Source organism: Nocardia mangyaensis, from assembly GCF_001886715.1.
In the GTDB taxonomy this organism is placed as follows: domain Bacteria; phylum Actinomycetota; class Actinomycetes; order Mycobacteriales; family Mycobacteriaceae; genus Nocardia; species Nocardia mangyaensis.
This window is the reverse complement of the sequence record NZ_CP018082.1, coordinates 3,905,274-4,130,211: the sequence shown is the minus strand read 5'-3', so window position 1 is coordinate 4,130,211 and position 224,938 is coordinate 3,905,274. Positions and strand designations below refer to the sequence as shown.

General features: G+C 68.3%; 229 protein-coding genes, 3 pseudogenes and 2 riboswitches (2 of these 234 only partly in view). Of the genes and pseudogenes, 108 read left to right on the top strand and 124 right to left on the bottom strand.

Annotated elements, in window-relative coordinates:
- The 6 genes in view from BOX37_RS18675 to BOX37_RS18650 are tightly spaced (at most 21 nt apart) and all read left to right on the top strand, a layout consistent with a single transcriptional unit that may run on beyond the window.
- Positions 1–234, top strand: partial view of an acyl-CoA dehydrogenase family protein gene (locus tag BOX37_RS18675; protein WP_071928788.1) — the final stretch only. Its footprint begins 945 nt before the window's first position; 234 of the gene's 1,179 nt are visible here — the last part of the coding sequence; its start codon lies beyond the left edge, outside the window; its stop codon occupies positions 232–234.
- Positions 235–1,002 carry an SDR family NAD(P)-dependent oxidoreductase gene (locus tag BOX37_RS18670; protein ID WP_071928787.1) on the top strand — a complete coding sequence of 256 codons (768 nt, stop codon included), beginning with the start codon at positions 235–237 and terminating at the stop codon, positions 1,000–1,002.
- Complete coding sequence (locus BOX37_RS18665; RefSeq protein ID WP_071928786.1) at positions 1,002–2,222, top strand: CaiB/BaiF CoA transferase family protein; 1,221 nt, start codon at positions 1,002–1,004, stop codon at positions 2,220–2,222. Before BOX37_RS18670 ends, BOX37_RS18665 begins: the two co-directional genes overlap by 1 nt.
- A complete protein-coding gene (locus BOX37_RS18660; RefSeq protein WP_071928785.1) occupies positions 2,222–3,055 on the top strand; it encodes an enoyl-CoA hydratase/isomerase family protein in 834 nt (277 codons plus the stop codon). The genes BOX37_RS18665 and BOX37_RS18660 overlap by 1 nt, the downstream gene beginning before the upstream one ends.
- A gap of 21 nt (positions 3,056–3,076) precedes the next feature.
- Entirely contained in the window at positions 3,077–4,222 is a 1,146-nt protein-coding gene (locus BOX37_RS18655; protein WP_071928784.1) for a thiolase family protein, read from the top strand.
- Positions 4,223–4,238: 16 nt separating this feature from the next.
- Complete coding sequence (locus tag BOX37_RS18650) at positions 4,239–5,387, top strand: acyl-CoA dehydrogenase family protein (protein WP_071928783.1); 1,149 nt, start codon at positions 4,239–4,241, stop codon at positions 5,385–5,387.
- A 63-nt stretch (positions 5,388–5,450) separates the two neighbouring features.
- Here the strand turns inward: BOX37_RS18650 and BOX37_RS18645 are convergent, their stop codons facing one another.
- Positions 5,451–6,344, bottom strand: a complete 894-nt coding sequence (locus BOX37_RS18645) for an alpha/beta fold hydrolase (RefSeq protein ID WP_071928782.1) — start codon at positions 6,342–6,344, stop codon at positions 5,451–5,453.
- Positions 6,341–6,532: a hypothetical protein gene (locus BOX37_RS18640; protein ID WP_071928781.1), complete on the bottom strand. Its 192-nt coding sequence runs from the start codon at positions 6,530–6,532 to the stop codon at positions 6,341–6,343. Before BOX37_RS18640 ends, BOX37_RS18645 begins: the two co-directional genes overlap by 4 nt.
- 180 nt (positions 6,533–6,712) lie before the next feature.
- Here BOX37_RS18640 and BOX37_RS18635 point away from each other — a divergent pair, with 180 nt between their 5' ends.
- Together BOX37_RS18635 and BOX37_RS18630 are read left to right on the top strand one after the other, a co-directional pair.
- The gene (locus BOX37_RS18635; RefSeq protein ID WP_071928780.1) at positions 6,713–7,903 is read left to right on the top strand and encodes a Zn-ribbon domain-containing OB-fold protein; all 1,191 of its coding nucleotides are present in this window, start codon (positions 6,713–6,715) and stop codon (positions 7,901–7,903) included.
- Complete coding sequence (locus BOX37_RS18630) at positions 7,900–9,078, top strand: thiolase C-terminal domain-containing protein (RefSeq protein WP_071928779.1); 1,179 nt, start codon at positions 7,900–7,902, stop codon at positions 9,076–9,078. Before BOX37_RS18635 ends, BOX37_RS18630 begins: the two co-directional genes overlap by 4 nt.
- On the opposite strand, the gene BOX37_RS18625 is transcribed toward BOX37_RS18630, so the two are convergent.
- The 4 genes from BOX37_RS18625 to BOX37_RS18610 are packed head-to-tail and all read right to left on the bottom strand — an operon-like array spanning position 9,069 to position 14,353.
- Positions 9,069–10,448 (bottom strand): amidohydrolase family protein, encoded by a 1,380-nt coding sequence (locus BOX37_RS18625; protein ID WP_071928778.1) that lies wholly within the window; start codon positions 10,446–10,448, stop codon positions 9,069–9,071. The two genes, BOX37_RS18630 and BOX37_RS18625, sit on opposite strands and share 10 nt — an antisense overlap.
- Positions 10,448–11,767, bottom strand: a complete 1,320-nt coding sequence (locus tag BOX37_RS18620) for a CoA transferase (protein WP_071928777.1) — start codon at positions 11,765–11,767, stop codon at positions 10,448–10,450. Before BOX37_RS18620 ends, BOX37_RS18625 begins: the two co-directional genes overlap by 1 nt.
- Before the next feature lies 1 nt (position 11,768).
- Positions 11,769–12,812, bottom strand: coding sequence for an enoyl-CoA hydratase/isomerase family protein (locus BOX37_RS18615; protein ID WP_071928776.1), 1,044 nt, complete (start codon positions 12,810–12,812; stop codon positions 11,769–11,771).
- Positions 12,809–14,353: an AMP-binding protein gene (locus BOX37_RS18610; protein WP_071928775.1), complete on the bottom strand. Its 1,545-nt coding sequence runs from the start codon at positions 14,351–14,353 to the stop codon at positions 12,809–12,811. Before BOX37_RS18610 ends, BOX37_RS18615 begins: the two co-directional genes overlap by 4 nt.
- Positions 14,354–14,444: 91 nt before the next feature.
- On the opposite strand from BOX37_RS18610, the gene BOX37_RS18605 reads away from it, so the two are divergent.
- On the top strand, positions 14,445–15,164 hold the full coding sequence (locus tag BOX37_RS18605; RefSeq protein ID WP_071928774.1) for an enoyl-CoA hydratase/isomerase family protein: 720 nt from the start codon (positions 14,445–14,447) through the stop codon (positions 15,162–15,164).
- Positions 15,165–15,207: 43 nt separating this feature from the next.
- On the opposite strand, the gene BOX37_RS18600 is transcribed toward BOX37_RS18605, so the two are convergent.
- Positions 15,208–15,972 carry an SDR family NAD(P)-dependent oxidoreductase gene (locus tag BOX37_RS18600; protein ID WP_071928773.1) on the bottom strand — a complete coding sequence of 255 codons (765 nt, stop codon included), beginning with the start codon at positions 15,970–15,972 and terminating at the stop codon, positions 15,208–15,210.
- Positions 15,973–16,025: 53 nt separating this feature from the next.
- On the opposite strand from BOX37_RS18600, the gene BOX37_RS18595 reads away from it, so the two are divergent.
- Together BOX37_RS18595 and BOX37_RS18590 are read left to right on the top strand one after the other, a co-directional pair.
- Positions 16,026–17,462 (top strand): class I adenylate-forming enzyme family protein, encoded by a 1,437-nt coding sequence (locus BOX37_RS18595; RefSeq protein ID WP_071928772.1) that lies wholly within the window; start codon positions 16,026–16,028, stop codon positions 17,460–17,462.
- On the top strand, positions 17,455–18,600 hold the full coding sequence (locus BOX37_RS18590; protein WP_071928771.1) for a thiolase family protein: 1,146 nt from the start codon (positions 17,455–17,457) through the stop codon (positions 18,598–18,600). The genes BOX37_RS18595 and BOX37_RS18590 overlap by 8 nt, the downstream gene beginning before the upstream one ends.
- A gap of 36 nt (positions 18,601–18,636) precedes the next feature.
- On the opposite strand, the gene BOX37_RS18585 is transcribed toward BOX37_RS18590, so the two are convergent.
- On the bottom strand, positions 18,637–19,293 hold the full coding sequence (locus BOX37_RS18585) for a TetR/AcrR family transcriptional regulator (RefSeq protein ID WP_084759821.1): 657 nt from the start codon (positions 19,291–19,293) through the stop codon (positions 18,637–18,639).
- Between the two features lie 174 nt (positions 19,294–19,467).
- Here BOX37_RS18585 and BOX37_RS18580 point away from each other — a divergent pair, with 174 nt between their 5' ends.
- From BOX37_RS18580 to BOX37_RS18540, 9 genes are all read left to right on the top strand, one after another.
- Positions 19,468–20,466, top strand: a complete 999-nt coding sequence (locus BOX37_RS18580) for an acyl-CoA dehydrogenase family protein (RefSeq protein ID WP_071928769.1) — start codon at positions 19,468–19,470, stop codon at positions 20,464–20,466.
- The gene (locus BOX37_RS18575) at positions 20,450–21,628 is read left to right on the top strand and encodes an acyl-CoA dehydrogenase family protein (RefSeq protein WP_071928768.1); all 1,179 of its coding nucleotides are present in this window, start codon (positions 20,450–20,452) and stop codon (positions 21,626–21,628) included. Before BOX37_RS18580 ends, BOX37_RS18575 begins: the two co-directional genes overlap by 17 nt.
- A gap of 10 nt (positions 21,629–21,638) precedes the next feature.
- Positions 21,639–22,421 carry an enoyl-CoA hydratase gene (locus BOX37_RS18570; RefSeq protein WP_071931635.1) on the top strand — a complete coding sequence of 261 codons (783 nt, stop codon included), beginning with the start codon at positions 21,639–21,641 and terminating at the stop codon, positions 22,419–22,421.
- A gap of 29 nt (positions 22,422–22,450) precedes the next feature.
- Positions 22,451–22,951, top strand: coding sequence for an MTB12 C-terminal domain-containing protein (locus BOX37_RS18565; RefSeq protein WP_071928767.1), 501 nt, complete (start codon positions 22,451–22,453; stop codon positions 22,949–22,951).
- A 248-nt stretch (positions 22,952–23,199) separates the two neighbouring features.
- A complete protein-coding gene (locus BOX37_RS18560) occupies positions 23,200–24,546 on the top strand; it encodes an ABC transporter substrate-binding protein (RefSeq protein WP_071928766.1) in 1,347 nt (448 codons plus the stop codon).
- Positions 24,546–26,666 carry a branched-chain amino acid ABC transporter permease gene (locus BOX37_RS18555; protein WP_071928765.1) on the top strand — a complete coding sequence of 707 codons (2,121 nt, stop codon included), beginning with the start codon at positions 24,546–24,548 and terminating at the stop codon, positions 26,664–26,666. Before BOX37_RS18560 ends, BOX37_RS18555 begins: the two co-directional genes overlap by 1 nt.
- Positions 26,644–27,357 (top strand): ABC transporter ATP-binding protein, encoded by a 714-nt coding sequence (locus BOX37_RS18550; protein ID WP_071928764.1) that lies wholly within the window; start codon positions 26,644–26,646, stop codon positions 27,355–27,357. Before BOX37_RS18555 ends, BOX37_RS18550 begins: the two co-directional genes overlap by 23 nt.
- Positions 27,354–28,058, top strand: a complete 705-nt coding sequence (locus BOX37_RS18545; RefSeq protein WP_071928763.1) for an ABC transporter ATP-binding protein — start codon at positions 27,354–27,356, stop codon at positions 28,056–28,058. The genes BOX37_RS18550 and BOX37_RS18545 overlap by 4 nt, the downstream gene beginning before the upstream one ends.
- Positions 28,058–28,432, top strand: a complete 375-nt coding sequence (locus tag BOX37_RS18540; RefSeq protein ID WP_071928762.1) for a hypothetical protein — start codon at positions 28,058–28,060, stop codon at positions 28,430–28,432. Before BOX37_RS18545 ends, BOX37_RS18540 begins: the two co-directional genes overlap by 1 nt.
- Before the next feature lie 51 nt (positions 28,433–28,483).
- Here BOX37_RS18540 and BOX37_RS18535 read toward each other — a convergent pair whose 3' ends face one another.
- The 9 genes from BOX37_RS18535 to BOX37_RS18495 all read right to left on the bottom strand — a co-directional run bounded on the left by BOX37_RS18535 (position 28,484) and on the right by BOX37_RS18495 (position 36,373).
- Complete coding sequence (locus tag BOX37_RS18535; protein WP_071931634.1) at positions 28,484–29,296, bottom strand: NAD(P)-dependent oxidoreductase; 813 nt, start codon at positions 29,294–29,296, stop codon at positions 28,484–28,486.
- Positions 29,297–29,301: 5 nt separating this feature from the next.
- Positions 29,302–30,114: an NAD(P)-dependent oxidoreductase gene (locus BOX37_RS18530; protein ID WP_071928761.1), complete on the bottom strand. Its 813-nt coding sequence runs from the start codon at positions 30,112–30,114 to the stop codon at positions 29,302–29,304.
- A 28-nt stretch (positions 30,115–30,142) separates the two neighbouring features.
- Positions 30,143–30,646 carry a DoxX family protein gene (locus BOX37_RS18525; RefSeq protein WP_071928760.1) on the bottom strand — a complete coding sequence of 168 codons (504 nt, stop codon included), beginning with the start codon at positions 30,644–30,646 and terminating at the stop codon, positions 30,143–30,145.
- Between the two features lie 45 nt (positions 30,647–30,691).
- Entirely contained in the window at positions 30,692–32,350 is a 1,659-nt protein-coding gene (locus tag BOX37_RS18520) for a thiolase C-terminal domain-containing protein (protein ID WP_071931633.1), read from the bottom strand.
- A gap of 8 nt (positions 32,351–32,358) precedes the next feature.
- Positions 32,359–33,720, bottom strand: a complete 1,362-nt coding sequence (locus tag BOX37_RS18515; RefSeq protein ID WP_071928759.1) for a cytochrome P450 — start codon at positions 33,718–33,720, stop codon at positions 32,359–32,361.
- A 12-nt stretch (positions 33,721–33,732) separates the two neighbouring features.
- On the bottom strand, positions 33,733–33,924 hold the full coding sequence (locus BOX37_RS18510; protein ID WP_071928758.1) for a ferredoxin: 192 nt from the start codon (positions 33,922–33,924) through the stop codon (positions 33,733–33,735).
- A gap of 14 nt (positions 33,925–33,938) precedes the next feature.
- A complete protein-coding gene (locus BOX37_RS18505; RefSeq protein ID WP_071928757.1) occupies positions 33,939–34,799 on the bottom strand; it encodes a mycofactocin-coupled SDR family oxidoreductase in 861 nt (286 codons plus the stop codon).
- A 69-nt stretch (positions 34,800–34,868) separates the two neighbouring features.
- Positions 34,869–35,573 carry an SDR family NAD(P)-dependent oxidoreductase gene (locus BOX37_RS18500; protein WP_071931632.1) on the bottom strand — a complete coding sequence of 235 codons (705 nt, stop codon included), beginning with the start codon at positions 35,571–35,573 and terminating at the stop codon, positions 34,869–34,871.
- The gene (locus BOX37_RS18495) at positions 35,570–36,373 is read right to left on the bottom strand and encodes a TauD/TfdA dioxygenase family protein (RefSeq protein ID WP_071928756.1); all 804 of its coding nucleotides are present in this window, start codon (positions 36,371–36,373) and stop codon (positions 35,570–35,572) included. The genes BOX37_RS18500 and BOX37_RS18495 overlap by 4 nt, the downstream gene beginning before the upstream one ends.
- 200 nt (positions 36,374–36,573) lie before the next feature.
- On the opposite strand from BOX37_RS18495, the gene BOX37_RS18490 reads away from it, so the two are divergent.
- Together BOX37_RS18490 and BOX37_RS18485 are read left to right on the top strand one after the other, a co-directional pair.
- A complete protein-coding gene (locus BOX37_RS18490) occupies positions 36,574–38,091 on the top strand; it encodes an aldehyde dehydrogenase family protein (RefSeq protein WP_071928755.1) in 1,518 nt (505 codons plus the stop codon).
- On the top strand, positions 38,091–39,296 hold the full coding sequence (locus tag BOX37_RS18485; RefSeq protein WP_071928754.1) for a CaiB/BaiF CoA transferase family protein: 1,206 nt from the start codon (positions 38,091–38,093) through the stop codon (positions 39,294–39,296). Before BOX37_RS18490 ends, BOX37_RS18485 begins: the two co-directional genes overlap by 1 nt.
- Positions 39,297–39,366: 70 nt before the next feature.
- Here the strand turns inward: BOX37_RS18485 and BOX37_RS18480 are convergent, their stop codons facing one another.
- From BOX37_RS18480 to BOX37_RS18390, 19 genes are all read right to left on the bottom strand, one after another.
- Positions 39,367–40,614: an acyl-CoA dehydrogenase family protein gene (locus BOX37_RS18480; protein WP_071928753.1), complete on the bottom strand. Its 1,248-nt coding sequence runs from the start codon at positions 40,612–40,614 to the stop codon at positions 39,367–39,369.
- Positions 40,611–41,744, bottom strand: a complete 1,134-nt coding sequence (locus tag BOX37_RS18475; protein ID WP_071928752.1) for an acyl-CoA dehydrogenase family protein — start codon at positions 41,742–41,744, stop codon at positions 40,611–40,613. The genes BOX37_RS18480 and BOX37_RS18475 overlap by 4 nt, the downstream gene beginning before the upstream one ends.
- Positions 41,744–42,046, bottom strand: a complete 303-nt coding sequence (locus tag BOX37_RS18470) for a DUF4286 family protein (RefSeq protein WP_071928751.1) — start codon at positions 42,044–42,046, stop codon at positions 41,744–41,746. The genes BOX37_RS18475 and BOX37_RS18470 overlap by 1 nt, the downstream gene beginning before the upstream one ends.
- Positions 42,047–42,077: 31 nt before the next feature.
- On the bottom strand, positions 42,078–43,334 hold the full coding sequence (locus BOX37_RS18465) for an amidohydrolase family protein (protein ID WP_071928750.1): 1,257 nt from the start codon (positions 43,332–43,334) through the stop codon (positions 42,078–42,080).
- Positions 43,331–44,791: a FadD3 family acyl-CoA ligase gene (locus BOX37_RS18460; protein WP_071928749.1), complete on the bottom strand. Its 1,461-nt coding sequence runs from the start codon at positions 44,789–44,791 to the stop codon at positions 43,331–43,333. The genes BOX37_RS18465 and BOX37_RS18460 overlap by 4 nt, the downstream gene beginning before the upstream one ends.
- Positions 44,788–45,981: an amidohydrolase family protein gene (locus BOX37_RS18455; RefSeq protein ID WP_071928748.1), complete on the bottom strand. Its 1,194-nt coding sequence runs from the start codon at positions 45,979–45,981 to the stop codon at positions 44,788–44,790. Before BOX37_RS18455 ends, BOX37_RS18460 begins: the two co-directional genes overlap by 4 nt.
- 65 nt (positions 45,982–46,046) lie before the next feature.
- Positions 46,047–47,504 (bottom strand): aldehyde dehydrogenase family protein, encoded by a 1,458-nt coding sequence (locus BOX37_RS18450; RefSeq protein WP_071928747.1) that lies wholly within the window; start codon positions 47,502–47,504, stop codon positions 46,047–46,049.
- 133 nt (positions 47,505–47,637) lie between these two features.
- Entirely contained in the window at positions 47,638–48,639 is a 1,002-nt protein-coding gene (locus BOX37_RS18445; protein ID WP_071928746.1) for a LacI family DNA-binding transcriptional regulator, read from the bottom strand.
- A gap of 18 nt (positions 48,640–48,657) precedes the next feature.
- Positions 48,658–49,929, bottom strand: coding sequence for an MlaD family protein (locus BOX37_RS18440; RefSeq protein ID WP_071928745.1), 1,272 nt, complete (start codon positions 49,927–49,929; stop codon positions 48,658–48,660).
- Positions 49,926–51,023, bottom strand: coding sequence for an MlaD family protein (locus BOX37_RS18435; RefSeq protein WP_084759818.1), 1,098 nt, complete (start codon positions 51,021–51,023; stop codon positions 49,926–49,928). The genes BOX37_RS18440 and BOX37_RS18435 overlap by 4 nt, the downstream gene beginning before the upstream one ends.
- Positions 51,020–52,120 (bottom strand): MCE family protein, encoded by a 1,101-nt coding sequence (locus tag BOX37_RS18430; RefSeq protein WP_071928743.1) that lies wholly within the window; start codon positions 52,118–52,120, stop codon positions 51,020–51,022. The genes BOX37_RS18435 and BOX37_RS18430 overlap by 4 nt, the downstream gene beginning before the upstream one ends.
- Positions 52,117–53,187, bottom strand: coding sequence for an MCE family protein (locus tag BOX37_RS18425; RefSeq protein ID WP_084759816.1), 1,071 nt, complete (start codon positions 53,185–53,187; stop codon positions 52,117–52,119). The genes BOX37_RS18430 and BOX37_RS18425 overlap by 4 nt, the downstream gene beginning before the upstream one ends.
- Before the next feature lie 4 nt (positions 53,188–53,191).
- Positions 53,192–54,229, bottom strand: coding sequence for an MCE family protein (locus tag BOX37_RS18420; RefSeq protein WP_071928742.1), 1,038 nt, complete (start codon positions 54,227–54,229; stop codon positions 53,192–53,194).
- Positions 54,226–55,473, bottom strand: coding sequence for an MlaD family protein (locus tag BOX37_RS18415; protein ID WP_156910454.1), 1,248 nt, complete (start codon positions 55,471–55,473; stop codon positions 54,226–54,228). Before BOX37_RS18415 ends, BOX37_RS18420 begins: the two co-directional genes overlap by 4 nt.
- Positions 55,474–55,477: 4 nt before the next feature.
- Positions 55,478–56,332: an ABC transporter permease gene (locus tag BOX37_RS18410; RefSeq protein WP_071928740.1), complete on the bottom strand. Its 855-nt coding sequence runs from the start codon at positions 56,330–56,332 to the stop codon at positions 55,478–55,480.
- Positions 56,332–57,171 carry an MlaE family ABC transporter permease gene (locus BOX37_RS18405; protein WP_240504930.1) on the bottom strand — a complete coding sequence of 280 codons (840 nt, stop codon included), beginning with the start codon at positions 57,169–57,171 and terminating at the stop codon, positions 56,332–56,334. The genes BOX37_RS18410 and BOX37_RS18405 overlap by 1 nt, the downstream gene beginning before the upstream one ends.
- A 33-nt stretch (positions 57,172–57,204) precedes the next feature.
- Positions 57,205–58,899: a nitric oxide reductase activation protein NorD gene (locus BOX37_RS18400; RefSeq protein WP_071928738.1), complete on the bottom strand. Its 1,695-nt coding sequence runs from the start codon at positions 58,897–58,899 to the stop codon at positions 57,205–57,207.
- Positions 58,896–59,711, bottom strand: a complete 816-nt coding sequence (locus tag BOX37_RS18395) for a CbbQ/NirQ/NorQ/GpvN family protein (protein WP_071928737.1) — start codon at positions 59,709–59,711, stop codon at positions 58,896–58,898. The genes BOX37_RS18400 and BOX37_RS18395 overlap by 4 nt, the downstream gene beginning before the upstream one ends.
- A 1-nt stretch (position 59,712) precedes the next feature.
- Positions 59,713–60,837, bottom strand: coding sequence for a spirocyclase AveC family protein (locus tag BOX37_RS18390; protein WP_240504929.1), 1,125 nt, complete (start codon positions 60,835–60,837; stop codon positions 59,713–59,715).
- A gap of 253 nt (positions 60,838–61,090) precedes the next feature.
- On the opposite strand from BOX37_RS18390, the gene BOX37_RS18385 reads away from it, so the two are divergent.
- Positions 61,091–61,693 carry a TetR/AcrR family transcriptional regulator gene (locus BOX37_RS18385; protein WP_071928735.1) on the top strand — a complete coding sequence of 201 codons (603 nt, stop codon included), beginning with the start codon at positions 61,091–61,093 and terminating at the stop codon, positions 61,691–61,693.
- Between the two features lie 29 nt (positions 61,694–61,722).
- On the opposite strand, the gene BOX37_RS18380 is transcribed toward BOX37_RS18385, so the two are convergent.
- The 9 genes from BOX37_RS18380 to BOX37_RS18340 are packed head-to-tail and all read right to left on the bottom strand — an operon-like array spanning position 61,723 to position 70,050.
- Entirely contained in the window at positions 61,723–63,246 is a 1,524-nt protein-coding gene (locus BOX37_RS18380) for an aldehyde dehydrogenase (protein WP_084759811.1), read from the bottom strand.
- Positions 63,247–63,301: 55 nt separating this feature from the next.
- On the bottom strand, positions 63,302–64,546 hold the full coding sequence (locus BOX37_RS18375; RefSeq protein ID WP_071928734.1) for a metal-dependent hydrolase family protein: 1,245 nt from the start codon (positions 64,544–64,546) through the stop codon (positions 63,302–63,304).
- On the bottom strand, positions 64,543–64,878 hold the full coding sequence (locus BOX37_RS18370; protein ID WP_071928733.1) for a hypothetical protein: 336 nt from the start codon (positions 64,876–64,878) through the stop codon (positions 64,543–64,545). Before BOX37_RS18370 ends, BOX37_RS18375 begins: the two co-directional genes overlap by 4 nt.
- Positions 64,875–66,146 carry an aromatic ring-hydroxylating oxygenase subunit alpha gene (locus tag BOX37_RS18365; protein WP_071928732.1) on the bottom strand — a complete coding sequence of 424 codons (1,272 nt, stop codon included), beginning with the start codon at positions 66,144–66,146 and terminating at the stop codon, positions 64,875–64,877. The genes BOX37_RS18370 and BOX37_RS18365 overlap by 4 nt, the downstream gene beginning before the upstream one ends.
- Positions 66,147–66,175: 29 nt before the next feature.
- On the bottom strand, positions 66,176–67,015 hold the full coding sequence (locus BOX37_RS18360; protein WP_071928731.1) for a TauD/TfdA dioxygenase family protein: 840 nt from the start codon (positions 67,013–67,015) through the stop codon (positions 66,176–66,178).
- 20 nt (positions 67,016–67,035) lie between these two features.
- Positions 67,036–67,371, bottom strand: a complete 336-nt coding sequence (locus tag BOX37_RS18355; RefSeq protein ID WP_071928730.1) for a hypothetical protein — start codon at positions 67,369–67,371, stop codon at positions 67,036–67,038.
- Positions 67,368–68,675, bottom strand: coding sequence for an aromatic ring-hydroxylating oxygenase subunit alpha (locus tag BOX37_RS18350; RefSeq protein WP_071928729.1), 1,308 nt, complete (start codon positions 68,673–68,675; stop codon positions 67,368–67,370). The genes BOX37_RS18355 and BOX37_RS18350 overlap by 4 nt, the downstream gene beginning before the upstream one ends.
- The gene (locus BOX37_RS18345; protein ID WP_071928728.1) at positions 68,672–69,259 is read right to left on the bottom strand and encodes a carboxymuconolactone decarboxylase family protein; all 588 of its coding nucleotides are present in this window, start codon (positions 69,257–69,259) and stop codon (positions 68,672–68,674) included. The genes BOX37_RS18350 and BOX37_RS18345 overlap by 4 nt, the downstream gene beginning before the upstream one ends.
- Entirely contained in the window at positions 69,256–70,050 is a 795-nt protein-coding gene (locus BOX37_RS18340) for an SDR family NAD(P)-dependent oxidoreductase (RefSeq protein WP_071928727.1), read from the bottom strand. Before BOX37_RS18340 ends, BOX37_RS18345 begins: the two co-directional genes overlap by 4 nt.
- A gap of 377 nt (positions 70,051–70,427) precedes the next feature.
- On the opposite strand from BOX37_RS18340, the gene BOX37_RS18335 reads away from it, so the two are divergent.
- The 3 genes from BOX37_RS18335 (at position 70,428) to BOX37_RS18325 (ending at position 73,365) form a co-directional block, all read left to right on the top strand.
- Positions 70,428–71,027 (top strand): TetR/AcrR family transcriptional regulator, encoded by a 600-nt coding sequence (locus BOX37_RS18335; protein ID WP_071931630.1) that lies wholly within the window; start codon positions 70,428–70,430, stop codon positions 71,025–71,027.
- Between the two features lie 221 nt (positions 71,028–71,248).
- Positions 71,249–72,700, top strand: coding sequence for an LVIVD repeat-containing protein (locus tag BOX37_RS18330; RefSeq protein WP_240505426.1), 1,452 nt, complete (start codon positions 71,249–71,251; stop codon positions 72,698–72,700).
- Positions 72,697–73,365 (top strand): DUF305 domain-containing protein, encoded by a 669-nt coding sequence (locus BOX37_RS18325; RefSeq protein ID WP_071928725.1) that lies wholly within the window; start codon positions 72,697–72,699, stop codon positions 73,363–73,365. Before BOX37_RS18330 ends, BOX37_RS18325 begins: the two co-directional genes overlap by 4 nt.
- Positions 73,366–73,411: 46 nt before the next feature.
- Here the strand turns inward: BOX37_RS18325 and BOX37_RS18320 are convergent, their stop codons facing one another.
- A complete protein-coding gene (locus tag BOX37_RS18320) occupies positions 73,412–74,089 on the bottom strand; it encodes a TetR/AcrR family transcriptional regulator (RefSeq protein ID WP_071928724.1) in 678 nt (225 codons plus the stop codon).
- A 102-nt stretch (positions 74,090–74,191) separates the two neighbouring features.
- Here BOX37_RS18320 and BOX37_RS18315 point away from each other — a divergent pair, with 102 nt between their 5' ends.
- The 8 genes and pseudogenes from BOX37_RS18315 (at position 74,192) to BOX37_RS18285 (ending at position 81,747) form a co-directional block, all read left to right on the top strand.
- The gene (locus tag BOX37_RS18315) at positions 74,192–75,760 is read left to right on the top strand and encodes an MFS transporter (protein ID WP_071928723.1); all 1,569 of its coding nucleotides are present in this window, start codon (positions 74,192–74,194) and stop codon (positions 75,758–75,760) included.
- A 208-nt stretch (positions 75,761–75,968) separates the two neighbouring features.
- Positions 75,969–76,637, top strand: coding sequence for a universal stress protein (locus tag BOX37_RS18310; RefSeq protein WP_071928722.1), 669 nt, complete (start codon positions 75,969–75,971; stop codon positions 76,635–76,637).
- 36 nt (positions 76,638–76,673) lie between these two features.
- A complete protein-coding gene (locus BOX37_RS18305) occupies positions 76,674–78,344 on the top strand; it encodes a cation:proton antiporter (protein ID WP_071928721.1) in 1,671 nt (556 codons plus the stop codon).
- A gap of 116 nt (positions 78,345–78,460) precedes the next feature.
- Positions 78,461–78,692: pseudogene (locus tag BOX37_RS18300) on the top strand (zinc-binding alcohol dehydrogenase family protein); the annotation flags it as partial.
- A gap of 261 nt (positions 78,693–78,953) precedes the next feature.
- Positions 78,954–79,904: a CHAD domain-containing protein gene (locus BOX37_RS18295; protein ID WP_071928720.1), complete on the top strand. Its 951-nt coding sequence runs from the start codon at positions 78,954–78,956 to the stop codon at positions 79,902–79,904.
- A 105-nt stretch (positions 79,905–80,009) separates the two neighbouring features.
- Positions 80,010–80,990: an Acg family FMN-binding oxidoreductase gene (locus tag BOX37_RS18290; RefSeq protein WP_071931629.1), complete on the top strand. Its 981-nt coding sequence runs from the start codon at positions 80,010–80,012 to the stop codon at positions 80,988–80,990.
- Complete coding sequence (locus tag BOX37_RS35840) at positions 80,987–81,115, top strand: hypothetical protein (RefSeq protein ID WP_276207204.1); 129 nt, start codon at positions 80,987–80,989, stop codon at positions 81,113–81,115. The genes BOX37_RS18290 and BOX37_RS35840 overlap by 4 nt, the downstream gene beginning before the upstream one ends.
- 26 nt (positions 81,116–81,141) lie before the next feature.
- Complete coding sequence (locus BOX37_RS18285) at positions 81,142–81,747, top strand: Rv1733c family protein (protein WP_156910453.1); 606 nt, start codon at positions 81,142–81,144, stop codon at positions 81,745–81,747.
- Between the two features lie 109 nt (positions 81,748–81,856).
- Here the strand turns inward: BOX37_RS18285 and BOX37_RS18280 are convergent, their stop codons facing one another.
- A complete protein-coding gene (locus tag BOX37_RS18280) occupies positions 81,857–82,165 on the bottom strand; it encodes a MerR family transcriptional regulator (protein ID WP_071928718.1) in 309 nt (102 codons plus the stop codon).
- Positions 82,166–82,320: 155 nt separating this feature from the next.
- Between BOX37_RS18280 and BOX37_RS18275 the strand changes: the two genes are divergently transcribed.
- From BOX37_RS18275 to BOX37_RS18270, 3 genes are all read left to right on the top strand, one after another.
- Entirely contained in the window at positions 82,321–82,740 is a 420-nt protein-coding gene (locus BOX37_RS18275) for an Hsp20/alpha crystallin family protein (protein WP_071931628.1), read from the top strand.
- Between the two features lie 200 nt (positions 82,741–82,940).
- Positions 82,941–83,111 carry a hypothetical protein gene (locus BOX37_RS34670; RefSeq protein WP_167659960.1) on the top strand — a complete coding sequence of 57 codons (171 nt, stop codon included), beginning with the start codon at positions 82,941–82,943 and terminating at the stop codon, positions 83,109–83,111.
- Positions 83,112–83,503: 392 nt separating this feature from the next.
- Positions 83,504–83,848: a MerR family transcriptional regulator gene (locus tag BOX37_RS18270; RefSeq protein ID WP_240504927.1), complete on the top strand. Its 345-nt coding sequence runs from the start codon at positions 83,504–83,506 to the stop codon at positions 83,846–83,848.
- A 98-nt stretch (positions 83,849–83,946) separates the two neighbouring features.
- Here BOX37_RS18270 and BOX37_RS36180 read toward each other — a convergent pair.
- The 4 genes and pseudogenes from BOX37_RS36180 to BOX37_RS18250 all read right to left on the bottom strand — a co-directional run.
- A pseudogene (locus tag BOX37_RS36180) lies at positions 83,947–84,367 on the bottom strand (MDR/zinc-dependent alcohol dehydrogenase-like family protein); the annotation flags it as partial.
- The gene (locus tag BOX37_RS35390) at positions 84,264–85,016 is read right to left on the bottom strand and encodes a catalase-related domain-containing protein (RefSeq protein WP_420811538.1); all 753 of its coding nucleotides are present in this window, start codon (positions 85,014–85,016) and stop codon (positions 84,264–84,266) included. The gene BOX37_RS35390 and the pseudogene BOX37_RS36180, both read right to left, overlap by 104 nt.
- Before the next feature lie 20 nt (positions 85,017–85,036).
- Positions 85,037–88,285 (bottom strand): beta-phosphoglucomutase family hydrolase, encoded by a 3,249-nt coding sequence (locus tag BOX37_RS18255; RefSeq protein ID WP_084759807.1) that lies wholly within the window; start codon positions 88,283–88,285, stop codon positions 85,037–85,039.
- A 19-nt stretch (positions 88,286–88,304) separates the two neighbouring features.
- Positions 88,305–88,535 carry a hypothetical protein gene (locus BOX37_RS18250; protein WP_071928715.1) on the bottom strand — a complete coding sequence of 77 codons (231 nt, stop codon included), beginning with the start codon at positions 88,533–88,535 and terminating at the stop codon, positions 88,305–88,307.
- Positions 88,536–88,550: 15 nt separating this feature from the next.
- Between BOX37_RS18250 and BOX37_RS34125 the strand changes: the two genes are divergently transcribed.
- Both BOX37_RS34125 and BOX37_RS18240 read left to right on the top strand, forming a co-directional pair.
- Positions 88,551–88,892 (top strand): STAS domain-containing protein, encoded by a 342-nt coding sequence (locus tag BOX37_RS34125; protein ID WP_156910452.1) that lies wholly within the window; start codon positions 88,551–88,553, stop codon positions 88,890–88,892.
- Between the two features lie 36 nt (positions 88,893–88,928).
- Positions 88,929–89,615 carry a PAS and ANTAR domain-containing protein gene (locus BOX37_RS18240; RefSeq protein WP_071928713.1) on the top strand — a complete coding sequence of 229 codons (687 nt, stop codon included), beginning with the start codon at positions 88,929–88,931 and terminating at the stop codon, positions 89,613–89,615.
- Between the two features lie 274 nt (positions 89,616–89,889).
- Here BOX37_RS18240 and BOX37_RS18235 read toward each other — a convergent pair whose 3' ends face one another.
- Positions 89,890–90,222: a hypothetical protein gene (locus BOX37_RS18235; RefSeq protein WP_240504925.1), complete on the bottom strand. Its 333-nt coding sequence runs from the start codon at positions 90,220–90,222 to the stop codon at positions 89,890–89,892.
- Between the two features lie 269 nt (positions 90,223–90,491).
- On the opposite strand from BOX37_RS18235, the gene BOX37_RS18230 reads away from it, so the two are divergent.
- A complete protein-coding gene (locus BOX37_RS18230; RefSeq protein ID WP_156910451.1) occupies positions 90,492–90,872 on the top strand; it encodes a hypothetical protein in 381 nt (126 codons plus the stop codon).
- A gap of 43 nt (positions 90,873–90,915) precedes the next feature.
- On the opposite strand, the gene BOX37_RS18225 is transcribed toward BOX37_RS18230, so the two are convergent.
- From BOX37_RS18225 to BOX37_RS18175, 11 genes are all read right to left on the bottom strand, one after another.
- Positions 90,916–91,230 (bottom strand): DMT family transporter, encoded by a 315-nt coding sequence (locus BOX37_RS18225; RefSeq protein WP_071928711.1) that lies wholly within the window; start codon positions 91,228–91,230, stop codon positions 90,916–90,918.
- Positions 91,231–91,240: 10 nt separating this feature from the next.
- Positions 91,241–91,306, bottom strand: a riboswitch (guanidine-III (ykkC-III) riboswitch).
- A gap of 109 nt (positions 91,307–91,415) precedes the next feature.
- On the bottom strand, positions 91,416–92,480 hold the full coding sequence (locus BOX37_RS18220) for a hemolysin family protein (protein ID WP_071928710.1): 1,065 nt from the start codon (positions 92,478–92,480) through the stop codon (positions 91,416–91,418).
- Complete coding sequence (locus tag BOX37_RS18215) at positions 92,473–93,828, bottom strand: hemolysin family protein (RefSeq protein WP_071931625.1); 1,356 nt, start codon at positions 93,826–93,828, stop codon at positions 92,473–92,475. Before BOX37_RS18215 ends, BOX37_RS18220 begins: the two co-directional genes overlap by 8 nt.
- A 265-nt stretch (positions 93,829–94,093) precedes the next feature.
- On the bottom strand, positions 94,094–95,530 hold the full coding sequence (locus tag BOX37_RS18210) for a GuaB1 family IMP dehydrogenase-related protein (RefSeq protein ID WP_071928709.1): 1,437 nt from the start codon (positions 95,528–95,530) through the stop codon (positions 94,094–94,096).
- Positions 95,531–95,572: 42 nt separating this feature from the next.
- Positions 95,573–96,445, bottom strand: coding sequence for a DMT family transporter (locus BOX37_RS18205; protein ID WP_071928708.1), 873 nt, complete (start codon positions 96,443–96,445; stop codon positions 95,573–95,575).
- A 166-nt stretch (positions 96,446–96,611) separates the two neighbouring features.
- Positions 96,612–98,090, bottom strand: coding sequence for a DEAD/DEAH box helicase (locus BOX37_RS18200; RefSeq protein WP_084759805.1), 1,479 nt, complete (start codon positions 98,088–98,090; stop codon positions 96,612–96,614).
- Between the two features lie 254 nt (positions 98,091–98,344).
- Positions 98,345–99,283, bottom strand: coding sequence for a M56 family metallopeptidase (locus BOX37_RS18195; RefSeq protein WP_071928706.1), 939 nt, complete (start codon positions 99,281–99,283; stop codon positions 98,345–98,347).
- A 63-nt stretch (positions 99,284–99,346) separates the two neighbouring features.
- Positions 99,347–99,727, bottom strand: a complete 381-nt coding sequence (locus BOX37_RS18190) for a BlaI/MecI/CopY family transcriptional regulator (RefSeq protein ID WP_071928705.1) — start codon at positions 99,725–99,727, stop codon at positions 99,347–99,349.
- Positions 99,728–99,798: 71 nt separating this feature from the next.
- On the bottom strand, positions 99,799–100,632 hold the full coding sequence (locus tag BOX37_RS18185; RefSeq protein ID WP_071928704.1) for an ABC transporter ATP-binding protein: 834 nt from the start codon (positions 100,630–100,632) through the stop codon (positions 99,799–99,801).
- Positions 100,629–101,639, bottom strand: coding sequence for a FecCD family ABC transporter permease (locus tag BOX37_RS18180; RefSeq protein WP_084760886.1), 1,011 nt, complete (start codon positions 101,637–101,639; stop codon positions 100,629–100,631). Before BOX37_RS18180 ends, BOX37_RS18185 begins: the two co-directional genes overlap by 4 nt.
- An 83-nt stretch (positions 101,640–101,722) precedes the next feature.
- Entirely contained in the window at positions 101,723–102,769 is a 1,047-nt protein-coding gene (locus BOX37_RS18175) for a FecCD family ABC transporter permease (RefSeq protein ID WP_071928702.1), read from the bottom strand.
- A 113-nt stretch (positions 102,770–102,882) separates the two neighbouring features.
- Between BOX37_RS18175 and BOX37_RS18170 the strand changes: the two genes are divergently transcribed.
- On the top strand, positions 102,883–103,587 hold the full coding sequence (locus tag BOX37_RS18170; protein ID WP_071928701.1) for a hypothetical protein: 705 nt from the start codon (positions 102,883–102,885) through the stop codon (positions 103,585–103,587).
- A gap of 5 nt (positions 103,588–103,592) precedes the next feature.
- Here BOX37_RS18170 and BOX37_RS18165 read toward each other — a convergent pair whose 3' ends face one another.
- Together BOX37_RS18165 and BOX37_RS18160 are read right to left on the bottom strand one after the other, a co-directional pair.
- A complete protein-coding gene (locus BOX37_RS18165) occupies positions 103,593–104,105 on the bottom strand; it encodes a pyridoxamine 5'-phosphate oxidase family protein (RefSeq protein ID WP_071928700.1) in 513 nt (170 codons plus the stop codon).
- A gap of 127 nt (positions 104,106–104,232) precedes the next feature.
- Positions 104,233–107,478, bottom strand: coding sequence for an AfsR/SARP family transcriptional regulator (locus BOX37_RS18160; protein ID WP_071928699.1), 3,246 nt, complete (start codon positions 107,476–107,478; stop codon positions 104,233–104,235).
- Positions 107,479–107,595: 117 nt separating this feature from the next.
- Here BOX37_RS18160 and BOX37_RS18155 point away from each other — a divergent pair, with 117 nt between their 5' ends.
- A complete protein-coding gene (locus BOX37_RS18155) occupies positions 107,596–109,170 on the top strand; it encodes an MFS transporter (protein WP_071928698.1) in 1,575 nt (524 codons plus the stop codon).
- 204 nt (positions 109,171–109,374) lie between these two features.
- Here the strand turns inward: BOX37_RS18155 and BOX37_RS18150 are convergent, their stop codons facing one another.
- On the bottom strand, positions 109,375–109,971 hold the full coding sequence (locus BOX37_RS18150; RefSeq protein WP_071928697.1) for a maleylpyruvate isomerase family mycothiol-dependent enzyme: 597 nt from the start codon (positions 109,969–109,971) through the stop codon (positions 109,375–109,377).
- 71 nt (positions 109,972–110,042) lie between these two features.
- Here BOX37_RS18150 and BOX37_RS18145 point away from each other — a divergent pair, with 71 nt between their 5' ends.
- Positions 110,043–110,948: a MerR family transcriptional regulator gene (locus BOX37_RS18145; RefSeq protein WP_071928696.1), complete on the top strand. Its 906-nt coding sequence runs from the start codon at positions 110,043–110,045 to the stop codon at positions 110,946–110,948.
- Between the two features lie 48 nt (positions 110,949–110,996).
- Here BOX37_RS18145 and BOX37_RS18140 read toward each other — a convergent pair whose 3' ends face one another.
- Entirely contained in the window at positions 110,997–111,509 is a 513-nt protein-coding gene (locus tag BOX37_RS18140; protein ID WP_240504923.1) for a L,D-transpeptidase, read from the bottom strand.
- Positions 111,510–111,864: 355 nt separating this feature from the next.
- On the opposite strand from BOX37_RS18140, the gene BOX37_RS18135 reads away from it, so the two are divergent.
- Positions 111,865–112,293 (top strand): PaaI family thioesterase, encoded by a 429-nt coding sequence (locus BOX37_RS18135; RefSeq protein ID WP_084759801.1) that lies wholly within the window; start codon positions 111,865–111,867, stop codon positions 112,291–112,293.
- Positions 112,294–112,822: 529 nt separating this feature from the next.
- On the opposite strand, the gene BOX37_RS18130 is transcribed toward BOX37_RS18135, so the two are convergent.
- Together BOX37_RS18130 and BOX37_RS18125 are read right to left on the bottom strand one after the other, a co-directional pair.
- A complete protein-coding gene (locus BOX37_RS18130; RefSeq protein WP_071928695.1) occupies positions 112,823–113,341 on the bottom strand; it encodes a DinB family protein in 519 nt (172 codons plus the stop codon).
- A gap of 60 nt (positions 113,342–113,401) precedes the next feature.
- Positions 113,402–113,782 carry a VOC family protein gene (locus tag BOX37_RS18125; RefSeq protein WP_071928694.1) on the bottom strand — a complete coding sequence of 127 codons (381 nt, stop codon included), beginning with the start codon at positions 113,780–113,782 and terminating at the stop codon, positions 113,402–113,404.
- A 287-nt stretch (positions 113,783–114,069) separates the two neighbouring features.
- On the opposite strand from BOX37_RS18125, the gene BOX37_RS18120 reads away from it, so the two are divergent.
- A complete protein-coding gene (locus BOX37_RS18120) occupies positions 114,070–115,203 on the top strand; it encodes a PQQ-dependent sugar dehydrogenase (RefSeq protein ID WP_071928693.1) in 1,134 nt (377 codons plus the stop codon).
- A 3-nt stretch (positions 115,204–115,206) separates the two neighbouring features.
- Here the strand turns inward: BOX37_RS18120 and BOX37_RS18115 are convergent, their stop codons facing one another.
- Together BOX37_RS18115 and BOX37_RS18110 are read right to left on the bottom strand one after the other, a co-directional pair.
- Entirely contained in the window at positions 115,207–115,971 is a 765-nt protein-coding gene (locus tag BOX37_RS18115) for a class I SAM-dependent methyltransferase (RefSeq protein WP_071928692.1), read from the bottom strand.
- A 305-nt stretch (positions 115,972–116,276) separates the two neighbouring features.
- The gene (locus tag BOX37_RS18110) at positions 116,277–116,852 is read right to left on the bottom strand and encodes a TerD family protein (RefSeq protein WP_071928691.1); all 576 of its coding nucleotides are present in this window, start codon (positions 116,850–116,852) and stop codon (positions 116,277–116,279) included.
- A gap of 347 nt (positions 116,853–117,199) precedes the next feature.
- Here BOX37_RS18110 and BOX37_RS34120 point away from each other — a divergent pair, with 347 nt between their 5' ends.
- Positions 117,200–117,343 (top strand): hypothetical protein, encoded by a 144-nt coding sequence (locus tag BOX37_RS34120; protein WP_156910450.1) that lies wholly within the window; start codon positions 117,200–117,202, stop codon positions 117,341–117,343.
- Between the two features lie 204 nt (positions 117,344–117,547).
- Here the strand turns inward: BOX37_RS34120 and BOX37_RS18105 are convergent, their stop codons facing one another.
- Entirely contained in the window at positions 117,548–117,997 is a 450-nt protein-coding gene (locus BOX37_RS18105; RefSeq protein WP_071931622.1) for an SRPBCC family protein, read from the bottom strand.
- 177 nt (positions 117,998–118,174) lie between these two features.
- Here BOX37_RS18105 and BOX37_RS34115 point away from each other — a divergent pair, with 177 nt between their 5' ends.
- The 7 genes from BOX37_RS34115 (at position 118,175) to BOX37_RS18080 (ending at position 123,533) form a co-directional block, all read left to right on the top strand.
- On the top strand, positions 118,175–118,321 hold the full coding sequence (locus BOX37_RS34115) for a hypothetical protein (RefSeq protein WP_420811537.1): 147 nt from the start codon (positions 118,175–118,177) through the stop codon (positions 118,319–118,321).
- 66 nt (positions 118,322–118,387) lie between these two features.
- Complete coding sequence (locus BOX37_RS18100; protein ID WP_071928690.1) at positions 118,388–119,869, top strand: FAD-dependent oxidoreductase; 1,482 nt, start codon at positions 118,388–118,390, stop codon at positions 119,867–119,869.
- A complete protein-coding gene (locus BOX37_RS34110; protein WP_156910449.1) occupies positions 119,866–120,054 on the top strand; it encodes a hypothetical protein in 189 nt (62 codons plus the stop codon). Before BOX37_RS18100 ends, BOX37_RS34110 begins: the two co-directional genes overlap by 4 nt.
- Before the next feature lie 149 nt (positions 120,055–120,203).
- A complete protein-coding gene (locus tag BOX37_RS18095) occupies positions 120,204–120,851 on the top strand; it encodes a TetR/AcrR family transcriptional regulator (RefSeq protein WP_206045682.1) in 648 nt (215 codons plus the stop codon).
- A 94-nt stretch (positions 120,852–120,945) separates the two neighbouring features.
- Positions 120,946–122,628 carry an FAD-binding dehydrogenase gene (locus tag BOX37_RS18090; protein WP_084759798.1) on the top strand — a complete coding sequence of 561 codons (1,683 nt, stop codon included), beginning with the start codon at positions 120,946–120,948 and terminating at the stop codon, positions 122,626–122,628.
- Between the two features lie 63 nt (positions 122,629–122,691).
- On the top strand, positions 122,692–123,159 hold the full coding sequence (locus BOX37_RS18085; RefSeq protein WP_071928688.1) for a MarR family winged helix-turn-helix transcriptional regulator: 468 nt from the start codon (positions 122,692–122,694) through the stop codon (positions 123,157–123,159).
- Positions 123,156–123,533 (top strand): DUF5313 family protein, encoded by a 378-nt coding sequence (locus BOX37_RS18080; protein WP_071928687.1) that lies wholly within the window; start codon positions 123,156–123,158, stop codon positions 123,531–123,533. Before BOX37_RS18085 ends, BOX37_RS18080 begins: the two co-directional genes overlap by 4 nt.
- Positions 123,534–123,570: 37 nt before the next feature.
- Here BOX37_RS18080 and BOX37_RS18075 read toward each other — a convergent pair whose 3' ends face one another.
- Positions 123,571–123,954 carry a hypothetical protein gene (locus BOX37_RS18075; protein WP_071928686.1) on the bottom strand — a complete coding sequence of 128 codons (384 nt, stop codon included), beginning with the start codon at positions 123,952–123,954 and terminating at the stop codon, positions 123,571–123,573.
- 182 nt (positions 123,955–124,136) lie between these two features.
- Between BOX37_RS18075 and BOX37_RS18070 the strand changes: the two genes are divergently transcribed.
- Positions 124,137–125,510 carry an FAD-dependent oxidoreductase gene (locus BOX37_RS18070; RefSeq protein WP_071931620.1) on the top strand — a complete coding sequence of 458 codons (1,374 nt, stop codon included), beginning with the start codon at positions 124,137–124,139 and terminating at the stop codon, positions 125,508–125,510.
- Between the two features lie 105 nt (positions 125,511–125,615).
- Here the strand turns inward: BOX37_RS18070 and BOX37_RS18065 are convergent, their stop codons facing one another.
- Positions 125,616–126,638, bottom strand: a complete 1,023-nt coding sequence (locus tag BOX37_RS18065; protein ID WP_071928685.1) for an ABC transporter substrate-binding protein — start codon at positions 126,636–126,638, stop codon at positions 125,616–125,618.
- A gap of 166 nt (positions 126,639–126,804) precedes the next feature.
- On the opposite strand from BOX37_RS18065, the gene BOX37_RS18060 reads away from it, so the two are divergent.
- Positions 126,805–127,833, top strand: a complete 1,029-nt coding sequence (locus BOX37_RS18060) for an alpha/beta hydrolase (protein ID WP_156910448.1) — start codon at positions 126,805–126,807, stop codon at positions 127,831–127,833.
- Here BOX37_RS18060 and BOX37_RS18055 read toward each other — a convergent pair.
- A complete protein-coding gene (locus tag BOX37_RS18055; RefSeq protein ID WP_071928683.1) occupies positions 127,830–128,303 on the bottom strand; it encodes a flavodoxin domain-containing protein in 474 nt (157 codons plus the stop codon). The genes BOX37_RS18060 and BOX37_RS18055 overlap by 4 nt on opposite strands.
- A gap of 436 nt (positions 128,304–128,739) precedes the next feature.
- Between BOX37_RS18055 and BOX37_RS18050 the strand changes: the two are divergent.
- From BOX37_RS18050 to BOX37_RS18040, 3 genes and pseudogenes are all read left to right on the top strand, one after another.
- Positions 128,740–131,157: pseudogene (locus BOX37_RS18050) on the top strand ((Fe-S)-binding protein); the annotation flags it as partial.
- Positions 131,158–131,305: 148 nt separating this feature from the next.
- Positions 131,306–131,710 carry a VOC family protein gene (locus BOX37_RS18045; RefSeq protein WP_206045681.1) on the top strand — a complete coding sequence of 135 codons (405 nt, stop codon included), beginning with the start codon at positions 131,306–131,308 and terminating at the stop codon, positions 131,708–131,710.
- Between the two features lie 233 nt (positions 131,711–131,943).
- The gene (locus BOX37_RS18040) at positions 131,944–133,209 is read left to right on the top strand and encodes an MFS transporter (RefSeq protein ID WP_071928681.1); all 1,266 of its coding nucleotides are present in this window, start codon (positions 131,944–131,946) and stop codon (positions 133,207–133,209) included.
- 1 nt (position 133,210) lies between these two features.
- Here the strand turns inward: BOX37_RS18040 and BOX37_RS18035 are convergent, their stop codons facing one another.
- From BOX37_RS18035 to BOX37_RS18025, 3 genes are all read right to left on the bottom strand, one after another.
- Positions 133,211–133,540, bottom strand: coding sequence for a glyoxalase superfamily protein (locus tag BOX37_RS18035; RefSeq protein ID WP_071928680.1), 330 nt, complete (start codon positions 133,538–133,540; stop codon positions 133,211–133,213).
- Positions 133,541–133,551: 11 nt separating this feature from the next.
- Positions 133,552–134,037 (bottom strand): MarR family winged helix-turn-helix transcriptional regulator, encoded by a 486-nt coding sequence (locus tag BOX37_RS18030; protein WP_071928679.1) that lies wholly within the window; start codon positions 134,035–134,037, stop codon positions 133,552–133,554.
- 142 nt (positions 134,038–134,179) lie between these two features.
- Complete coding sequence (locus BOX37_RS18025; RefSeq protein WP_071928678.1) at positions 134,180–135,229, bottom strand: alpha/beta fold hydrolase; 1,050 nt, start codon at positions 135,227–135,229, stop codon at positions 134,180–134,182.
- A gap of 74 nt (positions 135,230–135,303) precedes the next feature.
- On the opposite strand from BOX37_RS18025, the gene BOX37_RS18020 reads away from it, so the two are divergent.
- The 4 genes from BOX37_RS18020 (at position 135,304) to BOX37_RS18005 (ending at position 139,146) form a co-directional block, all read left to right on the top strand.
- Positions 135,304–135,561, top strand: coding sequence for a hypothetical protein (locus tag BOX37_RS18020; protein ID WP_071928677.1), 258 nt, complete (start codon positions 135,304–135,306; stop codon positions 135,559–135,561).
- 66 nt (positions 135,562–135,627) lie between these two features.
- Complete coding sequence (ligA, locus tag BOX37_RS18015) at positions 135,628–137,619, top strand: NAD-dependent DNA ligase LigA (protein WP_071928676.1); 1,992 nt, start codon at positions 135,628–135,630, stop codon at positions 137,617–137,619.
- Positions 137,620–137,717: 98 nt separating this feature from the next.
- The gene (locus BOX37_RS18010; RefSeq protein WP_071928675.1) at positions 137,718–138,083 is read left to right on the top strand and encodes a MerR family transcriptional regulator; all 366 of its coding nucleotides are present in this window, start codon (positions 137,718–137,720) and stop codon (positions 138,081–138,083) included.
- 46 nt (positions 138,084–138,129) lie between these two features.
- Positions 138,130–139,146 carry an NADPH:quinone oxidoreductase family protein gene (locus BOX37_RS18005; RefSeq protein ID WP_071928674.1) on the top strand — a complete coding sequence of 339 codons (1,017 nt, stop codon included), beginning with the start codon at positions 138,130–138,132 and terminating at the stop codon, positions 139,144–139,146.
- 53 nt (positions 139,147–139,199) lie between these two features.
- Here the strand turns inward: BOX37_RS18005 and BOX37_RS18000 are convergent, their stop codons facing one another.
- The 4 genes from BOX37_RS18000 to BOX37_RS17985 form a co-directional block, all read right to left on the bottom strand.
- Positions 139,200–140,006, bottom strand: coding sequence for an ABC transporter ATP-binding protein (locus BOX37_RS18000; RefSeq protein ID WP_071928673.1), 807 nt, complete (start codon positions 140,004–140,006; stop codon positions 139,200–139,202).
- Positions 139,999–140,850, bottom strand: a complete 852-nt coding sequence (locus BOX37_RS17995) for an ABC transporter permease (RefSeq protein WP_240504921.1) — start codon at positions 140,848–140,850, stop codon at positions 139,999–140,001. The genes BOX37_RS18000 and BOX37_RS17995 overlap by 8 nt, the downstream gene beginning before the upstream one ends.
- The gene (locus BOX37_RS17990; RefSeq protein ID WP_071928672.1) at positions 140,828–141,850 is read right to left on the bottom strand and encodes an ABC transporter substrate-binding protein; all 1,023 of its coding nucleotides are present in this window, start codon (positions 141,848–141,850) and stop codon (positions 140,828–140,830) included. Before BOX37_RS17990 ends, BOX37_RS17995 begins: the two co-directional genes overlap by 23 nt.
- Positions 141,847–142,548: a TenA family protein gene (locus BOX37_RS17985; RefSeq protein ID WP_071931619.1), complete on the bottom strand. Its 702-nt coding sequence runs from the start codon at positions 142,546–142,548 to the stop codon at positions 141,847–141,849. The genes BOX37_RS17990 and BOX37_RS17985 overlap by 4 nt, the downstream gene beginning before the upstream one ends.
- Positions 142,539–142,635, bottom strand: a riboswitch (TPP riboswitch). (Overlaps the previous gene by 10 nt.)
- 166 nt (positions 142,636–142,801) lie before the next feature.
- Here BOX37_RS17985 and gndA point away from each other — a divergent pair.
- From gndA to BOX37_RS17925, 13 genes are all read left to right on the top strand, one after another.
- Entirely contained in the window at positions 142,802–144,247 is a 1,446-nt protein-coding gene (gene gndA, locus BOX37_RS17980; protein WP_071928671.1) for an NADP-dependent phosphogluconate dehydrogenase, read from the top strand.
- 71 nt (positions 144,248–144,318) lie between these two features.
- A complete protein-coding gene (locus tag BOX37_RS34105) occupies positions 144,319–144,468 on the top strand; it encodes a hypothetical protein (protein ID WP_156910447.1) in 150 nt (49 codons plus the stop codon).
- 188 nt (positions 144,469–144,656) lie between these two features.
- Complete coding sequence (locus tag BOX37_RS17975; RefSeq protein ID WP_071928670.1) at positions 144,657–145,970, top strand: lipase family protein; 1,314 nt, start codon at positions 144,657–144,659, stop codon at positions 145,968–145,970.
- Between the two features lie 186 nt (positions 145,971–146,156).
- The gene (locus BOX37_RS17970) at positions 146,157–147,047 is read left to right on the top strand and encodes a helix-turn-helix domain-containing protein (protein ID WP_071928669.1); all 891 of its coding nucleotides are present in this window, start codon (positions 146,157–146,159) and stop codon (positions 147,045–147,047) included.
- Positions 147,048–147,306: 259 nt separating this feature from the next.
- Entirely contained in the window at positions 147,307–147,873 is a 567-nt protein-coding gene (locus tag BOX37_RS17965) for an RNA polymerase sigma factor (RefSeq protein WP_071928668.1), read from the top strand.
- Positions 147,864–148,439, top strand: a complete 576-nt coding sequence (locus tag BOX37_RS17960; protein WP_071928667.1) for a hypothetical protein — start codon at positions 147,864–147,866, stop codon at positions 148,437–148,439. Before BOX37_RS17965 ends, BOX37_RS17960 begins: the two co-directional genes overlap by 10 nt.
- Positions 148,436–148,813: an Asp23/Gls24 family envelope stress response protein gene (locus BOX37_RS17955; protein ID WP_071928666.1), complete on the top strand. Its 378-nt coding sequence runs from the start codon at positions 148,436–148,438 to the stop codon at positions 148,811–148,813. The genes BOX37_RS17960 and BOX37_RS17955 overlap by 4 nt, the downstream gene beginning before the upstream one ends.
- Positions 148,810–149,142, top strand: a complete 333-nt coding sequence (locus BOX37_RS17950) for a hypothetical protein (RefSeq protein WP_071928665.1) — start codon at positions 148,810–148,812, stop codon at positions 149,140–149,142. The genes BOX37_RS17955 and BOX37_RS17950 overlap by 4 nt, the downstream gene beginning before the upstream one ends.
- A gap of 73 nt (positions 149,143–149,215) precedes the next feature.
- Positions 149,216–149,680 carry an Asp23/Gls24 family envelope stress response protein gene (locus BOX37_RS17945; RefSeq protein ID WP_071928664.1) on the top strand — a complete coding sequence of 155 codons (465 nt, stop codon included), beginning with the start codon at positions 149,216–149,218 and terminating at the stop codon, positions 149,678–149,680.
- Position 149,681: 1 nt separating this feature from the next.
- Positions 149,682–149,870, top strand: coding sequence for a hypothetical protein (locus BOX37_RS17940; RefSeq protein ID WP_019050519.1), 189 nt, complete (start codon positions 149,682–149,684; stop codon positions 149,868–149,870).
- On the top strand, positions 149,867–150,184 hold the full coding sequence (locus tag BOX37_RS17935; protein WP_071928663.1) for an Asp23/Gls24 family envelope stress response protein: 318 nt from the start codon (positions 149,867–149,869) through the stop codon (positions 150,182–150,184). The genes BOX37_RS17940 and BOX37_RS17935 overlap by 4 nt, the downstream gene beginning before the upstream one ends.
- Complete coding sequence (locus BOX37_RS17930) at positions 150,181–150,717, top strand: DUF6286 domain-containing protein (RefSeq protein WP_071928662.1); 537 nt, start codon at positions 150,181–150,183, stop codon at positions 150,715–150,717. Before BOX37_RS17935 ends, BOX37_RS17930 begins: the two co-directional genes overlap by 4 nt.
- Positions 150,714–151,286 carry a hypothetical protein gene (locus tag BOX37_RS17925; protein ID WP_071928661.1) on the top strand — a complete coding sequence of 191 codons (573 nt, stop codon included), beginning with the start codon at positions 150,714–150,716 and terminating at the stop codon, positions 151,284–151,286. Before BOX37_RS17930 ends, BOX37_RS17925 begins: the two co-directional genes overlap by 4 nt.
- 7 nt (positions 151,287–151,293) lie before the next feature.
- On the opposite strand, the gene BOX37_RS17920 is transcribed toward BOX37_RS17925, so the two are convergent.
- Positions 151,294–151,989, bottom strand: coding sequence for an LmeA family phospholipid-binding protein (locus BOX37_RS17920; protein ID WP_071928660.1), 696 nt, complete (start codon positions 151,987–151,989; stop codon positions 151,294–151,296).
- Between the two features lie 184 nt (positions 151,990–152,173).
- Here BOX37_RS17920 and BOX37_RS17915 point away from each other — a divergent pair, with 184 nt between their 5' ends.
- Positions 152,174–152,800, top strand: a complete 627-nt coding sequence (locus BOX37_RS17915) for a hypothetical protein (RefSeq protein WP_071928659.1) — start codon at positions 152,174–152,176, stop codon at positions 152,798–152,800.
- A 198-nt stretch (positions 152,801–152,998) separates the two neighbouring features.
- Positions 152,999–153,925, top strand: a complete 927-nt coding sequence (locus BOX37_RS17910) for an alpha/beta fold hydrolase (protein WP_071928658.1) — start codon at positions 152,999–153,001, stop codon at positions 153,923–153,925.
- A 71-nt stretch (positions 153,926–153,996) separates the two neighbouring features.
- Here the strand turns inward: BOX37_RS17910 and BOX37_RS17905 are convergent, their stop codons facing one another.
- Complete coding sequence (locus BOX37_RS17905; protein WP_071928657.1) at positions 153,997–154,752, bottom strand: GntR family transcriptional regulator; 756 nt, start codon at positions 154,750–154,752, stop codon at positions 153,997–153,999.
- 233 nt (positions 154,753–154,985) lie between these two features.
- Here BOX37_RS17905 and BOX37_RS17900 point away from each other — a divergent pair, with 233 nt between their 5' ends.
- The 7 genes from BOX37_RS17900 to BOX37_RS34100 all read left to right on the top strand — a co-directional run bounded on the left by BOX37_RS17900 (position 154,986) and on the right by BOX37_RS34100 (position 160,956).
- Positions 154,986–156,125: an ABC transporter substrate-binding protein gene (locus tag BOX37_RS17900; RefSeq protein WP_071928656.1), complete on the top strand. Its 1,140-nt coding sequence runs from the start codon at positions 154,986–154,988 to the stop codon at positions 156,123–156,125.
- Positions 156,104–157,018 (top strand): ABC transporter permease, encoded by a 915-nt coding sequence (locus BOX37_RS17895; protein ID WP_206045679.1) that lies wholly within the window; start codon positions 156,104–156,106, stop codon positions 157,016–157,018. Before BOX37_RS17900 ends, BOX37_RS17895 begins: the two co-directional genes overlap by 22 nt.
- Positions 157,006–157,845: an ABC transporter permease gene (locus BOX37_RS17890; RefSeq protein ID WP_071928655.1), complete on the top strand. Its 840-nt coding sequence runs from the start codon at positions 157,006–157,008 to the stop codon at positions 157,843–157,845. Before BOX37_RS17895 ends, BOX37_RS17890 begins: the two co-directional genes overlap by 13 nt.
- Positions 157,842–158,885: an ABC transporter ATP-binding protein gene (locus BOX37_RS17885; protein ID WP_071928654.1), complete on the top strand. Its 1,044-nt coding sequence runs from the start codon at positions 157,842–157,844 to the stop codon at positions 158,883–158,885. The genes BOX37_RS17890 and BOX37_RS17885 overlap by 4 nt, the downstream gene beginning before the upstream one ends.
- The gene (locus BOX37_RS17880) at positions 158,882–159,541 is read left to right on the top strand and encodes an HAD family hydrolase (protein WP_071928653.1); all 660 of its coding nucleotides are present in this window, start codon (positions 158,882–158,884) and stop codon (positions 159,539–159,541) included. The genes BOX37_RS17885 and BOX37_RS17880 overlap by 4 nt, the downstream gene beginning before the upstream one ends.
- Before the next feature lie 308 nt (positions 159,542–159,849).
- Complete coding sequence (locus BOX37_RS17875) at positions 159,850–160,107, top strand: NUDIX hydrolase (protein ID WP_206045678.1); 258 nt, start codon at positions 159,850–159,852, stop codon at positions 160,105–160,107.
- Positions 160,108–160,800: 693 nt separating this feature from the next.
- Positions 160,801–160,956, top strand: coding sequence for a hypothetical protein (locus BOX37_RS34100; protein WP_156910446.1), 156 nt, complete (start codon positions 160,801–160,803; stop codon positions 160,954–160,956).
- 44 nt (positions 160,957–161,000) lie between these two features.
- On the opposite strand, the gene BOX37_RS17870 is transcribed toward BOX37_RS34100, so the two are convergent.
- Complete coding sequence (locus BOX37_RS17870; RefSeq protein ID WP_167659959.1) at positions 161,001–162,155, bottom strand: lipase family protein; 1,155 nt, start codon at positions 162,153–162,155, stop codon at positions 161,001–161,003.
- Between the two features lie 207 nt (positions 162,156–162,362).
- Between BOX37_RS17870 and cutA the strand changes: the two genes are divergently transcribed.
- Positions 162,363–162,707, top strand: coding sequence for a divalent cation tolerance protein CutA (gene cutA, locus BOX37_RS17865; RefSeq protein ID WP_071928651.1), 345 nt, complete (start codon positions 162,363–162,365; stop codon positions 162,705–162,707).
- On the opposite strand, the gene BOX37_RS17860 is transcribed toward cutA, so the two are convergent.
- Positions 162,688–163,437: an NsdA family TPR-like regulatory protein gene (locus tag BOX37_RS17860; protein ID WP_071928650.1), complete on the bottom strand. Its 750-nt coding sequence runs from the start codon at positions 163,435–163,437 to the stop codon at positions 162,688–162,690. The genes cutA and BOX37_RS17860 overlap by 20 nt on opposite strands.
- Before the next feature lie 93 nt (positions 163,438–163,530).
- On the opposite strand from BOX37_RS17860, the gene BOX37_RS36175 reads away from it, so the two are divergent.
- Positions 163,531–163,809, top strand: a complete 279-nt coding sequence (locus BOX37_RS36175) for an Imm8 family immunity protein (protein ID WP_071928649.1) — start codon at positions 163,531–163,533, stop codon at positions 163,807–163,809.
- Here the strand turns inward: BOX37_RS36175 and BOX37_RS34095 are convergent.
- Both BOX37_RS34095 and BOX37_RS17845 read right to left on the bottom strand, forming a co-directional pair.
- On the bottom strand, positions 163,772–164,344 hold the full coding sequence (locus tag BOX37_RS34095; protein ID WP_156910445.1) for a hypothetical protein: 573 nt from the start codon (positions 164,342–164,344) through the stop codon (positions 163,772–163,774). The genes BOX37_RS36175 and BOX37_RS34095 overlap by 38 nt on opposite strands.
- A 98-nt stretch (positions 164,345–164,442) precedes the next feature.
- Positions 164,443–164,889 (bottom strand): hypothetical protein, encoded by a 447-nt coding sequence (locus BOX37_RS17845; RefSeq protein WP_071928647.1) that lies wholly within the window; start codon positions 164,887–164,889, stop codon positions 164,443–164,445.
- 130 nt (positions 164,890–165,019) lie between these two features.
- Between BOX37_RS17845 and BOX37_RS17840 the strand changes: the two genes are divergently transcribed.
- Positions 165,020–165,652 (top strand): TetR/AcrR family transcriptional regulator, encoded by a 633-nt coding sequence (locus BOX37_RS17840; RefSeq protein WP_071928646.1) that lies wholly within the window; start codon positions 165,020–165,022, stop codon positions 165,650–165,652.
- 179 nt (positions 165,653–165,831) lie between these two features.
- Here BOX37_RS17840 and BOX37_RS17835 read toward each other — a convergent pair whose 3' ends face one another.
- Entirely contained in the window at positions 165,832–166,791 is a 960-nt protein-coding gene (locus BOX37_RS17835) for a winged helix-turn-helix transcriptional regulator (protein ID WP_084759791.1), read from the bottom strand.
- Positions 166,792–167,047: 256 nt separating this feature from the next.
- On the opposite strand from BOX37_RS17835, the gene BOX37_RS17830 reads away from it, so the two are divergent.
- Complete coding sequence (locus tag BOX37_RS17830) at positions 167,048–168,295, top strand: acetyl-CoA acetyltransferase (protein ID WP_071928645.1); 1,248 nt, start codon at positions 167,048–167,050, stop codon at positions 168,293–168,295.
- Between the two features lie 105 nt (positions 168,296–168,400).
- Here the strand turns inward: BOX37_RS17830 and BOX37_RS17825 are convergent, their stop codons facing one another.
- The 7 genes from BOX37_RS17825 to BOX37_RS17795 all read right to left on the bottom strand — a co-directional run bounded on the left by BOX37_RS17825 (position 168,401) and on the right by BOX37_RS17795 (position 177,382).
- Positions 168,401–169,879, bottom strand: coding sequence for a carotenoid oxygenase family protein (locus tag BOX37_RS17825; RefSeq protein ID WP_071928644.1), 1,479 nt, complete (start codon positions 169,877–169,879; stop codon positions 168,401–168,403).
- Entirely contained in the window at positions 169,876–170,388 is a 513-nt protein-coding gene (locus BOX37_RS17820) for a PaaI family thioesterase (protein ID WP_084759789.1), read from the bottom strand. Before BOX37_RS17820 ends, BOX37_RS17825 begins: the two co-directional genes overlap by 4 nt.
- A 1-nt stretch (position 170,389) precedes the next feature.
- Positions 170,390–172,129 (bottom strand): class I adenylate-forming enzyme family protein, encoded by a 1,740-nt coding sequence (locus BOX37_RS17815; protein ID WP_084759787.1) that lies wholly within the window; start codon positions 172,127–172,129, stop codon positions 170,390–170,392.
- A gap of 35 nt (positions 172,130–172,164) precedes the next feature.
- A complete protein-coding gene (locus BOX37_RS17810; RefSeq protein WP_240504919.1) occupies positions 172,165–173,367 on the bottom strand; it encodes a thiolase family protein in 1,203 nt (400 codons plus the stop codon).
- Positions 173,364–175,025 (bottom strand): aldehyde dehydrogenase family protein, encoded by a 1,662-nt coding sequence (locus BOX37_RS17805; protein ID WP_071928643.1) that lies wholly within the window; start codon positions 175,023–175,025, stop codon positions 173,364–173,366. The genes BOX37_RS17810 and BOX37_RS17805 overlap by 4 nt, the downstream gene beginning before the upstream one ends.
- Before the next feature lie 177 nt (positions 175,026–175,202).
- The gene (locus tag BOX37_RS17800; protein ID WP_071931612.1) at positions 175,203–176,144 is read right to left on the bottom strand and encodes a winged helix-turn-helix transcriptional regulator; all 942 of its coding nucleotides are present in this window, start codon (positions 176,142–176,144) and stop codon (positions 175,203–175,205) included.
- Between the two features lie 44 nt (positions 176,145–176,188).
- Positions 176,189–177,382: a thiolase family protein gene (locus BOX37_RS17795; RefSeq protein ID WP_071928642.1), complete on the bottom strand. Its 1,194-nt coding sequence runs from the start codon at positions 177,380–177,382 to the stop codon at positions 176,189–176,191.
- An 83-nt stretch (positions 177,383–177,465) separates the two neighbouring features.
- Here BOX37_RS17795 and BOX37_RS17790 point away from each other — a divergent pair, with 83 nt between their 5' ends.
- Positions 177,466–179,022: a class I adenylate-forming enzyme family protein gene (locus BOX37_RS17790; RefSeq protein WP_071928641.1), complete on the top strand. Its 1,557-nt coding sequence runs from the start codon at positions 177,466–177,468 to the stop codon at positions 179,020–179,022.
- Between the two features lie 40 nt (positions 179,023–179,062).
- Positions 179,063–180,028 (top strand): NAD(P)H-dependent flavin oxidoreductase, encoded by a 966-nt coding sequence (locus tag BOX37_RS17785; RefSeq protein ID WP_071928640.1) that lies wholly within the window; start codon positions 179,063–179,065, stop codon positions 180,026–180,028.
- 167 nt (positions 180,029–180,195) lie between these two features.
- Here the strand turns inward: BOX37_RS17785 and BOX37_RS17780 are convergent, their stop codons facing one another.
- Both BOX37_RS17780 and BOX37_RS17775 read right to left on the bottom strand, forming a co-directional pair.
- Positions 180,196–180,621, bottom strand: coding sequence for a DoxX family protein (locus BOX37_RS17780; RefSeq protein WP_071928639.1), 426 nt, complete (start codon positions 180,619–180,621; stop codon positions 180,196–180,198).
- A 99-nt stretch (positions 180,622–180,720) separates the two neighbouring features.
- Entirely contained in the window at positions 180,721–182,535 is a 1,815-nt protein-coding gene (locus BOX37_RS17775) for an ABC transporter ATP-binding protein (protein ID WP_071928638.1), read from the bottom strand.
- A gap of 80 nt (positions 182,536–182,615) precedes the next feature.
- Between BOX37_RS17775 and BOX37_RS17770 the strand changes: the two genes are divergently transcribed.
- Positions 182,616–183,020, top strand: a complete 405-nt coding sequence (locus BOX37_RS17770) for a MarR family winged helix-turn-helix transcriptional regulator (RefSeq protein WP_071928637.1) — start codon at positions 182,616–182,618, stop codon at positions 183,018–183,020.
- An 82-nt stretch (positions 183,021–183,102) separates the two neighbouring features.
- Here the strand turns inward: BOX37_RS17770 and BOX37_RS17765 are convergent, their stop codons facing one another.
- Together BOX37_RS17765 and BOX37_RS35960 are read right to left on the bottom strand one after the other, a co-directional pair.
- Positions 183,103–183,522 (bottom strand): hypothetical protein, encoded by a 420-nt coding sequence (locus BOX37_RS17765; RefSeq protein WP_206045677.1) that lies wholly within the window; start codon positions 183,520–183,522, stop codon positions 183,103–183,105.
- Positions 183,519–183,707 (bottom strand): TetR family transcriptional regulator, encoded by a 189-nt coding sequence (locus BOX37_RS35960; protein WP_206045676.1) that lies wholly within the window; start codon positions 183,705–183,707, stop codon positions 183,519–183,521. The genes BOX37_RS17765 and BOX37_RS35960 overlap by 4 nt, the downstream gene beginning before the upstream one ends.
- 131 nt (positions 183,708–183,838) lie before the next feature.
- Here BOX37_RS35960 and BOX37_RS17760 point away from each other — a divergent pair, with 131 nt between their 5' ends.
- Complete coding sequence (locus tag BOX37_RS17760; RefSeq protein ID WP_206045675.1) at positions 183,839–184,606, top strand: alpha/beta fold hydrolase; 768 nt, start codon at positions 183,839–183,841, stop codon at positions 184,604–184,606.
- A gap of 42 nt (positions 184,607–184,648) precedes the next feature.
- Here the strand turns inward: BOX37_RS17760 and BOX37_RS17755 are convergent, their stop codons facing one another.
- The gene (locus BOX37_RS17755; protein ID WP_071928636.1) at positions 184,649–185,428 is read right to left on the bottom strand and encodes a GTP-binding protein; all 780 of its coding nucleotides are present in this window, start codon (positions 185,426–185,428) and stop codon (positions 184,649–184,651) included.
- A gap of 132 nt (positions 185,429–185,560) precedes the next feature.
- On the opposite strand from BOX37_RS17755, the gene BOX37_RS17750 reads away from it, so the two are divergent.
- The 3 genes from BOX37_RS17750 to BOX37_RS17740 all read left to right on the top strand — a co-directional run bounded on the left by BOX37_RS17750 (position 185,561) and on the right by BOX37_RS17740 (position 188,022).
- Positions 185,561–186,010, top strand: coding sequence for a Zn-ribbon domain-containing OB-fold protein (locus tag BOX37_RS17750; protein WP_420811536.1), 450 nt, complete (start codon positions 185,561–185,563; stop codon positions 186,008–186,010).
- Positions 186,000–187,196 (top strand): lipid-transfer protein, encoded by a 1,197-nt coding sequence (locus BOX37_RS17745; protein ID WP_071928634.1) that lies wholly within the window; start codon positions 186,000–186,002, stop codon positions 187,194–187,196. Before BOX37_RS17750 ends, BOX37_RS17745 begins: the two co-directional genes overlap by 11 nt.
- Before the next feature lie 199 nt (positions 187,197–187,395).
- Complete coding sequence (locus tag BOX37_RS17740; RefSeq protein ID WP_084759786.1) at positions 187,396–188,022, top strand: DUF2637 domain-containing protein; 627 nt, start codon at positions 187,396–187,398, stop codon at positions 188,020–188,022.
- A 27-nt stretch (positions 188,023–188,049) separates the two neighbouring features.
- Here BOX37_RS17740 and BOX37_RS17735 read toward each other — a convergent pair whose 3' ends face one another.
- From BOX37_RS17735 to BOX37_RS17700, 8 genes are all read right to left on the bottom strand, one after another.
- A complete protein-coding gene (locus BOX37_RS17735) occupies positions 188,050–188,553 on the bottom strand; it encodes a hypothetical protein (protein ID WP_071928632.1) in 504 nt (167 codons plus the stop codon).
- On the bottom strand, positions 188,547–189,194 hold the full coding sequence (locus tag BOX37_RS17730) for a hypothetical protein (RefSeq protein WP_071928631.1): 648 nt from the start codon (positions 189,192–189,194) through the stop codon (positions 188,547–188,549). Before BOX37_RS17730 ends, BOX37_RS17735 begins: the two co-directional genes overlap by 7 nt.
- On the bottom strand, positions 189,187–189,810 hold the full coding sequence (locus BOX37_RS17725) for a hypothetical protein (RefSeq protein ID WP_071928630.1): 624 nt from the start codon (positions 189,808–189,810) through the stop codon (positions 189,187–189,189). The genes BOX37_RS17730 and BOX37_RS17725 overlap by 8 nt, the downstream gene beginning before the upstream one ends.
- Entirely contained in the window at positions 189,807–190,562 is a 756-nt protein-coding gene (locus BOX37_RS17720; RefSeq protein ID WP_071928629.1) for an ABC transporter ATP-binding protein, read from the bottom strand. The genes BOX37_RS17725 and BOX37_RS17720 overlap by 4 nt, the downstream gene beginning before the upstream one ends.
- Positions 190,555–191,637 carry a FecCD family ABC transporter permease gene (locus BOX37_RS17715; protein WP_071928628.1) on the bottom strand — a complete coding sequence of 361 codons (1,083 nt, stop codon included), beginning with the start codon at positions 191,635–191,637 and terminating at the stop codon, positions 190,555–190,557. Before BOX37_RS17715 ends, BOX37_RS17720 begins: the two co-directional genes overlap by 8 nt.
- The gene (locus tag BOX37_RS17710) at positions 191,618–192,688 is read right to left on the bottom strand and encodes an ABC transporter substrate-binding protein (protein WP_167659958.1); all 1,071 of its coding nucleotides are present in this window, start codon (positions 192,686–192,688) and stop codon (positions 191,618–191,620) included. Before BOX37_RS17710 ends, BOX37_RS17715 begins: the two co-directional genes overlap by 20 nt.
- Before the next feature lie 616 nt (positions 192,689–193,304).
- Positions 193,305–193,697: a hypothetical protein gene (locus tag BOX37_RS17705; RefSeq protein WP_071928627.1), complete on the bottom strand. Its 393-nt coding sequence runs from the start codon at positions 193,695–193,697 to the stop codon at positions 193,305–193,307.
- Between the two features lie 94 nt (positions 193,698–193,791).
- Positions 193,792–195,033 carry an RsbRD N-terminal domain-containing protein gene (locus BOX37_RS17700; protein ID WP_206045674.1) on the bottom strand — a complete coding sequence of 414 codons (1,242 nt, stop codon included), beginning with the start codon at positions 195,031–195,033 and terminating at the stop codon, positions 193,792–193,794.
- Positions 195,034–195,194: 161 nt separating this feature from the next.
- On the opposite strand from BOX37_RS17700, the gene BOX37_RS17695 reads away from it, so the two are divergent.
- The 4 genes from BOX37_RS17695 to BOX37_RS17680 all read left to right on the top strand — a co-directional run bounded on the left by BOX37_RS17695 (position 195,195) and on the right by BOX37_RS17680 (position 200,342).
- Positions 195,195–196,637, top strand: coding sequence for a class I adenylate-forming enzyme family protein (locus tag BOX37_RS17695; protein ID WP_071928626.1), 1,443 nt, complete (start codon positions 195,195–195,197; stop codon positions 196,635–196,637).
- 90 nt (positions 196,638–196,727) lie between these two features.
- Positions 196,728–198,539, top strand: a complete 1,812-nt coding sequence (locus tag BOX37_RS17690) for a DUF3556 domain-containing protein (protein ID WP_071928625.1) — start codon at positions 196,728–196,730, stop codon at positions 198,537–198,539.
- A gap of 39 nt (positions 198,540–198,578) precedes the next feature.
- Positions 198,579–199,991: a phytoene desaturase family protein gene (locus BOX37_RS17685; protein ID WP_071928624.1), complete on the top strand. Its 1,413-nt coding sequence runs from the start codon at positions 198,579–198,581 to the stop codon at positions 199,989–199,991.
- 147 nt (positions 199,992–200,138) lie between these two features.
- A complete protein-coding gene (locus BOX37_RS17680) occupies positions 200,139–200,342 on the top strand; it encodes a cold-shock protein (RefSeq protein ID WP_071928623.1) in 204 nt (67 codons plus the stop codon).
- A 321-nt stretch (positions 200,343–200,663) separates the two neighbouring features.
- On the opposite strand, the gene BOX37_RS17675 is transcribed toward BOX37_RS17680, so the two are convergent.
- From BOX37_RS17675 to BOX37_RS17655, 5 genes are all read right to left on the bottom strand, one after another.
- Positions 200,664–203,357 (bottom strand): helix-turn-helix transcriptional regulator, encoded by a 2,694-nt coding sequence (locus BOX37_RS17675; protein WP_071928622.1) that lies wholly within the window; start codon positions 203,355–203,357, stop codon positions 200,664–200,666.
- Positions 203,358–203,411: 54 nt separating this feature from the next.
- Positions 203,412–203,906, bottom strand: coding sequence for a DUF4333 domain-containing protein (locus tag BOX37_RS17670; protein WP_240504916.1), 495 nt, complete (start codon positions 203,904–203,906; stop codon positions 203,412–203,414).
- Positions 203,907–204,158: 252 nt separating this feature from the next.
- On the bottom strand, positions 204,159–204,839 hold the full coding sequence (locus BOX37_RS17665) for an AIM24 family protein (RefSeq protein WP_071928621.1): 681 nt from the start codon (positions 204,837–204,839) through the stop codon (positions 204,159–204,161).
- Positions 204,840–204,872: 33 nt separating this feature from the next.
- On the bottom strand, positions 204,873–205,022 hold the full coding sequence (locus BOX37_RS34090; protein WP_156910443.1) for a hypothetical protein: 150 nt from the start codon (positions 205,020–205,022) through the stop codon (positions 204,873–204,875).
- 809 nt (positions 205,023–205,831) lie between these two features.
- Complete coding sequence (locus BOX37_RS17655) at positions 205,832–206,794, bottom strand: SDR family NAD(P)-dependent oxidoreductase (protein WP_071931608.1); 963 nt, start codon at positions 206,792–206,794, stop codon at positions 205,832–205,834.
- Positions 206,795–207,018: 224 nt separating this feature from the next.
- On the opposite strand from BOX37_RS17655, the gene BOX37_RS17650 reads away from it, so the two are divergent.
- From BOX37_RS17650 to BOX37_RS34085, 7 genes are all read left to right on the top strand, one after another.
- Positions 207,019–208,350 carry an NAD(P)/FAD-dependent oxidoreductase gene (locus tag BOX37_RS17650; protein WP_071928619.1) on the top strand — a complete coding sequence of 444 codons (1,332 nt, stop codon included), beginning with the start codon at positions 207,019–207,021 and terminating at the stop codon, positions 208,348–208,350.
- Positions 208,347–209,072, top strand: coding sequence for a DUF1365 domain-containing protein (locus tag BOX37_RS17645; RefSeq protein ID WP_071928618.1), 726 nt, complete (start codon positions 208,347–208,349; stop codon positions 209,070–209,072). Before BOX37_RS17650 ends, BOX37_RS17645 begins: the two co-directional genes overlap by 4 nt.
- Entirely contained in the window at positions 209,069–210,382 is a 1,314-nt protein-coding gene (locus tag BOX37_RS17640) for an SAM-dependent methyltransferase (protein WP_071928617.1), read from the top strand. Before BOX37_RS17645 ends, BOX37_RS17640 begins: the two co-directional genes overlap by 4 nt.
- Positions 210,379–210,780: a hypothetical protein gene (locus tag BOX37_RS17635; protein WP_071928616.1), complete on the top strand. Its 402-nt coding sequence runs from the start codon at positions 210,379–210,381 to the stop codon at positions 210,778–210,780. The genes BOX37_RS17640 and BOX37_RS17635 overlap by 4 nt, the downstream gene beginning before the upstream one ends.
- Positions 210,781–210,806: 26 nt before the next feature.
- Positions 210,807–211,634: a MerR family transcriptional regulator gene (locus BOX37_RS17630; protein WP_240504915.1), complete on the top strand. Its 828-nt coding sequence runs from the start codon at positions 210,807–210,809 to the stop codon at positions 211,632–211,634.
- Positions 211,635–211,725: 91 nt separating this feature from the next.
- Positions 211,726–213,174: an SDR family oxidoreductase gene (locus tag BOX37_RS17625; protein WP_071928614.1), complete on the top strand. Its 1,449-nt coding sequence runs from the start codon at positions 211,726–211,728 to the stop codon at positions 213,172–213,174.
- A 106-nt stretch (positions 213,175–213,280) separates the two neighbouring features.
- A complete protein-coding gene (locus tag BOX37_RS34085) occupies positions 213,281–213,445 on the top strand; it encodes a hypothetical protein (RefSeq protein ID WP_156910442.1) in 165 nt (54 codons plus the stop codon).
- A 67-nt stretch (positions 213,446–213,512) separates the two neighbouring features.
- Here the strand turns inward: BOX37_RS34085 and BOX37_RS17620 are convergent, their stop codons facing one another.
- The 7 genes from BOX37_RS17620 to BOX37_RS17590 form a co-directional block, all read right to left on the bottom strand.
- Positions 213,513–214,943, bottom strand: coding sequence for an FAD-dependent monooxygenase (locus tag BOX37_RS17620; RefSeq protein WP_071928613.1), 1,431 nt, complete (start codon positions 214,941–214,943; stop codon positions 213,513–213,515).
- Positions 214,944–214,972: 29 nt separating this feature from the next.
- The gene (locus BOX37_RS17615) at positions 214,973–215,632 is read right to left on the bottom strand and encodes a response regulator (RefSeq protein ID WP_071928612.1); all 660 of its coding nucleotides are present in this window, start codon (positions 215,630–215,632) and stop codon (positions 214,973–214,975) included.
- On the bottom strand, positions 215,629–216,771 hold the full coding sequence (locus BOX37_RS17610; RefSeq protein WP_071928611.1) for a sensor histidine kinase: 1,143 nt from the start codon (positions 216,769–216,771) through the stop codon (positions 215,629–215,631). Before BOX37_RS17610 ends, BOX37_RS17615 begins: the two co-directional genes overlap by 4 nt.
- Positions 216,768–217,547, bottom strand: coding sequence for an ABC transporter permease subunit (locus BOX37_RS17605; RefSeq protein ID WP_071928610.1), 780 nt, complete (start codon positions 217,545–217,547; stop codon positions 216,768–216,770). The genes BOX37_RS17610 and BOX37_RS17605 overlap by 4 nt, the downstream gene beginning before the upstream one ends.
- The gene (locus BOX37_RS17600; protein ID WP_071928609.1) at positions 217,544–218,485 is read right to left on the bottom strand and encodes an ABC transporter ATP-binding protein; all 942 of its coding nucleotides are present in this window, start codon (positions 218,483–218,485) and stop codon (positions 217,544–217,546) included. Before BOX37_RS17600 ends, BOX37_RS17605 begins: the two co-directional genes overlap by 4 nt.
- 101 nt (positions 218,486–218,586) lie before the next feature.
- Positions 218,587–218,886, bottom strand: a complete 300-nt coding sequence (locus BOX37_RS17595; protein ID WP_071928608.1) for a hypothetical protein — start codon at positions 218,884–218,886, stop codon at positions 218,587–218,589.
- Positions 218,887–218,901: 15 nt separating this feature from the next.
- A complete protein-coding gene (locus BOX37_RS17590; protein ID WP_071928607.1) occupies positions 218,902–219,093 on the bottom strand; it encodes a TetR family transcriptional regulator in 192 nt (63 codons plus the stop codon).
- Positions 219,094–219,102: 9 nt separating this feature from the next.
- Here BOX37_RS17590 and BOX37_RS17585 point away from each other — a divergent pair, with 9 nt between their 5' ends.
- Positions 219,103–219,675 carry a hypothetical protein gene (locus tag BOX37_RS17585; protein ID WP_071928606.1) on the top strand — a complete coding sequence of 191 codons (573 nt, stop codon included), beginning with the start codon at positions 219,103–219,105 and terminating at the stop codon, positions 219,673–219,675.
- Positions 219,676–220,753: 1,078 nt separating this feature from the next.
- On the opposite strand, the gene BOX37_RS17580 is transcribed toward BOX37_RS17585, so the two are convergent.
- From BOX37_RS17580 to BOX37_RS17570, 3 genes are all read right to left on the bottom strand, one after another.
- Complete coding sequence (locus BOX37_RS17580; RefSeq protein ID WP_156910441.1) at positions 220,754–221,866, bottom strand: hypothetical protein; 1,113 nt, start codon at positions 221,864–221,866, stop codon at positions 220,754–220,756.
- A gap of 169 nt (positions 221,867–222,035) precedes the next feature.
- Positions 222,036–222,842: a HEAT repeat domain-containing protein gene (locus tag BOX37_RS17575; RefSeq protein WP_071928604.1), complete on the bottom strand. Its 807-nt coding sequence runs from the start codon at positions 222,840–222,842 to the stop codon at positions 222,036–222,038.
- Positions 222,843–222,896: 54 nt separating this feature from the next.
- The gene (locus BOX37_RS17570) at positions 222,897–224,117 is read right to left on the bottom strand and encodes a cytochrome P450 (RefSeq protein ID WP_240504914.1); all 1,221 of its coding nucleotides are present in this window, start codon (positions 224,115–224,117) and stop codon (positions 222,897–222,899) included.
- 59 nt (positions 224,118–224,176) lie between these two features.
- On the opposite strand from BOX37_RS17570, the gene BOX37_RS17565 reads away from it, so the two are divergent.
- Positions 224,177–224,938, top strand: partial view of an SAM-dependent methyltransferase gene (locus BOX37_RS17565; protein ID WP_240504913.1) — the 5' portion only. 51 nt of this gene lie beyond the right edge of the window; only the first 762 of its 813 coding nucleotides appear in the window; its start codon is at positions 224,177–224,179; its stop codon lies beyond the right edge, outside the window.

The following is a 224,938-nucleotide window of genomic DNA, read 5'->3' as shown; positions in this document are numbered from 1 at the left end:
AACGGCCAGCCGTGTGGTCGAGAGGCCAACACCGCCAAATACCTGTGCGCGGAGGCGGGTTTCACCGCTGCCGATCGCGCGCTGCAGACCCACGGCGGGATGGGCTACGCCGAGGAATACAACGTCGCCCGCTACTTCCGCGAGGCGCGCGTGATGAAGATCGCGCCGATCAGTCAGGAAATGATCCTGAACTACCTGGGATCGCACACGCTGGGAATGCCGAGGAGCTACTGAATGACTGTCAAGACAGCACTTTTCGATCTGACCGGTCGATCGGCACTGGTCACCGGTGCCGCAGGTGGCATCGGTGCCGCGGTCGCGCGGGCCTTGGCCGCCGCGGGCGCCGCGGTGCTGGTCACCGATGTCGACGGCGCGGCCGCGGCCGTGGTCGCCGAGAAGATCGTGGCCGAGGGTGGCCTCGCCCGCAGCGCGGCCCTCGACGTGCGGGATCGAGCGTCCGCGGATGCCGCTGTCGCCGCGGCCGCCGACTTGGCTGGGGGAATCCTGCACATTCTGGTGAACAACGCGGGTGTGACCGATCCCGCCATGTTCGCCGAGACCACCGAGGAATCGGTGATGCGGTTGCTCGACATCCACCTGCTCGGCACGTTCCGCTGCACCCAGGCCGCGCTGTCGGCTTTGGCGACCGACGGCACCGGCCGGATCATCAACGTCACGTCCTCGGCGGGCATCGTCGGCACCCTCGGCCAGGTGAACTACTCCGCGGCCAAGGCGGGCATCATCGGCGTCACGAAATCCCTGGCGCGCGAGCTGGCCCGCAAGCAGATCCTGGTGAACGCGCTCGCCCCGCTGGCGGCGACCCCGATGACCAGCACCCTGCGGACCAACGAGAAGTTCGCCGCCCAGACGCTGAATCGAATCCCGCTGCGGCGCTGGGCAGAACCCGACGAGGTGGCCGGAGCCTTCGTGTTCCTTGCCTCCGACGCGGCCTCCTTCGTCACCGGGCAGGTGCTGCCGGTCGACGGCGGCATGGTGATGTGATGGCCGCCCAGGGGGCGGTGGACCCGGCGCCGTTGGCCGGTGTCACCGTCGTGGCGCTGGAACAGGCGGTGTCCGCGCCGATGTGTACCCGCACACTCGCCGATCTCGGGGCACGGGTGCTGAAGGTGGAGAACCCGGACGGTGGCGATTTCGCCCGGCACTACGACGACGTTGTCGAAGGCCTCGCGGCGCACTTCGTCTGGGTCAATCGGGGCAAGGAATCGGTGGCGCTGAACCTGAAATCGCCGGCCGGCATGGAGGTGTTGCACCGGTTGCTCGACCACGCCGACGTCCTGGTCTCCAATCTGGCCCCCGGGGCGACCGCTCGGCTCGGCATCACGCCCACCGACCTGGCCGAACAACACCCCGATCTGATCGCGGTCGAGATCGACGGCTTCGGCGCGGGCGGTCCACTGTCGGGCAAACGCGCGTACGACCTCCTGGCACAGGCGGAATCGGGGGTGTGCGCGGTCACCGGGTTGCCCGGTGCGCCCGCCAAACCCGGTCCACCGGTCGCCGATGTCTGTACCGGTCTGTACGCCGCGATCTCGATTCTGGCCATGCTCGCCGCGCGGGAACAGCGCGGTCGCCGGGGCGCGGCGGTCAGTGTCAGCCTGTTCGACACGATGACCGAGGTGATGGGCTATCAGCTCACCTACACCCGGCACTCGGGCATCGATCAGCAGCCACTGGGCATGAGTTCACCCGCGGTGGCGCCCTATGGCGCGTACTCGACCGGCGACGGGCAGACCGTGGTGCTCGGCACCACCAACGACGCGGAATGGCAACGGTTCGCGCGCGAACTGCTGCGCCGACCGGACCTGGCCGAGGACTCACGGTTCCAGACCAATCCCGGCCGGGTTCGCCACCGTGCGGTGCTCGACGCCGAGATCGGCGCCTGGTGTGCCCGTCATGATCTTGCCCACCTCCAACGCGCGGCCGACACCGCGGGCATCGGCAATGCCCGTTATAACACCCCGAGCGAAGTGCTCGTCCATCCGCAGTTGACCGACCGCGACCGCTGGCGCCGGATCGACACCCCGGTCGGCCCGATCCCGGCGCTGCTGCCGCCGCCGATCATCGCTGGCTTCGACCCACCCATGGGTGCGGTACCCGCGCTCGGCGAACACACGATCGCCGTTCTGGCCGAGTTCGGTCTCACCGATGACGAAATCGACTTCCTGCGCCTGTACGGTCTCATCGCGTCGGCCGTGGGCTGATGGCGTCAGGGGGCAAGGACACTGATCCGCGCGACGAGCCGGTCCTGCTGTCGGAAGATCGGAACGGGGTGCGCACGCTGACCCTGCATCGCCCGCGCCGCAAGAACGCCATCAACCGGGAACTGTGGGCGGCGCTGCGCGTGGCGCTGGACGCGGCGGGCCGCGATCGCGACGTCCGCGCGCTCGTGCTCACCGGCTCCGGCGGGGCATTCTGCTCGGGTGCGGACATCTCCGCACCCGACCCCAGTCATCCGATCCACAAGTTGCGCGCGCTCACCGAGGTCGCGCTGCTCCTGCACGAGTTGCCGATTCCCACCATCGCCAAGGTGCGCGGGGTGGCGGTCGGCGCGGGCTGGAATCTGGCGCTGGGCTGTGATCTTGTTGTCGCGGAACCAGATTCGCGGTTCTCGCAGATCTTCGCCCGCCGCGGGCTGTCACTCGATCTCGGTGGTTCCTGGTTGCTGCCCAAACTGGTCGGCCTGCAACAGGCCAAGCGGCTGGCGCTGCTGGCCGAGACGATCGACGCCGCCCAGGCGCGCGCACTGAACCTGGTGACCTGGGTCGTCGCGGAACCGGAGCTCGACGCCTTCGTCGTCGAGCTCGCCGAACGGCTCGCCGCCGGACCGCCGGTCGCGCTGGCCCAGACCAAGGCGCTGCTGAACGAGGGCGCGGACCGCTCTCTGCGCGACGCACTCGCCAATGAGGCTCGGGCACAAGGGGTGAACTTCGCGACCGCCGACGCACCGGAAGCGTTCGCGGCGTTCGCGGCCGCCCGAGAACCGGAGTTCACCGGCCGCTGGGCGATTCGCCCGGCAGACCGGACACAACAATGACCAGTTCGATGGGAGAGCGTGATGCGTGAAGTAGTAGTGGTCGAAGCGGTACGCACGCCATGGGGTAAACGCAACGGCGGCCTGTCGGGAACCCATCCGGCGGACCTGTCCGCGGTCGTGCTCACCGCGCTGATCGAACGCACCGGAATCGACCCGGCTGTCATCGACGATGTGATCTGGGGCTGTGTGTCCCAGGTCGGTGATCAGTCCAGCAATATCGGGCGTTACGCGGTGCTGGCCGCCGGATGGCCGGAGAGCATTCCCGGCACGACGGTGAACCGGGCCTGCGGTTCGAGCCAGCAGGCAGTGGATTTCGCGGTGCAGGCGGTGATGTCGGGTCAGCAGGATGTCGTTGTCGCGGGTGGGGTCGAGGCGATGAGCCGGGTCCCGCTGGGAGCGGCGAAGACGGGCGGGTCTCCCTACGGCCCGAAAGCCCGCGCGCGCTACCAGGACTTCTCGTTCAACCAGGGCATTTCCGCGGAGCTGATCGCCCAGAAGTGGGGACTGGGGCGGCATCGGCTCGATGAATTCGCCACGCTCTCCCACGAACTGGCCGCGGCCGCCCAGGATCGCGGGGCGTTCGACGCGCAGCTCGTGCCCGTCGAGACCGACGCTGCGACGGTGACCGCCGACGAAGGCGTGCGCCGCGGGACCACACCCCAGACCCTCGCCAAGCTGAAGCCGGTCTTTCAGGACGACGGCGTGATCCACGCGGGCAACTCCTCCCAGATCTCCGACGGCGCCGCCGCCGTGCTGGTGACGACACCGGAGCGCGCCCGCGCCCTGGGGCTGACCCCGCTGGTGCGCTACCGGGCCGGCGCTGTCACCGGCGCCGACCCGGTGCTCATGCTCACCGGTCCGATTCCGGCGACCGAGAAGGTCTTGCGCAAAGCCGGTCTCGAGTTGTCCGAGATCGGCGTCTTCGAAGTGAACGAGGCCTTCGCGTCGGTGCCACTGGCCTGGCTCGCCGAAACCGGCGCCGACCCACGTCTGCTCAACCCGCTCGGCGGCGCCATCGCCCTCGGTCATCCGCTCGGTGGATCGGGGGCGGGGCTGCTCACCCGGATGGTTCATCACATGCGCGACAACGGAATTCGCTACGGCCTGCAAACGATGTGCGAGGGCGGCGGCACCGCCAACGCCACCATCGTCGAACTGGCCGACTGAGCACGAGGAGACATCGGTGCGCCGAGACATCTACACCGAGGACCACGAAGCTTTCCGCGGGCTGGCCAGGGAATTCATCGACAAGGAGATCGCACCGCACTACGCCGAGTGGGAGAAGGCCGGGCGGATGCCGCGCGAGATCTTCGAGAAGCTCGGTGGCCTCGGTATTCTCGGCGTCGCCATCCCGGTCGAGTACGGGGGAGCGGGCCTGCGGGACTATCGCTACAACGCCGTCCTTCAGGAGGAGGCGGCACGGGCATTGGTGACGCTGAGCACGGTGCGTACCCAACTCGACGTCATCCTCCCGTACTTCCTGGCCTACGCCGACGAACAGCAACGCCAACGATGGTTCCCCGGGCTCGCCGACGGTACGTTGCTCACCGCCATCGCGATGACCGAACCGGGCACCGGCTCCGATCTGGCCGGGATGCGCACCAACGCAGTTCGCGACGGCGAGGACTATCTGCTCAGTGGCGCGAAGACTTTCATCACCGGCGGTCTGCTCGCCGATCTGGTGATCGTGGTGGCGCGGACCTCGACCGACCCGGAGAACCGACGCGCGGGTCTGACGCTGCTGGTGGTCGAGGACGGCATGCCCGGATTCGAACGCGGGCGGGTGCTGGACAAGATGGGCTGCAAGGTGCAGGACACCGTGGAGTTGTCCTTCGACGCTGTCCGGGTCCCCGTGGCGAACCGCCTCGGAGCGGAGGGCGAGGCATTCGGCTACCTCGGCAACAACCTGTCGCAGGAACGGATGACGGTCGCTGTCGGCTCGGTCGCCCAGGCGCGGGCCGCGATCACCGCCACGATCGACTACGTCAAAGAACGCAAGGCCTTCGGGAAACCGGTCTCGTCCTTCCAGAACACCAAGTTCGAACTCGCCGCGATGTCGGCCGAACTCGAGGCGGCGCAGGCCATGGTGGATCGTGCCGTTCTCGATCTGGTCGAAGGCGAACTGTCCGGGCCCGACGCCGCACGCGTCAAACTGTTCACCACCGAGATGCAGGGCCGGGTGGTCGATCGCTGCCTGCAGCTGTTCGGTGGTTACGGCTATATGAGCGAGTATCCGATCGCGCGGCTGTACACCGATGCGCGGGTGGCCCGCATCTACGCCGGAACCAGCGAGGTCATGAAGGTGATCATCGCCAAATCCCTTGGTCTGTAAGGGGTGAGCGCATCTGCCCCACGACCACCGTTGTCGCGGGGCAGATCCTGCTCACCCGCAGTGTCATCGGCGCGCGATCACGCATTCCTCGATGAAGGACATGACCCTGAGGTGATACGCGGTCGCCGAGTGCCCCATGCTCAGGTTGTGGCCGGCGTCGGCTTGCTCGTTGAGCAAGACGCGCGGCGCAGCCGTGAACAGGGCGGTGATCTCTCCCAGCGCGAGTGGGTCGGTGCGCCATACCTTTTCGTGGGCGCCCACGGTGAACTGGACCGGAACGTGGACGTTCGCGGCCGCGCGCGCGAAATCGTGCGCCACCCACTGCGGCATCATGGTGGCTTCATAGGCGGGCCCCGGCGACGCGATCGCCGCGCCACCGAAGACCTCGGGGGGATAGAGGCGGCTGGGCTGCCAGAGCAGTTCACGGAGGCGGTCGCCGCGGCCCGGCCCGCCCGCGGTCAGGCTCCGGATGGCTTCGGGATGGTGTTCGCGGCCGGTACCCGCGAGTTCGATGCCGAGCAAGTGCGCGCCGCGTTCGTCGGCGGCCATCCGGACGGCCAGCTCGCACCCGGCCGAATGTGCGAGGACGAAGGTCCCCGCACCGCGCGGCCGCGCCCCGAGCACCCGCTCCACCAGGGCATAGGCGAGGTCGACGCGCCGGGCGGCCGGGGCGATGTCGGCCGCGTGCGGCGCCGAACTGCCGTACCCGGGACGGTCGATCGCGAGCACGGTGAACCCGAGCGCGGGGGCGGTGCGCAGCAGCGACAGCCGGGGATGACCGGGGCAGTCGAAGTAGGCGGAGGTCGTCACACCGCCGTGGATCGCGACGATGACGGCGCGGGGGTCGGCGGCCTCGGCCAGCAATGCCGACATGGGGACGTCGTCGACGTCGACGACGTGGGAGCTGATCGGGATCTCGTGCGACAGCCGCACCAGATCGGAACCGGCACTGGTCATGGCTTCGGGTCGCCTTCGGAGTCGGTGGGCGTGACGGTGAGATGACGGGCCTCCGCGGAGACGAGCACCGCGCAGGCGGCGATCGTCAGGTCGGGCAGCACCGCCTCGGCGTAGTGCATGATGCTCGCGCGCAGGCGCTGCGCGATGGTGAGGTCACCGCCGGGCGGCGGGAGACAGATCCCGATCATGAGACTTCCCATTCAATGGGTGGAGAACCCTACTCTCGATACCGAGTGGGTGGTGTTCCGGCAGATATGAAATAGCTGACGGGGTGTGAGAGGGCATCACGATGTCGTTGATTCCGCCTTGTTGCTAGACTTCATTCTCTAATATGAGAATCAGATTATCACCTAGGTCGGGAGTGCACGATGCCGTTGATCGCTTCGGTCGGTACCTATCTGCCGTGCTGGGGTACCGCCGAGCAGCGGATACCCGGTGACGACGAGGACGCGATCACCCTCGCGGTCGAAGCGGGCAGGGCCGCGCTCGCCTCGGGGGCCGGGGTGGAGCACGTCGTACTGGTCAGCCGGGATCTGCCACTGCTGGAAGGCGGCAACGCCGCGGTGCTGCTGGCAGGTCTCGGTCTGGATTCCGAGCTCGAGGTGACCGAGCGACTCGGCGGGGCGCCCGCGACCCTGGACGCCCTCGGTTCCGCACGACCGCGGACCCTGGTGATCGGTGTCGACCTCGACCCGGCCGGCGCGGCCGCCGCGGTCACCGGCGAGCGCGGATTGCAGGTGCGGACCGCGGCCCGCGTCGCCCGCAGCCTGCCGGTCCGGACTCGCTATGCCACCGGCGTCGTGCACGACTACGGCGACCCCCGGTTGCTCCGCGAACGTGGACTTCTCGGTTCACTGGCCGCGTCCTGGCTCGACACCCCGGTCGCGGTGGCCGGTGTCGATCACGAACAGGCGGCCGACCTGTGTATCGGCACCCCGCCGCCGCTGCCCACCTTGGGCGCGAGTTCTGGATTGTTCGCGCTGGCGGCCATGGTCGATGCCGGGCAGGCGGGCCCACTGGTCGGTGTGGAGCAGGGGAGCCTGTCCGGTGTCACCGTCGCGGCGGGCGTGGTGCCGGTGCATCGGCACGAACCCGCGCCCCGCGCGAAACCGGTGTCCGCGTTCGTACCCGGCGCCGACATCCCGATCTCCCTGGCCGCCTATGAGCGCGCGTTCGAGGCGAAAGTGCGCTGGGCGGCCGGTCGGCACGCCGACACCGACGAACTGGATTTCCCGCCTCGATACCGGGTCGACGACGACGGCGCGCTGCGCACCGACTACACCCTGGTGCCGTTGCCGCGCACCGCCACCGTCTACACCTCGGTGACCGTGCATGTGCCGGTGCCGGGCCTGAAGACACCGTATTCGCTGGTCATCGTCGAGCTCGACGAGGTCGACGTCCGTGCGCTGGTGAAAGTGACCAGCGCCGAACCGGGTTCGGTGGCCATCGGCGATCGCGGCCGCATGGTGTTGCGGCGAGTGGCGGTTCGCTCCGGCGTGCCGGACTACGGCTACGCCTTCGAACCGGAAACCCCCGAACGACAGGAGTCGGCAGCATGAGAAGAGTCGCCATCGTCGGCGCCGGAATGACGCCCTTCGCCGAGCATTTCGCGCTCGGCATCAAAGACCTGGTGCCGATGGCCTTCGCCGACTGCGCGCGCAGCATCGACAAGGGGCTGCGCAAGTCCGACATCCAGGCTGCCTGGTTCGGCGAGCTCGGTACCGCCGACGGGTTCGCCTCCGGCATTCTCGCCGACACCCTCGGCCTGTCCGACATTCCGGTGACCCGCGTCGAAAACGCCTGTGCCACCGGGCACGACGCGGTCCGCAACGCCCTGCTCGGGATCGCGTCCGGCGCCATCGACGTCGCTCTGGTGATCGGCGCGGACAAGCTGCGCGAGTCGGCGTCCAAGGACATGCTGTGGGAGTGGGAGGCGATGACCCGCGACATGGCCTGGGACTACCCGCTCGGACTGGTCGCGCCCGCCGGGTTCGCGCTGCATGTGGCCAGGTACCTGCACGAATCGCCGGCCACGCGGGAGCACATGGCCATGGTCGCGGTGAAGAACCATCGGCATGGCGTCCGAAATCTCAAGGCGCGGTTGCGCTTCGAGATCAGCATGGCGGAAGCCCTCGCGGCACCGACGGTGGTCACGCCCTTCGGGCTCTACGACTGCGCGCCGCAGAGCGACGGGGCGGCGGCGCTCGTGCTGGTCGCCGAAGACGTGGTGGACCGCTACACCGATCGCCCCGTCTGGATTCGCGGGGTGGGGCTCGGCATGGATTCGGTGATGCACCAGCACAAGCGGGACATGACGACTTTCCCCGCCACGGTCCGCGCCGCTCGGCAGGCGTTCGGCATGGCCGGGCTGACCCCGTCCGACATCGATGTCGCCGAGGTGCACGACTTCTTCACCGGCATCGAGTTGATGAGCTACGAGGATCTCGGGTTCGCCGACCGGTTCGAGGCCCACAAGCTCGTGGAGGCGGGCGTCACCAGCGTCGGCGGTGCGCTACCGGTGAATCCGAGCGGGGGCTTGAAGTCGAAGGGACATCCGCCGGGCGCTACCGGTGTCGCGCAGTGCGTCGAGCTGTTCGAGCAGCTGCGCGGCGAGGCGGTGAATCAGGTCGATCGGGCTCGAATCGGTTTGGCGCACACCATCGGTGGTCCCACCGCGGTCGCGGCCGTGACGATCCTGGCCGGGCCGGACGCGGCAGGCGCGTCTCAGCCGTAGACGACTCGTCCGTCGACGACGGTGGCCGCGATCGGTGGGTTGGGCAGCATCGCGGTCACCTCCTCGGGTGGCACCGCCAGCAGCGTCAGATCGGCGACTTCGCCGGGTGCGATGGTTCGTGGCGACGCGGGCCGTTCGGGGCGGCCGAAGAACAGGCTGACCGCCGATCGAAGTGACAGCCTCTCGGCCGCCGAGCGACCCGATTCTCGGTCGACGGCGGCGTGGACAAGGCGCCAAGGGTCGGCGCTACCGAACGGGGCATCGGTGCCCCCGGCCACGCCCACCCTCGCCCCCAGCAGTGACCCGAGCCGCCACAGATCCGGACGATCCTGGTCGGGCACCGCACGCCGGTAGTGGTCGCCTCGTTCGACCAGGAAATGCGGCTGGGTCACCACCGGTACCCGGTTCGCCCGCAACCACGCCATCGCCTCGACCGGGATGATCGCACCGTGCTCGATGCGATCACCGAGACGCACGCCCGCGCCGTCGAGGGCGGTCATCGTCAGAATCAGTTGGACCCTGGTCACACAGTGCACCGCGACCGATCGATCCCCGGCGTGGATCTCGCGGATCCGAGCGATGAACTGGTCGAGAGTCGGCAGGGCCGTATCGTCGAGCAGGATCTTGGTCGGCCCCAGGGAGAACCGCTGGATCTCCGGGGCGGTGACGGCGGGCGGTGCCATGCAGTGAACCCGTTGCCGAATTCGGCCACTGGTCACGTCACGGGCGAAATCATCGACATCGTGCTGCCCCAGCGCGGGGGTGGCGTCGGTGACGCCGGTGATCCCCAGTGCCGCGGCGCGCGCGCTGACCGTGGTCAGATCGACGGGCCTGGCGGCGATCTGGGCGCCGAGCCAGGCATCCATCCGCCAGAGTCGGCCGTTGGCCCGTCCGTCGAGGTCGCGCTCCACACCCGTGTGTGCGCAGCGGTTCAGGTCCACTGCTGCACACGCGTGCGAGTTGAGCGTCCAGAGGGCGCCGGAGCGATGTTGGATCCGGACCGGGCGCTGGGTGATCCAGCGATCCAGCGCCCACCGGTCCAGGTCCCCGGCGGCCGACTCGTGGTATCCGACGCCGCGAATCCACATCCCCTTCGGCATTGTCGCGTCCGCCTGCCGCAGCCGCGCCGCCAGGTCGTCGACGGTGCGAATCACCTGTGGGCCGAGCGGTAATGAGTCAGCGGACGCGGCGAGGGAACGTAGGTGCACATGGTGGTCGTGCAGGCCGGGCAGCAGCCACCCGCCGCCCGCGTCGATGTCGTGCTCGCCGGGAAATGCTCGTAGTCCGGTTCCGCATTCGGTGATCGACCCACGGTGCCACCGGACGTCGGTGTGCCCGGTCCCGAATATCCGAGCTCGTCGGATGAGCATCAGGCATCACCCGGCGACAGTGCTGCCGGTGCGCCGACTGTGCGGCGTCGCTGGGTCGACGCGCATTCCACGACCCAGTCATCGCCGTGTCGGTGGACCACATGGTTTCCGTGCGCTATCGGCGGCGCGGCGGCGAAAGCGGCTGCCGTGGCGCGCATGGACAGATCGATCAGCACGCCGCCGCCGCTGTGGCATGCGCCGGCCACCGCCAGCGCCGCGCAGACGCCTGAGAGCGGATCGGCGATCGCGTCAGCGCAGAAGACCGGCTCGCCCCCGTGGCGGCCGACCAGGCCGCCCGCGACCGCGGCGTCGTCACCGAAGGCCACCCGCATCGGATTGGACCGGCCGTAGCCGGTGAGGCTCAACCAGATCCGCCCGTCGCGGTGCGGGCGATCCTCGGGTGCGAGGCCGAGTTGCGCCAAGGCCCGTGGCCGGGACGCCTCGAGCACGATGTCGGCCGAATCGAGGAGCTCGCCCAGGGCTTTTCGGCCCTGCTCGGCGCGGAAGTCGAGTGTTCGGAACTCGTGTCCGGCGTGCAGCCAATCGAAGAATCGAGGATCACCGGTGCGGGCGCCGTCGGGCCGGTGAGCACCCTCCACCTTGATCACCCGCGCGCCGGCCAGTCCGAGGACGCGCGCGCACAGCGGTCCCGCCCACATCGACGACAGGTCGACGACGACGAGTCCGCGCAGCGAGCGGGCGCCGACCGCGTTGCTCAGGCGAGAAACGTTCCAGGGCAGCATGTTGCGCGGTGGCACGGCCAGCACGGATGCGGGGATGCCGACGAGTTGGGCCCGCTGTACCAGCGCGGCCGCCGATGACCGTGCTGCTGCCGCCTCGAGCGCGATCCATGGGTCTGCGCCGACCTCGGCGCCGAGAACGGCGGGGACGGCATCGAAGTCGTCGGGGCGGCTCAGTGTGAGGGCACACCATCCATCGGTGGCACGAAGCAGCCTGCTCGTGCCGTTCGCCGATCGGCGCCCCGCGCGCCGTAGACCCGCTCGTTGCGCCCGGCCGGTCAGCGCCACCGCGGGGTCGAGGTCGACTCGGTCGCCGAGGTCACCGGTGAGCCACGACAGCGCGCGCAGCGCTGCTCCTAGCAGGCCGTAGGCGGGTGCGGGGGACAGGCTCGGTTCGGCGCCGTCGTGGCCGGTGAGCGCCATCGCGCCGGAGCCTGCCCACGCCAGCACCGGACACTCCGGGTCGGCGGGAAAGGTCGTGGGGACGGTGCGGGTGGTCAGCGTCCGCAGCCACTCGTCCACCACGGCGCGGGGTTCCTCGAGGTCGATTCGGCGGTGTGCCCGGGGATCTGAGCGCACTTCAGCCCTCCGCGCCGATGACCTGATCGATCAGGCCCCAGTCCAACGCCGCATCGGCATCGAGTCGCTGTTCGGTCAGCATCAACCATGCGGCGCGCCAGCGGCCGATGCGCCGCGCCACGCTGACCGTGCCGCCCGCACCGGGTACCAAACCCATCCGCACCTCGGGGAAACAGAAGTACGTATCCGGGGTCGCGGTGACCGTGCCCGCGAACGCGGCGATCTCGGCACCCGCGCCGATACAGGAGCCGGTGGCGCGAACGACGAGGCGGTCGGCGAGGCGATCGAGTGCCCGCCACGGTGCGCGATCCAGCCGCACCAGATACGCGGCGACCACGTCGGTCGCCGAGCCGAATTCGGCCAGATCGCCACCGCTGCAGAACACGGGGCCGTTGCCGCTGAGTTCCACCGTCGCGATGCTCGGGTCCGCGACCGCCACCTGCGCAGCGGCCAGAAGTTCTTCCCGCAGCCGCAGGCTCAGCGCGTTGCGGCGTTGCGGGTGATCCAGCACGATCGACAGGTGGTCTCCGCTGCGCCGCACACGAACCACGCGGCGATCGGTAGCCGGCGCGGGCTTCGCGGGCCCACGCTCGAGGAGCCATCGAGCGAATTCGGGTCCGGCGAGCAGCATCGAGTAGGCCGCGGCCTCGGCAGCCAGGGCCGGCGCGGTGTCGCGTCCGGGTGTCTGCCGGAGCAGGTGGCCGCAGACGAGCGCTGCCCGCGGTGATCGAGCAACCGCGGCGCGCAACATCGCGAGCGCGGCGTCGATGTTCTCGACGGCGACCACCTCCGGGTGCAGGGGCGATGTCGGTAGGTCGGTCAAGGTCAGCGTGGTCGCGGCCAGGACGGGCTCGACCGACGAGGAAAAGGGCCGCCGCAGGACTCCGACCACGAGCGCCATCGACTCCCGGATTCGGGTGGCCGTCGCGAGCACCGTCTCGGGGCAGGCATCGCCGAGACCGTCGAGTTCGAGCACGACGAGCGGCGCTGTCGGCGTTCCTGACGCCGACAGCGCGAGTCCCTCGTCCAACAGCGGGTCGTTCATCGGCTCGGTTGCCGGTCGGCGATGCTTTGCCGGACGTGGAACTTCTGCACCTTGCCGCTGGCGGTCCGTGGAAAGTCCTCGACCTGGTGCAGCTCCTCCGGCCACTTCTGCTTGGCGACACCTGCCCGGTCGAAATGTGCGCGCAGCTCGGCGATGGTCGGCAGCTCGTGGCCGGTGCGCAGCCGGACCACGGCGGCGGCGTGCTCGCCGAGGCGGGCGTCGGGCGCGGCGACGACCACCGCCTCCGCGATCCCGGGCATGGTGAGCAGGACCTCCTCGACCTCCAGGGCGCTGATGTTCTCGCCGCCGCGAATGATGATGTCGGCCTTGCGGTCGGTGATGGTCAGGTAGCCGTCGGTGTCGAGCTCGCCGATATCGCCGGTGTGATACCAGCCGTCGGCGTCGAACATGGCGGCCGTGAGCGCGGCATCGGTGTAGCCCAGGCACAGATCCGGTCCGCGACTGAGGATTTCGCCGTCGGCCGCCAACTTGATCTCCACCCCGGGCAGTGCGTCGCCGTCGGTGAACAGGCGCTTGTCCTTCGGCGCGCTGTACCGTGACCCGGTGATCGAGGGGTGTTCGGTGCTGCCGTAGGAGCGGAAGACCGTGATGCCGAGGTCGTCGAGCCGGCGGGTGACGGCCGCGGGGACCGATGAGCCACCCAGACCGGCGTACTTCATCCAGGACAGATGTGCTGTGGTGAAATCAGGATGGTCGAGCAGGCTGGTGACGAAATACGTCGCGCCGCCGCCCACGGTGAGTCCGTCGCTGCGCATCAGCGCGAGAGCGCGGCCCGGGTCCCAGATGTCGGTCAGATTCACCGGGGATCCGTCGAGCACCGGGATCAGGAACGCGTTCACCATGCCGATGAAGTGCCCGACCGGAGCCGCGGTGAGCTGCCTACCGCGCTCGGGCGGGTAGAGACCGGCCAGCTGCCGGGTTTCGTGGCCGAGGGTTTCGTGGCTGTGGACGACGCCTTTCGGCGCGCTGGTGGTTCCCGAGGTGAAGGCGATCAGCGCGGGACCGCCGGGATCGGTGGACAGGAATCCGGGCATCGGGTCCTCGGCGAGCAGATCGTCGAAGTCACGTCCCACGACGCCGACGATCGGAATGTCCGCGCACAGGTCAGCGTGGTGTTCCAGCCGGCCGAACCGCTCGGCCACGATGAACACCCGTGGCGAAGTGGCGGTGAGGATGTGCGAGAGCTCCTTGCGCCCGTAGAAGTGCACGATCGGCACCACCACCGCCCCGAGGAATGCCGACGCCCAGAAGGTCGCGGCGGCCTCGGCCCAATTGGGTAGCTGGAAGGCGACGACATCGCCGGGCCCGACACCACGAGCGCGGAGCCCGGCGGCGAGGCGCCGGGCGCGGTGCTCGACGTCGCCGAAGGTGCCTGACCATGGCCGCTGGTTCGAATGCACCCGGAACTCGGTGTCGGGTGCGGCGGCGAGACCGTGGGTCAGCATCTCGCCGATCGTCTCGCCGGTCCACCAGCCCTTGCTTCGGTAGTCCGCCACCAGGTCGGCGGGAATGCTGCGCACGTGAGACTCCAATGCCGGATCCGAGATATCGCATCGGCGATGCTATTCTCTCTCGACAAGAATAACAATCTCATAATGGGAGAATGCATTTATGGTCGAGCTGGAGCTGGAGGCCGGTATCGCGGTCGTCACGATCAATCGCCCGCACGCCCGCAACGCCATCGCACCGGTCACCATGGACGAGCTGGACGAGGCGCTGGACAAGGCGGCGGGCGCCCGTGCTCTGGTCATTCGAGGAGCTGGTGATCGGGCGTTCGTCTCCGGCGGAGATCTCAAAGAGCTCAGTGCGCTGCGTACCGAGGAGCAGGCCGCCGCGATGGCCTGGCGCATGCGCTCGATCTGCGATCGGCTCGCGGCTTTCCCCGCTCCCGTGATCGCCGCGCTCAACGGGCACGCCTTCGGTGGTGGTGCCGAGGTCGCCGTCGCCGCGGACATCCGCGTCGCCGCCGCCGACATCAAGATCGGCTTCAACCAATCCGCACTGGCGATCATGCCCGCCTGGGGTGGTGCCGAGCGGCTCGCGGCACTGGTGGGAAAGGGACGCGCGGTCTTGCTGGCCGGAACGGCCACCATTGTCGACGCGACCGAAGCCGAACGGCTGGGGTTGGTCGACCGGGTGTTCGCGCGCGCGGACTTCGAGGACGGCTGGCGCGCGTTGGCCCGCTCGCTGGCGACCGCGCAGGCGGGGGAGATCAAGCGGATCGTCGCGGGCGTCTCGCCGCAGGAGGCGGTCGACGCGTTCGCCCGGCTGTGGGTGGCGGATGAGCACTGGGTTGCCGCCGACGCAGCCCTCACCCGCCGCACCTCGTAGGCCGGTGATCACCGGCTGGTATCGAAAGTGACTGCGGGCATTGTTATTTGGGTGGGAAGCGGAGTGCGCCGTCGAGGCGGATCACTTCGCCGTTGAGATAGTCGTTCTCGATGACCGATTGGACCAGGTGCCCGTACTCCGGTGACCGGCCCATGCGCTTGGGGTGGGGGACCTGCTTGCTCCAGTGGACCTCCAGCTGCTCGGCGGCCTTGCCGTAGGCGGGGGTGTTGAAGGTGCCGGGCGCGATGGTGACGACGCGAATGCCGAGCGGGGACAGGTCGCGCGCCGCGACCAGGGTCATCCCGACCACGCCGCCTTTGGCCGCGGCGTAGGGAAGCTGGCCGATCTGCCCCTCGTAGGCGGCGATCGAGGCGGTGTTGACGATGACGCCGCGGCTGCCTTCGTCGAGCGGTTCCTGCTTGGCGATGGCGGCGGCCGAGAGCCGCAGCACGTTGAACACGGCGGTCAGGTAGAACTCGATCGTGGTGCGGAAGCCGTCGAGGTCCAGGGGGCTGCCGTCTTTGCCGACGAGTCGTCCGCCGCTGGCGGGACCACCGTGGGTGTCGACCGAGATCCGCAGGGGGCCCAGGGATTGCGCCTCCTCGATGGCGGCCTGCACGGACTCCTCGCTGGTGGCGTCGGTGTGCACATAGCGAATGCCGAGTTCGTCCTCGAGCTCCTTGCCCAAGTCATCGGCGACGTCGGCGACGACCACCTTCGCCCCCGCGGCGTGCAGGCGGCGGACGGTCGCCGCCCCGAGCCCGCCGGTGCCGCCGACCACGATGGCGGAACTACCACTGATCTGCATACTGTTTTCCTCTCTTGAAATCAGCACTCTCTTGCTGAGAGAATAATGTTCTCATGAACATTGGCATGATCCTAGACATGGCCGCCTCGGCGGGGAGTCGATCGGTGCTCACGGTCGGCGACCGCTCGCTGTCCGCGGCAGACCTGCTCGACTGCGCCCGGCGCGCGGCTCCGCGCTTCCACGAGCACTCCGCGGTGCTGTATCTGGGTGCGAACCACCTGGCCTATCCGGTCGCGCTGTTCGGCGCGGTGCTGGCCGGCGTGCCGTTCGTGCCGCTGAACTACCGGCTCGGCGACACCCAGCTGCGCGCGCTGCTGGACCGACATCCCGGCGCGCTGGTATTGCGGCCGGCGGACCTCGACGCCCTGGTGGCCGCCGATCCGGGGCGGCCCGCCGCGCCGGAGCTGCCGACGCCGTGGGACGCGGACTCGGTGGCGGTGATCCTGTACACCAGCGGCACCACCTCCGCGCCCAAAGCGGCGTTGCTGCGGCACCGGCACCTGATGGCCTACCTGCTCAACACCGTGGAGTTCGGTGCTGCCGCGACGACCGACGCGGCGTTGGTGTCGGTGCCGCCGTATCACATCGCGGGGCTGACGAACCTGCTCTCGAACCTCTACGCCGGACGTCGGGTGGTCTACCTGTCCGCCTTCGACCCCGCCGAGTGGCTGGCGACCGTGCGCAGGGAGCGGATCACGCAGGCGATGCTGGTGCCGACCATGCTGGCCCGGATCGTCGCCGAGGTCGATGGCCCCGACGCGGGCACTCCGACGCTGGCGACGCTGGCCTACGGCGGGTCCCGCATGCCCCGCCCGGTCCTCGACCGGGCGCTGCGGGTGTTCCCCGAGACCGGCTTCGTCAACGCCTACGGGCTCACCGAGACCGCGTCCTCCGTCGCGGTCCTCGGGCCGGCCGACCACCGCGCTGCCGCCACCTCGGCCGACCCGCTCGTGCGCGATCGGCTCGGCTCGGTGGGCCGGCCCCTGCCCGGAATCGAGTTCGAGATCCGTAGTGCCGCAGGAGAACCCGTCGCACCGGGTGACACCGGGCTGGTCTTCGTCCGTGGTGAGCAGATCTCGGGCGAGTACGGCGGACGTAGCGTTCTCGATGCTGACGGCTGGTTCCCCACCGCCGATCTCGGCAGGCTCGACGCGGCCGGCTACCTGTTCATCGAAGGCCGCGCCGACGACACGATCATCCGGGGCGGGGAGAACATCGCGCCCGCCGAGATCGAGGATGTGCTGCTCGAATACCCCGGCATCAGCGAGGCGGCGGTCATCGGGGTGCCCGATCCGGAGTGGGGCCAGCGCCTGATCGCGGTGGTCGTCGGGGTCGGCGACCAGGCGCGGATCAAGCAGTGGGTCAAGGATCGGCTGCGCTCGTCCAAGACGCCCGACGCGATCGTGTTCCGCACCGAACTCCCCAAGACCGACACCGGAAAACTCTTGCGACGCGACCTCGTCGCCGAAATGGAGAACACCCATGCCTGAAGCAGTCATCGTCTCCGCGCTGCGCACACCCATCGGGACCGCACGCAAAGGCACGCTGCGCGACACCGATGGCTTCGCGCTGGCCGATCATGTCGTGGCCGCGGTCGCCGCCGGTCTCGATCCGAGCCAAATCGATGACGTGGTCCTGGGCGAGGGGCGCTACGGCGGCGGTGTGCTGGCCAGGCATGCCGCGGTCACCGCCGGGTTGACCACGGTGCCCGGCGTTGCCGTCAACCGGCACTGCGCGGCGGGCATGGCGGCAGTGCAGTCCGCGGCGGCGAGTATTCGCGCCGGCATGGACCGGCTCGTCATCGCCGGTGGCGTCAACTCCGATTCCACCGCTCCGCGCCTGCGTATGCGCGTCGACGAGGACGAATGGCTCGATCCGTGGACCTCACCGACGCACCCCGATCGCCCCGACGCGCCCAACCGGGACATGTCGATCACCGTCGGCTGGAACGCGGCCGTCAGATCCGGCATCTCCCGCGCCGACATGGACGGCTGGGCGTTGCGCTCACACCGCAACGCCATCGCCGCCATCGACGAGGGACGATTCACCGACGAGATCGTGGCGATCAAGACCCCGCACGGACTGTTCGAGGTCGACGAGCACCCGCGCCGGGACACCACCCTGGAAAAACTGGCGGGGCTGAAGGTTCTGCATCCGGAGATCGAGGGTTTCAGCATCACCGCGGGCAACGCCTCGGGCGCCAACGACGGCGCCGCGGCCCTGGCGATCGCCAGTGATCGGCTCGGGCTGCCGGCCCTCGGGGTCATCAGGTCGTGGGCCTCGGTCGGCATCGATCCCGCCGTCACGGGCCTGGCTCCGATCGAGGCGATCGCGAAAGCTGTTTCCCGAGCGGGTATTTCGCTGTCCCAGGTACGCCTGTTCGAGATCAACGAGGCGTTCGCCGTGGTGCCACTGGCGGTGATCAAGGCGCTCGACATCGATCCGAACCTGGTCAATGTCAGCGGCAGCGGCTGCTCGCTCGGTCATCCGGTCGCGGCGACCGGCGCCAGGATGATCACGACGCTCGTGCACGAACTGCGTCGTCGCGGTGGTGGTTTCGGTGTCGCGGCACTGTGTGCGGGCGGTGGAATGGGTTCGGCGACCGTCATCGAGGTGGCCGCACCCTGAGCTGGTCCGGGTGGCCTCCTCGGGCCACCCGGACAGCTACTCGCCCGTGGCGAATCCGAACGCGCAGAAGTCCCAGACCTCGCTCGCGGTGATCGGGTGGGCGACGTCCTCGTCGGCGCCGCCCGCCGACTGCGCGGTGAACATGACCGTCTGCATCACCACGGCCGCCATCCGCCGCGGATCGAGGCCCTCGCGCAGCCTTCCCGCCTTCTTGGCCTGTTCCATCAGTTCGGTGAACAGCGACAGCAGTGGCGCGTGCGCGATCTTGACCTGGGCGGGATGCGACACCAGCAGTTGCGGCGCGAAATCGGTGAACAGGGGACGCTGCGCGACCGGGTCGGGCCTGCATAGTTCGAACAGCAACTCGACGGTGACCCGCAGGCGGTCCAGCGGGTCGGTCTTGCCCTCGGCGGCCGCCGCCAGCTGATCCGCCGTGCGGTCGAGCGCGTCCTCGAACAACGCGAGCAACAGCTCGTGTTTACCGTCGAACTGCAGGTAGAAGCTGCGCAGTGACTGACGCGAACGGTCGACCACTTCTTGCACGGTGAAGTCGGTGGTGCCTTTTTCGGTGATGATCGCCTGCGCCGCATCGAGGAACTTTTGCACCCGCTGCTCGGCGCGCAGTTTCGCCCCCCGAATGGACCGCTCGACGGCCCGCTGCTTCCACGCGGGCTCTTCGCTGACGCTGGTCACGGCCGTCTCCGTCCTGGGTGATGTGTGCAGAACATGGGTGCACTGTACCGGAGAACGTCATATCCATCGGTGGTCACCTCCCGTGTCTCCCGATCTTGGAGACTATTACTTTCTTCCTACGAGAATGTTATTCTCGCTGGGTTGTTCACGGTAGCTGGCAAGGAGGCCCTCCGGATGCTTGTGGAGTTCGACTCCGACCAACGGCTGTGGCAGGAGACTGTCCGCGCCGTTCTCACCAAAGAGTGTCCGCCCGCGCTGATTCGTGCGGTCGCCGACCAAGACGCCGATCCGGCCCCGCTCTGGCAGACCTATGTCGAGCTGGGCTGGACCGAATTGATCGCCGCCACCGACGCGGTAGAACTGGCCATCGTCCTCGAGGAACTCGGTCGGGTCACCGACCCGACGCCCTATCTGGCGACGATGAGCCAGTTCGCGCCGCTCGCGCCGGAGTTCGCACAAGGGGGTCGCCCCGGGACAGCCGTGTTCACCGGTGTCACCGTGCAGCGCGATGGCGCGGAGTGGGTGCTCAACGGCACCGCGCGCCATGTGCTCGACGGTGATCGAGTCCAGCAATACGCGGTCGTCACCGATGTCGGGGTGTTCGTCGTCGACGCACCCGAGGTGATCGCGCGGCGCACCGCGGTGTTCGACCCGGTCCTGCACATCGCCGAGGTCGGTTTCGCCGGGGTGCGGGTGGGCGACGACCGTCGCCTCACCGCGGTGCCGGAGCGTGCGCACCACCTCGCGCTGACCGGGATGGCGTTGACCACGGTCGGCGCCTGTCAGCGCATTCTCGACCTGGTACTCGAGCATGTGCGCACGCGTCAGCAGTTCGGTGTCGCGCTCGGCTCGTTCCAGGCGGTCAAACACAAGGCCGCCGACATGCAGATCGCCATCGAACGAGCCAGGGCGCTGGCCTATTTCGCGGCGCTGACCATCGCCGCCGATGACCCACGCCGCCGGATCGCGGCCTCGATGGCCAAGGCCGCTGCCGGTGAATGTCAATCCCTGGTGTTCCGCCACGGTGTGCAGTTGTTCGGCGGCATGGGTTTCACCTGGGAAAACGACCTGCAATTCGCGCTCAAGCGGGCCAAGGTCGGCGAGCTTCTGCTCGGCGGCGCGCACACGCATCGGGCGCTGATCGCCGAGGAGTACCGTGCAACTGACTTTTGACGCCGACGTCGAGTCCTTCCGGGCCGAATTCGTGGCATTCCTGGCCGAACACCTGCCCGACGCGGCGGTCGCCGGCGCGGACCGGGCCGGTTCGAGCGCCGACATTCCCGGCTGGGCTCGCGAGTGGCAGCGTCGCCAATTCGACAGCGGCTGGCTGCTTCCCGGCAACCCGCCGGAATACGGCGGCCGCAATGCCACTCTCGTGCAGCAGTACGTGCATCTGGAAGAGCTGTCCAAGCGGCACATGTATCACAGCTTCAACCCGCAGGGACTCGGCATCATCGCCGCTTCCCTGTTGTCGTTCGGCACCGAGGAACAGAAGAAGCGCTGGGCGGTCCGCATCCTGCGCGCCGAGATCACCGCGGCGCTGGGAATGAGTGAACCGGGTGCCGGGTCGGACCTGGCCGGTCTGCGGACCCGTGCCGTACTCGATGGCGACCACTTCGTCGTGAACGGCCAGAAGGTCTGGACTTCCGGTGCCCATGACGCCGATGTGCTGCTCACCTTCGTGCGCACCGACCCCGACGCGCCCAAACACAAAGGGATCAGCGTGCTGCTGATCCCGACCGACACCGCGGGCGTGACCCGGCGGCCGTTCGCGTCGATCTGTGGTCCGCACGACCTGGACTTCAACGAAGTGTTCTTCGAGGACGTCGTGGTGCCCGCGCAGAATCTGGTCGGCCCACTGCACGGGGGGTGGGGGGTGGCCAACGGTTCGCTCGGACACGAGCGCACGTTGCTGTGGCTGAGTTTCGCCGACCGGCTGCGGGAGCTGATCAGGGACTTCCGGCCCGAGACCGTCCTCGAGCGCGACCGCTACGCGACGATGGTCATGGACAATCAGGCGTTGCGCCTGCTCGGCTCGGCGGCGCTGGCCCGGGCCGCCCGCGGCGACCAGGACGTGGCCGCGCTGTCGGTGCTCAAGGTGTTCGGTTCGGAGGCGGTGCAGAGCGCCGCGGAGCAGACGCTGCTGGCGGCGGGCGCGGACGGGATCGTGCATCCCGCCGTCACCGCGCCGTTCAATCCGCTGAATCTGGACAACTTCTCGTGCAGCTGGTTCGAGCGCTATGTGCGCAGCTTCGCGGGCACCATCGCCGGCGGCACATCGGAAATCCAACGCAACATCATCGCCGAGCGTGTGCTCGGTCTCCCTCGGAGCTGAGGAGCTCGCTGTGTACATCCGCTACGAGGTCGCCGACAAGATCGCGACCATCACCCTGGATCGGCCGGAGGCGGCCAATGCCCAGAATTCGGACCTGCTCGACGAACTCGACGCCGCGTGGGTCCGCGCCGCCCAGGATCCCGACGTCGCGGTCATCGTGTTGCGCGGGGAGGGCAAGCACTTCTCGGCCGGTCACGATCTGAAGGATCGCTGGCCCTCGGCCGAGGACATCACCCTGGAGTGGATCTACCAGAACGAGAGCCGGCGCTATCTCGAGTACTCCCTGCGCTGGCGCAATGTGCCCAAACCGTCCATCGCCGCGGTCCAGGGGCGGTGTATCGCCGGTGGGCTGCTGCTGTGCTGGCCGTGCGACCTCATCGTCGCCGCCGACGACGCGCTGTTCTCCGACCCGGTCGTGCTCATGGGTATCGGCGGCGTCGAATATCACGGGCACACCTGGGAACTCGGTGCGCGCAAGGCCAAGGAGATCCTGTTCACCGGCCGCGCGGTGACCGCGACGGAGGCCGAACAGGTCGGCATGGTGAACAAGGTGGTGCCGCGCGCGGAGCTCGACGAACAGACCCGCGCGCTGGCGAGCCGGATCGCCACGATGCCCCCGTTCGGCTTGCGGCAGGCCAAGCGCGCGGTCAACCAGACACTCGACGTCCAGGGCTTCTACGCCGCCATCCAGTCCGTCTTCGACGTGCACTCGACCGGTCACGGGAACGCGTTGAGCGTGAACGGGTTCCCGATCCTGATGGCGCTGGACGAGATGAAACAGAAGATCGAGTGATCCGTCGCTCATGGAGAGAGGTACCACCCATGCGAAATACACTGCGCCGCAAGGCGATGGCTTGCTGCGGTCTCGTGGCGGTCGCCATCGTCACGGTCGTCGGCTGCGGCTCCGACGACGAGGAGGCTTCGAGTCCGTCGACCCCCTCGGCGGTCACCACCTCCGCTGAGGCGGCGGCCGCCGATCCGGCCACCGTCGAGTCGATCACCGATGCCTACCTGCTGTTCTTCGACGGCAAGGCGCCAGCGGACCAGAAGGTCGCGATGGTCGAGAAGGGTGCCGAGTTCACCCCGCTGCTGGAGGCGCAGGCGGCGAACCCGCAGGCGCAGAGCACCTCGGTCACGGTGGGTGGGGTGAAGCTGATCGATGCCGACAATGCCGACGTCACCTACTCGCTGCTCATGAACGGCGAGCCGGTGCTGCCCGATCAGACCGGTCAGGCCGTGCGCGAAGGTGGCCAGTGGAAAGTCGCCGCGGCCACCTACTGCGCGTTGATGGCGATCCAGGGCGGTACCTCGCCGGCTTGCTGAGGTAGTCGAAACAGTGTGGCGCTCAGCGGTGTACCGCTGGGCGCCACATGTGTGCACGGACGCCGCGTGCCTCAGTTCGCGAGCGATCTTTTGGCAAAGCGTTAACTTTATTCTCTTTTGATGAGAAGATGATTTCCGAATTGGAGAGCGTCGAACATCGGCACTCTCTTCGATGAGGAGCAGGGCTCGGCCGCCGAGCTTGTGTCAGGAGGACATCGGTGAGATCGCAGCGAATACTGGTCGCCTTGATGGCGACGACAGTGCTGGTGGCGGCCTGTAGCGGCCGCACCGGCAGCGGCGTGGAAGAGACTGTGGCGCCCGGCGGTGCGGCGGTGTCGAGTGATTTCGGTGATCTGGCGAATGTCTGCCAATCCGGGAAGCCGACGAGTTCGCCCGCGCAGGGGGTCACCGCCGAGCAGATCGAAGTCGGCGTGTTCACCGACATGGGCTTCACCAAGAACCCCGAATTGGTCGACGTCGCCAAGGTGTTCACCTCCTGGTGCAACGACAACGGCGGAATCAACGGCCGGACACTCGCGTTCAACGTGCGCGACGCGAAACTGCTCGAGGTCCGCCAGCGGATGCTGGAGGCCTGCCGCGAGGACTTCGCGCTCGTCGGCGGTTCGGCCGCGCTGGATTCCCTCGGCGTCAAGGATCGGCTCTCCTGCACCCTGCCCGAGTTCCCGTCCCAGGTGAGTCAGGTCGAGAACACCGGCTCAGACCTCCAGGTGGGGTCCGGTGCCTCCTCGGCGCGCCCCTACGACACCTACACGGGAATGCACCAGTGGCTGTTCAAGGAGGCCTATCCCGACTCCGCGGGCGCCGTCGGCATCATTGTCGCCGACTCGCCGGTGGTGAAGTCCATGGCGGACCGGTACGGGGAATCGTTGCCCGCGCAGGGCGCAGACCTGATCTACACCGATCTCTATCCCGCTGCCGGAGTCTCGGATTGGACGCCCTACGCGCAGTCCATCAAGGCCAAGGGCGTGAAGGGCCTGATCTTCCTGGGTGATTTCCGCAGCCTCGCCAAGCTCGAAGACGTGCTGACCAGCATGGACTACAAGCTGGACTGGATCGACGTCACCAGCAACGCTTACACCCCCGCGTTCCTCGAGCTCGCCCGCACCTCGCTGGCCGCCCAGAACAACTTCGCCGATCTGTCGGGGACGGTGCCGCTGGAGTCGGCCGACAGCGCTCCGGCGGTGCAGCGGGCGAAGGATCTGTTCGCCCGGTACGCACCCGACGGGAACCTGACCTACAACGGACTGCGATCGCTGGTCCAATGGCTGTTGTTCGCCAAAGCCGCGGCGAGCTGCGGCGACAACCTCACCCGTATCTGTGTCGTGGAGGCGGCTCGCGAGGAAACCGCCTGGACCGCAGGCGGATTGCAGGCCCCCGCCGACATGTCGACCCATACCGTGCCGCCCAGCTGCTTCAACGTGATGAAGGCGACCCCGCAGGGCTGGACGATCGCGGACTTCGCGCCCGACACCGGCCCGTTCCGCTGCGACATGCAACCCTACGTCTACACCAAGGATTACGGCCGTCCGTTGACGCTGGCCGACGTCGGTAAGAGCATGAGCGACGTCAAATAATGGAGCAGTTCATCGCTTTCGGCATCGTCGGGCTCAGTACCGCCGCGATCTACGCCATCATCGGCAGCGGCCTGGTCCTGACCTTCACCACGACCGGTGTCTTCAACTTCGCGCACGGCGCGGCGGGCATGATGTCGGCGTTCGTGTACTGGCAGTTCACCGTGGGCTGGGGTGTGCCGACACCGATCGCGGTCGCCCTGGTGCTGTTGGTGTTCGCGCCGCTGTTCGGGCTGGCCTTCGCGAAGGCACTGGCGCCGACCCAGGGGCTCGGCGATGCCGAGAAGCTGGTCATGACCGTGGCGCTGCTCAGCGGCCTGATGCTCACCGCGCGCTGGATCTGGAGTCCCGATGTGGCGCGCACGCTGCCGCGGTTCTTCGCCGATCAGCGACCACTGCAGCTGGGGTCGGTGACCATCACCTGGCATCAGGCGCTGACGATGATCGTCGCGGTCGCGGTGGCCGTCGCTCTGCGAATCCTGCTGTACCGGACCAGAACCGGCGCGGAGATGCGTGCCACCGTCGACGACCGGGCCCTGGTCGGGCTCACCGGCGCCGATCCGCAGCGAGCCAACCGGGTGGCCTGGATGCTCGGCATCGAGCTGGCGGCCGTGGGCGGCATCCTCATCGCGCCCATGGTGGCGCTGGACGCGGCGCAACTGTCGCTGTTGATCGTCAGCGCCTACAGCGCGGCGATCTTCGGGCGGCTCCGGAGTCTGCCGATGACCTTCCTCGGCGCGATCGTGGTGGGCTGCCTGGAGAGCTATCTCACCGGGTACCTGCCGCAGAACGAGTATCTGCCCGGATTGCGGCTGGCCGCGCCCGCGCTGCTGCTGCTGGTCGCGTTGCTGCTGTTCCCGCACGGACGGCTGCGCGGGCGTGATCGGCGGTTGAGCCCGGTGCCGCTGCCGACCGTGCGTGGTTCTGCGGTGTTCGCGGTCGTCGTCGCGGTGGTCGGGGTCATGCTCGCCACGCTGCTCAGCGAATCGGACCTGATCACCTACGGCCTGATCTTCGCCTTCGGGGTGATCGCACTGTCGTTCGTCCCACTCGCCGGTTTCGCCGGCCAGATCTCGCTGTGCCAGTTGAGCATCGCCGGGATCGGCGCGGTTGCCTACGCGCACCTGGGCCCCGACGGACAATGGTGGGCGCTGTTGGCCGCCATGGCGATCGCGGGCGCCGTCGGCGCGCTGATCGCCCTACCCGCGCTGCGGTTGTCGGGGGTGTACCTGGCCCTCGGGACCGCCGCGTTCGCGGTGATTCTCGACCGCTGGATCTTCACCCTGCCCTCGTTCGAGGTGTTCGGCGTGCGGATCGCGCTGTTCGAGCAAGGATCGGTGGATCTGGTCGGTCCCAGTCTGTTCGGGACCCCATTGACGAGCACCACCCAGGTGACGATCTTCGCGGCGGTCGTGCTCGGGCTGGCCGGGTTCGGGGTGGCGATGCTGCGGCGCAGCCGACTCGGCCGACGGTTGATCGCGTTGCGCGACAGTGAGGCCGCCTACGCCACCCTCGGCGGGAACCTGCTGGCGGCCAAGATGCTGGTGTTCTCGCTGTCGGCGGCGATCGCCGGACTGGGCGGAGCGCTCTACGGCATGCAGTTGCGGTCGGTGACCGCCGAACAGTTCGGTTTCGTCGCGGGCTTGCCGATCTTTCTGATCGTGGTCATCGCCGGGCTCGGCGCGGTCGGCAGCGGGTTGTTCACCGGCGCCGCCTATTCGGGGCCGCTCAACGCGCTTCCGGTGTTGTTCCCCGCACTGACCAACCTCGTGCACGTGGTTCCCGCGCTGGGCGCCATCGCGTTCAGCGGGGGGTTCCTCGGCCAGGGCGCGTTGGCCCACCTACGGCACCAATGGGCCGCGGCCCTGCGTGATCGGGTCGCGATGGCTGTGCTGGTCGGTGGGCTGGTGCTGCTGTGGGCGGCACGCCTGGGCGATGTCGTCAACGGCTACGTGTTCACCGCCGGCGCGCTGATCGCGGTCATCGTGGTGCCGCGCTGGGCGACTTCGCGCAACCGTCCGCCCGAACCCGTGGTGGTACCCGTCGAATGGCTCGGCATCGACAGGCCGTGGACCACAGCGGACAAGGAGGTGCTCGATCGTGGGATCGCAACTCGAAGTTGAGGCGGTCACGGTGACCTTCGGCGGTCACCGCGCCCTCGACCAGGCCGGGCTGTGTGCCGAGGCGGGCCGGGTGACCGGTCTCATCGGGCCCAACGGCGCGGGCAAGAGCACCCTGTTCGACGTGATCTGCGGATTGCGGCGACCGGTGACCGGCCGAGTCACGATGAACGGCCGGAACGTGACCAGGCTCGGCCCCTCCCGCCGGGCCGGACACGGGCTGGCGCGGACCTTTCAGCGGCTGGAACTGTTCGGTCGCTTGAGCGTTCGCGACAATCTGCTGGTCGCCGCTGAGCTCGGACGGCATCGGCGCGAGGCCGGTGCGATCGTCGACGACCTGCTCGGCAGGCTCGGCTTGGATGACGTCGCCGACACCTCCGCCGACGATCTGCCGACCGGCACCGGTCGACTGGTCGAGGTGGGCCGGGCGATGGCGGCCCGGCCCAGCGTGGTCCTGCTCGACGAGCCCGCGGCCGGTCTCGACCACACCGAAACCGAGCGGTTCGCCGCGCTGCTGCGATCACTGGCCGACGACGGCGTCGCGGTCCTGCTCGTCGAACACGATATGGGCCTGGTCATGAATGTCTGCGATCAGCTCTACGTGCTCGATCTCGGCAAGATCATCAGTTCCGGTCCGCCCGAGGTGATCCGTCGTGACGCCGCCGTACTCGCCGCTTACCTAGGAGAAGGATGAGCTCCACCCTCGAATTGCACGGTGTGCACGCGGCGTACGACGCCATCACCGTGCTGTACGGCGTCGACCTTCGAGTCGATGCGGGCACAGTGGTCGCGTTGCTCGGGCCCAACGGTGCGGGCAAGACGACCGCGCTGCGCGTCGCGGCGGGAGTACGGCCCGTCACGACCGGCCGACTGGTCCTGGGCGGCCGTGACGTCACCGGGGTCGACCCCCGCGATCTCGCCGCCGCCGGGGTCTGTCTGATCCCCGAGGGCCGCGGCGTCTTCCCCAACCTGTCGGTTCGCGACAACCTGCTGATGATGACCTTCACCGGCAAGACCTACGACGAGATCGAAGAGGTCGCGTTCCACCGATTCCCGATCCTCGCACAGCGTGCCGACCAGATCGCCGGCACGATGTCGGGCGGTGAGCAGCAGATGCTCGCGCTGGCACGGGGATTGGCCACCGACCCGGCCGTGCTGCTGCTCGACGAACTCTCGATGGGATTGGCCCCCTTGGTGGTCGAGCGGCTCTACGAACAGGTCGCCGAGATCGCCCGGCAGGGCGTGGCGGTGCTGGTCGTCGAGCAGTTCGCCGCCGCCGTCCTCGACATCGCCGACCACGCGGCCGTGCTGGTGCGCGGCCGCATCGAATACCAAGGGCCGGCAGACGACGAACTCCGTCGCCAACTGGCCGCACTCTACCTAGGAAGTCAGTGATGACCGAAACACGTGCCGACCGCTTCGCCCGCGAACTGGCCGAATTGAAGATCCCCGATCCCGCGGCGGGCCGGGGCAGTCTCTGGTTGCGCATCGGCGCGGGCCTGATGGTGTCCGGCCCGGCGCTGGCCGTGCTGGCCTACTTCCTGGCGCACAACACCTCCGATCCGCTCGCCCAGCGCGACGCGGTGGTGCTCGCGCTCGTCGGCGTGGCGCTCAGCGTCGTCGGCGCGGCGTTGTTCGTGCGCTACTCGTTGACCGGTGTCCTGCGCTTCTGGATGGCCCGCCAGTCCTACGACCTGGACCAACTCGGGGAACGACTGTCGCAGAGCCGGATTCCGCTCGATGACGATGCTGCCGCACCGGTTCGATGAGCCGCTGATCGTCGCCGGGACCGCGCCGGGTGCGGGCGGTCCCGGCGACGATCACGACTTGCGCTCGGTGTCGGGAAATTGCGCGCTGATCGCGCTGTCGAGTGTGCCCATGGTCGCACCGAGTTCGGCGGCCAGCGCGCGAACCGCCGCCACGTCCTTGCGGATGAACTCGCCGACCGAGGCGTTGAACGCGGTCACCGAACCCTTGGCCGCCACCGTCGCGGCGGCGCGGCTGGCTCCACTGGCGTGCTGCAGGGCCGACAGCAGGGTCGCTTCGTCGATGCCGAGCCGGGTCGCGAGTCGCACGGCTTCGGTGATCAGGCCGAGCTGGGCCGCGAAGAGCGCGTTGTTGACCAGCTTCACCCGCTGCCCCGAACCGACTGGACCCACGGGCAGCACCGGGCCGCCGTAACACTCCAAGACGGGCCGGGCGCGGGTGACGGCATCCTCGGTGCCGCCGACGAACAGCGTCAGGGTGCCCGCGTCGATGTCGGGCGGTCCGCCGCTGACGGGCGCGTCCACCACTCGGATGTCGCGGGTGGCGGCCTGCGTGGCGAGATCTTCGGCGGTTCGCGGGCTGCCGGTGGTGTGCACGATGAGTACCGAGCCGCCCGGCATGCTCGCCAACAGGGGAGTGTCGAGGCAGACCGCTCGGACCTGGTCATCGGTGAACACACAGACCACGACGGCGGCTGCCTCGGTCCCGACCGCGGCAGTGAACGACACCGGGTCGGCACCCAGCTCGGTGACCCGTCTGCGCGCGTCGCCGGATCGGCCGAGCGCGCGCACTTCGTGCCCCGCGCCGACGAGTCGGCGCACCATGGGAGCGCCCATCCGGCCCGCTCCGATGAACCCGATCCGCAGGGGAGTCACCGGGGGTGGCCGATCTGGCCCAACATGGCGTCGGCGGCGGTCAGCGCGACACCGACGTCCGCGTCGGCCCCGGTCGCGAGTTCGGCGAGCAGCTGGACGTCTTTGCGCAGGGTGTGCCCAGCATGGTCGCCGATGCGCGCCAGCGTGCCGGCCAGGATGCGACCGAGGGCGAAACTGTTGGCCGACCCGTGCGCGATCACCTCGCCCAGCCGGGCTTGGTCGACACCGAGGTCGCGACCCAGACCCAGCGTGCTCGCCGCGGTCGCGAGGTTCGCGGTGAACAGGAGGTTGTTGAGCAGCTTGGTGACCTGACCGGCTCCCACCTCGCCGAGATGGACGACCGGGTCGGCGTAGGTGTCGAACACCGGCCGGCACCGATCGATCGCCTCGGCCGGCCCGCCGGCCATGACCAGCAGGCGCCCCTGCGCGACGGCGGGCGCACCGCCACTGACTGCCGCATCGATCACCGTGACGCCCTGTGTCGCAGCCACTTCGGCGAGCTCGCGGCAGGTGTCGGGATGAATTGTGCTGTGCACGGCCACGATCGCGCCCGAGGCCAGTCCGGCGAGCACACCGTCCTCGCCGGTCAGGACATCGCGGATGTCGGCGTCGTTGCCCACACACAAACAGACCAGGTCGCTGGCCTGCGCGAGAAGACGGGGAGTTCGCGCGACCTCGGCCGCGGTCTCGGCGAACGGCTCGAGCGTGGCAGGCCTGCGGGCCCACAGGGTGGTTCGATACCCGGCCGCCACGATCCGCTGCGCCATCGGCGCACCTTGACTACCCAACCCGATGAATCCGACGCGCATCAGCGCACCTCCTGTTCGACTATGCTGCTCACGCAGTCTGTTCGGGCCGCGGACGCCAGAACAGCGCGAGCAGGCCCGTGGTCGAGACCACGGCGACGCCGAGTGCGATGCCGCCCCCGGCCCAGCCGGTGACAGTGATCCCGGCGGCGTGATCGATCGAGAGACGGCCCGGCCCGACGAAAGCGAGGGCCAGCGCGACCACCGCCAGCACCAGCACGTACTCGTATCCCTCGTGGAAGACGAAGAAGCCGTTCGCCCGGTGGGCGAGCAGCCCGGCGACGAGCATCACCGCGATCACCGCCGCGCAGGCCAGCGGTGTGCCGAGGCCGAGGATCAGCAGTACGCCGGCCCCGATCTCGGTGAACACACTCGCCCACGCCTGCAAGACGCCGTTGCGCAGGCCGAGCCCGCCGAACCATCGGGCGGTGCCGGCGATTCGGCCACCACCGAGCCAGTGGTTGACTCCGTGCGCGATCATCGTGGCGCCGACCACCAGCCGGAGCAGGGTCGGGGCCACATCGGTCACATCCATGGGTTCACTTCCTGAGCCAGCGCGGAATGGCTCGGTCGAATCGGGTCAGGTCTGGCTGGTCAGCAGGAGGACGCCGCTGGGGGTCAGACCGCCGCTGCTGGTCACCGCGACGCGTGCGTCGGCGACCTGCCGGGGACCGGCCTCGCCACGCAGCTGGCTGACCGCCTCGTGCAACAACCCCATGCCGTGGGTACGGCCGTGGGACAGCTGACCACCGTGGGTGTTGAGCGGCAGCAGTCCGTCGCGCGCGATGTTCTTGCCGCCGTCGAGGAAGTCCTTGGCCTCGCCGATGCCGCAGAAGCCGAGGGCTTCGATCCAGGACAGGCAGTTGAAGCTGAACCCGTCGTAGAGTTCGGCGACATCGACATCGGCGGGGCGCAGCGAGGTGCGCGACCACAGGTGCGCGGCTTGACCGAGAACCTGTGGTTCATGGGTGAGGGTGCTCTGGTCCCACTCGATGCGCTCGAGGATCTGGGTACCCACCGCGGCCACCCGCACCGGCGGTTTGGCCAGGTCCGGGGTGGTGTCGATCGCCGAAACCAGCACGGCGACCGCGCCGTCGCAGGGAACGTCACAGTCGAAGAGACCGAACGGGGTGGTGACCGGTCTGGCCTCCAGGTAGTCCTGCATTGTCATCGGATCGCGATACACCGCGGTCGGATTCAGTTCGGCGTTGGCTCGCTGGTTGAGCGCGATCCAGCCCAACGTCTCCCGCGTGGTGCCGTAGCGGTGGAAATGTCGTTGCGCGTTCTGCGCCAACGTGTGCGCGGCCGAGGTGGCGCCGAAGGGCATCATCCAACTGGTGGTCCGTCCGCTCGCCGGCGTGATCTTGCCGGCGCGGATCAACTCGTTGTAGGTGGCTTCCCAGACGGTCCGGAAGCACAGCACGTGCCTGGCCAGGCCGCCGGCGACGGCCAGCATCGCCGCGATCACCGACCCACCGGGACCGAAGGTCTCGAAACCGCCGTTGTACCAGGTCGGGCGAAGTCCGAGTGCGGCCTCGAGCGCGCTCACCCCGCCCTCGCCGAAACCGCCGACATTGCCGCCACCGGGGTAGGTCGACAGGCCGTCGATGTCGGCCATGGTGAGCCCGGCATCGGCGACCGCGCGCTCGCAGGCCTGAATCGTCAGCGACAGCGGCGAGACCATCAGGCGCCGACCGATCTCCGACATCCCGATGCCGGTGATGGCGACCTTGTCCTCGAACTTGTCTCGACCGATCATCGGCCGTACGTGCTCACCGAACCGGTGCGGTTCGATCTCGTCGGTGGGCAGGGGCGCGGGTTCGGGCTGTTCGTCGGTGGGCCGGAACAGCGGCAACCACACCTCCGCGTCCTGCTCGAAGACGACCGTCATCCGCATCCCCAGCACGAGATCGGCCGGATCGCAGCCCACGATGTTGGTGGTGAGCCGGACCCGGGGATCCTCCTCGACGGCGACCTGCGCCACGATGTACGGCGCGGTCAGCCCTGGTACCCCGAACCGATGGTTGACGGTGAAGCCGATGAGCGTGGCGAAGCCGGAGACATCGCGGACACCGAGGGTGTGCCCGCGGCAGTATCGGCACACCGGCTGTGGTGGATGGATCAGGGCCGCGCACTGTCGGCACTCCTGGATCCGCAGGCGCCCGTCGGCGCCTGCGGTCCAGAAGAACTCGTTCTCCGCCGTCACCAGGGGCAGCGGCCGCCCTGATGCCTCGGCGATCTCGTCGCTCACGATGTGCTGGTGTCCTTGTGGGCCGTGACGGGTGCGGCGAGCTGTTGTTCGTCACACATCGCCTGGAGCTTCGCCAGCGTCTCGTCGAGTCCGACCCCGAGCCGCGGGCCCGGGGTGAAGGTCGCCGGGAGGTGGCGCATGCCCTGGATGATCGCGATGGTGTCGTAGTGCACCGTGGTCTCGGGATCGCAGCGGAAGTCCGGCATCCGGTCGAGAACCGCGAGCAGCATGCGCTTGAACACGGTGCGGGCCACGTTCGAGCCGATGCAGCGGTGGATGCCGAGCCCGAAGCTGTAGTGCCGGTTGCGCCGTCGGTCCAGGATGACCTCGTTCGGGTCCTCGAAGACCGCCGGATCCCGATTGGCCATCGCCCACGACAGCCACACCCGGTCGCCTTCCTTGAACTCGGTGCCGACGACCTCGCAGTCCTCGGCGATCGTGCGCCCGTCACCCGGTGCGGGTGTGTAGTAGCGCAGGAATTCCTCGGTGGCGGAGTCGAGGAGGTCGTCGCGTTCCCGGCTCAGCATTTCGCGCTGATCCGGGTTCTCCGACAGCCACTCCAGGGCGTGCGCGGTGAGCGCGGTGGTGGTGTCGAAGCCACCGCCGATGAGCAGGCCGAGCATGCCCAGCATTTCCAGATCGGGGAGCGGCTCACCGTTCATCGTCGCGTTGTTGATCGCGTTGATCAGGCCGGGACGCGGATTCTCCCTGATCTCGAACAGATTCTGCAGCAGGTCGATTCCCATCGTGCGGTGCATCTCCGCCACCTGTGGATACTCCGGGGAGTCCGGTGGTGTGTACACCGACGCGTGGGCCGGCTCGTTGTAGATCGTCCATTTCGCGAGCGGGATACCCAACATGCCCAGGGTCAGCACGGCGGGCACGATATTGGCGAGATCGTCGACGAAATCGATGTGGCCCGACTCGATCTTCTCATCGAGCGCGGCCCGCACGACCTCGTCGATGAACGGGATCCACCGGGCGACGGCGGCGGGGGAGAGATAGGGGTTCAGCACCGAGCGCACCTCGCGATGCTCGGGCTCGTCCATCTCCAGGATGCCGCCCCGAACCCCGCTGGCCCGTGGTGCTTTCGGGATGGAGATGCCCTTGTATCCGCGCCGCACCCCGGCGGTATCGTGGTCGTTGGAGATGTGCGGGCAGCGGGCGAGCTCGAAGACCTCGCGGTTGCCCGCAGCGACCCAGTGCCCGTCGTGGGTGTCGGACCAGGCGATCGGGCACTGGTCCTGCATGGCCTCGGTGGTCGCGGTGAATTCGTCCCGATATCCGGGGGCGAATCTATCGAACGAGAATCGGGGTTTCTTCCGTGCTTCGTCGGTCGCTACATCGTCGGCGGTCATGGCGGTGTCCTCTCAGGAAATAGCGATCGCACGTTCCGGGCAGGAGTGAGCTGCTTCGCGCACCTTCTCCTCCTGATCGGGTGCGACATTCTCGCTGACAGGCGACGAATGACCGTCGATCTCGCTCAGCTCGAATGATTGGGGAGCGGTCATCGCGCACAGCGTGTGGCCTTGGCAGCGCGTGGAATCGACTCGAACCTTCACGGCGGGAATTCCTTTCAGGCGTGGTAGTCGTACCACTTCAGATATCCGCCCGCGTCCACCCGAAGCTGGGCGCCGGTGATGAATCGGGACTCGTCGGAGGCGAGGAACAACACCGCGTCGCTGATGTCCTCGGGCTCGACATAGGGAACCGGCATGGCCTGCATGGCGTGGAAGGCGGGTTCGGCGTCCGCGCGGGTCGGCTGCTCGAGATCGGGCCGGAACGAGCGGTACATCGGCTCGCTCTGCAACATCGGGGTGTTGCAGTTCGTCGGGTGAATGACGTTGGCGCGGATGCGCTTCGCCGCGATATGAGTGGCGAGCTCGTGCACGACCATCGACAGCGCGCGCTTGGCGACCATGTAGGCGACGCCGCCGGGGTCCTTGCCCGGCTGGTCGACCTTGCTGACATCCATCAGCGCGGCGAGGGATCCGGTGGCGATGATCGACGCGCCGGCTTCCAGATGCGGCAGCCCGGCGTGGATGGCGTTGAGCACACCGACCAGGTTGGTGTCGAGCACATCGGTCCAGGCCTGCCACTGCGGCTCGCCCTTCATCCCGGCAACACCGGCCTGGGCCACCACGATGTCGAGGCGGCCCAGTTCCTCGACGCCGCGGGCGACGGCGTCGCGCATCTGCGCGGCGTCGCGCACATCGGCCTGGATGGTGACGATGCGCCGCCCCGACTTCTCGACCAGGCGAGCCGTTTCGTCCAGATCCTCCGGACGTGAGAGCGGATATTGAATGGAGTCGATGTCCTGGCAGAGATCGACGGCGATGATGTCGGCGCCCTCGGCGGCCAAGCGCACCGCGTGACTGCGGCCCTGGCCTCGTGCGGCTCCGGTGATAAAGGCGACCTTGCCCTCAACGCGTCCCACGGGAATTCCCTTCGATAGGTGTTCGAGTGCCCACCGGAAGCGGTGAGCACTGGTGTATTGGTGTGGCGGCTAGGTGTTGCGGCCGCCATTGACGCCGAGGATCTGCCCGGTGATGTACCCGGCGCTCTCGGAGATCAGGAAGGAACACGCGGCGGCGATGTCCTCTGGTTGGCCCACCCGGCGCACCGGGGTGCGCCGAATGTGGTCGTCGATCGTTCCCCCGAGCCGATCGGCCGCTTCGGCCTTGCGCAGCATCGGGGTGTCGATGAAACCTGGCGGGATGGCGTTGACCGTGATGCCCACGGGGCCGAGCTCGAGCGCCAAGGATTTCGTCAGCCCGTTCACCGCGGACTTGGCCGAGACATAGTGGGCCATGAATGGCTGACCCGAGTGCGTGCTCGACGAGGAGATGTTGACGATGCGACCCCAGTGGGCCGCGAGCATGTCGGGCAGGACTGCTTGCACGCAGTGGTAGACGCCGTTCAGATTGACGTCGATCACACGCTGCCACTGCGCGAAGTCGATATCGATGAACCGGCCGGTGCCATCCAGTCCCGCAGCGTTGACCAGGATCGTCACCGGGCCGAACTCGGTGCGGATCGTGTCGAGGGCAGCGCGCACCTGGTCGGGGTCGGCGACATCGGCGGCATAGGCGAACTCGGTCTCGGTCGGCCGTAGATCGAGGGTGGCGACGCGGTGCCCGTCGGCCCTGAGTTGTTGTGCGACAGCGAGCCCGATGCCCGAGCCGCCGCCGGTGACCACTGCGGTCCTCACGCCCACGCCTCCTCGCCGGCGAGGGTGGTCCGGTGCAGTTCGCGTTCGGAGGAGGCCTGATACGGCAGAGCCCGATGCAGGATTCCGGTGTTGTCCCAGATCACCAGGTCGCCGACGGTCCAGTCATGGGTGTAGCCGAAGCGCTCCTGAGTCGACCAGTCGAGCAATTCGTCGAGCAGCGCCCGGCTCTCGTCGGGAGCCATGCCGACGATGTGATCGGCGGTGGCGCCGATCACCAGGGACTTGCGGCCGTCCTTGCGCGCCCAGACCAGATCCGTCTCGTGGGTCGGCTGGGTACGCCAGTCCGCGACCTGCTCGGGTGTCGGATCGGGATGCACCAGGCGCTGGGATGCCTCGAAACTGTGCACCACCCGCAGGCTTTCGTAGCGCTTGCGGTCCGCGGCGGGGAGGTTCTCGTAGGCGGCGTAGGTGCTGGCGAACTGCGTGCCGCCGCCTTCCATGGCGACGTGGCGGGCCGTGAGCACGGTGGCTTTGGCGGGTACCGCGTTGGTGGTGTCGTCGATGTGCCAGAAGAAGGTGCCCTCGAGATATTTGGCCGCCCGATTCTTCGCGGGATCGAGCGTGATCGTGAAGATCTCCCGGCCGCCGGGGGCCAGCACCGTGCCCAGCTCGCGGCAGAACGCGAGCTGGGCCTCGTCGTCGAGGTGCAGACCGCGCACGACCAGCACACCGCGCCATTTCAGCGCCTCGAGGCACCGGCTGACCACTGTGTCGTCGTGCAGATCGGCGACGCCGGTGACCGCCACCCCGATCGCGGGTCGCAGCGCTGTAGTGTGCATCACAAGAATCTCCCTTCCGGTTGCGAGAACCGTACTCTCGCCGAGAGTGCCTCCGCAAGAGCTGATGACGTGCTTTTGGCGATGATCTGCCGCCAATCGGCCGCTCGGTCGCGGCATTCGGCTCGTATGGTGTGCCACGGGCGGATATATTGTTCGCTTGAAGCGAGAATCATATTTCCAACGCTCAGCGAGGAGACGGAATGTCATCCCAGGACACGGACTCGGTCGGCACGTCGGCGCCGACCACAGCGGTCACCAAGCGGCTGCTGATCGACGGACAGCTGGTCGAGGCGGAACAGACGTTCGCCTCGCTCAATCCGGCGACCGGCGAGGTGTACGGCCATGCCCCCGACGCCACGCTCGAACAGACCGAGGCGGCCATCGCCGCCGCCCGTCGAGCCTTCGACACCACCACCTGGTCGACCGATGCCGCGTTGCGGGCCCGCTGCCTGGATCAACTCCATCGGGCGCTGCTCGACAACGTGGAGGATCTGCGCGAGCTGACCATCGCCGAGGTCGGCGCCACCCGGCGCCTGACCCACGGCAACCAGCTCGACCTCCCGATCGAGATCGCCCGCTACTACGCTGATCTGCTGCCCGGGTACTCGTTGACCGAGGAACTCGGCGAGATCGAGCTCCGCGGGGAGCGCCACCGGCGGTGGATCGAAAAGGAAGCCGCCGGAGTCGTTTCGGCGATCGTGGCCTACAACTACCCGCACCAGCTGGCCCTGGCCAAACTCATGCCTGCCCTGGCCGCCGGCTGCACGGTCGTGCTCAAGGCTGCCCCGGACACCCCGCTGGCCACGCTCGCCCTCGGGGAATTGATCGCCGAGCACACCGACATCCCGCCCGGTGTGGTGAACGTGGTGTCCGCCACCGACATCGCGATCGGCAAGCTGATGACCACCCATCCCGACGTCGACCTGATCACGTTCACCGGCTCCACCGTTGTCGGCCGCCAGATCATGGCGGCGGCAAGCGAATCGCTCAAGCGGGTCTTCCTCGAGCTGGGCGGCAAATCCGCCATGGTCCTGCTCGACGACGCCGACTTCGCCACCACGGCCGTGTTCGCCGCCTTCACCATCTGCACCCACGCCGGACAGGGCTGCGCGCTGACCTCCCGGCTGCTGGTACCGCGGGCTCGCCACGACGAGATCGTCGAGCTGGTCGCCACCAATCTCGGCTGGGTCAGCAGCGGTGATCCCAGCGACCCGAAAACGTATATGGGACCGTTGATCAGCGAGCGCCAGCGGGAGAAAGTGCACGGCCTGGTCGAGCGTGCGGTCGCCGCCGGGGCCACCCTGGTCACCGGGGGTGCGAAGGTCGACCCCGGCTTCTTCTACGCGCCGACGCTGCTCGCCGGTGTCGACCCCGACAGCGAGATCGCGCAGGAAGAGGTCTTCGGCCCGGTACTCGTCGTGATTCCCTACGACGATGACGACGACGCCGTGCGCATCGCCAACAACTCGATCTACGGTCTCTCCGGCGCGGTGTTCAGTGCCGATGCCGACCGCGCACTCGCGGTCGCTCGCCGGATCCGCAGCGGCACGTTCAGCATCAACGGCGGCAACTACTTTTCGCCGGACGCACCCTTCGGTGGCTTCAAGCAGTCGGGCATCGGTCGCGAGAGCGGTGTCGCCGGGCTGGAAGAGTTCCTGGAGAGCAAAACCTATGCGGCGGTCGTCGGGTTGAGTGACGCGTCCGAGGGCGCACAGTAGTGCGGCCGCTCGAGGGAATCCGCGTGCTCGAAGTCGCGATGTACGGCTTCGTGCCGTCGGCGGGCGCGGTCCTGGCCGATTGGGGCGCCGATGTCATCAAGGTCGAACACGCGGTCACCGGCGATCCGCAGCGTGGCCTTCGCCAGATCGGCCGATTCCGCGTCGACGGCGACCCCAATCCCAATGTCGAGCACGCCAATCGGGGCAAGCGCAGCATCGGCATCGACATGTCGGTGCCGGAAGGGCGCACGGTCGTCCACGAACTCGCTCGCGGTTCCGATGTGTTCCTGACCAGCTTTCTGCCGCAGGCGCGCAGCAAATTCGGGATCGATGTGGACGACATCCGCGCCGTGAACCCGAAGATCGTCTACGCCCGCGGCAGCGCGCTCGGCCCGCGCGGCGCCGAGTCCGGCAAGGGCGGGTTCGACATGACCGCCTTCTGGTGCCGCGGCTCGGTCGCGGCCACCATCACCCCACCGGGAACCGAGGGCATGATCTCGCCACCGGGTCCTGCCTTCGGAGACACCATTTCCGGGACGAACCTCGCGGGCGGGATCGCGGCGGCACTGCTCAAGCGGGAACGTACCGGCGAACCGTCGGTGGTCGACGTCTCGCTGCTCGGCAGCGGGCTGTGGGCGATGGGGCACTCCATCGCGCTCTCGGCCCATCTCGGTGAGCCGATGGTGGCGCCGGTGCCGGGTGCCCATGGCGCGCCGACCAATCCGCTGTCGGGCCTCTACGCCACCGCCGACGGTCGCTACCTCTCGCTGGTGATGTTGCAGCCCGTGAAATTCTGGGCCGATGTGTGCCGTCACATCGGTCGTCCGGAACTCGCGGCCGATCCCCGGTTCGCCACCAGTGCCGCGATCGCGGCCAATACCGCGGAGGCAGTGGAGATTCTGCGGGAGGAATTCGCGAGCAGATCTCTCGCCGAGTGGACCGAGCGCCTGACCACCCTCTCGGGCCCGTGGGCGCCGGTGCAGGACAGTGTGCAGGTCGGCGCCGATCCGCAGATCCAGGCCAACGAGTACCTGGTGCGGGCCGGTGAACTCGAATTGGTCACCAACCCGGTGCAATTCGATGTCACCGCGCCCGCACTGGCACCCGGCCCCGAGTTCGCCGCGCAGTCCGAGGAGATCCTGCTCGAGCTCGGGCTGGACTGGGAGCGCATCATCGCTCTCAAGACGGCGGGCGCGATTACCTAGTCCTCGATCACGAAAGGCTCCGGCGGGCCGTCCGTTCTCGGCCCGCCGGAGCCTTTCGCTGTGCCCGGCTTCAGCGGCCGCATTCCACCTGGTCGAACGGCAGATCACGATCGGCGGCGGCTTCGCGGGGCATGCCGAGCACTCGCTCGCTGATGATGTTGCGGGCCATTTCGGTGCTGCCGCCCGCCAGGCTCCATGCCTGCCGCATCAGATAGTCCTGCCCGGCCTGGCCGGTTCCGGCGTCGTCGGCGCCGGAACCGGTGGCGGCCGCCGACCCTGCTATCCGCACGGCCATGTCGGCCTGCAGCCACGAATTCCGCGCGCTGAACAACCGGACCATCGATCCGGCGGCGGGGTCGAGTGCCCCGGCCGCGATGCCACCGGTGACCCGGGTGATCAGTTGGTCGTGCACCATGTTCAGCGCGCGCGCCTCGCCGATGTCCTCCCTGACCCGGGGATCGTGCCATTGCCCTGTCCGCCTGGCCAGTTCGGCGAGTCCGGACACATCGCGGCCGCTGTGCGCTTGCGCGCCGCTGGCGTAGGGCGACGCGCCGCCGACAGCACTGCGCTCGTGCAGCAGCTGCCGTTTCGCGGTCTCCCAGCCGCCGTTGACCTCGCCGAGCACCGCGTCGTCGGGGAGCACGACATCGTCGAAGAACTCTTGGCAGAACTCTCGGGAGCCGTCGACCTGGGTGATCCGCGCGACGGTGACGCCCGGCGCGCGCACCGGCACCAGGAACATGGTCAGCCCGGCGTGTTTGGGTACCTTCCAATCGGTGCGCGCCAGGCACAGCCCGTAGTCGGCCGCGTAGGCCCCCGAACTCCAGATCTTGGCGCCGTTGAGCACCCAGGTGTCGCCCCTGCGCTCGGCGCGGGTGGTGAGCCCGGCCAGATCCGAGCCGCCCCGTGGTTCGGACAGGAACTGCACGAGCAGCTCTTCGCCACGCAGCACGGCGGGAAGATGGGTGCGCTTCTGCGTCTCGCTGCCGGTGTCCAGAATCGTCGCCGCGCAGATGGTGAGGGTCGGGATGTTGAGCGCCAGCGGCATCTCATAGGCGCGGGACTCCTCGCTGAACGCCCGCTGGTGCTCGGGTGTCAGTCCGAGACCACCGTATTCCCGCGGAAAGCAGATGCCGGCGAAGCCGCCGTCGTAGAGCACCCGTTGCACTTGCTTGGCACGTTGCCAGGATGCCTCGGACTTGTCGGCCTCGCCGTGCTGGTTCGGCGGTGCCGGTGCAAGGTTGTTCGCCAACCAGTGTCGAGCCCGGTCACGGAAGTGGTCGACGGGTTCGAGGTCCGGGGTGGTGGGCACAGTCACGCGACCTTCCTGTCCAGGAGATCGGTGAGGCGCCGCCGATGCTCCTCCGGCGTTCCGTACAGCGCGCGCCCGAAGGTGACCCGCCGCAGATAGAGGTGCAGATCGTGCTCCCAGGTCACGCCGATCCCGCCGTGGATCTGTACACAGTCCTGGAGCAGGCCCGGGGTGACGGCACTGATGTAGGACTTGGCGACGCTGACGGCCTCCGCGGTGCTGATCGGGTCGTTCCCGAAGGCGTTCGCGGCGGCCCACGCGGTGGCCTGGCAGGCTTCCAGCGAGGTGATGTGCTCCGCGGCGCGATGTTTGAGCGCTTGATAGGACGCCAGCTGCCGGCCGAAGGTGTAGCGGTCGAACATCCACCGCGTGGTCAGGCCGAAGGCGTGCGCGGCCGCACCGGCCGACTCCGCCGCGGTGAGCGTCGCGGCGATCTGCCACTGGGCATCCAGCGCAGCAGCGGTCTCGTCGGGATCGCGGTGCACCACCGCGTCCCGGCCGACGAGGACATCGGCGAATTCGACTGTCGCGGTGCGGCGCACGAGGTCGAGCGTCCAGGTCGGGGTGATGGTAACGCCCGGCGCGTCCGCGGCGATCAGGACCTGCATCGGCCCGTCGGGACCACGGACGGTCACCAGGAACACCTCGGCCTGATCGCCGCATTCGACCCGATCCTTGACGCCGCGGACGTGGAATCCGTCGCCATCGGGCACCGCGAGGGTGTCCACCGCCGCGGGCCCGAGGCCGTGGCCTGGCTCGTAATGTGCCCAGGCGGCGATGGTCTGGCCACTGAGCACCGCGTCGAGCAGCTCGGCGAACCGGTCCCGCTCGCGGACCACGCCGGCCAGGACGGCGCTGATGGTGACGAGCGGGCCGGGCGCGCAGGCACGCCCGAACTCGCTCGCGACGAGGGCGAGGTCGGCCACCGGCGCCCCCGAGACCGATCCGCCGCCGAGGTCCTCCGGGACCAGCGGCGCGGTCCAGCCCAGTTCGGCACCGCGCCGCCACCATGAGCGATCGAACCCGATGCCGGTCGCGGCGAGCCCGCGCACGACATCGAGCGGAACCGACTTGGCGAGGAACTCACGGGTGGTCGAGCAGAGCAGCCGCTGGTCGGCGGACAGCCCGAAGTCCATCAGAGCGATTCCCAGACAGTCACTTTCATGGCCGCCGGGTCGATGGCCGGACTGAGCCTGATGCGGCCGTCCGCGGAGCGCACCTTGATCTCCTTCAGGACGGCCTCGGCATCGCCGTCGATGTCGTAGTCGGCCTGGTAGGTGAATTCCGGCGGCTGGCCACCCACCGGCTGGGCGCGGAGCCGGTGGCAGGACTTCACCCCGGGTATCGCCAGCATGTCGGGGATGTGAACCTCGGTGTACCAGGTGTTGTATTCCTCGTCCATGCCCGCTCGGGGGCTGGAGAAGACGATGAGATGCATGGTGGTGTCTCCTTCGGGGTTGTTCGAGTGATCAGCTGATGTGCTGGGCGGCGTAGCGTTCGGCCCATTCCTTGCGCGGCCGGATGGTCAGATCGACATCGCGCGCGGTGTTCCGCAGCGCCGCGACGGTCGCCTCTTCGCGCGGGATGTGGGCGAAGGGATCCCAGTCGAGGAACCGGCAGGCGTTCTGCCAGGTGATCTTGTGGATGTCGGTGTCATCGGCACCGGCACTGTTGAGTTCTTCGAGTACGTATTCCGGCGCATCGGGGAACAGTGAGTCCGAATGCGGGTAGTCGCATTCCCACGCGATGATGTCGATGCCGATGTCGTGTCGCATCTTGAGCGAGTTGCGATCGGTGACATAGCAGGCCATGACGTGCTCGCGGAACACATCACTGGGCATCCGGCCACCGAAGTCGCGCCGCAGCCATTTCTGGTTGGTGTAGTGGCGATCGGAGCGGTCCAGATAGAACGGGATCCACCCGATCCCGCCTTCGGACAGGGCGACCTTGAGCCCGGGATAGGTCCGCAGAGCCGGACCCCACAGCAGGTCCTGCACGGCGATCTGGGACACCGTGGGCGCCAGGCACATGAGGTTGTCGATCGGCGCGTTCGGCGCCAGACGAAGCGCGCCGAAGCCCTGACCGATGTGCAGGTTCATCACCAGCCCGGTCTCGGCGAGCGCCGCCCACACCGGCGCCCAGTACTCGCCGTCGTGATAGGAGGGCAATCCGTCGACGTGCGGCAGTTCCGGCATCGTGACGCCCCGGAAGCCCTTGGCGGCGACCCGGTTGATCTCGGCGACGGCGAGGGCGGGATCCCACAGCGGCAGAATCGCGTTCGGAATGAACCGGCCCGGGTAGGTGGCGCACCATTCGTCGACGTGCCAGTCGTTGTAGGCCGAGATGACGGCGATGGTGATCTCGTCTTTGAACTGGCTCAGGTGCCCGGCACTGAATCCGGCGAAGGTCGGAAAGCACATCGAGGACAGGATGCCGTTGGCGTTCATGTCCGCCACCCGGCTGTGGATGTCGTAGACCCCTGGCCGCATCTCGGCATAGCGGGCCGGGTTCTTGTCCCATTCCTCCTTCGGCCACCCCACCACGGCGTTCAATCCGGTGACGCCCACCGGTTTACCGCGATAGACCCACTGGTCGACGCCTTGGTCGTTGGTGATCAGCTTCGGGATGTACTCGGCGTATTTCGCGGGCGTGTGCCGGTCGAACATGTCGGCCGGCTCGACCACGTGGTCATCGATACTGACCAGGATCATGTCGGAGAAGTTCATTGAGATTCCTCGATGTCAAGGGAACGGAGTTGGCGCAGTTGGTCTTTCATGACCTTGCCGGTGGCGTTGAGCGGCAATTCGTCGAGAAACCACACGGATCGAGGCGCTTTGAAACCGGCCATCCGATCCCGGCTCCATGCGATCAATTCGGCTTCCGACACCGGGTTGTTCGCGACGACGAAGGCCCGGCCGACCTGACCGAGCCGATCGTCGGGGACACCGACGACAGCGACCTGGGCCACGGCGGGATGTTCGAGCAGAAAGGCTTCGATCTCGGCCGGATAGGCATTGAAGCCGCCCACGATGAACATGTCCTTCTTGCGGCCGATGATCTGCAATCGGCCGTCCGGATCGAGGCTGCCCAGATCGCCGGTGTGCAGCCACCCTTCGGCGTCGACGGCCTCGGCCGTGGCGACCGGATCGTCGAAGTAGCCCTGCATGACGCTGTAACCGCGAACGAGTACTTCGTCGTCCTCGGCGATGCGCACCTGCACCCCGTCGCAGGGGGTTCCCACCGTGGTCGCGATCTGTTCGAAGGTGTCGCCGGGCCGCGACGCGGTCGCGGTGCCTGCTTCGGTCAGCCCGTATCCGGTCATGATCGACTGGAAAGGCAGCTCCGTCTTCACTCGCCGGATCAACTCCACCGGAATATCGGCTGCCCCGGTGACCGCGGCCCGCAGCGACGACAGATCGTAGGTGTCCGGTGCGTCGAGCAGGGCGTGGTACAGGGTGGGCGGGCCGGGCAGCATCGTCACCCGCTCGCGTTCGACGAGCTCGAGCACGCGCTCGATCTCGAAGACCGGCACCGGCAGGATGGTGGCGCCTCTGATCAGCGAGCTGATCAGCCCGGCTTTGTAGCCGAAGGTGTGGAAGAACGGGTTGACGATCAGATAGCGGTCACCCTGGCGCAGGTCGGCCAGATCGCACCATTCCGAGTACAACCGCAGGGTCTGCCGATGATTCATCATCACGCCCTTGGGCCGACCGGTGGTGCCCGAGGTGTAGATGATGTCGGCGATGTCGGTACCGGTCATCGTCGGTTCGACAGGCTCACCGTCGGCGAGGAAATCCGATGCCAGATCGATGACCGGTACGCCCTGCGGACCGGTGTACTGCGTGCCGAGGAAGCCTTGTTGCACCAACAGCAGCTGAGCGCCACTGCGTCGCACGACATCGGCCGCTTCCTCGGCTTTGAATCGGGTGTTGATCGGCACCAGCACGCCGCCCGCGGTGACCAGTCCGAAGGCCGCGATGATCCACTCCACGGAGTTGGGCGCCCAGATCGCCGCACGGTCACCCTTCTCGATGCCCGCCCCGGCGAACGCGCCCGCGGCCCGGCGGACTCGGTCTGCGAGCTCGATGAAGCTCAACCGCTGTGCTCCGTCGACGACCGCTTCGGCGTTACCGAAGCGATCGGCGGCGCTCAGCACCATCTGCGGAATGGTCTCCCAGGTCATACCTTCAGCAGCCTCGCGAGGTTGCCGCCCATGATCTTGGCCTGGTGCTCCAGGTTCATGTCCTTGATCTCATGGATGTAGCGAGCGGGCTCGGCCAGGCCCTCCGGGTGCGGGTAGTCCGAGCCGAACAGGACGTTGTCCACGCCGATGAGGTCGGCGATCGCGCCGAGATCCTCTTCCCAGAACGGGCTGACGAAGATGTTGCGCTTGATCGCCGCCACCGGGTCCTGATGGCCGAAGCCCTCGGGCGCCTTCTTGGCGACATCGGCGAGATTCTCGAGCAGCGGCGCCAGCCACGACGCGCCGTTCTCGATGACCGCCACCTTGAGTTCGGGGAAGCGGAACAGCGCGCCGTGGCACACCCAGGACGCCACCGCGTCCTGGATCGGGCGCCATTCGGTCGTCATCCGGAAGGTGTTGGTCTGGAACGGCAGCATCTCCAGGCTGGAGCCCTCCCACTCGGCGTTGTGCCGCGAATAGCCGCTGTCGGAGGAGTGCATGGTGACGAGAATGTCGTGCTCGACCACCCGCTTCCAGAACGGGTCGAACTCCGGCAGCGCGAACGAGCGCATGCCGCGCAGGCCGGGGACCGGTGCCGGGCGCACCAGAATGGCCTTGGCGCCGTGCTCGACGCACCAGTCGAGCTCCTCGATCGCCTTCTCGACGATCGGCAGGCTCACCACCGGGACGGTGAAGATGCGGTCCTTGTAGACGAAATTGCCGTCCTCGCCCCAGGTTTCGAGAAGCCACTGGTTCAGCGAGTGGACCACCGCGTGGATCAGGTCAGGGTGGTGACGCATCCGCTCCTCGACGAGGCTGGCCAGCGTGGGGAACATCAGTGAGCGGTTCAACTGGAGTTCGTTCATGAGCTCGAGGCGCGCGCCCGGCTCACGGAAGGCCGGGATCGAGCGCATCGACTTGCCGAAGATCTCCCGCTTGCTCTTGCCCTCCGGATTGCCGTTCTTGAAGTAGTCCTCCATGGCGCCGGGGCGGGCGACGACCTCGAAGGTGGGGTTGGGAATGTACTCGCTGATCTGGCCGAGGACCGCGATCTTGGTGCGCCCGTTGAGCTCGACGTACTTGATCGTCCCCTCGTACTCCTTGGGGAGGAACTTGGTCAGCGCCTCCTTGGTCTCGTAGAGGTGGTTGTCCGCGTCGAACAACTGATACGGCAGATCCAGCTGCGTCATGAGATCCTCCTTGTTGAGTTGTGAGAATCATATTCTCACAGAATGCGCATGGCAATATCCGACCGCTACATCTGCGCCCAGACGGTCTTGGTCTGCAGGTAGGCCTCGAGGCCCGCTTTGCCGGCTTCGTAACCCCAGCCCGACTGTTTGTAGCCACCGAAGGGCATCGAATGGTCGAACACCATCTGGCAGTTCAACGAGACGGTTCCGGCTTGCAGCTGCTTGGCCAGTCGATGTCCGCGGCCGATGTCCTTGGTCCAGACGGTGGCGGCCAGTCCGTAGGTGCTGTCGTTGGCCATCGCGACGACCTCCTCTTCGGTGTCGAAAGGCAGGATCGTGACGATCGGCCCGAAGATCTCCTCGCGGTACAGGCGGCTGGTCGCCGGGTCGACATCGGTGACCACGGCGGGGTGGACGAAGTAGCCGGTTCGGTCGAGACGTTCACCGCCGGTGACGAATTCGACGCCTTCGGTTTTGCCCTGATCGACGTATCCCAGCACCCGGGTGAGCTGCTTGGCGCTGATCAGTGGGCCGATCATGGTGCCCTCTTCCTTGGGCCCGCCCAGCTTCATGTTGTCGGCCAGATTCGCGATGCCCGCCACGACCTTGTCGTAGGCGCCGCGCTGCACGAAGATGCGCGAACCGCAGACGCACGCCTGACCCGAATGTATGAAGGAGCCGAAACCGGCCATCATGATCGCCATGTCGAGATCGGCGTCGTCGAAGATCAGCACCGGCGACTTGCCGCCGAGCTCGAGGGTGATCTTGTTGAGGTTGCTCGCCGCCGAGGCCTGCACGATCGCCCGGCCGACTTCGGTGGAGCCGGTGAAGGCGACCTTGTCCACGTCCGGATGCGCGGTGATCGCCGCGCCGGTGGTGTGTCCGTAGCCGTTGATCAGATTGACCACGCCGTCCGGCACGCCGGCCTGAGCCAGGATCCGGTCGAGTACCAGCGCCGAAAGCGGTGTCTCCTCGGCGGGTTTCACCACGCTGCTGCACCCGGCCGCGAGGGCGGGAGCGACCTTGGCGCAGTAATTGAAGACCGGGCCGTTCCACGGGAAGATCAGCCCCACCACGTCATAGGGCTCCTTGAGGGTGTAGGCGTGCTGTCGCGATTCCACGCCCGTCAGTCCACCGGCGTTCACGTCGTGGGCGATGCCGTCGATCTTGGTGCACCAACCGGCGTAGTAGCGAAACCATTCCGAACCGATGGCGACGATGGTCGCGGCCTGGTTCTGCGGGATTCCGGCGTTGACCGATTCGAGTTCGGCCAGCAGTTCGGTGTTCTCGTCGATCAGATCCGCGACGCGCCAGAGGATCTTGGATTTCTCGCTGCCGGCCAGGTTCTTCCAGATGCCGGACTTCGACGCGGCTTTCGCCCGTGCGACGGCGTCGTCGACGGCTTCGGTGCCGCCGTCGGTGAATTCGGTGAGCTGTTGCTCGGTGACGGGATCGATGACGGGGATCACGTCACCGGTGCCGGGGCGGTTGCGGATCTCGTCCAGCACGTTCTGCACGGTCATGGTGTAGCTCCTCGCGTGTCAGCGGTGTTCCAGCGCGCGGATTCGGTACGCGGATCCACCGTCGTCGCTAGGTTAAGCGCATAACCATCGGGGTGTCCAGACCTGAGCGGGACCGCTGGCGAGGAGCCGGAAGCTAGGTGGAGGCCCGCACGACGAGGTGCGCGACGTCGGTCGGCGAGGGCGCGGGCGGGGCCGGATATCCCAGCTCGGTGAGTACCGCGGCGACCGCGGCGTCGGCGACCGCGGCGGGGTTGAACTGCACCGTGGTCAGGGGCGGATCACACAGTGCCCCCATGGGATTGGCATCGATGCCGAGCACGGCGAGGTCGTGCGGGCAGCGCAGTCCCGCTTCCCGCAGACCGTGCAACACCATGCCCGCGATCTCATCGCTCTGCGCGCACACCGCGGTGACACCGTCGCGCACCCAGCCGGTGACCACGTCGGCCGCGTTGCTCGTGGTGACTTCGTCCACCGTGATCGGCGGCAGGTCGTGTGCCCGCGCGGCGTCGATGATCCCGCGGAGCCAATAGTCGCCCAGGGCGCGCCAGGTGGCGTCACCGGTGTGTCCGAAGGCGATCTTGCGGTGACCGCGTGCGACGAGGTGTCCCACGCGCAACACGCCGACGGTGAGCAGTGGGTCGCCGAGCGCGGGCAGCAACCCGATCTCGATCAGCGGAACCTTCGCGGCGTTGACCTTGCCTCGTGCGTCACTGCTCAACGGGAACAGGCTCAGCACCGCGATCGGATCGAGGTTGTCGATCGCGTCGATGACCTGCTGGTAGTCCTCGGTCTCGAAGATCTGTACCTGGAGCAAACCGTGGCGAGCGAGTGCGGTGGCCATCAGACTGCCGGCCTGAATCGGCATGTCGCCCACCGCGACCCGCGGCAGGACGGACAGCACCACGCCACTCCCACCACGCGCGAGGTTGCGCGCGGCGGCATTGGGCCGATAGCCGAGCTGTCCGGCGGCGCTGTAGACCGCCTCCCTGGTGCGGGGGGAGATCCGCTTGCCCGCGGAGTTGTTCAAGACATAGCTCACGGTCGCGGTCGACACGTTCGCCAGTCGGGCGACATCGGCGTGGGTGGGCCGCGTGCTCTTACCGGCGCTCGTCGCGTCACGATCGGGAGCGGCCATGGACTCATGATGGCACCGTCATCGGGTGCCGGGCGCATAGGGCCCACCGTAGGGAGTGGGAACCGTCAGGGGGCCCACCGGCGCGGGCTCGGCGGTCTGCAGGGGGTCGGCAGGCGGCGGCGCGGGAACAGGATCGTCGGTGGGGCGTGGAGCGTTGCGAGCACCACGCGGCATGAGCGTGGGATCGGGATCGGTGCAGTCCGCGTTGACGTAAGGGTGCGCGTAGTCGGGCACGGAGCCGGGCCGTCGAGGCACGTCGTAGTCGCAGGCGTATCGGGGATAGATACTGGCCAGCGCCCACACACCGCCGTCGTGAAACGCCGAGGCGACGGCGTCGAGGGCCGATCCGGCGCGTTGCTGGGGAAAGAAGAACTCGTTGAGGGCGGGGATCCGGGAGTAGGCGACCTGCGAGACGGTGACCAGGTTGCCCAGCAGCCGCACCATGGTCGGTGAGTTCTCGGCGAGAACAGTGTCGAGCTCGCGCAACATCGGCGGTGTCTGCGCGAGCAGCTGTTCGTAGCCGCCGGTCATCGACGCCATGCCGCCGAGCGCGGTGGCGAGGTTCGCGGAGGTGGCCCGCAACGTGCCGCGGCCGTCGTGCAGTGCCATGACGACCACTCGACTGTTGTTCAGCAAGTTCACCGTGTTCGGCAGCACCGTGTCGAGCGTGGAGATGAGGAACGTGCCACCGTCGATGATCGCCGCCAGTTTCTCGGGGCCCGCCGGGCCGACACCCAGTTCACGCGAGATCGTCGCGAGCCGGTCGGGATCGATCTGGGCGAGAGTGCCGCTGAGGCTTTGCAGCATGTCCGACATCGGTACCGGGGTGGAGGTGCGGTCGGCGGTGATCAGCGCGCCGTCGGTCAGAAAGGGGCCGTCGTTGCTCGCGGGCAGGAAATCCAGATACTGCTCGCCGGCGGCCGACAGCGCCGCGATGCGCACCTGCCCGGACTCCGAGATCGCGACATGCTCGTCGATGGCGGCGACGGCGATCACCTTCTCGCCGACAATCTGGACCGAGTCCACGCGCCCCACGCGCACACCACGCAGGGTGACTTCCTGTCCGGGCAGCAGCCCGCCGGACTGTGCGAGTTCGACGTGTACTCGGTAGGGGCGATCGAGTGGGTCGATGCCGAAGGTGGACAACAGCAGGTAGGAACAGGCGCCGGTGAAGATGGCGAGCAGTCCGAGCAGCGAGACCACGGATCGATGCCGGTGTGCGGCGCGCACGAACTCGACGAGCACGCGGGCCGGTCCTTCCGCCCTGCTCCGAGCAGCGGTCGCGGTCATCGTGGAGCTCCTGTCAGCCGGTTGCCCAGCCGTGTGATCATGTGCTGGAGCGAGCCGACGAACGCGGTCCAGTCGGTGATGTCGGGAGCCCGGCCGCCGACTCCGCCCGGATTCGCCGGATCGGGGATCGCGAGCTCGGCGACGTCGACCGCGACGTGACCGTTGGGGCCACTGATCATCTTGAGCACGATCTTGATCATGTCGTTGACCGCGTCGAGGTCGGCCTCGGGATTGCGCGCGGCGGCGTCGAGGTTCGCGGCCAATTGGTTGATGTTGACAGCCATGCTCGTGGTGTTGGTGCCGGCGACACTGGGGAACCGGGCGAGCTGGTTGGCGATCGTGTGGACCCGATCCACCAGGGTGACCACCGAATCGGTGTTCTCGGCCAGGACGTCGATGGCCGGTCCGGCCGCGGCGACGGCATCGGCGAGCGTGGCCTGCTGGGCAGCCACGGTCGCACTGAGATCGGTCGCGGCGTGCAGCACGCCGTTGATCTGGTCGGTGCGGTCGGTGAGGCTGCCGAGCAGGGCTCGGGTCTCATCGAGAAGCGCGGCGAGCCGGTCGCCGCGGCCTCCGACGTGTTCGCTGAGCGCGGCGACCACCGTGGTGAGGTATTGGATGGTGCCGCCGTTGACCAGAAGAGTCGCGCGCGTGAGCATTTCCTCGATGGTCGATGCCGCCGAGGTCGACTCCAGTGCGATCGCGTCGCCGTCGTCGAGCAGGGCGGTGCCGGGCTCGACGGTCGGCGGCGAGGTGATCGCGACGAAGACATCGCCCATCGGTGTGGCCGATCGCAGCTGGGCCGACGCACCGACGGGCAGCCGGACGGCCGAGCTGATGCGCAGCGTCACCACGGCGGTGTAGTCGCGCGCCGACATGGACTCGACTTGGCCGATGTCGGCGCCGTTGAGCGTGACCTTGGCCTTGGTCGGCAGGTTGAGCGCGTTGGAGAACGTCGCGGTGAGCGTGTAGGTGTCGCCGCCGAGCCCCGGTGCGGGCAGCGGGAGCTGATCCAGCCCCATGGCACATCCGGTGGCGGACAGGGTGAGCGCGACGACCGCGAGCCGGGGTGCTGTCCGGAGGCGAGGCGTCATCGGCCGCTCTTTTCCGCGATGCCCGCCAGGATGGCGGTGATACCGAAATCCGGTCCCATGTCGCGCAGGGTGCCGGTGGCGCAGCCGAGGTTCTGCAGCTGCAACAGATTGCAGATCTCCTTGACCATCTGGCCATCGAGCAGCAGCCGGTTGACATCCACACTGGCGCGCAGCGCGCGGACATTCGGGTCGACGGAGTTGTAGGCGTTGTCGACGACCATCGGGAACACATCCAGGAACTGGGCGAGGTTGTAGTCGTAGTCGGCCAGCGAAGCGGTGACGGTGTCGGCGTTGCCCGCGAGTCCGGAAATGGTGTCCTGGTGGCGTTGCAGCAGCTCGGTGACCTGGCCGATGATCCGGTTCAGCGCGGCGCCGGTCGCACCGGTGCCCAGCTGCTGGTCGGCCAGGAAGTCACTGAGTTGCGCTACGGCACCACCGAATTCACGCAGCGTTCGATCATTGCGCGCCGCCGCCGCGGTCAGCTCGTCGAGGTTGGTGACGACGGTGGTGATCGCGTCGCGGGTGGCGGCCCCATTGTCCTCGCCCAGTTGCAGCGCCCGGGAGAGCTCACCGAGCGCCGCCCGCATCTCGTCGCCGTTTCCTTCGGTCGCGGCCGACCCCAGGTCGATCAGGTCGGCGACCGGGCCCGCGCCGTTGCCGTCACCGCTGAGCGAGACGGACAACTTCTGTGCCATCGACAGCAGGGCGTCGAACTCCACCGGCGACTTCGTCTGGGCCAGATCGAGCACCGCTCCCGATGGCAGGGTCGGTCCGCCCCGGTAGACCGGGGTGAGTTCGATGTGGCGGTCGGTGAGCAGCGAGTCCGAGATCGTGACCGCTTGCACATCGGCGGGCAGCTGGATCGAGCCGTCGATGCGCATCTCGACGACGACCTCGGTGCCGCGGGCTTCGATCCGCACGATACGGCCGACGCGCATGCCGAGCACCGAGACCGGGTTGCCCTCGTACAGACCGTTGGCATTGGCGAATTCGGCGGTGATGGTGGTGTCCGGTTCGGTGCCGATCCCGCAGCCGGCCAGGCAGGCCGTGGTCAGCGTGACCACGGCGAGTTTCAGGGTGGACAGCAGTGTGTTCATCGGCAGTCCTGGAGATAGGGGGCTTTGCCCGCGTCGACGGCGATGGCACTCAACGCGCACATCCACGAGTCGACGAAAGCGCCGTCGGGGGCGTTGGCGTTCAGTTCCGCGCCGGTGCCGGTGGCATTGGCGAACATGCGCCAGGGGACCGGAAGGATCTGCAGGATGCTGCGCAGCAGGTCGTCGTGGCCGGCCATCATCGCGGTCATGTCGCGCAGGTCGGTCAGCAGTTGTTCGATTTCGGCACGCCCACCGACCACGATCGGTTCGAGCCGCTGGACCAGGGTGGTCGTCGCGTCGAGCAGTCGATGCAGCGCGTCCTGGCGGGCGAGGATCTCCCGCAAGACGATGCCGCCCTGGCCGACCACCGAGGCGAGTTCGGCTTGCTGGGTACGGATCACGGTGCTGACCTGGTCGGTACTGGTGAGCAGGGTTCCGATCTGATCGCGTCGGGTCGCGATGACGTTCGACAGCGACCGGATGTCGCGCAGGATGCCCGGGACCAGCGACGGTACGCCGTCGAGCCCTTGCGACAACGCCGTCATCGACTCGGCGATCTGGTCGGCGTCGAGTTGGTCGAAGGTGGTTGTCGCGTCTTGCAGGGCGGTCTCGAGGTCGTAGGGAACGCTGGTCTGGGACAACGGAATACGGTTCTCGCGCAGTTCACCACCGCCGGAGGAGCGCAATTCGACATAGCGCGAGCCGAGCAGGGTGGTCAGCTTGATCGCGGCCGCGGTATCGGTGCCCAGAGTGACCTCGTTGTCGACGGTCAACGTCACCTCGACCCGGTCGCCGGCGAGCCGGGTGCCGGTCACCGTGCCGACGGGAATTCCGGCCCAGGTCACCGGGTCGCCCGCGGCGACCCCCGCGGCTTGCGCGAATTCGGCTCGCACGGTGCGTGTGCCGAGGTGCAGCGAGTTGATCACGAGCAGCCCGACCAGCACCAGCGTCAGCACGAGCACGGCGATGAGGCCGGTCCGCAACGCCTTGTCGGTGGCGATCGGGCCCGCACCCGCGGCACCAGGTCGCGGCAGCACAGGGATGAGGGCGCGCAGGGATGTCTTCATGGTTCTACCTACAGATCGCGGAGTGCTGGGGCCGGCCGGTGGGGGAGGCTGCGCCCAGGATCTGCGTGATCACGGGATCGATCCCCGGGATGATGCTGAAACTGATGTCGCAGACATAGGCGTTGACGAAGGCGCCGGCGTCGGTGGCCCGGATCATGGACTGGAACAGCTGGGGAAGATTGAAGCCGAGGAAGGCGAAACGCTCCTTCCCGTCGACGAAATGGCGCGCGAAGCCGGGTTCGCGGTCGATGAACTCCGTCAGCGACGGGCTCGCGCCGTCGATCACCGCGGCCGCGTCGGCGACGACGGTGGAGATCTGCGCGGTCTGGTCCAGAAGCGTGTCGCGGCGAGTCTCGAGTGCCTCGAAGATCTTGCGGGTCTGGGTGAGGGTCGTCTGTATTCCGGCGCTCTGTCCGGCCAGCGTGGCCATCACCGTCGACAGATTGTCGATCAGCGCGCCGAGGATCTGATCCGGCCCGGCGAAGGACTCGACCAGGGTCGCGGTCTCGGTGATCAGCGCCGCGACCGCGCCGTCGTCGCCTTGCAGAGCCCGGATCAGCGCGGAGGTCAGGTTGTCGACGTCGTTCGGGTCGAGTGCGCTGAACAACGGCTGGAATCCGTTGAGCAGACCCGACAGATCGAAGGACGGTTCGGTGCGCTCGAGTGGGATGCGCGCCCCTGGGTTCAGCGGCGCCGGATCGCCTGCTTCGGCTCGGCTCAGTCCCAGGTAGCGCTGCCCGATCAGATTCTGATAGATGACCGAGGCGACGGTATTGGCGTAGACGGGCTGATCTCGCTGGATTCGGAAGCCGACTTCGGCGTGTGGCCCGTGGATGTCGATGGAGTCGACCCGGCCCACCGGTACGCCGGCGACGCGGACGTCGTCGCCGACGCGCAACCCCGAGACGTCGCTGAACACAGCGGAATAGGCGTGCGTATCACCGGCGACGTCGCGTTGCAGGGTCGCCCGGACCATCCAGGTGAGCAGGGCGGCGACGAGCAGGAAGGCGGTCAGGCCGACGAGGTCGCGTCTGTTTTTCACCGTGGTTCTCCGGTGGCTGGTGGGGTGGGTACGGCCAGGCCGAGCAACTCCGCGAGGACACCGACTTCCTTGGGCAGACCGAGGCTTTCGGCCACGATCTCGTGCTGCTCGAACAAGTTCACCGGTTGGTCGGCGGCACCGATGACCGGTGGGCCCGCCGCGGGTCCGTGTTCGCAGCTCGCACCGGCCAGTTCGCCGTAGCGGGGGCAGTCGGTGCGGGTGTACTGCTTGTGCGGTGTCAGTTCGAGGATCACTTTCGCGGTGCCACTCTGTGTCTCGGGGTTCCAGAAGTCGTGGGTGAACACCCGCGCGATCCGGGTTTGCGAGGTCGTCATCTGGACGAAGTTGACGCTGCCCGCGGCGAGGACCTGCAGCACCGGACCCAGCCGGGAATTGAGGTCGACGATGGTCTCGGTCCGGTTGTTCAGTGCGGTGCCGACCGTTTCGGTCGTCGCGATGCCACCGGTGAGCAGTTCGGTCAAGCGGACTCGCTGCTCGGCGACGCTGCGCATCGGCCCGATCGCGTTGTGTAGCGCGGCCAGCAGATCGGGTGCGGACTCCTGGAGCCCGTGCACTGCCTCGGCGAGCCCGGTGAGCAGTGCGGTGGTGTCGTCGGTGCCCGACAGCTCGCCGCGGTAGGCACGCACGATGCGCTCCAGCTGAGTGGCCGCCGCCAGCGCGTCCGCGCCGCGGCCACGGGTCGCTCGTTCGACGGTCTCCAGGATTCCGAGGGTGGGGTCGGTGCCGGGGCGCCCCACGGCGTCGACGATGCGGCTCAACGCGGTGAGTGAGGTCTGCAGCTGCACACTGGCTTTGCTGTGGTCCTCCGATATCGACGCGCCGGACCTCAGCGGGGCACCGGGTCCGTTGTCGATGAGCTGGACCGAAGGCACCGCGAACACATTGCTCGGGACCACGCGTGCGGTCACCGTCGCTGGAATCGCGGCGGCGTGCTCGGGTGTCAGCTCGATGCGCACCGTGTTGAGGTGGGTACCGTCGGCGGCCACCACGTCCTGCACGGTCCCGACCAGCACGCCGCGATACTTGACATCGGACCGTTTCGGTAGCCCGTCGCCCACGTCGCCCAGCATCGCGGTGACCTCGACCGTGTCCGCGAACGCGCCTTCGGACCGGGCGATCATCGCCGTGACGGCGGCGACCACGACGGTCAACGCGGCCAGCCCGCGCACGAACAGCCCGATGTTGCTCAGGTGCCGGTCGTCGGATTCGAAAACTATGGACATCGGGTCACCCACTGATCCTGGAACCGGCGTCGAATCCCCACAGCGCCAACGTCATCAGAAGATTCACCGAGATCATCACGGTGATGCTCGCGCGCATCGCGCGACCGGCCGCGACACCGACCCCCTGGGGGCCGCCACGCGCGTAATAGCCGTAGTAGCACTGGATCGTGGTGGTGATGGTGACGAAGACGATGGCCTTCAACAGCGAGAACAAGACGTCGGTGCCGCTGAGTACGAGGTCGAAGTAGTGCGCGTAGGTCCCGAACGATTGTCCGCCCACGAGGCCGACGAACAGCTCGACGGCGAGGTAGTCCGCGGCCAGCGCGGCCAGGTACAGGGGGATCACCGCCACGATCGCCGCGATCAACCGCGTCGAGACGAGGAAGGGCACGGGGCGGATCGCGATCGCGTCGAGGGCATCGATCTCCTCGGCGATCCGCATGGCTCCCAGCTGCGCGGTGAATCGGCACCCAGCCTGCGCGGCGAAGGCGATCGAGGCCATGATCGGGGCCAGTTCGCGCGTCGCCGCCGTCGCGGCGATCATCCCGGTCGCCGGTTCCATGCCGAGCAACTTCAAGGCGTTGAAGCCCTCGATGCCGACGATTCCGCCGGCGGCGGCGCCCAGGATGATCATCACTCCCGCCGTTCCGCCGCCGACGATGAGTGCGCCGTTGCCCCAGGTCACATCGGCCAGGATTCGCAGGGTCTCGCGACCGTAGTGGCGCAGGGCCACCGGGATCGAGACCACCGCGCGCACGAAGAAGGTGAACATGTGCCCGAGCCGGATGACAGCGCGCCCTGGTCCGGCCGCCATGGAGAGCACCGTCCGAACTCCGGGCGGGCGATACACGCTGGCCATTACAGGGTCGTCCTCGGGAACAGCATCGTGTAGATCTGGGTGAATCCGAGATTGACGACCATCAGCACCACGATGGAAGCCACCACGGCGGCGTTGACCGAGTTCGCTACGCCACCGGGCCCTCCCCGGGTGTTGAGGCCCTTCTCGCACGCGATGACCACGACGATCACCCCGAACACCGCCGCCTTGATCATCGCCAGGTACAGATCACCGGAGGTGGCGAAGGAAGAGAAGGTCGCCATGTAGCTGCCTGGGGTTCCATCCTGGACATAGACGTTGAACAGGTAGCCGGCGAGAAATCCGACGAAACAGCTGACGGCCGTGAGAGCCATGGCGATGAGGATCCCGGCGGCCAGTCGCGGCACCACCAGCCTGCGCAGCACCGAGACCCCCATCACCTCCATGGCGTCGATCTCCTCGCGGATCTTGCGTGAGCCCAGATCGGCGCACAGCGCCGAACCCACCGCCGCGGCCAGCAGGATGGCGGTGACCAGCGGCGCCGACTGGCGGATCACCGCCAAGCCGCTCGCGGCACCGGCCAGTGCCGTTGCCCCGACTTGCCCTGCCAGCAAACCGAATTGGATGGACAAGGTCGCGCTGATCGGCACTGCCACAGCCACCGTCGGCAGCAGGGAGGTCTTCACCATGAACACCGCCTGCCGGACGAACTCGTCGAAGGGGAAGCGGCGGGTCGCGATGTCGGTGACGAGATGGCGAAACGCCTGCCCGCCGAGCTGGACCTGTCGTCCGACCGTCTGCAGCGAGGCGATCGGGTGCCGCCGGGTGTATTCCTTCGACCAGTCCTTGATCTCGGTGACCGCGGATGCTGTGGGTTCCACTGCGCGCCTTTTCTTTCCGGTGTCGATGTCTCGCTACCGCGGTGTGGGCGCGGCGAGCTCCCGAAGGGAGGACAGGAACAGTTCATCCATGTGCGGGCTCAGTTCGCTCAGGGTCGCCGCACTGGCATGACTGGCCGAGCCGAAGACGCGCTCGAGAGCATCGGCGGGCGTGGTGGTACCGATCGACAGACACAGGCAGGCGACACCTTCGGTGCGCAGCTCCTCGAGTGCCTTGGCCGCATCGGCCTCGGCGTAGCGGCCTTCGTAGCCGCCGTCGTAGGGACAGCCGTCCGAGAGCACGACCAACAGTCGGTTCTGGGTGCCCGCTTGGTTCTTGAGGATCTCGCCCGCACCGCGGATGCCCGCGCCCAGCCGGGTGTAGTTCGAAGGCTCGAGCTGATTGAGCCTGGCTCGTCCGACGGCGCCGAAGCGCTGATCGAAGGTTTTGATCGCAGGCAGGTGAACCGCGTGGCGACCCTCGGAGCGGAAGGCGTACACCGCGACTCGGTCACCGAGCTCTTCCAGGGTGACCGCCAGCGTGGCGGCCGCGCGCCGCTGATGGTTGTGTACCGACAGGCCCTCCAGATCGGCATCGGTGGCCGATCCGGAGGCATCGATCAGGATCATGACGCCGAGATTGCGTTCGAGCTTGCGATGTTCCAGGTACACGTTCTCCGGGCGCGAGTAGCCCGAACGCAGGTCGACGAACAGATCGATGAGGGCCTCGATGTCGAGCTCGTCGCCATCGGCCCGCCCGCGCAGCACCTTCGGGCCCAGCCCCACCCGAGCCAGCCGTCGTCGGAGCACATCGTCCTCGGGAACACGGGCGGCCGAGATGTCGGCCGGAACCGTCAGCGGAAAATCGATGACTCGGCACCAATCCGGCTTGTAGCGGTCGTTGAAAACGTCCCACTCCGGATGAAGGGCACCGCCGATGCCGGCTGCGGCGCCGGGCTTGTCGGCATCGGTGAACTTGATCCGGGTGGGCAGCGGCCGGGCCTCCGGTCCCACCTTCGGCGCCCGCCGCACCGCGCTGACCGGGGCTTCGGCCCCGGCAGGGCCGTCCCCGTCCGAACGCGAGCTACCCATCGTCTTGCGGAGGAACTCCATCATCGACTTGCCGCTGAAGAGCGGATTCTCGAAGAGTTTGAGAATCTTGCTCTCCTCGCCCTTCTCGACGTCGTCCTCGACCTCGTCATCGGCCTCGGGGATCTCGCTGAGGTCGAATTCCAGGCGCAGCTCCTGGTCACTGGCCCGCCCGCCCGCGCCGATGTTCGACGCGACCAATTGGGAGGGTCTGATCGTGCCGAACCACGCCGGGGGCTCGGCGACTGGCACTTTCCCCTTCGCCGCCGCGAGGGAATCCGCCGCGCTCGCGGTGTTCGGTTCGCCCTCGAGGTCGAGCCCGGCGGCGAGCGGAAGCCGTTGGGCGAGTTCGGCGAGGACGCGACGGCCTTCGAGGGCCAGATAGCGGCGCGCCGTGGAGGGACGCCCGCGCAGTGACCGTACCAACGCCGGATCCAGGCTCCCGGCACCGAGCAACGCGCTCTGCACGAGTACTTCGCGGCGTTGCTCGGCATCGGTACCTCCCCCCGACACGAACATGATCTGGCCGTTCGTGAAGGGGATCCCACCCGCCGGCAGCTCTGCGATGGCCACAGACCTGCCGGCGAGATGGGTGGCGAGGAGTCTGAAGCGCTCAGGCCCGTTCGGATCGTTGTCGGTCATGGTCGCGGCAGGACGGCGTCGACGAGTTCACCAAGGGCGGCAACGATATCCGCGTCATCGGACAGCGCCTGCACGACCGCCGATCGGACGGCAGTGCGCAGGTCCAGTCCGCCGGAGACGAGTCCACCGGCGAGGATCAGCATCCTGGTGGAGGACACCTCGCGCAGCGGCGAGTTGTCCAGGTTGCGGATGGCGCTGCCGACCGCGACCAGCGCTCGCGCGGTCTCGGTGTCGACCCCGGATTCGTGGGCGATCACCTCACGTTCGATGTCCGGGGGCGGGAAGCCGAGTTCGATGGCGACGAATCGCTGCCGAGTCGACTCCTTGAGATTCTTCAGAACGCTTTGGTAGCCGGGGTTGTAGGAGATCACCAGCTGGAATCCGGGTGCCGCGGGCAAGGTGACCCCGAGCCGGTCGACCGGAAGCTCGCGGCGGTGATCGGCGAGCGGATGGATCACCACGGTGGTGTCCTGGCGCGCTTCCACGACTTCGTCGAGATAGAAGATGGCGCCGGACCGTACAGCCCGCGTCAACGGGCCGTCCACCCAGACCGTTTCGCCACCCTTGAGCAGGAAGCGGCCGACGAGATCGGCCGAGGTCATGTCCTCGTGGCCGGCGACGGTGATCAGGTCCCGGCCGAGCTCGGCGGCCATGGTCTCCACGAAGCGGGTCTTACCGCAGCCGGTCGGGCCCTTGAGCAGGAGCGGCAGACCGCCGACCGCCGCCGCGCGAAAGACCGCGACCTCATCACCGACTGCCTTGTAGAACGGAGCCTGCGGAACGTCGAGTACAGCGCTGGATCGACTGGTCATGTCAGTTGCCTTTCTCGGTGTCGGCGAAAGGAACGATCGTCGGCATCTCGGTGCCTTCGGGCATGACGAGTTGGCCGTTGGAATCGATGTAGCCGCTGTTTCGGAAAGGCACCGGCAGATCCGGATGCGGGCAGAGCCGGTCGGTTCCCTCACCACAGATGCCCATGTTGAAGTAGGAGCGCTTCTGGATGTCCTCGGGCCAGGGATCGGTGTGCAGGGCGAAGAACTGCGCGGGCAGGTTGTAGCCCACGAAGAAGAATGTGCTGACCGCCGCGAAGATCGCCAGGAAACGCGTGAACTGTTGTTTGACGAATCCGCCCCGGACCTGGTCCAAGCCACGTTCGACGAAGGTCCGGCCGCGGTCATCGGTGAAATAGCGCAGCGAGCAGAGGGCCGCCTGGACACCGCCCCACATGAGGCCTTCATACAATGGCCACTGATAGTAGGTTCCGGCGTTGATCGACCAATCCTGGAGTGCGCCGGGATAGGTGAAAAGACCCATCGGCATCAGGAACAGACCTTCGATGACGAGATCGAAGAAGAATGTCCAGACGAGCAGTACACCGATCAGCCCCATCGTGCTGATATTGGGGAACCGCTGCTTGGTCTTTCGCATCACCCAGCAGCCGAGGATCGTGCACAGCAGGACGCCATACGAGTAGCCCGGCGCGTTCATCAGGATCGGTTCGGCCATCATGGCGCCCGGTTCGCCATAGGATTGCCAGCCCGGCACGTCCTGCACCCAGGAGCCCATGTTGAACATCCAGGTGTTGTACGTACTCCACGTATTGAAGTAGTTCAGCAGTGGATCCTGGAAGAACATCAGACCGCAGGCCACGAACAGCATGCCGTCGAGCGTTATTCGCCGCTCGCGTAGCCATGGCCGGATGATGAAGAAGTACATGCCGATCGGCAGACCGAGCAGGATCACCACGGTCCAGACGGTGAGAATCACCTTCATGAAGGTCGGCGGATCGCTCGGCCCGGTGGGCACCCGCTCGAAATTGGGACCGGTGAGCCAGCGGAACCACACATATATCTGGAAGGCGAGGATCAAGCCGCCGACGGTGGCCCAGATCTTGACGGCTTTGCTGGTGGATTGAACTTTTGCGCCGAGGGTCGCCACACTGTCGAGTGGCTCGGTGATGGTGGTTCCCTTTTTCGGCCCCGTCGGTTCGCTCACAGCGCACCTCCTCGATGGAATCTTGTGGTCCGATGTGCGTCGATGCGCGCGAAATTCGGAATGGAATCGGCGATGGCCGTGGTAGTCGATGAAGGAGTCATCGGTCACGCTCCTGAAGTATCTGTACGAACAGAAATATACCACTGGGAATCTCAGATTCCAGAGGGTTTCTAAGATTCGTGCCATAATCGCTGGCATGGCTGAGCGTTGGACCCGAGAACGGAGACTCGAGCGCACCAGGGGGCTGCTCCTGGATGCTGCCGAAGAAGTATTTGCCGACAAAGGCTTCGCGGCGGCGACACTCGATGACATCGCGCATGCCGCCGGCTACACCAAGGGCGCGATCTACAAGCACTTCGCCACCAAGGAAGAGCTCTTCCTCGAGGTGAACGATCGATATCTGCAGCGCTACTTCGACATGTTCGCCGAGGTGCTGGCGGCCGCATCGAGAATGGGCGCCGAAGAACTGGACCGAGTCGGCGAGTTGTGGCGTCGGCTCGCCGCCGAACGCGGCACCGAGCACGCCGCACTCGGTATGGAGTTCACGCTGTACCTGCTGCGCAACCCCGAGGTCAGGGAACGGGTGGCGGCTCGGCGGGAAGAGGCGGTGGAAGCCTTGGGGCGATTCATCATCGAGAATCTCGACCGCCTCGGAGCGACCTCGCTGATTCCGCCGATGACGATGGCGAGAGTGCTCATCCACACGACGCCTCTGGTCGTTATCGGCACCGAACTCGACGGCGTCGACCTCTACGGACCGATCCTCGAGATGTACATGTCGGCGATCGAGCTGCCCTGAGCGCGACCGCCCGCCTCGACTCCGCTCGCTCATGAGGTTTCCCTCGGCGGCCCTGCTGCGCGGCTCGCGCCGACCGTACTCGCCGGCGAGACGGGGGGATTCACCACTGCGGGGCGAATCGAGAGGGACACGGTGTCGAGGTAGCCGGCGAGGCCCTCGACACCGAATTCGCGGCCGTAGCCGCTGTTCTTGACTCCGCCGAACGGTGCGACGGGATCCATGCTGTAGGGCTCGTTGATGCCGAGGGTGCCCGCGCGCACCCGGCGGGCGATTCCGGTGGCGCGCTCGATGTCGGGTGACCACACCGAGCCGGAGAGCCCGTATTCGGTGTCGTTGGCGAGGGACACGGCGTGCTCGTCGTCGGTGTAGGCGATCACGCTCAGAACGGGACCGAAGATCTCCTCCTGTGCGATCCGCATGGAGTTGTCCACGTCGGCGAACACGGTGGGCCGGACATACCAGCCGCGCGCGAGGCCCGCCGGCACAGCGGTGCCGCCCAGCAGCAGACGGGCGCCTTCGCGCTCGCCGAGGTCGATGTACTCGCGCACCCGCTGCTGCTGACGGTGCGAGACCATCGGACCGACGCGCGTCGCGGGATCGAACGGATCGCCCACAGTGAGGTTTTCGACCACACTCACCAGCGCGTCGACGAATTCGTGCCGCCGGTGCCGGGGGACCAGCACCCTGGTCTGGGCGACGCAGGCCTGCCCACCGTTCATCAGCCCGGCAACCGTCATGCCGGTGGCGACAGCGTCCGGATCGGCGTCATCGAGGACCACCGCGGCGGATTTGCCGCCGAGTTCGAGGCTGACCCGGCGCAGCGCGGAACCACAGACCTCGGCCACCTGCCTGCCCGCCGCGGTGGAACCGGTGAACGAAACCTTGTCCACTCCCGGGTGCGAGACCAGATGGCGCCCGACCTCCCGCCCACCCGGCAGGATGCTGACCACTCCGGGGGGCAGACCGACCTGATCGAGCAACTCGGCCATGAACTGGGCGTCGAGCGGTGTCTCCGGAGAGGGTTTGAGTACCACCGTGCATCCAGCCAGCAGCGCCGGAATCAGCTTTCCCACGGTCAGGAACATCGGCATGTTCCACGGGATGATCGCCGCCACGACCCCCACCGGTTCGTGGCCGACGACGACACCGCCGCCGAGAAAACCGGCTCTGGTTTCCTGCCAGGGATACCCGGCGGCGGTGTCGGCGAAAGCGCGCATCATGACGCCGGGCAGCTTGGCGTGCGCCGAGCGCGAGAAGGTGATCGGCGCACCCATTTCGCTGGTGATCAGCTGGGCGAGTTCTTCTTCACGGGCACGATAGAACTCGGCCAGCTTGCGGACGATCGCCACCCGATCCTGCGGGTCCATCCGTGGCCACGGGCCCGCGTCGAACGCCCGGCGCGCCGCGGCGACCGCGCGATCGACATCCGCGTGTGCCGGGGCGGCGACCTTCGCGATGACCTGCTCGGTGTGCGGCGAAATCACCTCGATGGTCTCGCTGGTGGCGGGATCGACCCACGCGCCCCCGATATAGAGCTGCTGACGTGGCGACATTGCTACCTCGGATCTGTTTCGCGGATTCAGCTGTGGGGCAACGACGTTCGGCTGGTCACAGCTGCTTGTGAACGCGCCCGTCCTTCATCACGAACCGCACGTCGTCGATGGTCGTGATGTCGAGTGTGGGGTCGCCCGGTACGGCGATGATGTCGGCGAGCAGCCCCGGCGCCAGGCGCCCACGGTCGTCGACGCCGATCAGTTCGGCGGCCACGACCGTGGCCGCGCGCAGCGCCTGCGCCGACGTCATCCCGCGGTCGACCAGCGCCCACAGTTCCTTGGCGTTCTGACCGTGCGGAACCGCGGGCGCGTCGGTGCCACAGGCGATCTTGACTCCGGCACGGATCGCCTTGCGCAGCGTCTCGCGCGCCCGGGGAAAGATCTCGGCCGCCTTCTTCTGCAGCGCTGGTGCGGCTTTGGAGACGTCGAGCCCTTCGGACAGATAGCTCGTCGGCACCAGAAAGGTGCCCTGCTCGACCATCATCGCGAGGGTGTCGTCCTCGGCCAAGGAGCCGTGTTCGATGCAGTCGACCCCCGCGCGCAGGCAGGCGCGGATTCCCGCGTCACCGTGGGCGTGCGCGGCCACGTGCACCCCGGCACGGTGGGCCTCGTCGACGATCGCGGCCAGCTCCTCGTCGGAGTACTGCTGCGCGCCGGCGACGGTGCCGTGCGACATCACACCGCCCGATGCCGAGATCTTGATGACCTCGGCGCCGTACTTGATCTGGTACCGCACCGATTCGCGGACCTGGGGCACGCCGTTGGCGCGGCCTTCCTCCACGGTCACCGGCATGATGTGCGGGGCGAGACGTTGGAACATCGTGGGATCGAGGTGGCCGCCGGTCGGGGTGATGGCGTGTCCGGCCGCGACGATGCGCGGGCCTTCGAGCCAGCCCTGTTCGATCGCGCGGTGCAGATCCACATCGAGCAGATAGCCGCCGGTCTTCACCATCAGGCCCAGATTGCGGACCGTGGTGAAGCCGGCGTGCAGGGTGACGCGGGCGTTCACCGAGGCACGCAGGGTCCGATACACCGGGTCGTCCTGCACGCCGTGCATCGGGTTCGGCAGCCCGGAGGGGTTGTCGGGCCCGCCGATGAGCAGGTTGACCTCCATGTCCATCAACCCGGGCAGCAGCGTCAGCGCACCCAGGTCGATGACCTGAGCGTCCGCGGGCACCTCCACCGGATTGATGGCCGTGATCCGGTTGCCGTGCACGACGATCACGGCCGGCGTGTGTCGCTGCCCGGTCTCGACCTCGACCCACGCCGCCGCCCGCAGCACGACGATCGGGGTGCTCATAGACCCGGCTCGAGAACGCAGGTCAGCGATGCGGCCCCGGTGTCGGGAATGCGCGGTTGACGCCACACTTCGACGGGGAAGGACACCTGAATCATCGAATACAGCAGGTACATCAGGTTCTTCGCGTCCTCGGGCATCTCGTCGATGGAGAACTTGTCGCAGTAGGTGAGCGCGTCCTCGGCCCGGGCGGTGATCGCGTCGTAGAACCTCTGCATGTCCGACATCGTGGACCCGAGGCGCTGGTCATAGCGTTCGGTTTCCGACGGCAGGCACCAGATCGCGGCGAACTGTTCGAGGTCGGCGAATTCGGCGGGCAGGACAGGTGTGCTCATCGCTGGGCCTCCGCACGCTCGCGTCGGTAGTCGCCGACCCAGTCCGCGGCGACCTTGTGCAGGTGGCGAAGCAGGATTTCCTGGTCGTTGAGCTGGAAGGTCGTGACCGCTCGCGATTCGAGCATGAGCTGAGTCGCCTCCAGCGTCGAAGAGTCTTGCAGCCCATATTCTTTGAAGGTGACCGCCGCCATTTCGTGCGCGACGCGATCGCGCGGGGTGCGGGCGGGTGTGAAGTACAGGTTGCCCTCGAAGATGTGCGTATTGTGCGAGGTCGGCCAGTACTGGTACGTGAGATACCAGCCGCCGGACCAGATGAGGATGGTGAAGTTCGGCCACAGCTGGAACGAGTCCAGGCCCCAGGGTTCGCAGCCCGCGGGGTTGAGCCCGGCCGGCATCGGACCCAGGTCAGGGACATCCCAGGGGCCGAACAACCCACTGCGGGTGATGTCTTCCATCGGTTTGCGCATCGCCGCGTCGAGTTCCCAGGTGACGACACCGGAGGTGCTGACCAGCCGGTGCGGTCCGTCGAGCTGGTAGTGCGGCGCCTCGAACCCGGCTTGCTGCGCGGCGACGGAGAAGTTGTCCGGCGTCTGCTTTCCGTGCAGGATCGGCGCGTGGTAGAACTCCTGGAAGGCGTCCAGGTAGAGCTTCCAATTGGCGCCGACCTCGGCGCGGTAGGTATAGCGCTCGGTCAGCTGGTCGAACGGGTAGCCTTCCAGGCCGGTCACCATCGGGCCGAGGAACTCCCGCAGCGTCTGACGTGGCTCGGCGGCCAGATTGACGAAGATGAAACCCGACCAGACCTCACAGTGCACGCGTGCGAGCCCGAGGTTGTCCTTGTCCAGGTCGAAGAACTCGCTTTCCTGCTGCACGAAGCTCAGCGAGCCGTCGAGCCCGTAGCGCCAGCCGTGGTATTTGCAGGTGAACTGTCGGCACGTGCCCGCGGTCTCCTCGCGCGGGAACTCGTTCCACACGAGCTTGTTTCCGCGATGCCGGCAGATGTTGTGGAAGGCGTTGACACTGCCGTCGCGATCACGAACCAGAATGATCGAGGAGTGCGCGGCGTGAATCTCCCTGGTGAAATAGCTGCCGGTGCGCGGCAGCTGTTCGATGCGACCGACATTGAGCCAGGCGCGTTTGAAGATCGCATCGCGTTCGAGTTCGAAGAACTCCGGTGAGATCGAGTCGTCGTAGGACATCGGCGCGGTGCCGAGTTCCGGGTAGTGCTGTGTCCAACTACCCTCAGCGGGCTTGGGCCAACGAGGCATGGTGTACTCCTGAAAGCTCTAGCGGTGGGCTATTCGATCGGTTCTTCACCGAGCACCGTGGTGCGCAACATCTCTCGCGGCGAACCGGACGGATAGGGCGCGGCGCGATGGATGACACCCCGGTTGTCCCAGATCACCGTGTCCCCGACAGCCCAGGTGTGCCGGTAGACGCGGTCGGGCGCGGTGCAGCGACGCAGTAGTCCGTCGAGCAATGCCCGGCTTTCCTCGGCGGGCATTCCGACGACGTGGTCGGTCGAAGCGCCGAGGACGAGCGATCGCCGACCGGATTTGTGGGTCCAGATCAGCGGATGCTCTTTGATCGGACGCTTGCGCCACACCTCCAGTTGCGCTGGTGTCGGGTCCGCGGTGACGCCGCGCTGCGAGGCTTCGAGTGAGTGCACCACCCGCAACGAGCGCAGCGAGGCGCGTTCGGTGGCGGTCAGATCGTCGTAAGCCTTGTAGGTGCTGGCGAATTCGGTTTCACCGCCGCTGGCAGCGACAGCCTTCGCGGTGAGCACGGTCGCCATCTGCGGATAGGCGTCGTCTTCGGGCGTGCAGCCGTCGATGTGCCAGTCGAAAGTGGCCCGCAAATAGCTCGCCGAGGAGTTCTTGGCGGTGTCGAGACTCACCCGGTAGATTCCCGGCACCGGATGGTGCCCGGGTGAGGTGTCCACCTGCCCGAGCGTGCGGCAGAACGCCACCTGGGTCTCCGGGTCGAGATGCAGATCGCGAAAGACCAGCACCCCGTTCTCCTCGAGGGCGGTCATCACGGTCTCGGCGACGCCGGCATCGGCCAGCAACTGATCGCGGCGTGCTCCGATGACCTCGGCGCCGACGGCCTGACCGAGTTTCTCGATGGTAATCGTCATGGTGGAATTTCCTTCGTGTTCTACGGCCAGGGCTCTGAGACGCGGGCGAGTTCGGCATCGGCGCTGTCGACGGGCTTCGGCTGCTGGAAGATCTCGACGGCCATCGCGACCATGATCAGCGAATACATCAGGTGGAGTAGGTGTATCGCGTCCTCGGGCAACTCCTCGAGGGGAAACTTGTCGCAGTAGGCCAATGCGTCTTCGATGCGCGGAAAGCACGCGTCGTAGAAGTCGATCAATTCCTGCATGGGACTGGCCAGGCGGCGGGCGTAGCGCTCGGATTCGGTCTTCAGGCACCAGTCGTGGGCGAACCGTTCCAGGTCGGCGAATGCCGGTGGCAGCAGTGTCGTCGTCATCGCGCGACGACCCCGCTGAGATCGTGCCGATACACATCGACCCAGTCCGCGACGGCCTTGTGGAAATGCCGTACCAGGATTTCCTGGTCATTGACCGGGAAATGCGTCATACCCGCGGTGCGGTAGGCCGATTCCAGCGCGGTCTGGGTGCCGGTGAGCATGCCTGCGTCCTGCAGCGCGAACTCCTTGAACACCACCGAGGCGACCTCGTGCTCGACCCGTTCCCGGACCGTGCGCGCCGGCTGGAAGCACAGCATTCCCTCGAACCGGTGGGTGTTGTGGGAGGTCGGCCAATAGCGGTAGAGCAGATACCAGCCGTGGTAGATCAGGATCTCGATATTGGGGAAGATCTGGAAGTTGTCGATACCCCACGGCTCGATCCGGCCGGGGTTCAAACCCTTGGGCAGTTCGCCCAGCTCCGGCGACTCCCAGGGGCCGACCAGGCCGCTCCGGGTCGCCCGTTCGATCGGATACATGAACTCCGCCGGCATCGTCCAGCGCCGCGCACCGCCGGTGGAGACCATGCGATGTGGGCCGTCGACCTGGAAATGCGCGCACTCGAAACCCTTCCCTGGGGTGCGCACCGCGCTGGGGACCTGCTGCGAATGCAGCCCGGGGACGTGGTAGTACTCCTGGAACGCGTCGGCGAACAGCTTCCAGTTGCTCTGGTTGTCGGCCTTGAATTCGTACCACTCGGTCATCTTGTCGAACGGGTAGCCATCCAGATCAGTGATCATCGGGCCCAGGAATTCCCGCAGGGTCTGCCGGGGTGTGGCGTCGAGATTGACGAAGATGAAGCCGGCCCACACGTCGCAGTGCACCGGGCGCAGACCCAGCGCCGCCTTGTCGAGGTCGAAGAACTCGCCCTCCTGTTGCACGAAACCCAGCGAGCCGTCGAGTCCGTAGCGCCACCCGTGGTATTTGCAGGTGAACTGGCGGCACGTCCCCGAGGTCTCCTCCCGGGGAAATTCGTTCCAGACGAGTTTGTTGCCGCGATGGCGGCAAACATTGTGAAACGCTTTGACGGTACCGTCGTGATCGCGCACCACGATGAGCGATGTGCGCGCGACATCGAGTTCCTTGGTGAAGTAACTCCCGGTCTTCGGCACCTGCTCCACGCGACCCACATTGAGCCAGGCGCGCTTGAAGATGGCCTCGCGCTCGAGTTCGAAGAACTCGGGCGACACCGAATCCTCGAACGACATCATCGATGTTCCGAGCTCGGGATAGTGCTGGGTCCACGTGCCCTCGGTCGGGCGCGGCCATCGATGCGGCGTGGCGGGTTCCTGTAGGGCTTTGCTCACGATCGTTCCTCCCGATCCGGGTCCGGTTGCAGGGCAACACTGTTCAACACCATCGCCAGGCACAGGTACGAGCCGGCGACGAACAACAGCTCGATCAGCTGCCGATTGTCGAAATGGAGTTCGAGCTGCGCCCAGGTGTGGTCGTCGACGCGATGCCGATCCAGCAGTTGGTCGGCCATGGTCAGCAGCGAACGCTGCACCGGCGACCATCGCGGTGCCTGTGGGCCGTAGCGCACCGCCTCGACCTGCTCCTCGGTGAGCCCGAGGCCGCGGGCGATTCGGACATGCTGGTGCCACTCGTACTCCGAGCCGCTGCGCCACGCGACCCGCAGGATCACCAGCTCGCGGTCACGCGGGTCGACGCTGGGGCGCTCGATCAGCAGGCCGTTGTAGGCCAACCACGCACCCGCCAGTTCGGTGTGGTGGGCCAGTATTCCGAGGATGCCCGGCATGGCCGGGGCGTCAGGTGCCGCGGAGAGGTACCGATCGGCCGACTTCAGGTGTCCGCGGAACACGGCTCGTGTGTTCTCGTCCCACTCCAGCACCGGCAGCGGTGCCAGGCGCGGAACCGCCGAGGTGGTCATATCACCGACCCGCCGTTCACGCCGAGTACCTGTCCGGTGATGTAGCCGGCCTGCTCCGAGCACAAGAACACGCACGCCGCGGCGATGTCCTCGCCGGTTCCCAAATGCCCGACCGGGATCGCCTTGGCCATCTGGTCGCTGTGGGGCAGATGGCCGGCGGCCTGGGACTGGCGCGACATGGGCGTGTCGATGCCCGAGGGCGGAATCGTGTTCACCGTGATTCCCGCGGCGGCGTATTCGCGCGCCAAGGCCTTGGTCATCGCCAGCACGGCGCCCTTGGACGCCGTGTAGTGCACCATGCCCGGCGAGCCGCGCTGCGCGCTCGACGACGAGATCGTCACGATACGACCCCATCCGGCCGCGACCATGTCCGGAACAACGGCTTGCGCGCAGTGGAACACCCCGTTCAGGTTCACGTCGACGACGCGATCCCATGCCTGCGGTGTGATGTCGGTGAACGGCGCGAAATCGACGGATCCGGCACTCGTCACGAGGATTTCGATCGCACCGAACTCGACGCGCACCTTCCCGATCGCTTCCCGGACCGCATCGCGATCGGTGACATCGACCGCGCAGGCCATCGCTGTGGCCCCGGTGGCGCGCAACTGCTCGGCGACGCGCTGGGCGGCCGTGCCGTCGACGTCGAGAACCGCGACCCGATGCCCGGAGTCGGCGAACGCCGCGCAGATCGACAGGCCCATACCGGACGCTCCGCCGGTCACCACCGCGACCCTGGCTTGTGCCGACCGGTCGCGCGACTCCGCCGAAGCCGTTGTGGCTGTGTTGCTCATATCCGTGTTCCTTTGCTCGTCGCCCGAGGTGGACGATCGCCGCCTGCGGGGCGCGACGGCGCCGTCGTCGTCGGCGCGGGCAGGCCCCGGTTCCGGGGGATCGGGTGGGCGCGATGGACCAGCCGTCGGTGGGCTGCGGGGATGGCCGGCTATGGCCTGTTCGGAGTTAATCGAGTGCTCAATTTGAGCGAGTGATTAAGATATACGTGACGGCGCTCACGGCTGTCAAGGGTTGGATTCGCGGACCGGCTTGGTCGGTGATCGCCGCCCCGCGCGGCCGTAAACTGGTGGATTCCACCACCGTTGAGCGCTGTCTGACCATGAACCGCGACCCACGCGGGGGCCCAGCGCCTCTCGCACAACAGACAGGTCTCCATGTGAAGCCCGAGCGCAGCTCTGACGCCGAGAACTCCACGTCCCGCTCCGCACTGCTGGACGCGGCCGAACACATCATGCTGGAGGAGGGATACGCCGCCGTCAGTTCCCGGCGGCTCGGCACCAGGGCGGGTGTGAATCCCGCGCTCGTCTACTACTACTTCGGCAACATGGACAACTTGTTCGTCGAATTGTTCCGGCGGGGAGCCGATCGCAGCTACGAGCGGCAGTTGCGGGCGCTGGAGTCGGCGCAGCCGCTGTGGGCGCTGTGGGATTCCATTCACGACCAGTCGCACACCGCCCTGACGATGGAATTCGTCGCCTTGGCCAACCATCGGAAGGCGATCCGGGTGGAGATCGCGGATTCCTCCCGGAGATTCCGCTCGCTGCAACTCGACGCGGTGGCCAAGATTCTCGCCGACTACGGGGTGAGCGCGGCAGGCTACACGCCCGGCGCTCTCGTGTTGCTGATGTCGAGCATCTCCCGCTTTCTGCGGATGGAGGAAGCCTTCGGCGTCGACGCTGGTCACGCCGACGTCGTCGACCTCATCGAGTCCTTCCTGTGTGAGGTCGAAGGGGAGCGGCGCGACCGGTCGCGGTAGCTCGTCTGTCCAGGGTGCGGCGCGGGGCCCGGCGGCCTGAACCGATCCGCCGAATTCGGATTCTCGGCACCGCTCGAGTGGTAACGTCACCGACCGGTAACACGGTTACTACTCGAGAAAGGCGCCCTCTCGTCGGGGCGGTACCAGCACCTATGAGCAAATCTCCTGTCCGTGCGCATCGACGCGTCGGACTGATCTGCGCCGCCGCGCTACTCCTCACCATGGGCGCGGTGACCGCGCACTCGGCGCCGCCCGCGAGCCCTGCCGACTGCTTGCCCGGTTCGGCCCCTGAATCCGGTCTCCAGGGCGACGTCCCCGCCGCCGACCGTGACAGCGGGCGTTCCCGGGACGGATTCTGGTGCAACATGCGGCTACTCGGTGCCGCCGGCGGCCGGGGTGGTGGCATCACCTCGGTGACCTTCGAGCATTGCGCCTATGTCGGCACATTCTTTTCCGGCGACCTGGGACCGGACGCCGGGGTGCAGGTGCTGGACGTGAGCGACCCGGCCGCACCCGTGCACACCGCGACGCTGACCGAGCCCGCGATGCTGGCGGGAACCTGGGAGAGCCTGAAGGTCAACAAGACTCGCAAACTGCTGGTCGGCGCGGGCGTTCCGTTCCTGACCGGCGCCGGCTTGCTGTCGATCTATGACATCAGCGACTGCGCGCACCCGCGCCTGCTCAACCCGGGGCCCGGGACCGATCTGTCCCTGCCGCTGCCGATCACCGCCCATGAGGGCGGTTTCTCTCCCGACGGCCGTACTTACTGGAGCTCGGGCACGGCACCCGGTGTGCTCAGCGCCGTGGATCTCACCGACCCGGCGAATCCGCGGGTTGTGTGGCAGGGGCTGCCCGGCATGTCCATGCACGGCGTCGGCTTCTCGCCGGACGGCAACCGCCTGTACCTGGCGAACAACCTCGGCGGGATGAAGATCCTCGACACCAGCGCGGTCCAGCGGCGTGACCCCGCACCGCAGGTGCCCGAACTCGCCGATCTGACCTGGTCGGACGGCTGGGCGACGCAGCACACCGTTCCGGTGACCTACGGGGGAGTGCCGCACGTGTTCGCCGTCGACGAAGCCGGGTCCGGTGGCGTGAAACTGATCGACGTCTCCGATGACCGTCATCCGCGGATCACCGGCTCGATCAAGCTCGAGATCAACCTGCCCGAGCACCAGGATTCCCTGCTGGCTTCGGCCGCGGGTGGGTCACTGTTCGCCTACGACGCGCATTACTGCGCCGCCGACCGGCCCGCCGATCCGACCGCATTGGCCTGTGGTTGGACCTCGTCGGGAGTTCGGGTTTTCGACGTGCGTGACCCCGACGCGTTCACCGAGATCGGCTATTTCAATCCGCCCGCACGCACCGGGGAGAACCGCGCCCTGTCGAACTCGCCGCACGCGCTCGCCTCGATCATCGGCCTGCCGCTGCTGTCGGCGCCTTCGGTCGCGCAGGCGATCTTGCGGGGCGAGTTCGATCCCGGCCAGGCACTGGGCCCACGAACCGGCATGGCGGTCTCCGGGGACCTGTCGACCGACTGGTGCTTCTCGCCGCCGGAGTGGCGCGGAAACCAGCTCTGGACCACCTGCGCCGACAACGGCTTCCTGGCGCTCGAACTGTCGCCGCAGGTCTACACTCCGCCACCGGACCAGAACTCGACCACCGGATCATGAGGTGGCGCAGCGGTTTCCGCATCGCCGCGTTCGGTGCGCTCGCGCTGCTGCTGCTGGCGATGGGCGCGGCGCTGCGGCCCGTACTGCCCGCCGCGGCCACGGCACCGGCGGTCCTGAGCGACACCGAGATCGGTTTCATTCAGGACATGGTGGCTCACCACGGGCAGGCGTTGCTGCTCACCGAGCGGCTCGACGCCGACGCCGATCCGATCGTCGTCGGCGTGGCCCGGCAGATCGCCGACAGCCAGCGCACCGAGTTGGGCATGCTGCTGGGCTGGCTCCGGCTGGCAGGCGCACCCGTCGCCAACGCCCGCCCCATGGGATGGATGCCGAATGCCGATCACACGCAACGGCATTCCGCCACAACCTCCGCGCCGACGATGCCGGGTATGGCCTCGGCCACCGAGCTGGACGAGCTTGCCGCCGCGCGCGGTACCCAGGCCGAGGTTCTCTTCCTGGGACTGATGCGCAGGCATCACGCCGGCGGCATCGAGATGGCCGCCGCCGCGGACGCCGTGCTCAACGATGGTGAGGTCCAGCGTTCGGCCCGGGAGATGGTGCGTACCCAGGGGCAGGAAATCGGGCTGTTGTCCGTGCTGCTGGAACGGCGCGGCACCGACCTGTGCTCGGACAACGGCATGACGAGGGTACTGACATGTCGGTGATGGCTCGCTGCGCGGTGTCGACGACACTGTGCGGTGGCCGCACCCGTCACCTGTCGAGGTCGGGCTCCGAGGGCTGGCGATCGACCTCGAGATGCCGCTGTGCGCGGCCGTCTTCGGCGCGCTGCGTGACAGCGATGCCGCGTGCCGCGAGGAAGTCGTCGACGATCCGGGCGCAATCGTGGGGAGTCGACGGTCGCAAGCCGATGAGCTTGGCGAAAACGAGTGGACCGACCAATTGGGAGAGCACGAAGTACGTGTCGAATTCACCTAGTCGCTTGCGGGCCTCCGGTGTTTCGAGCACGTGGTCGAACGGTGCCCGGTAGTGGTCGATGAGGCGCCGGCGCAGCGAACTGATCGCCGGGTTGTCGGCGTCGTGATCGGAACCGGTCGCCAGCCATGCCAAGGTCGACACCTGCAGTCGGGTGTCCCTGATCGCCTCGGCCTGGCGTTCCAGGAGGGTGACCAGGCGGTCTCGCAGCGGGCCCTCGGGTGGAGGCTCCACCGGCGAGGGCAGTAACCGTTCGATGGTGGCGGCGCGTAGTTGTACCGCGTTGTCGAAATGCCGGTACAGGGTGGTCCTGGCGACCTTGGACAGCTTCGTGACGCTTTCGACGGTCACGGCTTCCAAGCCGCCGTCCTGCAGCAGCGCGGCGGCAGCATCGAGCAGCCTGGCCCGTGACCGCACCCGACGGGGGTCTTCTTCCTCGGCGCGGATTCCGCTCATGGCGCCCCATTCTCCTACCCCGACCACCTCGATGGTCTATCTCCCGCCGCATACTTATGCTACACCTTGTAGCGAAGCGATACTGACTGTAGCGGAGGCCGGATGGTTCCCCTCGGACGTGACCGATTGTCCTCGGTCCAGCGCCGGCTGCTGACATTGTCCTGTCTCGCGGTCATTCTCGTCACTGCCTCGATGGCCGCGCTGTACACCGCGCTGCCGGAGATCGCGGCCGACACGGGTGCGAGCCAGGCCGAACTCACCTGGATCGTCGACGGCTACACGCTGGCGCTCGCCTGCCTCGTGCTGCCCGGTGGCGCGCTCGGTGACAGGTATGGCAGGCGCGGGGTGCTCATCATCGGCCTGATCGTCTTCTCGATCGCCTCGGCGGCACCCTTGCTGCTCGACAGTCCGGGCTGGCTGATCGCCGCACGCGTGTTGACGGGAATCGGTGCGGCGCTGGTGATGCCGTCCACGTTGTCGTTGCTGACCGCGGGGTTCCCGGCGGAACGGCGGGGCAGCGCGGTCGGATTGTGGGCCGGTGTCGCGGGTGTCGGCGCGATCCTCGGCATCCTCGGCTCGGGCATTCTGCTCGAAAGCTGGTCCTGGGTCTCGATTTTCGTCGGAATGGCGGTCGCGGGCGCGATGCTGTCGGTGGCTGCCTTCACCCTGCCCGAATCGGCCGATACATCCAGGCCTCCGATGGACCCCCTCGGTGCGGCCACCAGCGCCCTGGCCATCGGGGCGATCGTGGTCGCGGTGATCGAAGGTCCCGCGCGAGGCTGGCTCGATCCGCTGGTGATCGCGGCGATCGTGACCGGGCTGACGGTGGCAGTTGCTTTCGTCGCCATCGAGCTGAGGGCCACGCATCCGCTGGTCGATGTCCGGCTCTTCGCGCACCGGGGTTTCGGCAGTGGCACCGCGATCGTGACCGTGCAGTTCCTGGTCACTTTCGGCCTGTTCATGCTGATCGTGCAACATTTTCAGCTGATTCTGGGCTACCGCCCGTTGATCTCGGCGCTGGCGCTCGCCCCGATGGGGCTGCCGATGGTCGTGATCTCGGTGATCGCACCTCGGGTCGCGGCGCGCTTCGGATTGCGAATCCCCACCTTCGCCGGCTTGGTGGCGATCGGGGGCGCGATGCTCATGATCGCGCGGGTCGACGCGGACACCTCCTATCTGGACCTGCTCGGCCCGCTGCTGCTGATGAGCGTGGGGATCGGTCTGTGCACCGCGCCCGCGACCGCCGCGATAGTCGACGGCACACCGGTCGAGAAACACGGTGTCGCTGCCGCGGTCAATGATGCCGCCCGGGAAGTCGGTGCCGCCATCGGCATCGCGATCGCGGGCAGTGTGCTGGCCGCGGGATACGGCGCGCGCATCGCACCCGTGCTGCCCAGCCTCCCCGAGCCGGCGCGCGAACCGGTCGGCGACTCGCTCGCGGCGGCGCTCGAGGTGGTGGCGCGCGCGGGTCCGGCAGCACAGGAGCTCGGCGATGTCGCGAAGTCCGCGTTCCTGCACGGCATGCACCAGTCCGCGACTGTGCTGGGATTCCTGACACTCGGCGCGGCGGTCCTGATCGCGGTGTGGACGCCGGGCCGGCGCCGCACCATCGGCCCGGCTGCCGCCGCCGAACCCGGTGGTTCGAACCGAGTGGTCGACGCCGAGTCTTGACTTCCGGTGTCGGTCGGGTGTCGAGCGGCCCAGTCCGACCACGCCGCGTGTTCAGCGTCGAAGTACCGGGGCCAGGATCCGGCCCGCGACGGCGGGGCTGTGGCAGTGTCCGGGAAACCGATGGTCGCAGGGTGGGAGGCCGTTGGTCCTTCGGGCAATGGCATTTGGGCCGTATCGGCCCACGGGTGGGGCGAGGGACCCTCGAGACATGAACACGACGATTGTCCTCGTCTTCGCCGCATTCTGGATTGCCACCGGTGTGGTGACGGGATTGTGGATGATCCGCCGCGGACACGATCCGCTCTGGATGCTGGTCGCGCTGGCGTTCGGGCCACTGTTCGTGCCCATCGCGCTGGAACGAGTGGAACGCAGCCCCCGGCTGGCCGCAGCGGGGGCAGGGGAAGTGCCGACATCGCCATCGAGCAGACCGGACGGGCCGCGGGTGCTGGTCGGCCTGGATGGGTCGCCGCAGTCGGAACAGGTGCTGGCCACGACGCTGTGGTTGTTCGGACACGGATTCGGGATGCTCGTACTTGCCGAGGTCGTTCACTACGACGCCACCATGGACGCTTCCGGGCGCGAAGTCGATGCCGCCAAGCAAAGACTGGCCGCGGCGGCCGCGGTGGCGGGTGAGCTCGGGGTCGTCGTGCACTTCGAGGTGCTCGCCGGGCCTGCGGGGGAGGCGTTGCGGCGGTTCGCCGAGGACCAGGAAATGGACGTGCTCGTCGTCGGTCGACGCGGCGGGGGATTGTCGACGCGGCTATTGGGAAGTGTGTCGTCGGATCTGGTCCACCATTCACCGGTGCCGGTGCTCGTCGTCGAACCAGCACGCAGTCCTGCCACTAAGGACTCGCCCTCACCTACCCACCCGGTATGACCACGATCGTCGGTAGCGCACCTCTAGGCTGGAAATGTGGAGCAGCTGCAGGCGTTCCCGCTCGTCGCGATCATCCTCGCCATCGCCGCCGTGGCCGGGCTGGTGGCCGTTCGCCTGCGGCAACCGCTGATCGTCGCGTTCATCGGCGTCGGCATCCTGGTCGGCCCGGCTGGCACCGGATGGGTCGACGCCGACAGCACGATCGAACTGCTCGCCCGGATGGGTATCGCGATCCTGCTGTTTCTCGTCGGTTTGCGACTGGACCTGCACCTGATCCGCAGTACCGGCCCGGTCGCCCTGGCCACCGGGCTCGGTCAGGTCGTGTTCACCTCGGTATTCGGCTACCTGATCGCGATCGCGCTCGGCATGGACAGCGTCACCGCGCTGTATGTGGCCGTCGCCCTCACCTTCTCGTCCACGATCATCATCGTCAAACTGCTGTCGGACAAACGCGAACTCGACCAGCTCCACGGGCGCATCGCCGTCGGCTTCCTCATCGTCCAGGACATCGTGGTGGTCCTGGTGATGATCGCGCTCACCGCGTTCGGGCAGCCCACCAGCGACAACCTGTCAGTGAGCATCGCCGTGACGCTGGGCAAAGGCCTCGGTCTGCTCGTCGGCATCGGGGTGCTCATGCGGTATGTGCTGCCGTGGCTGTTGCACCACATCGCACGATCGCAGGAACTGCTCGTCTTGTTCGGCGTCGCCTACGCCGTCTCGGTCGCCGCGTTCAGCGAATGGCTCGGGTTCAGTTCCGAGGTCGGTGCCTTTCTCGCCGGCGTGTCCCTCGCGCCCACTGCCTACCGCGACGCCCTGGGCGCCCGGCTGGTGAGCCTGCGCGATTTTCTCCTGCTGTTCTTCTTCCTCGACCTCGGCGCGAAACTGGAGTTCAGCAACGCCACCCAGCAGATCACCGAGGCCGTGGTCTTCTCGGTGTTCGTGCTGGTCGGCAACCCGCTCATCGTGATCGTGATCATGAGTGCCATGCGGTACCCGGTCCGCGTCGGCTTTCTCGCCGGACTCACCGTCGCCCAGATCTCCGAGTTCTCGCTCATCCTGGCCGCGCTCGGGCTCAGCCTCGGCCACATCACCAACGCCACGGTCAGCTTGATCACGGTCGTGGGGCTGATCACCATCGGCGGCTCGACCTACCTGATCATGTACTCCCATCAGATCTACCAGCGCATCCACCGCTGGATCGCCTTCTTCGAGCGCACCCGCACCAAGCCCGACGAGCCTCACGACGCGGGGGCCGACACCGACGTGATCCTCTACGGACTGGGCCGATTCGGCAGTCATCTGGCCGATCGGCTCACCCGGACCGGGCACCGAGTGCTCGCGATCGACTTCGATCCCCACACCATCGCCACCACTGACGGTACGGGTGCTGCCGCGGTGTTCGGCAGCGCCGAGGACGTCCACTTCCTGGAACACCTGCCACTGGCCGGCGCCCGGGTGGTCATCAGCACGATCCCGGTCCGGGAGACCAACCTGGTGCTGCTGCGCAACCTGCGCCATCACCAGTACAACGGCACGATCGTGCTCACCGCCCACAGCCGGCACGACACCGACCAACTCCGTGCCGCCGGCGCCGACATCGTCCTCGAACCCTTCACCACCGCCGCGACCACGATCGCTGACGCGCTTCACCAACTCATCGTCACCGGGGAACACCCTCCTCGGGACGATCGCCGAGGACCGAGGTGATCACCGACATCACCGACGTCGAGGGAGCCGGACATGATGGGATCGTGGCGAGTGCTACGTCCAGGTCCTCTCGGTACGGCCCCCTACAGCTCGGACGAGAGCCGATCGCCGAGGACGGTGGCGTGCTCGGCATCTACGGCTTCGGGGCAGCGCTCACCTCACCGCTCAGATCGCACTCGCGGGGTGCGCGTGATGACCAGGAACGCGGCCGCCAGGGAACTGGCACTGGCGCTCGGTACGGACTCGGCGCGAGGCGCAGCCGACGCGCCGCCCGAGCCGCTGGATTCGGCGATCCTGTTCGCCCCGGTCGGTGAGCTCGTGCCGCCGGCGCTGCGAGCACTGGGCCGATTCGACGGTGCGGCGGTACTGCTGGCCTGATCGGCCGCGTCGTCGATCACCGGTGATCTGTGCTCGGCTGAGGGCGGGTGGGTGATCAGCGGGAGTGCTCGGCGCTGTGCAGGGCCATTCGGCCTGTGCGGCGGGGCACTTCGTCGCCGAGTGACGGTGACCGGTTGAGGACTGCGCAGGGCGAATGGCACTGGGGTGCGGGGGTCTCGGGAGAGCAAGGTGAAGGAACGAACATCTCGACTCAGCGAGGAAGGTCAACCGATGACCATCGAGGCCAAGGCCGGCGACCGTGTCAACGCTACCGACGAGCCACCGTTGGCGAGCCGGATGCTGGCGCGGTACCTCCACACCCAGCGCGAGACGATCATGGACGGGCAGATCGCCGTCCACGACGATCCGGACGCGGTCGGCGACATGGTGATCGCCGCCCGGCGCGCGCGGTGCGCGCTGAGCGCCTACCGGCCCGCGGTACGTCATGAACCCGAAGTGCGCAGGTTGATCGAGGAACTGCGGTGGTTCGGCATCAACGTGAGTGCCGCGCACGAACTGCGGGCCCAGGCGGCCCGGCTCCACGAAGCAGTGGACCTCTTGCGACCCCGCTATGTCCGTGGACCGGTGCGGGCCAGGATGACGAACTACTTCCATACCCGCACCCGCCCGGCCTGGCGGGCGGCCCGCGACATGTTCGGGTCGCCGCGGTTCCCGGCCCTGATCGAGGACCTGATGTGCGAGGAGCGCCTGCTGAACGCGGGTCTGGTGCCCGGCATCGACGATTCCGACAACGCGGTTGTCCTCGCCGCCCTGCTCGAGCGGGTACGTCGCCGCATGCGCGCCGTCGAGTCGGCCAGGGACGAGGACGGAACAGACGCGTCGATGCACGACCTCCGCAAGGCCCTGCGCCGTACCCGCTACTACCTGGAGTCGGTGCACGAGATGAACCCGGCGCGCAGCGCGCAGGCCGCCGACGGGCTGGCCGCCGTGCAGGATCTGCTCGGACAGAATCAGGACGCGGCGGTGGCCAAACAACACCTGATCCAGCTCACGCGAGAAGCCGAGAACGCGGGGGAGTCGACGTTCACCTATGGGCTGCTGCTGCAGCGCGAGATCGATCGCACCACCATCTGCGCGGCCGGGTTACCTGCCGTGTACTGGCGGTCTCTGCGCGCGGTGCGCGCGATGGCCGACGTCCACGCCGACGCACCGCTCGACTGATCGCCCACGGCGGTGGCGCCGACCAGCGCCGCACCGTGCTCTCATCCCGCCGCCGGTGCCACTGGCACCGGGAAGTGGGACAACTTCGACAAAGGACGCGACAGCATGAAACGCGGATTGCCCGACGACACCACCGTCCAGGCGGCGCTGGCGCTCGCCGGGCGTGCGCCGTCTGTGCACAACGTCCAGCCGTGGCGCTGGCGCATCGCCGACCACAGCATCCACCTCTACCTGGACCCCCAACGCGCGCTGCCGGTGACCGATCCCGACCACCGTGACATCGTGATCAGTTGCGGTGCGGCGCTGCACCACCTCGCGGTCGCGCTGGCGGCACTCGGTAGGGCGCCGGTGATCCACCGGATACCGGACCCCGCCGAGCCGAACCACCTGGCCGCGCTGACATTGGTGCCCCGTCGGCCCACCGCGCTCGACATCGAACTCAGCACCTCCATCGGCCGCCGCAGAACTGACCGGCGCCATTACACCTCCTGGCCGATTCCGTCCGGATACCTCGGCCTGTTCAGCGAACGGGCCGCGGCACACGGGGCCGTCCTGCGCCGGATCGAGGACCGGGAATCCGTGCAGGCCGCCTTCCGTGCGGCAAGTCGGGTTCACGCGAACGACCACGCGTACCGGTTCGAGCTCGCGATGTGGTCGGGCAGACCCGGCAGCGTCGATGGTGTGCCCGCGCGCAACACCGTGCTACCGAACGTGGCGGACGAATTCCCAACCAGGGAGTTCGCGGCAGCGGGACTCACCGATCCGGCGACCCAGCCCGACTACGCCGAGCTGCTCCTCATCGGCACCTCGGCCGATGATCGAGTGTCGCGGCTACGAGCAGGCGAAGCGATCAGCAGTGTCTTGCTGACGGCCACCGGGATCGGGCTCGCCACCTGCCTGCTCACCGAGCCGCTCGAACTGGCCGATCAGCGCGCCACGATCCGCGCGGAACTGTTGCACGACACCGCCCACCCCCAGGCGATGCTGCGGGTCGGCTGGGCACCCACCAGCGGCGAAGTCCTGCCGGAGACGCCACGGCGTCCGCTCGGTGACCTGTTGCTCATCGACGACGAGGTGCCGCGGTGACCAGCGACGCGCGGCCCGAGATCGGCACTGTCCGAGAGGGTTTCGTGCGCGCCGCTCGCGCGCCCGCCCTGCGTACCGCGCAGCTGTGGTGCTGGGTCGTGGCTCAGCTCGACGGTGTTCGCTGAATCAGGCCGGAGGAGAGGTGATGACGATGTCGGAGACCACGTTCGGCATCGACGGCATCGCGTCGCACGCCGTGAGACTGTGGCGATGCCGACCGTGGAACTCCAATCCGCTCATGCGGTGGCCGGATCGTCTGCTCGCCGCTGTCCGGGTGTGCGCGGTGGCGGTGATCGTGATCTCGGTACCGATCGCCGGCGCGGCGGGGACCGTCACCTACTCCGACGCCGCTGCCGGCAACCACGCCGAACGCGCGGCCCTGACGATGGTTCACGCCACGGTCCTGGAACCCCCGGCGCTCCCTCCTGTCAACGCCCAGCCCGCCCAGGCTCGGGTGAGCTGGCCCAGTGAGTCGGGACCAGTCGTCGCCACAGTCGCTGTTGCGCGCGCGACGGCGGAGGGCGCCGGGATCTCGGTGTGGCTGAACGAGTCCGGTACGCCTGTCGCAGATCCGGGAACGCCGGAATCCGCTGTGGTGGACGGAATCGCCGTCGCCGCGATGATTCTGGTCGGCACCGCGTTCGCGGGCTGGTTGCTGGTGTTGCTGCCAAGACTTCTGGTCGAGCGTGGGCGGGCCGAAGCCTGGGAACGTCAGTGGGCCGCGCTGGATGGTGTGGGCACGGAGGGCGACCGATGAGCCGACGTGCCGAGAGCGCCATCGCCCGGTGAGGGGTGAGGAGATCGTGTTCGTTCAGGATCGACCAGGCCGCGTCCGCCGACCAGATCGGCGGCATCGGCTGACAGGGCTACTTCGACTCGCCGCGTAGTCGATCGCGTTCCGCGCGCAGGCGGGCCACGGTGTCTTCGAGTTCGAGAATGCGCGCCACCGCGGCGAGATTGACCCCTTCGCCGGTGAGCGTGGTGATGCGGTGCAGGCGCGTCAAATCATCGCCGCTGTAGCGGCGGGTGCCACCGGTGCTGCGGGCGGGGGTGAGCAGGCCGTGCTGCTCGTAGAGGCGCAGGGTCTGAACGCCCAGGCCGGTCAGCTCCGCGGCTACCGAGATCGCGTAGACCGCCTGTGCTGCCGACGGCACGTTGTCGTGCGGGGGGACCATGGGCATCCTCACCTCGATTGCTGCGATGTCTTATCAGGTTACTTGGTGCTGGTACTTGCACTCATCTAGGGAGAGTGCTAAATAATATCTATGTCAGGTGACAGAGGTTATCTGATGGAAGCCTATCGAGATTGGAGTAGTTGGAGGTGGCGACCATGTTGATGCGCACCGATCCCGTCCGTGATCTGGACCGGTGGACCCAGCAGGTGTTCGGCACCGCAGCGCGGCCTGCGGCGATGCCGATGGATGCCTGGCGCGACGGTGAGGAGTTCGTCGTCGAGTTCGATCTGCCCGGAATCGACCCCGACTCGCTGGATCTGGACGTCGAACGCAATGTGGTGACCGTGCGCGCCTCGCGGCCCGCGCTCGACGCCGATCGGTCGATGATCGCCGCCGAGCGTCCGCGCGGCGTGTTCAGCCGTCAGCTGTTCCTCGGCGAGAGCCTCGACACCGACCGGATCCGCGCCGACTATCGCAATGGCGTACTGCGCCTGTCGATCCCGGTCGCCGAGAAGGCCAAACCCCGCAAGATCGAGATCGCCCGCGATCGCGAGCCCCAGGCCATCGACGCCTGAGCCCGCGACAGTATTCGACTCTGTTCGGTCCGGTGGCCGGGCTGCTGGCTCGGCCACCGGTGTTGCGCGACTGCACCGCCATCGCCACGCCGGAGTGTCAGACCCTGTGTGCCGGACACGGTGTGGTCTTCACCGGGACCGATGTCGGCCGCGGGCCCGCGGCCTGACCTACCGACTATTCGATTGTGGGAGGACCTTCGATGCCCACCGACTACGCGACCGACAGGACGATCCCGGTCGAGCCGGCCGAACCCGCCGTGATCGCCTGGCCCGAACCCAGCCCGCTCGACGCGTGGTGGACCGAGGTCATGGACGGTGTGACTCCATTGCGCGAACCACGACCTCAGCAGTCACTTCCGCGACTGGAGTAAATCTGCAATGTCGGGTGTAGACATTCTCGGACTCGAGGTATACAGTCGCTGTCGTTCAGGTTGAGAAATCAGAGGGCCGGGCAGGGGAACTGCCCGGGAAGGCACGTTCGACCGTCCCCCCGGCGGAGAAGAGAATCCGGTGCACCCGGCCGGACCGCCGGGGGACGAAGACAGCAAGACCCATGCAGGACCGTAGGGAGATCCGACACATCTTGGAGGTGGTGGCCACTGATCAGTCATTTACCAGTTCCGCATCCCGAGAATGATCGGATGCGGTGTCGCAGACCGGCTGCTCTGGCCGGTGAACGCAAGTGAAACCAATCCGTAAGTCGTAACCACGGCCCCGGCGCTCAGTGCGCCGGGGCCTTCCGGCGTTGAATCCGAGAGGTCTCGTGCAGCATCCGAACAACAACTCCGCCGATGGCGTCAGCGCCGCGGACAAACTCGACGACGATGATTACCCCGCCTACAGCATGGGCCGCGCGGCAGAGATCCTCGGGGTCACCCAGTCGTTCCTGCGTGGCCTCGACGCCGCCCGGCTCCTGACGCCGCAGCGCTCGGCGGGCGGGCACCGTCGCTACTCGCGCTACCAACTGCGGATCGCCGCGCGCGTGCGCGAACTCGTCGACGCGGGCAACGCGCTCGAAGCGTCATGCCGCATCGTGATCCTCGAGGATCAGCTCGCCGAAGCGCAACGCATCAACAGCGACCTGCAGCGCGAACTCGACGACCGCTGACCGGCGCCGTCGTCCCCATGACAACCGTCGTGCTCACAGGCGCCGGGCCTGTGTGGCGCAGCGTGCGGGAGCGCGTCGGTCGGTCGGCACACAGCGGTGCGAGCGCCGTTGGCCTGACCCATCCGCAACTGGATCTGCATGTCGAACAAGGACCCTGAGCGGAAGCGGGTCGAGCATTCCGCCGTAGACCCCGGCCGGTGAATGGTCCCGCCACGGCGCACGATGTCGACCGCCAGATGCAGGGCTGCCAAGCGGTCCACGCCGGCCGTGCCGGCTACTCTCGCTGCCACCGGGGACCTGGCCGTAGAGCTTCGAGTATCCGAAAAGCGCTGCACCACTTCCCTGTTCATGGACTTGCGTGGCTTCGCCTTGGGGCGTCAATCCTTGATCGCCAATCGGTTCGTGGCCCAGAATGTCACCTTCGGTCACGAACACCTCCAGTACGTCGTAGAGGTGCAAGTCGCAGCCGCAGATCGCGGTGCAGGTCACCTGCACGATCGCGTCTGTGGGAGACTCGATGTCCGGGTCGGGAACAGTGTCGACAGACACCCTCCGCCTGCCCTGCCACGTCAACGCCCGCGATCGCTTTGCCGTGCCGCCAGAGCTCGGCGATGAGCAGATCGACCTGGGGGTCGACCGAACCTGCCAGCAACAGTGCGCCGTCGAACTCCACCGAGCGCATCGTCGCGAAGGTCCTATCCACCGGGACCCCGGCGATCTCACCGCCGCGCGCGGCGACCAGCAATGGTCTGACACGCTCCTGCTCCAGCGCGGCGCGGGCCTGCTCGAGTTCCGTTGCCGACGTGGTGTCGTCCACCAGTACTGCGACGGTACGGCCGTCGAGGGGGAAGGTGCCGCGCCGCGGGGACGACGCGGGGCTCGGCGGGGGTTCCACACGATCAGCGTTCGGCGTGGGTACGGGCAACCCCAGTTGCCCGGCGACGTAGTCGGCGAGCTGTTCATCGACGTTGAGGATCATCTGTAGGCCGCGCCGCCGGATCATCGGCGTCGAGCACTTGCCGAGTTCGAAGGCGAAGGTGTCGGCCAGATGCTGTTGCTCACCCGGGGTGAGGCCGCGATAGAACATCCTCGGCTGGGAGTAAGGCTCGCGGTCACCGGCGGTAGACTCATTGTCTGAGGTGCGCGACGCGTGTTCGGCACAGCCCACACCAGCGGTGTGGGCTGTGCCTATCCGGTGTCGTGGTCGTCGCCTTCGTCGGGTGATGCGGCGCCGGCCGCGAGAGGCACCTCCCAGGTCTGCCCCGGCTCGAGGACGCGCTCGATGCCCTCGACGTCGACCCGGATGGGATCGGCAGCGCTCGGGTGCAGTCGCAGGCGGACCCGCGTGTGGGTGACCGACACCGTCACCGGCTGCCCGCGATAGGAGATGGTGAACTCCACTTCCGGCAGTTCGGCCGGCAGCACCGGGTGTAGCCGGAGCACGTCGTGCCAGGTCTCGATACCGCAGTAGCAGCGCAACACCATGTCGGCCGTGCCCGCCATCGCGCCGAGGTGCACGCCCTCGCGTGTGGTGCCGCGCTGGGTGTCGGACAGGTCGGCCTCGAGCGCGCGGGCGAACAGCGACCACGACGCGGCGCGGTCGGTGCGGGCCAGCACCCAGGCGTGCGCGAGGCGGCTCAGAGTCGACCCGTGGCTGGTTCTGGCCAGGTAGTACTCGACGGTGCGCGGAACGATGTCCGGCGGAAGCGAGTAGCCGAGCCGTTCGAGGACGTGACGCAACTCCTCGGCGGAGAAGAGGTAGAACAGCATCAGCACATCGGCTTGCTTGGAGAGCTTGTAGCGGTTGGTGGTGTCGCCTTCGGCATCCAGGATGAGGTCGAGGCGTTCGATGTGGTCGTAGCGGGCGCGGTAGGCATCCCAGTCGAATTCGGCGAGATCCTCGTAGCCCTCGAACTGGCTGATGATGCCGTCGCGGTGGAACGGCACGCGCAGGCGGCGACCGACTCGATCCCAATGGGCCGGTTCGTCGGACCGCAGTTGCAGTCGATGCCACAGCGACGCGCAGTCGTGGCCGCGCAGCAGTCGCACCACATCGCAGGCGCGCGCCAGCGTCCACGCGGCCAGCACATTGGTGTAGGCGTTGTTGCGCAGGCCGTGGCCCCGCGATTCCGGACCGCCGTCATGGTATTCGTCGGGGCCCATCACACCGTCGATGTCGAACCGGTCGTCGATCGGGTCGTGGACGGCCATCGCGGCGAACGCCCGGGCGACCTCGATCATGATCTCGGCGCCGACATCGATGAGGAACCGTTCGTCGCCGGTGGTCTGGTAGTACTGCCAGATGCTGTAGGCCACGGCCAGGCCGACATGATGTTGCCGGCGCGAATGATCCGGCATCCACCGGCCGTTGCGCTCGTTGAACAGCGCCGTGGGCGTCTCCTCACGGCCGTCGCTGCCGCTCTGCCAGGGGAACAGCGCGCCGTCGAGCCCGGCGGCTCGTGCCGCGTCGCGGGCTCGTGGCAGTCGCTCGAATCGGTACTGCAGCAGTGTCCTGGTCAGCTCGGGTTGCCGCAGGGTCAGCATCGGAAAGACGAACAGTTCGTCCCAGAAGATGTGCCCGCGGTAGCCCTCGCCGTGCAGGCCCCTGGCCGGAACGCCGACGTCGACATCGGTTCCCAGGACATGTACCGCCTGCAGGACATGGAAGACGTGCAGGTTGAGGGCCAGGCTGCTCGCGTGGCCCTCGCTCAGCCGGATGGCGAACCGGTCCCACAGCTGCACCCACGCGGTGACATGGGCGTCGCGGAGCGCGGCGGCCCCCGGCGCACGGGCGATCCGGTCCGCCGCGGCCAGCCCCGGGGTGCAGATGCCGCGGTCGCGCGAGGTGCTGACGACGGCGACCTTCTCGACGAGAACCGGATCATCGGGGCCGACCCGGACGGTCGCCACCAGACCTGCTCGGGAGCCGTCCTCGAGGAACCGGCGGTCCAGCAGCTCGCCGTCGATCCGCGTGCGCGCGGCCGTGGCGATCGTCAGCGCCGACTGGGTGGTTCTCGTTTCGTGCAGGACCGTCTCGTCGTCGAGCCGCCGATGGGTTCCGGCTTCGAGGTGGTGGGAGTTCAATGCCGCGTCCGCGGCGACGTTGCGGTTGCGCACCGCGCCCTCGATCGCCGACTCGACGACCAGCTCACCTGCCCAGTTCTGGGCCTGGATCGTCAGTTCCAGCACCGCGACATACGGGTCGGCCATCGAATGGAAACGTCGGGTGGTCACGGTCGTCTGCCTGCCCTGGCCGTCCTCGTATCGGTCGATCCAGGTGAGGATGCCCGCGCGCACGTTGAGGTTCTGGTGGTGGCCGACCAGGTCGGGTCCACCGGGCCGCAGGACCGTTCCGTCGGCGTGCCGGAGGGTGATGAACGTCCAGTCCGGGGCGTTGACCAGGTGTTCGGTTTCGATGACGTGGTCGCCCACCGTCGAGGTGACCCGGTTGAAGATCCCGGCCAGATAGGTGGCGGGGTAGTGGACGTCGTCGGGCCGCGAACCAGGCATCGCGCCGCGGCTGGCCCAGTACCCGTTGCCGGTGGCGCACAGCGCTTCGCGCGTCCCCTCCTGGCCCGGGTCGAAGTCGTCGTAGATCAGATTCCAGCCGCCCGAGCTCGCGGGGACCGCGCCGCCGCACCAGCGCGAGGAGTCCGCGGGAATCGGATCGACGTTCGCGGAGACCAGGGCCAGGTCGCCCAGGTCGGTGACGATGATGTCGGCGCCGACCTGGGCGAGTCGGGCGGCCGATCCGACCCGATCGACCCCGATGACGAGACCGAATCCGCCCTCGACGGCCGCTTGCACGCCGGCGGTGGCGTCTTCGAGCACGACGGCGTCGATCGGCGCCACCTGCAGTCGGCGAGCGGCTTCGAGGAACATGGCGGGATCCGGCTTGCCGGGCAGGTTGTCGCGGCGCGCGACGGCCCCGTCGACCCGCACGGTGAACGCATCGGCCAGACCGGCGGCATCGAGCACTGCGGCGCAGTTGGCGCTGGCGGTGACGAGCGCCGTCGGCACGCGGGCGGCGCGGAGCCGATGGAGCAGTTCGGCGGCGTCGGGAAAGGCGCGCACGCCGGATCGGGCGAGTTCGGCGGCGAAGAGATCCTGCTTGCGGGCGGCCATTCCGGCCACCGTCAGTTCTTCGGGAGCGTCCTGCGCCGAGCCGTCGGGGACGGTGATGGCGCGGGCTGCGAGAAAGCACCGGATGCCATCAGCGCGGCTGCGCCCGTCGACGTAGCGCCGATAGTCGGCGTCGATGTCGAACCCGGTGGTCTCGCCGTTGGACAGCTGCGGCAGCACTTCGTCGAACAGTCGCTGCCATGCCGCAGCGTGCACCGCGGCGGTATCGGTGACGACCCCGTCCATGTCGAAGACCACCGCGCCGAACCCGTTCGCGGTCCTGCCCGCAGGCCCCGGCAAATTCTCCAGTCGCATCAACGAGGACAACCGTCACTCACCACTGGGAGGTCAGCGCCGCGGGCGCGAGTCCCTCGGTCCGGCGTAATGTCTCGGCTGCGGCGGTCAGTCGCAGCAGGGCTTGCGGCGAGAGCCCGGCGGCGCGGGCGCACAGCGCGCGAAGTGGCGCGTCGTGCAATTGGACCACCAGATGCGTGTCGTGCACAGCGGCATCGCCGGACGTGCGGCCTTCGATGAAATGAAGTATCGGCGGGTGCGGGATCTGCATGACGGTCTCCTGTGCATGACGGCTGGGCACCTCGCCAATTCCCCGCAAAGCCACTGTCAAACGGGAACACCCGAGACCGGTCCGGGACTGTGCTCGGCGGGCCGGGCCAGCGTGCCGCCGGAATCGAATGACAAACGTGTGCTGCGTGCGCACGGCGAGATCGACGCGTACACGCTGGGTCGCTGGCGCCGCCTGTTCAGCGCTGCCCGCACCGAGGCCGGACGCTCGGGCCACCGGGTGATCGATGTCGACGACATCACCTTCATGTCCTGTCGCGCGATCATTGAGCTGGCCGAGGACGCCCAGCGGTATCGCCGTAGCGCCGCTGCGATCCACCTGATCCGGCGAATTCGCTGAGCGCTAGGCCGGTCGGTGCGGTGGATAATCGCGAGTATGACCGACCGAGATGAATCGTCCCGAACCGAACGTGCTCTCGTCGAACAAGTCGTGGGAGTGGGTGACCCGCTGTTGGTCGGTCGGTTTCGATTTCGATTCGGTGAGCGGGAGTGGGAGTGGTCCGACGAGGTCGCGCAGATGCACGGCTACCCGCCCGGCACGGTGCCGACCACCGAACTGCTGCTGTCGCACAAGCATCCCGAGGACCGTGACCGGCTCGAGGCCATGATCACCTCGGTCGAGGACGGTGCCGCGTTCACGAGCCGACATCGCATCATCGATACCGAGGGCCGGGTGCGAGAAGTGCTCGTCGTGTCCGACATCCTGGTCGACGACGACGACGACGGGACGGTGATCGGGACGGAGGGGTACTACGTCGACGTCACCGAGACCGCGGACGAGTACCGGCGCGAGGCGATCGACAACACGCTGCCCGGGCTGGTCGAAGCGCGGGTCCTGATCGAGCAGGCGAAAGGCGCGCTGATGGTGACCTACGGAGTCAACGCCGACCAGGCTTTCCGCGTCCTGCGATGGCGTTCGCAGGAGACCAATGTCAAGTTGCGGACCATCGCCGAACGGGTGGTCGCCGAATTGCCGAGAGTCTCCGGCAACGAGGTGAAGCTGCGGACCCGCCTGGACCACGTGCTGCTCACCGCACACCTCGAGCCGGGGTCACTCGGGTAGGCAGTGTGCACGCCCAGTGTCGGTCGCGGGACCGGCACGCATCGCCTCCATCCGCAGCGCATTGCTGAGACAGGCCTCGACGAACCAGACCTCGAGCCCGTACGAACCGGTGGACGCGGTGGCGACCAGCTCTCGAGATCTGCGTCAGCGTCCGAATGCTGTTCCGGCGGCATCCCCCTTGTCGTCGGAACGATGTGCGCACTGGGCGAATGCCCGTGTCGGCGATCATGAAACGAAAGGCGGCACATGCCGTCTGGCCGAGTGAGATCGCGGATCAGTGCCCGCGTTGATCGGTGAGCCGCAACCCTTCGCCGTCCTTGACGCGTCGATGCTCGATCAACAGCCAGCTCACCCCCGCCGCTGCCAGCACCAGCGCGGCGATACCGCTGATGATCGCCCAACCGGCGAATCCGTATCCGGACGCGGTCAGGAACAGGGCAAGTGCGATGATTCCCAACGCGCACAGAATGATTCCCGGAAAGTTGTAGCCGTCCTCCAAACCCTCGCCCGCGTGACTGCGGGTCGTGCGGGAGTGGTCGGGAAATTCACCGACCGATCGGTCGGAGCGTCGTGACAGGTGACCGGGTGACCGATACGAGTACGCCATGGCATGACTCCCTCCGTAGGGGACGGGTATAGCCGGGCGGTACCCGCTGTGCCGGTGCTCAATCGGGGGTTTTTCGGACGCGGGTCGGTCAGGAACTGGCGGTGCTCGGAGCACAACCGGTTTCGATCCGGTGGTTCTACGCGCCTGTAACGAGTCGGCGTCGCGTGGCGATCATTACCTTGGCTAAGGAAAGTGCACCGTGGCAGGTGGTGCCCAGCCGCAGCAGCACGGCCGGAAGTGGCCTGCTCGACCTGAGGAGTCGGTATTCGATGAGAAGTGTTCGGAAGTTTGCCGCGGCCGCGATTGCGGTGGCCGCTGCCGGGCTGGTCGTTGGCGCGCCGCAGGCGTCGGCCGAGATCGGGGCTCGGGTGGTGATCGAGGGCGGTGGGCTCAGCAATGGGTTCGGGACGGGCTGTGCGTACACGGTCGCCGCGACCGCGAACAGCGGTGCGGGGATGGACTTCTATGACAACGGCGTCTGGTTCGCCGCGACGGAGGGCAGCTCCAGCCCGAAGACACACACGGCGCGCTGGGTTCCGGCGACGCCGGGGACGCACACCCTCCTGATCACGCAGAACGGGGACGCCAAGACGATCGTCCTCACCGTCGGCACCGGGATCAACGCCGGAAGTTCGTGCCTGGTGATCTAGCCGCGAGCGGACGCCCCGACGCGCGTCGGGGCGTCTGTGCGGGTCAGTGGACGAGTTTCAGGCCGACGACGCCGGTGACGATCAGAGTGAGGAAGACGATCTTCGCCAGTGCGACGGGCTCGGTACCGGTGGCCATGGCGTAGACCACCGTCAGGACCGCGCCGATGCCGACCCAGACCGCGTAGGCGGTGCCGACGGGGAGCTCGCGCATCGCGAAGGCCAGCCCGGCCATGCTGGCCGCGAGCGCCGTGAAGAACACCACCGACGGCGTGAGCTGGGTGAAACCCTCGGACTTGCCCAGTGCGGTGGCCCACACGGCTTCGAGCAACCCGGACACGACTAGCAACATCCACGACATGACAGCCCTCCTCGGGCCGTCTTGTCGCGCTCCGGGTACGGCACCCCTCGTCCGGTCGCCCGTTCTCGGGCGCTGATTCCAGCCTCCCACCGCGCATACCCGGCGGCAAGCGATGGTGGGTGACCTCACCACCGGCCGCCTCGCAGTGCGGGGCGGCCGGTGGTGAGACCGGTTGCCGCGGAACCCTATTCGGCCAGGCGGTGCGTTCCGTCGCGAACCGTGCCGACGAACTCCTCGACCAGGTCCTCGAGCGCGACCACCCCGATGGTGTTGCCGCGACCGTCCACGACCCGGCCCAGGTGACTGCTGGTGCGGCGCAACCGGGCCAGCGCCTCGTAGAGCGTGGTTCCGGTGCTCACCGTGGGCAGCGGCCGGATATCGGTGCGCGGGATCGCGGTGTCCGGTCCGGCAGTGTCGTCGGCCACCTTGTCGAGCACATCCTTGACGTGCAGATAGCCGACCAGTGACCCGTCGGTGGACCGCACCGGGTACCGGGAGAACCCGGTCTCGGCGACGGCGGCCTCGATGTCACCGAGGGTGGTCCCGTTGCCGCGCAACGGCACCGACCGGGCCTGGGCCAACGGCACCATCACATCGCCGACGATCCGCTCGGAGGTGCCGAGCGCCTGGGTGAGCCTGCGGTGTTCCTCCTCGTCGAGCAGCCCTTCGGAGCGGGACTCACCGATCATCTCGGCCAGTTCCACCGCGGAGACCGTCGCGTCGAGTTCGTCCTTGGGCTCGATCTTCAACATGCGCAGCGTCATGTTCGCCGCGAGGTTGTACACCGCGATGAGCGGACCCGCGACGCGTAGCCACATCAGATGGATCGGCACCAGCAGCAGCGCGCACCGCTCCGGACCGGCCAGCGCGATGTTCTTGGGGACCATCTCGCCGAGCAGGATGTGCAGGATCACCACCAGCGTCAGCGCCAGGGTGAAGCCGACCGGATGCAGCAGCTGATCGGGCAGGCCGAGCAGCTCGAACGGGCGCTCGATCAGATGCGCGATCGCGGGCTCGCCGACCCGGCCGAGCAGGATCGAGCAGATGGTGATGCCGAGCTGAGCCGCGGCCAGCATCATCGACAGGTTCTCACCCGCCTCGATCACCGCCTGCGCCTTCTTCTTGCCCTGGGCGACCAGCGCCTCGAGCCGGTCGCGGCGGGCCGAGATCAACGCGAACTCGGCGCCGACGAAGAACGCGTTGCCCGCGAGCAACACGACCGTCAGCACGATTCCGAACAGGTCACCCATGTGCGTGCTCCCGTACTGCCAGGTGCGCCGCGTCGACCGGGATCAACCTGATCCGATCGATGCGCCGCCCGTCCATCCGTTCCACCCGGGCGATCCAGCCACCGCCGGAACCGAGTGAGTCGGGCAGGATCGCCTCGTCGCCGGTGGCCGGAATCCGGCCCAGCTGGGTGAGGACGAGCCCACCGAGGGTTTCGTACTCGCCCTCGGGTGCGTCGTAGCCGGTCGCGCGGGAGATCTCGTCGATACGCAGCAAACCGGAGCAGTCCCAGCCGTCGGAGACCCGGCGCACTTCGCGTTCCTCCTCGTCGTGTTCGTCGCGCACGTCACCGAGGATCTCCTCGATCAGGTCCTCCATGGTCACCATGCCCGCGGTGCCGCCGTACTCGTCGACGACCAACGCCACCTGCATGCCGTCGGCGCGCACGCGTTCCATCACCTCGTCACCGTCCAGGCTGGCGGGCACGATCGGCACCGCGACGGCCAGCTTGCTCAACGGAATCTGTTTGCGCAGATGCGCCGGATGGATGAACGCCTGCTTGATGTGCACGACACCGAGCGCGTTGTCGAGATCGCCGTCGATCACCGGGAATCGGGAGTAACCGGTGCGCGCGGAGGCGGCGATGAGGTCGGCGATGGTGTCGTCGCGATGCAGCGTTTCGACCTTCACCCGCGGTGTCATCAGGTCCTCGGCACTGCGCTCGCCGAACTCCAGCGAGCGGCCCACCACCTGCGCGGTGCGCTGGTCCATGGCGCCGCGCTGGGCGGAGGTGCGCACCAGCGACCCGAGCTCCTGGGGGGAGCGGGCCGAACGCAGTTCTTCGGTGGGTTCGATGCCGAGGCGGCGGACCCCCCAGTTCGCGGAGCTGTTGAGAAAGTGGATCAGCCACTTGAACAGCGTCGAGAAGCCGACCATCGGGCCCGCGGTGAGCCGGGCGGTGCCCATCGGCCTGGCGATGGCGATGTTCTTGGGTACCAGTTCGCCGTAGATCATCGACAGCGAGGTGGCGATGATGAGGGCGAGTGCGAGCGCGATGCCGTGGGTGGCACCCTCGCTCAACCCGATGCCGCCCAGCATCGGACGCAGGAACCTGGCCAGCACGGGTTCGGCGATGAAGCCGGTGATCAGGGTGGTGATGGTGATGCCGAGCTGGGCGCCGGAGAGCTGGAACGACAGGGTGCGGTGGGCCTGCCGGACCAGTCGGGACCGAGTGTCACCGTCGCGGGCCGCGGCCTCGACGGTGCTGCGTTCCAGTGCGGTGAGGGAGAACTCGGCGGCGACGAAAAGCGCGGTGCCGAGGGTGAGGGCGATGAACCCGAGCAGGCTGAGCACGGTCAGCACGATGGACATCCTCAGCACCACCCGGGAGATGCCGCAGGGAAATCAGGGGAGGGAACGGACGCTGGGGAAAGGAGGACGCCGGGTTTGTCACCCGGCTCCGTAGAGGAGCCCTCCTGTGTGGCGCCCTTGGACGCGGGTGACAACTGGATCCTTTCGAGTGGGGAAGAAAGCACATGCCGAGATCGGCAGTCCCATAGTAATAGGTCCCCACCGATGATGCGTCAGGGGCGCGGTGCCGGTTCCTGGCGTGGGCCACGGAACCGGCTCGCGACGATCACCAGCCGCTGGGTAGCGGACGGCCCTCGGCGAAGCCGGCCGCCGACTGCACACCGAGCACGGCGCGCTCGTGGAACTCCGGCAGCGAACGGGCGCCCGCGTAGGTGCAGGAGCTGCGCACCCCCGAGCAGATGTGGTCGATGAGATCCTCGACACCGGGACGCTCGGGATCCAGGCGCATCCGTGAGCTGGAGATACCCTCCTCGAACAGCGCCTTGCGGGCCCGATCGAAGCCGCTGTCGGCAGCGGTACGCGCGGCGACGGCCCGCTTGGAGGCCATGCCGAAGCTCTCCTTGTAGGCGTTGCCGTCGCGGTCGACGCGCAGGTCGCCGGGGGATTCGTAGGTCCCGGCGAACCAGGAACCGATCATCACGTTCGAGGCGCCCGCGGCCAGCGCGAGAGCCACGTCGCGGGGGTGGCGCACGCCACCGTCGGCCCAGACGTGCACGCCGAGGTCCTTCGCCGCGGCGGCACATTCGGCCACTGCGGAGAACTGTGGACGGCCGACGCCGGTCATCATCCGGGTGGTGCACATGGCGCCGGGGCCGACACCGACCTTGATGATGGTCGCGCCCGCCTCGGCCAGATCGCGGGTGCCCTCGGCGGAGACCACGTTGCCCGCCACCAGCGGCAGGCCGAGGCCGAGATCGGCGACGGTGCGCAAGGACTCGAGCATCTTGGTCTGGTGGCCGTGCGCGGTGTCCAGGACGAGCACGTCGGCGCCCGCCTCGGCCAGCGCCTTCGCCTTGGCGGCCACGTCGCCGTTGATGCCGACCGCGGCGGCGACGCGCAGCTTGCTCTGCGCGTCGACGGCGGGGGCGTAGATGCCGGTGCGGATGGCGCCGGTGCGGGTCATCACCCCGGCCAGAGTGCCGTCGTCGTGAGTGAGGACGGCGAGCTGGGCGTGTGCCTCGGCGAGCCGGTCGAAGATGTCGCGCGGAGACGCGTCGACGGAGACCTGCACGAAGTCGGTGAACGCCACCTCGCGCAGCCGCGCGAACCGGTCGACATCGGCGCAGGCCGCCTCGGTGACCACGCCGACGGGCTTGCCACCCTCGACGACCACGACCGCGCCGTGTGCGCGCTTGTGCATCAGCGCCACCGCGTCGGACACCGAACGCTCGGGGTCGAGGGTGACCGGGGTGTCGGCGGTGAGCGAGCGGCTCTTGACGAACGCGATGGTGTCGGCGGCCGCGGGGATCGGCAGATCCTGGGGGAGGACCACGATGCCGCCGCGGCGGGCCACGGTCTCGGCCATCCGCTTGCCCGCGACGACGGTCATGTTCGCGACCACGAGGGGGATGGTGGTGCCGGATCCGTCGACGGTGGCCAGATCCACATCGAACCGGGACGCCACATCGGTCCGGCTGGGGACGAGGAAGAGGTCGTCGTAGGTCAGGTCGTACGGCGGCTGGGGTCCCGGAAGAAATCGCACTTGATTGATGATAGCCCTGCGCGGGGCACGGCGCGCAACACCTCAGCGCACCTGCTCGTCGGCCCCGGTCCGCGCGACGGCGCTGGTCCGGCACAGTGCCACGGTCGCCACACACATCACCATCACGCAGACCACCACGACGAGCAGGCCCGCCCCGTCGGTGCGCACATGCTCGCCGAGCGCGGTCAGCCCGAGGAAGGCGGCGGCCAGTGGTTCGGCGATCGTCGCGGCGGGCAGCGACGCCGACAGTGGCCCGACCTGGAAGACCCGTTGCTGCAGGTACAGCCCGAGCAAACCAGCCGCCACCAGCGCCCAGGTCTGCCAGCCGCCCAGTACCGCGCCGAGGCCGTCGCCGAACAGGGCCACCACCCGGTCGGTGAGCGCGGCGGCGAGTCCGAACAGCGCGCCCCCGGCGAGGCCGAGCGCGAGCGCCCGGCCAGAGCGATCGGTGATCAGCAGGCCGACGAGCGTCGCGACGGCGACGACGCCGAGCAGGATCGCCAAGGGCGCCAGCCACTCCCGAAAGGGTGCGGTGTCCTCGCCCACGGTCGGGTTGCCCACGATCAGGAACAGTGCCAGCGCGGCGCACAGGATCAACGCCGCCGTCGCCGCGCGCGCACTGATCCGCTGACCGTTGAGCCATGCCGACAGCGGCAGGGCGAACACCAGCGCACTCACCAGAATCGGCTGTACCACCAACACCGCGCCGAAGGCCAGCGCGACGACCTGCATGGCGTAGCCACCGGCATCCCCACCGATCCCGGCCCACCACCGCGGGTTCCGCAGCAGCGTCCCCATCAGCGCGGTGCCCGCCGGTACCGCCGCGGCGGCCCGCTGCTGCGCGACCGCCGCCACCGCGAACAGCAGCGACGCGATCAGCGCGCACACGATGGCGGCTATCGGATGGTTGGCCACCGAGCCAGTGTCTCAGCCGGATCGCGCCGAGCCGGGAAACCCACACCGGGCAACAGGACGAGCCGATCAGCCGCCGGCCAGCCGGTGGTGTCGAGATGATGGCCGTGGTGAAACGCCGCGTGGCCGAACCGTAATCGGTTCGGCCACGCGGTGATTGGTTGACGACTCAGTTAGCCGAGCGGTTGCGCCGGGCTGCCGGAGCGGCCGGACGCGCGGCACGACGCCGCGAATTCGTCGGCGTGTCGCCACTACGGGCGTGTCCGCCGGTGCCCGCGGGCTTGCGGGTGCGCGACTCGCCTGCCGGGCGTTCCCGACGCGGTGCGCCGCCCCGGCTGTGACCGGTCGCGGCCTCCGAGGACGCCGCACCGCCGGACCTGGGCCGCCGCGAGCGGGTGCCGCCACCGGCCGAGGTCCGGGTCGAAACAGGCTGAGCGGGCGCGGCCGGTGCGGCCAGCGCGATGCCGCTGGGCTTGCGGGCGCCGGTGATCTCCACCAGCTTGCGGTCGCCCGGTCGCACGTCGACGCCGTCGGTCCGCACGCCCGCCTTGCGGGTCATCGCGGCGACCTCCTTGCGCTCCTCGTCGGTGACGAGGGTGACCACGACACCGTCCTCACCGGCGCGCGCGGTCCGGCCTGCCCGGTGCAGGTAGGCCTTGTGCTCGGCGGGCGGGTCGAAGTGCACGACCAGCGAGACACCGTCGATGTGGATGCCGCGCGCGGCGACATCGGTGGTGACCAGCACGGGCACCGACCCGTCGGCGAAGGCCGCCAGCGTGCGGGTGCGGTTGTTCTGCGCCTTGCCGCCGTGCAGCGAGCCCGCGTCGACACCCGCGCCGCGCAGCTGCTTGGCCAGGCGGTCGGCGCCGTGCTTGGTGCGCACGAACATGATGGTCAGACCGTCGCGCGCGGCGATCTCGGTCGCGACGGTGCGCTTGACGTTCTTGTCGCGCACGTAGAGCAGGTGGTGCGACATGGTGGACACCGAGGCTTCGGCGGGCGCGGTGGAGTGGGTCACCGGGTCGTGCATGTAGCGCTTGACCAGCTTGTCGACGTCACCGTCGAGGGTGGCCGAGAACAGCAGGCGCTGGCCGTTCTTCGGGGTCCGGTCGAGCAGGCGGGTGACCTGGGGCAGGAAGCCCATGTCGGCCATGTGATCGGCCTCGTCGAGGGCGACGATCGACACCTCCGACAGGTCGGCGGACCGCTGCTTGATCAGGTCATCGAGCCGGCCGGGGGTGGCGATGAGCAGGTCGACGCCGCGCGCGAGCCGGTCGGCCTGGCGCTTGATCGGCGCGCCACCCACCACGGAGGCCACGCGCAGGCCCACCGCGAGCGCGGCCTCGTCGAGCGAGCGCTCGATCTGGGAGGCCAGTTCCCGGGTCGGCACGAGCACCAGGCCGCGCGGACGGCCGGGCTTGGACGGGGAACCGGCCAGGCGGGCCAGCATCGGCAGGCCGAAGGCCAGGGTTTTGCCGGAGCCGGTCGGACCGCGGCCGAGCACGTCACGCCCGGCGAGGGCGTCGCCGATGGTGGCGGCCTGGATGGGGAAGGGCTTCTCGATACCGGCGTTGCGCAGGGTCTGCACCAGTGCGACGGGCAGGCCGAGTTCGGCGAAGGACGGGTCGGGACGCGAAGAGTTGGACAAAACGGCCTTTCGTTGGGCTGCGAATCGCGCTGGAAGATCACCGGCGCCGATTACCCGAAGACGCTCGCGGCGTGGACGGGGTGCGGCCCAGCAGGAAGGACCGATCTCCCAGGATAGGCGGGATTGCGCTCGAGTGGGTAAACAAGCTGGTCAGATGTCTGGGTACGGCTGGATCGGTGTGGCACGGGAGTCGTGCGGCGAGGTCGCCCCACGCGGGACCGGGAGGGGGCCCGCGGAACCGGCTGATCGCCAGGTCAACCGTGGAACAGGCGCCGCAGCTCCTGCAGCCACGGCACCGCGACCGCGAGCGTCGGCACGACGAGAATCGCGACCGAGCCGAGGTAGGCGGCGGTGGCGACTCTCACGTCGCCGGTGGTGCCCGCCAACCGCTGGATCCGGATCAGCGTGCTCGGTCCGCCCGCGGCGAGCGCGCCCTGTGGTGCGGTCGACTTCGCGCAGGCGACCAGCGCGCGGGCCAGCGGCTTCGGGCCGGTCACCTTCACCGCGGAGTCGTCGGCGAGCAGTTCGATGAGCAGTTTCACCGAGCCGAGCGCGGCCTGACTGCGCACCACGCGCGGAAAGGCCTCGTGCACGGCGGTGAACGCCTCGAGCACGAGATCGTGCCGGGCGCGCAGGTGGGAGCGTTCGTGGCTGACGATGGCGGTGACCTCGGCCTCTTCGAGGTTGGTCAGGGTGCCTTCACTGAGCACGACGCGCTGGCGAAGACCGGGCAGGCAGTAGGCGATGGGCTCGGTGGCGGCCAGCACCCGGATGTCGGCCGCGCGGCGCACCGGCCCGCTCTGATCGAGCAGATCGACGAGCATGCGATGGCGGGAGCGGCGGCGCCGGGTGTGGATGCCGACCCGCACGATCGAGAACATCAGGCGCGCGCCGACCATCAGCGTCAACGCGAAGACCAGGACGTACAGCGTCCACAGCGGCAGCCCGAGCGCGTCGATCTCGCGGGTGGGTGAGGTGGTCGGCCTACCGTCGGGGCCGGGAACCAGCAGCAGGCTGGCGATGGCGAGACCGGATCCGAAGGCGCTGAGCACGGCGGCGAGCGCGATCGCCTGCCAGAGCACGAGGGCGGCCCGCGGGACGCGATGCACCCATTTCGCCCGGCTGAGCAGTGCGGGTACCGGCCCGGCGAGAAGCAAGGCGAGTGCTGCGAAGACTGCCGCGGTTGCGTTCATCGACTCTGCTCACTGCGTTGTGGGACCGGGGGCCCTCACGTCGTTGTGAGAGCCGCCAGGAGTCTAACTGTTCTGCTCGTCGGCTTCGAGTTTGGCCAGCGCCTCCCGCAGGGCATCGGCTTCGTCCTTGCCGACCTGTTCGACGAAATGAACCAGGGCCGCCGTCCTGCTGCCCGCCGCGTCGGCCTGCTGCAACGCGTCGAACATCAGGCTCGCGACGAGTTCGTCGCGGGTGTGCACCGGTGCGTATCGATGCGCGCGATCGTCGCGTCGTTGCACCACCAGATTCTTCTTCGCCAGCCGCTGCAGCACCGTCATCACCGTCGTGTACGCGAGCTCGCGCCGCGTGGCCAATGCTTCGTGGACCTGCCGCACCGTCTGCGGTTCGTCGGTCGACCACAACTGGTCCATGACCGCTTTTTCGAGTTCGCCGAGTCCTGCCATTCCCTGATTTTACGGACTCAACGACAAAGATGCGTACTACAGATTGTCGTAACGGGGTGTTTGCTGGTGTGTCATTCGTCATACCCGTCCGCGCCGTGCACGTGTCGGGTGCCGATCGGGACGATCATCGGCCGCCCCGAGACCGGATCGGTGAGCACCGTGGCGTCGAGCCCGAACACCTCGCGCAGCAGGTCGGCGGTGACGACCTGGGCGGGCCTGCCCCGAGCGATGATTCGGCCCTCCGACATCACGATCAGCTCGTCGCTGTAGCGGATGGCCAGGTTGAGATCGTGCAGCACCATCACCACGGTGCGCCCGTAGTCGGCGTGCAGCCGGTCGACCAGATCGAGGACCTCGAGCGAATGCGCGAGATCGAGGTAGGTGGTCGGCTCGTCGAGCAGCAGGATGTCGGTGCCCTGGGCCAGCGCCATCGAGATCCAGGCGCGCTGGCGCTGGCCGCCGGAGAGTTGGTCGAGGGTGCGGTCGGCCAGTTCGGCGATGCCGGTCTGGGTGAGCGCGGCGGCGACCTCGGTCTCGTCGTCGGCCGACCACTGGCGCAGCCAGGTCTGATGCGGATGACGTCCGCGCGCCACCAGGTCCGCCACCGTCAGCCCCTCGGGTGCGACCGGGGTCTGCGGCAGCATGCCGATCACCCGCGCCACGTCCTTGGTCTTCATCGACGAAATCGCCTTGCCGTCGAGGACTACCTGTCCGGCGTGCGGGCGCAGCAGTCGGCCCAGTGCCTTGAGCAGAGTCGACTTGCCGCAGCCGTTCGGCCCGATCACCGTGGTGACCACGCCGGTGGTGATGTCGAGACTGAGGTCGTCGACGATCACCCGCTCGCCGTAGCCGAGCGAGACACCGTCGGCGGCGAGGCGGTGGGCGGGGCTGGGTTCGGGTTTCACAGTGTTGCTTTCCGATTCATCCGGACGAGGAGATAGAGCAGGAACGGTCCGCCCAGCGCGGCGGTGATGATGCCGGCGGGCAGGTCGACCGGCACGATGGTGCGCGAGATGATGTCGGCGGCGGTGACCAGCGCCGCACCCGTGAGCGCCGAGGCGATCAGGGGTTCGCCCGGCGTGCGCAGCGCCATCCGAGCGATCTGCGGCGCGGCCAGCGCGACGAACCCGACCGGCCCGACCGCCGCGGTCGCGACCGAGGCAGCCACCACCGCCGAACCGATGAGCAGCGCCTGCTGCGACTGGATCCGCACACCGAGCACTCTGGTCGTTTCCTCGCCCAGGCGCAGCGCGGCCAGTGTGCGGGCCGAGCTCAGCGCGACCACCGCGACCACGCCCAGGGCGATGATCGCGGGAATCACCTTGGAGGTGTCGGCCGAGTTCAGCGAACCGGTCAGCCAGAGCTGGGCGCGGGCGGCGTCGGTGAGCGTGGCCTGGGTGAGCAGCCAGCTGATCCCCGACACCATCAGCGCGTTCACGCCGATGCCGATCAGGACCAGCCGGAACCCGGTGACCCCGAGTTCGCCGCCGTGTCCGCGCCCCCAGGCCAGGACATAGATGGCGGCCGCAGTGAACAGGCCACCGGCCAGCGCGGCCAGTGGGGTGCCCACCGTGGCGATCAGCCCTGTCGTCGCGCCGCCGGTGCCGATCAGCACCGCGACCGCGCCGAGGCTGGCGCCGCTGGTGATGCCGAGAATGTCGGGCCCGGCCAGCGGGTTGTGCAGGATCGATTGCATCAGCGCGCCGGACAGGCCGAGCGCCGCGCCGACGACCACCGCGGTCAGCGCTCGTGGCAAACGGGACTCGAGAACGATGAAGCGCTGCGAGCGGCTGCCGCCACCGCCGAGGACATCGAGCACCCGGCCGATCGGGATGTGGGTGTCGCCGACGGCGATGTCGAGGCAGAACAGCCCGAACACGCCGATGGCGAGCGCGAGGACCAGCATGAGCATCTGGGGCCGCAGCACGAAGGAGGCGGGCCCGAGGCGCAGCGCGGGGCGCACCGTGTGCAGGACGGTCGGATCGGTCTTCGTCGTCACACCGTCACCAGCTTCTTGCGGCGCACCAGCGCGATGAAGAAGGGCGCGCCGATCACGGCGAGCATCACCCCTACCTGTAGTTCCCCCGGTCGCGCGACCACCCGGCCCGCGATGTCGGCGGCCAGCAGCAGCGCACCGCCGATCAGTGCCGAGTAGGGGATGAGCCACCGGTTGTCCGGCCCGGTGATGGTGCGCGCGATGTGCGGCACGACCAGTCCGAGGAAGGCGATCGGCCCGATGGCCGCGGTCGCGCCTCCGCTGAGCAACACGATGGTGACCAGGCCGAACGCACGTGTACGGCCGACATCGACACCCAGACCGCGGGCGACGTCGTCACCCAGGCTCAGCAGGTTGAGCCCGGGCGCGGCCGCCAGGGCCATGCCCATCCCGACCACCAGGAACGGCAGCACCTCCCAGAACACCGCGGCATCGCGTCCGCTCACCGAGCCGACCACCCAGAACCGGTAGGTGTCCAACGCCGCGTTGTCGACCAGCACGATGGCGTTCGTCATCGCCTGCAGAAACGTGGTGACCGCCGCGCCGGCGAGCACCAGGCTCAGCGGACTGGCCTTGCCGCCGCCGATCGATGAGACACCGAACACGACCGCGCCCGCGATCGCCGACCCGGCGAAGGCGAACCAGATGTACTGCTCGGGCGCGGTGAACCCCAGCGCGAACATGCTCAGCGCCGCGAGAAAGGCCGCGCCCGCGTTCAATCCGAGCAGACCGGCATCAGCGAGCGGATTGCGGGTATACCCCTGGATGAGTGCGCCCGCGACACCCAGCGCCATGCCCGAGATCAGGGCCAGCGCGGTCCGCGGGAGCCGCAGTTCACGCACGATTTCCTCGGCCGTGGACTGCGCGGGGCACTCGAACGGTCCGCCCGGGCAGCCGAGGGCGTGCGCGAGCGCGTCGTAGACGGTGCCCGGCGCGAGCGCGCGCGTGCCGATCGCGACGCTGGCGACGACCAGCCCGGCGAGCAGGACCAGAAGTAGGAGAAGCCCGGACAGACGACGACGTCTGGCGGCGCTGGGATGGGTCACAGCGACGAAGATCTCCTGCCTGGAACACGGACACGACTTGTTAAGTCTGGTAAGCCTAACCTATGTTGCGAGACAGTACGTCACGGAACACCCGACACGTCCGAGGAGGTTCGATGTCCGAGCCCGTCACCCTGTCCCGCTACGCCGTCGCGGCTTTCGACCGCGCCTGCGCACGGCTGCAAGCCCTGCAGCCGGAGCATCCGCGAGTCTATTCTGTGGCGGCGATGGCCGGGCAGGGCAAACGTCGCTGGTGGCATGTGCCCCACGGGCTCTCGGAGGGGCGGGTCGAGCTCATGTACCGCCGCCACGCCGCGGAGATGATCAACGACGAGGTCGCCGCCGAGGTGGTGGCGACCGCGCTGATCCACTCGGTCGTCGGCCGCTCGACCGCGCTGTTCGTGATGGCCGCCCAGACCTGGGACCCCGGCTGCGACAACCTGTGGATCCACCACGACAACGACGGCGGCATCGACTGGGCCGGTTTGTCCGACACCACGATTCGCGTCGTCGACGGTGATCCGGAAGCCGGCGAGCCCGGCACCGCCACCCTGCCGTGCGAGGCGGCCATGGCGGTCTGGCTGGCCCAGCGCTGTGCCTCGGCGCTGATCCCGCTGCAGTCGGTGCTCACCCGCTGCTCGGGTCTGCCCGCGCGCCGTTTCTGGTCGCTGGTCGGCGAATCGGTGGTCGGCGCGGCGACCTACGTCCCGGATCTGGCCCGTGCCGACAGCACCGCGGGCGCCCGCCGGGGGCAACTGCTGCTCGGCGCGTTCGAGGAGCGTGGCCTTCCGGTGCGCCGAACCGGCTGCCTGCAACGCTGATTCCGTCAATCCCCCCGGCGCGGAGCCCGCCAGATCCGTGCGGGAACTCCGCTGACGAGATCACGGCGACGCAGGACCTGCACCCGCCACGGTTCGAGGCGAAGGACCTGGAACTCGGGATCTTCGGGACCGCGCCAGAACTGGCCGGGGTCGTATCCGGCGCCGGGCGGGCTGCCGCGGCGGTACAGGTCCCAGACCTGGGCGCGGGTGTCGGGGTCGTCGGTCCACGCGGCGACGGTGTCGACCGCGACGGTGTTCTGCGCCGGACTCCAGTAGGAGAACGTCACGTGCGGGTTGCCCGCGATGTGCGCCTCCTTCACCGGGGTCCGGTAGGTGCCCAGCCAACCGACCGGTTGATCGCTGTCGGTCTCCCAGACCGGGATCAGGACACGCGAGCGCGGGCGTCCCATGGCGTCGACCGTGGTCATGGTGGCGTAGTTGATCGAGCCGACGATGGCATCGAAATCGGGTTTGATGTCAGCGAAGGTGTGGACCTGGGCGCGGTTGCGGGTGTTCACCGCTGCTCCTCGATGCGCCCACCGGAGGCGAGGAACCGGCGAACGTGTTCGGTCACCGAGGAATTGGGGCTGTCGGTCACGATGTGCTTCATGGCTCCCACCGTGACCGGACGGCCTTCGGATCGACTCAGGACGGGCTCGAGGTCTCCCCGATGGGATCGAGCACTTCGGACACCGTCATGGCGTCGGCGTCGCGGCCTGCGGTGAACTCGGCGGTGAACCGGTCGGGGTCGAGGTCGGCGAGGACGCGCGCCTCGATCCGGTCGACGTCACCGCGTTCGGCGTCGGGTAGCGGTGCCCCGGTACCGCGGCGCAGGGCGTCGGCGGCACCGAGCAGCCGGGCGGCGTGCGCGCTGTCCCCCGCCAGTGAGCGGGCGCCGGCCAGACCCTCCAGCGCCAGCGCGTGGGCGCGCGGGTCGCCGGTGCGCAGCGCGGCGGCCAGCCCGCGCCGCTGCCACTGCTCGGCCTCGTCGGGTACGCCGGCCAGCTCGGCGGTGAAGCCGAGTTCGGCCAGGATCAGCGCGGCGCCGAAATGCGAGCCGGCCCGCAGGTGCCAGTCCAGCCAGGCGCCGAGGTGTTCGCGAGCGGCGCCGAGGTCGCCCCGGCGTCGGGCCACCAGACCGAGCCCGAGGACCGCGGATTCCTCGCCGACCAGGTGTCCCTGGTCGACGGCGACCTGGCGGGCGCGCTCGTGCAGTTCGGCGCTGTGTTCGAGTTCGCCGCGCAGCAGCGCGATCCGGCCCAGCGAGGTGAGGCGCTCCCCGACCTCGGTCCACAATCCGAGCTCCTCGGCGGTGCTCAGGGCGGCCCGGTGATAGTCGCGGGCGGCGTCGAGGTCGCCGGTGACCTCGGCATGGCTGCCGAGCAGGTATCCGGCGATGCCCTGCCCCCAGCGATCACCGATGCGGTCGAACAGATCCCGGCTGTGTTCGGCGTGCTCGCGCAGGGCGGTCAGGTCGCCGTGGCCGAACGCGTCGCGGGCCAGCGAGGCCGAGGTCGCCGCGATGCCCCAATCGTCGCCCAGCTCGATGAAGGCCTCGCGCAGCGCGGTGGCGGTGTCCATGCCCGCGATCGGGGTGAAGCCGGTGTGCGCGTGCGCGAGATACCAGCGGGCGCGCAGTTCGGCCCGGCTCGGCCGGTCGATCGGGGCGGGCAGGGTGTCGGGGGTGCTGCCACGGCCGAGTTCGAGCGCGCGGCGCCACAGCAGCGCGATCCGGCGCGCGGTCGCCTCGGACTCCCCGGGCACCGCGAGCGCGATGCCGATCGAGCGGATGCCCTCGGCCAGCCGTCCGCGCATCACCCAGTACCAGGCCAGCGCGTTGGCCAGGCGTACCGCGTCATCGGATCGTCCTGCGGCACGGGCGGTGTCGAGTGCGCGCCGCAGATCGGCCGACTCGGTGTCGAGCCTGGCCAGCCAGCGTCGCTGATCGGCGGTGCGAATCTGCTGGTCGGCCCGCTCGGCGAAGTCGAGGTAGTAGGCGAGATGGCGCAGTCGCGTGTCGGACTCCTCGCCGCTGTCGCGTAACCGGTCCAGCCCGTAGGCGCCGACCGATTTCAACAAGCGGTAGCGCGGGCGGGCCTCCGTGCCCGGCGCGATGATCAGGGACCGGTCGACCAGGCGGGCCAGCAGTTCGGCGACCTCGGTTCGGGCGATGTCGCCACCCGCGACCACCGCCTCGGCCGATTCCAGGGTGGCGCCGTCGGCATGGGCCGAAAGCCGCCGCAGCACCGCGCGTTCGGCGTCACCGAGCAACTCCCAGCTCCAGTCGATCACCGCCCGCAGCGTGCGCTGACGATCCGGCGCGTCCCGGTACCCGGCCGACAGCAGGGTGAACCGGTCCTCGATCCGCTCGGCGAGGGTGTGCACGCCCAGTGTGCGCACCCGCGTCGCCGCCAGTTCCAGCGCCAGCGGCACACCGTCGAGATGGGCGACAATGGTGGCCACCGCACCCGCGTTGTCGTCGGTGATGGCGAACCCCGGCGCGGTGGAACGCGCCCGATCGGCGAAAAGCTGTGTAGCAGCGAACTTCGCCACCTCAGCTGCGGTGGCCCTCGGCTCGGGCACCGGCAACGGCGACACCGGCCACAGATGTTCACCCGCGATGTTCAGCGGCACCTGACTGGTCACCAGCACTCGCAACTCCGGTGCCGCGCCCAGTAGTCGCGACACCAGCGCGGCGGCCGTGTCGGCGACATGCTCCCCGTTGTCCAGCACGAGCAGCGCCTGCTTGGCCCGCACCGCCCCGGCGAGCCGGTCCAGCGGAGTTCCGTTGTCGGGCACCGGGAACGGGCTCGATCCCGCGGAATCGTCGCGCACATCGAAGGCCGCGGCCACCACCTCGGCGAGCGCGGGCAGCGCGAGGTCCGGGTCGTCGTCGACGCACAGCCCGGCGAGTTCGACGAGCAGGACGCCGTCGCGCGCCGGATGCGCCGCGGCGATGGCCAACGCCAGCCGGGTCTTGCCGACCCCGCCGGGGCCGGTCAGCGTCACCAGCCGCTGGGCGCGGATCAGTGCCGCGATGCCGGTCAGATCGCCCTCGCGCCCGATCAGCGTGGTGGCGGGCACCGGCAGGCTCGGTCGCGGAGTCACCGGCGCGGTGGGCGCGGGCCGCATCGGCGCGCCGAGCGCCGGATCCTGTTCCAGCACAGCGCGATGCAGCGCGGCCAGTTCGGGGCTCGGGTCCAGGCCGAGCTCCTCGGCCAGATGCTCGCGCAGCCGCCGATAGGAATCGAGCGCCGCACCGTGGCGCCCCGACCGATACAGCGCCAGCATGTGCGCGCCCCGCAATCGCTCGCGCAGCGGATGTGCCTCGGTGAGCGCACCGAGTTCGTCGGCGAGGGGTTCGTGCTCGCCGAGCGCGATCCTGGCCTGCGCGTGTTCCTCGAGCGCGGTCAGCCGCTGTTCCTCCCAGCGCACGACCGGGATCCGCGCGAAGTCGTGATCGGCGAGGTCGGCCAGTGCCGGACCGCGCCACAGCGCCAACGCCTCGGCGAGCAGCGCCGCCCGCGCGGCCATGTCGTCGGTGGCGCGTGCCCTGGTCAGCAGCTCGTGGAACCGTTGAGCGTCCACCGCGCCCTCGGCGACGTCGAGCAGATAGCCGGGGGAGCGCGAGACCAGCAGGTCACGGCCGCCGGGTTCGGCCTCACCGAGGACCCGGCGCAACTGCGAGGCACGCGTCTGCAGGGAACCGGCGGGGTTGGCGGGCAGCGCGGCCCCACCCCAGAGATCCTCGACGAGCCGGTCGGCGGGCACGATCCGGCCCGGCTCGGCGAGCAGCGCGGCCAGCAGCATCCTGACCTTGAGCTCAGGCACCCGCACCGGCTGTCCCTGGTCGGTCCACACCGCCACCGGACCCAGCACCCCGAAACGCATCTCATCACCCTAAACGGCGGCGTGCTCGAGGTGATCTGGAGCCGACCCGAAGGGTTCCCGAAGCCGCGCTCGCCACGGTGGTGCTTGTTCGAATCATCCTCGAAGGGAAGCCTCCTGATGTCCGAGTTCACCGATGTCCCCGAGCGGGCGGGCACCCGCCAATGGCTGGGGCTCGCGGTCCTGCTCCTGCCCACGGTGCTGCTGTTCCTCACCATGACCGTGCTGTTCCTCGCCACGCCCTACATCGCCGCCGACCTCTCGCCCAGCAGCGGCCAGCTGCTCTGGATCAACGACATCTACGGTTTCGTGATGGCGGGCTTCCTGGTCACCATGGGCACCCTCGGTGACCGCCTCGGCCGGCGTCGCCTGCTGCTGGCCGGTGCCGCGCTGTTCGGCGTCGCCTCGGTGATCGCGGCGTTCGCGCCGAGTGCCGAACTACTGATCGGCGCGCGGGCGCTGATGGGCCTCGGTGCCGCCGCGGTCATGCCCGCCACCCTGTCGTTGATCACCACGATGTTCCGTGACGACCGGCAGCGCGCCACCGCCATCGGACTCTGGGCGGCCTCGGTCTCGGCCGGTGTGGCGCTCGGGCCGCTGCTGGGCGGGCTGATGCTGACCTCGCTGTGGTGGGGTGCGTCCATGCTGATCGGGGTGCCGGTGATGGCGCTGGTCGTGCTCGCGGTGCCCGTGCTCATCCCCGAATACCGTGCGCCGCAAGCCGGTCGGATCGATCCGTCGAGCGTCGCGCTCTCGTTGGCCGCGCTGCTGCCGTTCGTCTATGGCGTGAAGAAGCTGGCCGAGACCGGTCTCGCCGTCGAACCGGTCCTCACCCTGCTCGCCGGTGTCGCCTTCGCGGTGATCTTCGTCCGTCGGCAGCTGCGCCTGACCGACCCGATGCTCGACATGCGACTGTTCGCGAACCGGATCTTCAGCGGATCGCTGGCGGTGTACATGCTCGCCGCCATCGCCCTGGGCGGGGTGTACCTGCTGTTCACCCAGTACCTGCAGCTGGTGGCGGCCCAGTCCCCGCTGGCGGCCGGACTGTGGATCCTGCCCGCGGCGATCGCGTTGGTCATCGTCTCCACCCTCGCCCCGGCCATCGCTCGCAGCGTCCGGCCCGGCTACGTGATCGCTGCCGGGCTGGCGGTGTCGGCGTTGGGTTACCTGGTGCTCACCCAGGTCGGCAGTGAGGCCGGTCTGACCTTGCTCGTCGTCGGCTTCTACATCCTCTACCCGGGCATCGCCCCGGCCATGGCGCTGATCCCCGGCCTGGTCATCGGCGCGGCCCCGCCGGAGAAGGCGGGTGCGGCCTCGGCGGTGGAGAGCACGGCCAGCGACCTCGGCGTCGCACTGGGCGTCGCCCTGCTGGGCAGCGTAGGGGCCGCGGTGTACCGCGCCGGAATGTCGGATGCCGAGGGTGCGAGCGCGGAAACCCTCTCCGGCGCACTGAGTTCGGCCGACTCGTTGCCCGCAGAACTGGCCGACTCCGTGATCGCCGCAGGGCGTGAGGCGTTCACGAACGGATTGAACGCGGCGGCCTGGGTCGCCACGGTGCTCTCGGCCGCGGGTGCGGTGCTGGCGATCGCGTTCCTGCGCGGGGTGCCGGCGGGCGCGGTGACGCACCCGGACACCGAGGCGGCTGATGCCTCGACGGGTGCGGAGGTTGCCGAGCGCCCTGCCGTCACGGCCTGATCTGCGGGCTCGTCGGCGAGCCCGCCGATCGTGACAGGCGATCTTCGCGCCCGGCTGGGTGGGCGCACCCTCGGACACCACGATCGAGTGCGGGCCGGCAACGATCCGCAGCGCCAGGCAACGGTGCTGCGGATCGTTGCCGTATCGAGCCGGCCGTGGGATCGAACAGCAAGACCGCAGCACACCACCAGCCGTGATGGTGGTCTACCGGTCCGGGGAGGTGCGTCCGGTGACGAGCATGAGCAGTTCCGTCGTGGTACCGCTGATCGGAGTCCCAGTGCCCGCGCTCCAGTCGGTGTCGGTCGCGGTGAGCGCGTGTCCGCTCAACCGGGTGCGCGCATGAAACGGCGCACCCATCGTCCAGACCCGCTCCAGCGACAGCAGCGCCGCCGCCGTCGGCATCACCCGCTCGATCCCCAGCGGAACTGCGATGTCCTGACCATGCACCAGCAGATCCATCAACCGGTCGGTCGGCGTGGTCCCGATCGGGATCACCCGCGAATCGACCGTGGCCCGCAGCTGCGCCAGCAATCGCGCGGTGGGCGTGCGATCGGCGTGCCGAACCGCGGTGTCGAGGATGAGCCGGTCGACATTCCCGCGGGCGCGCACCAGATTCACCAGCAGCGCGCCGACGGTGACGCGGGTGGCCAGCACCAGATGCGCCACCACATCCCGCACCCGCCAGCCCTCGCAAAGCGACGCATGATCCCACTTCGCTTCGGGTAATTCACGCAGCATTTCGGCCAGCGTGGCGCGCTCGTGCGCCACCGCATCCCAGATGGTCTCGGTCTCGTCGGTCATCGTCGACAGCTCCTTCGCCTCGGTCTCGTGGGTACCGTAGGAGCTCCACCGAGGTGGAGGTGCCAGTAGATGTGACCCATGACACATACCTGACGATCGGCGCGCTGGCCGACCGGACCGGCGTCGCGGTGCGCACCATCCGGTTCTACTGCGACGAGGGCCTGCTCCCCGTCAGTCGCACCGCCACCGGTCACCGCGTCTTCGACCCCGCCGCGGTCGAGCGGCTGACCCTGCTGCGCCGCCTGCGCTCCTTCGGTATCGGCCTGGCTGCCATTGCCGACGTCCTCGCGGGCACCCGGTCGATCGCGGAGGTGATCGCGGCCGAACGCACCGCCCTCGACGCCGAACTCGACACCGTGACCCGCCGCCGCGCCTTGCTGCGCGCCGTCGAAACGGCCGCACCCGACCGGCACGCCGAACACCTGACCCGCCTCGCCGCCGTGGTCGACCCGCACGCCGCCTACGACACCCTCGCCACCTTCTGGCGCCGCCAGCTCACCCCGCTACCGCCGTCCGCGATCGACGGTTTCCTGGGCATGAACATCCCCGAACTTGCACCCGACGCCCACCCCGAACACCTGCTCGCCTACGCCGAACTCGTTGCCGCGACCACGAATCCGGCCCTGGCCACCGCCATGTCGGACACCATCCGCCACCGCGGCACTCCCGGCGTCCGCGACGAACGCCGCCTCCTGTTCGACATCGCCGACGCCTGCATCGGCGCGGAACCCCTCGTCGCCGCGGGTCACGCACCCCGCCCCGGCCCGGAACTCGACCACTACGTCGACATCCACGCCACCGCCCGCGCCCGCCGCGACACCCCCGAATTCCGCCGCGGCCTCCTGCGCGACACCGCGGGCGCCGACCGCCCCGTCCGCCACTACTGGCACCTCACCGCTACCCTCACCGGCCCTGCCGTCACCTCCGGCGCGGCCCACCTGTGGCTGTTCGACGCGCTGACCGAGTCGGTCCGATGAGAAAGGGAGGCCGGTGACCCGGCCTCCCTTTCGTCAGCTATTCCGCACTCACGGAATCACTTCGACGATGTCGCCCGGCTCCAGCCAGTCGTAGTGCGCTTTGGCGCCCTCGGGAGTCAGGCGGATGCAACCGTGGGACTCGGCCTCGACCGGGCCGATGTGGTAGGCGATGTCACCGTTGAAGAACACCGCGTACTCCATCGGCGCGTTGTGCAAGGTGCTCCAGTGGAACGGCTTCTTGAACGCCACTTTGAACACGCCAGGAGGTGTCTCGTAGCCTGCCTTGCCGTGCGACATCGGGGTGGGTCCGAAGGTGGTCTCGCCGTTGTCCATCAGCCACGCGTTGTTGGTCGACAGCTGCAGGCAGGCCCGTGCCTTCTCGCTGCACGGTGCGAGGACCGGTTCGGGCTCCGGCTCGGGGATGAGTGCCGGGACGCCCGGCACATCGGGACCGCCGGGCCACAACGGCTCGGCCTGCACCGGCGCGGCGACGGCGGCGCCTGCCACCATCACGCCCAATGCCGCCTGAACGGCCCAGCGGGGGATACGACTACTACTCACGAAATCTTGCCTCTCTCGCCGCGCCCACCCCTGGCCGTCGTGCGCCCAGATCGTGAGCTCTCAACATCGACACAAGCCTCGGAAAAGATAGAGGTCCAGAGATCATGGAGTATCGCGATCGTGTTGAGCAAACTCGGAGACCGCAGGTCGGCGCGCCGTCGGAACAGCCCGCTTGACTGCTTAGGTAAGCCTGACCTATGCTCAACTCGGCGTACGGATGAGCCGGCGGTCCCGAGGGCTGCGGTCGACCCCCTCATTCATGCCGCGGCGGGCTCCGTCCCTGTGGGGGAGCCCGCCGCTCGTTTCCCGGTCACCGGGTGCGGCGGGCGGATTCTGATGGTGTAAACCGGAACCCATGAGCGAAAACTCCCTGTCGTTGGCCGACATCACCCCGGAACTGATGACCAAAGCCAGTGAAGGCACCTTCACCGATCTGATCGGGCTGCGCTTCACCGAGGTCTCCGCCGACCGCGTGGCCGGCGAATGGGAGGTGCGCCCGCAACTGCACCAGCCCGCCGGCATCCAGAACGGCGGTGTCTACTGCACCGTCATCGAGACGCTGGCCAGCGTCGGCGCGGGGGTGTGGTTCGGCGATCGTGGCTCGGTCGTGGGTGTCAACAACAACACCGACTTCCTGCGCGCGGTCCGCGAGGGCGTGCTCACCGGCGAGGCCACCCCGATCCATCGCGGGCGTAGCCAGCAACTGTGGATCGTGGTGATCACCGACGCCGAGGGTCGCACCGTCGCGCGCGGTCAGGTCCGGTTGCAGAACCTGGCCGCCTAGCCACCGTCCCGTGGCGGTCACGCCATTCTCGCTGTCCTGGCCGGCGGCATCGATCTCGTCGGCATGGGCAGCGGGCCGGCTGTTGATCCAGACCTGGCCGAACCGCCGGCGGGACAATGCTGTCGAGACAGTGTCCAATCCCGCGACTGAGCGATCCTCTCGCTGATCGGGCTCGACTACGCTCGGGGAGCGTACAGCGACTTCGGGCCGAGGACGCCTGCGCGCCCGGTGCCACTGGCGGGTCGGCCGGTGATGCTTCCGATGTCCCATGGTCCGGTGCCGCACAACGGATTCGGCCACCCGCCGATGCGGCCCACCCCACGCTCGCGCACCGGATCGCTCGTCGACCTCTGTGCCGCACTCGTCGTCACCGAGGTCGCCGGCGTGGGAGTCTGGGCGGTCGGGCGCGACAGCGCACCCCGCAGCGTGCGACTCCTACGGTCTGGGCGCCAACAACGACCCGTCCAGCGCAGAACTGCTCGAGTGGTGGAAGACGTTGCCGCTCGCCTGATTCACCGCACAGCGGTCATCACGCGGCCCGCAGCAACCGCAGCTGGCCGACCTCGGCGGCGTTCTTCATCAACTCCGCATTCACCCACGCGATCATGTGTGCCAGAGTGAGTTCGGCCTCGGCGTTCCATGGGAACGCCGAGTTGGTGTCGAGGTCGGTGTCGTCGAGTTGGTTCAGCACCTCGTGCCAAGCGTCGTGTAGGCCGCGGAGCCAGTCGATGGTCGGTTGCCCTGGTCCGGGCCAGGCGATGTCGGCACGGCCGCGTGGGACGTCGCCCCGCGCGTGGTCCAGCGCCACGCTCCACCACCACCCGATGTGCCAGGTGAGCCAGCCCATCGTCGGAACCGGGATGGGCTCGGGTTCGACCTCCGCCCAGTCCGGAACCCAACCGCCGCTGCCGGTTTCGTGCATCGTCCAGCACAGCTCGGCCGGTTCCCACAGGAAGTCGTCCGGCTGCAATCGCTCGAGATGCAGCTCGAACAGCGACCACACCAGCTCGAACTGCCAGCGCAGTACCTCACATCGTGTCGTAGACATCGGGGGATGGTGGCACATCCCGGTACAGCTCGGAAAGTCATTTCCCGGGCCGGTCGACTCCTAGTCGATCCCCGGACCGGCTGAAACGGTCAAACAAAAGGGATGCCCCGAAGGATCGAGGAACACCCGCCACTGATCGGGCGCGGGCTGAAATCCGGCCTTGACCGCACCGCACGCGATCGCCGCCCGCTCGCCGTCATCGAGATCGGCGACGAACAGATCCAGGTGCATCTGCTTGGGCACCTCGTTGCCAGGCCAGTCCGGCGCCCGGTGATCTGCCACCCGCTCCACCGTCACCATCACCCCGTCCCCCTGCAATACGATCAATCTTTGGGACTCGTACCGAATCTCGAACCCGAGCAGGTCCCGATAGAACTCCGCGAGCCGACGCGGCTCCGCACTGTCCAGCGACACCGCCCCGAACCTGATCTTCGCGCCCATCGCACACCCCCGAGCTCAGGGCCCCGGCCTCGTGCCACGGGCCGCCACTACCTGCCATCGATACCACAGAACCACGACGCGTCGGTCGAACCGCGACCCGTCCGGGTGATGGTTGTCGTTGTGGCAGACCCGTCCCGACAGCAGCATGACGCGCTGCCTCGAGGTGTGAGGTTCGCAGAAGTGACGCCCTTCCCCGGCCTGCCGTGGCGACTATGCTGGGCGGGACGGAGCCGCGGTGTGGTTCCGATACGAAGCTTTGCCGGTTCTCGGGTTACGGAGCAACGTTCATGCCGATCTCGACCAGTGCTCAAGGGCCGCGATCTCGATTGCGGCGGATGATTTCGGGCGTGGCGGTGGCGCTCGGGGTGGCTGCTGTGTCGTGTGCGAGCGAGGAATCGCGGGGTGGAGCGGGGACATCGCCCCCTGTCACCGCCATTGCGCCCAGCCAGCCCGCGGGGACTCCGGATCTGGGTTCGCCCGAGGTGGTCGCGCAGGGGATCGATGTTCCGTGGGGACTCGCGTTCCTGCCTGACGGGACGGCGCTGGTGGCCGAACGTGACTCCGGACGCATTGTGCGGGTGGCGCCCGGTCGCGCGCCGGAGCCATTCTACGAGGTGCCGGGGGTGGTCGCGCGGGGTGAGGGTGGCCTGCTCGGGCTCGCCGTCGATCCCGCGTATACCGAATCCGGGTACATCTACGCCTACTTCACCGCCGTGGACGACAACCGCATCGTACGGTTCCGCGAGGACACCGAGCCGGAGGTGGTGATCGACGGAATCGCCAAGGCGGGCAACCACAACGGTGGTCGGATCGCGTTCGGGCCCGACGGCATGCTGTATGTCGGCACCGGGGACGCCGGTCAACGGGAGCTCTCGCAGGATGCCTCCAGTCCGAACGGCAAGATCCTGCGGCTCACGCCGAACGGAGCGCCCGCCCCAGGAAATCCGGAGCCGGGTTCACCGGTGCTCAGCCTCGGCCACCGCAATGTACAGGGCCTGGCCTGGGACCGCGCGGGCACGCTGTTCGCCGCCGAGTTCGGCCAGAATCGCCTGGACGAGATCAATGTGATCGAACCGGGCGGCAACTACGGGTGGCCCACCGTCGAGGGTGCGGGCGGAGCCGACCGCGGCTTCATCGATCCGGTCCTCACCTGGTCGACCGCGCAAGCATCGCCCTCCGGCATCGCCATCGCGGGAGACACGCTGTACGTGGCCGCACTGCGCGGCGAAAGACTGTGGACCGCAACAGTATCCGAGGATTCCGCCGCAGACCCGAAGGACTTCTTCCGCGACGACTACGGCAGACTGCGCACCGTCGAGGTCGCACCCGACGGCGCCCTCTGGCTCACCACCTCCAATACCGACGGCCGGGGCGATGTGCGTGACGGCGACGACCGCATCGTCCGCTTTCCCGCCCGCTGACACTCACGGCTTCCGGCCGGACACGACGAGATACGGGTCGACCAGTACCGGGGTGCTGGACTCGAATTGCGCGCATTCAGCCAGGTACTCGTCCAGTCGAGTACTCGCACGGACCCAGCCCCCACGTGCTTCCAGTTGGGCGCGCAGCGCCGCCAACGCGCTCAGCCGTTCGGTGACCTGATCGGCGAACCCGCGTCCGGCATCCAAGGACAACCGCAGCTCCCGCGAGCGCACCTGGATCGCTGCCAGCCCGGCATCGGCCGCGGCGCGCTCGGCGGCATCGCCCGCACTCCACAGTGTCGGGAAGCCCGGTGCCGGTGCACCCAACTCGGCGGCCAAGAGCGTCCGCGCGTGATTCGGCCAGCCGTCCGCGCTGAGCGTCGTGAAGGCGACCGATCCACCCGGCCGCACACACCGGACGAGTTCGTCGAGTGCGCGAATGGGGTTGTCCGCGAAAATGATTCCGAACACCGAGACGGCCGCGTCGACAGATGAGGTCGGCACCGGAAGATCCTCCGCATCGGCCACGGCGAAGGTGACACCCGGTAGCCGCTCGCGAGCGCCGTCGATCTGTTCGGGTGCGGAGTCGACACCGATGGCCCGTGCGCCGCGATCGAGAGCGACCGCCGCGGCATTGCCGGTGCCGGTCGCGCTGTCGAGCAGCACCTCACCGCACCGTAGATCCGCTGCTTCGACCGCCGCCTGCGATGCGGGAAAGAGGTAGTCGGCAGTCCGTTCGTAGCGAGCTGGGGACCAGCGCTGGTTCATCGGCCATCCGTTCGTCGACAGATCGGCTGGAGTCGAACTCCAGCCGCACGTTCTGTGGACGAGTTTTCACTAGAGTAAAGGTCTAGTCAAGAGCTTGATGTACTGGCCGAGTAGGGCCCGCGAGTGGGCTCCGACCGTGAACGAACCGTCGCTACCGGCCATGGTCGATCGGCCTGGGTGACCGGCGGGGACGACGCTGGAATTCCGCACCGGGACGCGGGAGTTTCCGCTCCGGTGATCGGTGAACCGGTCGGGGACAGAACACCGCCCGCACGGATCGACCGTGCGGGCGGGAAGAGCGTAGATCAGAGATTGACGCCGAAATCGCGCGCGATGCCCTCGAGTCCGGACGCGTAGCCCTGACCGATCGCGCGGAACTTCCACTCCGCACCGTTGCGGTACAGCTCGCCGAAGACCATGGCGGTCTCGGTGGAGGCGTCCTCGGACAGGTCGTAGCGGGCCAGCTCCTCGCCGTTGCTGCGGTCGACGACGCGGATGTAGGCGTTGCGGACCTGACCGAAGGACTGGCTGCGGGTGACCCCGTCGTAGATCGAGACCGGGAACACGATGGACTCGATGGTCGCCGGGGTGTTGGCCAGGTCGACGTTGATGACCTCGTCGTCGCCCTCACCCTCGCCGGTCCGGTTGTCACCGGCGTGCTCGATCGCGCCCTCGGGCGACTTGAGGTTGTTGAAGAAGATGAAGTGCTCGTTCGACACGACCTTCTTGTCGGCGCCGAGCGCGATGGCGCTGGCATCCAAGTCGAAGTCCGTCCCGGTGGTCGTCCGCAGGTCCCAGCCGAGGCCGACCGCGACCGCGGTGAGGTTCGGCGCCGCCTTGGTCAGCGAGACGTTGCCACCCTTGGACAAACTGACACCCATACCGATAACTCCCATCGATCATCGCGGCACAGAGGGTGCCGACCATTCGTACAGTAGCACGTGCCACTGTACGTTCCGTTGTCCATCCGATAGCTGATCATGCCTGAAAACATCTGGCAGATAGTCGAATTGGCACACAAGGTGTTGGTCCGGTTTGTCCGGTGAGCGGGTGCTGACGCTCTCTCTCGGGACGTGGTGGCGGTGCCTCGCCGAGAGGGCGACATCCGCGACAACGGAATGGTCTCGACCGGCGATTTCCATCACCTGGATCGCAGAACGAATCGTGATTTCGGGGGAGTGGGAATCGCCGGTCGAACCCGTATCCGACCGGCCTGCGCGAAGCCGCCGTGCGGCAGGCCACCGACGCCGACTATCTCGCCGAACTGGCGCAGTGGAGCGGATGCCAGGGCGCGACCGAGGGGGTGCCGGCCCGGAACACCCCGCTGGCGCACTCGCCCGAGGAACTGCCCGTGCGCGTTCGTCGAACCTGAACTGCGCGAACACACCACGGCACCGGACGCGGCGCAATGGCTGGTCGTCTGCACGCCCCGCGACGACCGGATCTCCCAGCTGCGGGCCGACGAGGCGACCAGCGCCATGCTGTTGACGGCCGCCCACCCGCGTCGGCGCGATGCCGACCGCCGCTGCACTCGACACCGCGTCGCCCGGTCGAGGAGATCATCGAACTGCACTGATCACCGCCGGGCCCGGGCCCGGCCCACCGCGACATCGGTGAGCCTGGTCAGCGATGCCCGATTGCGCGGTCCGAGCAGTAGAGCCTGCACGCGCTGCGGCAGCAGTCGTCCCGGTCCGGCGACCACCCGCTCGGTCATCCGTACCGCGGTCGTCTCGTCGTCGAGCGCTGCCAGCTCCAGGGTGACGGTCGCTGCGCCGACCGGCCATAGGCGTGCCCGCAGTTCGAGGTGGTTCGGACGGTCGACGGCCCGCACGACGGTCGTGTCCTGGATGGTCAGCGGCCACGGGCCGACGCTGTGATAGATCCTGGTGCCGACCGCGGGCCAGCCCAGGTCGACCTTGCGGATGTGGGAAGCGCCGACGACCCAGCCCGCGTAGCTCCAGCCGTCGGCGAGCACCTCGAAGACCGCTGGCACCGATGTCGGCACGATGGTTTCGACAACGGACATATCGGCCTCGCTCTCGAGTCTGGCGTGGGAGTGCGTGTCACTGTCGCGATACCCCGCCGGGCGCGTCTCGAACACGATTCGAAAGCGAATCCGCCGGGGCCGTCGCGCGGTGAACGATCGAGCGATGACCGATCGGGACGACGTGTCGCGGGCCGAACGTGCCCTGCCGAGGGCGCCGTGATCGGCACTGAGGGCTACTACGTCGACGTGTCCGACACCGCGGCCGAATACCGGCGCGAGGCCCTCGATCAGACCCTGCCCGGGCTGCTCGACGCCAGGGTGCTGATCGAGCAGGCCAAGGGCGCGTTGATGCTGGTCTGCTGACCGCTCATCGGGACACCGACCCGGTCGGGTGACGTTTCGTTCGGCGGGCGTGGGTATGCGCCCGCCATGACATTGTTCTGGTTCACCGATGCCGAGATCCCGGCCCGATCACCCCTCGCCGATGACATCGCTGTCGACACCGTGGTGATCGGGGCCGGGATCGTCGGTCTGTCGACCGCGCTACTGCTCGCCCAGAGCGGCCGGGAGGTCGCCGTCCTCGAAGCGCGACGGGTCGGGTCGGTCGCCACGGGCGCCTCGACCGCGAAGATCTCGGTACTGCAAGGCACTCGGGGACAGGCGATCGCGCACCGGCACGGCACCGCGGTGTTGTCGCGGTATGTGGCCGCCAACCTGGACGGTCTGGACTGGCTGCTGGAGTTCTGCGCCGATCACGATGTCGCCGCGCAGCGTGTACCGGCGATCACCTTCGCCCAGAATGCCGGTGAGCGCGACGCGATCCGCGCCGAGTACGAGGTGACCCGCGCGGTCGGTCTGCCCACCGAACTTCTCGACGACCTCGACGTCGCGTTCCCGACCCACGGTGGTGTCCGACTCCGGGAACAAGCCCAGGTCGACCCGGTCGCGGTGCTGGCCGCCCTGGCCGCCGCCGTGGAGGCCCGCGGCGTTTCCGTGTTCGAGTCGACCCGGGCTCAGGGGCTCCGGCGACGTGGTGGCACCGTCGAGGTGAGTACCGACCACGGCAAGGTCTCGGCGGGAAGCGTGGTCGTGGCGACCGGATCGCCGATCTTCGATCGCGGTGGATTCTTCGCGCGCCTGGTGGCCCAGCGGTCCTATCTCGCCGCATTCGACGTGCCCGGCCCTGTGCCCTCGGAGATGCTCATCAGCGCCGGTCAGCCCACGCGATCGCTGCGCCGGCACCCGACCGGGACGGGTGCGGTTCTGCTCGTCGGCGGTAGTGGCCACGAGGTCGGCCGGGTCGAGTCCGAAGCGGGTCAGGTCGCCGAGCTGCTCGACTGGGCACAGCGGTGGTTCCCCGGTGCGCGGCTGCTCGATCGCTGGTCGGCCCAGGACTACCACCCGATCGGCGAACTGCCCTATGTCGGGCCCTTGCTACCCGGTACCGACGATGTACAGGTAGCGACCGGTTTCGCGAAATGGGGCATGACCAACGGTGTCGCGGCCGCGCTGGCACTGGCCGGGCGGATCACCGGACAACCGCGCAGTTGGGCCGATGTCTATGAGCCCTGGCGACCCGGCGAGGTGAAGGCGCTCATGGCGGGCGCGCAGGCGAACGCGGCCGTCGCGCGGTACCTGTCGAGCGGGTGGGTGCACGCCGTCGGCGCGCGCCCAGGTGGCGCTCCGGCTGAAGGGTGCGGTCGGGTCGAGCGCCACGGTGTGCATCCGACCGCGGTGTCGACGGTCGGCGCCGAAACCCGCGTGGTGTCGGCGGTGTGCCCGCATCTGCGGGGCATCGTGGCGTGGAACGACGCCGAACAGACCTGGGACTGCCCGCTGCACGGCTCACGTTTCGCCCCCGACGGCACCGTCCTCGAGGGACCGGTGACCCAGCCCTTGCCCCGACGATGACCGCTCGCGTCATCGAGCGGCGCGCGCTCGGTAGGCCGAGGGTGTGGGAGACCGCCGCGCAGACCTCGGGGCTTTCGGCGCCCGAGCCGGCGACTCGCCATCGGTTCCCGCTGGTCGGAGTGGGCGCGATCATCGTCGCCCTGCTGGTGGTGATCGTTTCCTCATCGCGGCGGTCGGGGTCGTGATCGCCATCTGATCGCCCCCGTTCGAGTTCGGCCAGCCGTTGTTCCCAGTCGAGAGGACGGGTGACCGAACGCCCGCTGTCGCGCCGGTGGGATGCCGGCTGCCGCGTACCCTGAGCGCGTATCGGCTTCGACAAGGACGGTGGTGCTCAGTGGCGGTAACGGTGACCTCCGGCGCACCGGCGGACGGAAGTACCCGGCGAGTCACCAAGCGCCGCGCCGAGACCCGGCAGCGGCTGCTCGACGCCGCGTACGAGGTGTTCGCCGAGGTGGGGTTCGGCCGGGCCCGTCCCGAGCAGATCTGTGAGCGCGCCGGGTACACGCGCGGGGCCTTCTATTCGCAGTTCAGCTCGATGGACGAATTGTTCCTGACCCTGTGGGAGCAGTGGTCGACACGGATGCTCGATGACCTGCGGGCGCTGTTGGACTCGCGGGTGGTCGCCGAGACCGCCGACGAGCGAGAGCTGGTCGAACACGTGTTGCGGGCCGTGCCGCTGGACGACAAGTGGTTCCGCGTCAACTCCGAGTTCACCACCCATGCCATCCGCCACCCCGAACTGCGCGCGCTGGTCGCCGCCAGGGAGCGGGCGAACGCGGCGGCGATCGTGCCCGTGGTCGAGGCGCTGCTGGCGCGGGTCGGCCGCGTGGTCACCGATCGCGAAGCGCTCGGGCAGGCGCTGATCGCGGTCCATGACGGGACCATGGCGCAGTGCCTGGTCGAGCCGGAGAATCCGGTGGTGGCGGCGCGTCGGGTCGACCTGTTCCTGCGGGTCATCCTCTCGTTCACGGTGCGGGACTGAACGGCGAACGGATACACAATTGAATCGGATGCGATAACGTACGGATTGCTTCGGCGGTCGCCGGAGCGCGGTCTGTTCGATCCGAGGAGTGCCCGTGCCCGAAACCAGTGGTCCGTCCGGCGTGGACGCCGAAGTGATCGTCGTCGGCGCGGGTCTTGCCGGCCTGGTCGCCACCCATGAGCTGGTGAAAGCCGGGCGGCGGGTGCTGGTGCTCGACCAGGAGAACCGCAACAACCTGGGTGGTCAGGCATTCTGGTCGCTGGGCGGACTGTTCTTCGTCGACAGCCCGGCGCAACGTCGACTCGGCATTCGCGACTCCTTCGAACTGGCCATGCAGGACTGGCTGGGCTCCGCGGGCTTCGATCGCGACGACGAGGACGCGTGGGCCAGGCGGTGGGCGCGGGAATACGTCCGGTTCGCCGCCACCGAGAAGTGGGATTACCTGCACGAACTCGGCCTGCGGGTGACCCCGGTGGTCGGGTGGGCCGAACGGGGCGGTGGTGCCGGTGACGGACACGGCAACTCGGTGCCCCGATTCCATCTCACCTGGGGCACCGGGCCGGAGGTGGTGCGAGTCTTCGCCGAACCGGTCCTGGCCGCCGAGCGAGCGGGCTTGGTGCGCTTCGGATTTCGGCATCGCGTCGACGAACTCGTCGTCGCGGACGGTGCCGTGGTCGGTGTGCGCGGCAGCCTGCTGGCCGACACCGATCTCGAACGGGGCCGCGCTTCCTCGCGTGACGTGGTGGGAGAATTCGAGAATCGGGCGGGCGCGGTCATCGTGACCTCCGGCGGCATCGGGCACGCCCCCGATCTCGTCCGGCAGAACTGGCCGACCGAGCGCCTGGGTCCCTGCCCGCAGACCATGATCCCCGGCGTGCCCGCCTATGTGGACGGCCGGATGCTGGCCATCGCCGAGGCGGCGGGCGGGCGGGTGGTCAACCGGGATCGCATGTGGCACTACACCGAGGGCATCCACAACTGGGACCCGATCTGGCCCGACCACGCCATCCGCATCATCCCCGGCCCGTCGTCGCTGTGGTTCGACGCCACCGGACAGCGGTTGCCCGCACCGTGCTACCCGGGTTTCGACACCAACGCGACCATGAAGGCGATTCTGGCCACCGGCTACGACTATTCCTGGTTCGTGCTCGACCAGGCGATCGTCGAAAAGGAGTTCGCGCTGTCGGGATCGGAACAGAATCCCGACATCACCGGCAAGGACCTCCGGCTCACCCTGCGCACCCGGCTCGCCAAAGGCGCACCTGGTCCGGTGGACGCCTTCCTGCGGCACGGCGAGGACTTCGTCGTCGCCCCGACGCTGGCCGAGCTGGTCGCCGGGATGAACGAGATCGCCCGCGGCCCGCAACTGGACGCCGCGGACCTGGAACGTCAGATCGTCGCCCGTGACCGAGAGGTCGCCAATGGCTACGCCAAGGACGGGCAACTCGCCGCGATCGCGAATGCCCGCCGCTACGTCGGTGATCGTCTCGGCCGGGTAGCCGCACCGCACCGCATCCTCGACCCGGCCAAGGGCCCGCTGATCGCCGTGCGCCTCAACATCCTCACCCGAAAGACGCTGGGCGGCTTGCAGACCGACCTCGACTCCCGCGTCATCGGTACCGACGGCAATCCGGTGCCTGGCCTGTACGCCGCCGGTGAGGTCGCGGGCTTCGGTGGCGGCGGCGTGCACGGATACAGCGCGTTGGAGGGAACCTTCCTCGGTGGCTGCATCTTCTCCGGGCGGGCCGCTGGTCGCGCACTGGGGTCGGCTCAGTAGGGGGTCAATAGTTTGTGCGACAACTATTAGTGGGCTAATCTAGGCGTCGACCGATCGAAGGAGTTGGACGTGGACGCGCTCGATGACCCGCTGCGCCTGGACCGGCAGGTGTGTTTCGCCCTCGCCGTGGCCAATCGCTCGGTACTCGCCGTGTATCGGCCGCTGCTCGAACCACTCGGTCTCACCCACCCGCAGTACCTGGTGATGCTCGCGCTGTGGGGGGAGGCCCCGATGTCGGTCAAGGCGGTCGCCGAGGCGATCCAGCTCGACTCGGCAACGTTGTCGCCGCTGCTCAAGCGACTCGAAACGGCTGGTCTGCTCACCCGCCGCCGCGATCCGCACGACGAGCGCACCCTGCTGATCGACCTCACCGAGGCCGGCGGGGACCTGCGGCGCCGCGCCGAACAGATCCCACCCGCGGTCGTCGAGCGGCTCGGCGTGAGCCTGGCGGATCTGGAAGAACTGCGCGACGTCCTCGGCCGGGTCAACGCGGCCGCGCTGCGGGCGTCGGAATCGAGGAACCGATCATGACCGGCCGAACCCCGAATCTCTGGCAGCGGCTGCGCTACATCGGCGGTGCCACGCTCCCGCCGACGATGTCGGACTGGGTTCTGGCCGACCTGACCGGGCCCGGCGCCACCCGCCGCTACCTGACCCGCTTCCTGCTGCCGGTCCTGCCGATCCTGTGCCTGTTCCTGCTGGTCCCCGGCCCGGTCTGGATGGGCCTGTCGATGATGGCCCTGCTGTATCTGCCCCTGGTCTACTTCACGATCGCCTTGGTCTACGTGTACCGCCGGCACCGCCTGGTGAGTCATGGCTTCGCCCCCGAACTGGCGAACGTTGCCGAACAGCGCCGCATCGAGTCCGAGCGAGCCGCCTACGAATCGCGCCACCCCCGCACCTGACCCGCGCGAGCTCGCAGCTTTCTTCCCCGCCCGTCCGTCAGGTTCGGCGCCGCCGCGCGATCAGCCAGACCACGATCGCGGCGAGCACCGCGGCACCGGCCACCAGGGGCCCGCGGGCCGAATCGGCGGCGTGCTTGGCGTGCTCGGCTACCGGAGAGGGAACCGCTGCCTCGAGCTTCTCGACCGCGTGCCGGGACTTCTCCTTGGCCTGTGCCTGCACTTCGTCGGCCTTGTCGCGTGCCTGGTCGGCGGCGTAGAGCGCCTGGTACTGCGCGTCGGTCACCAGTTGTTCGGCCGACCGGTTGTTCTCGCCCGAGGGCTCTTCCAGCTGGTCGGTCAGTTCGGCGACGACCTCGCTGAGTTCCATGCGGGCCTGGTCGCGGGCCCGGCGCAGCGAATCCGGGTCATTGGGTTGGTTCATCGAGGACTCCCGTTCTCTTTTGTGCCGGGGGACGGGGGCAGGCAATCGCTCGGTCTGGCGACCGCGGGCCGTCGGCGTCCTCCCCGAGCGTCGTCGGTCAAGGTCGCCGATACCCGGCCTGGGCGGCTCGAAACAGCCGTCGGATGCGGCCAGGCGCCCGAGGGTCTCGTACCGTGGGCGCCATGGGCGAACGCATGGTGATCATCGGGGCCGACGCGACCGGGATGTCGGCGGCCTCCCAGGCGCGCAGGCTGCGCGCGGCCGACGAACTCGAGATCATCGTGTTCGACAAGGGCAACCACACCTCGTATTCGGCCTGCGGAATCCCGTACTGGGTGAGCGGGGACGTCGCCGACGCCGACGACCTGATCGCGCGTTCGCCCGCCGAGCACCGCGCCCGCGACATCGATCTGCGGTTGCGGACCGAGGTGACCGACATCGATGTCGCCCGACGGCGAGTGCTCGCCCGTGATCTCGACACCGACGAGCGGACCTGGACGACCTACGACAAGCTCGTCCTCGCCACCGGCGCCACCCCGATCCGTCCGCCGCTGCCCGGCATCGACGCCGAGGGCGTGTACGGCGTGCAGACCCTCGACGACGGCCAGGCCCTCATCGACGGGCTGGCCGCGACGACCGGCCGGGAAGCCGTCGTGATCGGCGCCGGATACATCGGGGTGGAGATGGCCGAGGCCCTGGTGCGGCGCGGTTTCCGGGTCACCATGGTCACCCGGGCCGCAGAACCCATGTCCACGCTCGACTCCGACATGGGTGCGCTCGTGCGAAAAGCCATGGTGGGCATGGATATCCGGCTGATCACCGGCGCCGAGGTGACCGGCATACGGACCGGCGCGGACGGTCGCGTCCAGGCCGTGTCCACCGCCGACGCCGAGTATCCGGCGGACGTGGTCGTCCTGGGCATCGGCGTGCGCCCCACCACCGAGCTGGCCCGCCGCGCCGGACTGCCGGTGGGCGAGTCCGGCGGCCTGCTCACCGACCTCGCCCAGCGGGTGCACGGATACGACGACATCTGGGCGGGCGGTGACTGCGTGGAGGTGCTCGACCTGGTGGCCGGTGCGCTACGCCACATTCCGCTCGGCACTCACGCCAACAAGCACGGCCAGATCATCGGCACCGGCGTCGGCGGGGGATACGCCACTTTCCCCGGGGTGGTCGGTACCGCGATCAGCAAGGTGTGTGATCTCGAGGTGGCGCGGACCGGCTTGGGGGAGGCCGACGCCCTGCGCGCCGGCTTGCAGTTTCATGCCGTCACGATCGAATCCACCGGGCGCGCAGGCTATTTCCCGGGTGCGGCGCCGATGACGGTGAAGATGCTCGCCGAACGGCGGACCGGTCGATTGCTCGGCGTGCAGATCGTCGGCCGCGATGGCGCCGCCAAGCGCATCGACGTCGCCGCCGTCGCGCTCACCGCCCGGATGACCGTGGAGCAGATGACCGCGCTCGACCTCGGCTACGCCCCACCCTTCTCCCCGGTCTGGGACCCGATCCTGGTCGCCGCGCGCGCCGCCGCGAAGGCGGTCGCGCGCGGGCACTGAGGTTCGGCAAACCACGAAAGATGCTTTCTATCAGGCACTTCGGCGAAATCGGCCCGCGCCCAGCACCTGCTGGATCGGCGTTTGCCTGTTCGGGCGCTGGAGCGGTCAGATCACCTTGTTCGCATCGCGAATCGTGGCGGCCAGTCGCTCCAGCAGGGGAGCGGTGGCGGCGTGCGAGAACCGGAAGACCGGTGACCAGGGCGCGACCTGCCCGGCGCGGACAGCGGGCAGACCGCGCCAGACCGTTTGTTCGGCAAGGGCTTGCGGTGACATGCCGATGCTCCGGTCGTCGAGCAGGATCACGTCGGCGTCGTAGCGGTCGGCGGTCTCCCAGCTCAGCGATTGGAAGAAGCCGCCGGGGTCGACCTGATCGGGCACGACCAGATCGACCCCGAGTTCGGTGAAGAAGCGCAGGTCCGCCGAGACGCGCGGATCGGAGACATAGAACAGCTGCGGGTTCGCCGAGGCGGCGAGCACGCGCAGACCCGGCCGCGCCGCGACCGCGTCCCGGACTGCCTGCGCGGCATCGGCGAAGCGCTGCTCGGCGGCGGCGACGGCCGCGCTGGTGGTGTCGGCACCCAGTGCCTCGGCCAGGCTTCGATAGCGTTCGATGATGTCGAGCAGCCGCTGATTGGCGATCTCGACGGCGACCACGTTGGGGTTCGCCGAGCGGATTTTGGTGAGGTTGTCGTCAGGGACGTACCAGAGCCGTTCGGGCACATAGGAATCGGTGACGAGCAGATCCGGCTCCAGGGTCGCGTACTTCTCGAGGTCGAACTCGCCCCAGGCATCGCCGATCACCGTCACATCCACCGTGTCCAGCTCGCCCAGCAGCTGTTCCGAGCTCGCTTCGCCGAAGATCCCGACGATGCGCTCGCGCACGCCGTAGTCGGCGAGCGCCCCGGCCGAGCCGGTGAACGCGACCACCCGGCTCGGGGTGTCGTTCAAGCGCAGTGTCTCACCGAGACCATCGGCGAACTCCCAGCTCCCCGTGCCGCTCGAGCCTTCCTCCGGGCCCGCGCCGCACGCCGCCAGACCGGCGCCGAGCCCGACCGCCCCCGCCACTACGAAGAATCGGCGACGGGTGAGAGAACTGTGCTGTCGATCCTGACTCGCGATGACGATCATCCTCCGAACATGTGGTTACCGGTCCGCAAGCATTAGAACGTTCTCGACGCGATGAGGCAAGGCATACCTCACTAGCAGGAGCCGCGGTGGCGCTAGACTCCAGCGAGTGCGGTGCCGGGCCGTGGATCGAGGTAGTAGCTTGCGGTTGGTCGATGAGGTGGGCGTGATGATCGAGCGATCGGTCGGGACAGTGCTGGCCGTGTCCCCGGGGATTTCCGACCGCTTGCCGATACGGCCGCCGGTCCTCGATGGTCAGCAACTGAACCCACGGCTCCATCTGCTGGCCACCATGGGCAAACGCGATCTCCTTGCCCGGCGCGCACCGTCAGCCCGCACGCGAGGCCGGCTCGATTGGCTGATGCGCGCGGCGACGGCGGTTCGGACGGGCCCGGTCCGAACCTCGGAGTGGACGATCCCCGGGAGCGCGGGGCCGTTGGCCGGCCGCTTGTACCAACCGGAAAAGGGCGCACCGGCACAGTCGCTGCTGGTCTTCGTGCACGGCGGTGGCTGGCACGTCGGCAGTGTCGCGGGGTACGACAACGTGCTGCGGTTCCTCGCCGACCGCGCCGGAATCGCGATCTTCTCGGCGGACTATCGGCTGGCTCCCGAACATCCGTTTCCGGCCGCGTTCGATGACGTCGCTGCGACTTTTCGCTACGCGGTCGACCATGCCGAACACTGGGGCATCGATGCCGCCCGCATCGGAATCGGTGGTGACAGCGCGGGCGGCAATCTTGCCGCTGCCGTCGCGCTCACGGTCGAATCACGCTTTCGTCCCGCCGCCGTCGCCCTGCTGTATCCGGCGCTGGACTGGAACCTGGATCGCTACCCGTCGACGACGATGTTCACCGTCCCGCTCGACGAAGGCTGTGTCCGCCGGGCGATGCGATGGTATGCCCCGACCGCGCGTGAGCAAGCGGATCCGCGCTTCTCGGTGCTGTCCGCAGCCGATGTGTCGCCGATGCCCCGCACCTACGTCGCTACCGCGGGCATGGATGTGCTGCGCGATCAGGGCTCGACGCTGGTCACACGACTGCTCGGCAGCGGGGTCGACGCCGAGCTCCGCCGGTTCGACAACCTGCCGCACGGTTTCGCCAGCATGCTCGTCGATCACGAGGCCCGCACCGCGACCGAGGATTTCGCCCGCGCCGTCCGCTCGATCCTCGAGGCGCCACCGACACCCGATCCTGGCTAGCTGAAACCGACCGAAGCATCGGTCAGTCCGTGTGCGAGCGCGATACTGTCCGACCATGTCCGAACGGACTGCCAGTCACAGCGATCGGTGTGGTGTCCTCCTCTGAAACCGACGTAGTCGCGCGGTCGCAGGACGGCGAGGAGATCTTCCAGGTCCTGCCTCGGGTGTCGACCGTTCGGAGTGTGCGGGGCGGGGGAGACCCCGAACAGCCAGAGTTCCTTGTCTTCCAGGGCGCCGAGATTGTCGCGTAGGTAGGCCATGGCTTCTGCTGGCAGCCGCCCGTCCTGGACCGGACCCCCGAGAACGACGGCGTCGAAAGCCGACAGGTCCGGCGCGTGAGCGATCTCGTGCAGCTCCGCATGCGCACCGCGGCTGACCAGGTCGTCCCAGACGAATTCCGCGATGCCTCGGGATGATCCAGGTGCGGTCGCGGAGAGGACGGCGATGCGGGGCGGGGGCGCAACTGTCATGTCGTCAGCGTCGCTCGAGACAGGTTGCGTCGTTGAGGGTCCTGATGCCCGCAATCGAGGGACCAAAGACACCTGCTGCCGGTGACCGGGCAGCGCCTCCGCCACGGTGGCCGCGTCGAGGACCACGTCGCCGTTCGCGGGGTATTCGCCTGATCTGCACCTTCGGCCGGCGACGGCGCCGGAGATCTGCAGACTCGTCCTGTTCGGCGTGACCTCGATGCTCGCGGGAGTGCTGTGATGTGCCGTCGAAGCGGGTGCCCAGGCACGGGCGACGCGGGGATGCACGGGAAGATCCTGTGTCCGAAGCGGATTGCGGTTCTTTCACGGGGCTTTCCTATTCGAGATTTCGATGATAGCTTGGCCAAAGATCTAAGTTACCGGTCAGTAACATCACTTTGGCGCTGGTCGGTGACCGCTCAGGACTGGGGGTATTTCCGTGAACACCGTGACGATCACGCTGGGGATCATCGGCGCCGTCATCACCGTGGTCTGTTGGGGATCATTGATTCTCGGGTTGACTCGGATGATTCGTCTCTTCCGGGCGGGCCAGCCCGACCGGTCACGGATACGCCCGATCCTGCCGCGCGGGAAAACCGTTGCGGTCGAGGTCGTCGCGCACACCCGGATGAACAAGTTCCGGACCGTCGGCTGGGCGCACTGGCTGGTGATGGTCGGTTTCCTGCTCGGCATGGTCTTCTATTTCGCGTCCTATGGGCAGACCTTCGATCCCGAGTTCAGCTGGCCGCTCATCGGCGACACCTTCGGCTATCACCTGCTGGAGGAAATTCTCAGTCTCGCCACCATCATCGGGATCGTGGCGCTGATCGTCATCCGGCAGCGGAACCATCCGCGCCGTCCCGACCGGCTCTCCCGGTTCAGTGGGTCGAACCTGCTCGCCGCGTACGCGATCGAGACGATCGTGCTCATGCACGGTATCGGTGACGTCCTGGTCAAGGCGGGCAAGATCGCCACCTACGGGGGTGGGCACGCGTCGAGTGATCTGTTCACCATGCAGGTCGCGCGCGTGCTACCGGCCAGTCCGGAGATGGTCTCGAGCTTCGCGTTCGTCAAGATGCTCGCTGGGGCGGCGTTCCTCTATCTCATCGGCCGGAAACTCACCTGGGGCGTGGCCTGGCACCGGATTTCGGCGTTCTTCAACATCTACTTCAAGCGCGAGGACGACGGTGGGGTCGCGCTCGGTGCGGTCAAGCCGATGATGTCCGGCGGCAAGGTCATTGACCTGGAGACCGCCGATCCCGATGTCGACGCGTTCGGGGTGGGCAAGATCGAGGACTTCTCCTGGAAGGGGTTGCTGGACTTCACCACCTGCACCGAGTGCGGGCGGTGCCAGAGTCAGTGCCCGGCGTGGAACACCGGAAAGCCGTTGTCGCCCAAGCTGTTGATCATGTCGTTGCGCGATCACGCCTATGCCAAGGCGCCGTATCTGCTCGCCGGTGGTGATGAAGCGAAGCTGACCGAATCCGCGCGTGCCGAGGCCGAGCGTCCGTTGATCGGTGCCGAGGACATCGCCGGCATCATCGATCCCGAGGTCCTGTGGTCGTGCACGACCTGTGGTGCGTGTGTCGAGCAGTGCCCGGTCGATATCGAACACGTCGACCACATCATCGACATGCGCCGCTACCAGGTACTCATCGAGTCGGAGTTCCCCTCCGAGCTGGCCGGGTTGTTCAAGAACCTCGAGAACAAGGGCAACCCGTGGGGTCAGAACTCCAAGGACCGCCTCAACTGGATCAAAGAAGTCGATTTCGACATCCCGGTCTTCGGCAAAGACGCCGACAGCTTCGACGGCTACGAGTACCTGTTCTGGGTCGGCTGCGCCGGCGCCTATGAAGACCGCGCGAAGAAGACCACCAAGGCCGTCGCCGAACTCCTCGCGACCGCGGGAACCAAGTTCATGGTCTTGGGTGCCGAGGAAACCTGCACCGGTGACTCGGCCCGTCGTGCGGGTAACGAGTTCTTGTTCCAGCAGTTGGCGATGCAGAACATCGAGGTCATCAACTCGGTGTTCGACGGTGTCGAGCAGTCGAAGAAGAAGATCGTGGTGACCTGTGCGCATTGCTTCAACGCGCTCAACAACGAGTACCCGCAGGTCGGTGGCACCTATGAGGTCGTGCACCACACCCAGTTGCTGAATCGTTTGGTGCGGCAGAAGAAGCTGGTGCCGGTGGCGTCGGTGTCGCAGAACATCACCTACCACGACCCGTGCTATCTGGGTCGGCACAACAAGATCTACAACGCTCCCCGTGAGTTGATGGAAGCCTCCGGCTCGACGCTGGTCGAGATGCCCCGGCACGGGGAACGGTCGATGTGTTGTGGTGCCGGTGGTGCCCGGATGTGGATGGAAGAGCAGCTCGGTAAGCGCATCAATGTCGATCGTGTCGACGAGGCTCTGTCGACGAACCCGACCAAGATCGCGACGGGTTGCCCGTTCTGTCGGGTGATGCTCACCGATGGTGTGACCGCCCGTCAGGAACAGGGTCTGGGCGAAGGGGTCGAGGTCGTCGATGTCGCCCAGTTGATGTTGGACTCGATCACCCGTGTCGAGGCTGCTGAACTGTCGGCGAATCTGTTGGTGGTCCAGGAACCCAAGGCCGAACCCGAACCGGAACCGGAGCCTGTTGTCGCGCAGGTCGCGACCGAGACCGCTGCGAAGGCCGCACCGGCCGGTGGCGGTTTGGGGATGAAGGGCGCCGCGAAGGCACCCGGCGGTGGTGGTTTGGGCATGAAGGGTGCCGCGAAGGCGCCGGGCGCGAAGGCCGAAGCTGCTCCTGCCGCCGAGACCGCGGCTCCGGTCAAGGGTCTCGCCATGAAGGGCGCGGCGAAGAAGCCGGGCGTCACGCGCACCGCGTTGGACAATTGATCACCACGCTGGCAGGCGAGGATCGGTCGAGAAGCGAACGCCACCAGAGCGTGGTGATCAATGGACCAGGTCGGGCCACTGGTCCCGATACGATGACAGGATGCGGCCAAAAACTGTTGTCGTGTCATTGCCGGTCGAGGACCCGGAGCGCTCCCTGCGGTTCTATCGGGACGGGTTGCAGCTGAGGACCGACGGTGTCGAGGACGGGATCATCCTCTTCGAGCTGCCGAACCTGTCGTTGTTCCTGATCGAGCGCGGCGAGTACGCGAGCTATGCCGAGCGCGCCGGAATCACGCCCAGCGTCCCGGCCCCCGGCGCGCTCATCGTCTCGTGCGCGATCGGCAGCAGGAACGAGCTGGACGACACGTTGAGTCGGGCGGTCGCCGCGGGCGGCTCGGTTCCGCGACCTGCCGATACCTACGACGGTTCGTACATGGGGTACTTCGCCGACCCTGATGGGCATCTCTGGGAGTTGGTATTCAACGCGCGGACCGAATCGGCTCCAGCGCCGGACGTAGACGCCTGATCGGGATGTCTTGGCCATCGCCTGACAACGGTGCGCTGACGCTCGCATTCTCCGTCGACCGCGCGGGTGGATCGGGCGCCACGCGCTAGAAATGACACGGCGATTTGTAGATATGCGTATCTATATATCAATTGACTGAACCCACCGATGCGTCCTCGGCTGCGGGGTAGGGGATTCGATCGCACCGAGTCCGTGCCCGGTGCCCCGGCGGGTTCTCTGCGACGATGTCTGCCATGAGCACCACCACCCGACCGGGTGTGATCACGGCGAGCACGCTCGTTCTGCTGACATCGCTGTATTTCGCGCAGGGCCTGCCGTTCGGATTCTTCACCCAGGCGCTGCCGGTGGTACTGCGGGAGTCGGGCTATTCGCTGGTGGCGATCAGTGCCTCCGGTGTGCTGTTCCTGCCGTGGGCGCTGAAGTTTCTCTGGGCGCCCTATGTCGACCGGTACAGCACCCGGCGCACCTGGCTGCTGGCGCTGCAGCTGACCGCGGCAGCCGTCGCGATGGTGCTGGCGAGCCTGGACCTCTCGTCCTCGCTGCGGTGGCTGTTCGTCGGGATCGTGGTGGTGAACCTGCTCTCGGCGACCCAGGATGTGGCCACCGACGGTCTCGCGGTGCGCCTGCTGGGGCCGCGAGAGCGCGGGCTGGGCAACGGCATCCAGGTCGGCGCGTATCGCGTCGGCATGATCGTCGGCGGTGGCGCTCTGCTGTGGTTGTTCGCCCTGGCCGGCTGGCGCATGCTGTTCCTGGCCATGGCGGTTCTGATCGTGCTCACCACTGTGCCGGTGTGGCTGCTGCGTGAGCCGGTCGTCGACCGACCGCCTCGCCCGAACCCGACACAGCTGCTCGGTGCCTGGTGGACTCGGTTGCGTCGCCCTGGCATGCTCGTATTCATCGTCCTCATCGGCGCTTTCAAGTTCGGCGACTCGATGGCTTCGGCACTCGTCGGCCCCTTCATGTTCGACATGGGGCTCCACCTCGGCCAGATCGCCCTGATCAAAGGCGTGCTCTCCTCGGCGGGCGCACTGGTCGGCGCGGCCCTCGGTGGCTGGCTGGCCTATCGGTTCGGTCGACGCCAAGCGCTGCTGATCGGTGGTATCACCCAGACCGCGAGCCTCGCGCTGTATCTGTTCGTCTCGCTCGGCGTCGGTGGCTTCGAGCTGCTCGTGGCCGCCAGCCTGGCCGAACACATCTTCGGCGGCGCCGCCACCGTCGCGGTCTTCGCGCTCATGATGGACGCCTCCGACCCCGAGCACGCGGGCAGCGACTACACCTTGCTCGCCTGCGCCATCGTCATCGTTCAGGGCGTCGCAGGACTGGCCGCGGGACTCGTCGGCGACCTGGCCGGCTATTCCGCGATCTTCGCGATCGGGCTGCTGCTGTCCGGAGCGGGCTGTGCCGCACTGGTTCTCGGACTAGCGCGTGGCCTGGGCCCCGCCAGTCTCCATCGAGAGCTCGGTGCGCGGGCTCATCAGCGGGCCGAGGCGCGGGCGTAGTTCAGGTCGGCGTGCCGATCCGTAGCCGATTGCCGTCCGGGTCGTGCAGTTCGATCTCGCGCGCCCACGGGGCGTCGGTCGGCTGAACGCCGAACTCGTCCGCGATGGCGTCGACATCGCGGAGCCGCAGGTACACCAACGTATCCGGTCGGGCATCGCCGGTGTGCTCGGACAGGAACAGCCGCACGCGACCACGGGCGACTTCGACGAATGCCGGAAACCCAGGCTCGAAACGATGCTCCCACTGCTGGGTGAAGCCGAGACGGCTGTACCAGGCGACCGCTGCGCCGGCGCTCGCGACGCGCAGAATCGGGATGACTTCCTCGTCCATGCGGCCCGACTCTATTCACCCGCGACGACGCCCCGCCCGGTGGGGGAGGGCGTGGCAGGTTCGCGATGCGCGGCGATCTCGCTCAGTATGCGGACCGCCTGGGTGAGCACGGCGATCTTCTCGGCCGGAAGTTTGGCCAGTTGCGTGGTCAACCACTCCTCTCGGGCATTGGCCTCATCGGAGATCAACGCGCGACCGGACCGGGACGCGGCGATGACGATCTGGCGGCCGTCGGAGGGATGAGGCGAACGATCGACGAGCTTGCGGTCGGTGAGCGTCGCGATGACCCGGGTCATCGACGGCGGCTGCACGCATTCCCGGCTCGCCAGCGTCCCCGGCGTCATCGCGCCGTCCCGGACGAGAGTCGACAGCGCCGAGAGCTGCGTCAGCGAGATGTGTGGGTCGGCCCGTCGGCCCCGCAGGCGGCGAGCGAACCGCACCGCGGACAGAGACAGTTCACCCGCGAGGGCGCGGACATACGGCGTTGGCGTCGTCATGTTGCTGAACTTTACGAACAAAACGCCGTCGCCGACAGTTGTTCATCGTACGAACGGTATTGCGCAGCATCTGATGAGTCATCGATGTGATTGCGTCACAACGCGACCGGTGAAACCCGTGGCCGGGAACAAGGGTCGACCGCTACGCGCGAGAGAGCATTTCGACATCGAGGAAGTCTCGGATGGCCGCCCAGGTGGTGTCGCGAGCTTCGGGACCGGCGATGATGCCCAGGTGACTGCCGTCGACTTCGACGAAGCGGACGGTGGGGGATCCGGTGAGGACTTCGGTTCCGGCGGCGACGGAGGCGGCGGAAGCGAGTTTGTCGCGGCGGCCGCCGATCAGCAGGACCGGGGCGGTGAGCTTCTCCAGTTCGATGGCGTGGTCGGGGTTCAGGTGCACTGTGCCTCGCCACATTTCGTTGCGCAGGATCAGCTGTCGGTAGACCTGCCGGTAGAAGCGGCCGGGGTAGCCGGGCATGTCATCCATGAAGCGGTCGACGGCCTGCATGCGGGCCAGCGCCTCGACGTTGTCGATGTGGCGGGCGATGAACCAGGGCTTGGTGAGCTCCCGATCCAAGGCTTGTGCCCGGAAGCCGAGTCGCACCGCATGTTTCGGGATGCCACCGGCGAGACGCACCGGGGCGGTGACGATCTCGTCCGTGGCGAGACGGCCGAGTCGGCGGGCCAAGGCCATCGCACCGTTGCGGCGCTGATCGAACGGCGAACCGACCGCGGTGATCGAGGCGATCGGCAGGCCCGCGTGTCCGGCGGCGGTGAGCAGGCTGATCGTGCCACCGAACGACCACCCGATGACCTCGACCGGGGCGTCGCCGCGCTCGGCGCTCACCCGGGCGATGGCGGTGGGCACGATGTCATCGACCCACTCCTCGAAACCGAGGTGTCGATCCGCGTAGCCGATCTCGCCGTAGTCCACGACGTAGACATCACGGCCCAGGTCGAGCAGGTATTCGACCAAGCTCTGGGTCGGCCGCAGGTCATAGCAGGAGATGGTCACGGCCAAGGGCGGGACCAGGAGTACGGGATTGCCGGTGGCCTCGGTGTCGCGACGGTAGCGCCGCAACTGCCGGTGCGGTTCGTCGTGCACGACATCGGACGGGGTCGGCGCGTACGGCTCGACCCCGCTCCCGAACAGCGCGCCGACATGACGCAAGGCGACGTCCCATGCAACCACTTCATACCTCCACGAATGCCTGACGCGGCAACACCCCACAAGTTACTTGGACATCATGTCACGGGTACCTCCCTGTGCGCACGCTGGGGGGAGATGTCAGTGGCGAGCTGCACGACTCGACGCGAACGAAGAAGGCGGTCGGGGTGCTCATCGTCGGCGTGGTCGCCGCCTCGATCGTCACCGCACCGGCAGCCGCCGTGGACGCCCCACCTGCCCCTTCGGTCGCCACCGGTTCGGGTGACCTGCCCGCCGGGCTGCTCGCGCCGATCGTCTGCCTCGCCCAGTTGCCGCTGTCGGCCCCGGGTGACTCCTCGCCGGGCTTGCGACACTGACTGGTGCGCCCGGTCGCCCCGACCGGGCAGCGGCGGTGTCGGTGGGTTTCGGTAGCGTCACCTGCTGTGGAGACCGGGGAACGTATTCGAGAGCTCGCGGACCGTGTCGTGGTGCTGCGTGAGGCCTACTATCAGGGGTCGCCGCTGGTCGCCGATGCCGAGTACGACGCGATCGAGGACGAGTTGCGGGCGCTGATCGAGGCGCATCCCGAGCTCACGCCGGATCCGAATCCGTTGGATCAGGTGGGAGCGCCGGGGGTGTTGCATGCCCCGATTCGGCATTCGCGGCCGATGCTGTCACTCGAGAAGGCGACCAAACCCGAGCAGGTCGAGGCGTTCTTCGCGCGGTTCCCAGGACAGCCGGTGGTGGTGATGCCCAAGCTCGACGGATTGTCGCTGGCGCTGGTCTTCGAGGACGGGCGGCTGGCGCGGGCCGTGACCCGGGGCGACGGCACCACCGGCGACGATGTGACGATGCTGGTCCGCGCGCTGGTCGACGGTGTTCCCGATCGGATCGAGGTCGCGGGGCGGGTGGAGGTGCGTGGCGAGGCGGTGATGTTGCGGTCGACCTTCGCCGCCTACAACACCGTTCACCCGGACAAGCCGCTGATCAATCCGCGCAATGCCGCGGCGGGCACACTGCGAGCGAAGGACCCGGCGACGGTCTCCGAGCGTCGCCTGCAGTTCTTCGGCTTCGACCTGGACACTTCCGCCGACGACGCCGCGGACGACCTGGGGGAGGGGCTGCGGGCGCTGGGCGTCGCGGGAGCACAGATGCGGGTGTGTACCGATGCCGAGCAGGCGCAGGCGGCGATCACCGCGATCGAGCAGGGCCGCAACGACTTGGACTACGACATCGACGGTGCCGTGCTGCGGCTGGCCGACCGCGAGGCCTACGCCGCGGCCGGGACTCGATCGAACTCCCCGCGCGGCGCGCTGGCGTTCAAATTCGCCGCCGAGGAGAAGACCACCCTGCTGCGCGAAGTGATCTGGGACGTCGGCAAAACAGGCAAGATCGTCCCGGTCGCCTGGCTCGAGCCGGTGTTCGTGGGCGGCACGACCGTCACGAAGGCGACGCTGGCCAATCAGGAGGTGATTCGCGCCCGCGACATCAAGATCGGCGACACCGTGCTGGTGCGCCGCGCGGGCGATGTGATTCCGTTCGTGGCCGGTGTGCTCGATGCCGCCAAGCGCACCGGCGAGGAGCTCGAGATCGTCTCGCCGACCGCCTGTCCGTCGTGCGCGCAACCGGTGACCGAGCAGGGCAACAGCCGAGAACTGTTCTGCACCAATGTCTCCTGTCCCGCGCAGACGGTGCGCAGGCTCGTCCACTGGGCCTCGCGAGCCGCGGCCGACATCGACGCCATCGGGCCGGTGTGGATCGAGCGCCTCGCCGAGGCGGGCATTCTGGAGAACCCGTCGGACTTCTACACGCTCACCAGGGAGCGCCTGCTCGAGTTCGACCGCATCGGAGAGGTCTCGGCGGCCCGCATGATCGACTCGATCGATGCCAGCCGTCAGGTCGGGCTGCGGCGCGCGCTGATCGGTTTGGCCATCCCGATGGCCTCCGACGGCACCGCCGCGCGCCTGGCCCGCGCCGGTTTCGGCTCCCTGGAGGAGGTCGCCGAGGCGGGTGAGGAACGGCTGGTCGCGGTGGAGGACATCGGTCCGAAGGTCGCGGCCTCCCTGGTCGCGCACCTGCAGCGCCTGCGCCCGGAACTGGACCGGCTGCGCGCGGCAGGCGTCAGCCTGGATGTCCGGGCCGAAGACCTTCCACCGGTGATCGCGGCCGACGCGCCCCTGGCCGGGAAGTCGGTGGTGATCACCGGCGCCATCAGCGACCCGCGTTCCGGCGAGAAGGTCGCCCGTCCGACCTTCCAACGCCTGTGCGAGAAGGCGGGCGCGACGGCCACGTCGTCGGTCTCGGCCACTACCGACCTGCTCATCACCGGCGCGGGCGTCGGCGAGAGCAAGCTGACCAAGGCGGAGAAGCTCGGCGTGGAGGTCGTCGACCAGGGAGAGATTTGGAGCCTGCTGATCGCCGCCAAGGTGGTCTAGATGTTGCGGGACGGAAGGTTGTCGACATCCGAGTAGATCGTCAACTCGTCGCAGCGCGCGCCGGAAGATTGTCTTGCGCTTCGACGTTGGCTGCTGGCATGAAGATCGGTGAGGCTTCCAGGGTCAGCGGTGTGAGTGCGCGATCCTTGCGGCACTACGAGGACGAGGGCTTGATCGTCCCTGGGCGTTTCAGCAACGAATTCCGTGACTACTGCCAGTCCACGATCGACCGGGTGCTCGTCATCCGCTCGCTGCTGGAGTCCGGGCTGCCCGTGCGGTTGATCAGGGAGATTCTGCCTGGCCACACCGACGGGTCAGATACCGGCACCGACAGGGTGTGTGCGGAGTTCCTGCACGAGGTGCAAGGTTATCGCGACCGGCTCGCTGCTCGCATCGCCGTTCTCCGCGACCAGCAAGCGGCACTCGATGCCTACCTGCGACAGGCTCGCCGCACTGATCTCTGACCGCCACTTGACCTTGACGTAAGCGTGAGGTTCCTACGGTCGGTGCATGGAGCTCGACAAGCAGCACAACACCGCCGAACAGACCGTTCGAGCGCTGGTCCAGCGGTCGAACCGGGGACCGAAGGATCTGACTCTTGCGACGGATCACCGCCGCCCTACTCCGGGGCCTGGTGAGTACCTGATCCGCGTCGGCGCCGCCGGGGTCAACTTCGCCGATGTCATGCAGACTCACGGCACCTATGGAGGAGGCCCGCAAGCACCCTATGTGGCGGGCTTCGAGGCGGCCGGCGAGATCGTGGAGATCAGCCCGGACATCGAGAATCCACTGCCGCTCGGCACCCACGTCGTCGGAGTCGGGCCCGGCGCCTTCGCGCAGTACATGACGATGTCGGCGGCGGATGCGCTCGCTGTGCCATCTGGCTGGAGCGACGCCGAAGCCCTGGGTCTGGTCCTGAACTGGGCCACCGCCTTGTCGGCACTGAAGCCGCTGGGCGAGGTCGAGACGGGCGAGGTGGTGCTGGTACACGCTGCGGCCGGCGGTGTCGGTCAGGCTGCTGTCCGCCTGGCCCGCCACTACGGCGCACGCGTGATCGCCACGGCCTCACCGGAGAAGCACGACACCGTCACCGCCCTCGGCGCCGACGAGGTGCTGGACAGCCGTCGCCCGGATCTGGCTGCGGAGATCACCCGCCTGACCGGTGGGGTCGACGTGGTCCTGGAATCGGTGGGCCAGGCCACCTTCGAGGCCAGCCTGTCGGTTGTCAAGCCTTTCACCGGACGCATCGTCGTGTTCGGAGCCGCTTCCGGTGACGCCGATCTGACGACGCACGACCTGATCTTCACCCACCAGGTTCAGATCAAAGGGCTGCACCTCGGCGCGATGGCGGTCGCGGCCCCGGCCATCTATCGCGCGGTGCTTGTCGAGATCGAAGCTCTCATCGCCCACGGCGTCTATCCGCCCGGCACCCCACGCGTGCACCCTCTGGCCGAAGGACCGGCGGTGCTTCAGCAACTGGAAGCGGGCCGGACCCAGGGCAAGCTCGCCCTCGATCCCTGGCGCTAGGAACGCCTGTGCTTCATCGGAATGTTCCGCACTCTTGCGAGCGCGGCACTTGGCTACCGCTGCTCGGTGAACGCCCGACGTGATTCCTCGTGCAGGATCTCGAGGAGTTCCTCTTCCAGCGCGACGAATTCGGGGGCGGTGATGGTCGACAACTCACGTGGGCGGGGGAGGTCGATGCGTAGTTCGTGGCGCACGGTGGCCGGGCGGGCCGACAGGACGATCACGCGATCCGAGAGGTAGACGGCCTCGCGGATGTCGTGGGTGATCATCAGGACCATCCAGCGGTAGCGCTGCCACACCTCTTGGAGCCAGGACTGCATCTCGGTGCGGGTCAGCGAGTCGAGGGCACCGAAAGGTTCGTCGAGCAGCAGCAATTCGCGTTCCTGCACGACCGTCCGCAGCAACGCGGCCCGCTGTCGCATGCCACCCGACAGCTGGGACGGGCGGGCATCCTCGAAGCCGGACAGGCCGAACACCGGGAACAGTTCGCGAGCTCGGCGCCGGGCCTCCGCCTTCGGCACGCCCTGCACCTGCAAACCGAGGACGGTGTTGTCGAGGATGCTTCGCCAGGGGAACAACAGATCCTTCTGCGGCATGTACGCGCTGTGCGACGCGGTGTCCTCGCCGTCGGCCGCGCGGAAGCCGACGCTGCCGGAGTCGGGGGATTCCAGGCCGGCCAGCATGTTGAACACGGTGCTCTTGCCACAGCCGCTGGGCCCGATGACCGTGACGAACTCACCCGATCGCACCGTGAACGACACCCCGCCGAGCACGGCCAGGTCGGGGCTGCGCCGTCCGGACTGCGGAAACGACTTGGTGAGCTGGTCGACGACGATCCGGTCGGTCCCGGCCTCAGTCATGTCGGCTCCTGTTCTGCGCGCGCGACCACGGCGCGACGAGGCGTTCGATCGCGAACGTCGACAGGTACAGCGCGATACTCAGCAGCGCCGTCACCAGCACCGCCGCCAGCACCAGATCGGTGCGGAACGAATTCTTCTGCAGGCTCATGTAGATGCCGAGACCGACGCTCGCGCCGACATACTCGGCGAACACCGCACCGACGACCGCGTAGGTGATCCCGATCCGCAGCGCGGTGAAGAATCGCGGCACCGCCGAAGGCAGCCGCACATACCGGAACACCTGCGCCCGCGAGGCGCCCATGCTCCGCAGCAGCGCGCCCGCGTCCCGGTCGGCCGCGGCGAAGCCTTCGATCAGGCCGATGGCCATCGGGAAGAAGGTGACCAGCGCGACCACCAGGATCTTGGGCAGCAGACCGAACCCGAACCAGATGATCATCAACGGCGCGATCGCCACGATCGGCACGGTCTGCGAGGCCACGAACAGCGGCACCAACGCCCGACGCAGCCAGGGCGAGAAGTCCACGATCACCGCCAGCACCCACGCCAGACTCAGCGACACCGCGAATCCGATCAGTGTCACCTGCAGGGTGGCGGCCGCGTGGGTACCGATCTCGTCCCGATGCGCCCACCCCTGCTGGACCACCCGCAGCGGCGAGGGCAGCACCTGCGGACGGACACCGCTGCTGGTGACATAGATCTGCCAGATCACGACCAGCAGTGCCACCGTGATCACCGACGGCACCGCCCACCGGATTCCGGCCCAGCGCGCCGTCTGGCCGTCACCGCCGGTGGAGACCGACGGCGACGCGGCTACGGACAGCTCACGGGTTGAGGAGGTACTCATTGGTGAAATACGTCGACCAGTCGGGTTCGGTGGTCAGCGGTGCGCCGTCGGGACCGGTCAGCAGGCCGCCCCGGTACAGGAAGCCCGAGTTCGCCGACCACTGCTCGACCGTCTGGGTGCCCACCGTGCCGTCGGCGTCCTTCATGAACTGCTCGGCCAGCATCCGCTGACTTTCGAAGACCAGCGCTTCATCGTTGAACGCGCCCGGATTGGCGTCGAGGAGATCCTGGGCCGCCGCGTCCGGGTTGTCCGCGGCGAACTGGTAGCCGCGTTGCAGGGCCTGCACGAATTTCGCGGCCCGGTCCGGGTTCTCGGCCAGCCAGCCCTCGTTGGCGTCGATCACGATGGCGTAGGCGTCCGGGAAACCGAAGTCGGTGTACCGGAAATACCGCATCGGGGTGCCGTGATGCTCGGCTTCGATGCCCTCCCACGCCAGGTACGAGACGGTGAAATCCGCCTTGCCGGAGTAGACCGCCTCATACGCCGACGAACCCAGCACCACCGAGGTGAAATCGCCGGTGCCACCGTCATTGCGGATGACCTGCTGCAGCACCTCCCGCTCTCCCGGATCGCCGAAACCGGCGTAGGTCTTGCCGTCGAGGTCCTTCGGGCTCGCGAGGTCGGCCCGATCGGCGCGCACGCCGATGCCCGTCGCCCAGTGCTGCAGTGGCGCGAGCACCGACTTCACCCGCGCACCCGAGGCGCGAGCGAACGTCGACGAATTGTGGGTGCTGATCCCGAATTCCGCGTTTCCGGCATCGACCACCGTGTCGACGGAGGTGTTGTTGTACGGCAGGACCTGCACATCCAGCCCGGCGTCGGAGAAGTAGCCGCGCTGCAACGCGACGTAGAGCCCGGCGTGGTTGGTGTTCGGCGTCCAGTCCAGCGCGAACCGGATCGTCTGGTCGGAGCTGCCGCCCGAACCGCAGGCGGTGAGCAGTGACAGTGTCGCGACGGTGGTCGCCATGACCGCGAGCGCGCGGCGCAGACGCCCGGTCATGCGGCGGGCCAGGGCTGCGGGTGCAGGGCGGTGTCCCAGAACAGCAACTCGTAGCGCGTGGCGAGCACGAACGCCTTCTCCATCGCCTCCCGCTCCCGCTCGCTCGCCGATTCGGCCGCGGCGTCGACCAGTGCGCGAGCGGTGGCCGCGGACTGCTGGAACTCCTCGGCGCCGTAGGTGGTGACCCACTGGGCGTAAGGGTGCGCGGGGTCGGTGGCGATCACCTTCGCGGCGCTCTCGGCGAGGTCGCGTCCCACTGCGGCGTAGATCCAGAAGCAGGGCAGCGCGGCGGCCGCGGCGACGGCGTAGGACTCCGTCGCGGCGGCGGCGATCAGGTAGGAGACATAGGCCAGGCAGGTCTGCGAATGCTCCGGCTCACCCTGGCGCGGGGGCAGTGCGCCGCCGGTGAGCAGCTGCTCGTGCATGGCCGACTCGACCGCGGCGGCGCTCGCGGACGAGGACGCCCAGAAGGCGGCGGTCTGCGGGTCCGGTGACTTGGCGGCCAGCATCGCCAGCGCCTTCGAGTACCCGGTGAGATACAGCGAATCCTGCTCGATGTAGGTGCGGAACACCTCGAGCGGCAACGTGCCCTCGCCGAGCAGGCGCAGGAATTCCAGGTCGTCGATCGCCGTCCGCAGGACCTTGGTCCGGTCCCAGAGGTGATCGGTGAACTTATTTGTGGTGTGGGCGTGCAACACCGTGACATCCCTTCGTCAGCATTACCTGAACAGGTTCGGCGGGTCTGTTCTCAGCCTCGCGGTCGCGAGACACCCCGTGTCAGAACTCGACCGACCCTAGCAGCGACGGCCGACATGCGGGCAATGCCCGGTTCCGCGCGCAGCCCGGGTCACGGTGGTATGTGTTCGGGCGCGCAGCGGCACCCAGTAACTTGGCTGCCAAGGAACCCGTCTTCCGCACCCGTCGGACCCGCCGAACGAAGAGAGCTGATCAATGTCGACCTCTACCGCGCGTGCGCAGATCGGTGTCACCGGCCTGGCCGTGATGGGCAGCAACATCGCCCGCAACTTCGCCAAGCACGGCTACACCGTCGCGCTGCACAACCGCTCCGTCGCCAAGACCGACGCGCTGCTCGCCGAGCACGGCGGTGACGGCGATTTCGTCCGCACCGAGACCGTCGAGGAGTTCGTCGCGGCGCTGGAGAAGCCGCGGCGGGTGCTGATCATGGTCAAGGCGGGCGACGCGACCGACGCCGTCATCGAGGAACTGGCCGCCGCCATGGAGCCGGGCGACATCATCATCGACGGCGGCAACGCCCTCTACACCGACACCATCCGCCGCGAGGCCGCCCTGAGCGAGCGCGGCCTGAACTTCGTCGGCGCCGGCATCTCCGGCGGCGAGGAGGGCGCGCTCAACGGACCCGCCATCATGCCGGGCGGGCCGAAGGAGTCCTACGAGTCGCTCGGCCCGCTGCTCGAGTCGATCGCGGCGCAGGTCGACGGCACCCCGTGCTGCACCCACATCGGTCCCGACGGTTCCGGGCACTTCGTCAAGATGGTGCACAACGGCATCGAATACGCCGACATGCAGTTGATCGGCGAGGCCTACCACCTGTTCCGCGACGCGCTCGGCTTCGACGCCGGGCAGATCGCGGAGGTGTTCACCCAGTGGAACTCCGGCGATCTGGAGAGCTACCTGGTCGAGATCACCGCCGAGGTGCTCGCCCAGATCGACGCCAAGACCGGCAAGCCGCTGGTCGATGTCATCGTCGACGCCGCCGAGCAGAAGGGCACCGGCCGCTGGACGGTCAAGTCCGCGCTCGATCTCGGCGTCCCGGTGACCGGCATCGCCGAGGCCGTGTTCGCCAGGGCGCTGTCGGGTTCGCGCGCCCAGCGCAAGGCCGCGGTCGGCCTGGCCTCGGGCACCCTCGCCGCCAAGCCCACCGATGTCGAGCAGTTCACCGAGGACATCCGGCAGGCGCTCTACGCCTCCAAGGTCGTCGCCTACGCACAGGGCTTCGACCAGATCGCCGCGGGCAGCGCCGAATACGACTGGGACCTGCACCCCGGCGACCTGGCGACCATCTGGCGCGGCGGCTGCATCATCCGCGCCCGCTTCCTGAACCGGATCAAGGACGCCTACGAACAGGACCCGGCCCTGCCGAGCCTGATCCTGGCCCCCTACTTCCGCGAAGCGATCGAAACAGCCATCGACAGCTGGCGTCGCGTGGTCTCCACCGCCACGCTCCTCGGTATCCCGGTCCCCGCCTTCGCTTCCTCCCTGTCCTACTACGACGCCCTGCGCGCCGAACGCCTGCCCGCCGCCCTCACCCAGGGCCAGCGCGACTTCTTCGGCGCCCACACCTACGAGCGCATCGACGCCGACGGCAAGTTCCACACCCTGTGGAGCGGCGACCGCAGCGAGGTCTCCGAGGGCTGAGCTGATCCGGGTGCGCCGGAAGGGCCGTCGCACCCGGACTAGCCGGGCTGGGATCCGCTATACCTGACGCCATGAACCTGTCTCAGCTGAGCGCGGCGATTGAGGCGGCGGTCGCCCTCCATCTCAACGAGCTCGGCCGAGAACGTGGTCTGCCGCCCTCGCGCTGGTTCGTCGCGCCGTCGGTGTCCAACGACGAGACCGAGGCGGTGCTGTCCGCCTGATCACCCCTTGCTCGGCACACGAGTCCCGCCCGCGCTGTGTAGAACTGCGGGCGGGACTCGCGTGTTCGTGGGCTCGGGACCGCGACGGGGCACTCTGGAAAAGATGTCTTGTTCTAAACAAGAGGCCATGTTGTAATTGGCGTCACAGCCGGAGCCACAACGCTGTGGGGCCAACGAAACGAGGAACGATGTTCACATCAATCGCCCGATCCCGATGGGCGGTCGTGCCACTGGCGGCGATCTGCTTGACGGTAGCGGGCATCGGCGCCGCTGGGGGCGAGCCGTATCCGAGCTTCCCGCCGGATCAGAATCAGCTGCCTCAGCTGCCCACCGAGCCGCAGATCTACGATCTGCTCCCGATTCCGGTACCCGACGAAGATCCCTGGTACGACGATCCGGCGGATCTGGGCTCCTACGCACCCGGTCAGATCGTCCGGACACGGACCGTGCAGACTCGCCTGCTCGGTCTGCCGTTCCCGGTGCACACCGAACAACTGCTGTATCGCAGCAATGATGTGCACGACAATCCGATCGTGACCGCGACCTCGGTCATCATTCCCGGCATCCCGTGGTCGGGCAGTCCGCGACCGGTGGTGTCGTTCCAGGAGGCGATCGACTCGACCGATTCGTCGTGTAACCCGTCCTACACGCTGCAGACAGGCACGATGAAAGAGGCCGCGCTGGTGGTCTACTGGCTCGCGCAGGGGTTCGCGATCAACGTCCCCGATTTCGACGGCAAGTTCAACACCTTCAACACCTATGACGAAGGCAAGATGGTGTTGGACAGTTTACGTGCCATGAAGAATTCGGCGCTGGGGCTGACCGATTCCGGGATCGCGCTCTACGGCTACTCCGGCGGCGGTTCGGGCTCGATCCGCGCCGCCGAACTGCGCGAAAGCTACGCTCCCGATGTTCGCCTGCTCGGTACCGCGGTCGGTGGTTTCCCCGCCGACCTCCAGGCGCAGGCCCGCTACGCGATCGCCCAGCAGCCCGGGCTCGCCGGCATCAGCAACTTCACCATGTGGCTCGGCTTCGCCGCGCTGTCGCGGGAATTCCCGGACCAGTTCGACGCGGAGGAATTGTTGACCCCCGAGGGTCAGGCCATCGTCGCGGATATGCAGAGCCGCTGCGTGTACACGATCGCCGCCGCAGGCGCCTACCGGCCGATCAGTGCCTATTTCCAACCCGGAAAGTCGTTGGAAACCGCCCCCGGCGTCATGGAGGTGCTCGCGGAGCAAAGTATCGGCCACCATATTCCGGACAGCCCGATCTTGTGGTGGCACGGGATCTGGGACGAGTTGATCCCGGCGTCGGTGGTGTTGCCAACGGTCAACGACTATTGGAACCGTGGTGCCGATCTGCGGTTCTACACGATGCCGCTGCCCGAACACGTCGTCAACGCCGTCGCGGGCTGGCCGCCTGCCGTGGCGTGGATCAGTGCGATCCTGCGCGGATTGCCGCCGGGCGAGCGGTTCAAAGCGGATTTCGAGCTGCCGAACTAGGGCGCCGCGCTCTCGCCGTAGCTCATCGCGATACAGAAGGAGCGGCACTGCCACGGCGATCGACACGAGCGCCATCGTGCAGAGCTCTGGCCTGCTGCACGAGATCGCATTCATCGGGACGATGATTCGAATAGTTGTGCCTTATAGTGCGAATAGTCATTTCACCTCGGACCGGCGGGAGGCCTGGTGTCCTCGGACAGGGCGGAGTCCGTCGATGCTTCGCCCCCGACGCAACGCGTCGTGTCGGTGCTGGAACTGCTCGCCGACGCGGACGAACCGCAGACCGCGGCCCAGATCGCCGATCATCTCGATTTGAGTCGGTCGACCGTGGGCAATGTGCTCTCGGCTCTGCGGGCACGTGCATGGGTCAGTCGGCGCGGTGATCTGACCTACGAGCTGGGTCCGGCCTTCCTGCGAACAGCGGAGCGCGAGCGAGGCAAACTCGGTGGTGACCCGTCGCTGCGCACCGTCCTGCAAGGGCTCGCGCAAGAAGTGGATTGCGGTGTCGCGATGATCGTCCTCGACGGCGCGGAGATTCGATTCACCGACGTCGTCGAGAACCGTGGCCGGGTTCCGGCGGGGATCTCCGTCGGAACCCGGTTGCCCCTCATTCCCCCCGCCGCCGCCACCGTGATCGCGCATGCGGATGAAGCGACGCGGCGGGCATGGCTGATGGCGGCCGATCCGGCGGATCGGCGGAAGTATGAGCAGCTACTCGCCGATGTCCATGTTTTCGGTGTCGCCGTGTGGGGTGTTGATTCGCGCAGTGTCGCCACGTTGGACGTGCTCGCCGATATCGTCGAATATCTGGCTCACGACCCGGTGAGTCGCGGGCTGCGCGAGCGGGTGCTCGCCCTGCTCGGGGAGATCAGCGGCGCGGCCTACCGTCCGAGCGAGCTCGACACCGAGGCGGCCTTGCCGATCAGCTATGTTTCCGCCCCGGTTCTCGGCACCGGCGGGGTGCCGCTCGCCGAACTCATCGTCGGCCCGATGCACGCGGCCGTGACTCGGGGCGAGCGGGACCGCTGCCTGTCGGCCGTCGTCGCCGCAGCGACGGTGATTCCGGGACTACGCTGACGCCACGCGGCCGCGGCGCCTGGTTCTCGACGCCGTCGCAGCAGGTGGCATGCGAACAAAAGGAGTGAAACTCGTCGCGATCGATCCGGCACCCGGATTCCCGTCCGCGCAATGCAGGTGCGTGTGATCCTCGGATGACGCGCCGTGCCGACACCCCCGGAATCGCGGACGCGGGAATGAGACGACGATCACTGATACTTTGCCGTGACGAATTCCTGCGCATCGGTGTCCATCTAGGAGCAGCGGAGGAGGTGCTGGTGTGACCACGACGTCGCCCGCACCCGAGGCAGCGCTGGACGACGCGACCCTGGCCGGTCGGGCGCGTGACGGCGATGTCCGGGCATATGAGCAGCTGGTGCTGCGCTACCAAGGACCGATGTTCCGGCTGGCCGCCAGGATGCTGGCCGATCGCGCCGAGGCCGAGGATGTGACCCAAGAGGTCTTCCTCAAGGCTTGGCGCACCATCACCCATCTCAACGACGACGCCGCCTTTGCCGGCTGGCTGTACCGGATGACGACCAACCGGTGTCTTAATGTCCTGCGCGCACGACGGGTCCCCGCCGACGTGGACCCCGATACGACGGCCTCGACCCGTACCGACACCCGGCCCGAGCACGCGACCGAGGTGAGCAGCCAGATGGCCGCGCTCACCGACGCACTCCAGCAGCTGACACCCGAACAGCGCGCGTGCTGGCTGCTGCGGGAAGTGCACGGCCGGTCCTATGACGAGATCGCCGAGATCGTCGGCGCCAACAGCACAGCGGTGCGCGGGCGGATCGCGCGCGCCCGAGCCCAACTGGCAGAGGTGATGAAGCCATGGCGGTGACCCACAGCACCGACAACGACTACCTGCTCCCGTGCGGACGCGGGCTGGAACAGGTGTGGGAGCGACTCGACGACCCGGATGTCGACCGGCACGAAGCATCGTGCCCGCACTGCGCCGCGGCCAGGGAAAGCCTGCTGACGCTGCGCACCGCCACCCGTGAACTCATCGATGAGCCCGACCCACCACCCCCCGATCTGTTCGGCCGGATCATGTCCGCCGTGCGCGCCGACGTGCGCCGCGGCAACACTTTCACCCTCGACACCCCGCACCCCGGTGCGATCCAGGTCAGTGAACAGGCCGTGGCCGTCGTGCTGCGCTTCGCCGCCGACACCGTCGACGGCGTGCGCGCCAGGAGCTGCCGAGTCCGCAGCAGCGAACCCGGCCCCGAGGGCGACCAGGTGATCGCAGTCGACATGACCATTGCCGTGCGCAGTGACGCGCACTCGATCGACACCCTGGTCGCGGCCGTGCGGGAACGGGCGCGTGCCGCGGCCACCGCCCGCGTCGGGGTGACCCTCGGCAGGCTCGACGTCACGGTGGTCGACCTCTTCGAGGCGGACCGGTGACCGGCACTGTCCCCGAGACCGAGCTGGTCGTCGGGGATGCCGTGATCGCGAGTGTGGCCGCCAGGGCGGCCGCGCTGGTGCCGGGCGTCGCCCGCCTCGAACCGGGTGTGCTGGGACTGGTCGGCCACCTCGCCCGTTCCGGCCGCCAGCTGTGGATCGGCCAGGAACCGGCCGCCTCGGCCGGTGTCCGGGTGCGGCGCGCGGGCGGTCTGCTCGACATCCAGATCGACCTCGCGCTGACGGCGTCGAGCAATGTCGTCGAAGTGGGCCGGGCCGTGCAGCAGGCGGTGTCGGTCGCGGTCACCGAATCCACCAGTGCCGAGGTCGACTCGGTGCGGGTGTGCGTCCTGCACATCGAACCGGGGCCGCCATGAGCATCGATGACGACCTGACCGATCGGATCATCGCGGCGATCGACGCCATCGACGGCGCGCATCCCGCGGTGCCGATGGGTCTGCAGAACAGCCGCTGGCTGCCATGGAACGCGGGCAGCGCCGCGGTCGACTTCGGCGAGGCGGTGGTGGAGATCCGCGTGGTCGCGACCACCCTGCCGCTGCCGCCCCTGCTGGAGAAACTGGACGCGGCGGTGCGCCCGGTGCTCGCCGGGACCCGGTGGGCCGAGTCGGCACTGCGGGTGCACGTCGTCGACCTGCACGTCGACGTGTTCGAGGAAAGAGATCCAGATCACTCGCCCGGACCGTGACGATCCGCGAAGCACGGTGTCCTACCCCTGAGAGTTCGTCAACCCTTGGAACACAACACAATCGGGAGGAATCATGGCCAGCACGACCACCGAGAACACCAAGGCCGCGGAGAAGCCGGGCAACGGCCGTACCAGTGCCCTGGTGACCGATCAGGGCACCACCACCATCGCCGACACCGTGGTGCAGAAGGTCGCGGGCCTGGCCGCACGGGAAGTGCGCGGCGTGCACGATCTCGGCGGCGGCACCACCCGCGCGATCGGCGCCCTGCGTGACCGCATTCCGGGCGCGTCCTCGAGCATCGGTCAGGGTGTCTCGGTCGAGGTGGGCGAGACGCAGGCCGCGGTCGACCTCGAAATCGTCGTCGAATACGGGGTGGCCATCGCGGAACTCGCGATCGCGGTGCGCCGCAACGTGATCACGGCCATCGAGCAGATGACCGGGCTCGAGGTCGTCGAGGTCAACATCAATGTCAACGACGTCTTCATCGAAGACGACACCGACGACCAGCAGGCACCGAACCGCGACCGGGTGCAGTGACATGAACGCCACCACGATCTGTCTCGTCATGGGTCTGTCCCTCGGATTCGCCGCGGCTTTCGGCGGACTGGGCGCGTTCGCCGTCGTGCTGATCTTCGGTGGCCTCGGTCTGCTGATCGGGCGCTGGCTCGACGGCGAGGTCGACCTGTCCGGGCTGTTGCGCTCGGCGCAGGATCGGGGCAGGCGGTGACCAGTGCCGCCGCCCGGCTGCCCGGCACCACCACGGTCGGCGAGCGCGCGGTGCGCCGCATCGCCGAGCGGGCCGCCGCCGAGGTGGCCGGGGTCGAGCCGGAGGTGCGGGTGAGCGCGCAGGTCGTCGGGACCGGCGCGACCCTGCGCGTCCGGCTCCCTGTCCGCTACCCACTGCCGGTCGGGCGCGTCACCGACGAGTGCCGGGCGCATCTGATCGCCCGGACCGAGGAGCTGACCGGCCTCACCGTGCCACGGGTCGACATCGAGGTCTCGGCGCTGGTGCCGGAACCGTCCGAGAGGAGAGTGCGATGACACGCCGTCCGCGCCGGGTCGTCCCGGCGGTCGTCGTCGCGGTGCTGTTGTTCGCCGCCGCCGTGCTCGTGGTGGTGTCGCTGGTCCAGCGTCTCACCGGGACGCGGGAGTGGATCTCCTATGACAGCCTCGCCACCCGGCTGCACGACACATCGTGGGGGAGTGGGTGGGTACTGGGGGTCGGGATCGCCGTCGCCGTGCTCGGCCTCGCCCTGCTGGCGGTGGCGGCGCTGCCCGGCAAACCGGTCGTGCTCGCTCTGGAGGCCGGTGACGGGATGGACGCGGGGATCACCCGCCGCAGCCTGCGCCATGCGCTCGCCGACGCGACGGTCGGTGTCGACGGACTCGACAAGACCCGGGTGAAATTGCGCCGCAACAAGATCCATGTCTCGGGGCATACCCACCACACGGCCGAACAGGCCGCGGGCGAGGTGCGCCTCGCTGTCGCCGAACGGCTGGATCACATCAAACCGGCCGATGTTCCGCTCTTGCGCACCAGCGTCCGCACGATCGGGCACGGGGGTCCGCGATGACCAGCGCCAACCGGCCCGCTCGGCTGAACCGCAGCGTGCTCGGACTGTTCGGGATCGTGTTCGCCGCCGCGGGCGGTCTGTTGATCGCCGCGCATTTCGGCGCCTTCCGCCGCGCGTCCGACGCACCGCTGGTCGCGGGCACCGAGGAACCGCCGCGGTGGATCTTCTACCTGGTGATCGTCGGCGGGGTGATCCTCGCGCTACTCGCCCTGCGCTGGCTGGCCGCCCAGTTCGCCCGGCTGCCCAAATCCACGGTGTGGGAGATCGGTGCCGCGGGGGAGCAGGGTCGGACCCTCCTCGGCTCCGGTCCCGCCGCCGACGCCGTAGCTGCCGACATCGAGACCTACGACGGAGTCCGTTCCGCGACAGCACGTCTGGCGGGCAGCGCGCTCGCGCCCGACCTCCATCTGCTGGTCGATACCGATCCCGCCGCCGATCTGCCCGCGCTGCGTCAGCGGATCCTCGAGCACGCCGTGCCGCGACTGCGCACAGCGCTCGAGCTCAGCGCCATCCCCGTCACGGTCGAGTTCCGCATCGCGGATCGCGGCCGGACCCAGCGCACCCGCTGACCGCGGCTCACGGGAGATCGGACAGGGAGACCTCGGTGGCCACGGCGGTCACGTGCAGTCCGTCGGCGCCCGGCTGGATCTCGGTCAACCGGGCACCGAGCGGCAACTGCTGGAGTGGCACGACGAAGGTGAGGGTCTGGCGCAGCATGGCCAGGGGGATCGTCGGTCCGCCGATCGCGGGCTGTGCCGAGACCGGGGTGACCTCGATGCCGTCCTCGGTCGGTGCGACGGTGACGAAGACGGTCGCGGGGACCGGGATGCCCTGTATCGAGAAGGTGCCGGTGACCCGCAGCCCGTCGGGGCTGTCGGCGATCGACTCGACCCCCGAGGGTGCGAAATTCTCGACGGTGTCGTAGGGAACCACCGCCGTCGCCGTCGCGGTGGCAGCGACGAGGCTCGAGGTCCGCTTGTCGATCACAGCGGCCAGCGGCGCGGAGACATCGCTGAGCCTGACCGCGAGGTCGTTGACGGTGGTGTCCTGACCGGTCCAGTCACCGACCCCGACATCGATGGTGTGATAGCTGCCCGCCACCGCCTGGGTCAGGAACGGGAAGCCGCCGATCGTGACGCTCGGTGGGTCGGGGAGCTCGTATTCGGTGGCGATCGCGCGGGCGATCTCGTTCTGCGCCAGCACCACCGCGACCCGATCGCCAACGACGAGCGCGATCGCCAGCACCACGATCAGTATCAGCAACCCGCGCATGTGCTCATCCTCTCGACCATCGCACCATCATCCCGGTGGATCATGACGCAGCGCCGGGCTCGAGGCGCGATCTCGGCCCTCGGCGCGCCGTGACCCGCCGCTGATCTGGGCGCATCGCGGGTGCGTATCCGGGGTTTTACGGGGTAATCGCGACGCACATCTGTTGTCGATGAACGGAGGCGTCATGACCAACGTCGAGGAGAATGTCTCGACCGAGAAGGTGGGGCGGCTGCGGATTCCGCGCAGCCGGGGTGCTCTGGGCGGCCTCGCGGTGCTGCTCCTCGGCGCCTGGGGTGCCCTCATCCCCTTCATCGGGCCGTATTTCACCTTCGCCTTCACCCCGGACGACCCGTGGGCGTGGACGTCGGCCCGCGGTTGGTTGCAGGTACTACCCGGCGTCGTCGCGATCATCGGCGGTCTGCTCATGCTGATGAGCAGGAACCGCCTTGTCGCGAGTTTCGGCGGCTGGCTCTCGGTCGCCGCGGGAGTGTGGTTCGTGATCGGCCCGTTCCTGGCCGATCTTCTCCGTCTCGGCAGTATCGGCGAGCCGGTCGCCACCTCCGACCTGAAACGCGCGTTGCTGCACCTCACGTTCTTCTACGGTCTCGGCGCGCTGATCCTCTTCTTCGCCGCGACGTCCCTGGGCCGGTTGTCGGTCCGCACCGAGCGTGATATCGCCTTCGCCCGCCGCGAAGCCACGGTCGTATCGGATCGGGGTGCCGTCGTCGATGACCGAGTGGTCGCCCCGGCTCCAGACTCCCGAACCAGCGAACCTCTCCGTAAGCCCGACGTTCGCCATCGACCGGTGTGAGACGTATCCCTCACTGCCCCGAATATGTTGTAGGGCAACAATATTGGTACGTTCATCAACGGGTGGGCGGCCGGACCGCAGACCGCGCCGCCCACCCACCTTCGACCGCTTCCTCGCGGCCGTAGGACTCCCTGCGTTCGGCCCGGCGTAGCGGTGAGAGTGGGCGCCCACTGCTGCGGGTGGGCGTAACCTGGGGGAATGCAGTACGCCGACTGGGGCGAGCGCGCCACGCGGTGGACCGGAATCCGCAGCGAGACAGTCGATGTACGCGGCACAGCGGTGCACTACCTTGTCGCAGGTCTGCCGCGTTCCCCGGATGTGCCGGTTCAGCTGCTCGTTGCCAACCCGGCCAACAGTGCCTCGAACTGGCTCGACGTACTCGCGGAACTGGCACCACACGCGCACGCGATCGCCGTCGACCTGCCCGGCACGATCGCCGGGCACACCGCGCTACCGAACCGGCACGCGGCGAGCATCGAAGCCAACGTGCTGTTCCTGAACGATTTCCTCGACGCGCTCGCGTTGGGCCGGGTCACGGTACACGGCTGGTCGGCAGGTGCGATGATCGCGTTGCTGTTCGCCGACCGGGCACCCGAACGAGTCGACCGGCTCGTGCTGGTGGCGCCGGCGCTGCCACCCCCGCTGAGCGCCGGCGAGGCGCGCACCTGTCGAGTCATCGGCAGGGTGGGGTTGACCATCATCGCGCCGGTCGCCCGTGCGCTGCTTCGCGTGTCGTGGCGGTGCATCCTTGCTGCGCAGCTGCGGGGGCAGGGCGATCCCGCAATGATTTCGGGGACGAGGATGTCGCCCGAAATCGCCGGTCTCCTGCGCGAGGAGATGTCGGCGGTCGAGCCGAAGCGCTCGGTTCGCGCGGTCACGGTGTATGCCTCGGTGATGTCGCTGATGCTGGTCCGTCGAGGACTCGTCCTCGACGCGATAGGTCGAGTCACGGCACCGACTCTGCTGGTTCGGGGCGATGAGGATCGCCTTGTCGCGCGCGCGTCGATCGAGCACTGGGCGGATCGGCGGCCCGACTGGCGCCTGGTGGTCCTGCACGGGGTGGGACACGCGCCGCCGTTGGAAGCCCCCGCCGACTGTGTTCGCGCGGTCATCGACTGGACGTAGTCGCCATGACCACGAGCATCAAGGCAGTTCGCCGACCGCGCTGAGCGGGTGCGTTCGACGGGCGGGTGCGCTCAGCGTGGTGTGCCGGGCGTCAACGGGAGGCGGTGCAGGGGGTTCTCGCCCACCGAGTTGCGAATGCTGAAGGTGACGCTGTCCGGGCGGTAGCGGTCGTCGGAGTATTCGGCGGGCGTGCCGTCGGGGGTGGTCGTGGTGCGGCGCTGGCGTAGCAGTGGGCTGCCGCGCCGCACCCCGAGCAGCCGGGCATCGGTCGAGCCGGCCGCGACCGCGTCGATCAGGTGCTCGCCGTAGGCGAAGATGGTGCCGACGCGCGCGCGCAGGCTCTCGGTCACCGACACGCAGTCGGCGGGCAACTGCTCGATCTCGTCGGCGAGGAACGGCGGGTACACCGTGCGCTCGAGCAGGACGGGTTCGCCGTCGAGGGAGCGCACTCGAAGGACGTCGAGCACCTGCGCGTCGGCGGGGAGATTGAGCTTGCGACAGTCCACCTCGGTGGCGGGCCTGCGAAGCTGGCTGTGCACCCGGCTGGCGATCTCGTAGCCGTGCAGGTGTGCCCACTGCGCGAAACTGTGTAGTTCCGCGAAGGATTGGCTGCGTTCGTTGCGGAGCACGACGCGTCGCGCCCCCTGCCGCACGCCGATCAGCCCTTCGGCGGCCAGCAGCGTCACGGCTTGGCGAACAGTGCCACGGGCGGCGCCGAAGGTGCGCATCAGTTCGGGTTCGGAGGGCAGGTGCGCGCCGACGGGATAGGTCGCACTCATGATGCCTTCGCGAAGAACCCGCGCGATCTCGGCGTAGCGGGCAGGCAATAGTGGCTCCTTCAGCGCGGGCGTTGTGCACAGCCACGCGGTGGCGCGGCGGTCGGAACACCATGCTAGTTCGCCACGAGAAGCACCGATTTCACCGGTGAGAAGTTCGCACAACGGCAACTCGGGGTTTACTCGGCGAGCGCGAGAAGCTGGCAAACTCTGCCTCGCTTGTCTAGACAAGTGTTCTTGTCTGGACAAGTTTGTCGAGTATCCAACCCCACACGGGAGACAGTGTGAAAGCCACGCGCATCGCCAGCCTTTCAACCGGCCTGGTAGTCGTCGTCGCCGCCCTCACGGGCTGTGGCGCCAAGAACGAGGACACCACCGCTGCCGGTGTCGACGCCGGTACCGCCACCTCCATCGCCGACTTCGGCGGGATGGACGGGCTGGTCGCCGCGGCCAAGGAAGAAGGCAAGCTGCACGTCATCGCGCTGCCGCCGGACTGGGCCAACTATGGCGAGGTCATCGACACCTTCTCGGCCAAGTACGGCATCGAGGTGGAGAGCGAGAACCCCGATGCGTCCTCCTCGGAGGAGATCGACGCGGTCAAGACCCGCAAGGGCCAGGACCGCGCACCCGACGTGCTCGACATCGGTGCCGCGTACGCGCTCTCCGGTGCCCAGGAGGGCCTGTTCGCGCCGTACAAGGTGGCGACCTGGGACAAGATCCCGGACTCGCTCAAGGCCGCCAACGGTGACTGGGTCAACGACTACGGCGGCTACATCTCGATCGGCTGCGACGCCAAGCGCATCGAAGTCTGCCCGACCTCGTTCGCTGATCTGCTGAAGCCCGAGTACAAGGGCAAGGTCGCGCTCAACGGCAACCCGAACAAGTCCGGCTCGGCCTACTCCGGCGTGTTCGCCGCGGCCCTGGCCCAGGGTGGCTCGTTCGACGACATCACCCCCGGCATCAACTTCTTCGGTGAGCTGAAGAAGGTCGGCAACTTCAACCCGGTCGAGGCCACCCCCGCCACGGTGCAGCAGGGCGAGACCCCGATCACCATCGACTGGGACTACCTCAACGCCGGTTACGCCGAGCAGTTCGCCGACAAGGGCGTCGACTTCAAGGTCATCGTGCCCTCGGACGCGCAATTCGCCAGCTACTACGCCCAGGCCATCAACAAGGACGCGCCGCACCCGGCGGCCGCACGCCTGTGGCAGGAATTCCTCTACAGCCCCGAAGGCCAGAACCTGTGGCTGAAGGGCTACGCCCGGCCGGTCCTGCTGCCCGCGATGAGCGCCGACGGCACGGTCGACGCCGCGCTGGCCGCCAAACTGCCCGAGGTCGACGGTGAACCGGAGTTCCCGACCGACGCCCAGGTGAAGGCGGCGAAGGCGACCCTGTCCGAATCATGGGACGCCGCCGTTTCCTGATGTCGACCGTCCACGACAGCCGGCCCACCCCGTCCGCCGCGCGCACGCGCCGCGGCCGGGGTGGGCTGGCCACGATTCCCCTTTTCGCCTTCATCGGGTTCGCCTTCGGACTGCCCCTGGTGGCCATCGGCTATGCCGCGCTGCAGGTGAAAGACCCTGACACCCTGGCGACCTCCTTCGGCATCGCGAACCTGACCGCCTCACTGCAGGGGCCCTACCGCAACGCGTTGCAGTCGAGCATCGAACTGTCGGCGATCGTGGCGTTCCTCGGCGTCGTCTTCGGCACCCTGCTCGCCTACGCCGTGGTGGCCTCGGGCTCGCGACGGTTGCGTGAACCGGTGCTCACCGCCTCCGGTGTGCTGGCCAACTTCGGCGGCGTGCCACTGGCTTTCACCTGGGTGGCCACCCTCGGCAACGCGGGCATGATCACCGATCTGTTCAACCTGACCGATCACGGCTGGAGCCTGTACAGCTTCACCGGTCTCACCATGGCCTATCTGTACTTCGCGATTCCGCTGATGGTCATCACCATTGTCCCCGCCCTGGACGGGCTGCGCCCGCAGTGGCGCGAGGCCGCGCAGAACAACGGTGCCTCCACCTGGCAGTTCTGGCGTCACGTGGGCATTCCGGTCCTGATGCCGTCGCTGCTCGGCGGCGGTGTGCTGCTGTTCGGCGCCGCCTTCGCCGCACACGCGACCGCCGCGGCCATGCTCGGCACCGGGAGCACGGTCCCGCTGATCACCTTGAAGATCGCCGCCGCGCTCGGTGGCGATGTGATGGTCGGGCAGGAGAACGTGGCCTTCGCGATGAGCCTGGACATGATCCTGGTCGTCGCCCTGGTGATGGCGATCTATCTACCCCTGCAACGGAGGAGCGCCCGATGGCTGGCGTGAGCACGGCGCGCCGGCCCGCGCGCCTGAATTCGCGGCATTTCGTGCTGCTGGCGGGTGCCCTGTATTTCGGGGTCCCCATGGTGGCCTCCTTCCTGTTCACTGTCCTGGTCCCCGGCGACGGTCCGGACAGCGGGTGGAATCCCAGCGCCTACGGACGCATCCTGTCCGCCGACGGAATCGGTGCGAGCCTCGGCCTTTCGCTCACCCTGGCCGCGGCGACGATCGTGATCGTGCTGGCGCTGACACTGCCCGCGATGGTCGCCATCCGGCTGTGGGCGCCCCGGCTGCGCCCGGTGCTCGAGGTGCTGTGCATGCTGCCGCTGGTGGTGCCGCCGATCACCTTCGTCGCCGGGATCAAGCGGACCCTGACCTGGCAGGAGCCGCTGTCGGCCACCCCGCTCTACGGCACGTTCATCGCCGTGCAGGACCCGTCGTTTCCGGTGGTGCTGGTCCTGGCCTACACGGTGCTGGCGCTGCCGTTCGTCTACCGCGCGCTCGACGCCGGGTTGCGGACGATGGATGTGCGGACCCTGGTCGAGGCCTCCCGCAATCTGGGCGCGAGCTGGCCCCAGGTCTTCCTCACCGTGCTGATGCCCAATCTGCGCTCGGCACTGGCCAGCGCCTGCTTCCTCACCCTCGCGCTGGTACTCGGCGAGTACACGGTCGCGGCACTACTCAACTACGAGACGTTCCCGGTGTGGATCGTCTGGCGTTCCGGCGTCGATCCACAACTGTCGGTGGCGATCTCGATCTTCAGCTTGGCGCTCACCTGGCTGCTGCTGCTCGCCCTGTCGACAGCCGGCGCGCGCCGAAAGGACATGGCATGACAACCACGATCACCCCGGCCCGTATCGAATTCAGGGGCCTGCGTCGGGCTTACGGTGATGTCGTCGCGCTCGACGGCCTGGATCTGACGATCGAGCCGGGCGAGCTGATGGCCCTGCTCGGTCCGTCGGGCTGCGGTAAGACCACCGCCTTGCGATGTGTCGCCGGATTCGAGCACCCGGACTCCGGTGCGGTGCTCCTCGACGGCAGCGACATCACCGCGATCCCGGCCAACCGGCGCGACGCCGGCATGGTGTTCCAGTCCTACAGTCTGTTCCCGAACCTGAACGCGGCCGACAATGTGTCGTTCGGGCTGCGGATGCGCCGGGTCGGCACCCGCGAACGGCGCACTCGGGCAGCCGAATTGCTCGAACTTGTCGGGTTGGCGCACCTCGCGGACCGGTACCCGCACCAGATGTCGGGTGGGCAGCAGCAGCGCGTCGCCCTGGCGCGGGCGCTGGCCCGGCAACCGCGGGTTCTGCTGTTGGACGAACCGTTGTCGGCCCTGGACGCCAAGGTCCGGTTGTCGCTGCGTGAGGAGATCCGCCGCCTGCAGCTCTCACTCGGCATCACCACCTTGTTCGTGACCCACGATCAGGAAGAAGCGCTGTCGATGTCGGATCGGGTGGCGGTGATGCGGGACGGCCGGATCGAACAATGTGCCTCGCCTGCGCAGCTGTACGGTTCGCCGTCCACCGCGTTCGTCGCCGAATTCGTCGGCACGATGAACCGGATTCCCGGCGAACTCGTCGACCACAAGGTCGACGTGCTCGGCCAGAGCCTGCCGGTGCGCGGGAGCGTGCCCACCGGTGCCACCGTCGATGTGCTGGTCCGGCCCGAAGACCTGATCGTGACGCCGGCGGGCACGGCGCGGATCGTGGCCACGTCGTTCCTCGGCGCGGTGACCAGGGTCGAAGTGACCCTGCCCGACGGCACCGGCGTCAAGGCCGATCTGGCCACCCACGACGCCACGGGCCTCGGCCTGGGCGACGCGGCCTCGGTGCGGTTGCGGGAACGCCCGGTCCTGGTGGCGAGCCGGTGACGTTGCGCGCCGTGCTGTTCGACATGGACGGCACTCTCGTCGACACCGAAGCCGTGTGGTGGACGACCGTGGAGCGGATCGCCGCGACCGAGGGATACCCGCTCACCTCCGCCGACGCCGCCCACGTCACGGGAGCCGCGGTCGCCGACACCGCGCGCTACCTGGCCTCGGTGAGCACCGCGGGGTCCGCGGCGCTGGCGGTGCGCCTCGACGAGGACTTCCGGGTCGCCGTCGGTGCCGGAGTGTCGTTTCGCCCCGGTGCTGTCCGGCTCCTGGACCGGCTGGCTCGCGCGGCGATCCCGCTCGCGCTGGTGACCGCCTCACCCCGCTCGGTGGTCACCGAAGTGCTGCGCACCGTGGGCGCCGACCGATTCGCGGTGACCGTCACCGCCGATGACACCGTCCGCACCAAACCGCACCCCGACCCCTACCTCGCCGCGCTCGACCAGCTCGGGTACAGCGCCGATGTCTGTGTCGCGGTGGAGGATTCCCCCACCGGGCTCGCCTCCGCCGAAGCCGCGGGCTGCCCGGTGCTCGCGGTCCCGTCGATGCTGCCGATACCGCGAGCACCGGGCCGGGTGGTATTGCCGAGTCTCGAACAGGTCGACGTGGACGGTTTGCGTGCGCTGGTCGGTGACAGCGCGGCACGTCGCTGACGAACCGCGGTGAATCCGCCGCCAACTCGAGCACGGTCACGGGTCGGCGATCATGAAGTGCCCGGAGTGCTGTTGGGAGCGTGGGCACACGGTGGGTGCCAGTCCTTCCTCCTGGGCCGCGGGCGGTGGATTGAGCAGAGCACTCACCGACACCGTGCTGTCATGGCCTGCTCGAGCCATATGTACCAAGGCGCTCTCACTTCAGGAAGTTGTGCGTATGCTCTCCGTCCCATAACGCCTGGCGAGGGCCGACGAAGCCGCCGAACTCGGCAATTGTTCCGCCAATGCATTCCACTACCGTCAGCGGTATGAGCGATACTCAGTGGGCAATCCTCGGTGAACGCGTGCTTGACGAGAACCGGTACCCCGCGATCGGCACTCTTGACCAGCCGCAGGAGGTGTATCTCGCTCGCGGTGCCGACCTCACGGACACACGCCCGGACATCAATGCGGCCGAGGCAATTCGGTGGGTGCCCCATGATGAGGCTGTACAGATGATCGACCGTGGCGAAATCATCGGAGCGGCAACTGTAGTCGGTGTGTATCGGGCGCTCACACTGCCTTAGCCGCGTATCCCGGACCACCACAGGCGCGCGCACATCGGCAGTTGAGCGCGTTCGCGGCTGGTACCGCGGCTCTCTGGGTCGCGCGGGTCGCGGCACTACCGGATGCACGCAATCAGTGGCGGACGGCAGAATATCCATCATGGTTCATGGCAACGGGCACGACCACTGGACCGCAACTGAACCCGCCCGCGGATACATCCGTGCACGGTTGCGGCTCCTGACCACAGAACAAGGTGGTCGTCACACCCCGATCCACTCCGGCTATCGAGCGCACTGGGCGTGCCCATCAGACATCCATCCAAATAGTCACGACGCCCCTTTGACACTGGAAACGACCAGGACACTCGGACTCGGCGAAGAGGCGATGGTTCGACTCCACCCGCTGCGCCCTGATCTCTGGCCGTTGATTGCGCCGGGCCTACGGCTGTCCATGCTCGAAGGTTCCCGACTCGTCGGCTTGGCCGATGTCGTCGAGGTACTCGCGCCAGCCCTACAGCAGGCGCGATCATAGGCACGATCGTGCGTTGGTCCGAGCCTCGGTCACGCCGGACGACCGCGCGAGTCGCGGCATGAGCGGATGCGTGGGAGCACGTTGGCGGTAGAGTTTGTGGCAGGCGTGCCCGCGAGAGAGACCTGATTGCAATGCGTTACGTAGTCCACCTGTCCGAAGTGCCGTACAGCCTTCCATGTCGGGTGATCGGCAAACTGCAGCCGCGAATGTGGCGTGTGATTGTGGGCGTGGGGATCGGGCATCTCGACTTCGGTGCCGAACAGGACTGGCCGGATGAAGACATGCCGCACGAAATTCGTAGGCCGAATGCGTTCTTCTACGTGACCGATGCCGATTGAGAGCAACGCTGTCATCGGCAATTGAGTGCGATTGGTCGCAGCCGTCAAGGTCGGGGCGGCAGCAGAGTCCGGGCCTGCTCCTGAGCGGGTCTCAACGCGACCTCGATGACATCGAAATGGCCGGTTCCGGGAAAAGAGATCAAGTCCACGTCGGCTCCTCCTCCACGCAGTTGCGCGGCCAACGCGACACTCGAGGCCAGAGGAACAACCCGGTCAGCGGTTCCGTGCACGATCCACACCGGATGAGCCCACCCCGAGGTAGGGATCTGCATGTACTCGGTCAGTGCCGAAGCCAGCCGAGAACCGAATACTGGCTTCGCCAGCAACGTGCCCGGGCCTGTGCCGGTGAGACTTTCACGAAGCTCACTGGAACACAAGGACTCGGCGTTGTCGACGATCTCACGGCCGTAGCGGGTCAGATAGCTGTCGACGTCGAGGTCGGGCCGAGACGCGCGCAGCCCGTAGAGAATGTAGGTCAGCAACGAGGACATACCGTCGAGTTGCCCACCTGGATTGGGCACCGACGGTCCCAGCAAACTGAGAGCGTGTTCGGCGTTCGACGCGGGTGCGATGGCGACAGTGCCGTGCAGGTCCAACTCCGGGGCATAAGCCTCGGCGAGGTGGTTCGCCATCAGCGCCGCGTGCCCACCCTGGGAGTGACCTGCGCTGAGCCAGTTCCGTGACACCGCCTCACCCGTTGCGCGGGCTGCTCGCACGATATCGGTGACTGCATGGGCTTCAGCCTTCGCCGAGAGGTAGTGGTGGGAGCCGTCGGTGCCCAAGCCTATGTAGTCGGTGGCGACGACCGCGTAGCCGCTGGAGAGGAAACCGCTGATCATCGGCTGGGACAGCGCCACTGCCAGAGTCGGTGGCTGGTCGGCTTGCATCCGCTGCGACGCGGCACAGCCGTCGCCGACCCCGGCGGTGCCATAGCCCCACGACACGACCGGCCAGCCACCGGCGGGCGGGGTTCCCTGCGGGAGGTACACCTGACCGTTCGATACAGCTGGTCGGTCGTGTTCATCGTTGGTGCGGTAGCTCACGAACCAGCCCCGCGACGCGCCCGCCACCAGTTGGTCGGCACGCATTGCGACCTCGGCGAGGAGCTCACCCGCAGCAACCGGCGGCATCGCAGCCACCGGGGCGATCGACACCACACCGGCGGCCGCCGTGGCGGCAAGCGCGACCAACGGCTGCAACCATCGATGCCTCCATCCCATATCGCGGGACGGTATACCCGACGCGCCTTCCACAGGACATCCCGACACAGTCGTTGTCGCCGGTCACAGCCAGAACGACCTGCCCCTGTGGACCATGCCCAATGTGGCTGAGTTCGTGGCGGGATCGGCACGATCTTGGAGCCTTTACCGACCACACGCAGAACTCGGTGTCGGTGTTCTTCCCCGATGTCGGCGATGTCGGGGTTGCAGGCTTCGAAGATCCGCAGCCCGAGCATGCTCGAGCATGACCACCAAGGCGAAGTCGAACTGATTGGCCGAGTCAAGGTCGCTAGCCTCGATGTCATGAATTCCGAATCTCGCGTGTGGGCTATGACCACGACGTTGCCGACCGAACACGACGCGCACTCGATCGCGGAAAGCGTCGTCGGCGCAGCCGGTCGCGACCGGCTCGCCGAGCGCATCGCGGAGCTGCATCCGTGGAGCGGGCCTGAGATCAGCGCGACACCGGTGCCGTGGACAACCGAGAAATACGCACAGTGGGTCGAAAGCCCTACAGGGCCGCAGGAATAGGCGCCCGTGCCGCTGTGGTACGGGTGAGGAGTTCGGTCCCGGCCGCGACGCCCATGCCGACGCACCGTTGCGCGACCTCGCGGATTCGGATCAGTGGCCGTGCTGACGCGACGGTGGTTGCGAGGTCCAAAGCGGTGTCGGCGGTGGCGATCGCGGGATCGCCCGCGTCGAGGCACGCGTCGGCCAGCCACGACAGGTAGAGAGCTCGGTCGCGAGCCCAGTGCGCGGGGTAGCCGTCGAGGGCTCGCACCAATGGTGGCGTGGCCCTTCCGGGTTCGCGGAGCACCGACCACACTCGGCCTGTCATGATGTCGAGTTCGTTGTGGTCGATCCATGAATACCAGCTGGATTCCGGGTCCGAACCGGTGGCGCTCTGGAGCGCGTCCCTGGCCATGTCAAGCGCGCGTGCCGCGCCGTCGCGCGCGCGTGACCAGGCTCGCCGCGATTCCAGAAGCGCCACCGCTTTCGGGGGTGCGCTGGTTCCGAGCGCGTCGCACGCGGCGTCGGCGACATCAGCAGCATCGCGATCGTTGGTTGCGTAGGCGATGTGCACGAGCGCGTTCGCTTCGAGCGCCCGGTCGCCGGCTTCTCTCGCCGCCTGCTTGCCGTAGGCGAAGAGCCGGTGAGCAGCATCGTTGAAACCGGCATCGAACGCGGCCCACCCGGCTTGCTGTGCCTGCTGGGACGCCAACTCTGCCAGCCCGCGCGCTACTGCTGTGCGCGGGGACATGGCCTGGAGGGCGGACTCGGTGCGTGAGAGCTCGGTGAAGGAGCCGTCAGGACACCATGCCTCGAGCGGCCGGAGCAGCGAGGAGACCGAATCATGAAAGCGGAGTTGAGGGCAATCGAGAGCCCAGACGCCGATCTTCGAACAGGGATTGTGAAGCACCGCGACGCTATCGCGATTCGCTTCCTGGCGGGGCCGCAAGGGATGAGGGGTGAGGAGTCCTTCGACTTGTTGGTGTGCACTCCTCGATGGGTCGCTGAGCAGGTGACTCTGACGGGCATGATCATCGGCCGTCACAAGATCATCGTCGACCGGATAGATCTCGACGCTGTGGCCTTCAGCCGTGGGCCAATTCCTCGGCCATGCGGGTGGTGATGGTGGCCAGGACTCGAGCCGCGACGGCCAGGTCTTCGGGTGCGACAGCGCTGTAGGCGGCGGCCACGATCGCGCCGGATTCGGTGCGGACCTTGCCCACTACGGCCGTGCCTGCGGTGGTGGGCTCGAGTCGGCCGTGGGGTGTGTTCGCCAGTAGGCCCTTGTCGAGTAGTGCATTCAGGGCAGTTTCGACCTCGGCGGGGGCCCACTGGGTCAATCCGACGATCCGGTGGATGTGAGCGGCCCGCTCGACCGGCTCGCCAGTGGCCTGATTCAGTACGATCCACTGCTTCTCATCCACAGTGGTGCCGGTCAGTGCGCGTGCCAGCACTGCGGCGTGGTGCTTTTCAGCTTGGCCGATGATCGAGGGAGTCAAGGTGCCGGGAGCCGGGGCTGATGGGGTCGTGGCCGCGGGGGCGACGGTGCTGCTCGCGGACGGTCCGGCCTCGGCGGTCGTTCCACCGCAACCCGTAAGCAGCAATGCCGCACCGATGGCAGAGACCGCTACGCCGACAACGGTAGTTCTACTGTTCATTTCGTGAAACCTCTTCTGTGTGGAGGACGAACCCCGCAACGGTGCTCGTGTGCCAACGGCCCGTGCTCGCGAAAGTGATGGGCCGTGCTGAATTCGGTTCAGGCGTGGGCCAATTCCTGGGCCATGCGGGCGGTGATGGCGACCAGGACGCGAGCTGCGGTGACCAGATCTTCGGTGGGTACCGCGCCGTAAGCGGCGGCCACGATCGCGCCGGATTCGGTGCGGACCTTGCGCACCACGGCCTTGCCGGTGTCGGTGGGCTCGAGCAGTCCGTGGGGTGTGGTGGTCAGCAGGGCACTGGCGAGCAGTGCGTTCGCGGCGGTCTCGACCTCGGTGCGAGCCCACTGGGTCATTGCGGCGATCCGGGCGATGTGGGCACTCGGCTCGACCGGCTCGCCGGCGTCGAGAGTTTGATTCAGCACGATCCACTGCTGCTCATTCAGGGTGGTGCCGACCAGCGCTCGGGTCAGCACCGCGGTGTGATGCTTCTCGGCCTGGCCGACTATCGAGGGGGTCAGAGTGGTTGGTGCGGTGGGGGCGCTCATTGCGATCTCCTCGTTCGGTCGTGCTCGGTGCACGTGGCCAATTCTGACACTAAGTGTCATACGTGCGCTAGTCCCATTGTGGACTGAGTATCTTTTGGGTCCGAGGTTCTTCGGCCGTTAGGATCTCGGCATGCCTTCAGACGACCGCGCCCTGCCGCTGCGGGAACGCAAGCGGATCCGCACCCGCCGCGCCCTCGCAGACGCAGCCCTTGCGCTGTTCACCGAGAAAGGTTTCGCCGCCACCACCGTGGAGGAACTGGTCGAGGCGGCAGAGGTTTCGCGCAGCACGTTCTTCCGGGCATTCCCCACCAAGGAGGCGGTGGCCGTCGAGGCCGAGACCGAGCTCTGGACCGGCTATCTCCAAGCCCTCGCCGCGAGTGAGCTCGCCGGGCCGATCCTCACCGCGTTGCGCGACATCCTCACCGACGCGGCAACCGCGCTTCCCGACGACTGGGATGAGCGCTACATCGCCACACGCAACCTGATCCTGACCGCCCCCAGCCTGCTCGGCTACATCGACTACGCCCGATCTGGTGTGGAAATCGAAGTGACAGAACACCTTTCGGACAAACTCGCCCTTACCCCCGGCGATCTACGCCCCCGCATACTCGCCGAGCTGACCACTACGGCCTGGAGCATCGCCGGGCGTGGCTGGGTCGCCGCCGACGGCGCCGGCGGCCGATCCGCGCTCATCACCCGCCTGCACGAAGCCTTCGCCGCCATCCCCGACGCCCTGCGAACAAAGGCTCCAACGCTCACCTAGACAACGGCGGTACCAAGAGTCGTCCAGCCCCGCCGATCGGCATGCCCAACAGCATGGCGATCGCCGTGCAACCGACATCTCATCCGGGTGAGGGGTACGTCCTCGACGCTCCCTACGGCCGAAGCTTCGGACAATCCGATATCTGCGCCGGACCGAGATGATCCCGGCTCGGCGGAATCTCACCCACGCGCTGTGCGGAGGCGAACGGGTGGTGTCGGCTGCCGGAATTCGGTGTCGGCGCGATGCAACACGGCATTGCAGGCGTTGCAGGTGTATCGGGGTTCGAGCAGGTGCTCGCCCGCGCTGTGCACGATGGTCAGGCCGGATCGCCCGTCCTCGGACAGGCGCCGTGCCGCCCAGGTGTTCAGTGCGGCGAACACGGGAAAGAAGTCGAGGCTCTTGGGGGTGGTGCGATACTCCTGCCGGCGCGCGCCGTCGACGATCGGTGTGCGGACCAGCATTCCGTTGTCGACGAAGTACGCGAGACGGTCGGTCAGGGTGACCGGCGAGATCGATCCGAGTCGGTCCCGGAAGTCGCCGAAGCGGCGATTGCCCTCGAGCGCGGCGGCCAGCAGGAAGGTGGACCACCGATCGGCGAGCACGCTGCTCGAGTCCAGTCCTGGCGCGTCGTCCTTCGCCGTGCGCCGGGAGCGGCGGTCGGCGACGTCGACGAGGAGCGGCGCGTCGACATCGGTCCGTACGTCGCGGGCGGTCACTCCGATCGCCTGACAACCACCGCAACCGAACACCGGGGTGATGACGTGCCCGCAGGTGAGGTGACGAAGGTGGGTGGTCGGTCGGTCGAATGCCCAGTGGCGGTCCCAATTCCACAGTGCGACGAAGGCCGGCCACAGATCGCCGCCGAGATCGGTGAGGCGGTACTCATTGCGTGGCGGCGAGGTCGAGTACGGATGCGCGTCGAGGATTCCGTCGTCGATCAGCCGGCCCAGACGATGCGACAGAACGGCGTCGGAGATCCCCAACTCGTCACGCAGTTGCGCGAAACGCCCGGTGCCGTCGAAGACGGCTCGCACGATCTGCAGATTCCATCTGTCGCCCGCGATGAGCAGGGCGTGCCCCAGCGCGGACGATGCCGGAGGGGCCGGTGGCGCCGCGGCTCGGGGCGGGACTGTGGGCATGGGTCCATCATCGCAAACGGGGTCGGATCCAGTCCCGCCGCAGTGTGCGACGCGCAGCGCGATTTCAGTAACTTCGTATCGAGTAGTGATACCAAAGTCTTGGATTGCAGATGATGGGGTCACCGATGGGGGTTACCTTGGATAGATGCTCTTCTGGTTGATTCATTGGACGGATTCCAGCGCCGAAGAGTGACTCTTGATCTTGTAGTGATGACTGGTCGGGATTAGCCTGAGGTGCGACAACAAGGAGGAACAGATGACGAACCCCGTGTACGTTCTCGGCGGCGCCCAGACCGACTTCGCCAGGAACTGGTCGAAAGAGCGGCTCGGCCTGGTCGACATGTTCGCCGAGACCGTGCCCGCCGCCCTGGCCGACGCACGAGTCGATGACCACGAGGTCGACGTCGTCCACGTGAGCAACCTCGCCGGTGAACTCTTCGCGGGCCAGGCCCAGCTCGGCGGCATGGTGGTCGCGGCGGTGCCGGGACTCGACGGACGGCCGAGCACACGGCACGAAGCGGCGTGCGCCTCGGGCAGCACCGCGGTCCTCGCCGCGTGCGCGGACATCGAGTCGGGCCGATATGACCTCGCGCTGGTGGTCGGTGCCGAGCTGATGCGCAATGTGTCCGCGCAGACGGCCGCCGAATATCTGGGGACCGCGGCGTGGGCGGGGCGCGAGGCGCTGAATGTGAAGTATCCATGGCCCGCGCTCTTCGCCGAGATCGCGCGGGAGTACGAGCGGCGCTACGGCCTCGACCACGCACATCTCGGTCGATTCGCCGAGATCGCGTTCGGCAACGGGTCCCGCAACGGTCTCGCGCAGACCCGGGACTGGGACTTCCCCGCGGGCTCCTTCGACGAGAACGACGAGGTGAATCCCGTCGTGGAGGGGACGCTCCGCAAAACCGACTGCGGGCGCATCACCGACGGGGCCGCCGCCGTGGTGCTGGCCGGCCCGGAGTTCGCGCAGGCGTGGGCCCGGCGGACCGGAGCCGATCTGGACCGGGAGGCGACGATCGCCGGGTTCGGCCACCGCACCGCGACCTTGTTGCTCGCGGACAAACTCACCCAGAGCGCCGAGCAGGACCATCTCTTCCCGCACCTGCGCGGAGCCGTCGAGGACGCCTACCGACGGGCCGGGATCTCGGGGGTCGTCGATCTCGATGTCGCCGAGATCCACGACTGCTTCACCATCAACGGGCTGGTCACGCTCGAGCACATCGGGCTGGCCGATCCGGGCAAGGGTGGCGAGGCGGTGATGGACGGCTCGATCGAACTCGGCGGGCGGCTGCCGGTGAACCCCAGCGGTGGGCTGATGTCGCACGGGCATCCGGTCGGCGCCACCGGCGTCCGCATGGTGCTCGACGCGACTCGCCAGGTCACCGGCCGGGCGGGGGACCACCAGGTCGACAACGCCCGGCGCGCCCTCACCGTCAACATCGGTGGATCGTTCACGACCGCGGTGTCCACGGTCGTCACCCGGGGCACCCGGACGACCGCCTAGCCGGAAACGACGAAAGTCTCCTGGGCGGAGCGGGTTTCGCCCGCCTCGCTCAGGAGACTTCCGGATCACCCCCGGCTCGCCGATGCGGACCGAGGGCTCTGACGCCTACCCGCGAGCCTCGGCCAGCTGGTCGGCGCGGACCCAGGTGGCGTGGAAGCCGGAGGGCACCCGGCGCGGCAACAGCACCCGCGCGATCGGTCCCGCCGCGACGTCCTCGGCGTCGAAGATGTTGATCTCGCCCCGGTCCTCGGCCTCGTCGTTGACGAAGCAGACCAGGTAGCCGTCGGTCTCGCCGGTCGATCCATCGCGCGGCGCGAAGGGCGCCTCCGAACCCCAGCGTCCGGAACCGAATTTGTGCTCTTCCTTGGCGCCGGTCTGCGAATCGAAGCGCACGAGACCGTCGAACAGCAGGGTCGGTTCGTTGCCGAGGCTCATACTGTACGAGTACCGGTGGGAGCGGCCCATGACCCGCGAATCCACGCTGGGGAACTCGATATTGGCGTTGTCGAGCTCAGCCTCGGCGGTGGTGCCGGTGCGCAGGTTGAAGCGGTACCGGTAGAGCTGCGCGTCGAGTCGCATGTACGCGAGCATGTTCGACAGCGGCGACGCGAACGTCGTCTGGTGCTGGGGGTTCTTCACCCGGCACACATCCATGACGATCTCCTCGCCCGCTTCCCACGCGTTGACGACGTGGTAGATGTAGCAGGGCTTCACCTCGAACCAGCGCACCTCGCTGCCCTGCCCGTGCCGGGGAACGACCGCGAATCGAGCGGGCAGCTCCTGGTCGTAGAAGATCCGGTACTTGCCCGCCCGGCGCGCATCGTGGTCCTGCACCAGCGGCAGGTCCATCAGGATCGAGTAGTTGTCGGTGATTCCCATGTCGTGCGGCAGTCGCGGACCCGGCAGGTCGATCTGGGTGAGGTGCGTCTGACGACCATCGGCGCCGATGATGCCGTAGCGCAGGAAGTCCTGGTCGGGGCCGTAGTCGAACCAGATCAGCTCGCCGGTGGCCTCGTCGACCTTCGGGTGCGCCATCATGTCACCCGCGAGGGTGCCCAGGAAGTCTTGCGCGCCGAGGGTTTCCAGCGAGAGCGGGTCGACGCCGTAGGGCGTTCCGCAGAGGTACCAGGTCGCCAGAACCTGACCACGGTGATAGATGACGTCGGTGTTGGCGGAGTCCTTGATCCCGAGACCGTGCCCATTGCCCCACGGATTGCCCTCGGGGTTCTCCATGAGACCGGTCCACAGGGCGCGGCCCGCATCGGACTCCTCGACGAAGGCCTTGGTCCGCACATACCGATTGCGGTACCGCACCTTCCCGTTCTCGAAGTGCGCGGCGTGAATCATGCCGTCGCCGTCGAACATGTGATAGCGGCCCGGCGCCTCGAACTGCCGGTTCGGGCCGTTGCGGAGATACACGCCGTTGAGGTCGGCGGGGATCTCACCGATGACGGTGAGATCGTCGAGGGTGAGTTCGTCGTGGACGGGCGCGAACACGCCGAGGGTGTACGGATTGTCGGTGGCCTCGACCGGGCGGGCGACGGCGATGGGGTCGCCGTTCGCGTGGGGCTGAGTGGACGTCATTCCTGCTCCGTTTCGGTGTCGGTTCGGTGCTGTGGCGCTGTGGGGTAGAGCACCAGCTGGGTGCAGCGGAAGAGCGCGATCGCCCGGCCCGCGTCGTCGCGGACGGTGGCGTCCCACACCTGGGTCCGCCGCCCGCCGTGGACGAGCGCCGCGTCTACGGTGACCGTCCCCGACCGGGCGGTGCCGAGATAGTTGGTCTTGAGCTCGAGCGTCGTGAATCCGGACGCTTCGGCGGGAAGCGCCAGCCGCGCGCCGACACCGCACACCGTGTCGGCCAACGCCACGACGGTGGCCGCGTGCAGGTACCCGTTCGGTGCCAGCAGCGCCTCGCGAACGGGCAGTTCGCCGGTGACCGCCGCGGCGGCGGCCGCGCGGATGCGCAGGCCGACCAAGCCGGGAAACCGCCCGTCCAGCATCGCGTTCAGCTCCTCGACAAGGGACCGGGCCGTCCCGGTCGGCGTCGCGCGTGGACTGCCCACCGCCGCGCGGTCCTCGACCGGTGATCCCATGTCAGCCGACCTTCCCGATCGCGCTGCGGATGTCGCGCCGTTGCAGCTTGCCGATCGGGTTCCGGGGCAACTCGTCGACCGTGACGATCCGCTCCGGCAGCTTGAACGACGCCACCTCCTTCGCCCGCAGGAAGTCCACCAGGTCCTCGAGCTCGACCCCCGCCGCGGTCGCGGGAACCACGACCGCGCAGCACTTCTCGCCGAGCACGTCGTCGGGGTAACCGACGACGGCCACGTCGGCGACCGCGGGATGGTCGATCAGGATTCCCTCGATCTCGGCCGGGGCGATGTTCATCCCACCCCGGATGATGATCTCCTTGCTGCGGTCGACGAACCTCAGGTACTCGCCGTTGTCGCCGCACAGCTCGAAGATGTCACCGCTGCAGAGGTATCCGTCGTCGTCGAACGGGCTCGACGCGGCGGTTCCCGCAAGGTAGCCGGCGAAGATCGTCGGGCCCTGCAGGCGGAGTTCGCCGCGCCCACCGACCTCGGTGACCTGCTCACCGGTAGCGAGATCCACCAGGCGCACCGAAGTACGCTCAGCGACCTCGGTGACCCATGACCTGTCCGGGGCGCCGTAGTTCGGCAGGTACTCGGCCCGGATCATCGGGTCCGGTGTGTCCGACGGTGCGCCGAGCAGACACACGCCTTCGTTCGACCCGAAGAAGTTGAGCACCTCGACGCCGAGGGAGTACTGCCAGTCACGCACGACACCCGGGGGCAGCGGAGCGCCGCCCGAGCCCACCCGGCGCAGCGCCGAAAGGTCGTGCGCGGCGCGCAGGTCCTCGCGCTGCAGCAGCATGGTGAGGATCGCGGGCGGCATGCTCGTGTGGGTGACCCGATAGCGCTGGAGCTGATCGAGATACACGGCCATGTCGAGCGGGTGATGCAGCACCAAGTGGCCGCCGCCCAGCAGCCACGGCAGCAGCGAGGTCGCGAATCCGGCCATGTTGACCATCGGGAACGGGTTGAGCATGACCGAGGCGGGGTCTGTCTCCAGACCGTCCTGAACCGCCTGCCCGACCGCGATCCAGTCACCGTGGCAGCGCGGCACGCCTTTGGGCGCGGCCTCGGTTCCGCTGGTCCAGCAGATGGTGATGCAGTCGTTCACCGATCTGGGTAGGGCCGCGTGAGCACGACGCGCGGCCTCGAGCGATTCCGCGGTGGCGGGAGCCGCGTCCAGTGGCCTGCCTCCGTTCGGCACGGGGAGGCCGAAGGTGAACACGGTGCGCAGCGAGGGCAGCTCGCCGATCAGGCTGAGCGCTTCCTCGGACGGCACCCGGTCACCGAGGTTGTTGACGGTGACAACCGCGACGGCCGAGGCGGATTCGACGATCCGGGTCAGCTCGTGCCGTCGGTACGAGGCGGGCATGGGAGCCGCGATCGCGCCGAGGCGCCACAGCGCGAAGTAGGTCGCGGTCAAGGCGATGGAGTTGGGCATCAGCACGGCGACGACATCGCCGGGACCGATACCCGATTCGCGCAACTGGGCGGCGAGGTCGTCGACGCGGGCGTCCAGTTCCCGCCAGGTCAGCGCCTCGGGGTCGATCCCGCACAACTCGGGCAGGTTCGTCGGATCGGTCACCGCGCAGGCGTCGCCGCGGTCGCGGACATGGCCGTCGAGCAGATCGAGCACGGTCAGCGTCGACCACCACCGGCGCTCCAGGTAGCTCTCGACACGGTGATCGGGATGGCAGGCGCGCAAGCGGTGGGCGGCGATGCCGTGCGGGGTGGCGTTCATGGCGTCTCTTTCGTGCGGTGATGTGGGGGAGCCGGTCATCGGAGTCGGCGGACGACGACGGCGGCGCCGAGGCCGAGCGCCGCCGGGATGGTCACGAGGGCGTGTTCGCCGTCTACCCGGGCGAGCTGGTCGAGGGCGTTGACGAGCAGGACTCCACCGCCCGCGCCCAGTGGGTGGCCGGTGGCCAGTGACCCACCGAGGGGATTGACCCTGACCGGATCGAGCCCCAGTTCCCTGGTCATCACCAGGGCGGACGCGGCGAAGGACTCGTTCGCCTCGATCACGTCGAGCTGTCCCGCGGTGATCCCGGCTCTCGCGATGGCGCGCCGGGAGGCGGCGACCGAGGCCGTGAGCAGCGGCGAGCGCACAGCGGCCTGGGCTACGCCGACCACCTCCCCGATCGGCTCGCTGCCGAGCCTGCCGCGAGCAGCCGCGGATCCGAACACCGCCACGGCCGCACCGTCGGCCAGCTGCGGAGCGGTGGCGGCGGTGTGCAGTCCGCCCGTCGGTCGCTCGACGCCGGGTAGGCGCACAGCGACTCTGCGCCACGACGGGTCCTCGCCGAAGAGGGGAGCGAGCTCGCCGAGGGATTCGAGGCTGAGGTCCGGTCGGGGGCCCTCGTCGGCGGTGAGGATCGTGGTGTCGCCCGATCGGACCGCGATCACCGACCGGGACGGCGGAGCCGCGGCGGCGCGCTGGTGCGAGGTGACCGCGTAGGAGTCGAGATCGTTTCTGGTCAAACCGTATTCGGCCGCGGTGAGGTCCGCGGAAACTCCGATGGTGACGTAGCCCGTGCGGTCGCCGAGTTCCTCGTCGCCGACGAAGGCGGGCCGGTCCGACAGCATCGGCACCCGTGACATCGACTCGACGCCACCGGCGACGACGACATCGGCGATACCGGAGGCCACCTTGGCCGCGGCGGACTCGATCGCGTCCAGCCCCGAGCAGCACAGCCGCGAGACCACTCCCGCGCCGATGTGGTCGGGCCAGCCCGCCCAGAGCACGCCTGCCCTGGCGACGTTGCCGCCCTGCTCACCGACAGCCGTGCTGGTGCCGACGATGACGTCGTCGACGGTGTCGGCGGGAAGCCCGCGATCCCGCAGGGCCGACAGCAACTGGGCGAGCAGTTCGTGCGCGGGTACGTCGGCGAAGGTGCCGCCTCGACGGCGGACCCGGGCCTTCGGCGTGCGGATCGCGTCGTAGATGTAGACACCGGAGGAGAACTGGGACACGGTCACGCTCCCTCGACCTGGCGGCGGTCCTGGACGATGCGGAATCGCCCGGCGATGAACGACTCGTCGGTGAGGGTCGCGTTGCCCGCCGGGTTGAGCCCGGTGACGTGGTAGTCGCTGTAGGCGGCCGCGAACTGCATGGGCATCGAGGACACCAGATTCGCCGAGAGGGAAGCGCCGGCATCGGCGTACGCGTCGGCCACCTCGTCGATGACGGCGTCGTCGGTGCAGTAGAGGTACGAGCTGATCGCGCCGTGGCCGCGGATGCTCGCGGTCGCGTGCGCCACCGCGGACACGGTGTCGGCGCAGTCGACGAGGAACGCGACCGGACCGAACTGCTCGCCGTCGGGAAGCGTGTCTCCCTGCCGGGGGTCGACCCGGACGACCAGCGGGGTCACCGCCCTGGCCTGGGGATAGTCGGGGTGGACATACGGTACCGGCCTGCGCAGCAGGGTTCCGTTCGCCTCGGCCGCGTCGGTGAGCGAGGTGATCGAGTGCAGCGTCGCCTCGGACTGCAGCGCGCCACAGACGGCCGCGGCGCGGCGCGGCGCGCCCGCCAGATCGTCGATCGCGGACAGGAGCGCGGCGACGACGTCGTCCCGGGCGACCACGCCCGCGTCCGTGCGCACCCCCGCGTCGGGGATGTAGATGTTCTGCGGCGTGGTGCACATCTGGCCGCTGAAGAGCGAGAGACCGCCGGCGAGCGTGCGCATCGCCGCGGACAGGTCGGAAACCGAATCGAGCACAACGGTGTTGACGCCCGCGGTCTCGGTGAACACCAGGGTGTTCGGGACGTTTCGCTCCAGCCACGACCCGAACGTGGGACTGCCGGTGAAGTCGACGATCCGCACCTGGGGACTGGTGGCGAGCTGACCTGCGACGGGAGCCTCGGCGGTGTCGACAACCAGCTGGACGGCGTCGGCGGGCAGCTGGGCTTCGGTCAGCACCTCGCGGATCACCCCGACGGCGAGCGCGGTCGCGAGGACCGAGCGGGGATGCGGCTTGACGAGTACCGGGTTTCCCGTCGCGAGGTTGGCCAGGATCGCCGGGTAGGCATTCCACGCGGGGAACGAGGCACAGGCGACGACGAGTGCGGTACCGAGTGGGCGGATCCGGAATCGCTTGCGCAGGGTCACCTCCGACTTGCCGAATCGCTGCCGCCAGCTCACCTGTCCGGGTACTCGGGTCATGGCCGACCAGGCCATCGCCACCGCTTCCAGGCCCCGGTCGAGGGCGTTGGTCCCGCTTCCGCTGCAGGCCATGCTCAGGCTCTGCCCGGTGGTGTGCGCGGTGACCGCCGCGAACTCCGGTCCGCGCTGGTGGATTCGGTGCAGCGCCTCCAGACACACGCCGACCCGGCGCTCGATGTCGGCGTCGCGGAGGGTGGCCGCGACGGCCGCCGCACCGGCCAGTGCCTGGTCGACCGATGGTGCGCGGTAGCTGACGTTGAGCGCCTTCCCGGTGTACGGCGAGATCTCGTCGGCGGTGATCACCGAGCCGGTCGGCGACGAGAGCGCCAGGGTGGCACCGTCGAACGTGGCGAGGACGGCATCGGCCTGCGCGAGGTCGGGCGGGGTGATGGGCGCGTACCCGGTCCAGGCGACGCGGGTGCGGTTGGCCTGCGCCGCCGCCCGCAGCAGTTCGAGGTGGGTTTCGAAGAACATCGGCGCTCGTTCCTGTGTCAGCAGATGTGTGGCGAGATCAGTCAGCGATCGGCAGGTGCGGAATCGGATGTCCGCTGTGCCCGATCAAACTACTGTTATTGAAGTGAAGCAGGACACAGCACGAATTGTCAACGGTCGACCGATGCCGGACCGTTCGAGAGGGGCGGGACGGTCCAGTTAGCGCGGAAGCCGAGTGCCGAACGGGAAAGGTTCGAAGCGCACGGAGGTGCGTTCCATCGCGACCTCACAACCGCGGCAGCGCAGCGCGGGAAGCAGCCACGAACCACAGTCGGGGTGGCGGAGTCTCGGGCCGAGTGGGAGTGCGTCGGGATGCGCGAGCTCCGTCCACGACAGCAGGAAAGCGAAGATCGGGAACAGTCCCCGGCCGCGCGGGGTCAGCACGTATTCGCGGCCGCCGCCGCGTTCGCTCCGGGTGAGGATCTGCATCTCGGACAGCCGTCCCAGCCGCTCGGTGAGTGTCGTCGGCGAGATGCTCAGAATGGACTGGAATTCACCGAAGCGGCGCACCCCCGACAGTGCCAAGCCGGTCACCATGGCGCTCCAGCGGTCCCCGATCGCCTCCATGACCTCGGTGAATTGCAGGTCGACGCGACTCACCGACGGGGCATTGCGGGTCGATCGCCGTCGCCCGCTGCGGGCCACCAGGACCAGCGACGCGCGGTCGAGTTCGAGCTGGGCATCCCGGGTGCCGACGGCGCGGCCGCAGTGCCCGCACATCAGCGCCGGTGGTCCCCGATGGCCGCAGTCGATGTGCACCAGCTCGGGTTGCACCAGTCCTTCGGGGGACCACTCGCGCTGCCAGGCCCAGACGCTGGCCAAGATCTCCCACGTCGCCATGCCGAGCTCGGTCAGCAGGTAGTCGTGGCGGTCGCCACCGTTCTGCTGTGGCCTTCGCTCCATCAGGCCCGCCTCGACCAGCGCGGTCAGACGTGCGGTCAGCATGGCGGGCGGGGCGCCGGTGCGGTCGATCCACTGGCTGAAGCGGCGCGCGTGATCGACGAAGGCCTCGCGCAGGATGGCCAGGGTCAGCCGGTCGCCGAGCAGGTCGATCGTCTGGGCGACCGGGCTCTGCGGTGCGGTGGTCCCGGATTCGGTCACCTCATCCACCTCCCGGTCCTGCCCGCGACGATCGCATCGTGTGCTCAGGCCTCCAACACAATAGCGATGCCCTGCCCCACACCGATGCAGGCCGCCGCCACGCCGACACCGCCGCCCAGCCGGCGCAGATGGCGCAGGCAATCGACCACCATCCGAGCCGCCGACGCGCCGAGCGGATGGCCGAGGGCGATGGCGCCGCCGAAGGGGTTGACCCGATCGGCCGCGATGCCGGGGAGCTCGCGCAGGCAGGACAGGACCATGGCGGCGAACGCCTCGTTGAGCTCGAGTACTCGAACATCGGCGAGCTCGAGTCCCGCGCGGTCCAGCGCTTTCGCGATGGCGGGCACCGGCGCCAGCGCGAACTTGTCGGGCTCGACCCCGACCACCGCCGAGCTCACCACCCGGCCGAGCGGTTCGACGCCGAGTTCGTCGGCGACGGCACCGGTGCCGACCAGTGCCGCGACCGCGCCGTCATTGATCGGCGACGAGTTCCCGGCGGTGACACTGCCGTCGCGCGAGAAGGCGGGACGCAGGGCGGCCAGGGTTGCCGCGTCGGTCACGCGGATCGATTCGTCGCGGTCGAGGCCCGGATGTGGCGTGACGAAGCCGTCGTGCACGCCGGCGGTCCACGCCCGGCCCGCCAGCTCATGGGACCGCAGCGCCCATTCGTCCTGCTCGACGCGCCCGATGCCCAGCTGCTGCGCCACCAACTCCGCCGACCTGCCGAGAGTCTCGACCCAGGTCGCGGGGAAGCGGGGGTTGGGCATGCGCCACCCGACGGTGGTGGGGATGAGTTCGATCTTGCGTGGAAACGCGGAGTCCACCGGCGGGAGCACGTACGGCGCGCGGCTCATGCTCTCCGAGCCGCCCGCGATCGCGATCTCGGCGTCACCGACGGCGACCCGCCGGACCGCCGACAGCACCGCCTCGGCGCCGGAGCCGCACAGCCGGTTGACCGACACGCCTGGGATGGTGTGCGGGAGTCCCGCGAGCAGCACTGCCATCCGCGCCACATTGCGGTTGTCCTCGCCCGCGCCATTGGCATTTCCCCAGATGACGTCGTCGATCCGGCCGGGATCGAGGCTCGGATGCCTGCGGGCCAACGCGGCGATCGGCAGCGCGGCCAGATCATCGGCCCGGATGTGGGAGAGCGCGCCGCGGACCGCGCCGAACGGAGTCCGGACCGCATCGATCACCCACGGCGCGCGTCGGTCGCGGGGGGAATGGCGTTCGGTCATGAGGCTCCTCCTGGGTGCGCGGCCTTGCGGAAATCCGCCCGTCGTTGTCTACTTCAATAACTGTAGCGAATGGGAGGAGTCTCATGTCCATAGCCGACGTGGTTCGCACCGCGGCCGATCGGTACGGGCCCGCGATCGCGATCGAGGACAGCCGCGGGACTCGGACGTTCACCGAACTGTCGGACCGGGCACACGCGCTGGCCGGAGGCTTGCGCGGCCTCGGCATCGCGGTGGGCAGCCGAGTCGTCGTCCTGCTCGGCAACTCTGTCGAGGCCGTCGAAGTCGATCTCGCGCTGGCGCTCGGCGGCTTCGTCCGAGTGTCGCTGAATCCGCGTGTGGGCCCGGCGGATTGGGAACGTGTCGTCGGGGACAGTGCGCCGGACGCCCTGATCGTCGATCCTCGGGTCGACGGAGCGGCCGAGTTGGTCGCGCGGACGACCTCGACCGTGATCACCGTCGACCCGAGTGCGTCGGCCGCGCCTTCGCTCGAAGAGCTGGCGACCGGTCTCGCCGACCATGCCGGAATGCCGGCGCCCGCGCCGGACTCGCTGTGCGCGCTGCACTATTCGTCCGGAACCACCGGGGTCCCGAAGGGGGCCGAGCGGACGCACGCGAACCGGCTGGCGTCGCTCGCCGCGATGCGTGACCACGTGCTCGCCGGCACCCTCGACGGAGCCGACCCCGCGGTGTTCCTGCACGCGGGCCCCGTCATCCACACCAGTGGGCTGTTCGTGTTGCCGTTCCTCGAGGCGGGCGGACGCCAGGTGCTTCTCGATCACCTCGGCCCGGCGGGCCTCCTCGACGCCGTCGAGGCACACGCCGCGACGCACACCGCGCTGGTGCCGACGGTCATCGCCCGGCTGCTCGACTTCGATGACGACCGGCTGTCGGTGCTGCGGCACCTGCGCATGCTCGCGTACGCGGGCGCCCCGATGCCGGTCGAGCACATCCGGCAGGCGTATCACCGCATCACCCCGAATCTCGTTCAGTACTACGGAATGGTCGAGGCGATCCCGCCCCTGACGGTGCTGACCGCGGCGGACCATCACCGCGGCGTGATCGGCAACGCCGATCTGCTCGAGTCGGTGGGGCGGGCCTGCCCAGCGGCGGCCATCAGGGTCGCCGCGAACGGCGACCCGGTTCCCGACGGAGAGATCGGCGAGCTCGTCGTCGCGGGCCCCGCGGTCAGCCCCGGCTATCACAACGCGGGCACGCGAACGGATCTGGGCAAGAGCCACGTCGACGGGCGCCTGCATACGGGTGACCTCGGCTACCGGGACCTCGACGGCTACATCCACCTGACCGGCCGCAGCAAGGACATGATCATCACCGGTGGGTACAACGTCTATCCCCGCGAGGTGGAAGCGGCGATCTCCGCGATCCCCGGGGTCGACGACGTCGTCGTCGTCGGGCTGCCCGACGAGGTGTGGGGCCAGCGCATCGTCGCCGCGTACACCTCGGCGGTCGGCGCGCACGTCGACGGCGACGTCGTGCTGGCGGAGAGCCGGACGCGGCTGCCGGACTACAAGCGCCCCAAGGCCGCGCACCGCGTCGACCGGCTGCCGGTGACCGCGCTGGGCAAGGTCGATCGGGTCGCGGCGGCAACGCTGCTCGACGCCCTCGCTCGCGCCGCATCGTGAACTCACCCCAACCCTGACAGACCCCGACAGAGGAAACGCCATGGCCGACTCGTTCCTGTCCACCCTGCGCCTGCCGGTCGTCGCGGCGCCGATGTTCCTGGTGTCCGGCCCGGAGCTCGTCACCGCGGCTTGTGCCGCGGGCGTCGTCGGATCGTTCCCGACGCAGAACTGCCGCACCGCGGCCGACCTCGACACCTGGATGGGATCGATCACCGACGCGCTGCGCGCAGCGGCGGCCACCGAGGGTCGGGTCGCCCCGTGGGCGGCGAACGTGATCACGCACAGCAGTAATGCGCGTCTCGCGGACGACCTGCGTCTCGTCGCCGAATATCAGCCGCAGATCGTCATCACCGCCCTCGGGTCCCCGAAGCCGGTGATGGACATCGTCAAGGGGTACGGCGGCACGGTGATCGCCGACGTGGTCAACCTTCGCCTCGCGCGCAAGGCCGCCGCCGCCGGCGTCGACGGCATGGCCTGCGTGTCGGCGGGCGCGGGCGGCCACACCGGTCACCTGTCGCCCTTCGCGTTCACCTCCGCCGTGCGCGAGCTCTTCGACGGGCTGATCATCATCGGCGGCGGCATCAGTGACGGTCACGGTGTCGCGGGCGCGGTCACCGCGGGCGCCGACCTGGTCTACATGGGTACCCGATTCCTGGCAGCGGCGGAGAGCATGGCGGTCGACGGGTACAAGCAGATGGTCGTCGACCACGGTCCCGACGACCTCGTGATCAGCTCCGCCATCACCGGCACCCCCGCGTCGTGGCTCAAGCCGAGCCTCGTCGCCTGCGGCCTCGACCCCGACAACCTGATCCCGCCGACCGGGGCGAAGAACTACACCGCGGGAGCGGAGTCGATGAAGCGATGGAAGGACGTCTGGGCGGCCGGTCAGGGGCTCCAGCCGATCCATGCGATCGAACCGGTGCGCACCATCGTCGAGCGGATCGAAGAGGAGTACGTCGCGGCGCTGCGGCGGTCGAGCCGGATGATCACGACTGCCCCGCGTTGAGGTCGGGTCGACCGTGCCCCGGTGTGAGGGTTGCAGTCTCCTGGTATGACGAAAAGCATTCTGGAGAGCGGGATTTCGCGAGGCCGAACCCACCGTTCGGCTCGCGGTGCGAACACGTGAGATCACCGGACCAGGCGTCCGGTGATCTCACTGCCACTGTGATGCGCTCACCGCAGCAGCGAGGTGATGGTGGCGCGGCGTTCGTAGGCGATCCAGGCGAAGATCGCGGCCAGTACCAGCGGGAAGATCGCCATCGCGGGCTTGTCGGCGATGAAAGCCTGTGTCGCGGCGGCGAGGACGGTGAGCACGGACAGGCCGATGGCGGCCAGGGCGCTGACCCGTGGCACCATCAGGCCGATGCCGCCCGCCACCTCCACGACGCCGATGAAGATGAGCAGCCCCAGGGGGATGGTCAGATTCTCCGGCGCGTTCTCCATCAGGGTGTTCGGGATGACGAGTTTTGGGCCGCCCGAGGCGATGATGAAGAACAGGCCGAGCACGATCTGCAGCGTCCACAGGACGCGGTTGCGGATCTTGCCGGGGTGGTAGGTGGAGCCGTCGGCGGTGTTCGCGGAGGGGGTGGCAGTGGTCATGGTCTTGTCCTTCGTGTTGTGCGCGCTCGGTGGGTGGCGCGGTCAACAGTTAGGACGGAGCATCGCCGCAGAACTCATCGCTGCCGGTGCGGTTGATTCTCAGGCCGCCACGACCTCGGCGGCGCCGTGGAGGCGGGCATAGCGGCCCCCGCCCTCGATCAGCGCGGCGTGGTCGCCGAGTTCGACGACCCGGCCCCGGTCGAGAACGGCGATCTGATCGGCATCGCGGATGGTGCTCAGCCGGTGCGCGATCGTGATGACCGTGCGGCCCTGGGCGACCACATCGATGGCGGCCTGCACCGCACGCTCGGTCTCGTTGTCCAGGGCGCTGGTCGCCTCGTCGAGCACCAGCACGCGCGGATCGCGCAACAGGGTGCGGGCCAAGGCGATGCGCTGCTTCTCCCCACCGGAGAACCGGTGACCACGCGATCCGACCACGGTGTCGTAGCCCTGGGGCAGCGCGGCGATCAGTTCGTGGATCTGGGCGGCGCGGGCCGCGCGCTCGATCTCGGCGTCGGTGGCGCTGGGTTTGGCATAACGCAGGTTCTCGCGGATGGTCGTGTGCAGCAGGTAGGACTCCTGGGACACGACGCCGACGATGCGAGCGAGGGTACTCAGCTCCAGATCGCGGACGTCGACGCGATCGATGCTCACCCGGCCGCCGGTCGCGTCATGGAGTCGCGCGACGAGTGAAGCGAGGGTGGTCTTGCCGGAACCGGTCTCGCCGACGAGAGCGAGTGTCGATCCGGGGGGCACGACGAGCGAGACGTCATCGAGCACATCGGGTCCGGCGGCGTCGTAGCGGAAGCTGACGTTCTCGAACCGGACCTCGCCGACGACATCGCGCGGGTCGAGGTCGATCGGCTGGGCGGGCTCGTCGATCTCCACCGGAAGGTCGAGGTAGCCGAAGATCCGGCTGAACAACGCCATCGAGCTGGTGACCTCGACACCCACGTCGAGCAGGCTCATCAGCGGCCGGAAGAGCCCGGCCTGCAGGCTGGTGAACGCGACCAGGGTGCCGATCGTCATGCCGCTGCTGGTCGCCGGGAGCCCGGCGGCAAGATAGATGACGGCCGGGATCGCCGCGAAGACGATGTTCATCGTGGCCATCCGCCAGCGGCCGGCGAGGCGGGCGCGCACTTCGAGACCGACCAGGTCGTGCGAGCTCTTCTCGAAGTGGGCCGAGGCCAGGGGGCCGGTGCCGAGTGTTTTGCCCAGCAGCACGCCACTCACCGAGAGCCCCTCCTCGACCTGACCGTGCAGGTCGGCGAGGTGGCGCTGGCGCTGGGCGGTGATGTCGCGCCGGAGCATGGCGACGCGCCGGGTCAGCCAGATCGCCGGCGGCAGCACCACCAGCGACAGCAGCGACAGCCGCCACGACAGCACCGCCATCGCGATGGCGGTGCCGACCACGGTGGTGACGTTGCTGGCGATGGAGGTCGCGGTGCTGGTGACCACCGACTGCATGCCACCGACATCGTTGATCAGCCGGGACTGGACCTCACCGCCGCGGGTCCGGGTGAAGAACGCCAGCGACTGCCGCTGCAGATGGCGGAACACGTCGGTGCGCAAGGCGTGCATGACCCGCTGCCCGACCGTGGTGGAGATGAGGGTCTGCCAGACGCCGAGCACCGCGGTGAGCACGGCGACGGCGAGCATCCCACCCACGCCCCAGGCCAGCAGCGTGACGTTCTGGTGCGGCAGCGCGTCATCGATCACCATCCGCAGCAGGAACGGTGAGGCGAGGCTGATCGTCGATGCCGCCACGATCAGGGCGGTCAGCATGGTGAGCTGAAGCCGGTACGGCGCGAAGAGTCCGGTGATCCGGCGCAGGGACACGGGGGAGTCGCGCAGTTGTGCGCGATCGTCCGGGTCGGGACGGCGGGTACGGCCGCCGCGGGGAGATTCTTCCATGTGCAACCCCCTTTGGGCTGTGCTGATATGCTGAGGTTACCTCACTATCTGGTTATGTAAACAAATGAGAGGCGAGTTTCATGCCCGACAACGAGAGCGACCTCGTGATGCAGGTGGCCAGGACGCTCCGTCGGCGCTGGGCGGCGGCGTACGCGCCGCTGGGTCTGACGCCCCACCAGGCCCGGGCGCTGCGCGTGACCGGCGAACACGATGGCCTGCGCCTCTCGGCCGTCGCCGACGCGTTGCGCATCAGCGCCCGCTCGGCCACCGAGGTGGTGGACGCCCTCGAGAAGGCGAAGCTGGTCACCCGAAAGCCCGACCCGACCGACCGCCGCGCGATCCTCGTCGCGGTGACCGCCCTGGGCGAGCGAACCCTCGGCACCCTGGCCGCGGCCAGGACGAAGGAGGCCGACGAATTCTTCGCACGCCTCACCGCCGCCGAGCGCGCCGCCCTGCGGGACATCCTCGGCAAGCTCGTCCCCTGAAACGGCGCTCCTCGGCGGTGGTGTGCCGAGGGTTCAGCGGAACAGGTCGGCATGCGGCTGTTCCGGCCATCGAGAGCGTTCGTCAGTCGTCGAGGGCGTGTTCGGGCTGATGGATGTGCAGGGAAGACGGCAGATATCGGACGTCGAGCAGGGCTGCGATGAGCTGTGCGGCCGTGGTGTGCTGCCAGCGTTCGGTCGTCCAGCCGAGGGTGTTCGTGGCGAGGATGTAGTTCTCCGCGCTGACGATGAGAAAGGCCAGGTCGGCGGCGTCTTCGACGGCGAGTCCTCGGCGCAGGGCGTCGCGACCGGCGAGCAGGTCGGCCAGCGCGCGGTTCGCGGTGCGGCGCTGGACCTCGTTGACCTCCCACTGCGCGGCGAGGTCGGGATCGGTGCCGACGGTGCCACGGATGACGGCGAGCAGCGGCCCGACCCGCTCCATGATCTCGCGGCCGCCGACCATCCAGAGCTCGATCACCCGGACCGGGTTGGATTCGGCGCTCATCTCGTGGAACCACGGCCGATCGAGCAGCGCGACCGGCTCGTCGTCGCCGACCGCGGCGACGTCGAGTGCCTCCTTGAGCAGCGTCGCCTTGTTGCCGAAGTGGAAGTGACGGTCTGCACGGCGACGCCCGCGCGTTCGGCGATCTGGTCGAGTGTCGTCGCGCCGTAGCCCTGGCCGAGAAACATGTCCGCCGCCGCGGTGACGATCCGCCGCTTGGTCAGCCTCGTCTTCTCGGCGCGGCTGAGCGTCGGCGCCGATTCGACCCCGACGGCATAGAGCTCCGGCTCTACGCCGACTGAGAAGCTCGAGAATTCCCATGCGGTACAACGATTCCGGCGGCCACGGTGAGCCGCTCATCCTCATCCACGCGGCCGTCTTCGCCGACTGGTTCGTCCCGTTCGAGCGCGAGGCGGCGGTCGCGGGTCTACGACGCGTCCGGGTGACTCGCACCGGGTACGACGACCGCGTGCCCGTAACGCCGATGTCGGTGGCCGACCACGCCGCCGAGTGCGCGGATCTGTTGCGCCACTTGACGATCGATCGCGCACGGATCCTCGTGCACTCTTCCGGAACCGTGGTCGCGATGCAGCTGGCCCTGGACCATTCGGACCTGGTCGGCGAACTCGTCCTGGTCGAGCCGCCGCTGATCGACCCGCTGCTACCGCCCGCGGATCGGGCCACGGTCGCCGCCGCGCTCGGCCCGGTCATCGGCCCGGTCATCGGCGCCGCCGCCCACGGCGATCTGCGCACCGCCTTCGACACCTTCCTGGCGGCGGTGTGCGGCCCGGCGCACCGGAGCGTGATCGAATCCGCGCTCGGCCGAACCGGTCTCGAACGCGCCGAACGCGACTGCGGCTACTGCTTCAGCGGTGAGATGCCCGCGCTCGCCGCGTGGCAGTTCGACGAGGAATCAGCCTGTCGGATCGAGCAGCCGGTCCACCTCGTCGTCGGCGGGGACAGTCCGCCCTTCGCGCACAGGTGGTCGACTACCTCGCCGCGATGTTGCCCGACGCGCGCACCACGCTCGTCCCCGGGCACAACCATCTGCTGCCTCTCACCGGCCCCGCGGTGCTCGCCGAGCTGATCCGCAACCAGGCCCTCGCGGCCTGAGCCGCGGCGCCTTCGGTCAATAGTCGAGGGCGTGTTCGGGCTGGCACACATGCAGGGGAGAGGGCAGATATCGGATGATGGCGTCCAGGACCGGAGCGATGTCCCTGCATGGGGCCGGATCGCAGAGGACGGGTGCGGCATCGCCTACGCGGGTGAGGTGGCGGACGCGGTCGTACAACTGGCCGGGTGAGATCTCGCGCCAGCCGAGGGTGCTGTGCGCCGCGTCCTGTTCCAGCACCGTGGCCACGAGGTCGCGATGCCACTTCTCGGCGACTGTCCAATGGTTGCCGTAGAACTGGGCGGCCATCGGTTCCAGCGTCCACATCGGGATCAGCTCGATGACGCCTTCGAACTCGGGGCCGATGCCGTGTGGAATCTGCAGTGGCAACGGCACCGCGCCATGGGTGTCCGCGATCGTGCGGACGCAGCGGTCGAAGTCCGCGGCGGGGTGGTCGAGCCCGGTGACCAAGCACAGCCGTGCGACCTGGTGGTCGTCGGCGACGCGCAGGATCGCCTCGAGCAGGGGAGTCCGGTGCGCCGCCGCGTTGATGACCGCGATCACCCCGTCGGCCACCCGAATGGACCGCTCCAGTGTCGCGATGGGTGCGTGGCTCGACAGTTCGGCGAATCGGATCGTGTGATCGATCTGATCCGTCATCCACCGGACCATGGCTGTGTCGGACCCGGCCTCGGTGCGGCGACGGGTCAGCCGGTGGACGATCCGGGTCGTCTGCTCGGGGGCCCCGATGATCGTGACGTTGCGAATCGCCTGCGGCTCAATGACTTCGGTGTCCATCGCGTCGTGGTACTCCAGCTCGACCCGAGGATGTCAGCGCATCCTCACTGCGGTGTCACCGTACCTGCGCCCCCGCGCCGATGAAGCGGATTCCCGCCCCAAAGTAGAACGTGTTCCTATACCGTCGGGCTCGTGCAGAAAGAACAACGCCCTGCCGTGGCCGACTGGTTCACTGCGGACGACGGCACGGTGCGTCTGCAGGGAAGTCGATGTACTGCCTGCGGCACACCGTATTTCCCGCGGAACACGCTGGCCTGCCGGAATCCGCAGTGCGCAGGTCCTCGAGACGGCTCCGAACTCGCCGAGTACCTGTTCTCCACCCGTGGCCGGATCTGGTCGTACGCCGACGCCCGCTACAAACCGCCCCCGCCCTATGTCTCACCCGAGCCGTTCGTGCCGTATGTCGTCGCGGCCGTGGAGCTCGAGGTCGAGCAGATGGTGATTCTCGGACAGGTGGTGCGCGGCCTGACGGTCGACGACCTGGCGGTCGGCATGCCGGTCGAACTGACCCTCGGCGTGCTGTACGAGGACGAGGAAGCCGAGCACACGGTGTGGATGTGGAGGCCCGTCGATGACCAGTGATCGCGATATCGCCGTCCTCGGTGCGGGCATGCACCAGTGGGGCAAATGGGGACGCAACTTCGTCGAATACGGACTGGTCGCGGCACGCGCGGCGCTGGCCGACGCCGGAGTGGACCACCGCGACGTCGGCTACATCGCCGGCGCCGACACGATCCGCAACGGATACCCCGGTTTCGTCTCGGGCGCGACCTTCGCCCAAGCGCTCGGCTGGACGGGTGCCCGGATCTCGAGCAGCTACGCCGCGTGCGCCTCCGGTGCCCAGGCGATCGCCAACGCCCGCGCCCAGATCCTCGCCGGGTTGTGCGATGTGGCGCTGGTGGTCGGCGCGGACACCACCCCGAAGGGCTTCTTCCAGCCGGTCGGCGGCGAACGCCGCGACGATCCGGACTGGTTGCGTTTCCACCTACTCGGCGCGACGAACCCCATCTACTTCGCGCTGTACGCCCGCCGGCGCATGGCGCTGTACGGCGCCACCCTCGACGATTTCGCCGCGGTCAAGGTGAAGAACGCCCGGCACGGCCTGAACAACCCGTACGCCCGCTATCGTAAGGAGGTCTCGGCCGAAGAGGTCGCCGCCTCGGCGATCGTCTCCGACCCGTTGCGGCTGCTCGACATCTGCGCCACCAGCGACGGCGGCGCCGCCGTGGTGCTGACCTCGATGGACTACGCGAGACGCCACGGCATCGCCGATCCGGTCCGCATCCGGGCCCTGTCGACGGTCACTCCGACCTTCCCGAAAACGGTGCTCGACCTCCCGGATTTCGCGACGGACTCCGCCGTCGCCGTGGAGCCGCCCTCGCGCGAGTTCCGTTCCGCTGTCGCGCACGCCGCCTACGAGGAGGCCGGGCTCGGCCCCGACGAGCTGTCGCTCGCCGAGGTCTATGACCTGTCCACCGCACTCGAGTTGGACTGGTACGAAGACATCGGGCTGTGCGAGACCGGCGGCGCGGAAAAACTCTTGCGCAGTGGTGCGACGACGTTGGGCGGCCACGTGCCGGTGAACCCCAGCGGCGGGCTGGCCTGCTTCGGTGAGGCGATCCCCGCGCAGGCGATCGCCCAGGTCTGCGAACTCACCTGGCAGTTGCGCGGCCAGGCCGAGGGCCGCCAAGTCGACGACGCGCGCGCGGGCATCGCGGTGAACCAGGGCCTGTTCGGCCACGGATCGGCCATCATCGCCACCCGCTGACTCCGCGCGATGGCTGCGGCCCGCGCCGGGGGGAGGCGCGGGCCGGGAAACGTCATCATGTCCGTGAACGAGAAGTCGATCAGCGTATCCGATTCGCGAACTGTCAGCCTGTCATCCGTCAGTCGGCGGCTACCATGTGAGGGCCGTACTCTGTTGAGTGCCTGCATGTTTGGTGGCGTTGCCCGAAGGATGGAGCCTGATGGACCACACCGACCCTTTCTCTCGCCCTGTTCCGGTCACGGTGCCGAAGCTACTTGTGGGCTTAGGGTCGGCGTTGGCTGTCGCGGCGGCGATCGCCTCCTTCACCTTCACCTCCACCCTCGCGCGGGCGGCCGGAATCCCTGAGCACCTGACCTGGTTGTGGCCGGTGGTGGTCGGTCTCACCGTGGCGCTGATCGCCTGCACCTTCATCACCTTGGTAGGTATCCGCGACGAGAAGGTCACGTCCCTGGTTCGGTTCTACGAGCTGTTGCTCATCGCGGCCGTGCTGGCCAGCATCTGTGGGAATGTGCTCGCCATCTCTCGCGATCCGATCCAGCTGGGCATCCTCGAGATCGCGACCGTGGTCTCGGTTCCCCCGCTGTGCCTGATGATCTGCGTGGGCAACTACCTACTGCTCACGGCGGTCGTTCCCGTCCGCATCGTGGCCGCGATCCGTGAGGACGACTGGCGGCTGCGGGTCCTCGGAATACCCGGCGCGGCGTCGCCACAGAAGGACCCGAACCCCGCCCACGACGACAGTTCCTCCTGGTGGGACCAGCACCGCAGCGAGGCAAGGACTCCGTCGACGCCACCTACGCCTACGGCACCGAGGCCTCGGCGATAGGAGAATCCGCCCATCGAAAGAGATGTCTCAGCGCGTCGGCTGCGGCACCTCTTCGTAGACCTCGCCCACCGGACCGGCGAGCAGTCGGTCGGTCATCTCCTGCTTCAGCACGGTCAGCCGTTGCTCGTCGGCCGGGGCGCGGTCGCGGCGGGCGCCGAGCTCGATGAACTCGTCGGTGACGAATCCGGCGTCGCGCAACCGCAGCAGCACGGTGCGGTCGCGGTAGCGGAATTCCCAGACGTAGCGGGCCAGGGTGGTGCCGCGCTCGGTTGCGGTGAGTTCGGGAGCGACGACGAAACGATCGCCGGTGACGGCGCGCAGGACCATTTCGATCGCGTCCCGGCCGCCGGGGCCGGGGAACGCGGTGCGGACGGTGACCTCGCGGCGCTCGACGGGACCGAGCACGGCGACGGCGTGGCGCAGCGCGCAGTACGCGTGCGCCACCCCGCCGGGGAAGTGCGGGCCGTGATACTTCATCAGGTCGGGGAACGAGAATTCGATCGGCGTGCCTGATTCGAGGACTGTCAGCATGTCTTCTTCCTCCGGTCGGTGGTGGCCCAGTACAACGCGGAATAGAGCAGTTGCGTTGCGCCGGGCATGAATCCGGACCCGTGGTGATACACCGGGTCCATGGTGGTGACCAGGAGGCGACCCGGAGTCGACTGCTCGTCGAGGTAGAGGATCGAACCGTCGCGGACGCCGTCCTCGGTGTGCAGATCGACCAGGCTCACCGCGCCGGGCGGCGGTTCGAGCACCCCGTGGTAGTGCCAGATCACGGCGCGCTCGGCGAAGAACCCCCAGGCGGGATCATCCGGGGCGCAGAGCCGGAGCCGATGATCCTCGCCGGTCCGCCACCACCAGAACACCGTGGGTCGGCTCTCCAACCGGACACCGGGCACCCATTCCTCCACGGTGTTCACGCCGAACACCACGACGGTGGCGCCTCGATCGAGGGCGGAGCGGATCCCGGCGGTCCAGCGCCGCAACAGCTCCGGGCGCAGCCGGTCGGCCACCACGATCACCTCGGCGTCCGCGAGGCTCTCGGGCGCGCCGGTCCGCACATGGACCGGGCGGATCCGGTACGGCGCCAGCGCCGGATCGGCAAGAGTGGCCAGTTGCGCGTGGCTGCCACCGTGCAGAAACACGATCGAGCCGGCGGGGGAGTCAGTCATCGGAGCCTTCCAGCCAGCGCAGGAGCTGCCCGCGCAACCGCTCCGTGCCGCGGGCAGCGCTGGCGAACTGCAGCAGATCGTTGCCACCGTGCACCAGCACCCGGCCCGCGCCGAGCGGATAGTCGTAGTCGATCGGCGCGTGCGTGGTGCCGAGTGTGTGCACCACCCGCGCGCCCTCGGGCAGATCGGCGTACCAGCCGCGCCCGTAGAAGCCGGCCACGCCGATCCGTTCGAGTTCCTCGAACGGCACCGGTCCGGGAGCTCCGGTGCTGTACAGGAACGACTTCGGGTCGGTGCCCGCCCAGACGGGGTGCTCGGTGACCCGAGTCAGCGTGAGATCGCGGGGGTTGCGGAAGTCGAGGGTGCGCCAGGTGGTCAGCCCGGCCAGGAACTTGCGCTGCACGTGCCCATTGATCACGATGCGCCCGCCGCCGGTGACGAAGGAATCCAGCGACGGCCGCTGGTCGAGCAGGTACTCCTGATCGACATCACCGGTCAGATATAGGCCGGTCACGGTGCTGTCGCACGCCGTCGGCAGGTCGTAGACATCGATCTCCCGACATCCGTCGACCACCTCTCCGTCGCGGGGGAGCATCAGGGCCTTCAGGACCGTCACGCGATCCCCCTCCCGAAGTCGGGCACGGTCAGCCGCCGTGTCGCACTCGGTGTCTCGATGTCGGCGGTGACGATCGGCACCCCATACATCTCGGTGAGCAGTTCGCCGGTGAGCAGTTCGCGGGTCGGGCCGATCCGCTGGTCCTCGGGGCTCACCATCAGCATCGACCGCTCGGCCACGTGCAGGGCGTGATCGGGGTGGTGGGTGGTCATCACGACCGCCATCCCGTCGTCGGCCAGGGCGCGGAGCACGGTCAGGACCCTGGCCTGATTGCGCAGGTCGAGGGCGGCGGCGGGTTCGTCGAGCACGATCGTGGCGCAGTCGGACACCAGGGCTCGCGCGATGAGCACCAGCTGGCGCTCGCCGCCGCTGAGTCCGGTGTAGTCGCGGTCGGCCAGATGCGCGATACCCACCCGGTGCAGCGAATCCCGCGCGGCCGCGCGATCGGCGGAGGTGGGCGTGCTGTAGATCTTCACCGTCCTGGCTCGGCCCATGAGCACTATGTCGAGCACCGAGAACGAGAACATCACCGCGTGACTCTGTGGGACGTAGCCCACGGTGCCGGTCGCCTCGACGGACCCGGCCACCGGGCGGGTGAGCCCGGCCAGACATTTGAGCATCGTGGTCTTGCCGCGCGCGTTCGGCCCGAGCACCGCGAAGACCTCACCGGCCGCGGCGCGCACCGAGACATCACGAAAGATCCACGGACCCTTGGTCGAATAGCGAAACGACAGCGAACTGGCCTCAAGCATCGGAACCCCACAGCCGGCGCCGGTTGCGGATGAGCAGCAGCACGAAGAACGGTGCGCCGATAATGGCGGTGAGGATGCCGATCGGAATCTCGGCGGTGCTGATCGTGCGGGAGAGGGTGTCGATCAGGGTGAGGTAGACCGCGCCGAGCAGGGCGCTGGCCGGCAGCACCACCCGGTTGTCGGTGCCGACCATCATGCGCACCAGGTGCGGGACGACCAGTCCCACCCACCCGATCACGCCGGCGACCGACACCGAACCCGCGGTGATCAGCGCGACGCACACCAGCAGGAGATTGCGCAACCGCTGTGGCCGCAGTCCCAGCGCGGTGGCGTCCTCGTCGCCCATGGCGAGGATGTTCAGCCGCCAGCGCAGCGCGAGCACCACCAGCCCCGCCACGACGATGGGGATCGCCGCGGTCAGTACCTTCGGGTAGCTGGCTGTCGCCAGGGAACCCATGAGCCAGAAGACGATCGAGGGCAGTTCGCTGTAGGGGTCGGCGATGTAGGTGATGAACGAGACCATCGCCTGGAACATCGCGCCGACCACGGTGCCGCCCAGCACGATCATCAACAGGGGCGCCCCCGGCACCGCCCGGGCGATCGTCACGACCAGCACCAATGCCGCGATGCCGCCGAGGAACGCGCCGCCCACCAGCGCCGCACCGCCGACACCGGTGAGCAGGACCAGCACGCCGCCGAGCGAAGCGCCCGAGGACACCCCGAGCACTTGGGCGCTGGCGAGCGGATTGCGGAACACCGCCTGCATCACCGCACCGGTGAGCGCCAGCCCCGCCCCCAGCAGGATCGACAACAGCACGCGCGGAAGCCGCACATCGAGCACCACCGTGCTCTCCCGCGGATACCAGGTCTGCTCGATCGGCAGGAACTGCCCCAGCAGGATACGCATGATCTCGTTCGGCGGGACGGCGTAGCGACCGACGGCCAGCGCGCCGATCGCCACGACGATCAGCGCGACGAGCAGCCCAGGGACGACCAGCGTGCGCCGATCGAACCTCGCCGGTGGCGGCGCCGGATCCACCGGCGCCGCCACCCGATCAACGGAGGAACTGGTCATATCCGGCGGCGTCCTCGTTCAGATCCAGACGCAGCACCTGGTCGATCTCGTCCTCGCTGATCCGGTAGTCGAACAGATCGTCGAACCCGGCGCGGATGTCCTCGCGCAATTGCCCGTCGCGCGTGCCCGGGTACATGATCCGGTTCATCCACGCCCACATGAGGGGCGATTCGGCGCTGGGTACCTGCCACCGGTATCCGCCGAGCGGGGTCTTGTACACCCGCTTGTTCTGCACCGCGCTCACATTCGCCAGGCGCGGGTCGGCGTAGACATCGGCCGGAGTGCTCTCGTCGAACCCGCTGAGCATGATGACCTCGGGGTTCCAGGCCAGGATCTGTTCTGGTCCCACCTGTCCGGCCTCGGCGATGAAGCCCTCGGTGACCAGGTCGGCGCCGACCAGATCGAACTGGAATCCGTCGTAGCCCTTGGGACTGGTGGTGCTGTAGGTGTCACCCGTGCGCGACAGGATCATCGCCCGCGGGCGCGGCGCCTGCTGCTCGGCCACCCGAGCGCGCATCTCGGCCTGCTCGGCGCGCTGCCAGTCGATCAGGTGTTGTCCACGATCGGGCTTGCCCGCGAGCTGCGCGAACAGGGTGATCCACTGTTCGAGGTCGTCCTGGGTTCCGTACTGCAGTCCGACGACCGGGAAGCCGGCCGACTCGATCGGCGCGGTCACGTCGGGGCCCCGGTCACCCCACTGGACCACGACATCGGGGTCGAGCTCGAGCAGCGTCTCGAGATTCGGAACGAAATCGCTGCCTGCGACGACCTCCGACTCCGTCGACGCCGGGAACATCGTCGCGAACATGCCGCCTCGATTGGCCACCAGCGTCGACTGATTGATCCCGACGATCCGGTCGTAGCTGCGATCCACCGCGGCGAAGATCGAGGGCGCGGGCATCACGGTGAAGGCCACCTTGTCGGCGGGACCGTCCAGCGTGACCGTCTGACCGCGCTGGTCGAGGAGCGTCAGCGCGCCCGCGCCCCCCGCGGCCTCGATCTGGGCGTCCCGACTGGAGCACCCGACAGTCAACGCGAGGGTTCCGATCATGCCGGCAGCCACCCACCCCCGGGCTCGAGAACCCAGTTTCCTCTGCCGTACTCGTCGCGTCGTCGTTGCCATGCGCTCTACCGTCCTACTCTGGACCATCATCAAGAAATCAAGTTAGCCTAACCTACTTTGTCGATTTGCTGGAAGGTATCTCCGCGGCTGCGACCTGCTGGGATGATCGGAAAGCGCCCCGCGAAGACGTCAAGGCTTGAATCTCTCGAAAGAGTCTGAGGCTGAGCATGATTGGGTGCCGAGCCACTGTGGGGGAGGGGTGTCGCGCAACATTGTGGTGTTGCCGGACCGGCATTCGAGATGTGGCGACAAGGGAGTGGCGGAATTCGGTTGCGGTGCCGTCGGGGCGACCCGACGATGATCGGATGAGGCTGTGGACCTTGCAGGCGCCGGAAGTGGTGGCGACGCTGCGATCGACGCCGACACCGTCGCGGCCATCCGGGCCGACCCCGACCTCCGCGCCGAGTTCGCTCACACCCGATCGCCACGCTCACGCCGATTCCGCCGGGCGACGACATCGGCAGCGGCCGTTTCGGCGGCGCCGGAATCGTCGTCCCACAGGATCTGGCGCAGCGCCCGATGACGCCGCTGCGAGTCCGCTACCTCAGGGCGCGTCCAAGACGCTTGCCGGAACCCCGTAGGGCAGAAACCGCACCCGTCGGCGATCGTCGGTGTTGTCGCGATGGGCGCGCAGCGCCTCGAGCTCGGTCGGAAACACCTGGTCGACACTGGCCTGGCCGGTGTCATCGATGCTGAAGATCGCCCACACCCCGCTGCCCGTCTCACCGGCGGTCTCGCCTTCGGGCTTCGGTGCGGGTGTCGGCTGGGGTTGAACGAACTGACCGATCAGCGACGACAGCGAACCGAGGTCGGTACTCTCCACGCGATCGAGATTCACGCCGGCCTTTCCGAGCAGGTCGAGGAGTTCGGCTCCCGCTCCACGCAGTGCACGTTCGAAATCTTCCGGATCGATGCCGAAGGGTCCGTTGGTTGCCATCGCGTGTGCTCCTGGGGGCGAGTGGGATGTTATGCCCTCAGTGTCCTCGCGAAACGACGACCTCGCCACGACGCCGTTTCCCGCCGTCCGCCGATCATCGACCCCGGCCCGTGTCACCCGTCTCGGGCATCCCCAGTTGGGCGCAGGTCAGGAGGGCGACCTCGATGTCGAGTCGACGCTCACCGAGGGGGTGCCCCAGCAGCTCCTCGGCCTTGCGGACCCGGTAGTGGACGGTGTTCTTGTGGACGTGCAGCCGGGCGGCGGCATCGGTGTAGCTGCCCCGGGAGTCGAGGAAGACACGGACCGTCTCGCGGAGACGGGCGGTGCTCTCGTCCGGGCCGAGCAGCGCTCCGAGTACCCGCACGGCCCAAGCGTGCATCGCGGGGACGCGTTCGGTGAACAAGGCCGACAGTGCCACCTCGGAGTGGACGGTGAGTCCGCCGCGCGGTCCGGTCAGGGCGACGGCGCGCGCCAGGTGGGCATCGCGGAAGGTCTGGCGGAAACCGTCGAGGCCGGCGGCCGGATCACCCAGGGCGATGGACAGATTCGGGTGCGAGCACAGTGCGCGGGCGAGCTTGTCGGTGTCGGGCGCCGGTCGGGCCACCGAGGAGATCCACACCCACCGGTGGTGATCGTCGACTTCGACAGTCATCGGTGTCTTTCCGGTCGCCGCACCCAGCAGGGCGGTGCCGGCACGCAGCGTGCCAGCGGGATCGCGCGTGCCCAGCGGTGTCCACAGCATCGCGAACTGGTGCCAGCCGCGCAGCGAGGTCGACAGCATCTGCTCGGCCGAGGCCACGTCCAGGTCGTCGGCGTCGAGCACCGCGCGGACCTGGGCGGCGCGGGCGGCGTCGGTGCGCGCGTCCCAGCGGCGGCGCTCGCTCTCGTAGATGTCGATCAGGCCCTCGATCACCTGGTCGATGTAGCTGTTGACGATGTCGGCGATGCGCGCCGCCGTGGCCAGGGCGACGTCGGTGGCGGGGTTCAGGTCCGCCAGCAGCTGCATCGTCCATTGCACGAACATGTTCTCGCCGAGGCGGTAGGCGCGCAGCAGTGCCTCGAGCGGCAGGCCGTGCTGGGCGAAGCGGCGGGCGTACTCGGCGGCCGCGGGCGGGACGGTGATGTCGTCGATGCCGATGGCCAGGGTGAGCATGTCGAGGATGGCGGTGAGGTTGGATTCGGTGCTGGCCACCATCAGCGCGCGCACTTCGTCGTCGTGCCGGAATTCCGGGATGACCTGGATGAACATCGAAGTCATCGTCGGTGTCAGATGGTGCAGATCCGCCTTGATCCGGCCTGCCACCGCACGCACGAGGGGATCGTTGTCGTGGGCCATGGCCGCAGACAGTACCCGCGGCGCCTCGGCGCCCGACGCTGTTTGTGCTCGTGGCACAACACACCCGCGCAACGCTGGGCTGCTGGCCCGTAGTCCGCCCCGAATCCGCGTCCTACCGTGAGGTGTGTAATTCACATCACATTCGTTATCGGTGAGGAATCATGCGACACATCGTCGAACTGCCCGACGCCAGAGCCACCGCCGACCCGTCCGGGCCTGCCGTGGCCGACGACGTCACCACCCTGTCGAACGCGCAATTCCGCGCTCGGGTCGATGCCGCCGCCTCGGTGCTGCACCGGGCGGGCGTGCGGGCCGACGACGTGGTCGCGGTGGTGCTGCCCAACCGGGTCGAACTGGTCGTCGTGCTGTTCGCCGCCTGGCGGCTCGGGGCCGCGGTCACGCCGGTCAATCCGGGCCTGACCGAGGACGACATCCGCTACCAGATCGAGGATTCGGGAGCCGCGGTGGTGGTCGGTGAACCGGGTCGGGCCTCGGTCACGCTCGATGTCGCGGCACTGGCCGAGACTGTGGGTCCGGTCGCGGCGGCGGCACCGACGGACGGTCTCGCGCTGATCATCTATACCAGCGGCACGACGGGCAGGCCGAAAGGTGTTCTGCTCGGCCACGACAACCTCGCCGCCATGTGCGCGATGATCATCGATGCGCTGCGCCTGGACGAGACCGACCACAGCCTGCTGATCCTGCCGCTGTTCCATGTCAACGGCATCGTGGTGAGCGTGCTGTCGCCGCTGCTGGCGGGCGGGCGCACCACGATCGCCGGAAGGTTCTCCGCCTCCGGATTCTTCGACACGGTCGAAGCGGTTCGCCCGACGTACTTCTCGGCCGTGCCCGCCATCTACGCGATGCTGGTGGCCCAGCCCGAAGGCCCGCGTCACGACGGTTCGTCGCTGCGACTGGCGATCTGTGGCGCGGCGCCCATGCCCGCCGAACTCATCGGCCGCTTCGAGCAGCGCTACGGCGTACCGATCGTGGAGGGCTACGGATTGTCGGAGGGCACCTGCGCCTCGACGCTGAATCCGGTGCCGGGCCAACGGAAACCGGGAACGGTGGGGGTCCCGCTGCCCGGCCAGACCGTGGCGATCAGGGATGCCGACGGTGTGCACGCAGCGCCCGGTGAACCCGGGGAAGTCGTGGTCCGCGGCCCGAACGTGATGCGCGGCTACCTCGGCAAGCCGGGGGAGACGGCCGAGACCGTGGTCGACGGGTGGCTGCGCACCGGCGACGTCGGCTACTTCGACGAGGACGGCTACCTGGTCCTGGTCGACCGGATCAAGGACATGATCATCCGCGGCGGCGAGAACCTGTACCCCAAGGAGATCGAGAACGCGCTCTACCGACATCCAGCGGTCCACGAAGCCGCGGTCGTCGGTGTGCCAGACCCCGTGCTGGGCGAAGTACCGGTCGCGCACGTGGTGGCCGCGCCGCAGCCCGCCGTCACCGTCGACGAATTGCTCGGCCATTGCCGCGCCGAGCTCGCCGCGTTCAAGGTGCCCGCCGCGATCGTGCTCGTGACGGAGCTGCCGCGCAATCCGGTCGGCAAGATCGACAAGAAGCGTCTGCGCGCGATGGCAGCCACTGTCTGAGCGGTAGCACACCGCACCTCGATTCGAACGAAAGCAAGACTTTCGGTCGCGGTCGTCCGCGCCCGTGAGCAGGAAGAAAGGAACCGAGCCATGGGATTCAAGACAGGCGATTTTCCGCCGGTGGACACCGAGACATTCTTGGATCTACCACTGCGCGAACGCATGCGGACACTGGCACTGCACTGGGCCGAATACGGATTCGGCACACCGAAGATGATCCACACCATCTATATCGTGAAATTGCTCGTGCTCTACATCGTCGGCGGTGTCCTGATCGCCACCGCGACCTCGGGCGTCGGGCCGTTCTGGGACGTGGCGCAGTGGTGGAACCAGCCGATCGTCTACCAGAAGCTGGTTCTGTGGACGGTCCTGCTCGAAGCGATCGGTGTCGCGGGGTCCTGGGGCCCACTGGCGGGTAAGTTCAAGCCGATGACCGGCGGTCTGCTGTACTTCGCCCGCCGGGGCAGCATTCGGCTCCGACCCTGGTATCGAGTGCCGTTCACCAACGGTGACGCGCGGACGACCGTCGATGTCGTGCTGTACCTCGGCTTCCTCGCCTCGCTGGCGATCGCGCTGGTCGCTCCGGGCGCGACCACTGCCTCGCTGCTGGAAGTGCTGCCGGACAACACCTCCGGGCTCGTACAACCCGTGCTGCTGATCGCGCCGATCCTGCTGTACATCCTGTGCGGACTGCGCGACAAGACGATCTTCCTGGCGGCCCGCGGTGAGCAGTATCTGCCCGCGCTGCTGTTCTTCGCGGTGTTGCCGTTCACCGACATGATCATCGCGGCCAAGCTGCTGATCGTGATCGTGTGGGTCGGCGCGGGTATGTCGAAGTTCGGTAAGCACTTCTCGAATGTGGTGCCGCCGATGATGTCCAACAGCCCGTCCATGCCGTTCCGCTCGATCAAGCGCGCCCACTACCGGGACTTCCCGCGTGACATCCGCCCGTCGCGGGTGGCCTCGTTCATGGCGCACGTCGGCGGCACCGCGGTCGAGGTGATCACCCCGATCGTGCTGCTGTTCTCGACCAACCAGTGGCTGACGCTGGCCGGTGTGGCGATGATGGTGATCTTCCACCTGTTCATCACCTCCGCCTTCCCGCTGGCGGTGCCGCTGGAATGGAACATCCTGTTCGCCTATCTGACCGTGTTCCTGTTCCTCGGCTTCCCGAACTCCGCGGGCTACGGCGTGTTCGACATGTCCTCGCCGTGGCTGACGGTGCTGATCGTCGCCGGGCTCGCGTTCTTCCCGGTGCTTGGCAGTCTGCGCCCGGACCTGGTCTCGTTCCTGCCGTCCATGCGCCAGTACGCAGGCAACTGGGCCTCGGCGCTGTGGGCCTTCGCCCCGGGCGCTGAGGCGAAACTGAACACCATCGCCCACCGTCCCGCCGACAATCAGGTCGACCAATTGCTGGCCATGGACTACCCTCCGGCGGTCGCCGAGATCACCCTGCAGCAGACCATCGCCTGGCGGTCCATGCACAGTCAGGGTCGTGGCCTGTTCTCCTTGCTGTACAAGCACATTCCCGAAATCGACCGCTGGACCGTGCGTGAGGCCGAGTTCGCCTGCAACTCGCTGATCGGCTTCAACTTCGGTGACGGACACCTGCACGCTCTCGACCTCATCGACGCGGTGCAGGCCCGGGTCGGGTTCGCGCCGGGAGAATGGATCGTGGTGTGGGTGGAATCGCAGCCGGTCCACAAGAGCACGCAGGGGTACATGGTGATCGATGCCGCGCTCGGCGTGCTCGAGCGAGGCACCTGGGAGGTGGCCGATGCGGTGGAGGCCCTGCCGTGGCTGCCGAACGGGCCCATCCCGCACCGGGTGACCTGGCGGCGTGAGGACGTCACCGGCGTGGTCGCGCCGAACCAGGACGCCGTGGTCCAGCCCGCCGAATAGGTCTGTGCCACAACACATCGTGAACGGGAGGACGAGTCGATGACAACGGCGACAGTGGTCGGCAGCGGGCCCAACGGGCTGGCCGCGGCCCTCACCCTGGCCAGGGCGGGCGTGGAGGTGACCGTGCTCGAGGCCGCCGACACGATCGGTGGCGGCACCCGCTCGAGCGAGGCCATCCTGCCCGGTCTGCTGCACGACCACTGCTCGGCCATCCATCCGATGGCCGTGGGGTCGCCGTTGCTGCGCAGCGTCGATCTGGAACGGTACGGATTGCGCTGGGCGTGGTCGGAACTCGACTGCGTTCATCCGCTCGACGATGGCACCGCGGGGGTGCTGCACCGCTCGGTCACCGAGACCGCCGCGGGCCTCGGCGCCGACGAACGGCTGTGGCGCACGCTGTTCGAGCGGCCGGTCGCGGGCTACGACGAGACCAGCGCCGACATCATGCGCCCACTGCTGCGGATTCCCCGCCATCCGATCCGGCTGGCGCGCTTCGGTGTTCCGGCGATCGCGCCCGCCACGTTGCTGGCGCGTGCGTTCCGCACCGAAGCGGGACGGGCACTGTTCGGCGGTGTCGCCGCGCACGCGTTCCATCCGCTCGAGCGGCCGTTGAGCGCCAGTGTGGGCCTCGGCATCCTGACCGCGGGACACCGATACGGGTGGGCGGTCGCGGTCGGCGGATCCCAGCGGATCGCCGACACCATGGCCGCGGCACTGGCCGATCACGGCGGAAAGATCGAGACCGGCGTCCGGGTGCGCTCCGTCGCCGACCTCCCACTCTCCGACATCACCGTCTGGGACCTCGCGCCGACGGCGGTCGCGGAGATCCTGGGCGAGCAGCTGCCCGCGCGCATCGCCCGCGCCTATCGGCGATTTCGCTATGGCCCCGGAGTTTTCAAGGTCGACTTCGCCGTCGAGGGCGGTGTCCCCTGGACCGTGGAGGCCGCACGGCGCGCGGGCACCGTGCACCTCGGCGGCTCCTTCGCCGACATCGCCGCGGGCGAACGCGACATCCACGCGGGCCGGATGCCTCAGCACCCGTTCGTGCTGGTTGGCCAGCAATACCTCGCCGATCCCCAACGGTCGGTCGGCTCGATCCACCCGGTGTGGACCTACGCGCACGTCCCCAACGGCTACACCGGCGATGCCACCGAGGCGATCATCGCCCAGGTCGAACGCTTCGCACCCGGCTTCCGCGACCGGGTGGTCGGCCTGACCGCCCGCACCACCGAGGGATTCGCCGAGTACAACCCCAACTATGTCGGCGGCAACATCATGACCGGGGCCAAGGACATCCCGCAGCTGCTGTTCGGACCACGAAAGACTTTGCAGCCCTACGACATCGGCATTCCCGGCCACTACCTGTGCTCGGCGGCGACCCCACCGGGGCCCGGCGCCCACGGCATGTGCGGGGCCAACGCGGCCGAGCGGGCCATGCGGAAGCTGCGCTGAGGACCCAGGCACGTCGGAAGCCAGGTGCCGCCGACGTGCGCTGGCTCACCTCGGGCAGCAGACGGGCCGAATGTGTGGCATGCTGACTGATGAGCACGGGTTGTTGCAGTGATCGCTCGGCTTTCTACAGGAAGTAATACAAAGTTCATGACGCAAGGCAGTGTTAAGTGGTTTAACGGCGAAAAGGGTTTCGGTTTCATCGCGCAGGATGCCGGTGGTCCCGACGTTTTCGTTCATTACTCCGAGATCTCCGGCTCCGGATTCAAGTCCCTCGATGAGGGGCAGCGCGTCGAGTTCGAAATCGGCGAAGGCCAGAAGGGCCCGCAGGCCCAGAGCGTCCGCGCCATCTAGGAGCTGACACACCGAGACCCGCGCCACGGCGCGGGTTTCTTTGTTTTGCGGACCGCTTGTGTGGAGCGAGTCGATCAGTTCAGGTGCTTGCCGAGGAACAGCACCGAACTCTCGAGCGCCGGTCGGACCGGGCTGGTCGAAGACCGTAGAGCTCGGTGGCCTCGAGCATGCCCATCGGGTTGTACTCGGAGAAGCCCTCGCGCATCAGCCGGCCGACATCGCGCGACTACTCGACACCGCGGGTCACCGCATCGAAGCCTGACACGTACTTCGCTCGACGACGCGCCGGCCGCAACCACGCATCGACACCGGACCGGTCAACTACCGCCGTCCACTGTGGTCATGGCTCGCCTGCTCGTCACCGCCGAGCAGCAACAGCCGGGCCGCTTCGGTCCGCGAGGACGCGCCCAGCTTGCGATACACCCGAAACAAATGATTGGCAACGGTTTTCGGGCTCAGCAGTAGTCGGGTGGCGATCTGCTGGTTGGTCAACCCCCGAGCTACTTCACGCAGCACCCGCAGCTCCGCGCCGGACAGGTCGGCCAGCGCCGAACCCGTGGTCGCGGTGTCGAGTTCGCCCAGCTTCGCCGCCCAGGGCGCGGCCCGCATGCGGTCGAAGGCGTACTGGGCTCGCGCGGCGGCGGATTCCCCAGTCGGACCACCCGATGCCGCCAGCAGCAGCTGTGCTCGTGCCCGGTCGAACAGGTCGAGTTCGGGGTCATAGATCGCGATGGCCTCGCGCAGCAGTCGCTGGGCGCCGAGGCGATCGGTCTCGGCGTGGAAGACCGCCGCGGCTCTGCGCGCGCTCGCCCTGGTCCAGCGGCTCGCACCCGGCGCCGCGGCGACTTCGAGTAGATGGTCGAGGACGGGCCGGGCCTGCTGGTGTCGCCCCAGCGACACATACGCTTCGACCAGATCGGGGTGCCAGCGCGCGAGCTGCGGTGCCAGCCTGCCACCCGCCTCTTCGAAAGCCCAGCATTCCTGCAGGAAACCGACGGCCTCCTCGGCGCGGCCGGTGGCCAGCGCGGCGTTGCCCGCGTTGGCGAGCAGAAAGTACCTGGCGCCGAAGGTCGACTGCTCGGTGCTGATGTCGAAGCCGAGGTCGAAGTCCGCCGCCGCCGCGGCATCCTCACCCCGAATCGCGTGGATTCTGGCCCGCAACCCGAGCCAGAACGGCGCGAACGCACGCTGCCCGGTGGCCAGGCTCAACGCGATCGCCTCATCCAGACATCGGGTGGCCTGATCGAATCGGGATGCGCGCAGGTGCGTCTCGCCCAACGCGCCGTAGGTCATCGCGAGCGAAGCGCGCGCACCCTCGCCTCTGGCATGGCCGCTCAGCGCGGTGAGCATGGTGACTGCGGTGTCGTACTGTTCGGCGATCGACAGCGCGCGCCCGATATGCAGTCCGACGGTGGGATCATGGTGGATCGCCACAGTCGGATCCCACTCGTCGAACAGGCCGGTGACCAGATCACCCGCCTGACCTTCCGTGCGCGCGCTGATCGCATGGGCGAGGATCACCCTGGATACCACCCAGTTCGGTGAGCGCGGCACGCTGTGCGCCACCGCCGCCGTGGCGTGTTCGATGATCTGGTCGACCAAGCCGAGCATCCCCAGCGGAATGGCCATGCCCGCGTGGACGACGCCCATGTCGGCCGGGTCGGCCAGCGCCGCGCACTCGAGCAGGCGTTGCCACGCGGCCAGCGGCTCACCATCGAGTGCTTCCCACGTGGCGAGCGAGACCACGGCGAGCACGTGCAGGCCCGCGGCCACCGGCTCGGCGAGTACCTCGCCGAGCCGGTGTCGTGCCACCCCGGCCTCGCCGGATGCCCCGAGTAGCTGCGCCACCTCCACGCGCAACTGGGCCCGCCGCAGATCTCTACCCGTCAGTTCCACCGCGCGATCGAGCATCCGGGCCGCCGCCTCGCTGCCGCCACGGGCCCGCATCCGTTGCGCGGTCGCGACCAGTTCGTCGGTGAGCGACTCGTCGGGGCCCACCGCACCCGCGGCGCGATGGGCGAGCCGCACCTCCGCGGGCAACGCGCTCACCGCGGCCAGCTCGCGGTTGAGCAGGCGTTTGCGGTGCGCGGGCAGGCCGCTCACCGCGGCGCTGCGCAGCAACGGATGCGCGAGTTCCAGACGCCCGTTCACCAACGCGGCCAGCCCTGACTCCTCCAACTCGGTCAGTGCGGCGCCCGGTGCGTCGGGGCGCAGCGCGGCCAACACCGCCCAGTTGCCCTCCACGGAGACCGCGGTCAGATCGAGCAGATCTCGGGCGGTCGGCGTGAGCCGGGCGAGCTGACCGGTGAACACCCGATGCAGCTCACCCGCGAGCGGGATGTCGCTGGGGAGTAGGCGATCGCCGCTGAGCTGGTCGTCGGTCAGCGCCGCGGGCAGATGGGTGAGGGCCAGGGGATTGCCCGCCGAGACAGCGAGCAGGCGCTGCGCCACCGCGTCGTCGATCGGCGCCGGACAGGCATCGCGTAGCACGGTCAGCGCACTCGCCGCGTCGAGACCAGCCAGCCGCCGCACCTGGAACCCTTCGGCGAAAGTCACCACCGAGGGCACCGGCCGTCCCGTGACGATGACCAGGACCGGACCCCAGCTGGTCCGGCGCAACATCAGGTTGAGCGCGGTTCGACTGGCCGGATCGGCGTCGTGGATGTCGTCGATGAGCAGGGCCACCGGACCCGCCGCGGTGGCCGCGGCCACCGCGGCGGCCAAGAGATCGGCGGCGCGCAGCGGGTCGATCTGCGCGGTCACCGGCCGCGCGTCGCCGCGCAGCGCGACGGCGACGTCGGCGGCGGTCGACATCGGCTCGCCGATATCGCCGGCACGGCAGGCGACGAGCCGGGCGCGATCACCGGTCTGTTCGGCCAGCCAGGACAGCATGCTCGACTTACCGATACCGGGTTCGCCGAGCAGCACGATCACCCGTCCCGCACCCGCGCAGGCGCTGTTCCATGCGACGGTGAGCGCTTCGGCGAGTTCGGCTCGTCCTGTGATGCCAGCCATATCGCTGGCAGGCTAACCCACCGGCCGGGTCGGCGCCGGTCAGCGTGCCGGGCGTCACTCCACGAGTTGCCAGCTGCTGGCGCCTTCGTGGCGCGCGGTCATCTCGACGGTCGCCGAGCCGCCCTTGGTGTCGAGCGCTGTGCAGGTGAAAGTGCTACCGACCTCGACGATTTTCAGTCCTCGACCGCAGTCCACCGTCACCGGGAAGCCCATCTGATCGGAAACATCGGTGGTGAGGCCGTTCGCGGTGGCGGCGAGGTCGAACGCGATGTCGCGCGTCGTGAACTTCACCCCACCGTCGTCGTCTTCGACCTGCACATCGACGCGCACATCGTTGCCGTCGAGATCGGCGAGGCAGACGAAGGTGTCGCCGGCCACCGGGTCGTCGGCCAGGCGTGGACATTCGACGGAATCGACCTGACGCGACATCGAGGCGTAGGCCTTGTCCAGTTCCGTGGCGATGTTCTGCTCGAGCTTCGCGTAGTCCGGCCCGCCGATCGAGATCGACGCGTTGCACCCGAACAGCGTGAACGCCAGCGGAATCGACAAGGCGCTCAGCAGGACCCGAGATCGGGGACGACGCGCTACACAAGGATTGAACACACCGATGACGCTACGCAGCACCAGGTCACACGCCTATAGGCACAATTGCCCATGCGCGCGAGAACTGCGAGCAGCGCCGCGAGTGGAGGACACACAACGGCGAGTTCGCAAGCGTGAGAAGTGACACAGACCACTTCGCAGGTTTTCCCGTGGCACCCTGTCTGTGCCCGAGCGGCACCACCACCACGACGTGCGCGGCTATCTCGAGGCTGTCGCCCCGAAGTTGGATTCCGAGGGTTGGAGAATGACGAACCCCGCCCCGTCGAATCGCACCTGTGCCACCTCGCCGGAGCCGCCGCGCAGCATCGACCCAAAACTCTGGGTGCGCACGATGGAGGTTTGCAGGCCCGAGGACCAGCCGATCAGGGCGTCGGAATCGGCGAACACCGGTTGCTGGGGGTTGACGGGGATGACGATCGGCTGACCGTGGCTGGTGATCGCCAGCCGACCCTGCCCTTGGAAGACACAGTTGAACAATCCGCCGCCGACGAAAGCGCCGGCGCCGGAGACCATCTGGATCTCGTAGCCGAGCGAGGGCTCGTAGGCCAGAATGTGTTTGCCGTTGATCGACAGCGCGTCGCCGGGATCGAGGTCGATCAGAAAGCACTCCGAGGCATGGTGGGCGAACCAGATCTCACCCTGACCTCGGCAGCTCATCAACGGCACACCCTCACCGGTCGCGAACCGCTTGACCAGGTTGCCCAGCCCTTGGCCCTTGACCTCGAACGCGAATTGCCCGCGGTAGCCGATCATGGAGCCTTGGCGGGCGTACACCTCCCCGTTGACACACGCCTTCACGCACCTCGAGTGCTGCAGCGTGAGACCGAGCTGGGTCGCCGGCTGGGCCGAATTGTTCGCGTGGAAGATGTCACTGCGCATGCGTGTCGGCGCTCCTGAACGATCGCGGGCGGATCACGTCACGATACCTACCTGCCGGAGCGGCACCCACCGGTCTCTGTCAGCGGTTCGCGCGGCAAGCAAGATCTCTGTGGGGTAGACCGCGTCGGTGGACACCAGGCGGTCGATCTCGTCGCTGTCGAACCCGCGGTCGGCCGTGAACACGTGGAGAGCTACCTCTATCCCAAGGCCGTCTCGATGAATCCGGGCTGACGACCCGCCGCATCCGAGCGGACGCGGTGCACCGTCGGGACGGGCGCAGACGCCGGAGGGGGGCTCGAGGCACAATGTGGAGGTGAACGATAGACCTGAAACCATGATCGGGGTGCTGGCGGCTGCGAGATCGACGAGTGCCGCGACCCCTGTCCGCGGCTAGTTCGATGTCGGATCAGGAAGTCGGTACGGGGTCCTCGATGGGACCTGGTGGAAGTCGATACGACGCGGTGGAGCTCCTGCGTCGGAAGCGGGACGAGATGAAGGCCGCCGAGGACGTTTCCGGTGCGGGCGGGGGCGGGGCGTCGAATGTCGTGCGGCTGCCGAAGCGGCCGCGGCGAGGGCGAGAGGATGTCGGCGACGCCCAGCGTCGTCCCTGGTCCCCGGAGACTGTGTACGATCCGGCGCCGACCCGTCCGGTGACGCGCGCGGAGTTGCAGGGGGAAACAGGTGCCTGGCCGGTCGATACCGCGGCGCAGGCGAAGGGGAACGCCGAGCACGAACGGAACGTCATCGACCTGGACGCTTCCCGTCGGAAACGCGGCGGGGCGAGTGCTTGGTCCGCGGGCCCTCGCCCCAGGGTGAAGCCGCGCAGAATCGGACATGCCGACAAGGAGCCGGGCGGCGGCACCGACGTCTGACCAGCATGGTGCCCTCCGGTGGCGGTGCGGGTGCCATCCGCCATCGCGGCAGTGCATCGAACATGAATCACAATCCGGCTGATCGGCCGCCTCGTCTACGGCGCCTTCCCGGTTGTGGATCTACCTGAGCGTGACCCCGGTCGCGGCGGCACAGAACTGCCACAGGCTGTCCCGGTCCGTCGGCTTCTCGTGCGTGCGCCGAAGGTAGTGCTCGGGCCGGATCTGCCGGTCGTGCCAGAACCGGCCGGCGGGTAATCCCTCGGTGGCGGCGAGCCAGATCGCGGTGTCCGCGCCTTCGGCGGGCGAGCGCAGCAGCGGGCGGGTGAGGGTGCGAAACCTCGGCAGCGAGGTGGCCACACCCGGTGTGTCCACCCAGCCGGGGTGCATGCTGGAGACGGAAATGCCGTCTTCGGCGTAGCGGTCGGCAAGTACCGGAGTCAGCGCGACCTGCATCCGCTTCGAACGCGCATAGGCGGTGGCGCCGCGGTAGTCGTCCGCGCGGTATTCGAGATCGTCGAGGTGCAGGGCCTGGGTGTACATGCCGCCCGAGGACATCAGGATCACCTGTGCGCCCGCGGCGCGGGCCAACGCGGGGGAGAGCAGTTCGTTGAGCAGGATCGGTCCGAGCACGTGGGTGGCCAGGCAGAGCTCGTGCCCCTGCTCGCTCTCGGTCCGGGAACTCGGCATGACCCCCGCGTTGTGGATGAGCACATCCAATCGATCGGTCCGTTCGAGGAAATCGGCGGCGAATCTGCGCACATCCGCGAGATCGGCGACATCGCACCGTTGCACCCCGATCGCCGCTTCGGGAACGGCCGCGACGATCTCGGCCGCCGCAGCGTCGCCGCGTGTGGTGTCGCGCACCGCCAAGGTGACCGTGGCGCCGAGGTCGGCCAACCCGGTGGCGATGGCCTTGCCGATGCCGGAGTTGGCGCCGGTGACCAGGGCGTTTCGGCCCTTCAGCGCCTGCGGCGGCAGTGGGGACCACGCTCGGCTGCGCAATCGGAAGCCGATCCGGCTGTAGCCGAGGACGACGGAGCGGTCCAGTGCGGTGTCGAGGTGGGTGGGCAGGTGGTCGGTCATCGGTCGCCCCTGTTGGGTCGTACTGATCTCGGAGTGATGCATCGTTTGTGCATCGTTTACATGCTACCGTCAAAGGCAGGAGTCGGACAGTCCACCGGCTCGACCGAGCGCTGGAGGACGACCATGACCGCCCCCTTACCCAGTAGGCGAGGAAGGCTCGCCGCTGTCGCCACGTCGTGTGCGCGGCAGCGCGCCGACGGCGCAGACGAATCGCGGTGCCGGGGATGACCGGTGATCGGCGTCGCGTCGCGGTGATCGGCAGCGGGGTCGCCGGCCTGACCGCGGCCTGGGTGCTGGCCCGCACCTGCGAAGTGGTTCTCTACGAGGCGGATTCGCGCCTCGGCGGGCACGCCCACACCCACCGCCTCAACTCCCGCGCCGATGGCTCGGGGCAGTGGCTCGGCGTGGACTCCGGCTTCATCGTGCACAACGATCGCACCTACCCCACCCTGCTGCGATTGTTCGACGAAGTGGGGGTCCGCACGCAGGACTCCGACATGTCGATGTCGATCCGCTGCGACGGCTGCGGGCTCGAATACGCGGGTGGGAAAGGGCTCCGTGGGATCGTCGCGACCCCCCGGGTGCTGGCCAATGGCCCCTACCTGCGAATGCTCGGTGAGGTCACCCGCTTCCACCGACTCGCCCGCGCCGAACTCGACACCGACGGCGACGAACTGCGCACCCTGGGCGCGTTCGTGCGGGACGGTGCGTTCTCCGCCTACTTCACCGCGCATTTCCTGGTCCCGCTGGTGGCCGCGGTCTGGTCCTGCCCTCCGCACCTCGCGCTGAGCTATCCCGCCCGCTACCTGTTCACCTTCCTCGATCACCACGGCATGCTCACCGTGTTCGGCTCACCGACCTGGCGGACGGTGTCCGGTGGCTCGGGCACCTACGTACGAGCGATCGCGGCAGGTGTACACGAGGTCCGGGCGGGAGTGCCGGTGCGCACCGCCCACCGCGTGGGGGAATCGGTCATCGTCCGCGACGACGCCGATCGAGTCGACCACTTCGACGCTGCCGTGGTCGCCACCCATCCCGCCCAGGCGCTGCGGCTGCTCGACGCACCGACCCCCGCAGAATCCGAGATCCTCACCGACCTGACCTATTCGACCAATCACACCGTCCTGCACACCGACGACACGGTGCTACCGCGGCGCAGCGGCGCCCGGGCGTCCTGGAACTACCGTCTGCCGCAGTGCGATGCCACGCCCGACCACGTGCTCGTGAGCTACGACCTGACCCGCCTGCAACGTCTGCCCGCCGACGCCGACCGTCGGTTCCTGGTGACCCTCGGCGACGCCGACCGCGTGGCACCCGAGGCGGTCCTGGCCACGATGACCTATGAACACCCGCAGTACACCCCGCGCTCGATGGTGGCCCGGCGTCGACTGCCCAGCATCGGTGACCACACCCTGGCCTTCGCCGGCGCGTATCACGGCTGGGGATTCCACGAGGATGGCGCGCTGTCGGGATTGCGCGCCGCCGAACGCGTCGGTGGACAGTGGGATACCCGTCCCTCGATCGGCATCAGCGCCATCCGGGCGGCGAGGACATGACGCGGGCGCGACTGGTCCGCACGGTGATCCGGCACTCCCGCCGCGAGCCGGTGCGGCACCTTTTCGCCTATCGCAGCTACAGCTGGCTCGTCGATCTCGACGAGATGCCGACCCCGGGATGGTTGTTGCGGCCGTTCGCGGGTTTCGCCGCGCGCGATCATCTCGGTGACCCGTCGGCCAGTGTGCGCGCCAACGTGGTGGACTACCTGGCCGGTCAGGGCATCGACCTGCGCGGTGGCCAGATTCTGATGCTCGCCAACGCGCGGGTGTTCGGCTACGTCTTCAATCCACTGACCGTGTTCTGGTGCCACGACGACACCGGCGCGTTGCGCTGCGTGATCGCCGAAGTGCACAACACCTATGGTGAACGGCACCGCTACCTCGTCTCGCCCGAGGCGAATCCCGTGGTCGCCAAGCAATTCTACGTCTCACCCTTCAACCCGGTGGCCGGGCGTTACCGGTTGCGACTGCCCGTTCCCGAGGACCGGTTACAGCTGGCCATCGCCCTGGAGGAACCGGACGGCCGGACCACCTTCGAAGCCACCGTCCGCGGGCTCGTTCTGCCCGCGACCCGCCGGACCGTCGCCCGCGCGATCCTGGCCCACCCTTTCGAAACCTGGCGCATCGCCGCGCGAATCCGATGGCAGGGCCTGCGGCTGTGGCGCCGTGGCCTGCCGGTCGTGCCGCGGGATCGGCGTCTTTCCCAGGAGGCTCTGTCATGACCATCTCCTCGTGCGGTACTCAGCCCGCGACCGTCGCGCCGAGCGCCGAGCGATGGGCGCACCTGACTGCGGTGCCGGGCGGACTTCGCGCCGGTGCGGGCCGCCTGGTCGTCGAGGCCCTGTTCCGCCGTGCGGTGCAACGGCTTGCGCTGCGCGTCGAGTTGCCCGACGGCACGATCTTCGGCGGTGGGGCCGACGACCCGTTCGCCCCGCTGATGGTGCTGCACGACCCGCGCGCCTTCGCCACTCGCATCGGTACCACCGGACTGATCGGGTTCGGTGAGTCGTACATGATGGGGGAGTGGTCGGCACCGGATCCGGCCGCAGTGCTCACCGTGCTGGCCGCTGACCTGCGGCAGCTCGTTCCCGCGCCGTTGCAGGGGCTGCGGTCACTGGTCCTGCCGGGACAACCCGCTCGAACTCGCGCGACCACAGCCGGAGCCCGCAGCAACGCCGCGCACCACTACGACCTGTCCAACGACTTCTTCGCGCTGTTCCTCGACGAGACCATGACCTACTCGTCGGCACTGTTCGACCAGCTCACCCCCGCCCCGGTATGGGCTGATCTCGCCACGGCCCAGCGCGCGAAGATCGACCGACTGCTCGATGCCGCCGAAGTCGGCGCCGGAACCTCGGTGCTCGAAATCGGCACCGGCTGGGGCGAACTCGCCATCCGGGCCGCGCAGCGGGGCGCGACCGTCCACTCGATCACGCTGTCGGCGCGACAGCAGCGACTGGCGCTGGCACGGGTGGCCGAAGCCGGCCTCACCGACCAGGTGACCATCGAACTCCGCGACTACCGTGAGGTCGACGGCCGATACGACGCGGTGGTCTCGGTGGAGATGATCGAAGCGGTGGGGTATGAGTACCTGCCGAGCTATCTGACGGTCCTCGAACGGGCCCTCGCCACCGGCGGTCGGGTGGCGCTGCAGGTCATCACCATGCCGCACGACCGGATGCGGGCCGGTCGGGTGACCCACACCTGGGTGCAGAAATACATCTTCCCCGGCGGGTTCCTGCCGTCGGAGGAACTCCTGGCCGACCTGGTCTCGCGCCATACCGACCTCGAGCTCGTGGATCGGGCGGCGATGGGGCAGCACTACGCGCACACGCTCCGGCTGTGGCAGGACCGCTTCACCGCTGCCGCCGATCAGGTCGGCGCGCTCGGTTTCGACGAGGTGTTCCAGCGGATGTGGCGGCTCTACCTCGCCTACTCCGAAGCCGGATTCCGCTCGGGATATCTCGACACCTTGCAACTGGTCCTGCGCCACCGGGGCGCGGCCGAACTCGACACGGAGGTGACCCGATGAACGCCACGACACCGGCGCGAATCCTCGGTATCGCGACCGCGGCCTACGGGGCCGCCGTCACCGTACGGCCCGCGATACTCCTGCGTCCCAGCGGTCTCGGCACCGGCGCGGAACCGGAACTGCGCACGCTGGCCCGTTCGGTCGCCCTGCGCGATGTGCTCTCCGGGATCGCGCTGGCGACAGCCGCCGGTCCGCGTGCTCGCGCGGTGGCAGCGCTCGTGCGGGTCGGCTCCGATGTCGCCGACACCGTGGTGTTCGGCCACGCGTTGAAAGGTCGGCCCGAGCGGGGCAAGACACTCGCAGTCACCTCGGGGTGGGGACTGTTGTGCCTGGCCGCCGCCGTCTACGAGCATCGCGGAAGCATCCCGGTGACCACACGGGGCGCGGGCAGGCCATGACACCCGGGCCGGAGGGTTCTCCACCGGTGACCACGGAGTTCACCGTCGGGACGGTGGCGCGCATGTTGGGAATCCCCGTCGCCACCCTGCGCAGCTGGAACCGGCGATACGACCTCGGGCCGCGTCGCCATCTGGCGGGTCGGCACCGCCTCTACACGGCGGCCGATCTGGCTGTGGCCACCAGAATGGTGGACCTGGTCCAGGCCGGAGCAACGCCGGCGAGTGCGGCCCAGGCGGCACGGGCCGTGCTGGCGCCCGCCCCCGTGCCCGGCGAAGTCGGCCCGGTGATCGCCGCGGCGGAGCACATGAACGTGTCCCGGCTGCTGGACCTGATTTCGGCCCATGTGACTCATCACGGCGTGATTCCGACCTGGAACAGTCTCTGCCGCCCCGCTTTCGAGCACATCGTGGCCGAGCAGCAGCGGGGACACGGCTACATCGACGTCGAGCACCTGATGTCGTGGGCGATCACCACGAGCCTGCACCGATGCGTGCCGCCGCTGACCGAAGTCGACCGGGAGCCGGTCGTGGTCCTGGCCTGCACCGAGGGCGAACACCATGTGCTCCCCTTGGAGGTGTTGCGGGCCGCGTTGGCCGAGCGGGGAGTGGCCGCACTCCTCCTCGGTGCGAATGTCCCCGGTGACGCGCTCGCTCAAGCGTTGTCCCGGAGGTCTCGGCCGGCCGTCGTCGTGCTGTGGTCGCAGACGTCGAGGACAGCGACACTCGGCGCGATCGACGCTCGGCATGGCAGGGTGGTACCCGCTGGTCCAGGTTGGCGAGATACCCCCGAGGGCCGTCGGTGCCTCGGCTCACTGGAGGAGGCAGTCGATGCGTTGTCGGCAACCGGGCTCTGACCGGTCGCGTGGCGTCGAGTGTTCCCGGACCGGTCATCCGCCGCCCTCCGCGCCATACCGCACGTCCATCCTCGGACAGGAGTGATCTCGTATGCGCTGTGTAGTGTTCGGCGCCACCGGATACCTCGGTGGCCGACTCGTGCCGGAACTGCTCGATGCCGGCCACACCGTCCGCGTTCTGGCTCGCGATCCGGGCAAACTCGTCGACGCGGCGTGGCGCGAGCAGGTCGACGTGGTGCGCGGTGACGTCACCCGCGTCGACGACGTCCGTGCCGCTCTGGCCGGGCAGGAAGTCCTCTATTACCTGGTCCATTCGCTGAGCCGCGCCGATTTCGAGAACGTGGATCGCGAGGCCGCGACACTGGTCGCCGCGGAATCCGAACGCGCCGGTCTGACCAGATCGGTGTACCTGGGCGGCATCACGCCCACCGGCCAGGAGCTGTCGCGCCACCTGGCCTCGCGCGCCGAGGTGGGCGAGATCCTGCTCCGCGCGGCGACTCCCGCCGTGGTGCTGCGCGCGGCGGTCATCATCGGCTCCGGCTCGGCCAGCTTCGAGATGCTCCGGTATCTGACCGAGCGGCTGCCCGTCATGGTGACGCCGCGGTGGGTACGCAGCCGAATCCAGCCCATCGCGGTTCGCGATGTCCTGCACTATCTGGTGCACGCCGCCGAACTGCCCGGCACGGTGAACGACGCCTTCGACATCGGCGGACCCGACGTCCTCACCTACGAGGGCATGATGCGGGGCTACGCCGAGGCCGCGGGCCTGCCTCGCCGGGTGATCATGCCCGTGCCCGTGCTCACCCCGTGGCTCTCGGCGCAGTGGGTCAACCTGGTCACCCCGGTTCCCCGTGCCATCGCCGTGCCACTCATGGAGTCGCTCATCAACGACGTGGTGTGCGAAGACCATCGCATCGCCGACCACATCCCGGACCCCTCGGCGGGGCTCATCCCCTACGCCGACGCGGTGAGCCTGGCACTGCACCGCATTCGCGATCGCGATGTGCCCACCCGGTGGTCGGACGCGGGCCTGCCCGACGCCCCGTCGGATCCACTGCCCACCGATCCCGCATGGTCCGGTGGATCGCTGTACAGCGATGTGCGAGAACGCGATACGACCGCCGACCCCGCGACCCTGTGGGCAGTCGTGGAAGCCGTGGGAGGAGAACACGGCTGGTACTCCTTTCCGCTGGCCTGGGCGTTGCGCGGCTGGATCGACCGGGCGCTGGGCGGAGTCGGCCTGCGACGCGGCCGACGCGACCCCCACCGCCTGCACGTGGGCGAAGCGCTGGATTGGTGGCGAGTCGAGCACCTCGAACGCGGACGACTGTTGCGGTTGCGCGCGGAGATGCGCGTCCCCGGTCGAGGCTGGCTCGAACTGTCGGTCACCCCGACTGCCGACGGTGGTGCGCACTACCGGCAGCGCGCCCTGTTCGAACCACACGGACTGGCCGGACATCTCTATTGGAAGGCCCTGAGCCCGTTCCACGCGGTGATCTTCGGTGGGATGGCCCGCAACATCACCGGAGCGGCCGAATAACGGCACACCAACGGCGTTGCGCGCGACCGAGGCCGAGCGGTGTCGGCGATCACCGCTACGCTGGACGACAGCACGGCTCAGCCTACGAACGCAGGGGAACACACCGATGAACGACCCACACCCGGCCACCGCCGACAGCACACCGATACCTTTGTTCAGCGCACCGCGCAACAGTGACGCAACCCCGTCGACCACCGACCCGGTCCCCGGGAACCTGCTGCCGACCTTCCTGGCCGCTTCGCCCGCCGCGGACATCTCCGGGCAGGGTTGACCCTGCTGACCGCCCCCGCAGGTCCCCGCGCGGGGCGCTGGCTGCTTCCGGTGTGGAGCGGCGGATCTCACGCCAGGTGACCGTCTGGGCGAATGAGGATGCGGTCGCCGGGCGAGGCGTCGTATGCGGCGAAGGCGTAGCCGTCGATGTCGGTGACGTGGCGGGCAGCGTTGTTCGTGCGCACAGCTTCGGGGGAGCTCGAATCCGGCCCCAGGATCGTCCATGCGTGGGTTTGCGCTGTGGGTGCCGGGGCCTGGCAGTCGAAGCACAGGAGCGTGGCATGCGGTCCGCGAAACAGATCGAACAGCCGGATCGGGCGGCCCGCGGAGTCCCACAGCGGCGCGTCCGGTGCCCGGTCGCCCGTGGTGAGGCGGGCGGTGAGGCCGGGTTCGCGGTAGCTGATGTCGAGTTGCCGGGTTTCGTCACCGCGGCGGTGGGCGTCCTCGTCGCCCTCGGTGTGCTTGCGGAGCAATGCGGTGCTGATGCCGAGAACGCGTGCCGCCACCTGTCTGCGCTCGGTCTCGTAGGTGTCGAGCAGATCTCGGCTGCCGTCCGCGAGCTTCCAGCCGAGGTTGTACGCGTCCTGGACGCCGGTATTGAGTCCCTGCCCACCCGCGGGTGGATGGACGTGCGCGGCATCGCCCGCCAGGAAGACCCTGCGCTCCGCGAAACGTTGCGCGAGCCGGGTATTCGGCCGCCACACCGTACTCCAGCGCAGCTCGTCGATGCGGAGATCCGTTCGGCCCGAATACTTGTCGAGGTAGCTCTGCAGGGTCGCGGCGTTCGGTTCGACCTGTCCGGTCAGAGTTGTCCCGAACTGGAAGTACTGCCCGCCGGGCAGCGGTGACAGCACGATCCCCTCGCGCGGATTGTCCGGTGCCGCGAACCAGTAGCCGTACCCGTGGTCGAGGCCGGTGACCTGAACGTCGCCGAGCAGCATGCGCACACTGTCGTCGGTGGTGCCCTCGAAGGCGATGCCGAGTTCCTTGCGGACGAGGCTGGATGCCCCGTCGGCACCGACGAGGTAGGCGGCCCGAACGGTCTCGCTTCCGTCGGCACCGGCGAGAGTGGCGGTGACCCCGTCGTCGTCCTGCGCGAATCCGATGAGTTCGGTGCCCAGTTCGACCCGGACGCCGAATTCTTCCAGGCGGTGGCGCAGCAGCGCCTCGGTCTGCGACTGCCCGAGCACCCACGGGTTCGGATAGGGCACGTCGGCAGTCGGCTCCTTCGGATCGCTCATCCGTATCTCGCGGATCCGGCTGCCGCCCTGGAACACCTGGAACACCGGTTGCGGCGAGCCCAGGGCGAGGATCGCGGGCAGCACGCCCAGATCGTCGAAGACCTCGAGGGTGCGTGGCTGGAGGCCGTCGCCGCGTGAGCCGTCGAAGAATTCGGTCGCCTTGTCGACGATGCGGACGGCCAGACCCCGGCGGGCGAGATCGATGGCCAGGGTGAGGCCGGTGGGTCCGGCACCGGCGATGAGAGTGTGGATCGGCATGGTGCGCTCCGGATCGGTAGGGGTTCGGGTCAGCCCGGCGTGACGAGCCCGGTTTCGTAGGCGAAGATCGCGGCTTGGGTACGGTCACGCAGCTGGAGCTTGGCGAGTACGCGGCCGACATGGGTTTTCACGGTTTCCTCCGCGATGACCAGGTCGGTGGCGATCTCGGTGTTGGACCGGCCACGGGCGATGAGTTCGAGCACCTGTGTTTCGCGACCGGTCAGCTGATGCAATCGCGTGTCGTCGGGCCGGGGACGGGTACCGCCGAGCCGGGTGAATTCGTCGAGCAGTCTGCGGGTCACCGAGGGCGCCAGCATCGCCTCGCCCCGGGCGACCGTGCGGATGCCGTCGGCCAGGGCCGCGGCGGGAGTGTCTTTGAGCAGGAATCCGCTCGCTCCCGCCCGCAAGGCGCGAAAAACGTACTCGTCGAGGTCATAGGTGGTCAGCACGATCACCCGAGCCCGGTTCCCGGAGTCGACTATGCGGGCGGTCGCGTCCAGCCCGTCCACACCCGGCATGCGGATATCCATCAGGACCACGTCGGGGTCGAGCTCGGCGGTGAGTTGTTGTGCCGCCGCGCCGTCGGCGGCCTCGCCGACGACCTCGATGCCGGGTTGGGCACCGAGCAGCACCGCGAGTCCGTCGCGGACGAGTGCCTGGTCGTCGGCGATCACTACGCGAATGGTCATGGTGGCGTTTGTCCTTCCAACGGCAGTGCCGCGCGAACTCGGTAGCCACCGTCCGATTCCGGTTCTGCCGTGAATCGACCGCCCCAGAGCGCGACCCGTTCACGCATGCCGAGGAGCCCGTGGCCGCCGCCGCTGGAAGTGGCAGGGGTCGAACTCGGACCGTTGTGTACCTCGATGTCGAGTTCGTCGGCCCGATAGTGCAATTCGACGGAGATCGCGGAGCCGGGCGCATGCTGGAGCGCATTGCTCAGCGCTTCCTGCACGATGCGGTACGCCGACACCGTTATTCCGGAGGGCAGAGCCGCCGGGGCGCCGTGCCTGGTGAGGGTGACGTCGCGGCCGGCGCGGCGAATGCGGTCGACGAGTTCGTCCACCTCCTCGAGCTGCGGTTGTGGCTGGGTCGGGGATTCCCGATCGGCGCGCAGCACGCCGAGGATGTGGCGCATCTCGTCGAGCGCGGCCGCGGCACTGGTCCGGATGGCGGTCAGGCTGTCGATCAAGTCCTGCGGTGGGTCGGCGACCCGATATCGCGCGGACTCGGCTTGGATCGCGACCACCGACATGTGGTGCGCGACCACATCGTGGAGTTCTCGCGCGATCCGGGTGCGTTCCTCGAGCAGGGCACTGCGCCGTCGTTGTCGCTCGGACTCCTTGGTCTGGGAGATGGCGTCGCGGCGGGCTTCGAACAGAGCGCGCAGGGCGGCTCCGGCGAGCAGCACGATGCCGGTGAGCAGAGTGGTGGCGACCACGTCGGCGAGCCCGCCCCCGGGCACCGCGGCGACGAGGGCGATACCGGCGGCAGCGGTGGCGGCGAGCACGCCGAGTGTCCAGCGCCACGGGACCAGCAGCGCGAAAATGCCCACGACGAGCAGATAGCTGTTGAACATCGCGTCCACCCAGGGGGTTTCACCCACGAGCAGGGCGGCGGAAACGACAGCGCCGAGACTGATCGCCCAGCCGAGCAGCGGAAGCCGGAACTGCAGGACGATGGCCAAGGCCTGACAGAATGCCAACGCGGTCGCGGACCGGCCGCCGAGATCGGTGTCCGAGACCAGGGTGTGGCCGACGACGGCGAAGACGAACGCCGCCGTGGCGACCAGGGCGGGCAGGCGCCAACGGTCCGTCTTCGTGATGCTCACAGGTCCTCGCGTTCCAGGATTCGCCGGGCGATGAGCACGGCGATCAGCGTGGTACCGATGACGATCACCAGTCGTGGCCAGCCGCCCAGCGATCCCATGAGCTCGGCTGCGCCATCCGAGCTCTGCGCCAGTTTCGCCACCACCGCGCTCGGCGCGAAAAGCGTCACGACCTTGTGCAGATCGCCGAATGCCTGCGCCGAGGAGAGCTGCGGCAACAAGATATGGGTCCCGACGACGGCCACCGCACCCACTGAACTACGTAGCATCACCCCGGTCGCCAGCCCGAGCAACGCTACCGCCGGAAAACAAGCGTAGATGCCGAACATGCCGGGCAGCGCCGTCCCGGGCGCGTACCGTCCGGCATCGATCGTGGCGCTGCCGACCAGATACGCGGACGTGGTCGTGATCAGACCGATCACGGTGGCGACGTGTGTCACCACGATCGCCTTGGCCGCCAAGACCATGCCGCGCTGTGGCGTCGCCGCCAACACAGGCCGGATGGTCCCTGAGGTGAACTCGGTGGAGATGACCATGGCACCCCACGCGGCGACGACCGCCAGTGACAGGGGGACCGCGGTGAGGGCCCCACCGAGCACGGTGTCATCTGCTTCGAGACTGCCGGTCAAACCGACGAACACGGCCGCCACCGGGCCGAGGATGACGGCGACGATCGGCAGCAATGTCAAGGAGCGCGCCGAGCGAATCTTGATGATCTCGGACCGGAGCTGATTGCGGAGGTCGTCTGCTCCGGTGCGGGCATCTGTCAGGGAGGTCATGCGACGGTGTCCTTCGGTGCGGTTCTGTCGAGGTGGGACGCGGCCGGCTCGCGATGACCGAACTGTTGGTGGTCGGCGACGAGGCGGGTGAAGACCTCCTCGACGGATTCGTGGATCGGTGTGAGCTCGTCGAGCACGACGCCGGATGCCATGGCGAGGCGGCTGATCTCGCGGGAGCGGATACCGCGCACCGTGGCGGTGTCGCCGCGGATCTCGGTATCCGGGCCCAGTTCGTCCAGCAAGGGGGACAGCGTGGCACCCCTGATCCGGACGACCGGTTCGGTCCGGCTCTCGATGAACTGCTCGGTCGATTCGTCCGCGAGTAGCCGGCCCTCACCGATGACGAGAAGATGATCGGCGACCAGCTGGGTTTCGCTCATCAGATGACTGGAGAGCAGGATCGTTCGACCTTCATCGGCCATGGCGCGCAACATGGTGCGGATCCAGCGGATGCCCTCGGTGTCGAGTCCATTGACCGGCTCGTCCAGGATCAGGATCTCCGGGTCGCCGAGGATGGCCGCGGCGATTCCGAGCCGCTGTCGCATTCCGAGAGAGAATCCCTTGACGGGGGTACCGGCGACGTTGGCGAGCCCGACCATGGCGAGTACCTCGTCGACTCGTCGGTGGGAGATGCCGTTGCTCGCCGCGAGGAAGGCCAGATGCGCGGTGGCCGAGCGGGTCGGCAGAACGTCGCCCGCGTCGAGCAACGCGCCGATCGTGTGGAGTGGCCGCACCAGATCACGGTATCGCCGACCGGCCACACTGATCTGGCCGCCCGACGGAGTGTCGAGCCCCAGCGCGAGTCGCATCGTGGTGGTCTTGCCCGAGCCGTTCGGTCCGAGGAAGCCGGTGACCCGACCGGGCCGCACGGTGAACGTGAGCTCTTCGACGGCCCGGGTGCTGCCGTAATACTTGGTCAGATCTCGTGCTTCGATCACATGTCGACGGTAGGACGCCGTCACCGCGATGCCATCCCGCTCGAGGGTGGTCTTACGGATAGCTCTCGAGGGGGATGGCCCTGGTCAGGCCGAGGACGACGTCACGGGCCGAGCCCGGCCGCGACGAAGTCGGTCAGGTTGTCGATCCCCACGTCAGGATCACCGTGCCAGGACTGGATCATCGTCTCGGCGGGCAGCCGCGCACCACGGGTGGCCAGGTCGGTGAGCCATTCGATCCACGGCTGCATCTGTTCTGCGCGGAAGGCCCGCATCCGTTCGGCGAACGCGGGATTGGCGAGCGTGGCCTGCTCGATCGCGGCGAACACGTCGCGATGGGCGGCGTAGGCGTGCCAGAAGACGGTCACGTGGGCGTGGGCGCGGGTCGAGTCGTGGATCGACACCGCGCTCGGGTCGGGTCATCGACTCCGCGAAGCACCGGCGATCTCGTCGGCGTCGGCACCGATGTCGACCGCGAGCGCGGCCAGGACCTCCTCCTTGCTCTCGAAGTCGTTGTAGAACGAGCCCGCGGCGCGACCCGCCTCACCGGTGATGTCGACGATCTCGGTGTTGAGGAGATCTGGTTCGGCTTGGTCTACGTCTCGTCCCATCGCCTGATCATGGCGGTGTTCGTGATCGACCTGATCGCGATGGTCGCAGGTCTGCCGCGGGCCCTGTTCCCGGAGACGGCGGAAAAGAGCTTCCACGCGGGCCCGGCGAGGGGGGCGATGATCGTCGGCGTCGTCATCTGGGGCGTCGGCATCACCGGATTCGGGCTCAGTGCCCTGCTCGGCAGCGGGGGGGGGGGGCTCGTCCTAGCGGTCTTCTTCCTCGCGATAGCCGGAGTGGGCGACCTCCACCATGATTCAGCAGATCGCCACCGACGATGTCCGCGGCCGGCTCCAAGCCTGTTCAACGTCACGGTCGCGGGCGGCCAACGACTCGGCGACTTCTCCCACGGGATCACCGCGGCGCTGGTGGGCGCCATCGCCGTGTCCGGTGGCGGTGTCCTGGTCGTTCTCGCCGCCATCCTGCTTCTCCTGGCCATCCCCATCACCTACCGCTACCGGTTCGACCCCACCCGCCCTACGGACGAGCCGGCGGCCCTCGACCGCGAGTCGGTGCCGACCAAGGAGTTGTCGGGGCCTTGCCTGCGCGCAGGCGCAGGCCACTGGCGGATCCTCTTGACGTGACGTCTTGCGGCTGTCCCCGTAGTCGCCGATGGCCCACGACGCGAAGTAGGGTGGCCTCGGCGGCGCGCGCTGTGGCGGAAGGGTGCCGGCCAGCGAGGAGGGGGATGCACTCCAGGAGAGTTCTGGCAATCGGGCTGATCGGGGTCGTGCTGCTCGTGGCCAATGGATTCGCGGCCCCGGCGGTATGGGCGTTCACCGCTGGGCATCGGACCGAGGCGCGCATCATCGAGTGCACGCTCGGCGCCAAACATCGTACGTGCGAGGGGATCTGGACGACATCGGACGGCGAACTCCGGCAGGACGGCATTCGCAGCGCCGGTGGCGGAAGGGTCGGCGAACGGATCGCGATCCGGATCGGCCCGTTCGGCGAGGCCTACCGGGACATCGTCGCCGGGTGGGGGCCCCGCGTGTTCTTCGCAGCGGTTGCGGACGTGGCGGTGATCGGCTCGCTGCTGGCCATGGCACTGATATCCCTGCGTGCGCGCCGCCGTTCCGCCGAGCTGGCCGATGCCGCTGCCGACGACGCGGTCCTGTGGCGCGTCGACAAGCATGAGGTGAGGAACCGGAGTGGAACGCGAGTGTGGTCGGCTCAACGCGTGGGCCGACGGCTCGACGCGGTGCGGGCGGCCGACACGGGCGCGGCATACCCGGTGCACAGTGGCGCGGGTGCCCTGCGGCTGGACCATCCGGCAGGCGGTTCGGCGGGACGCATCCAGGTTCGGCATGACGGTGGAAAACGGTTGAGCTTCACCGTATTCGACGGCGCCGACGCTCCGTTCGCCGTGATCGCGAGTGTTTCCGTGCGCGACTCTCGGTGGGCGGTCACCACCACTGCCGGGGTGCGCTGCGCCGAGTTCGTCGTGGCCACCCGCCGTCATCGGATCGCGTTCGCGCCCACCGCGCCCGCGTCGCTGTCGCCGCTCATGGCAGCCTTCCTCCTGGACTGCGAACGCATGCTGCTCGACGGCGCGCCCGGACCGTTCCAGCGGCGGCGAGGCGCTGTGGCGGCTGCCTCGGACTCGCCTGGGTCAACCGGACCGCGACATGCGCGTGCGGCGATCCCACCGGCTGGTGCGATTCAGTCGATACGGTCCTGGATCGGCGGTTCGGGCCACTCCTCGCCCACGCGCACCGCGTCCCGCGCGGACCGCCACCCCACCGAACAGCCCAGCGCCGCGAGGCCGAATACCGTTGCGCCCGCCAGCTTTCCGAACCACCCGTCATTGGCCACGAACGAGGCCACGGTCAACGCGCCGAACAGCGCGACACCGAGTCCGTAATAGCGCGGTGCCTGACTGCCCTTGCCGGAACCCGATCGGCGGATGGCCTCCCTGCGGTGCATGGCCTGTTGCCATTGTGCTGTGGTCGGAGCAGGGCCCGCATCCCCGGTGCGGGTGTGCGTCCGAGCGCGCAACAATTGCGCGACCGACTCGGCATCCTCGACCGGAAGCACCCACTCCTGGCCCGCACCGGTGATCCGCAACCCCGGCCCCTCCGTGAGCGCCACGGCGGTGCCATTGGGCAGTCGATGGAATTCGGGCACACCGCAGAGGTGAACGGAGCTGACCGATTCCACGCGCGCCAGCGGAATCGCCAAGGCGTTCAGTTCCCGGACTCGCTGGTGCGCGGGATCGACCACTCGAGGCCGCAGCAACCGCACCCGATCCTCGGCCACGAGCAGCCGGGCGCCATTGCCGCGCAACCGAAACCGCAGTCGCACACCGGACTTCGCGACGTCGAAGGCGAGCGGCCGGGTCAACACCCGGCCCGCCGCGACGGCGAGCGCAAACCCCGCCACGACCGTCAGGACGCTCCACACCGGCGCACCCGAGACCGCCACCCGCTTGGCGCCGTGCAGGTACTGCGCGCCGAACGGCGGCAGGGCGGTGATCAGCCCCGTCGGCACCGTCGCCACCAGCGAGATCCGTGCCCACAGTTGCGGACTGCGCCACAGCAGCGCGAACCCCACCACTGCCGCGCCTGCCCACGGCAGCAGCATCTGCGCGATCATCGACGCCTCGACCACAGGCCGCGAACGCCACCCCGGCCGGACCGCCCCGGTCAGCTCACTCGCGTAGTCCACCAGCCAGACCCGCCCCACCACGATCGCGACGATCGACGCCAGCAGCAGCCCCGCCACCGACCAACGCACCGACATCCCGGGTCCGGTCGGCAAATTCCCCTTCGACACAGGCGAACCCTACCGAGCACGGACGCACCGGGCGGTGGGCGGCGGTGTACCGCGGGCGCGGTGTGTCAGTCCGAAACGACAGATGTCGTCCGTGCGGGACCGACCTGACACCCGGACCGTGGTCGCCTCACCAGTCGATCGGGGATCTCGGGCCCGATCGGCTGCGAGCTCAACGGGATTCGCGCGCGGCGATGGCGGCTTGGATTCGTCGAAGGGTGCGCAGGCCCTTCTTGGCGGCGACGCTCACCATGCCATCGAAGACGGTCGATCCCCGGTCGTGCGCCAGGAGACGTTCCAGCGTCGGCACGGCGCGATCGTCACCGGTCGATCCGAGCGCTACCGCCGCCCAGTATCGCTGGTCCGGGTCGTCGCTGTCGGCGGCCTCGCACAGTCGCGTGATGATGGTCGGGGTGAAGGTGGACAGTGCGCTGGCGATATAGCCGATGCGGTAGTAGCGGCGGTTCTCGAATTCGTCCCACAGGGCGGCGAGAGCCCGGTCGCCACCGATCTCGCCCAGGGCTTCGGCGGTCCGCTCGCGTATCCCGGTGTTCGTGTCCCGCAGCAGCGGTGCGAGCGCCGCGACGACGGACTCGTCGCCGAGTGTGCCCAGCGCGATCACCGCTTGCTCGCGCGCGATCTCCTGCGAGTGATCCAGCATCGCGACCAACCCCGGAACCGCCTCGCCGAAACCGAGCGCCGCGCACCCCATCGCGGCCCAGGCCTGGCAGTTGTATCGAGTATCGGCCAGCGCCGCGAGCAGCGGAGCCTTCAGCGTGTCGTCGCCGAAGACGGCCGCCCGGTTCAACGCCCGGCTGTACAGCGAGCGGTGGTGGTCGGGATAGTCGCGCACGAGCGCGCGCAGTGCTTCCGCAGCCGAGGTGTCGCCGTCGCCCGCGCGCTCGAGCAGAAGCCGCAGAGCGTCCTCGCGGGTTTCGAGATCGCCGTCTTTGAGCGCTCGCGCGTCAGCTGGATTCACCGCCCAACGGTACCCGGCGACGATCTCGTCCCCTCGGCTACACCTGGTGTCGAGTCAGCGCAGGGTGACCGTCGTCGGCAGCGCGGCGAACCCCCGGTTGTTGGACGAATGGATCCGCACCAGCCCCGCCGGTTCGATGTCGTAGTCGGCCACCGCCGCGACGATCTCCTGCAACGCCACGCGCAGCTCCAGCTGGGCCAGGTTCGCGCCCAGGCAGTGGTGGCGGCCGGTGCCGAAGGACAACGCGGCGGAGGTGTCACGGTCCAGGTCGAAGACGTCGGGATCGGCGAAGACCGATTCGTCGCGGTGGGCCGAGCCGGTGAGCAGCAGGATCCGCGCACCCGCAGGGATCCGCACATCGTGGAGCTCGATCGGCGCGGTCGTGGTGCGCAGTTGCGACTGGGTGGCCGGGTCGTAGCGCATGGACTCGGCGATCCAGTCGTCGATCCGGCCGCCGAAGGCCACGCGGCGCTGGTCCGGGTGCAGGGCGGCGCTGTGCCAGGCATTGCCCAGCGTCAGCATGACCGTCTCGATGCCGGCGCCGACCAGCAGGATCAGCACCCCGACGATCTCCTCCGGGGTGAGCCGGTCGTCGCCGTCGGCGGCATCGAGCAGGGCCGAGAGCAGATCGCCGGTCCGGTGCTGGGCTCGGGCGACGGTCAGCTCGGTGTAATAGCCGACCAGCGCGCCGATCGCCTGCATCGCCTCGGGCCGCAGATCGGTCGATTCCGCGTCGGTGTACATGATCTCCATGCCCAGCTTGCGCAGCAGCCCCCGATCGGACTCCGGCACGCCGACCAGTTCGGAGATCACATCGGTCGGATACGGACCCGCGAAGTCGGCGATCAGGTCGAAACTGCCCTGTTCGAGCAGCGGCTTCAGCGTCGCCCGGGCGATCTCGCGTAGTCGCGGTTCGAGGGTCTGCACCCGGCGCTGGGTGAACGCGCGGACGACCAGTTCCCGCATCCGGGTGTGCTTGGGTGGGTCCATGGCGACGAAGGAGAAGAACTTCTCGGCCTGCGGTCCCCAGAACGCCGGTTCCATGCGCAGCCCGTTGGCGCTGGAGTAACGGTCCGAGTCGCGCAGTGCCGCGCGCACGTCGGCGTACCGCGACAGCGCCCAGAAGTCGTCGGTGTCATTGCGGTAGACAGGGGATTCGGTCCGCAACCTGGCATAGTACGGGTAGGGATCGGCGTGGACGTCGAAGTCATAGGGGCTGTATTGCAGGAGCATGGCCGTGCCTTTCGCGGCGGCGCGAAACGCGAACGCCGCCACCGGGTCTCGTATTCGGGCTGATGGAATCGACGGTAGTCGAGACAGGAGGGCATGGCGCCTTGGATTTCGAATCCGCGGCCGACCGGGTGGATGTCACGCGGCCGCATCCGGCGCGCCGCTATGACTACTGGCTGGGCGGCAGCGCCAATTTCGAGGCGGACCGCCGCTCGGCCGATGCGGTCGCCGCGGCGTTCCCCTCGATCCACTTCGCGGTGCTGGAGAACCGCCGGTTCCTGCGCCGCGCGGTCGAGTACCTGACCGCGACGGCGGGCATCCGCCAGTTCCTCGACATCGGCACCGGACTGCCGACCGCGGGCAATGTGCACGAACTCGCGCAGCGTATCGCCCCCGAATCGCGCGTGGTCTACGTCGACAACGACCCGATCGTGCTCTACCACGCCCGCGAGCTGCTCGACAGCACCCCGGGCGGCGCGACCGCCTACATCGACGGCGACCTGCGCGAGCCTGCCGCGATCCTGAACCACCCCGCCCTGACCGGCACCCTCGACCTCGACCAGCCGGTCGCCCTGATGCTGTGCGCGGTGGTGCACTTTCTCACCGACGAGATGTACCCCTACGACGTCATCCACACCCTGCGCGACGCCCTGCCGTCAGGAAGCTACATCACCCTGACCCACGCCACCAGCGACCACCTGTCCATCGAGGACCTCGACGCCGCCGTCGAAGCCAACCAGCGCAGCGGAGTGCCGTTCCAACTGCGCTCGACTGCCGAGTTCCGCCGATTCTTCGACGGATTCGACCTGGTGCCCCCCGGTGTCACCTCGGTGATCGACTGGCGTGCAACAGAGTGGCGTCCCCAT

Bases quoted from the DNA above. Each gene is read 5' to 3' on its own strand.
- BOX37_RS18315 (WP_071928723.1), top strand. From the start codon at position 74,192: ATGGTTCCCCTCGGACGTGACCGATTGTCCTCGGTCCAGCGCCGGCTG.
- BOX37_RS34110 (WP_156910449.1), top strand. From the start codon at position 119,866: ATGACCGCTCGCGTCATCGAGCGGCGCGCGCTCGGTAGGCCGAGGGTG.
- BOX37_RS18195 (WP_071928706.1), bottom strand. From the start codon at position 99,283: ATGAACGCAACCGCGGCAGTCTTCGCAGCACTCGCCTTGCTTCTCGCC.
- BOX37_RS18530 (WP_071928761.1), bottom strand. From the start codon at position 30,114: ATGCGCGTCGGATTCATCGGGTTGGGTAGTCAAGGTGCGCCGATGGCG.
- BOX37_RS17650 (WP_071928619.1), top strand. From the start codon at position 207,019: ATGACCGGTGATCGGCGTCGCGTCGCGGTGATCGGCAGCGGGGTCGCC.
- BOX37_RS18565 (WP_071928767.1), top strand. From the start codon at position 22,451: ATGCGAAATACACTGCGCCGCAAGGCGATGGCTTGCTGCGGTCTCGTG.
- BOX37_RS18615 (WP_071928776.1), bottom strand. From the start codon at position 12,812: ATGAACGACCCGCTGTTGGACGAGGGACTCGCGCTGTCGGCGTCAGGA.
- BOX37_RS18360 (WP_071928731.1), bottom strand. From the start codon at position 67,015: ATGACGATTACCATCGAGAAACTCGGTCAGGCCGTCGGCGCCGAGGTC.
- BOX37_RS18425 (WP_084759816.1), bottom strand. From the start codon at position 53,187: ATGAAGACATCCCTGCGCGCCCTCATCCCTGTGCTGCCGCGACCTGGT.
- BOX37_RS17805 (WP_071928643.1), bottom strand. From the start codon at position 175,025: ATGTTCTTCGAAACCCACCTCGAACTGCTGCGGGCGGCGGCGCAGGCC.
- BOX37_RS18370 (WP_071928733.1), bottom strand. From the start codon at position 64,878: ATGAGCACACCTGTCCTGCCCGCCGAATTCGCCGACCTCGAACAGTTC.
- BOX37_RS34105 (WP_156910447.1), top strand. From the start codon at position 144,319: ATGAACCTGTCTCAGCTGAGCGCGGCGATTGAGGCGGCGGTCGCCCTC.
- BOX37_RS17665 (WP_071928621.1), bottom strand. From the start codon at position 204,839: ATGCGCAGTGACATCTTCCACGCGAACAATTCGGCCCAGCCGGCGACC.
- BOX37_RS18310 (WP_071928722.1), top strand. From the start codon at position 75,969: ATGAACACGACGATTGTCCTCGTCTTCGCCGCATTCTGGATTGCCACC.
- BOX37_RS18445 (WP_071928746.1), bottom strand. From the start codon at position 48,639: ATGGCCGCTCCCGATCGTGACGCGACGAGCGCCGGTAAGAGCACGCGG.
- BOX37_RS18545 (WP_071928763.1), top strand. From the start codon at position 27,354: ATGAGCTCCACCCTCGAATTGCACGGTGTGCACGCGGCGTACGACGCC.
- BOX37_RS18065 (WP_071928685.1), bottom strand. From the start codon at position 126,638: ATGATCGTCATCGCGAGTCAGGATCGACAGCACAGTTCTCTCACCCGT.
- BOX37_RS18320 (WP_071928724.1), bottom strand. From the start codon at position 74,089: ATGAGCGGAATCCGCGCCGAGGAAGAAGACCCCCGTCGGGTGCGGTCA.
- BOX37_RS17690 (WP_071928625.1), top strand. From the start codon at position 196,728: ATGGGATTCAAGACAGGCGATTTTCCGCCGGTGGACACCGAGACATTC.
- BOX37_RS17720 (WP_071928629.1), bottom strand. From the start codon at position 190,562: ATGCTTGAGGCCAGTTCGCTGTCGTTTCGCTATTCGACCAAGGGTCCG.
- BOX37_RS18635 (WP_071928780.1), top strand. From the start codon at position 6,713: ATGCCGTTGATCGCTTCGGTCGGTACCTATCTGCCGTGCTGGGGTACC.
- BOX37_RS34085 (WP_156910442.1), top strand. From the start codon at position 213,281: ATGAACGACCCACACCCGGCCACCGCCGACAGCACACCGATACCTTTG.
- BOX37_RS18415 (WP_156910454.1), bottom strand. From the start codon at position 55,473: ATGTCCATAGTTTTCGAATCCGACGACCGGCACCTGAGCAACATCGGG.
- BOX37_RS18120 (WP_071928693.1), top strand. From the start codon at position 114,070: ATGCCGATCTCGACCAGTGCTCAAGGGCCGCGATCTCGATTGCGGCGG.
- BOX37_RS18235 (WP_240504925.1), bottom strand. From the start codon at position 90,222: ATGGCGTACTCGTATCGGTCACCCGGTCACCTGTCACGACGCTCCGAC.
- BOX37_RS17930 (WP_071928662.1), top strand. From the start codon at position 150,181: ATGACACGCCGTCCGCGCCGGGTCGTCCCGGCGGTCGTCGTCGCGGTG.
- BOX37_RS18060 (WP_156910448.1), top strand. From the start codon at position 126,805: ATGATCGAGCGATCGGTCGGGACAGTGCTGGCCGTGTCCCCGGGGATT.
- BOX37_RS17605 (WP_071928610.1), bottom strand. From the start codon at position 217,547: ATGACCTCCCTGACAGATGCCCGCACCGGAGCAGACGACCTCCGCAAT.
- BOX37_RS18450 (WP_071928747.1), bottom strand. From the start codon at position 47,504: ATGACCGTGCAGAACGTGCTGGACGAGATCCGCAACCGCCCCGGCACC.
- BOX37_RS18010 (WP_071928675.1), top strand. From the start codon at position 137,718: ATGAAGATCGGTGAGGCTTCCAGGGTCAGCGGTGTGAGTGCGCGATCC.
- BOX37_RS17730 (WP_071928631.1), bottom strand. From the start codon at position 189,194: ATGACTGACTCCCCCGCCGGCTCGATCGTGTTTCTGCACGGTGGCAGC.
- BOX37_RS18345 (WP_071928728.1), bottom strand. From the start codon at position 69,259: ATGACCACCTCGGCGGTTCCGCGCCTGGCACCGCTGCCGGTGCTGGAG.
- BOX37_RS17915 (WP_071928659.1), top strand. From the start codon at position 152,174: ATGACCAACGTCGAGGAGAATGTCTCGACCGAGAAGGTGGGGCGGCTG.
- BOX37_RS18130 (WP_071928695.1), bottom strand. From the start codon at position 113,341: ATGTCTACGACACGATGTGAGGTACTGCGCTGGCAGTTCGAGCTGGTG.
- BOX37_RS17950 (WP_071928665.1), top strand. From the start codon at position 148,810: ATGAGCATCGATGACGACCTGACCGATCGGATCATCGCGGCGATCGAC.
- BOX37_RS17585 (WP_071928606.1), top strand. From the start codon at position 219,103: ATGGCGGTGTTCGTGATCGACCTGATCGCGATGGTCGCAGGTCTGCCG.
- BOX37_RS17885 (WP_071928654.1), top strand. From the start codon at position 157,842: ATGACAACCACGATCACCCCGGCCCGTATCGAATTCAGGGGCCTGCGT.
- BOX37_RS18400 (WP_071928738.1), bottom strand. From the start codon at position 58,899: ATGACCGACAACGATCCGAACGGGCCTGAGCGCTTCAGACTCCTCGCC.
- BOX37_RS17785 (WP_071928640.1), top strand. From the start codon at position 179,063: ATGGCCGACTCGTTCCTGTCCACCCTGCGCCTGCCGGTCGTCGCGGCG.
- BOX37_RS18325 (WP_071928725.1), top strand. From the start codon at position 72,697: ATGAGGTGGCGCAGCGGTTTCCGCATCGCCGCGTTCGGTGCGCTCGCG.
- BOX37_RS17820 (WP_084759789.1), bottom strand. From the start codon at position 170,388: ATGGGATCACCGGTCGAGGACCGCGCGGCGGTGGGCAGTCCACGCGCG.
- BOX37_RS17925 (WP_071928661.1), top strand. From the start codon at position 150,714: ATGACCAGCGCCAACCGGCCCGCTCGGCTGAACCGCAGCGTGCTCGGA.
- BOX37_RS17655 (WP_071931608.1), bottom strand. From the start codon at position 206,794: ATGACCGACCACCTGCCCACCCACCTCGACACCGCACTGGACCGCTCC.
- BOX37_RS18670 (WP_071928787.1), top strand. From the start codon at position 235: ATGACTGTCAAGACAGCACTTTTCGATCTGACCGGTCGATCGGCACTG.
- BOX37_RS18180 (WP_084760886.1), bottom strand. From the start codon at position 101,639: ATGCTCATGCTGGTCCTCGCGCTCGCCATCGGCGTGTTCGGGCTGTTC.
- BOX37_RS17705 (WP_071928627.1), bottom strand. From the start codon at position 193,697: ATGGCAACCAACGGACCCTTCGGCATCGATCCGGAAGATTTCGAACGT.
- BOX37_RS17685 (WP_071928624.1), top strand. From the start codon at position 198,579: ATGACAACGGCGACAGTGGTCGGCAGCGGGCCCAACGGGCTGGCCGCG.
- BOX37_RS18465 (WP_071928750.1), bottom strand. From the start codon at position 43,334: ATGAACTTCTCCGACATGATCCTGGTCAGTATCGATGACCACGTGGTC.
- BOX37_RS18105 (WP_071931622.1), bottom strand. From the start codon at position 117,997: ATGTCCGTTGTCGAAACCATCGTGCCGACATCGGTGCCAGCGGTCTTC.
- BOX37_RS17890 (WP_071928655.1), top strand. From the start codon at position 157,006: ATGGCTGGCGTGAGCACGGCGCGCCGGCCCGCGCGCCTGAATTCGCGG.
- gndA (WP_071928671.1), top strand. From the start codon at position 142,802: ATGTCGACCTCTACCGCGCGTGCGCAGATCGGTGTCACCGGCCTGGCC.
- BOX37_RS17760 (WP_206045675.1), top strand. From the start codon at position 183,839: ATGCGGTACAACGATTCCGGCGGCCACGGTGAGCCGCTCATCCTCATC.
- BOX37_RS18170 (WP_071928701.1), top strand. From the start codon at position 102,883: ATGTCCGAGCCCGTCACCCTGTCCCGCTACGCCGTCGCGGCTTTCGAC.
- BOX37_RS17830 (WP_071928645.1), top strand. From the start codon at position 167,048: ATGACGAACCCCGTGTACGTTCTCGGCGGCGCCCAGACCGACTTCGCC.
- BOX37_RS18630 (WP_071928779.1), top strand. From the start codon at position 7,900: ATGAGAAGAGTCGCCATCGTCGGCGCCGGAATGACGCCCTTCGCCGAG.
- BOX37_RS18275 (WP_071931628.1), top strand. From the start codon at position 82,321: ATGTTGATGCGCACCGATCCCGTCCGTGATCTGGACCGGTGGACCCAG.
- BOX37_RS18595 (WP_071928772.1), top strand. From the start codon at position 16,026: ATGAACATTGGCATGATCCTAGACATGGCCGCCTCGGCGGGGAGTCGA.
- BOX37_RS18540 (WP_071928762.1), top strand. From the start codon at position 28,058: ATGACCGAAACACGTGCCGACCGCTTCGCCCGCGAACTGGCCGAATTG.
- BOX37_RS18490 (WP_071928755.1), top strand. From the start codon at position 36,574: ATGTCATCCCAGGACACGGACTCGGTCGGCACGTCGGCGCCGACCACA.
- BOX37_RS17845 (WP_071928647.1), bottom strand. From the start codon at position 164,889: ATGAGCGCCCCCACCGCACCAACCACTCTGACCCCCTCGATAGTCGGC.
- BOX37_RS17995 (WP_240504921.1), bottom strand. From the start codon at position 140,850: ATGAGTACCTCCTCAACCCGTGAGCTGTCCGTAGCCGCGTCGCCGTCG.
- BOX37_RS17680 (WP_071928623.1), top strand. From the start codon at position 200,139: ATGACGCAAGGCAGTGTTAAGTGGTTTAACGGCGAAAAGGGTTTCGGT.
- BOX37_RS17735 (WP_071928632.1), bottom strand. From the start codon at position 188,553: ATGCTGACAGTCCTCGAATCAGGCACGCCGATCGAATTCTCGTTCCCC.
- BOX37_RS17940 (WP_019050519.1), top strand. From the start codon at position 149,682: ATGAACGCCACCACGATCTGTCTCGTCATGGGTCTGTCCCTCGGATTC.
- BOX37_RS18495 (WP_071928756.1), bottom strand. From the start codon at position 36,373: ATGCACACTACAGCGCTGCGACCCGCGATCGGGGTGGCGGTCACCGGC.
- BOX37_RS17745 (WP_071928634.1), top strand. From the start codon at position 186,000: ATGACCAGTGATCGCGATATCGCCGTCCTCGGTGCGGGCATGCACCAG.
- BOX37_RS18640 (WP_071928781.1), bottom strand. From the start codon at position 6,532: ATGATCGGGATCTGTCTCCCGCCGCCCGGCGGTGACCTCACCATCGCG.
- BOX37_RS17920 (WP_071928660.1), bottom strand. From the start codon at position 151,989: ATGCGCGGGTTGCTGATACTGATCGTGGTGCTGGCGATCGCGCTCGTC.
- BOX37_RS18280 (WP_071928718.1), bottom strand. From the start codon at position 82,165: ATGGTCCCCCCGCACGACAACGTGCCGTCGGCAGCACAGGCGGTCTAC.
- BOX37_RS18290 (WP_071931629.1), top strand. From the start codon at position 80,010: ATGAAACGCGGATTGCCCGACGACACCACCGTCCAGGCGGCGCTGGCG.
- BOX37_RS18100 (WP_071928690.1), top strand. From the start codon at position 118,388: ATGACATTGTTCTGGTTCACCGATGCCGAGATCCCGGCCCGATCACCC.
- BOX37_RS18160 (WP_071928699.1), bottom strand. From the start codon at position 107,478: ATGCGTTTCGGGGTGCTGGGTCCGGTGGCGGTGTGGACCGACCAGGGA.
- BOX37_RS18110 (WP_071928691.1), bottom strand. From the start codon at position 116,852: ATGGGTGTCAGTTTGTCCAAGGGTGGCAACGTCTCGCTGACCAAGGCG.
- BOX37_RS17675 (WP_071928622.1), bottom strand. From the start codon at position 203,357: ATGGCTGGCATCACAGGACGAGCCGAACTCGCCGAAGCGCTCACCGTC.
- BOX37_RS18215 (WP_071931625.1), bottom strand. From the start codon at position 93,828: ATGTCCATCGTGCTGACCGTGCTCAGCCTGCTCGGGTTCATCGCCCTC.
- BOX37_RS18330 (WP_240505426.1), top strand. From the start codon at position 71,249: ATGGGCGCGGTGACCGCGCACTCGGCGCCGCCCGCGAGCCCTGCCGAC.
- BOX37_RS18000 (WP_071928673.1), bottom strand. From the start codon at position 140,006: ATGACTGAGGCCGGGACCGACCGGATCGTCGTCGACCAGCTCACCAAG.
- cutA (WP_071928651.1), top strand. From the start codon at position 162,363: ATGTCGGCGATGTCGGGGTTGCAGGCTTCGAAGATCCGCAGCCCGAGC.
- BOX37_RS18340 (WP_071928727.1), bottom strand. From the start codon at position 70,050: ATGAGCAACACAGCCACAACGGCTTCGGCGGAGTCGCGCGACCGGTCG.
- BOX37_RS17860 (WP_071928650.1), bottom strand. From the start codon at position 163,437: ATGTCCCCGCGCACAGCAGTAGCGCGCGGGCTGGCAGAGTTGGCGTCC.
- BOX37_RS34125 (WP_156910452.1), top strand. From the start codon at position 88,551: ATGACGGCTGGGCACCTCGCCAATTCCCCGCAAAGCCACTGTCAAACG.
- BOX37_RS18430 (WP_071928743.1), bottom strand. From the start codon at position 52,120: ATGAACACACTGCTGTCCACCCTGAAACTCGCCGTGGTCACGCTGACC.
- BOX37_RS17795 (WP_071928642.1), bottom strand. From the start codon at position 177,382: ATGACCGAACGCCATTCCCCCCGCGACCGACGCGCGCCGTGGGTGATC.
- BOX37_RS18080 (WP_071928687.1), top strand. From the start codon at position 123,156: ATGACCGGCCGAACCCCGAATCTCTGGCAGCGGCTGCGCTACATCGGC.
- BOX37_RS18030 (WP_071928679.1), bottom strand. From the start codon at position 134,037: ATGACGACGCCAACGCCGTATGTCCGCGCCCTCGCGGGTGAACTGTCT.
- BOX37_RS18600 (WP_071928773.1), bottom strand. From the start codon at position 15,972: ATGCAGATCAGTGGTAGTTCCGCCATCGTGGTCGGCGGCACCGGCGGG.
- BOX37_RS18665 (WP_071928786.1), top strand. From the start codon at position 1,002: ATGGCCGCCCAGGGGGCGGTGGACCCGGCGCCGTTGGCCGGTGTCACC.
- BOX37_RS18285 (WP_156910453.1), top strand. From the start codon at position 81,142: ATGTCGGAGACCACGTTCGGCATCGACGGCATCGCGTCGCACGCCGTG.
- BOX37_RS18460 (WP_071928749.1), bottom strand. From the start codon at position 44,791: ATGACCTGGGAGACCATTCCGCAGATGGTGCTGAGCGCCGCCGATCGC.
- BOX37_RS18075 (WP_071928686.1), bottom strand. From the start codon at position 123,954: ATGAACCAACCCAATGACCCGGATTCGCTGCGCCGGGCCCGCGACCAG.
- BOX37_RS18470 (WP_071928751.1), bottom strand. From the start codon at position 42,046: ATGCATCTCATCGTCTTCTCCAGCCCCCGAGCGGGCATGGACGAGGAA.
- BOX37_RS18250 (WP_071928715.1), bottom strand. From the start codon at position 88,535: ATGCAGATCCCGCACCCGCCGATACTTCATTTCATCGAAGGCCGCACG.
- BOX37_RS18295 (WP_071928720.1), top strand. From the start codon at position 78,954: ATGACCATCGAGGCCAAGGCCGGCGACCGTGTCAACGCTACCGACGAG.
- BOX37_RS17910 (WP_071928658.1), top strand. From the start codon at position 152,999: ATGCAGTACGCCGACTGGGGCGAGCGCGCCACGCGGTGGACCGGAATC.
- BOX37_RS18365 (WP_071928732.1), bottom strand. From the start codon at position 66,146: ATGCCTCGTTGGCCCAAGCCCGCTGAGGGTAGTTGGACACAGCACTAC.
- BOX37_RS17620 (WP_071928613.1), bottom strand. From the start codon at position 214,943: ATGCCGATCCACACTCTCATCGCCGGTGCCGGACCCACCGGCCTCACC.
- BOX37_RS18125 (WP_071928694.1), bottom strand. From the start codon at position 113,782: ATGGGCGCGAAGATCAGGTTCGGGGCGGTGTCGCTGGACAGTGCGGAG.
- BOX37_RS18375 (WP_071928734.1), bottom strand. From the start codon at position 64,546: ATGAGCACCCCGATCGTCGTGCTGCGGGCGGCGGCGTGGGTCGAGGTC.
- BOX37_RS18380 (WP_084759811.1), bottom strand. From the start codon at position 63,246: ATGTCGCCACGTCAGCAGCTCTATATCGGGGGCGCGTGGGTCGATCCC.
- BOX37_RS17825 (WP_071928644.1), bottom strand. From the start codon at position 169,879: ATGACGTCCACTCAGCCCCACGCGAACGGCGACCCCATCGCCGTCGCC.
- BOX37_RS18230 (WP_156910451.1), top strand. From the start codon at position 90,492: ATGAGAAGTGTTCGGAAGTTTGCCGCGGCCGCGATTGCGGTGGCCGCT.
- BOX37_RS18190 (WP_071928705.1), bottom strand. From the start codon at position 99,727: ATGGCAGGACTCGGCGAACTCGAAAAAGCGGTCATGGACCAGTTGTGG.
- BOX37_RS18355 (WP_071928730.1), bottom strand. From the start codon at position 67,371: ATGACGACGACACTGCTGCCACCGGCATTCGCCGACCTGGAACGGTTC.
- BOX37_RS17590 (WP_071928607.1), bottom strand. From the start codon at position 219,093: ATGGGACGAGACGTAGACCAAGCCGAACCAGATCTCCTCAACACCGAG.
- BOX37_RS35960 (WP_206045676.1), bottom strand. From the start codon at position 183,707: ATGTTTCTCGGCCAGGGCTACGGCGCGACGACACTCGACCAGATCGCC.
- BOX37_RS18135 (WP_084759801.1), top strand. From the start codon at position 111,865: ATGAGCGAAAACTCCCTGTCGTTGGCCGACATCACCCCGGAACTGATG.
- BOX37_RS18655 (WP_071928784.1), top strand. From the start codon at position 3,077: ATGCGTGAAGTAGTAGTGGTCGAAGCGGTACGCACGCCATGGGGTAAA.
- BOX37_RS18435 (WP_084759818.1), bottom strand. From the start codon at position 51,023: ATGACGCCTCGCCTCCGGACAGCACCCCGGCTCGCGGTCGTCGCGCTC.
- BOX37_RS36175 (WP_071928649.1), top strand. From the start codon at position 163,531: ATGAAAGCGGAGTTGAGGGCAATCGAGAGCCCAGACGCCGATCTTCGA.
- BOX37_RS18455 (WP_071928748.1), bottom strand. From the start codon at position 45,981: ATGACGCAGCTGGATCTGCCGTATCAGTTGTTCGACGCGGACAACCAC.
- BOX37_RS18605 (WP_071928774.1), top strand. From the start codon at position 14,445: ATGGTCGAGCTGGAGCTGGAGGCCGGTATCGCGGTCGTCACGATCAAT.
- BOX37_RS17840 (WP_071928646.1), top strand. From the start codon at position 165,020: ATGCCTTCAGACGACCGCGCCCTGCCGCTGCGGGAACGCAAGCGGATC.
- BOX37_RS17815 (WP_084759787.1), bottom strand. From the start codon at position 172,129: ATGAACGCCACCCCGCACGGCATCGCCGCCCACCGCTTGCGCGCCTGC.
- BOX37_RS17710 (WP_167659958.1), bottom strand. From the start codon at position 192,688: ATGATCGGAACCCTCGCGTTGACTGTCGGGTGCTCCAGTCGGGACGCC.
- BOX37_RS18410 (WP_071928740.1), bottom strand. From the start codon at position 56,332: ATGGCCAGCGTGTATCGCCCGCCCGGAGTTCGGACGGTGCTCTCCATG.
- BOX37_RS18070 (WP_071931620.1), top strand. From the start codon at position 124,137: ATGGGCGAACGCATGGTGATCATCGGGGCCGACGCGACCGGGATGTCG.
- BOX37_RS34670 (WP_167659960.1), top strand. From the start codon at position 82,941: ATGCCCACCGACTACGCGACCGACAGGACGATCCCGGTCGAGCCGGCC.
- BOX37_RS18560 (WP_071928766.1), top strand. From the start codon at position 23,200: ATGGCGACGACAGTGCTGGTGGCGGCCTGTAGCGGCCGCACCGGCAGC.
- BOX37_RS17775 (WP_071928638.1), bottom strand. From the start codon at position 182,535: ATGGAAGAATCTCCCCGCGGCGGCCGTACCCGCCGTCCCGACCCGGAC.
- BOX37_RS18220 (WP_071928710.1), bottom strand. From the start codon at position 92,480: ATGGGTGACCTGTTCGGAATCGTGCTGACGGTCGTGTTGCTCGCGGGC.
- BOX37_RS17715 (WP_071928628.1), bottom strand. From the start codon at position 191,637: ATGACCAGTTCCTCCGTTGATCGGGTGGCGGCGCCGGTGGATCCGGCG.
- BOX37_RS17780 (WP_071928639.1), bottom strand. From the start codon at position 180,621: ATGACCACTGCCACCCCCTCCGCGAACACCGCCGACGGCTCCACCTAC.
- BOX37_RS18525 (WP_071928760.1), bottom strand. From the start codon at position 30,646: ATGGATGTGACCGATGTGGCCCCGACCCTGCTCCGGCTGGTGGTCGGC.
- BOX37_RS17895 (WP_206045679.1), top strand. From the start codon at position 156,104: ATGGGACGCCGCCGTTTCCTGATGTCGACCGTCCACGACAGCCGGCCC.
- BOX37_RS18240 (WP_071928713.1), top strand. From the start codon at position 88,929: ATGACCGACCGAGATGAATCGTCCCGAACCGAACGTGCTCTCGTCGAA.
- BOX37_RS18225 (WP_071928711.1), bottom strand. From the start codon at position 91,230: ATGTCGTGGATGTTGCTAGTCGTGTCCGGGTTGCTCGAAGCCGTGTGG.
- BOX37_RS17975 (WP_071928670.1), top strand. From the start codon at position 144,657: ATGTTCACATCAATCGCCCGATCCCGATGGGCGGTCGTGCCACTGGCG.
- BOX37_RS17770 (WP_071928637.1), top strand. From the start codon at position 182,616: ATGCCCGACAACGAGAGCGACCTCGTGATGCAGGTGGCCAGGACGCTC.
- BOX37_RS18155 (WP_071928698.1), top strand. From the start codon at position 107,596: ATGTCCGAGTTCACCGATGTCCCCGAGCGGGCGGGCACCCGCCAATGG.
- BOX37_RS17835 (WP_084759791.1), bottom strand. From the start codon at position 166,791: ATGCCCACAGTCCCGCCCCGAGCCGCGGCGCCACCGGCCCCTCCGGCA.
- BOX37_RS18040 (WP_071928681.1), top strand. From the start codon at position 131,944: ATGAGCACCACCACCCGACCGGGTGTGATCACGGCGAGCACGCTCGTT.
- BOX37_RS17625 (WP_071928614.1), top strand. From the start codon at position 211,726: ATGCGCTGTGTAGTGTTCGGCGCCACCGGATACCTCGGTGGCCGACTC.
- BOX37_RS18115 (WP_071928692.1), bottom strand. From the start codon at position 115,971: ATGAACCAGCGCTGGTCCCCAGCTCGCTACGAACGGACTGCCGACTAC.
- BOX37_RS18590 (WP_071928771.1), top strand. From the start codon at position 17,455: ATGCCTGAAGCAGTCATCGTCTCCGCGCTGCGCACACCCATCGGGACC.
- BOX37_RS18255 (WP_084759807.1), bottom strand. From the start codon at position 88,285: ATGCGACTGGAGAATTTGCCGGGGCCTGCGGGCAGGACCGCGAACGGG.
- BOX37_RS18440 (WP_071928745.1), bottom strand. From the start codon at position 49,929: ATGACCGCGACCGCTGCTCGGAGCAGGGCGGAAGGACCGGCCCGCGTG.
- BOX37_RS18660 (WP_071928785.1), top strand. From the start codon at position 2,222: ATGGCGTCAGGGGGCAAGGACACTGATCCGCGCGACGAGCCGGTCCTG.
- BOX37_RS18035 (WP_071928680.1), bottom strand. From the start codon at position 133,540: ATGGACGAGGAAGTCATCCCGATTCTGCGCGTCGCGAGCGCCGGCGCA.
- BOX37_RS17960 (WP_071928667.1), top strand. From the start codon at position 147,864: ATGGCGGTGACCCACAGCACCGACAACGACTACCTGCTCCCGTGCGGA.
- BOX37_RS17615 (WP_071928612.1), bottom strand. From the start codon at position 215,632: ATGACCATTCGCGTAGTGATCGCCGACGACCAGGCACTCGTCCGCGAC.
- BOX37_RS18150 (WP_071928697.1), bottom strand. From the start codon at position 109,971: ATGACCGACGAGACCGAGACCATCTGGGATGCGGTGGCGCACGAGCGC.
- BOX37_RS18515 (WP_071928759.1), bottom strand. From the start codon at position 33,720: ATGACCGCCGACGATGTAGCGACCGACGAAGCACGGAAGAAACCCCGA.
- BOX37_RS17990 (WP_071928672.1), bottom strand. From the start codon at position 141,850: ATGACCGGGCGTCTGCGCCGCGCGCTCGCGGTCATGGCGACCACCGTC.
- BOX37_RS18055 (WP_071928683.1), bottom strand. From the start codon at position 128,303: ATGACAGTTGCGCCCCCGCCCCGCATCGCCGTCCTCTCCGCGACCGCA.
- BOX37_RS17875 (WP_206045678.1), top strand. From the start codon at position 159,850: ATGAGCGATACTCAGTGGGCAATCCTCGGTGAACGCGTGCTTGACGAG.
- BOX37_RS17700 (WP_206045674.1), bottom strand. From the start codon at position 195,033: ATGGCCCACGACAACGATCCCCTCGTGCGTGCGGTGGCAGGCCGGATC.
- BOX37_RS17645 (WP_071928618.1), top strand. From the start codon at position 208,347: ATGACGCGGGCGCGACTGGTCCGCACGGTGATCCGGCACTCCCGCCGC.
- BOX37_RS17695 (WP_071928626.1), top strand. From the start codon at position 195,195: ATGCGACACATCGTCGAACTGCCCGACGCCAGAGCCACCGCCGACCCG.
- BOX37_RS17790 (WP_071928641.1), top strand. From the start codon at position 177,466: ATGTCCATAGCCGACGTGGTTCGCACCGCGGCCGATCGGTACGGGCCC.
- BOX37_RS34095 (WP_156910445.1), bottom strand. From the start codon at position 164,344: ATGAACAGTAGAACTACCGTTGTCGGCGTAGCGGTCTCTGCCATCGGT.
- BOX37_RS18385 (WP_071928735.1), top strand. From the start codon at position 61,091: ATGGCTGAGCGTTGGACCCGAGAACGGAGACTCGAGCGCACCAGGGGG.
- BOX37_RS17765 (WP_206045677.1), bottom strand. From the start codon at position 183,522: ATGAGCGCCGAATCCAACCCGGTCCGGGTGATCGAGCTCTGGATGGTC.
- BOX37_RS18005 (WP_071928674.1), top strand. From the start codon at position 138,130: ATGGAGCTCGACAAGCAGCACAACACCGCCGAACAGACCGTTCGAGCG.
- BOX37_RS17755 (WP_071928636.1), bottom strand. From the start codon at position 185,428: ATGGACACCGAAGTCATTGAGCCGCAGGCGATTCGCAACGTCACGATC.
- BOX37_RS18625 (WP_071928778.1), bottom strand. From the start codon at position 10,448: ATGCTCATCCGACGAGCTCGGATATTCGGGACCGGGCACACCGACGTC.
- BOX37_RS18555 (WP_071928765.1), top strand. From the start codon at position 24,546: ATGGAGCAGTTCATCGCTTTCGGCATCGTCGGGCTCAGTACCGCCGCG.
- BOX37_RS17640 (WP_071928617.1), top strand. From the start codon at position 209,069: ATGACCATCTCCTCGTGCGGTACTCAGCCCGCGACCGTCGCGCCGAGC.
- BOX37_RS18645 (WP_071928782.1), bottom strand. From the start codon at position 6,344: ATGACCAGTGCCGGTTCCGATCTGGTGCGGCTGTCGCACGAGATCCCG.
- BOX37_RS17945 (WP_071928664.1), top strand. From the start codon at position 149,216: ATGGCCAGCACGACCACCGAGAACACCAAGGCCGCGGAGAAGCCGGGC.
- BOX37_RS18395 (WP_071928737.1), bottom strand. From the start codon at position 59,711: ATGACCAGTCGATCCAGCGCTGTACTCGACGTTCCGCAGGCTCCGTTC.
- BOX37_RS18475 (WP_071928752.1), bottom strand. From the start codon at position 41,744: ATGGACTTCGGGCTGTCCGCCGACCAGCGGCTGCTCTGCTCGACCACC.
- BOX37_RS18580 (WP_071928769.1), top strand. From the start codon at position 19,468: ATGCTTGTGGAGTTCGACTCCGACCAACGGCTGTGGCAGGAGACTGTC.
- BOX37_RS17635 (WP_071928616.1), top strand. From the start codon at position 210,379: ATGAACGCCACGACACCGGCGCGAATCCTCGGTATCGCGACCGCGGCC.
- BOX37_RS17740 (WP_084759786.1), top strand. From the start codon at position 187,396: ATGGACCACACCGACCCTTTCTCTCGCCCTGTTCCGGTCACGGTGCCG.